General features: G+C 64.8%; 223 protein-coding genes, 2 tRNA genes, 4 pseudogenes and 1 riboswitch (1 of these 230 only partly in view). Of the genes and pseudogenes, 89 read left to right on the top strand and 140 right to left on the bottom strand.

All coding sequences use genetic code 11. The features are described 5' to 3' along the window. The 5 genes from DB708_RS02795 to DB708_RS02775 form a co-directional block, all read right to left on the bottom strand. On the bottom strand, window positions 1–889 hold the 5' portion of the coding sequence (locus DB708_RS02795; RefSeq protein WP_108920398.1) for a virulence factor Mce family protein. 314 nt of this gene lie to the left of the window's left edge; 889 of the gene's 1,203 nt are visible here — the first part of the coding sequence; the start codon lies at window positions 887–889; the stop codon falls past the left edge of the window. 8 nt (window positions 890–897) lie between these two features. Then, the gene (locus tag DB708_RS02790; protein WP_108920397.1) at window positions 898–1,740 is read right to left on the bottom strand and encodes an MlaE family ABC transporter permease; all 843 of its coding nucleotides are present in this window, start codon (window positions 1,738–1,740) and stop codon (window positions 898–900) included. Between the two features lie 7 nt (window positions 1,741–1,747). After that, window positions 1,748–2,512, bottom strand: coding sequence for an MlaE family ABC transporter permease (locus tag DB708_RS02785; RefSeq protein WP_108920396.1), 765 nt, complete (start codon window positions 2,510–2,512; stop codon window positions 1,748–1,750). A 240-nt stretch (window positions 2,513–2,752) separates the two neighbouring features. Further along, window positions 2,753–3,664: a 3-oxoacyl-ACP reductase gene (locus DB708_RS02780; protein WP_108920395.1), complete on the bottom strand. Its 912-nt coding sequence runs from the start codon at window positions 3,662–3,664 to the stop codon at window positions 2,753–2,755. A 36-nt stretch (window positions 3,665–3,700) separates the two neighbouring features. Next, a complete protein-coding gene (locus DB708_RS02775) occupies window positions 3,701–3,892 on the bottom strand; it encodes a ferredoxin (RefSeq protein WP_108920564.1) in 192 nt (63 codons plus the stop codon). Between the two features lie 191 nt (window positions 3,893–4,083). Between DB708_RS02775 and DB708_RS02770 the strand changes: the two genes are divergently transcribed. From DB708_RS02770 to DB708_RS02755, 4 genes are read left to right on the top strand one after another with little or no spacing between them, the layout of a single operon-like run. Further along, window positions 4,084–5,262 carry an acyl-CoA dehydrogenase gene (locus DB708_RS02770; protein ID WP_108920394.1) on the top strand — a complete coding sequence of 393 codons (1,179 nt, stop codon included), beginning with the start codon at window positions 4,084–4,086 and terminating at the stop codon, window positions 5,260–5,262. 23 nt (window positions 5,263–5,285) lie between these two features. Beyond that, window positions 5,286–6,383 (top strand): acyl-CoA dehydrogenase family protein, encoded by a 1,098-nt coding sequence (locus DB708_RS02765; protein ID WP_108920393.1) that lies wholly within the window; start codon window positions 5,286–5,288, stop codon window positions 6,381–6,383. Window positions 6,384–6,387: 4 nt separating this feature from the next. Then, window positions 6,388–7,887 (top strand): long-chain-fatty-acid--CoA ligase FadD17, encoded by a 1,500-nt coding sequence (fadD17, locus tag DB708_RS02760; protein WP_108920392.1) that lies wholly within the window; start codon window positions 6,388–6,390, stop codon window positions 7,885–7,887. Window positions 7,888–7,891: 4 nt separating this feature from the next. Further along, window positions 7,892–8,605, top strand: a complete 714-nt coding sequence (locus DB708_RS02755; protein ID WP_108920391.1) for a serine hydrolase — start codon at window positions 7,892–7,894, stop codon at window positions 8,603–8,605. On the opposite strand, the gene DB708_RS02750 is transcribed toward DB708_RS02755, so the two are convergent. Both DB708_RS02750 and DB708_RS02745 read right to left on the bottom strand, forming a co-directional pair. Next, the gene (locus DB708_RS02750; protein WP_108920390.1) at window positions 8,574–9,833 is read right to left on the bottom strand and encodes a cytochrome P450; all 1,260 of its coding nucleotides are present in this window, start codon (window positions 9,831–9,833) and stop codon (window positions 8,574–8,576) included. The two genes, DB708_RS02755 and DB708_RS02750, sit on opposite strands and share 32 nt — an antisense overlap. Window positions 9,834–9,956: 123 nt before the next feature. Next, window positions 9,957–10,439, bottom strand: coding sequence for a VOC family protein (locus DB708_RS02745; protein WP_133250968.1), 483 nt, complete (start codon window positions 10,437–10,439; stop codon window positions 9,957–9,959). Window positions 10,440–10,741: 302 nt separating this feature from the next. Between DB708_RS02745 and DB708_RS02740 the strand changes: the two genes are divergently transcribed. Further along, complete coding sequence (locus tag DB708_RS02740) at window positions 10,742–11,329, top strand: enoyl-CoA hydratase/isomerase family protein (protein ID WP_108920388.1); 588 nt, start codon at window positions 10,742–10,744, stop codon at window positions 11,327–11,329. Window positions 11,330–11,333: 4 nt separating this feature from the next. Here DB708_RS02740 and DB708_RS02735 read toward each other — a convergent pair whose 3' ends face one another. Genes DB708_RS02735 through DB708_RS02720 form a run of 4 tightly spaced genes read right to left on the bottom strand, consistent with a single transcriptional unit; the run spans window position 11,334 to window position 16,168 of the window. Beyond that, a complete protein-coding gene (locus DB708_RS02735) occupies window positions 11,334–12,884 on the bottom strand; it encodes an acetolactate synthase large subunit (protein WP_108920387.1) in 1,551 nt (516 codons plus the stop codon). After that, window positions 12,881–13,705: an amidohydrolase family protein gene (locus DB708_RS02730; protein ID WP_108920386.1), complete on the bottom strand. Its 825-nt coding sequence runs from the start codon at window positions 13,703–13,705 to the stop codon at window positions 12,881–12,883. The genes DB708_RS02735 and DB708_RS02730 overlap by 4 nt, the downstream gene beginning before the upstream one ends. 24 nt (window positions 13,706–13,729) lie before the next feature. Continuing rightward, window positions 13,730–14,497: a fructosamine kinase family protein gene (locus tag DB708_RS02725; RefSeq protein ID WP_108920385.1), complete on the bottom strand. Its 768-nt coding sequence runs from the start codon at window positions 14,495–14,497 to the stop codon at window positions 13,730–13,732. 18 nt (window positions 14,498–14,515) lie between these two features. Then, the gene (locus DB708_RS02720) at window positions 14,516–16,168 is read right to left on the bottom strand and encodes an acyl-CoA synthetase (RefSeq protein ID WP_108920384.1); all 1,653 of its coding nucleotides are present in this window, start codon (window positions 16,166–16,168) and stop codon (window positions 14,516–14,518) included. A gap of 34 nt (window positions 16,169–16,202) precedes the next feature. On the opposite strand from DB708_RS02720, the gene DB708_RS02715 reads away from it, so the two are divergent. Continuing rightward, entirely contained in the window at window positions 16,203–17,045 is an 843-nt protein-coding gene (locus DB708_RS02715) for a crotonase/enoyl-CoA hydratase family protein (RefSeq protein WP_108920383.1), read from the top strand. A gap of 29 nt (window positions 17,046–17,074) precedes the next feature. Here the strand turns inward: DB708_RS02715 and DB708_RS02710 are convergent, their stop codons facing one another. The 3 genes from DB708_RS02710 to DB708_RS02700 are packed head-to-tail and all read right to left on the bottom strand — an operon-like array spanning window position 17,075 to window position 20,069. Then, entirely contained in the window at window positions 17,075–18,271 is a 1,197-nt protein-coding gene (locus DB708_RS02710) for a cytochrome P450 (protein WP_108920382.1), read from the bottom strand. After that, the gene (locus tag DB708_RS02705; protein WP_108920381.1) at window positions 18,268–18,984 is read right to left on the bottom strand and encodes an acetoacetate decarboxylase family protein; all 717 of its coding nucleotides are present in this window, start codon (window positions 18,982–18,984) and stop codon (window positions 18,268–18,270) included. Before DB708_RS02705 ends, DB708_RS02710 begins: the two co-directional genes overlap by 4 nt. 44 nt (window positions 18,985–19,028) lie before the next feature. Next, window positions 19,029–20,069, bottom strand: coding sequence for an LLM class F420-dependent oxidoreductase (locus DB708_RS02700; protein ID WP_108920380.1), 1,041 nt, complete (start codon window positions 20,067–20,069; stop codon window positions 19,029–19,031). Between the two features lie 81 nt (window positions 20,070–20,150). On the opposite strand from DB708_RS02700, the gene DB708_RS02695 reads away from it, so the two are divergent. The 4 genes from DB708_RS02695 to DB708_RS02680 are packed head-to-tail and all read left to right on the top strand — an operon-like array spanning window position 20,151 to window position 23,823. Further along, on the top strand, window positions 20,151–21,146 hold the full coding sequence (locus DB708_RS02695) for a Zn-ribbon domain-containing OB-fold protein (protein ID WP_201263397.1): 996 nt from the start codon (window positions 20,151–20,153) through the stop codon (window positions 21,144–21,146). Window positions 21,147–21,161: 15 nt separating this feature from the next. After that, window positions 21,162–22,226: a thiolase domain-containing protein gene (locus DB708_RS02690; RefSeq protein WP_108920378.1), complete on the top strand. Its 1,065-nt coding sequence runs from the start codon at window positions 21,162–21,164 to the stop codon at window positions 22,224–22,226. Then, the gene (locus DB708_RS02685) at window positions 22,226–23,419 is read left to right on the top strand and encodes a thiolase domain-containing protein (RefSeq protein ID WP_108920377.1); all 1,194 of its coding nucleotides are present in this window, start codon (window positions 22,226–22,228) and stop codon (window positions 23,417–23,419) included. Before DB708_RS02690 ends, DB708_RS02685 begins: the two co-directional genes overlap by 1 nt. Further along, a complete protein-coding gene (locus tag DB708_RS02680; RefSeq protein ID WP_108920376.1) occupies window positions 23,416–23,823 on the top strand; it encodes a nuclear transport factor 2 family protein in 408 nt (135 codons plus the stop codon). The genes DB708_RS02685 and DB708_RS02680 overlap by 4 nt, the downstream gene beginning before the upstream one ends. On the opposite strand, the gene DB708_RS02675 is transcribed toward DB708_RS02680, so the two are convergent. After that, the gene (locus DB708_RS02675) at window positions 23,820–24,344 is read right to left on the bottom strand and encodes a gamma carbonic anhydrase family protein (RefSeq protein WP_108920375.1); all 525 of its coding nucleotides are present in this window, start codon (window positions 24,342–24,344) and stop codon (window positions 23,820–23,822) included. The genes DB708_RS02680 and DB708_RS02675 overlap by 4 nt on opposite strands. A 127-nt stretch (window positions 24,345–24,471) precedes the next feature. Between DB708_RS02675 and DB708_RS02670 the strand changes: the two genes are divergently transcribed. Next, entirely contained in the window at window positions 24,472–25,644 is a 1,173-nt protein-coding gene (locus DB708_RS02670; protein ID WP_108920374.1) for a Rieske 2Fe-2S domain-containing protein, read from the top strand. Between the two features lie 5 nt (window positions 25,645–25,649). After that, window positions 25,650–26,099 (top strand): hypothetical protein, encoded by a 450-nt coding sequence (locus tag DB708_RS02665; RefSeq protein ID WP_108920373.1) that lies wholly within the window; start codon window positions 25,650–25,652, stop codon window positions 26,097–26,099. 1 nt (window position 26,100) lies between these two features. Here DB708_RS02665 and DB708_RS02660 read toward each other — a convergent pair whose 3' ends face one another. Further along, window positions 26,101–26,454, bottom strand: a complete 354-nt coding sequence (locus DB708_RS02660) for a TetR/AcrR family transcriptional regulator (protein WP_261859481.1) — start codon at window positions 26,452–26,454, stop codon at window positions 26,101–26,103. A gap of 39 nt (window positions 26,455–26,493) precedes the next feature. Continuing rightward, window positions 26,494–26,604 (bottom strand): annotated as a pseudogene (locus DB708_RS27930) (helix-turn-helix domain-containing protein); the annotation flags it as partial. A gap of 73 nt (window positions 26,605–26,677) precedes the next feature. Here DB708_RS27930 and DB708_RS02655 point away from each other — a divergent pair. Continuing rightward, window positions 26,678–26,968 (top strand): hypothetical protein, encoded by a 291-nt coding sequence (locus DB708_RS02655; RefSeq protein ID WP_235616591.1) that lies wholly within the window; start codon window positions 26,678–26,680, stop codon window positions 26,966–26,968. 1 nt (window position 26,969) lies between these two features. On the opposite strand, the gene DB708_RS02650 is transcribed toward DB708_RS02655, so the two are convergent. The 7 genes from DB708_RS02650 to DB708_RS02620 form a co-directional block, all read right to left on the bottom strand. Then, entirely contained in the window at window positions 26,970–28,115 is a 1,146-nt protein-coding gene (locus tag DB708_RS02650) for a sulfotransferase family protein (protein WP_108920371.1), read from the bottom strand. Further along, window positions 28,115–28,897: an SDR family oxidoreductase gene (locus DB708_RS02645; RefSeq protein ID WP_108920370.1), complete on the bottom strand. Its 783-nt coding sequence runs from the start codon at window positions 28,895–28,897 to the stop codon at window positions 28,115–28,117. The genes DB708_RS02650 and DB708_RS02645 overlap by 1 nt, the downstream gene beginning before the upstream one ends. Continuing rightward, window positions 28,894–30,033, bottom strand: a complete 1,140-nt coding sequence (locus DB708_RS02640; RefSeq protein ID WP_108920369.1) for a hypothetical protein — start codon at window positions 30,031–30,033, stop codon at window positions 28,894–28,896. Before DB708_RS02640 ends, DB708_RS02645 begins: the two co-directional genes overlap by 4 nt. Window positions 30,034–30,133: 100 nt before the next feature. Continuing rightward, a complete protein-coding gene (locus tag DB708_RS02635) occupies window positions 30,134–30,433 on the bottom strand; it encodes a hypothetical protein (protein ID WP_108920368.1) in 300 nt (99 codons plus the stop codon). A gap of 61 nt (window positions 30,434–30,494) precedes the next feature. Continuing rightward, window positions 30,495–31,553, bottom strand: coding sequence for a 4-hydroxy-2-oxovalerate aldolase (gene dmpG / locus DB708_RS02630; protein WP_108920367.1), 1,059 nt, complete (start codon window positions 31,551–31,553; stop codon window positions 30,495–30,497). After that, the gene (locus DB708_RS02625) at window positions 31,550–32,470 is read right to left on the bottom strand and encodes an acetaldehyde dehydrogenase (acetylating) (RefSeq protein WP_108920366.1); all 921 of its coding nucleotides are present in this window, start codon (window positions 32,468–32,470) and stop codon (window positions 31,550–31,552) included. The genes dmpG and DB708_RS02625 overlap by 4 nt, the downstream gene beginning before the upstream one ends. Before the next feature lie 52 nt (window positions 32,471–32,522). Beyond that, entirely contained in the window at window positions 32,523–33,308 is a 786-nt protein-coding gene (locus DB708_RS02620; RefSeq protein WP_108920365.1) for a 2-keto-4-pentenoate hydratase, read from the bottom strand. 72 nt (window positions 33,309–33,380) lie between these two features. On the opposite strand from DB708_RS02620, the gene kstD reads away from it, so the two are divergent. Both kstD and DB708_RS02610 read left to right on the top strand, forming a co-directional pair. Continuing rightward, a complete protein-coding gene (kstD, locus tag DB708_RS02615) occupies window positions 33,381–35,063 on the top strand; it encodes a 3-oxosteroid 1-dehydrogenase (RefSeq protein WP_108920562.1) in 1,683 nt (560 codons plus the stop codon). A gap of 1 nt (window position 35,064) precedes the next feature. Further along, window positions 35,065–35,925 carry a MaoC/PaaZ C-terminal domain-containing protein gene (locus DB708_RS02610; protein ID WP_108920364.1) on the top strand — a complete coding sequence of 287 codons (861 nt, stop codon included), beginning with the start codon at window positions 35,065–35,067 and terminating at the stop codon, window positions 35,923–35,925. Window positions 35,926–35,989: 64 nt separating this feature from the next. Here DB708_RS02610 and DB708_RS02605 read toward each other — a convergent pair whose 3' ends face one another. The 7 genes from DB708_RS02605 to DB708_RS02575 all read right to left on the bottom strand — a co-directional run bounded on the left by DB708_RS02605 (window position 35,990) and on the right by DB708_RS02575 (window position 42,883). Further along, window positions 35,990–36,829, bottom strand: a complete 840-nt coding sequence (locus DB708_RS02605) for a hypothetical protein (RefSeq protein WP_108920363.1) — start codon at window positions 36,827–36,829, stop codon at window positions 35,990–35,992. Between the two features lie 104 nt (window positions 36,830–36,933). Continuing rightward, window positions 36,934–38,103 carry a lipid-transfer protein gene (locus DB708_RS02600; RefSeq protein WP_108920362.1) on the bottom strand — a complete coding sequence of 390 codons (1,170 nt, stop codon included), beginning with the start codon at window positions 38,101–38,103 and terminating at the stop codon, window positions 36,934–36,936. Then, window positions 38,103–38,504: a MaoC family dehydratase gene (locus DB708_RS02595; RefSeq protein ID WP_108920361.1), complete on the bottom strand. Its 402-nt coding sequence runs from the start codon at window positions 38,502–38,504 to the stop codon at window positions 38,103–38,105. The genes DB708_RS02600 and DB708_RS02595 overlap by 1 nt, the downstream gene beginning before the upstream one ends. Further along, complete coding sequence (locus tag DB708_RS02590) at window positions 38,501–39,469, bottom strand: bifunctional MaoC family dehydratase N-terminal/OB-fold nucleic acid binding domain-containing protein (protein ID WP_108920360.1); 969 nt, start codon at window positions 39,467–39,469, stop codon at window positions 38,501–38,503. Before DB708_RS02590 ends, DB708_RS02595 begins: the two co-directional genes overlap by 4 nt. Next, entirely contained in the window at window positions 39,466–40,629 is a 1,164-nt protein-coding gene (fadE29, locus tag DB708_RS02585; protein WP_108920359.1) for an acyl-CoA dehydrogenase FadE29, read from the bottom strand. Before fadE29 ends, DB708_RS02590 begins: the two co-directional genes overlap by 4 nt. Continuing rightward, the gene (locus DB708_RS02580; RefSeq protein WP_108920358.1) at window positions 40,620–41,633 is read right to left on the bottom strand and encodes an acyl-CoA dehydrogenase family protein; all 1,014 of its coding nucleotides are present in this window, start codon (window positions 41,631–41,633) and stop codon (window positions 40,620–40,622) included. The genes fadE29 and DB708_RS02580 overlap by 10 nt, the downstream gene beginning before the upstream one ends. Next, on the bottom strand, window positions 41,633–42,883 hold the full coding sequence (locus DB708_RS02575) for a cytochrome P450 (RefSeq protein ID WP_108920357.1): 1,251 nt from the start codon (window positions 42,881–42,883) through the stop codon (window positions 41,633–41,635). Before DB708_RS02575 ends, DB708_RS02580 begins: the two co-directional genes overlap by 1 nt. A gap of 121 nt (window positions 42,884–43,004) precedes the next feature. Here DB708_RS02575 and DB708_RS02570 point away from each other — a divergent pair, with 121 nt between their 5' ends. Genes DB708_RS02570 through DB708_RS02560 form a run of 3 tightly spaced genes read left to right on the top strand, consistent with a single transcriptional unit; the run spans window position 43,005 to window position 45,025 of the window. Next, the gene (locus tag DB708_RS02570) at window positions 43,005–44,168 is read left to right on the top strand and encodes a steroid 3-ketoacyl-CoA thiolase (RefSeq protein ID WP_108920356.1); all 1,164 of its coding nucleotides are present in this window, start codon (window positions 43,005–43,007) and stop codon (window positions 44,166–44,168) included. Between the two features lie 8 nt (window positions 44,169–44,176). Continuing rightward, window positions 44,177–44,563 (top strand): hypothetical protein, encoded by a 387-nt coding sequence (locus tag DB708_RS02565; RefSeq protein WP_108920355.1) that lies wholly within the window; start codon window positions 44,177–44,179, stop codon window positions 44,561–44,563. 12 nt (window positions 44,564–44,575) lie between these two features. Further along, complete coding sequence (locus DB708_RS02560) at window positions 44,576–45,025, top strand: nitroreductase family deazaflavin-dependent oxidoreductase (protein ID WP_108920354.1); 450 nt, start codon at window positions 44,576–44,578, stop codon at window positions 45,023–45,025. On the opposite strand, the gene DB708_RS02555 is transcribed toward DB708_RS02560, so the two are convergent. Together DB708_RS02555 and DB708_RS02550 are read right to left on the bottom strand one after the other, a co-directional pair. After that, window positions 45,022–45,927 (bottom strand): SDR family oxidoreductase, encoded by a 906-nt coding sequence (locus DB708_RS02555; RefSeq protein WP_108920353.1) that lies wholly within the window; start codon window positions 45,925–45,927, stop codon window positions 45,022–45,024. The genes DB708_RS02560 and DB708_RS02555 overlap by 4 nt on opposite strands. 25 nt (window positions 45,928–45,952) lie before the next feature. Then, on the bottom strand, window positions 45,953–46,750 hold the full coding sequence (locus tag DB708_RS02550; RefSeq protein ID WP_409347546.1) for an SDR family oxidoreductase: 798 nt from the start codon (window positions 46,748–46,750) through the stop codon (window positions 45,953–45,955). 65 nt (window positions 46,751–46,815) lie between these two features. Here DB708_RS02550 and echA20 point away from each other — a divergent pair, with 65 nt between their 5' ends. The 4 genes from echA20 to ipdC are packed head-to-tail and all read left to right on the top strand — an operon-like array spanning window position 46,816 to window position 50,262. Beyond that, window positions 46,816–47,574, top strand: a complete 759-nt coding sequence (gene echA20, locus DB708_RS02545; protein ID WP_108920352.1) for a (7aS)-7a-methyl-1,5-dioxo-2,3,5,6,7,7a-hexahydro-1H-indene-carboxyl-CoA hydrolase — start codon at window positions 46,816–46,818, stop codon at window positions 47,572–47,574. Continuing rightward, window positions 47,571–48,455, top strand: a complete 885-nt coding sequence (gene ipdA / locus DB708_RS02540) for a cholesterol ring-cleaving hydrolase subunit IpdA (protein ID WP_108920351.1) — start codon at window positions 47,571–47,573, stop codon at window positions 48,453–48,455. Before echA20 ends, ipdA begins: the two co-directional genes overlap by 4 nt. Beyond that, window positions 48,452–49,195, top strand: a complete 744-nt coding sequence (gene ipdB / locus DB708_RS02535) for a cholesterol ring-cleaving hydrolase subunit IpdB (protein WP_108920350.1) — start codon at window positions 48,452–48,454, stop codon at window positions 49,193–49,195. Before ipdA ends, ipdB begins: the two co-directional genes overlap by 4 nt. Further along, a complete protein-coding gene (gene ipdC / locus DB708_RS02530; RefSeq protein ID WP_108920349.1) occupies window positions 49,192–50,262 on the top strand; it encodes a (3aS,4S,5R,7aS)-5-hydroxy-7a-methyl-1-oxo-octahydro-1H-indene-4-carboxyl-CoA dehydrogenase in 1,071 nt (356 codons plus the stop codon). The genes ipdB and ipdC overlap by 4 nt, the downstream gene beginning before the upstream one ends. Before the next feature lie 27 nt (window positions 50,263–50,289). Here ipdC and DB708_RS02525 read toward each other — a convergent pair whose 3' ends face one another. From DB708_RS02525 to ipdE1, 5 genes are all read right to left on the bottom strand, one after another. Further along, window positions 50,290–51,024, bottom strand: a complete 735-nt coding sequence (locus tag DB708_RS02525; RefSeq protein ID WP_235616590.1) for a GAF and ANTAR domain-containing protein — start codon at window positions 51,022–51,024, stop codon at window positions 50,290–50,292. 107 nt (window positions 51,025–51,131) lie between these two features. Beyond that, entirely contained in the window at window positions 51,132–52,292 is a 1,161-nt protein-coding gene (gene fadA6, locus DB708_RS02520) for a steroid 3-ketoacyl-CoA thiolase FadA6 (protein WP_108920348.1), read from the bottom strand. A 2-nt stretch (window positions 52,293–52,294) separates the two neighbouring features. Next, window positions 52,295–52,897, bottom strand: a complete 603-nt coding sequence (gene kstR2 / locus DB708_RS02515; protein ID WP_108920347.1) for a TetR family transcriptional regulator KstR2 — start codon at window positions 52,895–52,897, stop codon at window positions 52,295–52,297. Between the two features lie 42 nt (window positions 52,898–52,939). Then, the gene (gene ipdF, locus DB708_RS02510) at window positions 52,940–53,728 is read right to left on the bottom strand and encodes a (5R,7aS)-5-hydroxy-7a-methyl-1-oxo-2,3,5,6,7,7a-hexahydro-1H-indene-carboxyl-CoA reductase (protein WP_108920346.1); all 789 of its coding nucleotides are present in this window, start codon (window positions 53,726–53,728) and stop codon (window positions 52,940–52,942) included. Continuing rightward, complete coding sequence (gene ipdE1 / locus DB708_RS02505) at window positions 53,725–54,873, bottom strand: acyl-CoA dehydrogenase IpdE1 (RefSeq protein WP_108920345.1); 1,149 nt, start codon at window positions 54,871–54,873, stop codon at window positions 53,725–53,727. The genes ipdF and ipdE1 overlap by 4 nt, the downstream gene beginning before the upstream one ends. Window positions 54,874–54,922: 49 nt before the next feature. Here ipdE1 and fadD3 point away from each other — a divergent pair, with 49 nt between their 5' ends. Genes fadD3 through DB708_RS02480 form a run of 5 tightly spaced genes read left to right on the top strand, consistent with a single transcriptional unit; the run spans window position 54,923 to window position 60,720 of the window. Next, complete coding sequence (gene fadD3, locus DB708_RS02500; protein ID WP_108920344.1) at window positions 54,923–56,467, top strand: 3-((3aS,4S,7aS)-7a-methyl-1,5-dioxo-octahydro-1H-inden-4-yl)propanoate--CoA ligase FadD3; 1,545 nt, start codon at window positions 54,923–54,925, stop codon at window positions 56,465–56,467. Window position 56,468: 1 nt separating this feature from the next. Next, window positions 56,469–57,614 carry an acyl-CoA dehydrogenase family protein gene (locus DB708_RS02495; protein ID WP_108920343.1) on the top strand — a complete coding sequence of 382 codons (1,146 nt, stop codon included), beginning with the start codon at window positions 56,469–56,471 and terminating at the stop codon, window positions 57,612–57,614. Beyond that, window positions 57,611–58,564 (top strand): acyl-CoA dehydrogenase family protein, encoded by a 954-nt coding sequence (locus tag DB708_RS02490; protein WP_108920342.1) that lies wholly within the window; start codon window positions 57,611–57,613, stop codon window positions 58,562–58,564. The genes DB708_RS02495 and DB708_RS02490 overlap by 4 nt, the downstream gene beginning before the upstream one ends. Before the next feature lie 45 nt (window positions 58,565–58,609). Next, window positions 58,610–59,560: an acyl-CoA dehydrogenase IpdE2 gene (ipdE2, locus tag DB708_RS02485; RefSeq protein WP_108920341.1), complete on the top strand. Its 951-nt coding sequence runs from the start codon at window positions 58,610–58,612 to the stop codon at window positions 59,558–59,560. Continuing rightward, window positions 59,557–60,720 (top strand): pyridoxal phosphate-dependent aminotransferase, encoded by a 1,164-nt coding sequence (locus DB708_RS02480; protein ID WP_108920340.1) that lies wholly within the window; start codon window positions 59,557–59,559, stop codon window positions 60,718–60,720. Before ipdE2 ends, DB708_RS02480 begins: the two co-directional genes overlap by 4 nt. 19 nt (window positions 60,721–60,739) lie before the next feature. Here DB708_RS02480 and DB708_RS02475 read toward each other — a convergent pair whose 3' ends face one another. Further along, window positions 60,740–62,617, bottom strand: a complete 1,878-nt coding sequence (locus DB708_RS02475; protein WP_108920339.1) for a fatty acyl-AMP ligase — start codon at window positions 62,615–62,617, stop codon at window positions 60,740–60,742. Window positions 62,618–62,832: 215 nt separating this feature from the next. Further along, a complete protein-coding gene (locus tag DB708_RS02470; RefSeq protein WP_108920338.1) occupies window positions 62,833–63,663 on the bottom strand; it encodes an arylamine N-acetyltransferase family protein in 831 nt (276 codons plus the stop codon). Between the two features lie 278 nt (window positions 63,664–63,941). On the opposite strand from DB708_RS02470, the gene DB708_RS02465 reads away from it, so the two are divergent. Continuing rightward, on the top strand, window positions 63,942–67,148 hold the full coding sequence (locus DB708_RS02465) for a serine/threonine-protein kinase (protein WP_108920337.1): 3,207 nt from the start codon (window positions 63,942–63,944) through the stop codon (window positions 67,146–67,148). Window positions 67,149–67,158: 10 nt separating this feature from the next. Further along, on the top strand, window positions 67,159–67,602 hold the full coding sequence (locus tag DB708_RS02460) for a YybH family protein (RefSeq protein ID WP_165839706.1): 444 nt from the start codon (window positions 67,159–67,161) through the stop codon (window positions 67,600–67,602). Window positions 67,603–67,994: 392 nt separating this feature from the next. Here DB708_RS02460 and hsaB read toward each other — a convergent pair whose 3' ends face one another. From hsaB to hsaA, 4 genes are read right to left on the bottom strand one after another with little or no spacing between them, the layout of a single operon-like run. Then, window positions 67,995–68,561 carry a 3-hydroxy-9,10-secoandrosta-1,3,5(10)-triene-9,17-dione monooxygenase reductase subunit gene (gene hsaB, locus DB708_RS02455; protein WP_108920335.1) on the bottom strand — a complete coding sequence of 189 codons (567 nt, stop codon included), beginning with the start codon at window positions 68,559–68,561 and terminating at the stop codon, window positions 67,995–67,997. After that, window positions 68,561–69,463 carry an iron-dependent extradiol dioxygenase HsaC gene (hsaC, locus tag DB708_RS02450; RefSeq protein WP_108920334.1) on the bottom strand — a complete coding sequence of 301 codons (903 nt, stop codon included), beginning with the start codon at window positions 69,461–69,463 and terminating at the stop codon, window positions 68,561–68,563. The genes hsaB and hsaC overlap by 1 nt, the downstream gene beginning before the upstream one ends. After that, the gene (gene hsaD / locus DB708_RS02445; protein WP_108920333.1) at window positions 69,460–70,338 is read right to left on the bottom strand and encodes a 4,5:9,10-diseco-3-hydroxy-5,9,17-trioxoandrosta-1(10),2-diene-4-oate hydrolase; all 879 of its coding nucleotides are present in this window, start codon (window positions 70,336–70,338) and stop codon (window positions 69,460–69,462) included. Before hsaD ends, hsaC begins: the two co-directional genes overlap by 4 nt. A 3-nt stretch (window positions 70,339–70,341) precedes the next feature. Continuing rightward, window positions 70,342–71,526 (bottom strand): 3-hydroxy-9,10-secoandrosta-1,3,5(10)-triene-9,17-dione monooxygenase oxygenase subunit, encoded by a 1,185-nt coding sequence (gene hsaA / locus DB708_RS02440; RefSeq protein WP_108920332.1) that lies wholly within the window; start codon window positions 71,524–71,526, stop codon window positions 70,342–70,344. Between the two features lie 157 nt (window positions 71,527–71,683). Between hsaA and DB708_RS02435 the strand changes: the two genes are divergently transcribed. Together DB708_RS02435 and DB708_RS02430 are read left to right on the top strand one after the other, a co-directional pair. Continuing rightward, the gene (locus tag DB708_RS02435; RefSeq protein ID WP_108920331.1) at window positions 71,684–72,778 is read left to right on the top strand and encodes a ferredoxin--NADP reductase; all 1,095 of its coding nucleotides are present in this window, start codon (window positions 71,684–71,686) and stop codon (window positions 72,776–72,778) included. 47 nt (window positions 72,779–72,825) lie between these two features. Continuing rightward, window positions 72,826–73,359 carry a hypothetical protein gene (locus DB708_RS02430; RefSeq protein WP_108920330.1) on the top strand — a complete coding sequence of 178 codons (534 nt, stop codon included), beginning with the start codon at window positions 72,826–72,828 and terminating at the stop codon, window positions 73,357–73,359. A 23-nt stretch (window positions 73,360–73,382) separates the two neighbouring features. Here the strand turns inward: DB708_RS02430 and DB708_RS02425 are convergent, their stop codons facing one another. Further along, entirely contained in the window at window positions 73,383–75,542 is a 2,160-nt protein-coding gene (locus DB708_RS02425; protein WP_108920329.1) for an acyl-CoA dehydrogenase, read from the bottom strand. Window positions 75,543–75,815: 273 nt separating this feature from the next. Between DB708_RS02425 and kstR the strand changes: the two genes are divergently transcribed. After that, the gene (kstR, locus tag DB708_RS02420; protein WP_165839705.1) at window positions 75,816–76,418 is read left to right on the top strand and encodes a cholesterol catabolism transcriptional regulator KstR; all 603 of its coding nucleotides are present in this window, start codon (window positions 75,816–75,818) and stop codon (window positions 76,416–76,418) included. A gap of 4 nt (window positions 76,419–76,422) precedes the next feature. Here the strand turns inward: kstR and DB708_RS02415 are convergent, their stop codons facing one another. Next, a complete protein-coding gene (locus tag DB708_RS02415; protein WP_108920327.1) occupies window positions 76,423–77,502 on the bottom strand; it encodes a LacI family DNA-binding transcriptional regulator in 1,080 nt (359 codons plus the stop codon). A 148-nt stretch (window positions 77,503–77,650) separates the two neighbouring features. Between DB708_RS02415 and DB708_RS02410 the strand changes: the two genes are divergently transcribed. The 7 genes from DB708_RS02410 (at window position 77,651) to DB708_RS02380 (ending at window position 83,970) form a co-directional block, all read left to right on the top strand. Continuing rightward, entirely contained in the window at window positions 77,651–78,589 is a 939-nt protein-coding gene (locus DB708_RS02410; protein WP_108920326.1) for a metal ABC transporter solute-binding protein, Zn/Mn family, read from the top strand. Continuing rightward, window positions 78,576–79,403, top strand: a complete 828-nt coding sequence (locus DB708_RS02405) for a metal ABC transporter ATP-binding protein (protein ID WP_108920325.1) — start codon at window positions 78,576–78,578, stop codon at window positions 79,401–79,403. Before DB708_RS02410 ends, DB708_RS02405 begins: the two co-directional genes overlap by 14 nt. After that, the gene (locus tag DB708_RS02400; RefSeq protein ID WP_108920324.1) at window positions 79,400–80,260 is read left to right on the top strand and encodes a metal ABC transporter permease; all 861 of its coding nucleotides are present in this window, start codon (window positions 79,400–79,402) and stop codon (window positions 80,258–80,260) included. Before DB708_RS02405 ends, DB708_RS02400 begins: the two co-directional genes overlap by 4 nt. Before the next feature lie 87 nt (window positions 80,261–80,347). Next, window positions 80,348–81,037 carry a sensor domain-containing protein gene (locus DB708_RS02395; RefSeq protein ID WP_235616589.1) on the top strand — a complete coding sequence of 230 codons (690 nt, stop codon included), beginning with the start codon at window positions 80,348–80,350 and terminating at the stop codon, window positions 81,035–81,037. A gap of 9 nt (window positions 81,038–81,046) precedes the next feature. Next, window positions 81,047–81,805, top strand: coding sequence for a LamB/YcsF family protein (locus tag DB708_RS02390; RefSeq protein ID WP_108920322.1), 759 nt, complete (start codon window positions 81,047–81,049; stop codon window positions 81,803–81,805). Then, a complete protein-coding gene (locus tag DB708_RS02385) occupies window positions 81,805–82,725 on the top strand; it encodes an MBL fold metallo-hydrolase (RefSeq protein ID WP_165839704.1) in 921 nt (306 codons plus the stop codon). The genes DB708_RS02390 and DB708_RS02385 overlap by 1 nt, the downstream gene beginning before the upstream one ends. 3 nt (window positions 82,726–82,728) lie before the next feature. Continuing rightward, on the top strand, window positions 82,729–83,970 hold the full coding sequence (locus tag DB708_RS02380; RefSeq protein WP_108920321.1) for an SLC13 family permease: 1,242 nt from the start codon (window positions 82,729–82,731) through the stop codon (window positions 83,968–83,970). Here the strand turns inward: DB708_RS02380 and DB708_RS02375 are convergent. Together DB708_RS02375 and DB708_RS02370 are read right to left on the bottom strand one after the other, a co-directional pair. Next, window positions 83,967–85,358, bottom strand: coding sequence for a cytochrome P450 (locus DB708_RS02375; RefSeq protein WP_108920320.1), 1,392 nt, complete (start codon window positions 85,356–85,358; stop codon window positions 83,967–83,969). The genes DB708_RS02380 and DB708_RS02375 overlap by 4 nt on opposite strands. A 96-nt stretch (window positions 85,359–85,454) precedes the next feature. Continuing rightward, window positions 85,455–88,076: a helix-turn-helix transcriptional regulator gene (locus tag DB708_RS02370; RefSeq protein ID WP_108920319.1), complete on the bottom strand. Its 2,622-nt coding sequence runs from the start codon at window positions 88,074–88,076 to the stop codon at window positions 85,455–85,457. 160 nt (window positions 88,077–88,236) lie between these two features. On the opposite strand from DB708_RS02370, the gene DB708_RS02365 reads away from it, so the two are divergent. Next, a complete protein-coding gene (locus tag DB708_RS02365; protein WP_108920318.1) occupies window positions 88,237–89,634 on the top strand; it encodes an FAD-dependent oxidoreductase in 1,398 nt (465 codons plus the stop codon). Window positions 89,635–89,655: 21 nt separating this feature from the next. Here DB708_RS02365 and DB708_RS02360 read toward each other — a convergent pair whose 3' ends face one another. From DB708_RS02360 to carD, 6 genes are read right to left on the bottom strand one after another with little or no spacing between them, the layout of a single operon-like run. Then, a complete protein-coding gene (locus tag DB708_RS02360) occupies window positions 89,656–90,606 on the bottom strand; it encodes a glycerophosphodiester phosphodiesterase (protein WP_108920317.1) in 951 nt (316 codons plus the stop codon). 35 nt (window positions 90,607–90,641) lie between these two features. Further along, window positions 90,642–91,574 (bottom strand): 23S rRNA (guanosine(2251)-2'-O)-methyltransferase RlmB, encoded by a 933-nt coding sequence (rlmB, locus tag DB708_RS02355; RefSeq protein WP_108920316.1) that lies wholly within the window; start codon window positions 91,572–91,574, stop codon window positions 90,642–90,644. Beyond that, window positions 91,575–92,984: a cysteine--tRNA ligase gene (cysS, locus tag DB708_RS02350; RefSeq protein ID WP_108920315.1), complete on the bottom strand. Its 1,410-nt coding sequence runs from the start codon at window positions 92,982–92,984 to the stop codon at window positions 91,575–91,577. Between the two features lie 51 nt (window positions 92,985–93,035). Then, a complete protein-coding gene (gene ispF, locus DB708_RS02345; RefSeq protein WP_108920314.1) occupies window positions 93,036–93,515 on the bottom strand; it encodes a 2-C-methyl-D-erythritol 2,4-cyclodiphosphate synthase in 480 nt (159 codons plus the stop codon). Next, window positions 93,512–94,183: a 2-C-methyl-D-erythritol 4-phosphate cytidylyltransferase gene (gene ispD, locus DB708_RS02340; RefSeq protein ID WP_108920313.1), complete on the bottom strand. Its 672-nt coding sequence runs from the start codon at window positions 94,181–94,183 to the stop codon at window positions 93,512–93,514. Before ispD ends, ispF begins: the two co-directional genes overlap by 4 nt. A gap of 15 nt (window positions 94,184–94,198) precedes the next feature. Further along, complete coding sequence (gene carD / locus DB708_RS02335; RefSeq protein ID WP_007166539.1) at window positions 94,199–94,687, bottom strand: RNA polymerase-binding transcription factor CarD; 489 nt, start codon at window positions 94,685–94,687, stop codon at window positions 94,199–94,201. Between the two features lie 312 nt (window positions 94,688–94,999). Between carD and DB708_RS02330 the strand changes: the two genes are divergently transcribed. Genes DB708_RS02330 through disA form a run of 3 tightly spaced genes read left to right on the top strand, consistent with a single transcriptional unit; the run spans window position 95,000 to window position 98,114 of the window. Continuing rightward, window positions 95,000–95,554: a hypothetical protein gene (locus tag DB708_RS02330; protein ID WP_409347545.1), complete on the top strand. Its 555-nt coding sequence runs from the start codon at window positions 95,000–95,002 to the stop codon at window positions 95,552–95,554. Between the two features lie 50 nt (window positions 95,555–95,604). Then, window positions 95,605–97,026: a DNA repair protein RadA gene (gene radA / locus DB708_RS02325; RefSeq protein ID WP_108920312.1), complete on the top strand. Its 1,422-nt coding sequence runs from the start codon at window positions 95,605–95,607 to the stop codon at window positions 97,024–97,026. Between the two features lie 14 nt (window positions 97,027–97,040). Continuing rightward, window positions 97,041–98,114, top strand: coding sequence for a DNA integrity scanning diadenylate cyclase DisA (disA, locus tag DB708_RS02320; RefSeq protein WP_108920311.1), 1,074 nt, complete (start codon window positions 97,041–97,043; stop codon window positions 98,112–98,114). Window positions 98,115–98,122: 8 nt separating this feature from the next. Here the strand turns inward: disA and DB708_RS02315 are convergent, their stop codons facing one another. Beyond that, the gene (locus DB708_RS02315) at window positions 98,123–98,929 is read right to left on the bottom strand and encodes a hypothetical protein (RefSeq protein WP_108920557.1); all 807 of its coding nucleotides are present in this window, start codon (window positions 98,927–98,929) and stop codon (window positions 98,123–98,125) included. Between the two features lie 135 nt (window positions 98,930–99,064). Then, a complete protein-coding gene (locus DB708_RS02310; RefSeq protein WP_108920310.1) occupies window positions 99,065–99,682 on the bottom strand; it encodes a carbonic anhydrase in 618 nt (205 codons plus the stop codon). Between the two features lie 30 nt (window positions 99,683–99,712). Between DB708_RS02310 and DB708_RS02305 the strand changes: the two genes are divergently transcribed. Then, window positions 99,713–100,597 carry an HhH-GPD family protein gene (locus tag DB708_RS02305; RefSeq protein ID WP_108920556.1) on the top strand — a complete coding sequence of 295 codons (885 nt, stop codon included), beginning with the start codon at window positions 99,713–99,715 and terminating at the stop codon, window positions 100,595–100,597. On the opposite strand, the gene DB708_RS02300 is transcribed toward DB708_RS02305, so the two are convergent. Continuing rightward, a complete protein-coding gene (locus DB708_RS02300) occupies window positions 100,580–101,335 on the bottom strand; it encodes an alpha/beta fold hydrolase (protein WP_108920309.1) in 756 nt (251 codons plus the stop codon). The two genes, DB708_RS02305 and DB708_RS02300, sit on opposite strands and share 18 nt — an antisense overlap. A gap of 64 nt (window positions 101,336–101,399) precedes the next feature. Between DB708_RS02300 and mhuD the strand changes: the two genes are divergently transcribed. Then, the gene (gene mhuD / locus DB708_RS02295; protein ID WP_108920308.1) at window positions 101,400–101,720 is read left to right on the top strand and encodes a mycobilin-forming heme oxygenase MhuD; all 321 of its coding nucleotides are present in this window, start codon (window positions 101,400–101,402) and stop codon (window positions 101,718–101,720) included. Next, window positions 101,713–103,068 (top strand): class A beta-lactamase-related serine hydrolase, encoded by a 1,356-nt coding sequence (locus DB708_RS02290; RefSeq protein WP_235616605.1) that lies wholly within the window; start codon window positions 101,713–101,715, stop codon window positions 103,066–103,068. The genes mhuD and DB708_RS02290 overlap by 8 nt, the downstream gene beginning before the upstream one ends. On the opposite strand, the gene DB708_RS02285 is transcribed toward DB708_RS02290, so the two are convergent. From DB708_RS02285 to DB708_RS02195, 19 genes are all read right to left on the bottom strand, one after another. Continuing rightward, window positions 103,069–103,620, bottom strand: coding sequence for a histidine phosphatase family protein (locus DB708_RS02285; RefSeq protein WP_108920306.1), 552 nt, complete (start codon window positions 103,618–103,620; stop codon window positions 103,069–103,071). Further along, window positions 103,617–104,420, bottom strand: coding sequence for a CbtA family protein (locus DB708_RS02280; protein ID WP_108920305.1), 804 nt, complete (start codon window positions 104,418–104,420; stop codon window positions 103,617–103,619). Before DB708_RS02280 ends, DB708_RS02285 begins: the two co-directional genes overlap by 4 nt. Before the next feature lie 6 nt (window positions 104,421–104,426). Continuing rightward, window positions 104,427–104,636: a CbtB domain-containing protein gene (locus DB708_RS02275; RefSeq protein ID WP_108920304.1), complete on the bottom strand. Its 210-nt coding sequence runs from the start codon at window positions 104,634–104,636 to the stop codon at window positions 104,427–104,429. Next, window positions 104,620–104,780, bottom strand: a riboswitch (cobalamin riboswitch). (Overlaps the previous gene by 17 nt.) A gap of 20 nt (window positions 104,781–104,800) precedes the next feature. Beyond that, the gene (locus DB708_RS02270; RefSeq protein ID WP_108920303.1) at window positions 104,801–105,178 is read right to left on the bottom strand and encodes a YbjQ family protein; all 378 of its coding nucleotides are present in this window, start codon (window positions 105,176–105,178) and stop codon (window positions 104,801–104,803) included. A 78-nt stretch (window positions 105,179–105,256) separates the two neighbouring features. Beyond that, complete coding sequence (clpC1, locus tag DB708_RS02265) at window positions 105,257–107,791, bottom strand: ATP-dependent protease ATP-binding subunit ClpC (protein ID WP_108920302.1); 2,535 nt, start codon at window positions 107,789–107,791, stop codon at window positions 105,257–105,259. Between the two features lie 297 nt (window positions 107,792–108,088). Beyond that, entirely contained in the window at window positions 108,089–108,427 is a 339-nt protein-coding gene (gene lsr2 / locus DB708_RS02260; protein WP_085223269.1) for a histone-like nucleoid-structuring protein Lsr2, read from the bottom strand. Between the two features lie 120 nt (window positions 108,428–108,547). After that, window positions 108,548–110,056 carry a lysine--tRNA ligase gene (gene lysS / locus DB708_RS02255; RefSeq protein WP_108920301.1) on the bottom strand — a complete coding sequence of 503 codons (1,509 nt, stop codon included), beginning with the start codon at window positions 110,054–110,056 and terminating at the stop codon, window positions 108,548–108,550. 136 nt (window positions 110,057–110,192) lie between these two features. Then, window positions 110,193–111,017: a type III pantothenate kinase gene (locus tag DB708_RS02250; protein ID WP_108920300.1), complete on the bottom strand. Its 825-nt coding sequence runs from the start codon at window positions 111,015–111,017 to the stop codon at window positions 110,193–110,195. A 2-nt stretch (window positions 111,018–111,019) separates the two neighbouring features. Continuing rightward, a complete protein-coding gene (gene panD, locus DB708_RS02245; RefSeq protein ID WP_108920299.1) occupies window positions 111,020–111,463 on the bottom strand; it encodes an aspartate 1-decarboxylase in 444 nt (147 codons plus the stop codon). Continuing rightward, window positions 111,463–112,401, bottom strand: a complete 939-nt coding sequence (gene panC / locus DB708_RS02240; RefSeq protein WP_108920298.1) for a pantoate--beta-alanine ligase — start codon at window positions 112,399–112,401, stop codon at window positions 111,463–111,465. The genes panD and panC overlap by 1 nt, the downstream gene beginning before the upstream one ends. Next, complete coding sequence (locus tag DB708_RS02235) at window positions 112,398–113,309, bottom strand: Rossmann-like and DUF2520 domain-containing protein (protein ID WP_108920297.1); 912 nt, start codon at window positions 113,307–113,309, stop codon at window positions 112,398–112,400. The genes panC and DB708_RS02235 overlap by 4 nt, the downstream gene beginning before the upstream one ends. 116 nt (window positions 113,310–113,425) lie before the next feature. Then, the gene (locus tag DB708_RS02230) at window positions 113,426–114,871 is read right to left on the bottom strand and encodes a DUF6779 domain-containing protein (RefSeq protein WP_108920555.1); all 1,446 of its coding nucleotides are present in this window, start codon (window positions 114,869–114,871) and stop codon (window positions 113,426–113,428) included. Window positions 114,872–115,014: 143 nt separating this feature from the next. Further along, complete coding sequence (locus DB708_RS02225; protein WP_108920296.1) at window positions 115,015–115,500, bottom strand: DUF3180 domain-containing protein; 486 nt, start codon at window positions 115,498–115,500, stop codon at window positions 115,015–115,017. Continuing rightward, complete coding sequence (folK, locus tag DB708_RS02220) at window positions 115,500–116,051, bottom strand: 2-amino-4-hydroxy-6-hydroxymethyldihydropteridine diphosphokinase (protein ID WP_108920295.1); 552 nt, start codon at window positions 116,049–116,051, stop codon at window positions 115,500–115,502. Before folK ends, DB708_RS02225 begins: the two co-directional genes overlap by 1 nt. Further along, the gene (gene folB, locus DB708_RS02215; RefSeq protein ID WP_108920294.1) at window positions 116,051–116,449 is read right to left on the bottom strand and encodes a dihydroneopterin aldolase; all 399 of its coding nucleotides are present in this window, start codon (window positions 116,447–116,449) and stop codon (window positions 116,051–116,053) included. The genes folK and folB overlap by 1 nt, the downstream gene beginning before the upstream one ends. A gap of 4 nt (window positions 116,450–116,453) precedes the next feature. Next, on the bottom strand, window positions 116,454–117,284 hold the full coding sequence (folP, locus tag DB708_RS02210) for a dihydropteroate synthase (RefSeq protein WP_108920293.1): 831 nt from the start codon (window positions 117,282–117,284) through the stop codon (window positions 116,454–116,456). Further along, window positions 117,281–117,889, bottom strand: coding sequence for a GTP cyclohydrolase I FolE (gene folE, locus DB708_RS02205; protein ID WP_108920292.1), 609 nt, complete (start codon window positions 117,887–117,889; stop codon window positions 117,281–117,283). The genes folP and folE overlap by 4 nt, the downstream gene beginning before the upstream one ends. 14 nt (window positions 117,890–117,903) lie before the next feature. After that, entirely contained in the window at window positions 117,904–120,273 is a 2,370-nt protein-coding gene (gene ftsH, locus DB708_RS02200; RefSeq protein ID WP_108920291.1) for an ATP-dependent zinc metalloprotease FtsH, read from the bottom strand. 235 nt (window positions 120,274–120,508) lie between these two features. Continuing rightward, window positions 120,509–120,928 (bottom strand): VOC family protein, encoded by a 420-nt coding sequence (locus DB708_RS02195; protein WP_108920290.1) that lies wholly within the window; start codon window positions 120,926–120,928, stop codon window positions 120,509–120,511. 126 nt (window positions 120,929–121,054) lie between these two features. On the opposite strand from DB708_RS02195, the gene DB708_RS02190 reads away from it, so the two are divergent. The 3 genes from DB708_RS02190 to DB708_RS02180 are packed head-to-tail and all read left to right on the top strand — an operon-like array spanning window position 121,055 to window position 124,220. Next, window positions 121,055–122,023 (top strand): alpha/beta fold hydrolase, encoded by a 969-nt coding sequence (locus DB708_RS02190; protein WP_108920554.1) that lies wholly within the window; start codon window positions 121,055–121,057, stop codon window positions 122,021–122,023. Continuing rightward, window positions 122,020–123,207 carry an LLM class flavin-dependent oxidoreductase gene (locus DB708_RS02185; protein WP_108920289.1) on the top strand — a complete coding sequence of 396 codons (1,188 nt, stop codon included), beginning with the start codon at window positions 122,020–122,022 and terminating at the stop codon, window positions 123,205–123,207. Before DB708_RS02190 ends, DB708_RS02185 begins: the two co-directional genes overlap by 4 nt. Next, window positions 123,207–124,220 carry a zinc-binding dehydrogenase gene (locus DB708_RS02180; RefSeq protein WP_108920288.1) on the top strand — a complete coding sequence of 338 codons (1,014 nt, stop codon included), beginning with the start codon at window positions 123,207–123,209 and terminating at the stop codon, window positions 124,218–124,220. The genes DB708_RS02185 and DB708_RS02180 overlap by 1 nt, the downstream gene beginning before the upstream one ends. Window positions 124,221–124,222: 2 nt before the next feature. Here DB708_RS02180 and DB708_RS02175 read toward each other — a convergent pair whose 3' ends face one another. Together DB708_RS02175 and DB708_RS02170 are read right to left on the bottom strand one after the other, a co-directional pair. Beyond that, window positions 124,223–125,461: a PPE family protein gene (locus DB708_RS02175; RefSeq protein ID WP_133250966.1), complete on the bottom strand. Its 1,239-nt coding sequence runs from the start codon at window positions 125,459–125,461 to the stop codon at window positions 124,223–124,225. Between the two features lie 13 nt (window positions 125,462–125,474). After that, the gene (locus DB708_RS02170; RefSeq protein WP_108920287.1) at window positions 125,475–125,774 is read right to left on the bottom strand and encodes a PE family protein; all 300 of its coding nucleotides are present in this window, start codon (window positions 125,772–125,774) and stop codon (window positions 125,475–125,477) included. Window positions 125,775–126,262: 488 nt separating this feature from the next. Here DB708_RS02170 and DB708_RS02165 point away from each other — a divergent pair, with 488 nt between their 5' ends. From DB708_RS02165 to DB708_RS02150, 4 genes are all read left to right on the top strand, one after another. Then, the gene (locus DB708_RS02165; RefSeq protein ID WP_108920286.1) at window positions 126,263–127,063 is read left to right on the top strand and encodes a helix-turn-helix transcriptional regulator; all 801 of its coding nucleotides are present in this window, start codon (window positions 126,263–126,265) and stop codon (window positions 127,061–127,063) included. A gap of 70 nt (window positions 127,064–127,133) precedes the next feature. After that, window positions 127,134–128,381, top strand: a complete 1,248-nt coding sequence (locus DB708_RS02160; protein WP_235616588.1) for a cytochrome P450 family protein — start codon at window positions 127,134–127,136, stop codon at window positions 128,379–128,381. Continuing rightward, window positions 128,378–128,650 (top strand): hypothetical protein, encoded by a 273-nt coding sequence (locus tag DB708_RS02155; RefSeq protein ID WP_108920285.1) that lies wholly within the window; start codon window positions 128,378–128,380, stop codon window positions 128,648–128,650. The genes DB708_RS02160 and DB708_RS02155 overlap by 4 nt, the downstream gene beginning before the upstream one ends. A 10-nt stretch (window positions 128,651–128,660) precedes the next feature. Continuing rightward, window positions 128,661–129,401 (top strand): SIMPL domain-containing protein, encoded by a 741-nt coding sequence (locus DB708_RS02150; protein WP_108920284.1) that lies wholly within the window; start codon window positions 128,661–128,663, stop codon window positions 129,399–129,401. Window positions 129,402–129,411: 10 nt separating this feature from the next. On the opposite strand, the gene hpt is transcribed toward DB708_RS02150, so the two are convergent. Genes hpt through dacB form a run of 4 tightly spaced genes read right to left on the bottom strand, consistent with a single transcriptional unit; the run spans window position 129,412 to window position 133,444 of the window. After that, window positions 129,412–130,065, bottom strand: a complete 654-nt coding sequence (gene hpt, locus DB708_RS02145) for a hypoxanthine phosphoribosyltransferase (protein ID WP_108920283.1) — start codon at window positions 130,063–130,065, stop codon at window positions 129,412–129,414. Between the two features lie 12 nt (window positions 130,066–130,077). Continuing rightward, complete coding sequence (gene tilS, locus DB708_RS02140) at window positions 130,078–131,037, bottom strand: tRNA lysidine(34) synthetase TilS (protein WP_108920282.1); 960 nt, start codon at window positions 131,035–131,037, stop codon at window positions 130,078–130,080. After that, window positions 131,016–132,062 carry a zinc-dependent metalloprotease gene (locus tag DB708_RS02135; protein WP_108920551.1) on the bottom strand — a complete coding sequence of 349 codons (1,047 nt, stop codon included), beginning with the start codon at window positions 132,060–132,062 and terminating at the stop codon, window positions 131,016–131,018. Before DB708_RS02135 ends, tilS begins: the two co-directional genes overlap by 22 nt. Further along, on the bottom strand, window positions 132,059–133,444 hold the full coding sequence (dacB, locus tag DB708_RS02130) for a D-alanyl-D-alanine carboxypeptidase/D-alanyl-D-alanine endopeptidase (RefSeq protein WP_108920281.1): 1,386 nt from the start codon (window positions 133,442–133,444) through the stop codon (window positions 132,059–132,061). Before dacB ends, DB708_RS02135 begins: the two co-directional genes overlap by 4 nt. Window positions 133,445–133,571: 127 nt before the next feature. Here dacB and DB708_RS02125 point away from each other — a divergent pair, with 127 nt between their 5' ends. Both DB708_RS02125 and DB708_RS02120 read left to right on the top strand, forming a co-directional pair. Continuing rightward, complete coding sequence (locus DB708_RS02125) at window positions 133,572–134,060, top strand: inorganic diphosphatase (RefSeq protein ID WP_108920550.1); 489 nt, start codon at window positions 133,572–133,574, stop codon at window positions 134,058–134,060. 709 nt (window positions 134,061–134,769) lie between these two features. Beyond that, window positions 134,770–135,627 carry an alpha/beta fold hydrolase gene (locus DB708_RS02120; RefSeq protein ID WP_108920280.1) on the top strand — a complete coding sequence of 286 codons (858 nt, stop codon included), beginning with the start codon at window positions 134,770–134,772 and terminating at the stop codon, window positions 135,625–135,627. Between the two features lie 307 nt (window positions 135,628–135,934). Here the strand turns inward: DB708_RS02120 and DB708_RS02115 are convergent, their stop codons facing one another. Continuing rightward, window positions 135,935–137,014: a DUF475 domain-containing protein gene (locus DB708_RS02115; RefSeq protein ID WP_108920279.1), complete on the bottom strand. Its 1,080-nt coding sequence runs from the start codon at window positions 137,012–137,014 to the stop codon at window positions 135,935–135,937. 221 nt (window positions 137,015–137,235) lie between these two features. On the opposite strand from DB708_RS02115, the gene DB708_RS02110 reads away from it, so the two are divergent. Genes DB708_RS02110 through DB708_RS02100 form a run of 3 tightly spaced genes read left to right on the top strand, consistent with a single transcriptional unit; the run spans window position 137,236 to window position 139,517 of the window. Beyond that, window positions 137,236–138,447: a hypothetical protein gene (locus tag DB708_RS02110; RefSeq protein ID WP_235616604.1), complete on the top strand. Its 1,212-nt coding sequence runs from the start codon at window positions 137,236–137,238 to the stop codon at window positions 138,445–138,447. Window positions 138,448–138,460: 13 nt separating this feature from the next. Further along, on the top strand, window positions 138,461–139,162 hold the full coding sequence (locus tag DB708_RS02105; RefSeq protein WP_108920277.1) for a glycosyltransferase family 2 protein: 702 nt from the start codon (window positions 138,461–138,463) through the stop codon (window positions 139,160–139,162). A 13-nt stretch (window positions 139,163–139,175) separates the two neighbouring features. Further along, window positions 139,176–139,517, top strand: coding sequence for a DUF2304 domain-containing protein (locus tag DB708_RS02100; RefSeq protein WP_108920276.1), 342 nt, complete (start codon window positions 139,176–139,178; stop codon window positions 139,515–139,517). Here the strand turns inward: DB708_RS02100 and DB708_RS02095 are convergent. After that, window positions 139,514–140,458, bottom strand: coding sequence for an NAD-dependent epimerase/dehydratase family protein (locus tag DB708_RS02095; protein ID WP_108920275.1), 945 nt, complete (start codon window positions 140,456–140,458; stop codon window positions 139,514–139,516). The genes DB708_RS02100 and DB708_RS02095 overlap by 4 nt on opposite strands. Before the next feature lie 32 nt (window positions 140,459–140,490). Between DB708_RS02095 and DB708_RS02090 the strand changes: the two genes are divergently transcribed. After that, on the top strand, window positions 140,491–142,281 hold the full coding sequence (locus DB708_RS02090; RefSeq protein WP_108920274.1) for a hypothetical protein: 1,791 nt from the start codon (window positions 140,491–140,493) through the stop codon (window positions 142,279–142,281). A 98-nt stretch (window positions 142,282–142,379) separates the two neighbouring features. On the opposite strand, the gene DB708_RS27170 is transcribed toward DB708_RS02090, so the two are convergent. From DB708_RS27170 to DB708_RS02080, 3 genes are all read right to left on the bottom strand, one after another. Then, complete coding sequence (locus DB708_RS27170; protein ID WP_165839702.1) at window positions 142,380–142,547, bottom strand: hypothetical protein; 168 nt, start codon at window positions 142,545–142,547, stop codon at window positions 142,380–142,382. A 128-nt stretch (window positions 142,548–142,675) separates the two neighbouring features. Further along, window positions 142,676–142,751: transfer RNA gene (locus DB708_RS02085), tRNA-Thr, on the bottom strand. 55 nt (window positions 142,752–142,806) lie between these two features. Continuing rightward, window positions 142,807–144,024, bottom strand: coding sequence for a DNA polymerase III subunit delta' (locus tag DB708_RS02080; RefSeq protein ID WP_108920273.1), 1,218 nt, complete (start codon window positions 144,022–144,024; stop codon window positions 142,807–142,809). Between the two features lie 112 nt (window positions 144,025–144,136). Here DB708_RS02080 and DB708_RS02075 point away from each other — a divergent pair, with 112 nt between their 5' ends. Beyond that, window positions 144,137–145,795, top strand: a complete 1,659-nt coding sequence (locus DB708_RS02075; protein WP_108920272.1) for an adenylate/guanylate cyclase domain-containing protein — start codon at window positions 144,137–144,139, stop codon at window positions 145,793–145,795. Between the two features lie 11 nt (window positions 145,796–145,806). On the opposite strand, the gene topA is transcribed toward DB708_RS02075, so the two are convergent. The 3 genes from topA to cspA form a co-directional block, all read right to left on the bottom strand. Beyond that, window positions 145,807–148,596 (bottom strand): type I DNA topoisomerase, encoded by a 2,790-nt coding sequence (topA, locus tag DB708_RS02070; protein WP_108920271.1) that lies wholly within the window; start codon window positions 148,594–148,596, stop codon window positions 145,807–145,809. A 272-nt stretch (window positions 148,597–148,868) separates the two neighbouring features. Next, window positions 148,869–149,459, bottom strand: a complete 591-nt coding sequence (locus tag DB708_RS02065) for a hypothetical protein (RefSeq protein ID WP_108920549.1) — start codon at window positions 149,457–149,459, stop codon at window positions 148,869–148,871. Between the two features lie 166 nt (window positions 149,460–149,625). Beyond that, window positions 149,626–149,829, bottom strand: a complete 204-nt coding sequence (gene cspA / locus DB708_RS02060; protein ID WP_090607448.1) for a cold shock protein CspA — start codon at window positions 149,827–149,829, stop codon at window positions 149,626–149,628. Window positions 149,830–150,077: 248 nt separating this feature from the next. On the opposite strand from cspA, the gene DB708_RS02055 reads away from it, so the two are divergent. Both DB708_RS02055 and DB708_RS02050 read left to right on the top strand, forming a co-directional pair. Beyond that, a complete protein-coding gene (locus tag DB708_RS02055; protein ID WP_108920270.1) occupies window positions 150,078–152,393 on the top strand; it encodes a DEAD/DEAH box helicase in 2,316 nt (771 codons plus the stop codon). Between the two features lie 300 nt (window positions 152,394–152,693). After that, entirely contained in the window at window positions 152,694–153,731 is a 1,038-nt protein-coding gene (locus DB708_RS02050) for a PAS domain-containing protein (protein ID WP_108920269.1), read from the top strand. Here the strand turns inward: DB708_RS02050 and DB708_RS27505 are convergent, their stop codons facing one another. From DB708_RS27505 to ssd, 7 genes are read right to left on the bottom strand one after another with little or no spacing between them, the layout of a single operon-like run. After that, the gene (locus tag DB708_RS27505; protein WP_338103930.1) at window positions 153,732–154,028 is read right to left on the bottom strand and encodes an Rv3654c family TadE-like protein; all 297 of its coding nucleotides are present in this window, start codon (window positions 154,026–154,028) and stop codon (window positions 153,732–153,734) included. Between the two features lie 31 nt (window positions 154,029–154,059). Continuing rightward, window positions 154,060–154,362: a TadE family type IV pilus minor pilin gene (locus DB708_RS27500; protein ID WP_235616586.1), complete on the bottom strand. Its 303-nt coding sequence runs from the start codon at window positions 154,360–154,362 to the stop codon at window positions 154,060–154,062. 23 nt (window positions 154,363–154,385) lie between these two features. Further along, the gene (locus tag DB708_RS02040; protein ID WP_108920268.1) at window positions 154,386–154,586 is read right to left on the bottom strand and encodes a DUF4244 domain-containing protein; all 201 of its coding nucleotides are present in this window, start codon (window positions 154,584–154,586) and stop codon (window positions 154,386–154,388) included. Window positions 154,587–154,610: 24 nt separating this feature from the next. Next, a complete protein-coding gene (locus DB708_RS02035) occupies window positions 154,611–155,204 on the bottom strand; it encodes a type II secretion system F family protein (RefSeq protein WP_201263395.1) in 594 nt (197 codons plus the stop codon). Further along, a complete protein-coding gene (locus DB708_RS02030) occupies window positions 155,201–156,007 on the bottom strand; it encodes a type II secretion system F family protein (RefSeq protein WP_108920267.1) in 807 nt (268 codons plus the stop codon). Before DB708_RS02030 ends, DB708_RS02035 begins: the two co-directional genes overlap by 4 nt. Next, window positions 156,004–157,179, bottom strand: coding sequence for a TadA family conjugal transfer-associated ATPase (locus DB708_RS02025; protein WP_108920266.1), 1,176 nt, complete (start codon window positions 157,177–157,179; stop codon window positions 156,004–156,006). Before DB708_RS02025 ends, DB708_RS02030 begins: the two co-directional genes overlap by 4 nt. Next, entirely contained in the window at window positions 157,176–158,225 is a 1,050-nt protein-coding gene (gene ssd, locus DB708_RS02020; RefSeq protein ID WP_108920265.1) for a septum site-determining protein Ssd, read from the bottom strand. The genes DB708_RS02025 and ssd overlap by 4 nt, the downstream gene beginning before the upstream one ends. A 501-nt stretch (window positions 158,226–158,726) precedes the next feature. On the opposite strand from ssd, the gene DB708_RS02015 reads away from it, so the two are divergent. Continuing rightward, window positions 158,727–159,584 (top strand): HAD-IB family hydrolase, encoded by an 858-nt coding sequence (locus DB708_RS02015; RefSeq protein ID WP_108920546.1) that lies wholly within the window; start codon window positions 158,727–158,729, stop codon window positions 159,582–159,584. 429 nt (window positions 159,585–160,013) lie between these two features. Here DB708_RS02015 and DB708_RS02005 read toward each other — a convergent pair whose 3' ends face one another. From DB708_RS02005 to DB708_RS01980, 6 genes are all read right to left on the bottom strand, one after another. After that, window positions 160,014–160,775, bottom strand: coding sequence for an oxidoreductase (locus tag DB708_RS02005; RefSeq protein ID WP_108920264.1), 762 nt, complete (start codon window positions 160,773–160,775; stop codon window positions 160,014–160,016). An 11-nt stretch (window positions 160,776–160,786) separates the two neighbouring features. Next, complete coding sequence (locus DB708_RS02000) at window positions 160,787–162,424, bottom strand: dipeptide ABC transporter ATP-binding protein (protein WP_108920545.1); 1,638 nt, start codon at window positions 162,422–162,424, stop codon at window positions 160,787–160,789. Then, complete coding sequence (locus DB708_RS01995) at window positions 162,421–163,284, bottom strand: ABC transporter permease (protein ID WP_108920263.1); 864 nt, start codon at window positions 163,282–163,284, stop codon at window positions 162,421–162,423. Before DB708_RS01995 ends, DB708_RS02000 begins: the two co-directional genes overlap by 4 nt. Beyond that, a complete protein-coding gene (locus DB708_RS01990; protein WP_108920262.1) occupies window positions 163,277–164,203 on the bottom strand; it encodes an ABC transporter permease in 927 nt (308 codons plus the stop codon). Before DB708_RS01990 ends, DB708_RS01995 begins: the two co-directional genes overlap by 8 nt. A gap of 3 nt (window positions 164,204–164,206) precedes the next feature. After that, on the bottom strand, window positions 164,207–165,829 hold the full coding sequence (locus DB708_RS01985) for a peptide ABC transporter substrate-binding protein (RefSeq protein WP_108920544.1): 1,623 nt from the start codon (window positions 165,827–165,829) through the stop codon (window positions 164,207–164,209). Between the two features lie 156 nt (window positions 165,830–165,985). After that, on the bottom strand, window positions 165,986–166,531 hold the full coding sequence (locus tag DB708_RS01980) for a DUF4232 domain-containing protein (RefSeq protein ID WP_409347550.1): 546 nt from the start codon (window positions 166,529–166,531) through the stop codon (window positions 165,986–165,988). A gap of 131 nt (window positions 166,532–166,662) precedes the next feature. On the opposite strand from DB708_RS01980, the gene acs reads away from it, so the two are divergent. Continuing rightward, window positions 166,663–168,621 (top strand): acetate--CoA ligase, encoded by a 1,959-nt coding sequence (gene acs / locus DB708_RS01975; protein ID WP_108920260.1) that lies wholly within the window; start codon window positions 166,663–166,665, stop codon window positions 168,619–168,621. A 19-nt stretch (window positions 168,622–168,640) separates the two neighbouring features. Here acs and DB708_RS01970 read toward each other — a convergent pair whose 3' ends face one another. Continuing rightward, the gene (locus DB708_RS01970; protein WP_108920259.1) at window positions 168,641–169,342 is read right to left on the bottom strand and encodes a chymotrypsin family serine protease; all 702 of its coding nucleotides are present in this window, start codon (window positions 169,340–169,342) and stop codon (window positions 168,641–168,643) included. Between the two features lie 203 nt (window positions 169,343–169,545). Here DB708_RS01970 and DB708_RS01965 point away from each other — a divergent pair, with 203 nt between their 5' ends. Beyond that, on the top strand, window positions 169,546–170,088 hold the full coding sequence (locus DB708_RS01965; RefSeq protein ID WP_108920258.1) for a phage holin family protein: 543 nt from the start codon (window positions 169,546–169,548) through the stop codon (window positions 170,086–170,088). After that, window positions 170,089–171,039, top strand: coding sequence for an alpha/beta fold hydrolase (locus tag DB708_RS01960; RefSeq protein ID WP_108920257.1), 951 nt, complete (start codon window positions 170,089–170,091; stop codon window positions 171,037–171,039). Window positions 171,040–171,046: 7 nt separating this feature from the next. On the opposite strand, the gene marP is transcribed toward DB708_RS01960, so the two are convergent. The 4 genes from marP to nth are packed head-to-tail and all read right to left on the bottom strand — an operon-like array spanning window position 171,047 to window position 174,417. Continuing rightward, window positions 171,047–172,240 (bottom strand): acid resistance serine protease MarP, encoded by a 1,194-nt coding sequence (gene marP / locus DB708_RS01955; protein WP_108920543.1) that lies wholly within the window; start codon window positions 172,238–172,240, stop codon window positions 171,047–171,049. Between the two features lie 5 nt (window positions 172,241–172,245). Beyond that, on the bottom strand, window positions 172,246–173,091 hold the full coding sequence (locus tag DB708_RS01950; RefSeq protein WP_108920256.1) for an NUDIX hydrolase: 846 nt from the start codon (window positions 173,089–173,091) through the stop codon (window positions 172,246–172,248). Next, a complete protein-coding gene (locus DB708_RS01945; RefSeq protein ID WP_108920255.1) occupies window positions 173,088–173,723 on the bottom strand; it encodes a TlpA family protein disulfide reductase in 636 nt (211 codons plus the stop codon). The genes DB708_RS01950 and DB708_RS01945 overlap by 4 nt, the downstream gene beginning before the upstream one ends. 13 nt (window positions 173,724–173,736) lie before the next feature. Then, window positions 173,737–174,417, bottom strand: coding sequence for an endonuclease III (gene nth / locus DB708_RS01940; protein WP_108920254.1), 681 nt, complete (start codon window positions 174,415–174,417; stop codon window positions 173,737–173,739). Between the two features lie 161 nt (window positions 174,418–174,578). Here nth and DB708_RS01935 point away from each other — a divergent pair, with 161 nt between their 5' ends. Together DB708_RS01935 and crp are read left to right on the top strand one after the other, a co-directional pair. Then, a complete protein-coding gene (locus DB708_RS01935) occupies window positions 174,579–174,965 on the top strand; it encodes a hypothetical protein (RefSeq protein WP_108920253.1) in 387 nt (128 codons plus the stop codon). A gap of 87 nt (window positions 174,966–175,052) precedes the next feature. After that, the gene (crp, locus tag DB708_RS01930; protein WP_036465140.1) at window positions 175,053–175,727 is read left to right on the top strand and encodes a cAMP-activated global transcriptional regulator CRP; all 675 of its coding nucleotides are present in this window, start codon (window positions 175,053–175,055) and stop codon (window positions 175,725–175,727) included. Window positions 175,728–175,797: 70 nt separating this feature from the next. Here the strand turns inward: crp and DB708_RS01925 are convergent, their stop codons facing one another. From DB708_RS01925 to DB708_RS01915, 3 genes are read right to left on the bottom strand one after another with little or no spacing between them, the layout of a single operon-like run. Next, the gene (locus tag DB708_RS01925) at window positions 175,798–176,592 is read right to left on the bottom strand and encodes an MBL fold metallo-hydrolase (protein ID WP_108920252.1); all 795 of its coding nucleotides are present in this window, start codon (window positions 176,590–176,592) and stop codon (window positions 175,798–175,800) included. 5 nt (window positions 176,593–176,597) lie between these two features. Then, window positions 176,598–177,053: a RidA family protein gene (locus DB708_RS01920; RefSeq protein ID WP_108920251.1), complete on the bottom strand. Its 456-nt coding sequence runs from the start codon at window positions 177,051–177,053 to the stop codon at window positions 176,598–176,600. Window positions 177,054–177,068: 15 nt separating this feature from the next. Further along, the gene (locus DB708_RS01915; RefSeq protein WP_108920250.1) at window positions 177,069–177,230 is read right to left on the bottom strand and encodes a DUF4177 domain-containing protein; all 162 of its coding nucleotides are present in this window, start codon (window positions 177,228–177,230) and stop codon (window positions 177,069–177,071) included. A 110-nt stretch (window positions 177,231–177,340) separates the two neighbouring features. Between DB708_RS01915 and DB708_RS01910 the strand changes: the two genes are divergently transcribed. Both DB708_RS01910 and DB708_RS01905 read left to right on the top strand, forming a co-directional pair. Next, window positions 177,341–178,363 carry an ArsA family ATPase gene (locus DB708_RS01910; protein ID WP_108920249.1) on the top strand — a complete coding sequence of 341 codons (1,023 nt, stop codon included), beginning with the start codon at window positions 177,341–177,343 and terminating at the stop codon, window positions 178,361–178,363. Next, window positions 178,360–179,517: an ArsA family ATPase gene (locus DB708_RS01905; protein WP_108920248.1), complete on the top strand. Its 1,158-nt coding sequence runs from the start codon at window positions 178,360–178,362 to the stop codon at window positions 179,515–179,517. The genes DB708_RS01910 and DB708_RS01905 overlap by 4 nt, the downstream gene beginning before the upstream one ends. Window positions 179,518–179,767: 250 nt before the next feature. Here the strand turns inward: DB708_RS01905 and DB708_RS01895 are convergent, their stop codons facing one another. Further along, window positions 179,768–180,118, bottom strand: a complete 351-nt coding sequence (locus DB708_RS01895) for a WhiB family transcriptional regulator (protein ID WP_108920246.1) — start codon at window positions 180,116–180,118, stop codon at window positions 179,768–179,770. A gap of 362 nt (window positions 180,119–180,480) precedes the next feature. Here DB708_RS01895 and ponA2 point away from each other — a divergent pair, with 362 nt between their 5' ends. The 4 genes from ponA2 to DB708_RS01875 all read left to right on the top strand — a co-directional run bounded on the left by ponA2 (window position 180,481) and on the right by DB708_RS01875 (window position 185,158). Beyond that, window positions 180,481–182,901, top strand: a complete 2,421-nt coding sequence (gene ponA2 / locus DB708_RS01890) for a transglycosylase/D,D-transpeptidase PonA2 (RefSeq protein WP_108920245.1) — start codon at window positions 180,481–180,483, stop codon at window positions 182,899–182,901. Window positions 182,902–182,958: 57 nt separating this feature from the next. Then, window positions 182,959–183,918 carry a metallophosphoesterase gene (locus DB708_RS01885; RefSeq protein WP_108920244.1) on the top strand — a complete coding sequence of 320 codons (960 nt, stop codon included), beginning with the start codon at window positions 182,959–182,961 and terminating at the stop codon, window positions 183,916–183,918. Then, window positions 183,915–185,021 carry an L-cysteine desulfhydrase Cds1 gene (cds1, locus tag DB708_RS01880; RefSeq protein ID WP_201263394.1) on the top strand — a complete coding sequence of 369 codons (1,107 nt, stop codon included), beginning with the start codon at window positions 183,915–183,917 and terminating at the stop codon, window positions 185,019–185,021. Before DB708_RS01885 ends, cds1 begins: the two co-directional genes overlap by 4 nt. 60 nt (window positions 185,022–185,081) lie before the next feature. Next, window positions 185,082–185,158: transfer RNA gene (locus tag DB708_RS01875), tRNA-Pro, on the top strand. 53 nt (window positions 185,159–185,211) lie between these two features. Here the strand turns inward: DB708_RS01875 and DB708_RS01870 are convergent. Then, window positions 185,212–185,775: a helix-turn-helix domain-containing protein gene (locus DB708_RS01870; protein WP_108920243.1), complete on the bottom strand. Its 564-nt coding sequence runs from the start codon at window positions 185,773–185,775 to the stop codon at window positions 185,212–185,214. Between the two features lie 55 nt (window positions 185,776–185,830). Between DB708_RS01870 and DB708_RS01865 the strand changes: the two genes are divergently transcribed. Then, on the top strand, window positions 185,831–187,054 hold the full coding sequence (locus tag DB708_RS01865) for a benzoate/H(+) symporter BenE family transporter (protein WP_235616585.1): 1,224 nt from the start codon (window positions 185,831–185,833) through the stop codon (window positions 187,052–187,054). A 93-nt stretch (window positions 187,055–187,147) separates the two neighbouring features. After that, window positions 187,148–187,297: pseudogene (locus tag DB708_RS28140) on the top strand (hypothetical protein); the annotation flags it as partial. Window positions 187,298–187,398: 101 nt separating this feature from the next. Here DB708_RS28140 and DB708_RS01855 read toward each other — a convergent pair. Further along, window positions 187,399–187,827: pseudogene (locus tag DB708_RS01855) on the bottom strand (PPE family protein); the annotation flags it as partial. A 294-nt stretch (window positions 187,828–188,121) separates the two neighbouring features. On the opposite strand from DB708_RS01855, the gene DB708_RS01850 reads away from it, so the two are divergent. Continuing rightward, window positions 188,122–188,682 carry a hypothetical protein gene (locus DB708_RS01850; RefSeq protein ID WP_108920240.1) on the top strand — a complete coding sequence of 187 codons (561 nt, stop codon included), beginning with the start codon at window positions 188,122–188,124 and terminating at the stop codon, window positions 188,680–188,682. Between the two features lie 66 nt (window positions 188,683–188,748). Here the strand turns inward: DB708_RS01850 and DB708_RS27495 are convergent, their stop codons facing one another. The 3 genes and pseudogenes from DB708_RS27495 to DB708_RS01840 form a co-directional block, all read right to left on the bottom strand. Beyond that, the gene (locus tag DB708_RS27495) at window positions 188,749–190,728 is read right to left on the bottom strand and encodes an acyltransferase domain-containing protein (RefSeq protein WP_261859507.1); all 1,980 of its coding nucleotides are present in this window, start codon (window positions 190,726–190,728) and stop codon (window positions 188,749–188,751) included. Between the two features lie 55 nt (window positions 190,729–190,783). Then, window positions 190,784–191,710, bottom strand: a pseudogene (locus tag DB708_RS27490) (beta-ketoacyl [acyl carrier protein] synthase domain-containing protein); the annotation flags it as partial. Between the two features lie 6 nt (window positions 191,711–191,716). Next, on the bottom strand, window positions 191,717–191,968 hold the full coding sequence (locus DB708_RS01840; RefSeq protein ID WP_108920541.1) for an acyl carrier protein: 252 nt from the start codon (window positions 191,966–191,968) through the stop codon (window positions 191,717–191,719). Between the two features lie 793 nt (window positions 191,969–192,761). Between DB708_RS01840 and DB708_RS01835 the strand changes: the two genes are divergently transcribed. Continuing rightward, on the top strand, window positions 192,762–193,166 hold the full coding sequence (locus DB708_RS01835) for an MmpS family transport accessory protein (RefSeq protein WP_108920239.1): 405 nt from the start codon (window positions 192,762–192,764) through the stop codon (window positions 193,164–193,166). Then, the gene (locus DB708_RS01830) at window positions 193,163–196,042 is read left to right on the top strand and encodes an MMPL/RND family transporter (RefSeq protein WP_108920238.1); all 2,880 of its coding nucleotides are present in this window, start codon (window positions 193,163–193,165) and stop codon (window positions 196,040–196,042) included. The genes DB708_RS01835 and DB708_RS01830 overlap by 4 nt, the downstream gene beginning before the upstream one ends. Before the next feature lie 314 nt (window positions 196,043–196,356). Here the strand turns inward: DB708_RS01830 and DB708_RS01820 are convergent, their stop codons facing one another. The 16 genes from DB708_RS01820 to DB708_RS01745 form a co-directional block, all read right to left on the bottom strand. Further along, window positions 196,357–198,042: an acyl-CoA dehydrogenase family protein gene (locus DB708_RS01820; protein ID WP_108920236.1), complete on the bottom strand. Its 1,686-nt coding sequence runs from the start codon at window positions 198,040–198,042 to the stop codon at window positions 196,357–196,359. Beyond that, window positions 198,039–199,763 (bottom strand): acyl-CoA dehydrogenase family protein, encoded by a 1,725-nt coding sequence (locus DB708_RS01815; RefSeq protein WP_235616584.1) that lies wholly within the window; start codon window positions 199,761–199,763, stop codon window positions 198,039–198,041. The genes DB708_RS01820 and DB708_RS01815 overlap by 4 nt, the downstream gene beginning before the upstream one ends. Continuing rightward, window positions 199,760–201,517 (bottom strand): fatty acyl-AMP ligase, encoded by a 1,758-nt coding sequence (locus DB708_RS01810; protein ID WP_108920235.1) that lies wholly within the window; start codon window positions 201,515–201,517, stop codon window positions 199,760–199,762. Before DB708_RS01810 ends, DB708_RS01815 begins: the two co-directional genes overlap by 4 nt. A 58-nt stretch (window positions 201,518–201,575) precedes the next feature. After that, window positions 201,576–203,183: an MFS transporter gene (locus tag DB708_RS01805; protein ID WP_235616583.1), complete on the bottom strand. Its 1,608-nt coding sequence runs from the start codon at window positions 203,181–203,183 to the stop codon at window positions 201,576–201,578. A 509-nt stretch (window positions 203,184–203,692) separates the two neighbouring features. Then, window positions 203,693–204,955 carry an FAD-dependent monooxygenase gene (locus DB708_RS01800; protein WP_108920234.1) on the bottom strand — a complete coding sequence of 421 codons (1,263 nt, stop codon included), beginning with the start codon at window positions 204,953–204,955 and terminating at the stop codon, window positions 203,693–203,695. A 68-nt stretch (window positions 204,956–205,023) separates the two neighbouring features. Beyond that, a complete protein-coding gene (locus tag DB708_RS01795) occupies window positions 205,024–205,743 on the bottom strand; it encodes a thioesterase II family protein (protein ID WP_108920233.1) in 720 nt (239 codons plus the stop codon). Next, window positions 205,740–206,528, bottom strand: coding sequence for an alpha/beta fold hydrolase (locus DB708_RS01790; protein WP_235616582.1), 789 nt, complete (start codon window positions 206,526–206,528; stop codon window positions 205,740–205,742). The genes DB708_RS01795 and DB708_RS01790 overlap by 4 nt, the downstream gene beginning before the upstream one ends. 281 nt (window positions 206,529–206,809) lie before the next feature. Beyond that, window positions 206,810–207,526 (bottom strand): 4'-phosphopantetheinyl transferase family protein, encoded by a 717-nt coding sequence (locus DB708_RS01785; RefSeq protein WP_235616581.1) that lies wholly within the window; start codon window positions 207,524–207,526, stop codon window positions 206,810–206,812. Next, on the bottom strand, window positions 207,516–208,292 hold the full coding sequence (locus DB708_RS01780; RefSeq protein WP_108920231.1) for a 2-oxo acid dehydrogenase subunit E2: 777 nt from the start codon (window positions 208,290–208,292) through the stop codon (window positions 207,516–207,518). Before DB708_RS01780 ends, DB708_RS01785 begins: the two co-directional genes overlap by 11 nt. Continuing rightward, window positions 208,289–208,510: an acyl carrier protein gene (locus DB708_RS01775; RefSeq protein ID WP_108920230.1), complete on the bottom strand. Its 222-nt coding sequence runs from the start codon at window positions 208,508–208,510 to the stop codon at window positions 208,289–208,291. The genes DB708_RS01780 and DB708_RS01775 overlap by 4 nt, the downstream gene beginning before the upstream one ends. After that, window positions 208,507–210,312: an HAD-IIIC family phosphatase gene (locus tag DB708_RS01770; protein ID WP_235616580.1), complete on the bottom strand. Its 1,806-nt coding sequence runs from the start codon at window positions 210,310–210,312 to the stop codon at window positions 208,507–208,509. The genes DB708_RS01775 and DB708_RS01770 overlap by 4 nt, the downstream gene beginning before the upstream one ends. Window positions 210,313–210,410: 98 nt before the next feature. Beyond that, the gene (locus DB708_RS01765; RefSeq protein ID WP_108920228.1) at window positions 210,411–211,436 is read right to left on the bottom strand and encodes a 3-oxoacyl-ACP synthase III family protein; all 1,026 of its coding nucleotides are present in this window, start codon (window positions 211,434–211,436) and stop codon (window positions 210,411–210,413) included. A gap of 844 nt (window positions 211,437–212,280) precedes the next feature. Continuing rightward, the gene (locus DB708_RS01760; protein WP_108920227.1) at window positions 212,281–213,660 is read right to left on the bottom strand and encodes a cytochrome P450; all 1,380 of its coding nucleotides are present in this window, start codon (window positions 213,658–213,660) and stop codon (window positions 212,281–212,283) included. Beyond that, window positions 213,632–214,012, bottom strand: a complete 381-nt coding sequence (locus DB708_RS01755; RefSeq protein ID WP_108920226.1) for a thiol-disulfide oxidoreductase DCC family protein — start codon at window positions 214,010–214,012, stop codon at window positions 213,632–213,634. The genes DB708_RS01760 and DB708_RS01755 overlap by 29 nt, the downstream gene beginning before the upstream one ends. 24 nt (window positions 214,013–214,036) lie before the next feature. Then, window positions 214,037–214,339 carry a DUF4193 domain-containing protein gene (locus tag DB708_RS01750; RefSeq protein WP_108920537.1) on the bottom strand — a complete coding sequence of 101 codons (303 nt, stop codon included), beginning with the start codon at window positions 214,337–214,339 and terminating at the stop codon, window positions 214,037–214,039. Between the two features lie 145 nt (window positions 214,340–214,484). Continuing rightward, window positions 214,485–214,784 carry a hypothetical protein gene (locus tag DB708_RS01745; RefSeq protein ID WP_108920225.1) on the bottom strand — a complete coding sequence of 100 codons (300 nt, stop codon included), beginning with the start codon at window positions 214,782–214,784 and terminating at the stop codon, window positions 214,485–214,487. Window positions 214,785–214,944: 160 nt separating this feature from the next. Here DB708_RS01745 and DB708_RS01740 point away from each other — a divergent pair, with 160 nt between their 5' ends. Continuing rightward, window positions 214,945–215,619 carry an HAD family hydrolase gene (locus tag DB708_RS01740; RefSeq protein WP_108920535.1) on the top strand — a complete coding sequence of 225 codons (675 nt, stop codon included), beginning with the start codon at window positions 214,945–214,947 and terminating at the stop codon, window positions 215,617–215,619. On the opposite strand, the gene DB708_RS01735 is transcribed toward DB708_RS01740, so the two are convergent. Beyond that, a complete protein-coding gene (locus tag DB708_RS01735; RefSeq protein WP_108920536.1) occupies window positions 215,620–216,120 on the bottom strand; it encodes a DUF6328 family protein in 501 nt (166 codons plus the stop codon). It lies immediately after the preceding gene. 144 nt (window positions 216,121–216,264) lie between these two features. On the opposite strand from DB708_RS01735, the gene DB708_RS01730 reads away from it, so the two are divergent. From DB708_RS01730 to DB708_RS01720, 3 genes are read left to right on the top strand one after another with little or no spacing between them, the layout of a single operon-like run. Beyond that, window positions 216,265–216,825 (top strand): hypothetical protein, encoded by a 561-nt coding sequence (locus DB708_RS01730; RefSeq protein WP_108920224.1) that lies wholly within the window; start codon window positions 216,265–216,267, stop codon window positions 216,823–216,825. Then, window positions 216,825–218,141 (top strand): Dyp-type peroxidase, encoded by a 1,317-nt coding sequence (locus tag DB708_RS01725; RefSeq protein WP_108920223.1) that lies wholly within the window; start codon window positions 216,825–216,827, stop codon window positions 218,139–218,141. Before DB708_RS01730 ends, DB708_RS01725 begins: the two co-directional genes overlap by 1 nt. Window positions 218,142–218,151: 10 nt before the next feature. After that, on the top strand, window positions 218,152–219,162 hold the full coding sequence (locus tag DB708_RS01720; protein ID WP_108920222.1) for a hypothetical protein: 1,011 nt from the start codon (window positions 218,152–218,154) through the stop codon (window positions 219,160–219,162). A gap of 2 nt (window positions 219,163–219,164) precedes the next feature. Here DB708_RS01720 and DB708_RS01715 read toward each other — a convergent pair whose 3' ends face one another. Next, window positions 219,165–219,533, bottom strand: coding sequence for an STAS domain-containing protein (locus DB708_RS01715; protein ID WP_235616577.1), 369 nt, complete (start codon window positions 219,531–219,533; stop codon window positions 219,165–219,167). A 159-nt stretch (window positions 219,534–219,692) separates the two neighbouring features. On the opposite strand from DB708_RS01715, the gene DB708_RS01710 reads away from it, so the two are divergent. The 6 genes from DB708_RS01710 to DB708_RS01685 all read left to right on the top strand — a co-directional run bounded on the left by DB708_RS01710 (window position 219,693) and on the right by DB708_RS01685 (window position 225,320). Then, a complete protein-coding gene (locus DB708_RS01710; RefSeq protein WP_108920220.1) occupies window positions 219,693–220,571 on the top strand; it encodes an STAS domain-containing protein in 879 nt (292 codons plus the stop codon). A 22-nt stretch (window positions 220,572–220,593) separates the two neighbouring features. Continuing rightward, on the top strand, window positions 220,594–220,983 hold the full coding sequence (locus DB708_RS01705) for an STAS domain-containing protein (RefSeq protein WP_108920219.1): 390 nt from the start codon (window positions 220,594–220,596) through the stop codon (window positions 220,981–220,983). Continuing rightward, window positions 220,973–221,383, top strand: coding sequence for an anti-sigma regulatory factor (locus tag DB708_RS01700; protein ID WP_108920218.1), 411 nt, complete (start codon window positions 220,973–220,975; stop codon window positions 221,381–221,383). The genes DB708_RS01705 and DB708_RS01700 overlap by 11 nt, the downstream gene beginning before the upstream one ends. Beyond that, window positions 221,376–222,002 carry a SpoIIE family protein phosphatase gene (locus DB708_RS01695; protein ID WP_108920217.1) on the top strand — a complete coding sequence of 209 codons (627 nt, stop codon included), beginning with the start codon at window positions 221,376–221,378 and terminating at the stop codon, window positions 222,000–222,002. The genes DB708_RS01700 and DB708_RS01695 overlap by 8 nt, the downstream gene beginning before the upstream one ends. Further along, the gene (locus tag DB708_RS01690) at window positions 221,999–224,236 is read left to right on the top strand and encodes a SpoIIE family protein phosphatase (protein ID WP_108920216.1); all 2,238 of its coding nucleotides are present in this window, start codon (window positions 221,999–222,001) and stop codon (window positions 224,234–224,236) included. Before DB708_RS01695 ends, DB708_RS01690 begins: the two co-directional genes overlap by 4 nt. Before the next feature lie 64 nt (window positions 224,237–224,300). Further along, entirely contained in the window at window positions 224,301–225,320 is a 1,020-nt protein-coding gene (locus tag DB708_RS01685; protein ID WP_235616576.1) for an iron-containing redox enzyme family protein, read from the top strand. Here DB708_RS01685 and DB708_RS01680 read toward each other — a convergent pair. From DB708_RS01680 to DB708_RS01660, 5 genes are all read right to left on the bottom strand, one after another. Then, on the bottom strand, window positions 225,313–225,522 hold the full coding sequence (locus tag DB708_RS01680) for a CDGSH iron-sulfur domain-containing protein (RefSeq protein ID WP_108920214.1): 210 nt from the start codon (window positions 225,520–225,522) through the stop codon (window positions 225,313–225,315). The two genes, DB708_RS01685 and DB708_RS01680, sit on opposite strands and share 8 nt — an antisense overlap. Further along, complete coding sequence (locus DB708_RS01675) at window positions 225,519–226,211, bottom strand: HemK2/MTQ2 family protein methyltransferase (protein WP_108920534.1); 693 nt, start codon at window positions 226,209–226,211, stop codon at window positions 225,519–225,521. The genes DB708_RS01680 and DB708_RS01675 overlap by 4 nt, the downstream gene beginning before the upstream one ends. 96 nt (window positions 226,212–226,307) lie before the next feature. Continuing rightward, on the bottom strand, window positions 226,308–226,862 hold the full coding sequence (locus DB708_RS01670) for a type 1 glutamine amidotransferase domain-containing protein (protein ID WP_108920213.1): 555 nt from the start codon (window positions 226,860–226,862) through the stop codon (window positions 226,308–226,310). A 28-nt stretch (window positions 226,863–226,890) separates the two neighbouring features. Beyond that, window positions 226,891–227,877 carry an LLM class F420-dependent oxidoreductase gene (locus DB708_RS01665; RefSeq protein WP_108920212.1) on the bottom strand — a complete coding sequence of 329 codons (987 nt, stop codon included), beginning with the start codon at window positions 227,875–227,877 and terminating at the stop codon, window positions 226,891–226,893. Between the two features lie 50 nt (window positions 227,878–227,927). Continuing rightward, a complete protein-coding gene (locus tag DB708_RS01660) occupies window positions 227,928–228,392 on the bottom strand; it encodes a GatB/YqeY domain-containing protein (protein WP_108920211.1) in 465 nt (154 codons plus the stop codon). Window positions 228,393–228,704: the final 312 nt, after the last annotated feature.

Here is a 228,704-nt window from a genome sequence, read left to right as displayed (position 1 = left end):
CGCGCTCGATACCGGCGAAGAGGCAACCGAATTCGGGTGAGTAGTCGGCGGCGACCTTGACCGGGGCCCGCAGCCTGTTGATGGCGTCGATCAGGTCCTGCTCGGCCGGTGCCAACGTGTCATAGGCGTTGTTGGACAGGCCGATCGTGGCCAGCAATGTGTCGTTGAGGTTCTTCTGCTGGTCGACGACGGTCTTGCTGATGGTGGGCAGGTTGTCGAAGATCGTGTTCAGATCCGGGGCGGCGTCGGCGTAAATGTTGGTGACGGCCGCGGTCTTGCGGAAATCTTCCTGTAGCGCGGGAAGCTTCGGGTTCGCTTGTTGGGTAAGTGTATTCAGTCCCGAGAGCAACGCGCCCAGGTCGTCGCCATGGCCGCGCAGACCTTCGGCGAAGGCGCTCAGCGTCCCGTTCAATTCGACGGGGTCAATCTTGTGCAGCAGATCCATCAGCGACTGGAACAAGGTGTTGACTTCCAGCTGTACCGCAGAGGCTTGAACGTGCGCATCCGGCCGCAGCGACGTCGACGAAGGCGCCTGGGGCGGAATGAATTCGACCGACTTGGCGCCGAAAATGGTATTGCCCGAGATACGCACCGTCGCGTTGGACGGGATGTAGTGCATGTCGTCGCTGTTGATCGCCAGCGTCAGGCGTGCTTGGTCGCCCCCGTAGTTGATGTCGGTGACCTTGCCGACCTGGATGCCGCGGTACTTGACCTTGGCGCCTTTGTCCATCACCAGCCCGGCCCGCGACGTCGCGACGGTAACCGTGTCAACCGACGCGAAGGCCGCCGTGTACGAGAGGTAAGTCAGCACCGCAAACGCCACCAACAAACTGGCCAGCAGCGCCGCTGCCAGCCGTACAGATCTGCGTCGCGCTCCGGCCTCTGACATCGTCCCCCTTACCCGGAGAGGTTGAAGTTACCGGACGCGCCGTAGACGGCCAGGGAGATGAACAATGTAATGACGACCACGACGATAAGCGAGGTTCGCACCGCCTGACCGACCGCGATGCCCACGCCCACCGGCCCACCGCTGGTGTTATAGCCGTAATAGGTATGGACCAGCATCACCGCGATGGACATCACGATGGCCTGCAGGAACGACCAAAGTAGGTCCGACGGGATGAGGAACGTATTGAAATAGTGGTCATAGAGACCGGCCGACTGCCCGTTGATGAAAACCGTGGTGAACCGGGCGGCGAAAAAGGCCGCGAGCACCGACAACGAATACAACGGGATGATCGCCACCAGCCCGGCGATCAATCGAGTCGACACCAGATAGGACACCGAGTGTACGGCCATGCATTCCACGGCGTCGATTTCCTCGGACACCCGCATGGCACCCAATTGGGCGGTGGCACCCGCACCGATCGTCGCCGCCAGCGCGATGCCGGCGATGACCGGCGCGACAACGCGCACGTTCAGGAACGCCGACAAGAAACCGGTCAACGCCTCGATACCGATGTTGCCCAGTGACGAGTAGCCCTGGACGGCGATGACCCCTCCGGAGGCCAGCGTCAGGAACGCCGCGACACCGACCGTGCCTCCGATCATCACCAGCGCGCCCGCGCCCAGCGTCATCTCGGCGATGAGCCGAATGGTCTCCTTGCGGTACCGGGTGAGCGCATTGGGAACGTAGCGCACGGTCTGCCCGTAGAACAGCGCCTGCTCGCCGAAGTCGTCGATCGGGCCTTGCAGGCGCGCCGCGATGTTGCGGAACCGGTAAGTGAGGTCGTAGCTCATCGCGTGCTCACTTCGTCGAGAACCGCACGCCGATGGCCGTCATCACCACGTTGATGACGAACAGACAGATGAACGCGTAGACGACGGTTTCGTTGACCGCATTACCGACACCCTTGGGCCCACCCTTCACGGTGAGGCCGCGGTAACACCCGACGAGGCCGGCCATCACGCCGAACAGCAGTGCTTTGACCTCCGCAAGCATCAACTCGCGCAGTCCGGTCAGTACGGTCAGGCCATTGATGAACGCGCCAGGGTTGACACCCTGAAGGAACACGGAGAATACGTACCCGCCGGACAAACCGATCGCGCACACCAAACCGTTAAGCAGCAGTGCGACAACGGTCGACGCCAGAACGCGGGGTACCACCAGCCGGTGGATCGGGTCGATGCCGAGTACCCGCATCGCGTCGATTTCTTCACGGATGGTGCGCGCACCCAGGTCCGCGCAGATCGCGGTGGCGCCGGCCCCCGCGACGACGAGCACGGTCACGACCGGGCCCAGCTGGGTGATGGTGCCGAACGCCGTTCCGGCGCCGGACAAATCGGCCGCGCCGATTTCCCGCAGCAAGATATTGAGGGTGAATGCGACCAGCACGGTGAATGGGATGGATACCAACAGCGTCGGTACCAGCGATACGCGCGCGATCATCCACGTCTGATCCAGGAACTCGCGGAATTGGAACGGCCGCCGAAAAGATGCACGGGCCGTATCGATCATCATTTCGAAAAACCCGCCGACAGCACGGGCCGGAACCGCGAGTTGTTCAATCAACGCGGCACCCCCCTTTGCTGCTCACGGCGAAGCCTGTGCGTCGCCTTTACGTTGCCTTCGGTCGCACCCGGCTCCGTGTGAGCCGGATCATATTAACTCAGAAGAAGTACACCGTGTCAATGAACAGGTTATTCCTGTCCGAAGCATTAATTGTCCTGGTCAGCGCCCTTGCGGTATTACCAATCTGACACACGTTCTATTAGCGAAAGCCCCCCCCCGAGAAGCAGTATTGTGCCCCTATTATTCCATTAACGCGGTCGCGGAAAAGTTACGGTCTGGATCACGACCAGCAAAGTAGTCCTGCAAGGCGCCGCTCAGCTGAGCCGACTCCCACGCGGCACCGTCCGCGGTGAATCTGTGCTCCGCCGTCGGGGCTGAGACCAATGTCACTTGAGGCCCGTAAACAATGAACACCTGACCGTTGACCTCTGCGGCGGCCGGGGACGACAGGAACTGCACCAGGTTCACCACGTGCTCGGGTGACAGCGGGTCGACTCCGCCTCCCTCTATATCTGGTGCGCTGCCGAACACATCGGCCGTCATCGCGGTGCGTGCGCGGGGACAGATGGCGTTGGCACACACTCCGTAGCGTCCGAGCGCTCGGGACGCGGTCAGGGTCAGCGAGATGATGCCCGCCTTGGCGGCGCCGTAGTTGGCCTGCCCCACCGGACCCACCAGTCCGGCCTCCGACGCGGTGTTGACGATCCGGCCGTATATCGATCCCCCGGCGTCCTTGGCCCTGCTGCGCCAGTAGGTCGCCGCGTTACGGGTGAGCAGGAAATGCCCACGCAGGTGCACGGCGATGACCTGGTCCCATTCCTCGTCGGACATGTTGAACAGCATCCGGTCGCGGGTGATGCCGGCGTTGTTGACCACGATGTCGAGTCCGCCTAGCCCGTCGGCGCAGGACACCAGTTCGTCGGCCGTGGAGCGCTGGCTGATGTCGCCGGTCACCGCAACGGCCTTGGAGCCGACAGTGCTGATCTCGTCGATGACGTCGGAGGCATCCAGCGCGGCGGCCATGTCGTTGACGACGACGGTGGCACCCAAGCGGGCCAAGCCGAGCGCCTCGGCGCGCCCCAGCCCCGCGGCCGCACCGGTCACCACCGCGACCTTCCCGGATAGATCGGTCGCGTTCGTGCTGCTAGTCAATTTATGAATACCTCTAGTTTCGGGAGTCCCTCGCCGCTAGCCTTCGCGCAGCAAAGCCGCGCGCGGACACTCGGCGATTGCTTGCTCGGCGAGATTTTCTTGGTCGGACGGTATCGGATCGAGCTTCACGACGGCATAGTCCTCATCGTCCAGGTCGAAGATATCCGGTGCGATTCCCAAGCACACCGCGTTACCTTCGCACCGGTCACGATCCACGATCACCCGCACGGCATCCTCCTTGAAGCTGGCCTGGATCTCGTCACATATCCCATCAGAATGTAGCTCCACCATAGGGCTCACGTGGATCTGAGGAAACGGTCGCTGGATTCCCAGACTAGAACGTGTTACAACCGGGAAGACGAATGGGTAGCCGTTGGTCGAATAGCCACTTGTCACGTTTAACCAAAAGGACGGCTGGAATGCGCATCAGTTACACCCCTGAACAGGAGGAGCTGCGTCGCGAGCTGCGGTCGTACTTCACCAAGCTCATGACCCCCGAGCGCCGCGAGGCACTTAACTCAACACAGGGAGAGGTCGGAACCGGCAACGCCTATCGCGACACCGTCGCGCAGATGGGCAAAGACGGATGGCTCACGCTGAACTGGCCCAAGGAGTACGGCGGCCAGGACCGCTCGCCGATGGATTCGCTGATCTTCACCGACGAGGCCGCCGTCGCCGGCGTGCCGGTGCCCTTCCTGACGATCAACAGCGTGGCGCCGACCATCATGGCGTTCGGCACCGACGAACAGAAGAAGTTCTTCCTGCCCAAGATCGCCGCCGGGGAGCTGCACTTCTCGATCGGCTACTCCGAGCCTGGTGCCGGCACCGACCTCGCGAACCTGCGCACAACGGCGGTGCGCGATGGCGACGACTACGTCATCAACGGCCAGAAGATGTGGACCAGCCTGATTGCGTACGCCGACTGGGTCTGGCTGGCGGTGCGCACCAACCCCGAAGCCAAGAAACACCGCGGCATTTCCATGCTCGCCGTGCCGACCACCGCCGAAGGTTTCTCCTGGACGCCGGTGCACACCATGGCCGGCGTGGACACCAGCGCCACGTACTACTCCGACGTCCGAGTGCCGGTGACCAACCTGATCGGCGAGGAGAACGGCGGCTGGAAGCTGGTGACCAACCAGCTCAATCACGAGCGGGTCGCTTTGGTGTCGGCGCAACCGATCTTCCTGGCCCTGCGCGAGGTTCGTGAATGGGCACAGAACACCAAAGACGCCGGCGGGGCCCGGCTGATCGACTCGGAATGGGTGCAGCTGAACCTGGCCCGGGTGCACGCCAAGGCCGAAGTTCTCAAGCTGATCAACTGGGAGCTGGCGTCGGCGGAAGGGCACGCCCTGGGGCCGGCGGACGCATCGGCGGCGAAGGTTTTCGGTACCGAGCTGGCAACCGAGGCCTACCGGCTGCTGATGGAGGTGTTGGGTACCGCGGCGACGGTCCGCCAGGACTCGCCGGGAGCGTTACTGCGCGGCCGAGTCGAGCGGATGCACCGGGCCTGCCTGATCCTGACCTTCGGCGGCGGCACCAACGAGGTGCAGCGCGACATCATCGGCATGGTCGCCCTCGGCCTGCCCCGGAACCGCTGAACATCGAGAAGGACAGACATCCCATGGATTTCACGACAACCGAAGCGGCAAGCGACCTTGGCGGCCTGGTCGACACGATCGTGGACTCGGTGTGCACGCCCGAGCATCAACGCGAACTTGACGGGCTCGAGCAACGGTTCGATCGCGTCCTGTGGCAGAAGCTGATCGAGGCCGACATCCTCACCAGCGCATCGGCGTCCGCGCTCGGCGGCGACGGTTTCGGCGCGCTCGAGCAGGTCGCGATCCTCGTTGCACTCGGCCGCCAGCTGGCCGCCGTGCCGTACCTGGAGTCCGTGATGCTGGGCGCCGGAGTGCTGGCCCGGTTCGGCTCCGAGGAGCTGCAGCAGGGCTGGGGTGTGCCGGCCGTCAAGGGCGAGAAGATCTTGACGGTCGCCCTCGACGGCGAGATGGGTGAAGGGCCCGTGCAGGCCACCCGCTCCGGTGACGGCTACCAACTGACCGGAACCCGCACCCAGGCCGGCTTCGGTCCCGTTGCCGACGCGTTCCTTGTTCCTGCCGAAACAGATTCCGGCACAGCCGTTTTCGTTGTCGCCGCCGACGACCCGGGTGTCAGCGTGACCTCGCTGGCTACCACCGGCCGGACCAGTATCGGGCACCTGGCGCTGGACGGCGTCGCGGTGAGCGAAGCTCGCAAGGTCGGCGGTAGCGAAGTCGCCCCGTGGCTCGGCACCCTCGGAACCCTGGGCCGCACCGCCTATCAACTCGGGGTGCTCGATCGCGGGTTGCAGATGACGGCCGAATATGCCCGCGAGCGTGAGCAATTCGACCGGCCGATCGGTAGCTTCCAGGCGGTGTCGCAACGGCTGGCCGACGGCTACATCGACGTCAAGGGGCTGCGCTTGACGCTCACCCAAGCGGCCTGGAAGGTCTCCGAAGATATCCCCGCCGAGATCGACGTGGCTAGCGCCGCGTTCTGGGCCGCTGACGCCGGACACCGGGTCGCGCACACCGTTGTGCACGTGCACGGCGGCGTCGGCGTCGACACCGATCACCCGGCGCACCGTTACTTCCTGGCCGCCAAAGAGGCCGAGTTCGCGTTGGGCGGCGCCACCGGGCAGCTCCGCCGAATCGGGCGTGAGTTGGCGGAAACTCCTGCCTAGCTTCGTGATTCCTCCCGACCCCACGGTCACCAAACTGCTGGAGCCACTGGCAGAGATCGACGACCGGGGCGTCTACTTCGAGGATTCGTTCACCAGCTGGCGCGATCACTTGCGGTACGGTGCCGCGATTGCGGCAACGTTGCGCGAGCGCCTCGACCCGACCAAGCCGCCACACGTTGGCGTGCTGCTGGAGAACACTCCGTTCTTCTCGGCGATGTTGACGGCGGCCGGGATGTCGGGAATTGTGCCGGTTGGCCTCAACCCGGTGCGTCGCGGCGACGCACTGGCGCGCGACATCGACCGATCTGATTGCCAGCTGGTACTAGCCGACACGAAATCTGCTGCAACTCTGGACGATATCGACCACTTGAACGTCGATTCCGTGCAGTGGGCCGCCGAGGTCGATGCGCATCGCGATGCCGAGCCGAGTTTCCAGTCCGCCTCGGCCGAAGACCTTTTCATGCTGATCTTCACATCGGGCACCAGCGGCGAGCCCAAGGCGGTGAAGTGCAGCCACGGCAAGGTTGCGATAGCCGGAACGACGATGGCGCAGCGGTTCGACCTCGGCCGTGACGATGTGTGCTACGTGTCGATGCCGTTGTTCCACTCCAATGCGGTTCTGGTCGGCTGGACGGTAGCGGCGGCGTGTCAGGGCTCAATGGCGTTGCGGCGCAAGTTCTCTGCATCGAACTTTTTGGTCGATGTACGTCGCTATGGCGCCACCTATGCCAACTATGTGGGCAAGCCGCTGTCCTATGTGCTGGCCACGCCGGCACAAACCGACGATGCGGACAACCCGTTACGGGCCGTCTACGGCAACGAGGGGGTTCCCGCCGACATCGAACGGTTCGGCCGCAGATTCGGGTGCGTCGTCCAGGACGGGTTCGGGTCGACCGAGGGCGGCCTCGCAATCGCCCGCACACCCGATACGCCGCCGGGCGCGTTGGGGCCGCTGACCGAAGGGCTCGAGATCGTCGACCCCGAAACCGGCAAGCCCTGCGGTGTGGGAGTGGTCGGCGAGCTGGTGAACGCCACCGGGCCGGGCCGTTTCGAGGGCTACTACAACGACGCGGCGGCCGAGGCCGAGCGAATGGCCGGCGGGGTCTACCACAGCGGCGACCTCGCTTATCGCGACGAGGACGGATACGCGTACTTCGCTGGACGGCTTGGCGATTGGATGCGGGTCGACGGCGAGAATCTCGGTGCCGCCCCGATTGAGCGGGTATTGCTGCGATACTCCGAGGTCGCCGTGTACGCGATTCCCGATCCCGTGGTCGGCGACCAGGTGATGGCCACGTTGGTAATGAAGCAGGGCGCCGAGTTCGATGCGGACAAATTTCGCGGGTTCCTGGCCGAGCAGCCCGACCTGGGGCCCAAACAGTGGCCGTCGTACGTCAGGGTCAGCGCGGAGCTGCCGCGGACGGTGACATTCAAGGTTCTCAAACGCCAGTTGGCAGCCGAGGGTGTCGACTGCCATGATCGGGTATGGCAGATACCCCGGTAAACCGATGAATGCGCGGCCCCTTGAGCTCGCGCTGGAAGCGAGTTTCGAACAGCTTTCTGATTCGGTACCGGCCAACATCGGTGTCGCGATCGCGCGTCCGGACCGGACCTATTCCCTGGGCAGGTGGTGGTCGGGCGTCGCCTGGTCGACGATCAAAGTGCCGCTGGCGATTGCGGCATTGCGCAGCGATTGGCTTAATGCCCGCGAGCTGGCGGTCAAGGCGATCACCGAATCCGACAATCGTGCGTCCGAGCAATTGTGGTCACTGCTGGGTGAGCCGGTGGACGCGGCACACAAGGTTCAGGGCGTGGTCGCCGAAGGTGGCGACACCGCCACTGTGGTCGAATCACGGCGACTTCGGCGCGGTTTCACCGCCTTCGGCCAGACGGAGTGGGCTTTGCAGCGGCAAGCTCGGTTCGCCGCGGAGTTGCCATTGATCCCCGGCGCTTCAGATGTGATCGAGCTGATGAGCGCGCTGACTCCCGATCATCGTTGGGGCCTGGCCACCAATGGCGCTGCGGCAAAAGGGGGTTGGGGGCCCGGCATCAACGGCGAGTACCTAGTTCGGCAATTCGGGATCCTGCCGACACCTTCGGGGCAATGGGGCGTAGCCCTGGCCGCCGAAGTCCACGACGGCGGCTTCGAGACCGGCGTCGATGTCGCCAATACCGTGATGGACTGGCTCGTCAGTCGGCTTCCCGTACTAGCCCGTTACTGACGGATTCGAACTCCAGGGGCAGGGTGGTCGGTCCGGTGATCCCTGCTATCGCTCCCCACGGCGCCGGTCCGGCTCGACGCGGGTTGGGCATGCGTTGGGTGATGACTCGAAGCGCCTCCATCAACTCGATCCGCGCGAGGTGAACTCCGAGGCAGTAGTGCACGCCGCCGCCGAACGTCAGAATGGCCGGTGGGTCTTGGCGGCTGATGTCCAGCCGGTCCGGATCGTGGTAGACATCCGGATCGCGATTGGCCGCGGCAGTGTTTGCGAATACCAAGGTACCGGCGGGAATACCCAGCCCGGCCATGTCTACATCTTCGACTGCTCGGCGGATATTTCCGAAAACACTGGGGTAGCAACGCATTAGCTCGTTGATCGCGACGCCGGCCAATTCGGGGTGCTCGGCGAGTAGCGCCCATTGATCGGGTTGGGCGCACAGCGCCTGCACCGCCGCGGCCAATTGATTGCGGGTGGTGTCGGTACCGGCGCGCAGCAGGCTACCGCAGAGGGTGACTATTTCGTGCTGGGTGAGGCGGTCGCCGTCGACCTCGGCCCGAATGAGGTCGGAGATCAGGTCGTCGGTCAGCGATGCGGACCGACGGGTGACCAACTCCTCGAGATATGCGTCGAGCTCCTCCCACGCTGCCAGGATCGCCGGCCCGTCCTTTGCGGCATTCCCTTCAAAAATCTTCGTGATCTGGTCGGTCCAGTCGGAGAAAAGTTGCCAGTCCTGTGACGGGGCACCCAGCAGCGCGCAGATGACCCGCGTGGGATAACCGCGGGTGATGTCGGCCACGACATCAACGTGTCCTGCTGCCGCGTGTGGTTCGACCAATCCGGTGATGAGTTCGACGATCAACGGGCGCAGCCGCTCGGCACCCCTAGGCCCGAACGCTTTGGACACCAGCCGGCGCAACCGATGATGCGGGACGCCGTCGAGGCTGAGAATGTTGGTAATCGCCCTGTCCCACAACGGTCCTGAGGTAATGCCCTGCGCGTCGAGCCCGAGGCCTTTTGCCGTAGTGAAGCGATTGTCGCGGAGTACGGTACGAACCAGCTCATAGCTCAGCACCTCGGCGCCGTACGAGCCGATCGCTATCGGGGACTGGGAGCGTGCCGCGGCGATAGCACGATGGGCCGTGTCAGGGTCGGTGAGGTGGCCATAACGGAGGGTGGGCAGACCGGAGTCGAAAACACTTGGGCAAGATTGAAATTGAGCTGTCGCCATGCATATCCCCCGGTCACTCTTTTGCCTAATTCTAGCGGTTCATGCAGACCCGCGTCCTGGGCGAGATCGAAAAGACAACGCCCGATACCACTTACGGCTAATCGAGGCGTCGAAGCGGCAGATCTACGGCGCTTGCCCACCGACCCACCGCGGTACATCTGCCATCTCGATCCGGATACCTGCCTGCTGCCGCGCGTCCATCACATAGACGCGGTTAACCTCGGTCTCAGATAGTCCGCCCAAAGGCATGTCCATCTCGGCAACCTTTACCGCGCCCGCGGCCTCCAGGACTTGACGCGCATCTTCAAGGCCATCGACATTGAACGTCACGTTATGCACACACGGACCCTGCTGCTTCAGCACCGAATACCACGGCTCCAACCCCTCAATCGGACGCACCAGCTGAAACACCACACCCGTGACGCGGACATGGACACAGCCCACGCCCACCGCCAGAGCCCTCACAGTCGCGGAGAGCTCACGCTCAACAATCTCGCCACCGAGCTTGTCGCACAAGAACTTTGCTGCGGCGTCGGGGTCTGGATGCACGACCTCGATGTGCAACCACCCCCGGATGGGCACCCGAGCGGGGTCTGTGCCGCTCATCGAGCAGCTACCGCGTCGCGCCCGGCGAGCTTGCCGGACAACAGATTCATCGAGATTCCTCCTGCCACGGGATGACGGGACGACCCTCGCCACGCCTGCGGGCGGCTGTGCCACCCGGCCTTTCAGCACGACCGGCTGTTGGCGTTACTGGGGCCGATCGTGTTCGGGGCCCGGCTCCGCGCCTCGGCGAGGACCCGATGCGCCGCCTCCGGATCGGTGCGGCGGTACTGCGACCCTAAATCGGTCGCTCCATCCGGTATGACGGTACCGACTTGTGCGGACCCGCGTTACCCAACATCGCAATGACAACGGCCGATGCCGGTACCCCGGCCCATGGCGGTCGGCTACGACACACAAATGATTGCGTCACTTCGGGCGGATACACGATCAACACGCCGATCATCACCGCGATCAACGGCGACTACATCGCCGGAGGGCATGAGCTCGCCGAGTTCTGCGACATCCGGATCACCGTTCCCCATGCGCGTTTCGGACATCAGGAGATCAAGTGGGGGCTGATGCCCGGTGCTGGCGGCTGCTCTCGCCTGCCGCGGATCGTCGGACTGGGACGCGTGATGGAGCTGATCCTGACTGGGCGACTCTACGACGCCGACGGAGCATTGCGAATTGGCTTTGTCCCCAAGATCGTCGAGCCGCGCGGTTTGATGGATGAAGCACTGGCGATAGCGGGGCGAATCGCCTGCAACGGGCCGCTTGCGGTGCGGGCCGCCAAACAGGCGATCCTGCGCGGGGTCGGACGCCCCCTGACCGACAACATCCCGTTCGAGACCGAGACATTCAGCTATCTATCCAAATCCGAGGATTGGACGCGCGGCCAACAGGCTTTCCTGACTGGAGGAAAGGCCGGAGCTCCTCGGTCGATGACGTAGTGCCTTAGCCCGTGATTGACGGCACCACGGCATCGATCAGATGCGGCCCGGGTTCGGTGAAGGCGTCGCGCAGCGCATCAGCCAACTCCTCGGCGGTGTTCACGCGCCGGGCCGGTACGCCCATGCCCTCCGCAATCTTGACGAAATCCATTGTAGGACGGGATAAGTCAAGCAGATCCAGCGCCTTAGGGCCGGGTGCAGAGCCGGCGCCGACACGTTGCAGCTCGATCCGCAAGATGTCGTAGGCGCTGTTGTCGTACAGCACGGTGGTCACATTGAGGTTCTCGCGCGCCTGCGTCCACAGACCCGCAATCGTGTACATCGCCGACCCGTCGGATTCCAGGCAGAGCACTGGGCGATCCGGGGCGGCCACCGCGGCACCCACCGCGGCGGGGATGCCATAACCGATCGCCCCGCCGGTCAGCGTCAGCCAGTCATGGGCGGGTGCTCCGGCGGTAGTCTGCGCGAGCAGCAGGCCCGAGGTGTTCGACTCATCGACGACGATTGCCCGTTCGGGCATCAGTGCGCCGATCACGTCCGCCGCCGACGCGGAGGTCAGTGCGCCGCTCGGCAGCTGCGGGCGCGACGCGGCGGCCACCGGGGCGACCGTGCCGGGCGCGATCTCGTCGGCCAATGCCACCAGCGCGTCGCTCGCACCGCTGTGCGCGGCGAGCACGTGCACCTCGCAGCCGGCCGGTACCAGGTCGCTGGGCATATTCGGGTAGGCGAAGAAGGACACCGGCGACTTGGCGCCGGCCAGCACCAGGTGCTTGGCACCGTCGAGTTGCGCGGTGGCGGCCTCGGCGAAGTACGCCAACCGCTCGACGGCAGGGATGCCGGCACCGCGTTCCAGGCGCGTCGGGAAGGTCTCGCATATCACCCGGGCACCGGTTGCCTCGGCTATCCGCACCGCCGCGGCCAGCCCGCGGGCACGGGTGGCGTCGCCGCCGACCATGATCACCGTCGGTTCTCCCGACCGCAGCAGCTCCGCGATCTCGGGCGCCAGCAGCGGGTCGGCGCCCGCCGGTTGCGCAGGCGTTGCGGCCGCGGGCTGGGCACCGTCCGACCAGGACGCGTCCGCGGGCAGGATCAGCGTCGAGATATGAGAGCCGGCCCGGCTCGCGGCGATGGCCTCGGCGGTGTCGTACCCGACGTCGGCCGCGGTGCCGGTGCGGCGCACCCACCCCGAGACACTGCCCGCGAGCGCATCGATGTCGGATTCCAGTGGGGCGTCGTACTTTTTGTGATAGGTGGCGTGGTCGCCGACGACGACCACCATCGGCACGTGCGCCCGGCGCGCGTTGTGCAGGTTGGCCAGACCGTTACCCAATCCGGGCCCCAGATGCAACAGCACTGCCGCTGGCCGATCGGCAATGCGGGCATATCCGTCGGCAGCGCCGGTGGCGACGCCTTCGAAAAGCGCTAGCACGCCACGCATTTTCGGAACGGTGTCCAGGGCGGCAACGAAGTGCATCTCCGAGGTGCCGGGGTTGGCGAAGCACACCTCTACCCCGCCGTCGACCAGGGTGTTGATCAGAGCCTGCGCACCGTTCACCTGTTTGCCTCCAGTCTGAATACGCGTCCGGCGTTGCCGTAGAGAAAGTCCTGGCGAGCCTCGTCGCCGAGCCCGAGTTCGTCGAGCCCGACCAACGCGTGCTCGTGAGTGATCATCGGATAGTTGGTGCCGAACAAGACTTTGCGTTGTCCGGTACCGGTTTTCATGAACCGGATCAGTTCTTCCGGAAGCCGCCGGACGGTGTAAGCGGACGTATCGATGTAGACGTTCTCGTGTTTGCGCGCGACAGCCACCATCTCCTCGGTCCACGGGTACCCGACGTGTCCGCACACGATCATCAGCTCGGGAAAGTCCAGGGCCACCTGGTCGATGTAGGGAATCGGGCGTCCGGTCTCCGAGGGCCGCAGCGGGCCGGTGTGGCCGACCTGCGTGCAGAACGGGACGGCGGCCTCGACACACTCGGCGAAAAGTGGGTAGTAACGGCGATCGGTGGGCGGCGCGTTCCATAGCCAGGGCACTACTCGCAGCCCGACGAACCCTTCGCCAACCCGTCGACGTAGCTCACGCACAGCCTGCATCGGACGATCCAGGTCGACGGTCGCCAGACCGGCAAATCGGTTTGGGTGCAACCGCATCCATTCGGCAACCTCATCGTTGGAGATCAGATCCTGACCGTTCGGGCCACGCCAGGCACTGAGCAGGCCGAAGCCGACGTCGGCCGCGTCCATCGCCGCGATCGTGACGTCTATTGGGATGTCAGCGTCAGGTATGGACCCGCCGGTCCAGCGTCGCAGCGACGCCAAGAAGTCGCTGCGCAGGAACCGCGCGGTCGGGTGCTGCATCCACACATCGATCGTCATTGCGATCGACTGTAGACGCCGACGTCAAGCGTCCAGCGCCGCGCGGGCACAAACGTGCGTCCGCCGGGCGTGCCCGCCCCCGAACAGGACGACATGAGCCAGCAACGGAAAGAGCTGGTGCAGCCCGATTCGACTGCGCCAGCCCGGTTGCAACGGTCTCACCTGTTGATAGCCCGCGATGATGGCTTCGTAATGCGGGCAGCCGAACAGCGCGAGCATCGCCAGGTCGCTCTCGCGGTGGCCGGCGTGTGCGGCCGGGTCGATCAGCACCACGCCGTCGGGTGTCCACATCACATTGCCGCCCCACAGATCACCGTGCAGTCGCGCTGGCTGATCACCATCCTCGAAATCACCAGCACGGCAACGCGTCATCACGGCGTCGATCGTGGCGCGCGCCGGCTCATCCAGGCGCGCCGCCGCGAGCTCGAGCATCGGAGCCAACCGTTCTTGCGCGTAGAAGTCGCCCCAGCGTTGGTGGCGCCGCAGCGACATCGGCAATGGCTGCGACAACGGCCCGAAGAAGCCGGGCCCATCCCAGCCGTCGGGACCCGCGCCGAACGCCGGAGCTCCCGCGTCGTGCGTGATGGCCAGTTGGCTGCCGAAGATGCGCGCCGCCTCCGGATCGGGGCTCACCGATCGAAGTCGCCGCAAGGTCAGGCTTGTGGCGTCAACCGAGACAATCGGCGCGCAGGGCACGCCTGCGCCGACCGACGAAAGCCAACGCAGCCCCGCGGCTTCCCAGGCGAAGTAGCCGGTGGGTGCGCCCGAGTGGTGTTTGACGAAGTCGGTCACTCCGCGGCTAGCTGCGGATCATGCAGTGGCGTGAGCCGCGTGCACGTCGTCGGCGGGCCGGGCCTCGGTCTGCTCCTTGGCCCACCGGTAGTCCGGCTTCCCGGCCGGCGAGCGCTTTACCTCGTCGACCAGCCAAAGACTGCGCGGGACTTTGTATCCCGCGATCTCGGAGCGCACGAAGGCATCGAGCTCCGCAAGCGAAGGCCGCGTCCCGGGCCGCGCCTGCACAACGGCGGCCACGTGCTGTCCGTACCGGGGATCAGGCACACCGACCACCAGTGCGTCGAAGACGTCGGCGTGCCCTTTCAGCGCGGCCTCGACCTCCTCGGGGTAGATCTTTTCGCCGCCGCTGTTGATCGACACCGAGCCGCGGCCCAGCATCGTGACGGTGCCGTCCTCCTCGACGGTGGCGAAGTCGCCGGGGATGGCATAGCGGACGCCGTTGATGGTCTTGAACGTCTCGGCGGTCTTCTTCTCGTCCTTGTAGTAGCCGACGGGAATGTTGCCCTTCTTGGCGATGAAGCCGCGGACTCCGGAGCCCGGCTGGACCTCGTTGCCGTCGTCGTCCAGGACGACGGTCCGGTGGTCGATCGCCACGCGCGGGCCGCCGCTGTGCGGCGCGTCCTTGGCGACGATGCTGGTGCCCCCGAACCCGGTTTCCGATGAGCCGATCGAGTCGGTGATGACCCGGTTAGGCAGCAGCTCGAGGAACTTCTCCTTGATGCTCGGTGAGAACAGCGCCGCGGTGGAGGCGAGCAGGAACAGCGACGACAGATCGTATTCGTTGCCTTTGTCCTGGTGTGCCAGCAGCGCGTCCAGCAATGGTCGCGCCATCGCGTCGCCGGTGAAGAACAGCAGGTTCACCTTGTGGTCGTGAATCGTGCGCCAGACCTCGTCAGCGTTGAATTCCGGTGCCAGAACGGTGGTTTGGCCCGAGAAGATCGACATCCAAGTCGCGGATTGGGTGGCGCCGTGGATCATCGGCGGAATCGGGTGGCGGACCATCGGCGGATTGGCCGCGGCGGCCTTGGCCAGGTCGTACTCGTCGGAGATGAATTCACCTGTCGCGAAGTCGGTTCCACCGAACAGCACGCGGTAGATGTCCTCGTGGCGCCACATCACGCCTTTCGGGAACCCGGTGGTGCCACCCGTATACAGCAGGTAAATGTCGTCGGCGCTGCGTTCGCCGAAGTCGCGTTCGGGTGAGCTTTGCGCGATCGCGGAGTAGAACTCGACGCCGCCGTAGCGGCCGAAGTCGTCGTCACTGCCGTCCTCCACGACCAGGACGGTCTTGACTTTGGGGGTCTCCGGCAAGACATTCGCCACCCGGTCGGCGTACTGGCGCTCGTGGACCAGCGCGACCATGTCCGAGTTGTCGAACAGGTACCGAAGCTCGCCCTCGACGTAGCGGTAGTTGACGTTGACCAGGATGGCGCCGGCCTTGATGATGCCGAGCATCGCGATGACGATTTCGATGCGGTTGCGGCAGTAGAGTCCGACCTTGTCGTCCTTCTGCACACCCTGTTCAGCCAGGTAGTGGGCGAGACGGTTGGCCTTCTCTTCCAGCTCGGCGTAGGTCAGCTGTTGATCGCCGCAGATGAGCGCTACACGGTCAGGCACGGCGTCGATGGCGTGCTCGGCAAGATCGGCAATATTCAGGGCCACGGCCACCAAATTAGAACGTGTTACATTTCTTGACAAGTTCATGCCCGCTGTGAAGGGAAAGGCGATAGCCGTGGCCGAGCCGCCAGCAAACGTTGAATCCGGACCCGACGCACTGGTTGAGCAGCGTGGTCACACGCTGATCGTCACCCTGAACCGACCGCACGCCCGCAACGCGCTGAGCACCGAAATGATGGAGATCATGGTGCAGGCCTGGGACCGCGTCGACAACGATGACGACATCCGCTGCTGCATCCTGACCGGGGCCGGTGGCTACTTCTGCGCCGGGATGGACCTCAAGTCAGCAACCAAAAAGCCGCCGGGCGATTCGTTCAAAGATGGCAGCTACGACCCGTCACGCATTGACGCCCTGCTCAAGGGCCGTCGGCTGACCAAGCCGCTGATCGCGGCCGTCGAGGGCCCCGCGATCGCAGGCGGCACCGAGATCCTGCAGGGCACCGACATCCGCATCGCCGGCGAGAGCGCGAAGTTCGGCATTTCGGAGGCCAAGTGGAGCCTCTACCCGATGGGCGGTTCCGCCGTCCGGCTGGTGCGCCAGATCCCTTACACCGTGGCCTGTGACTTGCTGCTGACCGGCCGGCACATCACCGCGGCCGAGGCCAAAGAAATGGGGCTGATCGGGCACCTGGTGCCCGACGGGCAGGCGCTGACCAAGGCGCTCGAGATCGCCGAGCTCATCGAGAACAACGGCCCCCTGGCCGTGCAGGCGATCCTGCGGGCCATCCGCGAGACCGAGGGCATGCACGAGAATGACGCGTTCAAGATCGACACCCAGATCGGTATCAAGGTGTTCCTGTCCGACGACGCCAAGGAAGGCCCACGGGCGTTCGCCGAGAAGCGCAAGCCGAACTTCCAGAACCGCTAACGCTCGCCCTTTCTCGCGCCGTGGACGCCTTACGCCAGCGGCGCGCTTGGGGTGAAGGCCACCGGCATCTTCTCCAGGCCGGACACGAAGTTCGCGGGACGTAACGGCAGGGCGGCACCCGGAGAAGCCAGCCGCATGTCAGGCAGCCGCTGCAGCAGGCGGGTCTGCATGATCGACAACTCCAGCCGGGCGAGCTGATTGCCGAGACAGAAGTGGGTGCCGAAGCCGAACGCGAGGTGGTTGTTCGGGTAGCGCTCGATGTTGAAGCTCTCCGGCTCCTCGAAGACCTTCTCGTCGAAGTTGGCCGACTCGAACAATAGGATCATCTTCTCGCCCTCATGCAACGCGGTGCCGTGGAACTCAGTGTTCGCGGTGATCGTGCGTGCCATGTTCTTCACCGGCGCGGTCCAGCGCAGCATCTCTTCAATTGCGTTGGGCAGCAAGCTCAAATCGCCCGCCAGGCGCTTGTGCTGATCGGGGTGCTGCAGCAGTTGCCTAGTTCCGCCCGACAGCGTGTGCCGGGTGGTTTCGTCGCCGCCGATCAGCAGCAGCAGCACCTCGGTGACGATCTGGTGGTCTTCGAGCTGCGCGCCCTCGACCTCCGCGTGCACGAGAACGCTGACCAGGTCGTCGGTCGGCTCGTTCTTGCGGCTCTCGATCATGCCCATCATGTATTGGCTGTAGGTGGCGAAGGCCTCCATCGTGACCTGGACGTCCGCCTCGGCCGCGGTGCTGCTCAAGGAACTGACCAGATCGTCGGACCACTTGAGAAACATCGCGCGTTCCTCGGGACGCACACCAAGCATGTCGCCGATGACCGCCATCGGGAGGGGCGCGGCGAGGTCCCAGACGAAGTCGCACTCGCCGCGTTCGCACACCGCGTCGATCAGCGTGTCGCACAGCGAGGTGATCGATGCCTCTAGGTTCTTCACCCGCTTGCGGGTGAAGCCGTAGTTGACGAGCTTGCGGCGCAACAGATGTTGCGGATCGTCCATTTCGATCATCATCTCGACACCCGGCTGGTCGGGTCGGATGCCGCCGGCATTCGAGAACAGCTCGGGGTTGCGCTCGGCCTCGATGACGGACTGATACGTCGAGGCCGCGGCCAGCCCGTTGCGGTCTCTGAAGACCGGCTCGTTCTCGCGCATCCACTTGTAGATAGGCCGGGAGTCACCGGCGTAGAAAGCACCGTCCGTCAAATCGACGTCGGGTTTGGTCATCGTCATGAGATCTCCTGGGCATCGCCGAATGTCATCTGAACCTGGTCAGCAGAGCTGGACAACATTGCATGCTTCGGAAGCCCCAGCGATGCAAGCTCTTTCGCGTATGGGTGATCACCCAGCCGGACGCGTACGCCGCCGAGCCGCGTCCGCACGCCGTCCAGCGTGTGCTCGAAGGCGGTCTCGCGGGTAATCCCGTCGCGGTGTGAGTAGCTGCGCTGCGCCTGCTGGCGAGGGGTCAGCCGAATCGGCAGGCCGGGACGGAAGTCCATGCCGATCACCAGTTGACCGTCGATCGTGCAGTCGAACCCGAACTGGCGGCTGTCACGAATCGCGAAGTCCACCATAACTTTCGGATAGCCCCATATCTTGGTTCCGGCTTCCAGCGTAAATTCCTGGTCGACGGGCAGGTGATGAATGAAGGCGCCGGCCGACTGCAGGGCTCGTAGCCCGCTCGCGGTCGACCCGGGCGGGTTGACCATCACGCTGGTGCCGAATTCGTAGTACTGGCCCAGGTCTCCGTCGATGTAATGCATCAGCATCAGCACCACGATCGCGCGCCTGGGGAGGTACCGGCAGACCTGCAGGCCGCTGTAGTCGATCAGGTGCTGGGCGGCGTCGGCGTCGACCGAGAACATCGCCATGTGCTGATTTGCCTTGTGAATCTGCACCGGCATCGTGATCACCGTGCCGGCGATCGTGTGCTGCGAGCCTGTCATCCGGTCAATCTAGAACCCGTTCTACTGACGGGGCAAGCCCCGACCTAGATCAGCGCGGCAAGGTCTCGGACCTGCTCGGGAGAGCGACCAGAGACCACCATCATCGTGACGCCGGCCGCCTCCCAGGCCTTTATCTGCTTACGCACGTAGTCGACGTCACCGACGATCGCGGCGTCGTCGATGACCTCGTCGGGGATGATCTGGGCGGCCTTGTCCTTCTGGTTGCTGCGGAACAGCTTGGTGACGTCGTCGACCACCTCGGCGTAACCCATCCGGCGGTAGACATCGGCGTGGAAGTTGGTGTCCTCGGCGCCCATCCCGCCCATGTAGAGCGCGATGTAGGGCTTCATGGCCGCAAACGCAGCGGCGCGGTCCTCCGTGATGACGATGTTGGCCGTCGCGCAGATCTCGAAGTCTTCGCGGCTGCGGCGTGCGCCCGGCCGGGCGAAGCCCTCGTCCAGCCACTCGTTGTAGGTGTCGGCCATCCGCGGCGTGTAGAAGATCGGCAGCCAGCCGTCGCAGACCTCGGCGGCCAGCGCCACGTTCTTCGGACCCTCGGCGCCGAGCATGATCGGGATGTCGGCGCGCAGCGGGTGGGTGATCGGCTTGAGCGGCTTGCCCAGGCCGGTAACCGGTCGCCGGGCCCCGTCCTTCAAAGGCAGCGGGTAGTGGGGGCCGTCGCTGGTCACCGGCTCCTTGCGGGCCCACACCTGCCGGATGATGTCGATGTACTCGCGGGTGCGGGCCAGCGGTTTGGGGAATGACTGGCCGTACCAGCCCTCCACGACCTGCGGCCCGGACACGCCGAGTCCGAGAATGTGCCGCCCGCCGGACAGGTGGTCGAGGGTCAGCGCGGCCATCGCGCACGCCGTCGGTGTCCGCGCGGAGAGCTGGACGACCGACGTGCCCAGTCGCACCCGCTGCGTCGACGATCCCCACCAGGCCAGCGGCGTGTACGCGTCAGAGCCCCACGCCTCGGCGGTGAACACGGCGTCGAATCCGCTGGCCTCGGCCTCGCCGACGAGCTCCGCGTGGTTCTCCGGCGGCTGAGCGCCCCAATATCCCAGCTGCAAACCGAGCTTCATTTCTCCGCCTTTCCCGGCCAGAATGGACCCGACCACGACCCAATGTTGAAACGGTTCTTAGAACCTGTTCTACTCGAAGGCGTGACAGCCACTTCGAGCGGCCCGACCACGACCGATCACTCCGAGCCGCCTCTCTCAGCGCCGTTAACTCTGTCCTTCGACTACACCCGTTCAGTCGGTACCACGCTAAGCAAGTTCTTCACCGCACTGCGTGAGCACCGCGTCCTCGGGGTTCGCGGATCGGACGGCCGGGTGCATGTGCCACCGGCGGAGTACGACCCGGTTACCTACGAACCGCTGGGCGAGATGGTACCGGTCTCGTCTGTCGGGACCGTGGTGTCCTGGACCTGGCAGCCCGACCCGCTGGAGGGCCAGCCGCTGGACCGGCCGTTCGCCTGGGCTCTGATCAAGCTGGACGGCGCCGACACCCCGCTGCTGCATGCGGTCGACGCCGGCGAATCGGACAAGATCAAGACCGGCGCGCGGGTGCATGCGCACTGGGCCGATCAGACGGTGGGTGCCATCACCGACATCGCCTACTTCGCGCTGGGCTCGGAGGAAGAATCCGTCGCCGACCCGACTTCCAGCGACCAGGACCCGGTCACGATGATCGTCACGCCGGTCTCGCTGACCATTCAGCACACCGCCTCCCACGAGGAAAGCGCCTACCTGCGGGCGATCGCGGAAGGCAAACTGCTGGGCGCCAAGACCGGCAAGAGTGGCAAGGTCTACTTCCCGCCGCACGGCGCGGACCCGGCCACCGGCCAGCCCACCACCGAATTCGTCGAGCTGCCGGACAAGGGCACCGTCACGACATTCGCCATCATCAACATCCCGTTCCAGGGCCAGCGCATCAAGCCGCCCTACGTCGCCGCCTACGTCCTGCTCGACGGCGCCGACATCCCCTTCCTCCACCTGGTCGCCGACATCGACGCGAACGAGGTGCGGATGGGCATGCGCGTGGAAGCCATTTGGAGGCCTCGCGAGGAGTGGGGATTTGGCATCGACAATATCGAGTACTTCCGGCCTACCGGTGAGCCGGACGCCGAGTACGACACCTACAAGCACCACCTGTAAAGGGCCTACCTACACATGAGCGAACGCAATGTTGCGGTGGTCGGCTTTGCCCACGCGCCGCATGTCCGCCGTACCGACGGCACCACCAACGGTGTCGAGATGTTGATACCCTGCTTCGCCCAGCTCTACGAAGATCTGGGTATCGCCAGGACCGATATCGGCTTCTGGTGTTCGGGATCGTCTGATTACCTTGCTGGACGGGCATTTTCGTTCATCTCGGCCATCGACTCAATTGGCGCTGTTCCGCCGATCAACGAGTCGCACGTCGAGATGGACGCGGCCTGGGCCCTTTACGAGGCCTACATCAAGATCCTGACCGGTGAGGTTGACACCGCGCTGGTATACGGCTTCGGCAAGTCCTCGGCCGGGATTCTGCGTCAGATCCTGTCGCGGCAGACCGACCCCTACACAGTCGCGCCACTGTGGCCGGACTCGGTGTCGATGGCCGGACTGCAGGCCCGCATGGGGATCGACTCCGGCAAGTGGACCGAAATACAAATGGCTCGCGTCGCGTTCGATGCGTTCGCCAACGCCCGCCGGGTCGACAAAGTGGAGTCGGCGGTCAATGTCGAGGACCTGCTCGAGCGGCCCTTCTTCGCCGATCCGCTGCGACGCCACGACATCGCACCGGTCACCGACGGCGCGGCCGCGATCGTGCTGGCCGCCGACGAACGCGCCCGCGAGTTGCGCGAAAACCCAGCCTGGATAACCGGAATCGAGCATCGCATCGAGACCCCGGTGCTCGGTGCACGCAATCTCACCGAATCCCCATCCACCAGGGCGGCGGCCAAGATCGCCACCGGCGGCAACACGTCCAACCTCGACGTTGCCGAGATTCATGCGCCCTTCACTCACCAACACCTGATCTTGGCGGATGCCATCCGGATCCCGGGGAAGACGAAAGTCAATCCGTCCGGCGGTGCGCTGTCGGCCAACCCCATGTTCGTTGCCGGCCTCGAGCGAATCGGATTTGCAGCACAACATATCTGGGATGGTTCTGCGAACCGGGTGCTGGCGCACGCCACCAGCGGGCCTGCGCTGCAACAGAACTTGGTCGCGGTCATGGAAGGAAAGAACTGATGGCCGGTGCAGGTGCGCACCTCGCCGCGGTACTGGGTACCGGGCAAACCAAGTACGTAGCTAAGCGCAAGGACGTTTCGATGAACGGCCTGGTGCGCGAGGCGATCGACCGTGCGCTGGAAGACTCCGGTTCGACCTTCGCCGACATCGACGCGGTCGTGGTCGGCAAGGCGCCGGACTTCTTCGAGGGCGTCATGATGCCGGAGCTGTTCATGGCCGACGCCGTCGGCGCCACCGGCAAACCACTGATCCGGGTGCACACCGCGGGTTCGGTCGGTGGGTCCACCGCGGTGGTGGCCGCCAGCCTGGTGCAGTCCGGCAAGTATCGGCGCGTGCTGGCGATGGCATGGGAGAAGCAGTCGGAATCAAATGCCATGTGGGCATTGTCGATTCCGATCCCCTTCATTAAGCCGGTCGGCGCCGGGGCGGGTGGCTATTTCGCCCCGCACGTGCGGTCCTACATCCGCCGCTCGGGCGCTCCGTTGAACATCGGTGCCATCGTCGCGGTCAAGGATCGGCTCAACGGGGTCCGCAACCCGCTGGCCCATCTGCACCAGCCCGACATCACGGTGGAAAAGGTGATGGAGTCCCCCATGCTGTGGGACCCGATCCGCTACGACGAGACCTGCCCGTCTTCCGACGGTGCGGCAGCGGTGGTCATCGGCAACCAGGAAGTCGCCGAAGCCCGGGTGGCACAAGGACAGCCGGTGGCCTGGATCCATGCCACCGCGTTGCGCACCGAGCCGCTGCAGTTCTCGGGCCGCGACCAGGTCAGTCCGCAGGCCGGTCGCGATGCCGCAGCTGCCCTGTGGAAAGCAGCCGGCATCAAGAGCCCGATCGACGAGATCGATGCCGCCGAGATCTACGTACCGTTCTCCTGGTTCGAGCCGATGTGGTTGGAGAACCTGGGGTTTGCCGCCGAGGGTGAGGGCTGGAAGCTCACCGAAGCCGGCGAAACCAAGATCGGCGGACGGCTGCCGGTGAACGCGTCCGGTGGCGTGCTCTCGTCGAACCCGATCGGCGCCTCGGGCCTGATTCGCTTCGCCGAGGCGGCAATCCAGGTGATGGGCAAGGGCGGCGACCACCAGGTACCCAACGCCCGAAAAGCGTTGGGACACGCCTACGGTGGCGGTTCGCAGTACTACTCAATGTGGGTGGTCGGTGCTGACAAACCCGAGAAAGTAAACGCGTGACCGCGCATCCCGCGCACGAGGCCGGCCGCCGCTCCCGCGAGGCAGTGATGGCCAGGGATAAGGAAGCCTGGCTGGCGGTCTTCGCCGACGACGGCATCGTCGAGGACCCCATCGGACCCTCGGTGTTCGACCCCGAAGGCAAAGGGCACCGCGGCCGTGACGCGATCTCGGCGTTTTGGGACAAGGCCATCGCCCCCACCACCAAAATCGAGTTCGTCTTCCGCGACACCTATCAGTGCGGCAACGAGGAAGCCAACGTCGGGCACATCCTGATCACCACGGGCGAGTACCAGACGACTGCCGAGGGCGTGTTCACCTATAAGGCGAACGACGAGGGCAAGATGGTGGCCCTGCGCGCCTATTGGGAGATGGACCGCGCGGCCGCCAATACCCGGAAGCTCTAGATCGCCTCCAGCCCGTTGAGATGGCGCTGCGCCAGCTCGCGGTAGGCCTGCGGATTCAGGTTGATCCACATCTCGGCGCCGGTTCCGGCGATCGGGCCCTTGATTTGTGCCGGGGACCCGACGACGAGCACGCCAGCCGGAATCTGAGTGCCTGCCGTGACCAGAGAATGGGCGGCGACCAAGCTGCGGGCGCCGATCACCGCGCCGTCTAGAACAGTGGCGTGGTTGGCGATCAGTGCCTCTGAACCGACGTGAACTCCGTGAATGACGCACAGATGAGCCACCGTGGCACCCGGTCCGATATCGACGGGGATCCCGGGAGGGGCGTGCAACACCGACCCGTCCTGCACATTGGCGCCCTCTCGCACGACGATCGGCCCATAGTCGCCGCGAAGTACGGTGTTGAACCAGACCGACGCCCCGGCCTCGACCGTGACATCGCCGATCAGGGTCGCGGTCGGCGCCACGAAAGCCGTCGGATCGATCCGTGGCGCCCGACCCTCAAATGCGAACAGTGGCATCGTCTAGATATACCCCAAGCATGAAGCACCTCCCGGGACAACGCAGCTAGACCCGCTGTCGTTGCGCGTCCGTGGGTCAAAACTGTAACGTGTTCTAGTTAGAGGGCAAGCAAGTTGGAGGTGACAGGTGACTACCGACACAAAAGCGGTCGGCATCCGGGAAATCGATCCCGGCGCGTTGCCGACCAGGTACGCCCGCGGCTGGCACTGCCTGGGCGTGGCAAAGGACTTCCAGGACGGTAAGCCGCACTCCGTCGAGGCGTTCGGCACCAAGCTGGTGGTCTTCGCAGACTCGCACGGGGACGTCAAGGTCCTCGACGGCTACTGCCGCCACATGGGCGGGGATCTGTCCGAGGGCACCATCAAAGGCGACGAGATCGCGTGTCCGTTTCACGACTGGCGCTGGGGCGGCGATGGCCGCTGCAAGTTGGTGCCCTACGCCAAGCGGACACCCAAAACGGCGCGGACCCGCTCGTGGACGACCGACGTGCGCGGTGGTCTGCTGTTCGTCTGGCACGATCACGAGAACAACCCGCCGGACCCGGTCGTCCAAATTCCGGACATCCCGGAATCCCACAGCGACGAGTGGACCGAGTGGCGTTGGAACAGCATCCTCATCGAGGGGTCCAACTGCCGCGACATCATCGACAACGTCACCGATATGGCGCACTTCTTCTACATCCACTTCGGGTTGCCGACCTACTTCAAGAACGTCTTCGAGGGCCATGTCGCCTCGCAGTACCTGCACAACGTGGGCCGGCCCGATGTCAACGATCTGGGCACTTCCTATGGCGAGGCGCACCTGGATTCCGAAGCGTCCTACTTCGGTCCGTCGTTCATGATCAACTGGCTGCACAACAGCTACGGCGGCTACAAGGCCGAGTCGATTCTGATCAACTGCCACTACCCGGTGACCCAGAACTCGTTCGTCCTGCAGTGGGGCGTCATCGTCGAAAAGCCCAAGGGCATGGACGAAAAGATGACCAACAAGCTATCCAAGGTTTTCACCGAGGGTGTCAGCAAGGGCTTCCTGCAGGACGTCGAAATCTGGAAGCACAAGACCAGAATCGACAACCCGCTGCTGGTCGAGGAAGACGGCGCCGTATACCAGTTGCGTCGCTGGTATCAGCAGTTCTATGTCGATGCCGCCGACGTCGAGCCGGAAATGGTGGAGCGCTTCGAGATCGAGGTGGACACCACCCGCGCCATTGAACACTGGAACGTCGAGGTCGCCGAGAACCTGAAGGCACAGGATGCCGAAGCCCCTGCGGCCGAAGAAGTTCCAGCCGAACGGCACTGACTCTGATGCCTGACGATCAGCCGGCGGTTCCCGACGTCGATCGGCTCGCCCGGTCGATGCTGTTGCTGCACGGGGACGGCCACGATCACGAGGACGACAAGCCCGCTCGCGACGGCGGGTCTGGAACCTGGTCGAAGTCAAGAGATTTCGCCGACGACCCGCAGCGCGCGGCCGCGGTCCGCGAGGCTAGCCGTGCCGACCGGGAGCGCTATCTCACATCGGGCCTGCAACCGGTGGATTGCCGCTTCTGCCACGTCACGGTGACCGTTCGCAGGCTGGGGCCGGGACACACCGCGGTGCAATGGAATGCCGCGGCGTCGCAGCGGTGCGCCCACTTTGCCGAAGTGCGTGAGTCCGGCGGCGACACCGCACGAACCAGGTCGTGCCCCAGGCTGAGTGACAGCATCGAACATGCGGTCGCCGAGGGCTATCTCGACCGGCCGGACAACGACTGACTCAACGTCGTTGGGGCAGTTGAGTAATCGCTTCGAATGCTTCGAGGAACACCGCGGTGATGTCCTCGTCACGCGCGCTGACTATCGGTCTCTTCTGTAGCAGGACACGCTGCACGCCGATACCTAACAGCAGTGCGGTGACCATGTCGGCACGGATCCTGGCGTGGTCGGCCGTTATGCGCCTGACCAAGTTGCGGGTAATGCCGGCATCGAGTTGCGCGTTCAGTCGAGCCACTACTGAAGGATCCTCGCTGGACCGCAGCAGTGCGAAAAGCGGCGCATCGACGTCCTGGCGCGATGCTAGGACGCGTGCAATCATCTGCTGCCCAACTGCGTCGTCGGGTGCATTCCGGATCTCGTCCAGGTTGCCTGAGACATCCGTGGCAGCCTCGAAAAGTTGTTGTTTAGAGCCGAAATAGCGGCGAACGAGTGTGACATCAACTCCGGCACGCCCCGCCACCTCACGCAATCCGACAGCGCTGTAACCCTGGCTCACAAACAGCTCGCGGGCCGCATCGCCACGCTAGCCTGATGGATGTCTATAAATGTGGACATCGTGTCTGCTCTGGGAGGTTCTCGTGACGGGAGTCATGCTTGTCAGACAGCGAGTCGCTGACGTCGGGCAATGGAACGCCATCTTCGGTGATCTAGGGCTCGACGCAATCCGGCGTCGGCACGGGCTGGTGGTGACCGGGACCTACCTGGACGGAACCGATCCCGATACCATCATCGTCGTCATGGACATGCAGAACATAGAAGCGGCAAGGCAATTCGCGGCTTCTGCTGAGCTCGCCTCGGCCCGTGAACAAGCCGGTGCGATCGGATCTCCCGACGGCGTGTGGTTTGGGCCCGAAAAGGTCAACAGTTAGGTCACAGCCCGGCGAACCGCTCCTTGACCTCGTCGGCGGTGAGCCCGTAGTCGGCCAGCGAGTACTTGTGCTTGGGAGCCCGGGCACCGGTCTGACTCTCGGCGTGGCTGTCCTCCATCGCCTTTCGGGCCTCGTCGGTCAGCGTCATGCCGAAGTGGTCGTACACGTTGGCGACCGTCCCAAGCGGATCGTCGATCAGATCGCGATAGGCAACGTCATAGAACTGAGCCGGGTTGTGCTTGGCGCGTGCGGTGTTGAACTGCTCCAAACCGCGCGACCATGTCTCCATTGAGTCGGCACCGATCTGGGCGCCAGAGAAGGTCGTCGACCATCCCTCGGCGGTGTGCTGCGCAAGCGAGCACATCAAACCCATGATCGTCTCCACCGGCCGGTGGGTCTGGATCACCAGGGCATCCGGGTAGGTCGCGATCAATGCGTCCAGCGCGAACAGGTGGCTGGGATTCTTGAGCACCCAACGCTTTTCGGCGTCGTTCAGCCCGATCAACTGGAGGTTTCGGCGGTGCCGCTGATATGACGGCTTCCAGTCCTGCCGGGACAGCCACTGGGAATAGGTGGGTAGGTGCGACAACGTCTCGTATGACACCGAATGCAGCGACTGCCGTAACAGCTGCCAGCACTCCTCCAGCTCGTATGCGGCCATGAAATGCAGGCCGGTGTACTCGGGGTTCTCCGCGTGAGCCTTGTCGAACTGCGCGTTCAGCTGGCTGTACCACGGGTTGGAGTCCCAGGTGTCACGAGGCGGACGCGGCTGCGGGAACTCGGCCAGCCACAAGTGCAGGCCCTGATGGGCCGGGTCCGCGCCGAGCAGGCGATGCAGAATCGTGGTGCCGGTGCGCGGCAGCCCGGTGACGAAGATCGGCCGCTCGATGCCGACCTCGGTGTGCTGGGGGTATTGTTTCCAGGCGGACTCGGAGAACAGCCTGGCTACCAGTGCGCCGCGCAGGAAGAATCGATTCATCTTGCTGCCCAACCCGGTTAGGCCCGCATCACGCTGGTAGGACTCCAGCAGTACACCGAGGGCTTCGCGGTAGTTGTCGTCGTCGACGCCGAAGTCGTCGAGTCCGACCAGCTTTATTGCCGACGCGTGCATGTCCTCGACAGTGCCGACGTCGGTGCGCTCTGCCATCAGTTGTGGTACTCCCCGCAATTGACGTCCAGGGTCTGCCCGGTGATACCGCTGGACAGGTCGCTGGCCATGAACAGAATCGCCGAGGCCACCTCATCCTCGGTCGGCAGCCGCCTCAGGTCGGAGTTCGCCGCGGTCGCCGCATAGATCTCCTCTGCCGTGGTGCCGTACTTGCCGGCTTGGTGATTGAAGTAGCCCTGCAGCGTCTCACCCCAGATGTAGCCAGGTGCAACGGAATTGACGCGAATCCCCTGCTCACCCAGTTCGGTGGCCAGCGAATGCGACATCGCCAGCAGCGCGGACTTGGCCATCTTGTAGGCGCCGTACTTCGCCTGCGAGTGCCGAATCACCATGGAGTTGACGTTGACCACCGAGCCCTTCGACTCGGCAAGCGCCGGCGTGAAGCCCTGGATGAGCCGCAGCGCGCCAAGCGCGCTGAGTTCGATAGCGTCGCGAATATGCTGAAAGGTTGTGCCCGAGAACGGTTTCAGCGACGGCACCCGAAAGGCGTTGTTGACCAGCACATCGACCCTGCCGTAGGCCTCCAATGTCTGCGCAACGAGGTTGTTCACCTGGTCGTCGTCAGTGATGTCGGTGCGCACCGTCGCCGCACGACCGCCGGCGTCGGCGATCTGCTTGGCGACGTCGTCCAGGCGTTCTGGGGTGCGGGCTGCCAGCACCAGATCGGCTCCCTCCCGCGTGCACCGGTGCGCCAGCGTGGTGCCCAGGCCCGGGCCGACACCACTGATCACCACAACCTTGCCGTCGAGCAGCTTCGTCATCCCAGCATCCTTGCTTGAATTTGTTGGTGGCGCAGTGCAATTCGCGCGCGCCAATCATCCTCGGAAATCTTGTTGTGCTCGAAATACGGCAACTTACTGGCCACCGCGTCGAGGTCAACCAGCTCCACGGTGGGCCCGTCCGCATCGGTCAGCTCACGCGACACCCGTTGCCAGCGGAACTGCAGATACCCGCGACGGTGGCCTAGCGTCTCGACCCAGTTGGTCACGCCCGGATTCTGGTCGGCGACCACGATGCGAACCTTTCCGTCCGGATCCGCCTGTGCCTGCGTGTTGTTCAGCGACGTCTGGTGGTTGATGTAGTCCAGCGAGATGTACCACAGGCTGCCGAGCTGGAAGCCGAGGTAGGGCGCGTCGCTGACCGGAATCGTGATCACCAGCGCCTGGTCGGGCCGCAGATCCCAATGCCCGACCGACGAGTACTGGGTGGCCAGCCCGCCCGGCGTCAACCGGGGCGCCACCATGGTGTTGACCGGGAGATTGTCATAGAACCACTGCGGGAATTGCAGCCAGGTCTTCACCCGTTGCACCAACTGCTTTCCCGCTGTGGCATAACGCTTTTGGATTAGGTCGCGAGTCAGCGGCGGCGGTGCGGTGCCCGCGGTATCGGTGCGGGCGATAGCCAGCGTGCCGCGTTGAGCCGACCAGTCGCCGTACACCTCGCGCATCACCAACTGCCCCGGGCTGGTCGGTGTCACCCGCCACTCGAAGGTTCCGTCGGCCGCGATCTCAAGCTCGCGGTCGTCGAACGCGGCCTGGCTGGCGGGCACGTTGTCGTCGGTGTACTCGCCGCCGAGCAGCTGGAAGCTCAGGTCGGTGGTGGTGCCGCGCCGGCCGGTGACGACGTACTCATGGTTGGCGTGCACCCGGGTGCCGAAGTACAGGGTGTCAGGGTTGTCCAGGGCCATCTTGGTGTACGGGCCGGTTCCCGACTGCAGGAAGGGATGGTCGCGGTCATAGTCGACGGCCAGATGGATACATGCCGAGATACACCCGGCCAGATATTGCATTCCTTCGAGCAGGTCGGCTTCGGTCTCAATATGCGGTGCGGCGGCGACCAGTTTCTCGGCCTCGGCGATCGCGGAGGTTAGGGGATCGGAAAAGGAGTGGGTGGACACGCCTAGACGCTAGAACGTGTTCTACTTTTTCGTCAATGGCGAACATTCCCGCGCGTCGCCGCTCACGTTTACCAACTTGAAAGACTAACCCCGCCGATCGCTACGAGGTGCACTGCTGCGACAGGTCGACCAGATGCTGCCGCACATCGGGATGCCGACTCAGGTAGTCCATCACGTTGGGGCCGCCGCCCTCCGCCGCCGATTTGGCGGACAGCGACGCCTTGACGTCAGGATGGCGCGTTAGGTACGCGTCGATGGACTGACCCACGGTCTGATTGCACGGATCCGCATTGGCTACGGGCAGTGCGATCAGCGTCGCGGCGGTAGTAGTCAGTAGCCACCCGGCGAGCAGGCCGTACAGTCCGCGACGACGAAGGCCGCGTGTGTTGGATGTGCTCATGTGGGTGAGGCTACCCACACCAGCTATGTCCGGGCTGTGCCCAGACTGTGCGCGGGAGCAGTCAGCGCGCGACCGCGGCGCCGCCGTCTCGCTCCCTTTTGATCTCCAGCGCGATGTCGATGAGCTGGTCTTCCTGGCCACCTATCAGCTTGCGCTGGCCCGCCCGGTGCAACAGCTCGTGAGCCGGGACGCCATAGCGCTCGCCCTGACGGACGGCGTGCTTGAGGAAGCTCGAGTAGACGCCGGAGTAGCCCATGATCAGCGCGTTGCGGTCGAGTAGGCACTCGGCCGGCATCGCCGGGCGCACCACGTCCTCAGCGGCGTCGGCGATGTCGAAGAAATCGATACCGGTCTTGACGCCGATCTTGTCGAACACCCCGATCAGGGCCTCGACCGGCGCGTTGCCCGCACCGGCGCCGAACCGGCGCACGCTGCCGTCGATCTGCTTGGCACCCGCGCGCACGGCCTCGACCGAGTTGGCCACCCCGAGCCCGAGGTTCTCGTGCCCGTGGAAACCGACCTGGGCGTCGTCGCCGAGCTCGGCAACCAGCGCCTGCACCCGGTCGGCGACGCCGTCGAGCACCAGGGCGCCGGCCGAGTCGACGACGTAGACGCACTGACAGCCGGCATCCGCCATGATGCGGGCCTGCGCGGCCAGCTTCTCCGGCGCAATGGTGTGAGCCATCATCAAGAACCCGACGGTTTCCAGGCCCAGCTCGCGAGCCAGACCGAAGTGCTGGATCGAGACATCGGCCTCGGTGCAATGCGTGGCGATCCGGCAGATCGACCCACCATTGTCCTGAGCCTGTTTGATGTCCTCCTTGGTGCCCACGCCGGGCAGCATCAAGAACGCGATCTTGGCTTCTTTGGCCGTCTCGGCGGCGAGTTTGATCAGCTCTTGCTCGGGGGTCTTGGAGAAGCCGTAGTTGAACGACGAGCCGCCCAGTCCGTCGCCGTGGGTCACCTCGATCACCGGCACCCCGGCCGCGTCGAGGGCGGTAACGATGGCCTGGACCTCATCGGAGGTGAATTGGTGGCGCTTGTGGTGTGAGCCGTCGCGCAGCGACGTGTCCGTCATGCGAACGTCCCAAACCGGGTTGAAGAAGATGTCGGTACTCATGCCTGTGCTCCTCCCGCCGTTGCGGACAAGGATTCCTTCGCGATCTCTTCGCCGACCTTCGTGGCCGCGGCCGTCATGATGTCGAGATTTCCCGCGTACGGGGGCAGGTAATCGCCGGCACCCTCGACTTCAACGAACGTCGTGACCAGGGCCTGCCCGCCGGAGTGCATCGACGGGTCGTCGAACTGCGGCTCGTTGAGCAGCCGATATCCGGGGACATAGGTCTGCACCTCGGCCACCACGTCGTGGATGGATTTGGCGATCGCGTCGCGATCGGCATCCTCGGGGATGGCGCAGAAGATGGTGTCGCGCATGATCATCGGCGGATCGGCCGGGTTCAAGATGATGATCGCCTTACCGCGCTGCGCCCCACCGATTGTCTCGACGCCCCTGCTGGTGGTCTTGGTGAACTCGTCGATGTTCGCGCGCGTGCCGGGGCCGGCGGACAGCGATGCCACCGATGCCACGATCTCGGCGTAGGGCACCTTCACGACTCGCGAGACCGCGTACACGATCGGGATGGTGGCTTGCCCGCCACAGGTGATCATGTTCACGTTCGGGGCATCCAGATGCTGGCGCAGATTCGCCGGCGGGATGACCGCCGGGCCCACCGCGGCCGGCGTCAGGTCGATGGCCCGGATGCCGGCGGCCTCGTACTTGGGCGCCGCGTCCCGGTGCACATAGGCGCTAGTGGCCTCGAACACCATGTCCGGTTTCTCGGACTGGGCGAGCAGCCAGTCGACCCCCTCGTGGGTGGTCTCCAGACCCAGCTTGCGGGCCCGCGCCAGGCCTTCGCTTTCCGGGTCGATCCCTACCATCCAGCGCGGTTCCAGCCAGTCCGATCGCAGTAGCTTGTAGAGCAAGTCGGTGCTGATGTTCCCCGACCCCACAATGGCGACGCTTGCCTTCGACGGCATGATGCTCCCTTTTTCGAAGCCTTAAATCGACTGATTCAAAACTAATCCGAGCCTATTCAAACGACAAATGAACTGTGCCCAGCCCCGTGAAGTCGGCGACGAACTGGTCGCCGGGGCGAGCATCGATCGCCTTCGTGCAGGAGCCGGGAAGCACTACGTCACCTTTACGCAGCCTTACCCCGAAGCCTTCCACCTTGCGAGCCAACCAGGCCACCGCGGTCACCGGGTTTCCCAACACGGCGTCGCTGCGACCCTCGGCGATCACCTCGCCGTTGCGGGTCAGCACCGCGTCGATCGTCTTGACGTCGACGTCAGCCGGCGATACCCGGGCCTTACCCAGCACGTACCCCGCCGAAGAGGCGTTGTCGGCGATGGTGTCGCACAGCCCGATCTTCCAGTCGGTGATCCGGGTGTCGATCAACTCGATCGACGGCACCAGGGCCTCGGTGGCCGCCAGCACGTCGTCTTCGGTGCACCCGGCACCCGGCAGGTCGGCGGACAGGATGAAGCCGACCTCGACCTCCACCCGCGGGTACAGGTACTTGTCCGCCCTGACCGGGGTGTCCTCGAACACCTGCATCTCGTCGAGCAGATGGCCGTAGTCCGGCTCGTCGACCCCCATCATTTGCTGCATCGCCTTGCTGGAGAGACCGACTTTATGGCCCAGCACGCGGGCACCCTCGGCGACCCGCTGCCGGATGTTGATCAGCTGGATCTCGTAGGCGTCGACGACGTCGATGTCTGGGTGGGCGGACGTCAGCGGCGGAATTGGCACCCGGCTGCGTTCGGCCTGCGCCAGGTCGGCAGCCAGCTCGTCGCGGATTGCAACACTGAGCATTTACCGAAGTCCCCTCGTCCGTTTGACCGGGCCGGTAGCGGCCAGCCCGGGCAATTCTATAACGTGTTCTACATGACAGCGCAGGAGTACGACGTCGTCGTGGTCGGAAGCGGCGGAGCCGGCATGGTGGCTGCCCTTGCCGCCGCGCACGGAGGCCTTTCGACAGTAGTCATCGAAAAGGCCCCGCATTTCGGCGGCTCCACTGCTCGCTCCGGCGGCGGTGTGTGGATCCCGAACAACGAGGTCCTCAAGCGCGACGGGGTGAAGGACACGGCCGACGCGGCCCGCACTTACCTGCACGGCATCATCGGCAAGGCCGTCGAGCCGGAGCGCATCGATACCTACCTGCAGCGCAGTCCCGAGATGCTTTCGTTCGTTTTGAAGCACACGCCGTTGAAGATGTGCTGGGTGCCGAGGTACTCCGACTACTACCCGGAGGCGCCGGGCGGCCGCGCAGAGGGACGCTCGATCGAGCCGAAGCCGTTCAATGCGCGCAAGCTCGGCGAAGACGAAGCCGGACTCGAACCTGCCTACGGCAAAGTGCCACTCAATGTGGTTGTGATGCAGCAGGACTACGTGCGACTCAACCTGCTCAAGCGGCACCCTCGGGGAGTGCTGCGCAGCTTGAAGGTCGGCGCTCGCACGATGTGGGCGAAGGCAACCGGTAAGAACCTGGTCGGCATGGGCAGGGCGCTGATCGCTCCGTTGCGGATCGGGTTGCAGCGGGCCGGGGTTCCCGTCCAGCTGAACACCGCGCTCACCGACCTGTATGTCGAAGACGGCGTGGTGCGCGGCGTCTATGTCCGCGACACCGGAGCGTCGGAATCTGCTGAGCCGCAACTGCTCCGGGCACGGCGCGGCGTGATCCTGGCCAGCGGTGGTTTCGAGCACAACGAGCAGATGCGGGTGAAGTACCAGCGCGCACCAATCACCACCGAGTGGACTGTCGGCGCCAAGGCAAACACCGGTGACGGCATCATCGCAGGCGAAAAGCTCGGCGCCGCACTGGATATCATGGAAGACGCGTGGTGGGGCCCAACGGTGCCGCTGGTCGGTGCACCGTGGTTCGCGTTGTCGGAGCGCAACTCGCCGGGGTCGATCATCGTCAACATGTCCGGCAAGCGATTCATGAACGAGTCGATGCCCTACGTCGAAGCCTGCCACCACATGTACGGCGGGGAGTTCGGCCAGGGGCCGGGGCCGGGCGAAAACATTCCCGCCTGGCTGGTGTTCGACCAGCAGTACCGGGATCGCTACATCTTCGCCGGATTGCAGCCAGGACAACGTATTCCGACGAAATGGATGGAGTCCGGTGTCATCATCCGGGCCGACACACTCGAGGAGTTAGCCGAGAAGGCAGGCCTGCCGGTCGCCGAGTTCAACGCAACCGTGGCCCGATTCAACGGCTTCGCCCGAGCGGGTGTGGACGAGGACTTCCGCCGCGGCCAGAGCGCCTATGACAGGTACTACGGCGACCCGACCAACAAGCCCAACCCGAACCTGGGCGAGCTCGCCCAGGCGCCGTACTACGCGGCCAAGATGGTGCCGGGCGACCTGGGTACCAAGGGCGGTATCCGCACCGACGTCAACGGCCGTGCGCTACGCGACGACGGCAGCATCATCGACGGCCTCTACGCCGCGGGCAACGTCAGTGCACCGGTGATGGGGCACACCTACCCCGGCCCGGGCGGCACCATTGGACCGGCGATGACCTTCGGATACCTCGCCGCACTGCACATCGCGGGAGAGAACTGACATGCCGATCGACGTAGAAGTCGCGCTGGCCGCTGAGCTGGAGCCCCTCGAATTCTCTTGGTCCAGTAGCGACATCCAGCTGTATCACCTGGGGCTTGGTGCCGGCCGCGATCCGATGGACCCGCGCGAATTGCGCTACCTGATCGACGACACTCCGCAGGTGCTGCCGACGTTCGGCAATGTCGCGGCGTCCTTCCATATGACCAAGCCGCCGACGGTGCAGTTCCCCGGCATCGACATCGAATTGGGCAAGGTGCTGCACGCCAGCGAGCGGATCGAAGTACCTGGACCGCTGCCACCGTCGGGCTCCGCCACGGCGGTCACCCGGTTCACCGATATCTGGGACAAGGGCAAGGCCGCGGTGATCTGGAGCGAGACGACCGCGTCTGCGCCGGACGGGACCGTGCTGTGGACGCAGCGGCGGTCGATCTTCGCCCGCGGTGAAGGCGGATTCGGCGGTGAGCGTGGGCCGTCGTCGTCGGACGGAGCTCCCGATCGTGCTCCCGACCTTGAGGTCGACGTACCGATCCTGCCGCAGCAGGCGCTGTTGTACCGGCTGTGTGGCGATCGCAACCCGTTGCACTCCGATCCCGAATTCGCCGCCGCAGCAGGCTTTTCCCAGCCGATCCTGCATGGCCTGTGCACCTATGGCATGACGTGCAAGGCCATCGTCGATGCGATGCTGGACGGCGACGCTTCCGCGGTGGCCGCTTACGGCGCGCGCTTCGCCGGTGTGGCATTTCCCGGCGAGACGCTCAAGGTCGGCATCTGGAAAGACGGCAACCGCTTGCTGGCCAGCGTTGTCGCGCCTTCGCGCGACAACGCAGTGGTGCTGTCCGGCGTCGAACTAATCCCGGCCTAGGGCTGCTCTGCCGCGGCCGAGCGTGCCGCTGCAGTCACGTTCGGGCTCCGGGGTGACTGCACCGTCACGTTCGACGGGCGCGGGCTGCGCGGACTCGCCGGACGATGTCGGCCGGCCGGTCCCCCGCGACGACCCGGATCACGATCCAGCCCTTGTGCTGTAACCTCTCCAATCGCCTGATATCCCAACCGAATTGCGAGCGATCGCTGCGATGATGATCGCCGTCGTACTCCACGGCGACTTTGACGTCCTCCCAGCCCATGTCCAGATACGCGATCGCATTGCCACAATCGTCGAGCACAGGAATCTGCGTCTGCGGTCGAGGCAGCCCAGCCTGGATCAGAACGACGCGCAGCCAAGTCTCTTTCGGTGACTGCGCGCCCGGATCGACAAGATCGAGTGACACACGAGCACGCTCAACACCCCGACGACCTCGGTACCGCGCCGCCAGCAACTCGACGTCGGCCGTCTTGAGTTCGGTCGCCCGAGCCAGCGCATCGACTGCCGCGACCGCTGTCATAGTCGGATACCAACAGCCAAGGTCAAGCGCAGTCCGAACGGCAGTTGTTACCGGAACGCCAGCTATCAGCTCGAACTCGTCACTCTCGATCCGGTCTCCCCAGATCTGCAAACCCGGCAGCGGATGCCGGTTGTCGTGAATGATGTCGACTGGCCGCGCGTTATCGACCCACTTGCTGCCATGCAATGCCGCGGCAGAGAAGCCGGCGATCACGCCGCGGCGTCGGGACCATAGCCATGCACCGCAGGCACGCAGCAGAGGTGTCAGCTCGGTACCTTGGCTGACATAGACGTCGCGGAACACCCGGGTGAAGTGCCGTCGCAGCTGATTGGGTGACGTGATACCGGCGGCAACTGCCTCGCTGCCGATGAATGGTTCCCCCATGGCGGCAGTGTGCCAGCGCTTACCGACACCGTCTCGAGCGTGACGCTGCAGTCACATTCGGGCTCTAGCGTGACTGCAGCGTCACGGTCGGCCAGACGAAGCGGCTAGCCGAGGATTAGACCGGACGTGGGTACGCCGGTTCCCGCGGTGACGAGTACATGCTCGACATCGGGCACGGGGTTCACCGAGGTGCCCCGCAGTTGGCGCACGCCCTCCGCGATGCCGTTCATGCCGTGGATGTACGCCTCGCCGAGTTGACCGCCGTGCGTGTTGATGGGCAGCCGTCCGCCTATCTCGACCGCACCGTCGGCGATGAAGTCTTTAGCCTCGCCCTTGCCGCAGAAACCCAACTCCTCCAACTGAATCAGAGTGAACGGGGTGAAGTGGTCGTAAATCACCGCGGTCTGGATGTCGGACGGCGCCAGGCCCGACTGCTGCCATAGCTGCTGACCCACCACACCCATCTCGGGAAGGCCCAGTTCGGGGCGGTAGTAGCTGACCATCGTGTACTGGTCAGGGCTGGCGCCCTGCGAGGCGCCCTCGATGACCGCCGGCCGTTGCTTGAGATCCTTCGCTCGCTCCGCCGACGTCACCACGATCGCGACCGCGCCGTCGGTCTCCTGGCAGCAGTCCAGCAGCCGCAGCGGCTCGGCAATCCACCGCGAATTCTGGTGTTCCTCGATGGTGATCGGCTTCTCGTAGAAGTAAGCCTTCGGGTTCTTGGCGGCGTGCTTGCGGTCGGCCACCGAGATCGCGCCGAAGTCGCGGCTGGTCGCGCCGGACCAGTGCATGTACCGCTGAGCGATCATCGCGACCTGCGCGGCCGGCGTCGACAGTCCGTGCGGATAGGAGAAGGAGTTGTCGGCCGCTGTCGAATCAGCTTGCACGCCTGCACTTCCCGCTAACCGGGTCTGAACCTGTCCGAATCGCATGCCGGATCGCTCGTTGAACGCCCGGTACGCGACCACGACATCGGCCACACCGGTAGCGACCGCCATCGCCGCGTGTAACACCGTCCCGCACGCCGCACCCCCGCCATAGCCTGTCTGGGCGAAGAACTTCAGGTCACCGATGCCGACCGCACGCGCTACCGCGGTCTCGTTGTTGGTGTCCATCGTGAACGTGGTCAGCCCGTCGACGTCGGACGGACTCAGTCCCGCGTCGTCAAGAGCGTCGCGGACCGCTTCTGCGGCCAGCCGCAGCTCACTTCGACCGGAGTTCTTCGAGAAGTCGGTCGCACCGATACCGACGATCGCCGCCTTACCCGACAGCATTAAGCGTCCCCAATCGTGAGTGTGGCCGTCGCGATCACATGGTCGCCAAGGCTGTTGCGGCCCAACACTTTCACCGTGATCAATCCGTTCTCGACGGCGGTTACCTCGCCGGAGAAGGTCAGCGTGTCGTAGGCGTACCACGGCACCCCCAGGCGCAGCCCGATCGACTTGATCAGCGCCGTCGGCCCCGCCCAGTCGGTGAGGAAGCGCTGCACCAAACCGGTGTCGGTGAGGATGTTGACGAAGATGTCCTTGGAACCCTTCGCCTGCGCCAGGTCCCGGTCGTGGTGTACATCCTGAAAGTCCCGGGTGGCCAGGGCCGTCGAGATGATGAACGTCGGCGAGCCGTGGAGCTTGAGCTCGGGCAGTGTCGTGCCCACGTCAATAGCGGGTGCGCTCATGCTTGGGGCTCCCAGGCGTAGAGGGTCCACTCCGGACCGGAGTCGCCGGCCGGGAAGTCGATATAGGTTGCGCGAACGGGCATTCCGATCACCACCTCGGCGGGGTCCACCCCCCGTAGCTCGCCCAGCATACGCACGCCTTCGTCAAGCTCCACCAGAGCGATCACGAAGGGCAGCGTGCGCCCGGGCACCTTGGGCGCGTGGTGCACGACATAGCTGTACACCGTGCCCAAGCCTGCGGCCACCGCATAGTCGACCGGTTGGTCCTTGTCTTGCCACACCGCCGGCACGGGTGGGTGCTGCAAGCTGCCGTCGGGCCGCCGCTGGATGCGCAGCTCATGTGCCGCGACGCCCTCCCAGAAGAACGCGGTGTCGCGCGACAACGCAGGACGCATCATGGCGTCGGGATCCAGGTCGCCGGGCACGGCGGACGGCGCGCCGTCATCCGAGGACTCGCGCGGCTTGAATTTAAGTATGCGCCAGGCCATCTCGGCGACATCCTCGTCACCGACCCGCCAAGTGATGTGCTGGTTGATGAACCAGCCCTCACCGAGCCCGGTCTGTTTGGGGCCGACGACGTCGCGCATCTCCGAGGCGATAGTGACCTGCTCCCCGGGCTGCAGATAGCGATGGTAGGTCTGCTCGCAGTTGGTCGCGACCACTCCGATATAGCCCGCGTCGTCGAAAAGCTCCATGATCGGGCCCATCGGATCGTCGGTCGGGCGGTCGCCCCCCTGACCGAACATCGTCCACACCTGGATCATGGCCGGTGGCGCGACGATTCCGGGGTGACCGGCGCCCCTGGCGGCGGCCTCGTCCACATAGATCGGGTTGCGGTCGCCGAGGGCCTCCACCCAATTGTTGATGATCGGCTGGTTCACCGGATCCCGGGCCGCGCGCGACTTGGCAACGACAGTGGCGGTGATCTCTGCGACGCGCTCCTTGATGTCGTTCGCGTCGGTCATCGGGGCACCCTCGGCACTTTGAGGCCGGACGCAGCGATCATTTCACGCATCACTTCGTTCACGCCTCCACCGAAGGTAATCACCAGATTGCGCTTGGTCTGCGAGTCGAGCCACTCCAGCAGCTCGGCGGTATCCGACTCGGCCGGGTTGCCGTATTTGCCGACAATCTCCTCGGCGAGCCGGCCGATGTACTGAATACTCTCGGTACCAAAGACTTTCGTCGACGCGGCGTCAGCCACGTTGATGTCCTCGCCGGCCGCGGCGACTTGCCAGTTGAGCAGCTCGTTGACCCGCCACATCGAGTAGATCTCACCGAGCGCCCGCTTGACGTCCTGGTGGTCGATCGGGGTGACACCGTCACCGCCGGGCTTGGATGCCCAGGCGTGCAACCGGTCGTAGATGCCGGCGGTACGGCCGGCCGGGCCCAGCATCACACGCTCGTTGTTGAGCTGCGTGGTGATCAGCCGCCATCCGCCGTTCTCCTCGCCGACCAGCATGTCGGCCGGCACCCGCACGTCGTTGTAATAGGTGGCGTTGGTGTGGTGGGCGCCGTCGGACAAGATGATCGGCGTCCAGGAGTAACCGGGATCCTTGGTGTCGACGATCAGGATCGAAATACCCTTGTGTTTAACGGCTTCCGGGTCAGTGCGACAGGCCAGCCAGATGTAGTCGGCGTCGTGAGCGCCGGTGGTGAAAACCTTCTGACCGTTCACGATGTAGTGGTCGCCGTCACGAATCGCGGTGGTACGCAACGACGCCAGGTCGGTACCGGCTTCCGGCTCGGTGTAGCCGATTGCGAAGTGCACCTCGCCGGCCAGAATCGCCGGCAGGAACTTCTTCTTCTGCAGCTCGCTGCCGAACCGCTGCAGGGTCGGACCGACCGTCTGCAGCGTCACCGCCGGCAGCGGCACGTCGGCCCGGTGCGCCTCGTTGACGAAGATCGACTGCTCGATCGGCCCGAAGCCTAGGCCGCCGAACTCTTTTGGCCATCCCACGCCGAGCTTGCCGTCCTGGCCCATGCGGCGAATCACCGCACGATAGGCGTCGTTATGACGGTCGGACTCCATCGCTTTCGCCTCGTCGGACGAAATCAGATTCGAGAAGTATTCGCGAAGCTCCGCTTGCAGCTGACGTTGCTCGGGAGTCAGATCTATGAACATTGCGCTCCGACCAGGTCGAGACGATGAGATGACCCACCTAGCAGCCGGGCCAGGTCCTTGATCGTGGAGTAGTACCGATGCATGGGGTAAGTGATGTCCATCCCCATGCCGCCGTGCAGGTGGTGGCAGATCTGCATCACCGGCGGGGCCTGCGACGCGATCCAGTAGCCCAGCACGTCCAAGTCGTCGTCGGCGTCCCGGCCTTCAGACAGGCGCCAGACCACCGACTTCGCCGCTAAATCGATAGTGCGAGAGGCGATGTAGACCTCGGCCAGCTGCGCCGCCACGGTCTGGAAGGTCGACAGCGGCTTGCCGAACTGCTTGCGACCGGCCACGTAGTCCGCGGTCAGCCGCAGCGCTCCGGCCACCAGCCCGTCGGTGAAGGCGCCGATGGCCGCCAACGCCAGCTCATTGACGCGGCGCGCGGTGGCGCCGGCCAGCACGTCGGTGTCGGCAACCGCGACCGCGCCGAACGTCACCGTGTACTCGTCGGAAGCATTCGACGTCGGGGTGCGAACCAGCTCCACACCGTCGGCTTTGGGCGACACCACGACGACCGCGCTGTCGGCCGTCACGATGATCCAATCCGCTTGTTCGGCATAGGCGACTCCGACTTTGGTACCCGACAACCGCCCGTCTGCGAACGTGGTGGCGGGCCGGTCGGGCAGCGCCGCTCCGGGCTCGTTGAGCGCCGCGGTCAGCACCCCACCCTTGGCGACGCCGGCCAGGAAGCGGCCCTGTTGTTCGTCGGATGCCAGATCCACCAGCGGCACCACGCCGAAGCCCAGCGTGGCCAGTGCAGGCGTGATGGCGCCGTGACGACCGACCTCGGTCAGCACCGTGGCGACCTCGGGCAGACCCACACCGTCGCCGCCGAGACGTTCGGGCACCGGCAGCGCAGTCACGCCCCCGCTGACCAAAGCGTCCCAGCCCAAATCCTTTTCGAGGACCGACGTGGCCACGTCGGCGACGGCTTGTTGCGTCGCAGTGAGATCGAAGTCCATCAGGACGTCACCGAGCTCTTTCCCGAGTAGTCGACCTGCCAGTGCTTGATGCCGTTGAGCCACCCTGACCGTAGCCGCTCGGGCTCGCCCACCGACTTGATGTCCGGCATGTGGTCGGCAACCGCGTTGAAGATCAGGTTAATGGTCATGCGGGCCAGGTTCGCGCCGATGCAGTAGTGGGCGCCGGTGCCGCCAAAGCCCACATGGGGATTCGGGTCCCGCAAGATGTTGAAGCTGTGCGGGTCTTCGAAGACCTCTTCGTCGAAGTTGGCCGACCGGTAGGACATCACCGCCCGCTGCCCCTTCTTGATCAGTGCGCCGCCCAACTCGATGTCCTCGTTGGCGGTGCGCTGGAACGCCGATACCGGGGTGGCCCACCGGATGATCTCGTCGGCCGTGGTCGCCGGGCGCTCCTTTTTGAAGAGCTCCCATTGATCGGGGTTGTTCGCGAACGCGATCATGCCGTGGGTGATCGAGTTTCGCGTGGTCTCGTTACCGGCCACCGCCAGCATGACGACGAAGAAGCCGAACTCGTCATCGGAGAGCTTCTCGCCGTCGATGTCGGCCTGGATGAGCGTGGTGACGATGTCGTCGGTGGGGTTCTCATTGCGTTCGGCCGCCATCGCCATCGCGTACATGATCAGTTCCATCGACGACTGCGCGGGATCGACGGTGGCGTATTCGGGGTCGGTGCCACCGGTCATCTCGTTGGACCAGCGGAAGAGCTTGTCCCGATCTTCCTGCGGCACACCGAGCAGGCCCGCGATGGCTTGCAGCGGCAGCTCACACGAGACCTGTTCGACGAAGTCGCCGCTGCCCTCGATCGCCGCGGTCTTGGCGATGTTTTCGGCGCGCTGAGCCAGTTCGGCTTCCAGCCGCCCGATGGCCCGTGGCGTGAACCCGCGGGAGATGATCTTGCGCAGCCGGGTGTGATGCGGTGCGTCCATGTTGAGCATGACGCTGCGCTGCAGTTCGACCTGCTCACGCTTCATCTCCGGCGGCCAGGTCGGAATGGCGCCGTTTAGCCAGCTCGAGAAGACATCGCTGCGACGCGACACCTCCTTGACGTCGGCATGCTTGGTGACGAGCCAGTATCCGTTGTCCTCGAAGCCGCCCGAAAGACCTGGGATGTCGACCCAGTGGACCGGCTCTGCTTTGCGTAGCTCGGCGAGCTCCGCGACGGGCAGCCCGGCGAGGTTGACGTCGGGGTCAAGGAAGTCGAAGTCGGAAGGAATGTTGGGGGGTGCCATGTGTATGCGCTCCTCAATTGCAACGTGTTCTAGTTCCAGTAAAACACGCCTCCTGCGCAGATAAAAGGCAGGTCATCATCCTCGCTTGTCAGAGTAATGAAACGTGTTCTAGCCTGACGGAATGGGTAACCCTGTCATCGTCGAAGCAACCCGCAGCCCCATCGGCAAACGGAACGGATGGCTGTCCGGTCTGCACGCCACCGAGTTACTGGGGGCCACGCAGCAGGCTCTTGTGGAGAAGGCCGGCATCGATGCCGGCGACGTCGAGCAGATCGTCGGAGGCTGCGTCACGCAGTTCGGCGAGCAGTCCAACAACATCACGCGGGTCAGTTGGCTCGTCGCCGGCCTGCCGGAGCACGTCGGCGCGATGACCGTCGACTGTCAGTGCGGCAGCGGCCAGCAGGCCAACGGTCTGGTCGCGGGTCTGATCGCGGCCGGTGCCATCGACGTCGGCATTGCGTGCGGCATCGAGGCGATGAGCCGTGTCGGGCTCGGCGCCAACGCCGGCCCCGACCGCGGGATCCTGCGGCCCGCGTCGTGGGACATCGACCTGCCCGACCAGTTCACCGCCGCCGAGCGCATCGCCAAACGGCGCGGCATCACCCGTGAAGACATCGACCAGTTCGGCTTCGACTCGCAACGCAAGGCCGCCCAGGCGTGGGCCGAGGGCCGGTTCGACCGAGAGATCAGTGGCATCGAGGCGCCCGTACTCGATGAGCTGAAGCAGCCGACGAGCGAACGTCACATCGTCACGCGCGACCAGGGCATGCGCGACACCACGCTGGAAGGCCTGGCATCGCTGAAGCCGGTGATCGAGGGCGGGATCCACACGGCGGGTACGTCGTCGCAGATCTCCGACGGCGCGGCGGCGGTCCTATGGATGGATGAGGACAAGGCCAAGGCACTGGGACTGAAGCCGCGGGCGCGCATCATCAGCCAGGCGCTGGTCGGCGCCGAGCCGTACTACCACCTCGACGGCCCGGTGCAATCGACTGCCAAGGTGCTGGAAAAGGCCGGCATGAAGATGGGCGACATCGATATCACCGAGATCAACGAGGCTTTTGCGTCGGTCGTGCTGTCCTGGGCGCGCGTACACAACCCCGACATGGACAAGGTCAACGTCAACGGTGGTGCGATCGCGTTGGGCCACCCCGTGGGCAGCACCGGCAGCCGGTTGATCACCACCGCGTTGCACGAGCTGGAGCGCACGGATCAGACCACCGCGCTGATCACGATGTGCGCGGGCGGCGCGCTGTCCACCGGCACCATCATCGAGCGCATCTAATCGGCTCGGTGCTGGTCCCCCAGAAGAGCCGCATCGCCGCGGCGCAAGCGTACATCGACGCGCTTGTCAGCCACGTCGGCGATGCGGTTCCGTTCGCGCCCGGATGCACCCGCGTCGAGCAGGGTTTCAAGAACGGATTCTCCGGAAACCACTTGCGGCGCAGCCTCAATCGCGGACCGCAGTACCGGCTTCTCGCCGAGACGACGCCGCCGGACTTCACCATCGCCGGCGACGAGGTGCGCGCCGAATACGACGTGCTGACCAAAGCGGCGTTCGGCGGCCGGCGGGTGGGCGCGCGGGTTGACGAGACGTTCGTGATTCCCGCCGAGAGTCCAAGCGGGCAAGCAGAAATCCACCACATCAAGGTCCGGTTTCACCCCTTCATAAAGCGCTAAGGCCAGGACGCCATGGAAAAACCAAAATCTCTCAATTCACCCGTCGTCGGCTTCTTCATCAAGTGGATGTCGAAGGGCAACACCTGGATCTACAAGCGCAGCAACGGAAAGCTCGGCGGCGTGTTCCAGAAGAACCCGGTCGCCCTGCTGACCACGACCGGCCGCAAGACCGGTGAACCGCGGGTGAGCCCGCTGCTATACCTGCGCGACGGCAACCGCGTCGTTCTGGTCGCCTCCCAGGGCGGGCGCGACAAGCACCCGCTGTGGTACCTCAACCTCAAGGCCAATCCCAAAGTGACAGTGCAGATCAAGGACGAGGTGCTGGCATTGCAGGCGCGAGACGCCACGGCCGAGGAGAAAAGCGAGTACTGGCCGAAGCTGGTCGCGAACTATCCGAACTTCGACGACTACCAGTCCTGGACCGACCGGGTGATCCCGGTCGTCATCTGCGATCCGGCTTAGGCGCCGTAGACCGGGACCGGCGGCCGGGACTTGGCCAGCAGGTCGGAGACGACCGGCCCGAGCTCGGCCGGATCCCACCGGTCGCCCTTGTCGATCTGCGGTCCATGCGCCCAGCCCTCGGCGACGCGGATCTTGCCGCCCTCGACTTCGAAGACCTTACCGGTGACTTCACGGGCTTCGACACTGCCCAGCCAAACAACAATCGGTGAAACGTTTTCCGGTGCCATCGCGTCGAAAGCCTGGTCTTGTGTTGACATCATCTCGGCGAAGACGGTCTCGGTCATGCGGGTCCGGGCGGACGGCGCGATCGCGTTGACCGTGACGCCGTAACGGCCCATCTCGGCGGCGGCCACCAGCGTCATCGCGGCGATACCGGCCTTAGCGGCGCTGTAGTTGCCCTGTCCGACGCTGCCCTGCAGGCCCGCGCCCGAGCTGGTGTTAATGATCCGCGCGTCAACGGTTTTGCCTTCTTTGGACAGCCCGCGCCAATACGATGCGGCGTGGCGCATCGTGGCGAAGTGTCCCTTGAGATGCACGGCGATAACGGCGTCGAACTCTTCCTCGCTGGTGTTGGCCATCATCCGGTCGCGCACGATGCCGGCGTTGTTCACCAGGACGTCCAGTCTACCGAACGTGTCGACGGCGGTCGCAACCAGCGCAGCCGCTTGGTCCCAGTCCGCGATGTTGGACCCGTTTGCGACGGCTTCGCCACCGGCAGCGGTGATCTCGTCGACCACGGTCTGCGCGGCACTGCCGCCGCTCGCGGGTGACCCGTCCAGACCCACACCGATGTCGTTGACGACGACGCGCGCACCTTCGGCCGCGAAGGCCAGCGCATGCGCGCGTCCGATACCGCCGCCCGCTCCGGTGACGATCACCACACGGCCGTCGACTATTCCCATTAGCTGCCCATTCTCCTCGGATCCTCTACTTGATCGCGTTGGCGTTCGTGGTGGCCAGATAGTGCGGCGGCTCGCCACCACCGTGCACCTCTAACGAGGCGCCGCTGATGTAGGACGCCGCTTCTGACGCCAAAAAGGCTGTGGCCCAACCGACGTCCTCGGGCTTGGCCATCCGGCCCAGTGGCACATTCTTGGAGATCGCGGCGATCGACTCGGCGTCGCCGTAGAAAAGGTCGGCCTGTTCGGTTTCGACCATGCCGACCACGCAGGCGTTGACCCGGACCTTGGGTCCCCATTCCACCGCGAGCGTCTGGGTGAGACTCTCCAGGCCGGCTTTGGCAGCCCCGTAGGCGCCGGTGCCGGGGGACGGCCGCCGGCCGCTCAGGCTGCAGATGTTGACGATCGACCCGCCGCTTGACTGAGCTTGCATCTTCTCGTTGGCATACTGCGAAACCAGTAGCGCACCAATGAGATTGAGCTCGATGATCTTGCGGTTGAACTTGGGGCTGGACTCCGCGGTCAGCACATACGGTGATCCGCCCGCATTATTGATAACGACGTCGAGCCGTCCATGCCGCTCGACGATCGTGTCGATCAACGCCTTGACCGCGTCCTCGTCGCGAATGTCGCACGCATGGAACTCATACGGCAAACCATCGACGGCACGGCGAGCACAGGTGATTACGGTCGCGCCCTGCTCGGCGAAAACCGCACTGATTCCGGCGCCTACCCCACGAACACCGCCAGTGACTAGAACCACCCGCCCGGCCAATCCCAAATTGATGTCTCCACCAGAAAGGGGGCCTGCTTCGGCGCGAGTCACTGTGCTAGCGTACCAAGCAAGTGCTTGCTTAGGTAGTCGGCCTCAATTTCACGAGGAAGTGCCAATTGACCATTACATCCACCAGCACAGAACCGGGCATAGTCGCGGTGACTGTTGACTACCCGCCCGTCAACGCCATCCCGTCGCAAGGCTGGTTCGATCTCGCCGACGCGATCACGTCCGCCGGGGCCGACCCGCAGACCCACGCTGTGATCCTGCGCGCCGAAGGCCGCGGATTCAACGCCGGCGTCGACATCAAGGAGATGCAACGCACCGAGGGATTCACCGCGCTCATCGACGCCAACCGCGGCTGCTTCGCGGCGTTCCGCGCCGTGTACGAATGTGCCGTTCCGGTGATCGCGGCGGTGAACGGCTTCTGCGTCGGCGGCGGCATCGGCCTAGTTGGCAACGCCGACGTCATCGTGGCCTCCGACGACGCTACCTTCGGGTTGCCCGAGGTGGAACGCGGCGCACTGGGCGCGGCCACACACCTGTCGCGGCTGGTTCCGCAACACATGATGCGGCGGCTGTTCTTCACCGCGGCCACCGTGGACGCTGCAACGCTGCATCACTTCGGCTCGGTGCACGAGGTGGTCCCCCGCGACGACCTCGACGAGTCCGCCCTGCGAGTCGCCCGCGACATCGCCGCCAAGGACACCCGGGTAATCCGTGCGGCCAAGGAGGCGCTGAACTTGATCGACGTGCAACGAGTCAACGCGAGTTATCGCATGGAACAAGGGTTTACCTTCGAGCTCAACCTCGCCGGGGTGTCCGACGAGCACCGCGACGCTTTCGCCGGTACGACGAAGGGTGAGAAGTCTTGAGCGACAAGCGAACCACTCTCGACGACGCTGTTGCCGGTCTGCGTAGCGGTATGACCATCGGCATCGGCGGTTGGGGGTCACGACGCAAGCCAATGGCGTTCGTGCGCGCGATGCTGCGCACCGACATCAAGGACCTCACCGTCGTCACCTACGGTGGACCCGACCTCGGGCTGCTCTGCGCGGCAGGCAAAGTCAAGCGCGTCTACTACGGCTTCGTCTCGCTGGACTCGCCACCCTTCTACGATCCGTGGTTCGCCAAGGCGCGCAGCGCCGGAGCGATCGAAGCCCGGGAGATGGACGAGGGCATGCTGCGCTGCGGTTTGCAGGCCGCCGCCCAACGGCTGCCGTTCCTGCCGATCCGCGCCGGCCTGGGCAGTTCGGTGCTGGACTTCTGGGAGGGTGAGCTGGCGACCGTGACCAGCCCGTACGCGGCACCCGGCGGCGGGCACGAGACGCTGATCGCGATGCCGGCATTACCCCTGGACGCGGCGTTCGTGCACCTCAATGTCGGTGACAGTAAAGGCAATGCGGCCTACACCGGCATCGACCCCTACTTCGACGACCTGTTCTTGATGGCCGCCGAGAAACGCTATCTGTCGGTGGAACGAGTGGTGTCCACTCAGGAGCTGATCAAGGCGGTGCCGCCACAGGCGCTGCTGGTGAACCGGATGATGGTCGACGGCGTGGTTGAAGCACCGAACGGTGCCCACTTCACCACTTCCGCACCGGATTACGGCCGCGACGAGAAATTCCAGCGGCACTACGCCGAGGCCGCCTCGACCGAAGACGGCTGGCAGCAGTTCGTCGCGACCTACTTGTCCGGCGGCGAGGACGAATACCAGGCCGCCGTGCGCACGTTCGCAGAGGAGGCATCGAAGTGAGCACCCGAGCCGAAGTATGTGCGGTCGCCTGCGCCGAGTTGTTCAGGGACGCCGGCGAAATCATGGTCAGCCCGATGACGAATATGGCCTCGGTCGGCGCGCGGCTGGCCCGGCTGACGTTCTCCCCCGACATCCTGCTGACCGACGGCGAAGCCCAGCTGCTGGCCGACACGCCGGCGCTCGGCGCCTCGGGTGCCCTCGAGGGGTGGATGCCGTTTAGCCGGGTCTTCGAGACACTGGCCTGGGGCCGTCGCCACGTCGTGATGGGCGCCAATCAGGTTGACCGCTTTGGCAATCAGAATATCTCGGCGTTCGGTCCGCTGCAGCAACCCAAGCGGCAGATGTTCGGCGTCCGCGGTGCGCCCGGCAACGCCATCAACCACGCGACCAGCTATTGGGTCGGAAACCACTCCAAGCGGGTGTTCTGCGAGAACGTCGACATCGTCTGCGGAATCGGCTGGGACCATGTCGACACCGACAATCCGGCGTTCCGCTTCGCCAACACGTATCGGGTGGTGTCGAACCTCGGCGTGTTCGACTTCGGCGGGCCCGAGCGCACCATGCGGGCGGTGTCCCTACATCCCGGCGTTTCGTCCGACGAGGTCCGGCAGAACACGTCGTTTGAGATCCACGGCCTGGACGGCGCCCAGGAGACCCGGCTGCCCACCGACGACGAACTAAGCCTGATCCGCGAGACGATCGACCCGAAGGCTTTGCGCGACCGCGAGATACGCTCATGAAGCTGCGCACGCCGCTGACCGAGCTGGTCGGCGTCGAGCACCCGGTGGTGCAAACCGGGATGGGCTGGGTAGCCGGAGCGCGGTTGGTGTCAGCCACGGCCAACGCCGGCGGTCTCGGCATACTGGCGTCGGCCACGATGACTCTGGACGAGTTGGCGACGGCGATCGGCAAGGTCAAGGCCGCTACCGACAAGCCTTTCGGTGTCAACATGCGTGCGGACGCCGCCGACGCCGGCGACCGCGTCGAGCTGATGATTCGCGAGGGCGTCAAGGTGGCATCGTTTGCGCTTGCGCCCAAGCAAGAGCTGATCGCCAGGCTTAAAGATGCTGGAGTGGTGGTCATTCCGTCGATCGGCGCGGCCAAGCACGCGCGCAAGGTCGCGAGCTGGGGCGCAGACGCGATGATCGTGCAGGGCGGTGAGGGCGGTGGCCACACCGGACCCGTCGCCACCACGCTGCTGCTGCCGTCGGTGCTGGACGCTGTGAAGGAGACCGGGATCCCTGTCATCGCGGCGGGCGGTTTCTTCGACGGCCGCGGACTGGCGGCGGCGTTGTCCTACGGCGCGGCCGGCGTCGCGATGGGCACACGATTTCTGCTCACATCGGATTCAACTGTGCCCGAGGCTGTTAAGCGCCGCTACCTGGAGTCGGCGCTGGACGGCACCGTGGTCACCACGCGAGTCGACGGCATGCCGCACCGGGTGCTGCGCACCGGACTGGTCGAGAAGCTGGAAGGCGGTTCGCCGGTACGGGGCCTGACCGCCGCGGTGCGCAATGCCGGGAAGTTCAAGCACATGTCGCAGATGACCTGGCGATCGATGATCACCGACGGCCTGGCGATGCGCCACGGCAAAGAGATGACCTGGTCGCAGGTTGTGATGGCGGCCAACACGCCAATGCTGTTGAAAGCCGGGCTCGTTGACGGCAACACCGAGGCCGGGGTGCTGGCCTCCGGACAGGTCGCCGGCATTCTCGAAGACCTGCCGTCATGCGCCGAGCTAATCGAGTCGATCGTGCGTGAGGCGATCGCGCAGCTACGGTCGGCATCGGCGCTGATCGAGGACTAGTCCCGCGCGCCCACGACGCCCGCCCGGCTATCCCTGCTGGTCCGGTCGTCTCGCGTTCGATTCCTGGTCCTCGACCAGGAATCGAGCGACGGCGAGCAGCCTGGTGTTGGTCCGTTGGGACACCCGCGTGAGCAAAGCGAACGCCTGCAGCCCGGTCAAGCCGTCGCGGTGCATGAGGATGCCCTTCGCCTGGCCAATCACGTCTCGACCGGCAAGTGCGGTTTGGAACTGTGCCTCGGCCGCCGAGCCGATCATGGCGACTGCGGCATGCTGCGCCACGATGCCACCGATGGCCAGCGCATCGTCATCGAACGCATCATCGTGGTCGGCATAGAGGTTCAGCGAGCCCAGGGTCTGGCGTTCCACGAACAGGCGGAATGACAGCACGCTGTGCACACCACGCTCACGCGCCGCCCGCGCATACTTCGGCCAACGCTCATCGGCCGCGGTGTTGTCGATGCGCACGGTTTCATGGTCCCGCAACGCGCTCAGACATGGACCCTCGTCTAGGCGTCTCTGTAACTCGTCGAGCTCAGCGACGAGTGGGTCACTCGGCTCCCGGGGAGTGACCTGGCGCCCTTCGATCAGCGAGATTCCGGCCCATCGCGTCCCCGGGACGATGTGCACCGTCGCTTCGACGATGGTTTGCAGAAGCGCCGCGTTGTCGCGCTGCGCGTGCATGTCGGTGGCCAGCTCCCCGAGAGCACGGGCGAGCGGTTGCCCATCTCGTTCGGCGCCCTGCCCAAGTTGGTCAGACATCATCGTGCGAGGGATCAGCGATGGGCTTCTTGATTGCCCTGGGCGATACGCGGTTAACAGCCAACTCCAAGATCCAGACGTCAAAGTGCGGCGTACGGCCGCGTGCCGAGCTATAGCCGCTCGATGATTGTGACGTTGGCCGTGCCGCCACCCTCACACATCGTCTGCAAGCCGTAGCGGCCGCCGATGCGCTCGAGCTCGTTGAGCATGGTGGTGAACAACTTGGCCCCGGTGGCCCCCAAGGGGTGCCCCAGCGCGATCGCGCCGCCGTTGGGATTGACCTTCTCCGGGTCGGCCTTTACTTCCTTGAGCCACGCCATCACAACCGGCGCGAAGGCCTCGTTGATCTCGACGGTGTCGATGTCGCCGATGGACAGCCCGGTCTTCTCCAGCGCGTAGCGGGTGGCGGGGATGGGGCCGGTCAGCATGAACACCGGGTCGGCGGCGCGGGCACTGATGTGATGGATGCGGGCGCGAGGCGTCAGCTTGTGGTCCCTCACTGCCTGCTCGGAGGCCAGCAGCACCGCACTCGAACCGTCGGAGATCTGGCTGGCCATCGCCGCCGTCAGCCGGCCGCCCTCGACCAGGGACTTCAGGCCGGCCATCTTCTCCAACGACGACTCGCGCGGGCCCTCGTCAACCCGGAAGGGGCCGGACTCTGTCTCCACGGTGATGATTTCGTTGTCGAAATGGCCACCGCGGATCGCCGCGAACGCGCGCTCGTGGCTGGTTAGCGCGTACTGCTCCATCTCTTCACGCGACAGGTTCCACTTCTCGGCGATCATCTCCGCGCCGCGGAATTGCGAGATCTCCTGATCGCCGTAGCGGTGCAGCCACTGCTTGGACTCGTTGGTCGGCGAGGTGAACCCGAACTGCTCGCCGACCGTCATCGCCGACGAGATCGGGATCCAGCTCATGTTCTGCACGCCGCCGGCCACGATCAGATCGGCCGTGCCCGCCATGATTGCCTGCGCGCCAAAGGAAACCGCCTGCTGGCTGGAACCGCACTGCCGGTCCACCGTGACACCGGGCACCTCTTCGGGATAGCCGGCGGCCAGCCACGAGAGCCGGGCGATGTTGCCCGCCTGTCCGCCGATCGCGTCGACGCAGCCGGCGATCACGTCCTCAACGGCGGCGGGGTCGACGTCGACCCGGTCGAGCAGGCCGCGCCACGCGTGGGCACCCAAGTCGACGGGATGTATCCCCGCCAATGCGCCGTTGCGCTTGCCGACCGCGGTACGCACAGCGTCGATGACGTACGCCTCTGCCATCTTCAGACTCCTTCGTTGGTGATCCCGCCAAGCACGATGGCGAGATATTGCTGGCCCACCTGCGCTGCGGTGAGCGGTCCGCCGGGTTGATACCAGCGCACCGACACCCAGGTGGTGTCACGGATGAATCGATAGACGAGGTCGACGTCGAGGTCGGCCCGGAAGTAGCCCTCATCGACACCCTGATGCAGCAACTCGACCCACATCTTGCGTTGTTGCCGATTCATGTCCTCGATGTAGGCAAACCGCGGCTGCGAGAGCAGCCTCTGGGCCTCGTCCTGGTAAATGACGACCTGCGCGTGCCGGTCCTCGATTGCCTCGAACGAGGCCATGAACAGCCCCTTGAGCCGCTCCAGCGGATTGGCCTCGCCGTCCACGATTTCGCGATAGCGGGTGAACAGCCAGTCCAGGAAGCTGCGCAACAACTCGTCGACCATCTCTTCTTTCGAGGAGAAATGGTGGTACAGGCTGCCGGACAAGATCCCGGCGCCGTCGGCTATATCGCGCACGGTGGTGGCGCGCAGACCACGCTCGGCGAACATGCTCGCAGCGAGCTCCAAGAGCTCGTCTCGCCGGCTGTTCGCCTGACCGGTCACTCGGTCCACCCGGTCAGGATATCAACCAAGCGCTTGCTTGGCCAGCTGGGATCACGGGTGTTGGCTGGAAACCGAGATGACCTCGCCGGTGAGGTAGCTCGAGTAGTCGCTCGCCAGGAACGCGATGGTGGAAGCTATTTCCCACGGCTCGGCAGCCCGCCCGAACGCCTCACCGGCGGAGAGCCGGTCGAGCAGGTCGGACGACGTCGTCTTGTCCAAGAATTTATGCCGCGCGATACTCGGCGACACGGCGTTGATCCGGACGTCATATTCGGCGGCTTCTATTGCGCTGCAACGGGTTAGCGCCATCACGCCGGCCTTGGCGGCCGCATAGTGCGCCTGCGAGTGTTGCGCCCGCCAGCCCAGAACGCTGGCGTTGTTGACGATCACTCCGCCATGCGGCGCGTCGCGGAAGTACCGCAACGCCGCACGGGTGGCACGGAACACCGACGTCAGTGTCACGTCGAGGACGCGATCCCACTCGTCGTCGGTCATATCGGCCACCGGCGTCTGCCCACCCAGCCCGGCGTTGTTGACCAGCACGTCGATCCGCCCCATCCGCGCGGTGGCCGAGTCGATCAGGGCGTCGACCGCGGCGGTCGACGTCACGTCGCACACCACGTGCTCGACACGGCCCTGACCCAGCGCGGACAGCTCTTTAGCGGCCTCCTCCAGTCGCCGCTCGTGGTGGTCGGAGATCAACACGTCGGCGCCTTCGGCCAGGGCCCTGCGTGCTGTCGCCGATCCGATCCCGGTGCCCGCGGCCGCGGTCACAACGACCACCTTGCCAGTCAAGAGGCCGTGTCCGGCAATCTCTTTCGGCGCTTCGGCCAAACTCATCCCTTAACCTCCCGGGGTAAGCCGAGTACCCGCTCGGCGATGATGTTGCGCTGGATCTCGTTGGATCCGCCGTAGATGGTGTCGGCGCGGGTGAACAGGAACAGCCGCTGCCACTCGTCGAATTCGCCGTCCGACAAGGTCAGGCCGGGCTTGCCGATGACGTCCATCGCCAGCTCGCCCAGATCACGATGCCAGTTGGCCCACAACAACTTCGACACGTTGTCTTGGCCGGGCTGCTCGACGTCCATTGTGGCCAGCGCATAACTGCGCATGGCCCGCAGTCCGGTCCAGGCCCGGGTCAGCCGTTCCCGAATAAACGGATCGTCGGCGGCGCCGTTGCGCTGCGCGAGCTCAGCCAGATTGGAAAGTTCGCGCGCGTAGACGATTTGCTGCCCTAGTGTCGACACACCGCGTTCGAAGGTCAGCGTTCCCATCGCGACCCGCCAGCCGTCGCCCGGCTCGCCGACCACCAGGCCGGCCTCGGTTCGGGCGTCGTCGAAGAAGACCTCGTTGAACTCCGCAGTGCCGGTGATCTGGACGATCGGCCGCACTTGGACGCCCGGCTGGTCCAGCGGCACCAGCAGGTACGACAGTCCGGCGTGCCGCTTGGAGCCCTTCTCGGTGCGTGCGACCACAAAGCACCATTGCGATAGGTGAGCCAACGATGTCCAGACTTTCTGGCCGTTGATCACCCACTCGTCGCCGTCGAGTTCGGCGGTGGTCGCCACATTGGCCAGGTCGCTGCCGGCGCCCGGCTCCGAATAGCCCTGGCACCACAGCTCGGTGACGTCGAGGATGCGCGGCAGGAATCGCTGCTGCTGCTCGGGTGTTCCGAAGGCGATCAGTGTTGGGCCGAGCAGCTCCTCGCCGAAGTGGTTGACCTTGTCCGGCGCGTCAGCCTTGGCGTACTCCTCGTAGAAGGCCACCCGATGCGCGGTCGAAAGCCCACGCCCGCCGTGCTCGACCGGCCATCCCAGACAGGTCAACCCCGCCGCGGCGAGATGCTGATTCCATGCCCGGCGTTCTTCGAATGCCTCGTGCTCGCGCCCGGGCCCGCCAAGACCTTTGAGCGATGCGAATTCGCCGACCAGATTGTCGGCGAGCCAACCGCGGACCTCCGCCCGGAACTCCTCGACATCCTGCATGCCCTGTAGGCTAACCTACCAAGCACTTGCTTTGTTAGGAGCAGTCTCGATGACCGGCGATGCCCGCACCATTCCCGCGGCGCTGGATCGTTTTGCCGACCAGTTCCCGGACCAGGCCGCGCTGATCACCGACGACCGGTCGTTCACCGCGACCGAACTGCGCGACGAAGTACACCGTGCGGCGGCGGCCCTGATCGCGCTCGGTGTCGAGCATGGCGATCGGGTCGCCGTGTGGTCGCCGAATACCTGGCACTGGGTAATCGCCTGTCTGGCGATTCACCATGCCGGCGCCGCGATGGTGCCGCTGAACACCCGCTACACCGCGGCGGAGGCCAGCGACATCCTGGCGCGTACCGCCGCTCCGGTGCTGTTCGGGATGGGCCAGTTCCTCGGCAACGATCGCCTTGCCGACCTGGACCGTGCCGCACTGCCCGCGCTGCGCCACATCGTCCGGATTCCGATCGACGCCCCAGAGACCGGTGCCGGAACGTGGGACGAGTTCATCGCCGGCGGCATCGACACCAACGCGGTGATCGCTCGTGCCTCCGCCGTCGTCCCCGACGACCTGAGCGACATCCTGTTCACGTCCGGAACCACCGGCCGCAGCAAAGGGGTGCTGTGCGCGCACCGGCAGTCGCTGTCGGCCTCGGCATCGTGGGCCGCCAACGGCAAGATCACCAGCGACGACCGCTATTTGTGCATCAACCCGTTCTTCCACAACTTCGGCTACAAGGCAGGCATCCTGGCCTGCCTGCAAACCGGTGCGACGCTGATCCCGCACCTCACCTTCGATCCGCTGCGCGCACTGCAGGCGATCGAGCGGCACCGCATCACCGTATTGCCCGGGCCGCCAACGATTTACCAGACCCTTCTCGATCATCCGGCACGCCGCGACTACGACCTGAGTTCGCTGCGGTTCGCGGTGACCGGCGCGGCCACCGTTCCGGTTGTGTTGGTGGAGCGCATGCAATCCGAGCTCGACATCGACATTGTGCTGACCGCCTACGGCCTGACCGAAGCCAACGGCATGGGCACCAGTTGCCGCGCCGATGACGACGCCGCGACCGTCGCCACCACATGCGGTCGTCCATTCGCCGGCTTCGAATTGCGCATCGACTCAGCCACTCCCGGCGAATCCGGCGAGGTGCTGCTGCGCGGGCCGAATGTGATGCTGGGCTATCTCGACGACCAGGAGGCCACCACCGCGGCCATCGACGCCGAAGGCTGGCTGCACACCGGCGACATCGGCGTCCTCGACAAGAACGGCAACCTGCGCATCACCGACCGGCTCAAGGACATGTATATCTGCGGTGGATTCAACGTCTACCCCGCCGAGGTCGAGCAGGTGCTGGCGCGGATGCAAGGAGTGGCCGACGCCGCGGTGATCGGCGTTCCCGACGAGCGTCTCGGCGAGGTGGGCCGCGCGTTCGTGGTAGCCCGTCCGGACGCGAACCTCGACGAACAGTCGGTAATCGCTTATACCCGACAACATCTGGCGAACTTCAAGGCACCGCGCTCGGTGCGGTTCGTCGACGCATTGCCGCGCAATTCCGGCGGCAAGGTGGTCAAACCACAACTGCGAGAGTTGGCTTGAATTGGATCTGGCACTAGACGAAGAGACGCTGGCGTTTGCGGCCGAAGTACGGGACTTCCTCTCGGCCAACGCCGAGTCGATCCCGACCGAGTCGTATGACAACGCGAAAGGCTTTGCTCAGCACCGCCATTGGGACAAGGTGCTGTTCGACGCGGGCCTGTCGGTGATCAACTGGCCGAAGAAGTATGGGGGCCGCGATGCACCCCTGCTGCATTGGGTGGTCTTCGAGGAGGAGTACTTCCGCGCCGGAGCACCGGGCCGAGGCAGCGCCAACGGCACCTCGATGCTGGCACCGACGCTGTTCGCACACGGCACCGACGAGCAGATGGACCGGATCTTGCCGAAAATGGCTAGCGGCGAACAGACATGGGCACAGGCCTGGTCGGAGCCGGAGTCCGGTAGCGACCTGGCGTCGTTGCGATCCACCGCGACCCAGACCGAGGGCGGCTGGTTGCTGAATGGCCAGAAGATCTGGAGCTCGCGGGCGCCGTTCGCCGATATGGGCTTCGGGCTGTTCCGGTCAGACCCCTCCGCGGAGCGGCACAACGGGCTGACGTACTTCATGTTCGACCTGTTGGCAAAGGGTGTGACCGTACGGCCCATCGTGCAGCTGGGCGGGGACACCGGCTTCGGTGAGATCTTCCTCGACGACGTCTTCGTGGCCGATGAGGACGTAATCGGCACCCCGAACGACGGCTGGCGCGCAGCCATGAGCACGTCGAGCAACGAACGCGGAATGTCACTGCGCAGCCCGGCCCGGTTCCTGGCTGCCGCGCAGCGGCTGGTGCAGCTGTGGAAGGACAGCGGCTCACCCACCGAATTGGCCGACCGGGTCGCCGACGCCTGGATCAAGGCGCAGGCCTACCGGCTGCAGACGTTCGGCACGGTGACCCGGCTGGCGGCCGGCGGCGAGCTGGGCGCCGAATCGTCGGTGACGAAGGTGTTCTGGTCCGACCTTGACGTGGCGATCCATCAGACTGCCCTGGACATTCGGGGCGCCGACGGCGAGCTTGCCGGGCCGTGGACCGATGGCTTGCTGTTTGCGCTGGGCGGCCTGATCTATGCCGGTACCAACGAAATTCAGCGCAACATCATCTCCGAGCGGCTGTTGGGCCTGCCGCGCGAAAAGTCCGGAGGCAAGAAGTGAAATTTGCGCTCGACGAACAGCAGCGCGACTTCGCGGCCAGCATCGACGCGGCCCTGGCCGCGGCGGACCTACCGGGTGCACTGCGCGCTTGGTCGGACGGCGACGTCGCGCCCGGCCGCAAGGTGTGGGAGCAGTTGGCCAACCTCGGCGTAACCGCGCTGGGCGTACCGGAGAAATTCGACGGCCTCGACGCCCACCCGGTGGACCTGGCGGTCGCGCTGGAACGGCTCGGACGCTGGTGCGTACCCGGACCGGTTGCCGAATCCATTGCCGTGGCACCGGTTTTGCTCGCCGACGACGAACGCAGCGCCGAGTTGTCGTCCGGTGAACTGATCGCGACGGTAGCGCTGCCACCGCACAACCCGCGCGCAGTTGACGCCGAAGCCGCCGGACTGGTGCTGCTGGCCGGCGACGAAGGCGTCAGCGAGGCGACCGCTGGTGAAGCCCACCGATCCGTCGATCCCAGCCGGCGCCTCTACGACGTGACGGCAAGCGGAGAGTCGTGGCAGGCAGATATTAAGCGCGCGTACGAGTTCGGGGCCTTGGCAACCGCCGCGCAGCTGGTCGGTGCCGCCGAAGCGCTGCTGAACGACACCGTCGAATACGCCAAGCAGCGCAGCCAGTTCGGCCGGGTGATCGGTTCGTATCAGGCGATCAAGCACAAGCTGGCCGACGTGCACATCGCGATCGAACTGGCTCGCCCGCTGGTGTACGGCGCCGCGTTGGCGCTGGCCGATGGCACCAGCGCCGCCGCTCGCGAGGTGAGCGCGGCCAAAGCCGCGGCGTCCGACGCCGGTCTGCTAGCCGCTCGCTCTGCGTTGCAAACGCATGGCGCAATCGGCTTTACCCAGGAACACGACCTGTCACTATGGCTGCTGCGAGTGCAAGCTTTGCGATCGGCTTGGGGTACACCGGAGGCGCACCGACGCCGAGTGTTGGAGGCATTGTGAGTCGCGCCGGCGACGATGCAGCGCGCAGCAATGTGGAGGGGCGTCATGAGTGAAGAACGGGAGCTGCTGGCCGAGACTGTCGCCGCGCTGGTCACCAAACACGCCAACCCCTCGGCGGTGCGCGCGGCGATCGAATCCGAGCGGGGTTACGACGAGTCATTGTGGCAGTTGCTCTGCGAGCAGGTCGGCGCCGCGGCGCTGGTGATACCGGAGGAACTGGGCGGGGCCGGTGGTGAATTAGCCGATGCCGCAACGGTTCTGCAAGAACTTGGCCGTGCATTGGTGCCCTCCCCGCTGCTGGGCACCACCTTGGCGGAGCTGGCGCTGCTGGCTGCACCCGAGCCGGACGGCGAAACACTGGAATCGCTGGCCGAGGGCAGCTCGATCGGGGCGTTGGTTCTCGACGCCGACTACGTGGTCAACGGCGACATCGCCGATGTGGTTGTCGCCGTCGACGATGGCCAGCTGAGCAGGTGGACCCGATTCAGCGCGCAGCCGGTTACCACCATGGACCCGACCCGCCGGCTGGCCCGGGTCGCGCCCGAGGACACCGTCACGCTGGGCCCTGACCCGGGCCTGGCCGACATCGCGGCGATCCTGCTGGCGGCCGAGCAGATTGGGGCCGCCGAACGCTGTCTGGAGCTGACCGTCGAATACGCCAAGAGCCGAGTGCAGTTCGGCAGGCCGATCGGCAGCTTCCAGGCACTCAAGCACCGGATGGCCGATCTGTATGTCGCGATCGCGGCGGCCAAGGCCATAGTGACCGACGCCTGCAACGACCCCACCCCCACCAACGCCGCAACAGCCCGGCTGGTCGCCAGCGAGGCGCTGTGTACTGTGACCGGCGAAGGCATCCAGCTGCACGGCGGCATCGCGATTACCTGGGAGCACGACATGCACTTCTATTTCAAACGCGCACATGGCAGCGCACAACTGCTCGACTCGACGCGAGAGGTGTTGCGCCAACTGGAATCCGAGGTGCTTAAGACGCCGTGAACGGCTCCGTCGCGCTGCGTGCCGGCATCCCGCCATTCCATGTGATGGATGTCTGGCTGGCTGCCGCGGAGCGTCAGCGCAGCCACGGCGACCTGGTCAACCTGTCAGCAGGTCAACCCAGCGTGGGCGCTCCCGGGCCGGTGCGGGCGGCCGCGGCGGCGGCCCTGCACGGCAATCAGCTGGGTTACACGGTGACCTTGGGCATTCCGGAGCTGCGCGCCGCGATCGCGGCGGATTACCAACGCCTGCACGGTATCTCCGTCGAGTCCGACGCGGTGGTGATCACCACGGGTTCCTCGGGAGGGTTCCTGCTGGCGTTTCTGGCGTGCTTTGACGTTGGCGATCGGGTGGCGCTGGCCAGTCCCGGCTACCCGTGTTACCGGAATATCCTATCCGCGTTGGGATGTGAGGTGGTGGAGATCCCGTGCGGTGCAGCGACTCGGTTCCAGCCCACCGCACGGATGCTCGCCGAGCTCGACCCACCGGTGCGCGGCGTCATCGTCGCCAGCCCGGCCAACCCGACCGGAACCGTCATACCGCCCGAGGAGCTCGCGGCGATCGCGTCCTGGTGTGACGCCGCCGGCGTACGGCTGATCAGCGACGAGGTCTACCACGGACTGGTCTACGAAGGAGCCCCACAGACCAGCTGCGCCTGGCGTACGTCGCGAAATCCCGTGGTGGTCAACAGCTTTTCCAAGTACTACGCGATGACCGGCTGGCGGCTGGGCTGGCTGCTGGTGCCGGCCGAGTTGCGCCGCGCCGTGGACCGCCTGACCGGCAACTTCACCATCTGCCCACCCGTGCTGTCGCAGATCGCCGCGGTGGCGGCGTTCACCCCGGAGTCAACCGCCGAGGCCGAGGGAAACTTGAACCACTACACGCTCAACCGCTCGCTGCTGCTCGATGGGCTGCGCGAAATCGGCATCGACCGGCTGGCACCTACCGACGGGGCGTTCTACGTCTACGCCGACGTCTCGGAGCACACCGACGACTCACTGTCCTTCTGCTCAAAGTTGTTGGCTAACACCGGAGTTGCGATCGCTCCAGGAATCGACTTCGACATCGGGCAGGGCAACAGGTTCGTCCGACTGTCGTTCGCCGGACCCACGAGTGACATCGAAGAAGCCATCCGCCGAATCGGGCCGTTCCTGTCGGCATAATGGCTCGCCGAGATCGACGTCAGCGGTTGAACTTGCCAGCCAGGTATTCGGCCCGACAAGCACTGCGGGCGAGTTTGCCGCTCGTAGTGCGGGGAATGGTGCCGGCGGCCACCAGCCGCACATCGGCGACCCGAACCTGGTGGTTGCGCAAAATGGCCGCTCGCACGGTGTCCTCGATCGAACTCAGATCGGTGCGACCGGCGCCCGCGGCACGCTCGGCCAAGACCACCAGCTGCTCGCCGGAGCCGCCATCCGGGGACGCGAGCATGTCTGCGGGAACGGAGAACGCGGCGACATAGCCGGTGCGCACAGCGGGTGAACAGTCGCCGACCGTGGTCTCGATATCGAACGGATAGTGGTTGCGGCCATCGATGATGATCAAGTCCTTGATCCGGCCGGTCAGATACAGCTCACCCTCGAGGTAGACGCCGAGGTCACCGGTCGCCAACCAGCAGCCGCCGTCGGCGGTGCCCTCGGCATGGCTGCCGGAGGTGAGCCGGGACTGCAGCCTGTTACCGAACACGCGACGTGTCTCGTCCTCGCGCCCGAAGTATCCGCGGCCGATGTTGTTGCCTTGCAACCAGATTTCGCCCACGATGCCGTCTGGCAGCTCGCCGCCATTCGCGTCGGCGATCACCGCCCACTGATCGGGAATCGGCTGCCCGCAGGACACCTGGCTGACAGCGTTCGGATGCTCGGGTGCGACGACCACCGCGCGGCCGGCGCCGAGTTCTTCCCGATCGAGGAAGATAGCGCTCGCCGTGGCGTCCTGGGAGATGCTGGCCACCGAGAGCGTCGCTTCGGCCATTCCGTAGGACGGCTTGACAGCGTTGGCCGGCAACCCGTACGCAGCAAACGCGTTGGTGAACTTCTCCACCGCCGACATGGTGACCGGCTCAGACCCGTTGAGGACGCAGACGACGTTGCTGAGGTCGAGGCTCTCGCCCGCCGGAGGCAGTCCCCGCTCCGCGGTCAGTTCGAAGGCGAAGTTCGGTGCCGCCGCGAAGGTGCGGCCGTAGGTCGCCTCGATGCCCAGTTGCTTGATCCAGCGGTAGGGCCGGCGAAGAAACGCCATCGGATCCATGATCGTGACGTGCGCCCCGAAGAACGCCGTGAACATGATCATCATCAGCCCCATGTCGTGGAACAAGGGCAGCCAGCTCACCGTTCGGACGTCGACGTCCAGCCCACCGCTCATAACCATCTGCATCGCGTTCGTGTAGACGGATCGATGGGTGATCTCCACTCCGGCCGGTGACCGCGTCGAGCCCGAGGTGTACTGCAGGTACGCGATGTCGTCGGTGTGCAGGCTGGCGCCGGTGAACATCGAACCGAGTGTGTCCGGCAGCGCGTCCACCGCGATCATCCGAGGTCGCTCGTTGGGCGCAAGCGTGCGGATAAACGTCCGAACCGACTCGGCGACGGCGGTCGTGGTCAATACCGCGGCGGGCCGGGCATCGGCCAGCACCGCAGCCAATCGCTCGGCATGCCCGGACATGGTCGGCGCGAAGAGCGGGACAGCGATATTGCCTGCATAGACGGCACCGAAGAACGCCGCCACATAGTCGAGGCCCTGCGGCGCCAGAATCGCCACCCGATCGCCCGGCTTGGTGACCTGCTGCAAGCGGGCGCCGATCGCACACACCCGGACCCATAGCTCGTTCCAGCTGAGTACCACGGGCCGGCCATCGGCTTCCTGCGAGTAGTCAAGGAAGCGATATGCCGGACTGTCGCCGTGCTCGGCCCGGTTGCGGTCAAAATACGAGGTCAACGTCAAGCCTTCGGGTACGGCGATTGCGCCCTCGTGCAAAGCGAAAGGGTCCACATCGCCCGCAGTGGGCACAACGTCGTCCAAGCAGAGTTCCCGACTCACGGTAGGACAGATTAATAGGCGCATGTGCTATTCGCCGCACCGGTTCGCTATGGCGCAGATCACGATCGGGGCACTATCGGCCCGTTTGTCACCGCTCAGGGCCTGGTAGGACGGCCAGAACGGTACGGACAGATTTGCTAGACCGACATTCTCGGGCCCAGGATTTTCGGTCGCAGAGACCGCTCGGATAGCGAGTTTGCAAACGTGTTCGAAACTCGCCCGCGACCCAAGCCAGGTGCTCAATTGTCGAGAATATTGGCGATGCGCTCTTCCAGCCGGCCCCGTTCGCCGACGTCGTCGATATTGATTCCGAACCGATCGCCAAGGGTGTCTACGACCGCGGCCGCATCGTCGAGAACGATCTTTTCGGTCCCATCGTCGCGGTGGATAGCCAGGTGGCGGCCGGCCAGGTTGATTCGGGCATCGTCGCTGACGAATGCGGCCATCAGGCCGGTCACGAAGGGCGAGGCCGGGTTCGTCGAGACGTACCAGCTACCCATCTTCAGATCGATCTGCGGCCGGGTTTGGGTGGTGAATTCGTACAGTGACTCCCACTCGCCACGGACCTGGGCCGCAAGCACCAGGCCCTCGCCGTGCTCCTCGAGCCGGTAGGGCTCGCGGTTTGTCTGCTGGACGTTGCCGGTTTCGAAACGGATCGGAGACGTCGGGGTCTGGCCGCCGAAGCCGACGTCAACGAGATAGCAGCCCTGCGAGCCGGGAAACGTCACGGCGAGCACCGTGTGGGTTTGGGACGGCACCGGCGCGTCGGGCGCCAGCATCCAGATCACCCGCCCGACCAATCGGCGCACCCGAAAGCCCACCTGCGCCAGGACGTAACCCATCAACCCGTTCTGCTCGTAGCAAAAGCCGCCCCGGCGCCGATGAACCAGCTTGTCGAACAGTGCGTCCGGCCCAAGATCATCGACCGGAACGCCCATCATCGGGTCGAGGTTCTCGAACGGGATGGTCTGCGTGTGAGCAGTCATCAGACCTTGCAGCACGTCAAGGGTCGGCTCAACGGCACCGCGATAGTTGATGCGCTCGAAGTACGCGGTCACGTCCAGTGTCATAGGTCCATTCTGGCCGAGCGCTAACGCAACAGGAAACCCATGGCGTGAGAAGGCGATTGGATCAATTTCATGCCTCGCTGGGGCCGTTCCGCTGACAGCGCGCCGAGGGCACCGCCCACGGACCCCGACCCCCGGCGCTGTTGAGCTGGCGCGCCGGCCGGACATTTGTGGATCATCGCCCAATTGATCATGTTCGAATCCGGTCCCCGGGGAGTTACCGAGCGATACTCTTGAACCCGCGAATTCGACAATCGCGGGGAAGTTGAGCGCCAAGAATTATGGGTGAGGGGTCCCCCAAAGACGCGCCTGCGCCTAGCGGCATCATCGTGGAACTGTCCTCCGCCGGATTCGAGGACGCACGCCAAGTGGCCCGGGGTGGCGCCGGAGTGATTTATTGCGCCTACGAGACGGCGCTGGGTCGCAACGTCGCGATCAAGGTGTTGCCGTCGCACATCGACGAAGAAAGCCGGGAGCGTTTTCTGCGCGAAGGCTATGCGATGGGCGGGCTCTCGGGGCATCCGAACATCGTCAACATCCTGCGGGTCGGAGTGACCGAGAGTGGCCGGCCATACATTGTGATGCCGTACATGGCCACGGATTCCCTGGCGGTCCGGCTGCGTCGAGAAGGGCCAACCGCCTGGCCCGAGGCGTTACGAATCGCCGTAAAGCTTTGCGGGGCACTGGAAACCGCGCACCAAAGCGGTACCTTGCACCGCGACATCAAACCCGCGAACGTGCTCGTCAGCGATTACGGCGAGCCGCTGCTGAGCGATTTCGGGATCGCCCACATCGAAGGTGGCTACGAAACAGCGACCGGGTTCTTCTCCGGCACAATCGACTACACCGCGCCGGAGGTCATGACCGGCAAATCGGCGACGGTGACATCCGACATTTACTCTCTGGGTGCCACCATCTACGCGCTGATCGCGGGCGGGGCCGCGCACGAGCGCAAGAACGACGAGGACCTCGTCGCGCAATACCTGCGCATCAGTACGACCCGGATTCCCGACATGCGTCCCGAGGGAATCCCGGAGGTGGTCTGCGCGGCGATCGAGCATGCGATGGCGATCGATCCGGCGGAGCGCCCCCTTTCCGCGGCGGAGTTCGGCCGCGAATTGCAATCCGCACAGCGGCTCAGTGGTTTGCGGCCCGATTCGATGGCGATCACCAGCACCGGCCCTGAGCCAGGTCGCGCGACCGACACTCAGACGGGCGTGGCAGTCCAGACTTCGCTCGCTCCCGCGGCGGCGCCACCCACGCCCGACCGCACCACCTCGACCGTTCCGAAATCGACCCCGCCCGCCGCGGACCCGGGCCCCACCAGACAGCTCGGTGACGTCGTCGGAGGCGCTTCGCCACGTCTGCACTCCGGACCGCCGACCCGGGACGAGTTCTTCGAGGCTGCGAGCATCCTGCGCGGCGGATACACCGCCGAAACCCAAGCGCAGGTTGGCGCCTCCGCGCCGCCTGGGCAGGTGGCTGAAGCGGCGGGCGGCGGATCCGGAATGAGCCCGCCGAGTGGTCCCGGGCAACCCGCCTCATCCGGCGCGGTCCCGCCGCCCTGGCGCAAACCGTTGATGGTCAAATTGCAGGAGTGGTTCACCGAGCCGGGCAAAAAGCGCAATCGCGTCGCGATGGTCGGCGGTGCTGCCGTCCTGGTCGTGCTCCTGGTCATCGGCGGTCTCTACTTCGGGCTTACGCCCGACAACAACCAGAAGCACGTCACGAGCCAACCGCCGACCCAGGCGCCCGTTGTGTGGAAGCCGATCACGAACGCTCGGATGTCGCGCACAGCGGCGGCGACGACGCAGGTCGACGGCACAATCTGGATCTTCGGCGGGATTCGCAGCGACGGCGCTGTCACGTCAATGCAAGAGGGCTACGACCCCGTCATCGACAGCTGGAAAGGCGGCGACGATCTACCTGTTGCCGTTCAGCGCGCGATGGCGGTCAACTGGCAGGGAAACCCGGTCGTACTCGGCGGCTTCAAGACCGTCGGCGGTAAGAATGTTGCGACGGACCAGGCCTGGCGGGTCATCAACAGTCGTTGGGTGGAGCTGCCCCATCTGCTGCAACCCCGGGCGGCAGCGGCGGCCGCGGTCGTTGGCGACCGCCTCGTCGTCACGGGCGGTGTCGACTCCAGCGGTGCTCTGCTGAACACCACCGAGGTCTTCGACGGCACCTCCTGGAGCCTCGGCGCACCGATACCGACCCCGCGGCAGCAGTTGGCCGCGGCCTCGGACGGAAAGCTCGTCTACACCGTCGGCGGCACCACCGGGGACTCCGACCAGGTGAACGTCGAAGCGTATGACCCGGCGGCGAAGAGCTGGACGACCCTGCCCGCACTTCCCCAGGCGCGCAGCGATCTGGGCGTTGCCATCACTGACGGACGGCTGGTGGCCGTCGGTGGCGTTTCCGGAGGCCAAGTCCTCAAGAGCGTTTCGGTGTTCGACCTGATGTCCAAAACGTGGTCCGGTTTGCCCGACATGGCGACTGCGCGGCACGGGATGGCCGTCGCGGCGGTCGAGAAGTCCGTGTACGCGATCGGCGGATCCGGTGCGATCGGCGACAGCCAGGCGATGTCGACGGCGGAAGTGCTCAAACTGCCGGCCCGGAAGATCCAGCCGGCCGCGCAATGGCGTTCTCTTCCGGACGCACCGACCGCCCGGCTGATGATGGCGTGGGCGGTGCTCAACGGCAAGATCTGGATCATGGGCGGACTGCAGAACGGCGTCGCCTTGCAGACGGTCGAGAGCTACGACCCGAAGACCGGCGCCTGGGAAACCGGTCCGCCGCTGCCCATCCCGTTGCACCATGCTGCGGCGGCGACCTACCGCGGCGAGGTGGTCGTGCTCGGCGGCGCGACCGAGAACATCGCCGAAGGGTCCAACAAGGTGTTCGCCTTGCGTGGCGGAAACTGGGTGGAGTTACCGTCCCTCACGCATCCTCGCGCGGCACCGGCCGCGGCCGTGGTGGGCGACAAGCTGGTCGCGGTCGGCGGGCAGAACGCCAAGCAGATGGTTCCGCAGACCGAGGTGTTCGACGGCAGTTCGTGGAAGGACGCCGCCGACATGCCCACCCCGCGCGAACACCTCGCTGCGGTCTCCGATGGCACGTACGTGTACACGATCGGCGGGCGGTTCCTGTCCTCGGACAAGAACTCCGCTGCCCTAGAGCGGTTCGACCCGCAATCCGGGCAGTGGACCAAATTGGTGGGCATGCCGACGCCGCGCGGAAGCTACGGCGCCACCTATATCGACGGCCGGATTCTGGCGGTCGGCGGCGAGGAGCCGACCCGGGTGCTCAACGTTGTCGAGATGTACGACATCTCCGAGGGGAAGTGGAGCACGTTGCCCCCAATGCCCACACCGCGGCATGCCGAGGTGGTGGCCACGGTGGGCAACACGGTCTATGTCATCGGTGGCGCGAACCGGCCCACGCATGAGGGCCCGATCGCGACCGTCGAGGCACTGGACTTCATGTAATTTTGGTGGCGTGCACGACTTCTCGCAGCTAGCTGGGGCCGATCAGGAAGCAATCGGCAAGACGCTGCTGACGTTGCTGAAGGCGTTCGACGAGCGTGACGCCGAGCCGCTGCTGGGGGTGTATTCCGACGACGCCGACTGGGTCAACGCGTTCGGGACGGTCAAGCGCGGACGCGATGACATCGTGGAGTACCTGCGCGGCCTGTTCCGAGACGAGAACTTCAATCGCGGCGAGCTCGCCGGTCCGCCGGAGACCAGTTTTCGGGTCCTGACCCCGCAAGTAGTCCTGGTCTCGGCGCACCTGCGGGTCAAGGGTCAGGGGCTGGTCGGCGGCGCCACGCTGGACCGCGACAACTTCTCGCTGCGCGCGTTACAGCGTCAGGACGATGGATCGTGGCTGATCGTCTCGGAGATGTTCTCCGACGCCAATACCGAAACCACCTACCAGCATTAAGCCGAACCCGAATAGCTGCTGCTCTGACGCGTCGAACGTGTTCCGACGGCGAGAATCCGGCCGAAAATTCGCCCAGCAGCACATTCGGCGCATTCAGCGTTGGCGACATTGGCGGCGCCTATGAAATTGCGGCCCCAAGCAGCGCATGCTGCGCTTGTTTGATATATGTCTAATATGGGGATCCGTAAAACGGATCGGCCCGGTGGCCCGCCCCCTCAACGGGCCACCGGGAACCCATCACCGAGCTGCTTGCTCAAGGAATTCACCAACATCGCGGCAGTCGGCAAGTGCATGCCGAAATCGTTTTTCCAAAATGTGGCGCCGTCAAACATCCATTTGCGCTGGGCGTGAAGGACCTATCGCGGAACGCCCGGGTGAGACACCGGCGAGTTCTAGAGCCAGGTGTCCTGCGTCGTGGTGGTGAGAAACGCCTCCAGGTCGTCGCGCCACTGGGCCGGTGTCGTCTTGTCCGGTTCGATCCCGGTGTATTCGCCGCGATAGAACAGCAGCGGTCGAGGCTTGATCTTCGGAGCCTCCGACAGCGACTGCACCGCACCGAACACCACGAAGTGATCGCCGCCGTCGTGCACGGATGCCACCGTGCAGTCGATGTGGGCGAGCGAGCCGTCGATGATGGGCGAACCGAGTTCTGATGTGTGCCAGTCGATCCCGGCGAACTTATCGGGCTCTTTGGATCCGAATCGCGCCGAGACGTGCTTTTGCTGCTCGGTCAGCATGTTGACGCAGAACCGGCCGCTGGCCTCGATGGCCTGCCAAGATCGCGACACCTTGGTCGGGCAGAACAGCACCAGCGGCGGGTCCAGCGATAGCGCCGCGAACGACTGGCAGGCGAACCCGACTGGGATGTCGTCGTGCACGGTGGTGATGATCGTGATCCCGGTGCAGAACTGACCCAGCACGCCGCGAAACGTGCGCGGGTCGATCGGCGCGGCCGCCATCAGCTCTTGAAGCCGACGCTGAAGTCGTGGCCCCACAGGCTGATCGCGGTGCTCTCCCGGGCGATCCAGTCCTCGTCCTCGACTTGCCTTCCCTCACAACCAAATTCGACATCAAATCCGCTGGGGGTCTTCATGTAGAAGGACAGCATTAGGTCGTTGACGTGGCGGCCCAACGTCGCCGACATCGGCACCTTCTTACGGAGCGCCCGGTCCAGGCACAGCCCGACGTCGTCGGCTTCTTCGACTTCCATCATCAAGTGCACGATGCCGCTGGGAGTCTGTCCGGGCATGAAGGCCAGGCTGTGGTGACGCGGGTTGCAGCCCAAGAATCGCAGCCAGACCGGCGGCCCGTCGGCGGGCCGACCGACCACCTGCGGCGGCAGCCGCATGGAGTCGCGCAGCTTGAAGTCCAGTACATCGCGGTAGAAGTGCAATGTCTCTTCGTCGTCGCGGGTCGTCAACACCACGTGTCCCAGACCCTGCTCGGCGGTGACGAACTTGTGCCCATAGGGGCTGACCACGCGGCGGTGCTCGAGGGCGGCACCGTGGAAGACCTCAAGGCAGTTGCCGGACGGGTCGGAAAACCGGATCATCTCGTCCACCCGGCGATCGGCCAGCTCGGCGGCGGTGGCCTCCTTGTACGGCGTGCCCTCGACGTCGAGACGGTTCCGGATCTCTTGCAGGCCTGCGGCATTCGCGCATTCCCAGCCGGCTTCGATGAGACGGTCTCCCTCGCCGGGCACGATCACCAGCCGGGCCGGGAAATCGTCCATCCGCAGATACAGCGCACCTTCGGTGCTGCCCTTGCCCTCGATCATGCCGAGAACTTTGAGGCCGTACTCACGCCAGGCCGCCATGTCGGTGGCCTCGATGCGCAGGTAGCCCAGAGAGCGAATGCTCATCGCGCACCTCCCAGGAAGTCGATGGTGAGCCTGTTGAACTCGTCGAACTTCTCGACCTGTGCCCAGTGCCCACATTGCCCGAAAACGTGTAGCTGTGCACGCGGGATCGTCTTCAGCGCGACCAGGGCACCGTCCAGCGGGTTGACTCGGTCCTCGCGGCCCCAGATCAGCAGCACCGGCTGGCGCAGTCGATGCACCTCGCGCCACATCATGCCGAGTTCGAAATCGGCTCCGGCGAAAGACATTCCCATCGCCCGGGTGGCCGTCAGCGATTCCGGCGTGCTGGCCAACGCGAAGCGCTGCTCGACCAACTCGGGGGTGATCAGCTTCTGGTCGTAAACCATCACCCGCAGAAACGCCTCGAGATTCTCGCGGGTGGGCTCGGCCGAGAACTTGCCCAACCGCTTGACGCCCTCGGTCGGGTCGGGGGCGAACAAGTTGACGCTCACCCCACCAGGTCCCATCAGCACCAGGCGTCCGGCGTGGTCGGGGTAGTCCAGGGCAAACCGGACCGCGGTGCCGCCGCCCAGCGAATTGCCAACCAGCGGAACACGTCCCAGACCCAGCTGGTCGAACAGGCCTTTGAGTGCCCGAGCCGCGTAGTGGTTGAACTGCCCGTGCTCGGCACGCTTGTCGGAGTGGCCGTACCCGGGCTGATCGACCGCCAGCACATGAAACTGCTCGGCCAGCACCGGGATGTTGCGCGAGAAGTTCGTCCAACTCGCCGCGCCCGGGCCGCCGCCGTGCAGCAGCACGATTGTCTGCTCGTTGCCTGCACCCGCCTCGTGGTAGTGCAGCTTCAGCGGCCCATCCACGTCCACCTCTGCGAAGCGCGAGGTGGACTCGAACGTCAATTCCCCCGTTGTCGCGGTCATGCGTTAGACCATGGTGTCGCCGGGCGGCAACCCGAACTCGTTGTTCCCGAAGATCTGGTAAGCCCGCTCGGGATCATTGGCCGCGTGCACCCGGCCGGCGTGCGCGTCGCGCCAGAACCGTTGCACCGGTTGGTCATTGCCCAGAGCAGTGGCGCCGGAAGCCTCGAACAGCCGGTCGATGGAGGCGATCGCGCGCCCGGTGGCCCGCACCTGGTCGCGGCGGGCGCGGGTGCGCAGGTCGAACGGGATCTCCTTGCCGGCGGACAACAGCGCGAACTCGTCGGCGACGTTTCCGCTCAGCTGACGCCACGCGGCGTCGATGTCGCTGGCCGCCTCGGCGATGCGGACCTTGGCGAACGGGTCGTCCTTGGCCTTCTCACCGGCGAATGCGGCCCGCACTCGCTTGCCCTGGTGCTCGACGTGTGCGTCGTAAGCACCGTAGGCCATTCCGACGATCGGTGCCGAAATGGTCGTGGGATGCATTGTGCCCCAAGGCATCTTGTAGACGGCCGCGGTGTTGTTCTGATACCCGCCTGCGGTGCCGTCGTTCATGGCCTTGTAGGACAGGAATCGGTGCCGTGGCACGAAGACGTCCTTGACCACGACGGTGTTGCTGCCGGTGCCGCGCAGGCCGACGACATGCCATACGTCATCGATGCGGTACTCGCTGCGCGGGATCAGGAAGCTGCCGAAATCCACGGGCCGCCCGTCTTTGATGACGGGCCCGCCGAGGAACGCCCAGGTGGCGTGATCGCAGCCCGACGACCAGTTCCACGATCCGTTGACCAGGTATCCGCCGTCGGTCACCACGCCGGCGCCCATCGGGGCATACGACGACGAGACCCGGGTCTTGGGGTCCTCGCCCCAGACCTCTTCCTGGGCCTGCTGGTCGAACAACGCCAGGTGCCAGTTGTGCACGCCGACAATCGAGCTGACCCAGCCGGTGGAACCACACGCACTGGCGATCCGCCGCACCGCCTCGTAGAACAGCGAGGGATCGCATTGCAGACCACCCCACTGCTCGGGCTGCAACAGGGTGAAGAAGCCGACCTCGTCGAGCTCGGCAACGGTCTCATCGGGCAGCCGGCGCAGGTCCTCTGTCGCCTGAGCGCGCTCCCGAATCTTCGGAAGCAGATCGTCGATCCCCGCTAAGACCGACTGCGCATCACGCTGTTGAATGGACGTCACTTAGGTTTGCCTCCTGGGCCGGACTTACTCAGTGGACTTACACAGCAGACTAGAACATGTTCTGATTTGTGTCGAGCAGGGTATTCCTGCACCTGGTAGCGATATGGATCGTGTTTTCTGTAACATGTTCTAGTTGTCACGGAAGGGAGGGTGGGTCTTGACGGAAGCGGATCTGGACCAAGCACCCGACGAGCCGCTCGGCGACCACGTTCTCGAACTGCAGATCGCCGAGATCGTCGAGGAGACCGACGACGCGCGCTCGCTGGTGTTCTCGGTGCCGGACGCGTCGGGCGACCCGAAGATCCCGGCTGACCGGCTGCGCTACGCGCCGGGCCAGTTCCTGACACTGCGGGTGCCCAGCGACCGGACCGGTTCGGTGGCACGGTGCTACTCGCTGTGCAGCTCGCCGTTCATCGACGACGCACTCACAGTCACGGTGAAACGGACCGCGGACGGATACGCGTCCAATTGGCTGTGCGACAACGCCCAGGCAGGCATGCGGATCCACGTGCTGGCCCCATCGGGCAATTTCGTGCCCAAGACCCTCGACCAGGACTTCCTGCTGCTGTCCGCGGGCAGCGGGATCACCCCGATCATGTCGATCTGCAAGTCGGCGCTGGCCGAAGGCAGCGGGCAGGTGACGCTCATTTACGCCAACCGCGACGAAAGCTCGGTGATCTTCGCCGATGCGCTGCGCGAGCTGGCCGCCAAGTATCCCGACCGGCTCACGGTGCTGCACTGGCTGGAGTCGCTGCAGGGCTTGCCGAGCGCGGCCGCGCTGGCGAAGCTGGCCGCGCCGTTCACCGATCGGCACGCCTTCATCTGCGGGCCCGGACCGTTCATGGACGCGTCGCGTCAGGCCCTCGAGACGCTGAAAGTGCCTGCGCCACAGGTGCATATCGAAGTGTTCAAGTCGCTGGACTCCGATCCGTTCGCGGCAGTGACGATCGAGGACACCGCCGAGGGCGACCAGCCGCCGGCGACCGCGGTGGTGCAGCTGGACGGCGAAACACACACCGTGTCCTGGCCGCGCAGCGCCAAGCTGCTCGACGTCCTGCTCGCCAAAGGCCTCGATGCGCCGTTCTCCTGCCGGGAAGGGCACTGCGGAGCATGCGCCTGCACCCTGCGCAGCGGCAAAGTCAACATGGAGATCAATGACGTGCTCGAGCAGCAGGACCTGGACGAAGGGCTAATTTTGGCCTGTCAATCTCACCCGGAATCTGATTCGGTAGAAGTCACCTACGACGATTAGTCGCGGAGTTAGGTTCTGCCTCGAGGGTTCGACGGAAGGAAACGCCGATGATGCGGTCGGTACTGGGCCTGGCAGCCGTCGGAATGATGGCGACGTTGCTGCCCGCTCCGAGCGCCTGGGCGGCGAGTAACACCGCGACCACGCTGTTCCCGCTGGACGGCCCCAACCAGCTGGAGACGCATACCTTCCTCAACTGCTTCAAATCCGATGGGCACTGCGACTTCATCGCCGGAGCCGACGTGCGCACCCCCGACGGGGTGATCGGGTTCCCGCCCGGCTTGTGGGCGCGCCAGACCACCGAGATCCGGTCCAACAACCGGATGGCCTACCTGGACGCACACGCGAACGGTCAAAACGAGCGGGTGATGAAGTCGATGGGGACCGACGAGATCACCAACGTCTACTTCGGCGAGGGACCGCCGGAGAAGTATCAGACGAACGGCCGCATCGACTCCACCGACTGGGGTACGGGTCAGCCCAAGACCGACGTCAGTGTCATCGTCTGCACCCACATGCAGGTGGTCTACAGCGGGATCAACACCACCTCGCCGAGTACCTGCGCCCAGACCACGTTCTCCTAGGCGCGGCAGGCCGCCAGCGTTCTCTAGCGCGGCAGTCCGAGCAGCCGCTCGGCCGCCACGGTCAGCAGGATCTGCTCGGTGCCTCCCGCGATCGTCAGGCAGCGGGTATTGAGGAAGTCGAATACCGCGCGGTCGTTGTCCGCCCGGCGGTCAACCAGGCCGCCGCCCTCGGCGACGTCCATCGTGAATTCGGCCAGCGCCTGCCGGTAGCGGACGCCGATCAGCTTGCGCACGCTGGATTGCGCGCCGGGGTCCTGGCCACCCACCGCCAGCTGGGCGATGCGCTGATCCAGCAACGCGCCCGTCTGGGCCAAGATGATCAGCCGTCCCAGCCGGTCTTGCTCGGCGACGTCGAGGTCGCGCCGCGCCAGCAACTTGAGCAGCTCTTCCATCGGGTTGCCCAGCGCCGTCCCACTCGCCATCGCGATCCGCTCGTTGGCCAGCGTGGTGCGGGCCAGCCGCCAGCCGTCGTTCACCGTGCCGACCACCATCTCGTCGGGGACGAACACGTTGTCCAGGAACACCTCGTTGAACAGTGAGTCACCGGTGATCTCGCGCAGCGGCCGGATGTCGATGCCGGGCGATTTCATGTCGATCAGGAAGTAGGTGATGCCCTTGTGTTTCGGGGCGTCGGCATCGGTGCGCGCCAGGCACACACCCCAGCGCGCCTTATGCGCGGCCGACGTCCACACCTTCTGCCCGGTCAGCAACCAGCCGCCGTCCCCGCGAACCGCCTTGGTGCGCAACGACGCCAGGTCCGAGCCCGCGCCCGGCTCGGAAAACAGCTGACACCAAAGGAATTCGCCACGCGTGGTGGCGGGCACGAAACGCTCGATCTGTTCCGGCGTGCCGTGCTCGAGGATCGTGGGCGCCGCCCACCATCCGATCACCAGGTCCGGTCGCTCCACTTTGGCCGCGGCCAGCTCCTGGTCGATCAGCAGCTGCTCGGCCGGCGATGCGGCGCGCCCGTACGGCTTCGGCCAGTGCGGGGCCTGCAGCCCGGCCTCGGCGAGGGCCGCCTGCCGCTTCTCGGCGGGCAACGCGGCGATTTCGGCGACGGTCGCGGCGAGCTCGGCTCGCTGACCCTCGACCTCGGTGAGGTCGATGCTCAGCCGTCGGCGCACCCCACCCTGGGTCAGCGCGGTGATGCGGCGCAGCCAGCGCTCGGCACCACCGAGGAACCGGCCGATGGCGTGCGCGCGGCGCAGGTACAGATGCGCGTCGTGCTCCCAAGTGCAGCCGATGCCGCCGAGAACCTGAATGCAGTCCTTCACGTTGGCTTTCGCGGAAGCGATGCCAACGCTCGCGCCCAAAGCCGCGGCGAGGGAGAACTGTTGGCCATCCGGCTCACCGGCGGCGCGAGCGGCATCGGCGGCGGCGACCTCGGCCTGCTCGGCGCGGCAGAGCATCTCCGCACCCAGGTGCTTGATCGCCTGGAAGCTGCCGATCGGCTTGCCGAACTGCTCGCGCACCTTGGCGTAGGCGACGGCGGTCTGAAGCGACCAACGCGTGATGCCGGCTGCCTCGGCCGCCAGCACGGTCGCGGCGAGCTCTTCGACCCGCTCCCGCGACTCGGCGATCGGGGTAGCCGGCGCCCCGGTCAAAACCACCCGTGCCAATGGCTGGGAAAAGTCGGCAGCCTGTAACGGCTCCACCTGCACGCCGTCGCTGCCGGTATCGACCATGACCCACCTGTCGCCGGCGGGCAGCAGCAGCAGGCCGCCTTCCACCGTGTTCGAGGCGCCCAACACGAAATCGACGGTGCCCGATGCCTGCGATGACCCGCTGTCGAACCGGACGTCACCCTCGAGCGCCAGCCCGGCGAAACGCTCACCGGTGGCGAGCGCGGACAGCAACTCGGGATCGGTGCCCGCCTCGGAAAGAACCACAGTGGCCAGCGCGGTGGTGGCGACCGGCCCGGGCACCAGCGCCTTGGCCGACTCTTCGACCATCGCGCACAAATCCTCGATGCTGCCGCCAGCCCCGCCGGCCTCCTCGGATATGGCCACACCGAACAGGCCGAGGTCGGCCAGCCGGGCGAACACCGGCCGCCAGGCGTCCGTCTTTCCCTGCTCGACCTCGCGGATCGCGGCGGTCCCACCCGGCCCGGAAGTCGTGTTCCGGGCCCAGTCGCGCACCAACTCGCGCGCCGCGAACTGTTCGTCAGTGACGGTCGCTACCACCTGGGGTCCTCCGCGTGCTCGATTCAACGTGACCATTAGGGGCGCTACAGCCCACTAGAACGTGTTCTAATAGTGCCAGCGAACGACCGTCAAGTCGAACGCCATTACAGCAGGACAACTCGCTGCCCCGGCGGGACGGAGGTGGGAAATTCACACTCGGCTTGCGTATCGTTTGCGAACGAACCGCCCGAAAGAGGAGCAACCCGTCAGATGTCGTCGGCGAACACTAACTCTGACCATGTCTCTGACTCGCAGCCACGCGAGGTCATGAACGTGGCAGTCCTGGCTGAGTCCGAGCTTGGTTCGGAGGCACAACGGGAGCGTCGTAAACGCATCCTGGACGCCACCATGGCCATCGCATCTAAGGGCGGTTACGAGGCGGTTCAAATGCGTGCGGTGGCCGATCGCGCGGACGTGGCGGTCGGGACGCTGTACCGCTACTTCCCGTCGAAAGTGCACCTGCTGGTGTCGGCCCTGGGCCGGGAGTTCAGCCGCATCGACGCGAAGACCGACCGATCCGCGATGGTGGGCGGCACCCCGTTCCAGCGGCTGAATTTCATGGTTGGCAAGCTCAACCGCGCGATGCAGCGCAATCCGCTGCTGACCGAGGCGATGACACGCGCCTACGTTTTCGCCGACGCGTCGGCGGCCAGCGAGGTCGACCAGGTCGAGAAGCTGATCGACAGCATGTTCGCGCGCGCCATGAGTGACGGCGAGCCGACCGAGGACCAGTACCACATCGCCCGGGTGATCTCGGACGTGTGGTTGTCGAACCTGTTGGCCTGGCTGACCCGGCGCGCCTCGGCGACCGACGTCAGCAAGCGGCTGGACCTGGCCGTGCGACTGCTGATCGGCGATCAGGAAAACAGCCAGTAGGCGCCTACACCGGCGGACCGGCGGTACGGCCCCGGATCAACTCGGTGTCCAGCAGCTCGACGACCGGCAGGCCGGACCGCGGCGGGTTCAGCAGTAGTTCCCCAGCCCGATGGCCCTTCTGCAGACTCGGCTGCGACACCGTGGTCAGGCCGCGGCTGATCGCCTCGGGCGCCCCGTCGAAGCCGGTGACGCTGATTTGACCGGGCACGTAAATGCCATGTGCCCGAAGGTAATCCATCGCTGAGAGCGCCAAAATGTCTGCGGTGCACATCAATGCGGTGATTCGCGGATTGGCTTCCAGCGCCACCCTGGCCGCCTCGCCGCCCGACGTCGGCAGGTGCTCGTAGCTCTCCACCACGGTCAGTGCATCCGGGTCCACCCCGGCAGCCCGCATGGCGTCCCACACGCCGGTGATGCGTTCGCGCTGCACGTCGAAGGTCAGCGACCGCAGCCGCTCGGCATCCGCCAGGTCTTGGCGGCGGTCCTGCCCCAACCGCATGGTCAGCAGCCCGAGCTCGCGATGCCCCAGCCCCAGCACATAGTCGGCCAGCTCACGCATCGCCGCCCTGTCGTCGATGCCCACTCGCGACACCCCGGACAGACCCTTGGGCTGGTCGACCACGACGACCGGCACGCGCCGCTGCATCACCACCTGAAGGTAGGGATCGTCGTCGCGGACCGAATACACCACGAAGCCGTCGACCCCGGCGGCCAGCACCGCAGCCTCGCCGTCCGCCGAGCTCCGGCTGGGTCCGACCGCGACCAACAGCAGGCCCTGCCCCTGCTCCTCACACGACTGCGCCACTCCGGTAACGAAATCCCGCGCCGCCGGGTCGCTGAAGAAGTAGGTGAGCGGCTCGGCCATCAATAGACCGACCGCACCGGCCTTGCGGGTGCGCAACGAGCGCGCCAGGGGGTCGGGACCGGCGTAGCCCAGCCGCTTGGCGGTGGCGAGTACACGTTCACGCAGGTCGGGCGAGAGCTGATCCGGCCGGTTGAAGGCGTTCGAGACGGTGGTGCGGGAAACCTTGAGCTCGGCCGCCAACGACGCCAGAGTCGCACGCCGACGCGGTGTGGGGCTCACGCTCGGTGACGCTACAGCGCATCCTCGCGCGCGCCTACGCCGCCGCGATCTGCTACTTTCTAATGGAAACGGTTTTCATTAGTATTATGTCTCGGCGGGTCGAACAGCTACCGGAATACACGCCTGCGTGCGGCGTTGATGGGACGACATGGCACAACTCGATGCGGGACGTCGGCTATTGGGGTTGGTGTCGGCTGCGTTCGCCTGCCTGATCGGCGCGACGATGATCACCGGCTGCGGCGTCGCTGGTTCTTCGCACCTGCACGGGTCCACTGTGGTGGCTTCCACCGATGTGTGGGGCAGCGTTGCGCACGCCGTCGCGGGGCGGCATATCAACGTCAAGTCGATCCTGTCCGGCGCCACGATCGATCCGCACACCTACCAGGCCAGTGCCTCGGACGCCGCGGCGATCGTGGACGCCACATTGGTGATCTACAACGGCGGCGGCTACGACCCCTGGATCACGTCGGTGCTGACCGGTCGTGCCAACATCACGGCGGTGGACGCCTACTCGTTCGTCGGCAACGCGGACGGCGGGAATCCGCCGAACGAGCACGTCTTCGGCGACCTCGACGTCGCCAAGACCGTCGCCAACACCATCGCCGACCGCCTCGCGACCATCGACGCGGACAACGCCGCCGACTATCGGGCCAACGCCGCCGGATTCGGCCGCGACGCCGACGCCATCGCGGCTTCGCAACGGTCCATCGCCAACAGGTATGCCAACACCTCCGTCGTCGCGACCGAACCCGTCGCGTTCTACCTGTTGAAGGCCACCGGCCTGGTGAATCGCACTCCCCCGGCTTTCATGTCGGCCAACGAGAACGGGACCGATCCCTCACCGGCCGACATGGCATTTGTCCTCGACCTGTTCAACCGCCACCAAGTCGCGGTGCTGCTGGTCAACCCGCAGACGTCCACACCCGCGATCAACGGTCTGCAGGATGCCGCCCGTCGGGCGGGCATCCCGATCACCCAGGTAACCGAGACGCTGCCCGACGGCGCCGACTATCTCACCTGGCAGCGCAACACCACCGACCAGTTGCAGGCCGCGTTGCGATCGAGTGAGAACAATGCCCGTAATTGACCAAGCGGTCGAGACGGTCGACCCGCAGCCACCTGCCGTCTCGCTCACCGGTGCCCGGCTGGCGTTCGGCGATCGCATTCTGTGGGACGAGCTCGACCTGTCGGTGTCACCAGGTGAGTTCATCGCGGTGCTCGGCCCCAACGGCACCGGCAAGACCTCACTGCTCAAGGTGTTACTCGGGCAACTGATGCTGAGCGCCGGCGCCGCGCTGGTCGACGGCAAACAGGTCGGCTCGGGCAGCGGCGATATCGGCTATGTGCCACAACACCGTCCGATCGACCGCGACGTGATGCTGGTCGGGCGCGACCTGGTCCGGCTGGGCATCGACGGAAACCACTGGGGTGTCATGCCATTGCGGTCCGCCGAGCGGGCCCGCCGGCGCGTGGCCGTGCGGCAGGCGCTGGCGCAGGTCAACGGCGAGCCGCTCGCCGATGTCCGCGTCGGGCTGATGTCGGGTGGCGAATTGCAGCGAATGCGCATCGCTCAGGCCTTGGCCAGCGACCCGATGCTGCTGCTGTGCGACGAGCCACTGCTGACGCTCGACCCGGCTAACGCCAAGCTGGTCGCCTCGTTGATCGACCGTCGCCGCCGGGAGGCCAACACCACCGTCATGGTGGTCACCCACGAGATCAACACGATCCTTCCGTACGTCGATCGGGTGCTCTATCTCGTCGACGGCCAATTCAGAATCGGCACCGCCGAGCAGGTGATGAACACCGAAACGCTGTCGACGCTGTACCGAGCCGACATCCAGGTGGTGAAGGTCAAAGACCGCTACGTGGTGATCGGCGAAGACAGCGGGCGCGCGTTATGAACAACCAGCTCTGGAAGCTGCTGGATCATCTGTTCTCCTTCGATATCACCGCCTCGCTGCTGAGCCACGACTTCGTCCAGCAGGCACTGCTGGCGGCCGCGCTGCTGGGACTGGTGGCCGGGCTGATCGGCCCGTTCATCGTGATGCGTCAAATGTCGTTCGCGGTGCACGGGTCCAGCGAGCTGTCGCTGACCGGCGCCGCTTTCGCGCTGCTGGTCGGGTTCCAGGTGGGTTTGGGCGCGCTGATCGGCAGCGCCGTAGCGGCCGCACTGTTCGGCGTCCTCGGCCAGCGGGCCCGGGAGCGCGATTCCGTGACCGGGGTAGTGCTGGCCTTCGGCTTGGGCCTGGCGGTGCTATTCATCTACCTCTACCCGGGACGCACGACGACGAGTTTCGCGTTGCTCACCGGCCAGATCGTCGGGGTGGGCTACACCGGGCTGGCCACGCTGACGCTGGTTTGCCTGCTGGTGATCGCCGTGCTGGCCACGTGCTACGGACCGCTGCTTTTCGCGACCGTCGATCCCGACGTCGCCGCCGGCCGCGGTGTGCCGGTTCGGGCGCTGGGCATCGTGTTCGCCGCGCTGGTCGGCGTGGTGGCCGCCCAGGCCGTCCAGATCGTCGGCGCGCTGTTGGTGATGTCGTTGCTGATCACACCGGCGGCCGCGGCCGCCCGGGTGGTCGCCTCACCGGCGGCGGCCATCGTGGCCTCGGTGGTCTTTGCCGAAGTCGCCGCGGTAGGGGGCATCGTGCTGTCGCTGGCGCCCGGCGTCCCGGTGTCGGTATTCGTTGCAACGATCTCGTTTCTGATCTATGTATTTTGCTGGCTGCTGGGCAGGCGGCGAGAGGTCAGCGCCTAAGCTTTTCGCACGCAGTGGCCACGCGCAGGGGAGGCAACGGTTACTCGATGGCAGACCGGCTTACTTGCCGCACCGATCGCCTGTGCGTTGACGGCAGCGGTCGCCGGCTGCACCAGGGCCGTCGACGGCACGGCGCTGGCCGCCGAACCCGCGATCCACACACCCGCCAGCTCCGCGGCCAGACCGTCGCCGCAAGCGATGCCGGCGACGGCCCTCGATGGCCTGCTGCTGAGTCAGGACCAGCTCGTCGCCCTCGTCGGTGGAACGAACATGACCTTGGTCGGCACCGCCACCAGCGCCTCGGACTCGTCGAAAATCATCGACGATCGCACCTGCCTGGGACTGAGCTCGGTGGGAGACGTGACGGTCTACGCCAACAGCGGATATGCCGCGATGCGCGGCAACCAGTTCAGCACCCCCAACGCTGTTTCGGCCGATGTCACCCAACTCGCGACGTCGTTCACCGCCCCGGGTGACGCCCGGGCATTGCTGCAGCGCGCGCGACAGGACTGGCAGCGATGCGCCAAGCGGCGGTACGGGTTTCACTCCTCGAACGGCAACCACAGCTACTTCCTCACCCACGACGTGCGGGCCACCGGTTCACGCATCGAATTGTCGATGAGCCAAGAAGAAGAAGACCCCCGATGGGGCTGCTCGCACGCGATGGACGTGCAAGGGTCCGTCGTCATCGAGGCGCGGGTCTGCCTGCTCACCAAGGACACCGACTCGGCGGTCAACGACCTCCTCGACCAGATCGCTGCCAAGGTTCCGCAATAAGCTAGGCAGGTGGCCGGTATCGACCTGAACGCTGACCTGGGCGAGGGCTTTGGCGTCTGGAGTCTCGGTGACGACGACGCAATGCTGCGGATCGTCACGAGCGCCAATGTCGCGTGCGGTTTCCACGCCGGTGACCCGGCCGGCCTGCTGCGGGTCTGCCGCAACGCCGCCGAGCGAGGTGTACGGATCGGCGCGCAGGTGAGCTATCGCGACCTGGCCGGGTTTGGCCGGCGCTTCATCGACGTCGCTGCCGACGACCTGGTCGCCGACGTGGTGTATCAGATCGGCGCGTTGCAGGCGATCGCCCACGCTTCGGGCTCTGCGGTCTCCTACGTCAAACCCCATGGGGCGCTGTACAACACGATCGTGATAAACCGCGAGCAGGCCGCTGCCGTCGCCGAAGCGGTGCGCTCGGTGGACGCCACGCTGCCGGTGCTGGGCATGACGGGTTCGGCGTTCTTCGAAGAAGCCACGCGCCGCGGCTTACCCACGGTGGCCGAGGCGTTCGCCGATCGCGCCTACCGACCGGACGGGCAGCTGGTCTCCCGTCGCGAACCGGGTGCCGTGCTGAGCGACCAGGCCGCGATCGCGCAGCGTGTGGTAACCATGGTGCGCTCCGGGCAAGTCAGTGCAGTCGATGGCACCCAGATCTCTGTCAGTGTGGAATCGGTTTGCGTGCACGGCGATTCGCCCGGCGCGGTACACATCGCGACCGCGGTGCGCGATCAGCTCAAAGCCGCGGGCGTCGACGTCAGGGCGTTCTGCTGATGCGCCTTCGACTCGGTCGCCCCGACATCGGGCAATACTCCGACCGGTTCGACGTGCCGGCCGCCGAAAACGGCGGGCTTGCGGCGACGTGGATGGGCGTGGCGACACTGTTGATCGACGACGGATCGTCCGCGCTGATGACCGACGGCTACTTCTCCCGCCCCAGCCTGGCTCAGGTGGCGGCGGGCAGGCTGTCGCCGTCACCGGCCCGTGTGGACGGCTGCCTAGCCTGTGCCAAGGTGTCGCGGCTGGCGGCCGTCATCCCGGTACACACCCACGTCGACCACGTGATGGATTCCGCACTGGTCGCCGAGCGCACCGGCGCCCAGCTGGTCGGCGGCGAGTCGGCGGCCAACGTCGGTCGGGGGCATGGCCTACCGGAGGACCGCCTCGTCGTCGCCAGACCGGGCGAACCAATTCGATTGGGCGCCTTCGACGTAACGCTGGTGAAGTCACACCACTGTCCCCCCGACCGGTATCCCGGCGTCATCGACGCGCCAGTGGTGCCACCGGTGAAGGTGTCGGCTTACCGGTGCGGTGAGTCGTGGTCGACGCTGATCCACCACCTGCCATCGGATAAGCGGCTGCTGATTCAGGGCAGCGCCGGCTTCGTCAAAGGCGCGCTGGCCACCCACCGCGCCGACGCCGTCTATTTGTCCGTCGGCCAGCTAGGTCTGCAGCCGCGGTCATACCTGCTCGACTACTGGGCCGAAACTGTGCAAGCGGTAGGCGCGCGGCGGGTGATCCTCATTCACTGGGACGACTTCTTCCGCCCTTTGTCAAAGCCGTTGCGGGCCTTGCCGTATGCGGGTGACGACTTGGATGTATCCATCCGTATCCTCGACGAGCTGGCCGCGCGCGATGGCGTCGTGCTGCACATGCCGACGGTGTGGCGACGCGAAAATCCCTGGGCGGTCTAGGCTTTGGCACTAACCATTTCACTGCTACTGCTTGCCGCGGTGTTGGGGTTTGCGGTCGCGCGTCCCCGGGGCTGGCCGGAGGCACTGGCAGCGGTTCCGGCAGCGCTAATCGTGATCGCGGTCGGCGCGATCTCGGTTCATCAGGCGGCCAGGCAGGTCGCCGATTTGTCCGGTGTGGTCGCGTTTCTGGGTGCGGTGCTGGTGCTGGCGAAGCTGTGCGACGACGAAGGCCTGTTCGAGGCCGCGGGCGCCGCGATCGCCCGGACACCTCGCGGCTCGCACCGGCTGTTACGGCACGTGTTCGTCATCGCGGGCAGCATCACCGCCGTCCTGAGCCTGGACGCCACCGTGGTGTTGCTGACCCCGGTGGTGCTGATTGCCGTTCGCCGGCTGCGAACTCCGGTGCGCCCGTACGCCTATGCGACGGCGCATCTGGCTAACGGCGCCTCGCTGCTGCTGCCGGTATCCAACCTGACCAACCTGCTGGCGTTTCACCTCGCGAACGTCTCCTTCACCGAGTTCACCCTGCTGATGGCAGCACCGTGGCTGGCCACCATCACCACGCTGTATCTGGTCTTCCGCGGCTTTTTCGCCCGGGATCTGCGGGTGGCTCCCAACCCGGAACAACTCGGACCGGCGCCGCGGCCGCCGGTGTTCGTCTTGGTGGTGGTGGGGCTGACGCTGGCCGGGTTCGCGTTGTCCGAGCCGCTGGGAGTCGCCCCCGCATGGGTGGCGTTGGCCGGCGCCTCGGTGCTGGCGGTGCGCAGCCTGCGCCGCCGGCACACCACCGTGCTGGAAATCCTGCGCTCGATGCAATTCTCGTTTCTGGTGTTCGTGCTGGCGCTGGGGGTCGTGGTGCAAGTGGTGACGCTGAACGGAATGGACAGGGTGATGTCGGCCGTGCTGCCGCACGGGTCGAGCCTGCCGGCATTGCTTGCCATCGCCGCCGTGGCGGCCGCGCTGGCCAACGTCGTCAACAACCTGCCCGCGACGCTGGTGCTGCTGCCGCTGGTCGCCCCCAGCGGTCCGATCGCGATCCTCGCGGTGCTGATCGGGGTCAACATCGGGCCCAACCTGACCTACGTCGGTTCGCTGTCGAACCTGTTGTGGCGCGGCGTGCTTCGCCAGCATGCCGTCGAGGCCGGCGCCGGCGAGTACACCCGCCTCGGGTTATGTACCGTACCGCCGGCCCTGGTCGTGGCGGTCGTGGCGCTGTGGGGTGCTGCGCGGCTGCTGGGCCTCTAGATGTGTGTCGCCGTCTTAGCCCTCGGGTAAATGTGGGCGTGAATGGGCTTCGCAGCAACCACCGTGAACGGTGTGGCCAGCAGAAAATCGTCGTCGAGGGAATCGATCTCAGCGGTGCGGATGATCGTGGCCAGCGCGAGGGTAGCCTCTAGCATCGCGAAGTGGTCGCCGATACATGACCGCGGTCCGCCCCCAAACGGCAGATACTGCCAACGGCTGCGGCCTTTCGAACGTTCCGGGAGAAAGCGGTCCGGATCAAAACGCGCCGGATCCTCCCACAGTGCGGGGTCGCGGTGCATCGCGTAGATGCTCACCAGTGCAATGGTTTTGGCTGGGACCAGGTAGCCGTCCACCACGATGTCCTGGGTGGGCATCCGGGCCGTTCCGGCCGCGGGCGGGCACAACCGCAGCGCCTCGTGTAGCACCCGCACGGTTACACCGAGTTGGGGCACGTCATCAGTGGTCAGCGCACGCTGGCCCAGCGCGTCAACCTCTGCTCGCAACTGGTCCTGAATGTGGCGATGGTGTCCCAACGCCCACAGCGCATAGGTGAGCGTCGTCGACGTAGTGTCGTGGCCCGCGAGCATGAAAAGCACCAACTCTTCACAGATTTCGTCGTCGGTCAATGGCCGGCCGGTCTGCGGGTCCACCGCCTCGATCAGTGCTCGCACCAGGGAAGCATCCCGGTCGGGATCAGCGCGCACCGCGTGCAGGATTTCGGCGGCCAGCCCATGCAGGGTGTCGTTGGCCCGGCGAGCTGCACGCTGACCGCTGGTGGGCAGCCACCGCGGCGGATTCACCGGCCGCGCGGCGCGGTCGGCCACCCACGTCAACGAAACCCGCAACGCATGCCCGACCTCCTCGGCGCGCTCGTCGAGGTCCACTCCGAGCACCGAACGCCCAAGAGCCCGCAGCGTGAGCAGCCGGCATTCGCTGTCCAAGTCCACGATGGCACCGGCGCGCCAGCCGTCGGCGACCTGTTGTGCGGCAGCCCCCATGTGTCCCGCGTAGCCGGCGACGTGTCGCTTGGTGAACATCGGCTGCAATGCGCGTCGCCGCGGTAGCCAGCGTTCGTGCGGAAGGTTGAGCAAGTTGCCGCCCATCAGCGCGCGCATCTCGACCATCACGCGAACACGGCCGCGGTCGCAGGCCTCGTCGTTGCGGCCCAACAGATCTCGCGCGCCCTGCGGAGTGGCGATCACCACAACATCTGGCAACAGCCATTTGGGGGCGAGTCGCAGCCGGGTGACTGGGCCGCCGGCGTCCAGTAGCGTCTGCAACCCTTCGATGTAGGACCGCACCGCCTGGAGCTGCCGCACATACGGCAGTGGATTCTTCGGTGCCAGATTCAGCGTCTCGACCGCTGGTATCTGCAGCATCTCGACCATGCCAACTCCTTTGTCCGCTGCAGGCACGGTATGGCCGAGTCCCGTTTGCGCGCACGCGTAGCCGACTACTCCACTTGCCCGCCCCGACGCGACGTGTCAGGACGACCCGCAGGGTCCGGCTTCGATGATCGATGCCAGTTCCTCGCGCGACTGAGCCCCCACCCGCTGGCAGGCCCGGTAAACGTGACCCTCCACGGTGCGCACCGACATCACCAGCTGCTCGGCGATTTCGCGGTTGGATAGGCCCGCCACCACGAGTTCGACCACATCGCGCTGGCGACCCGACAACTTCAGACCGGTCGGAGTCCGCAGCGCCGGCGTGTGCAGGCCGCCGCATTCGTCGGACAATTCCCTGGCCAATGCGCCGGCATACCGCCCACGCCGGTGCTGCTGACCTTCGTCGAACGCAACAGAGGCCTGCGCCGCCGCGTCGGCGGCGGCGGCCCGATCACCGATCGTCCGGTACGCCGCCGATGCCGCCAGCAGGCCCTCACCGTCCCCCGCCAACAGGGCCTGTGCGTGCAATGCGATGGCGGCGGCCAGCGGCAACGACAACGCGTTGGCCAGCTCCCGCGCCCGCGGTGCCTGCGAGGCATCGCCCCACTGCGCCGCGGCCTGGATACAGGCCAGCTCATGGGTTGGCTGGCCGCGATCTCGGGCCAACCGCGCCGCCTCGATTACGCTTGCCACGGCCTCGCTCAAGTGACCGCTTGCCGCCATCGCCCATCCGTCGGCCAGTGCCAAGGCGGTATGCATGAACAGAAAGTCCGCGGGCACGCACGATCGCGCCGCGGCGACAGCGTCACTCGCTTCGCCGGCCTGTCCTAACTTCGCATGCGCCTCAGCGAGCGCGAAGTAGCTTGCAGGCCGCAAACCCGTTGTGATGCAATGTATTTGCACTCCGGCGGCCGCCTCGTGCACCAGCCGGACCGCCTCGGCCACAGCGCCACGAGCCTGTTCGGCATTTCCCAACAGCAAGACCAGGTTCGCATATGCCAGGCCCGGAACGTCGCGGGCCGAGTCGGCGAGTTGCCTTGCCGTACTGACAAATTCGTCAATGCGTCCGGTCAAGCGGCAGGCACGGCCATACACGGCGCCGAACCAGAACCGCATATGCGATGCCTGGAACGACGTCGTTGCGCGTCGCAGCGCCTGCTCGGCCACGCCCGCGAGCTCATCGACCTGACCCAGCGCCCCCATAGCCATAATCAACGCCAGCGAGGCCATCATCGTGTGAAAGCCGGACAGTTCGTCGAAATCCATCGCAGTTCTGGCATTTTCGGCCGCGAGTTCGCAGCGCGCCGATACCGCATCCAGGCACGCCTGCACCGCCAACCGCTCCGCTCGCTGCGCCGGAGTCTCGGGTCTCGCGGCCAACCCGGCAAGGATTGCCGCGGCGTCTTTGGAATTGAACAGATTCCATATCAGGTTGGCCGCCCGCACGGTCGCCCAGTGATGGGCGTCGGGCAGGTCGGCGCCGGCCATCGCGCGCAGTGCCTCCTCGGCCGGCTCGCCCCGCCCGAGGAGCGCCAGGTTCATGGCCCGCACCCCGGCCGCCCCGGGCGCGCCGGCATGCGCGGCAGCGGTGGCGAATCGGTCGGCCAGATCCAGATCTAACAGCGTCATTGCATGCCGGGCCGACTCCAGGTAGAGCCCGGGGTCGGGGTCCAGATCCGACTCAAGGCGCAACAGGGCGCGGCGCACGGTGGCCTGCATATCATCATCGCCGTCGTTCTCCAGCCGTTCCGCCAACCGGCCCCGGATGCCCGAGAGATACAACTCGCCGGCGCTGGCCCGGCGCAGCTCGCCGAACAGCGGGTGGGCGAGCCTGGCGGTCAGTCCGGCGCCGGTGCGTTCGATGCTGACCAGGCCCAGTCGCTCGGCCGCCGCCAGGTCACTGCGGAGCGCCAAATCGCACAGGACGTCCACGGCCAGCGGCTCACACTGCGACAACGTGTCGACCACGATCGCCATCCCCGGGCTCAGCCGTCCCATCTGGCGGCCCAGCGTGTCGGACAGGCTCGCCGATACGGCAACGTCTCCGTCCCACATCCATACCCCGGCCGATTTGCGCATCCGCCCGGCGGCCACCTGATCGGCCAGCAGCTGCCGCAGGAAAAGCGCATTCCCTCCCGTCAGCTTTTGGAACCGGGCCGCGCTGCGCGCATCGATCGGACCGTCCAGCCTGCTCTCGATGACCTCGCGTGTCGCCGCGGCCGAAAGCGGTTCCAGATCAAGCCGTTCCAGCAGCCCGTCCTTCCACAGCGCCGTCACCGCATCGGGTTCGTCGCTGCCGGTGCGGATCGTGACCACCGACCGGACTCCACCCGATTGCGCCAACTGATGGACGACGAGGGCGGACAATCCATCCAGCAGGTGCGCGTCATCAACCCCGACCACCACACGACCCCGGCGCTGTTGCGCGACAAACGAATTGATCACGCGCTGCACATCTGTGCGCGGATCCGACATCGCGTCGCCGAGCGCGCCGATGAACGCTCCCAGGGGCAGCGCGTGCGCCGAGTCGGTGCCGACGACCCACTTCGTCCGCTCCCCCGCCGCCGCGGCACGCCGAAGCGCTTCGTGGGCCAGCCAGGTCTTGCCCACGCCAGCGGCTCCGGCGATCATCACGCCCGAGTAGTTGCCTACCGCGCCGAGGACGCGGCGAACGATCCCTAATTCGCTGTCACGCCCGGTCAACGGCTCAGCGCCGATCACTCGGCGACTATAACGGTGCGAACGTCCGCTTTGCCGGCGTTTCGGCGACCTCACGTGTAGCTGCGTCGCAGCGATGACGTAGTCGACTACGCTGTCGCCCCGCGTTGCGGGCCATGAACATGGGTTTCGTCGGATGAACGCTCAGCACAGGCGGTGGGCTATGGCAAAGATCGGAAATCACGCACTGGTATTAGGAGCGAGCATGGCCGGTCTGCTGGCCGCGCGGTCGCTCAGCGAGTTCTTTGATGTGGTGACGGTGGTGGAGCGCGACCCGCTGCCCGACATCGGCGTCCCCCGCCGGGGTGTGCCGCAGGGTCGGCACCTGCACGCCCTGCTGCCCCGCGGTGCGCAGGTACTCCAGGAATTCTTCCCCGGCATCCTCGACGAGCTGGTCGTCGACGGCGCGCACTACATCGATGGCCGGGATCTGTCGCAGCTGCACTACGAGCTGGGCGGGCACCTGATGGTGCGCACCGGCAGCGCCACGTCGTTTACCGCCTATCTCGCAACCCGGCCTTTCCTGGAGGATCACGTCCGTGCGCGCCTGCGCACCATCCCCAACGTCAACCTGCTCGACGAGCACGACATCGCGGAATTGACCTCGGCACCCGACCACCATCGCGTCACCGGGGCGCGGGTAGTCAACCGTCGCACCCACGAAGAACTCACGCTGCGGGCCGATTTGGTGATCGACGCGACCGGGCGCGGCGCCCGCACCCCGGCCTGGCTGGACGCCCTCGGCTACGACCGCCCGCGTGAGGACCAGGTCATGATGGAGTTGACCTACGCGAGCCAGTTGCTCAGCACGGCACCGGATGCGCTGCACGAGCTCGGTTTCATCGTCGGACCCGTGCCTGGCCGGCCACGCGGGCTGGGCACTATCCAAGCGGAGAACGACACCTGGATGTTCACCGTCTTTGGCATCGCGGGTCACGGACCACACCCCGATCTGATCTCGATGTGCGAGTTCGTCGAAGACTTCGCACCGGCGCGGTTGCTCGCCGCGGTAAAAGCCGCCCAACCCATTGGAGAGCCCTCGCGGCATCGTCAGCCATCCAGTCGGTGGCGCCGATACGACAAGATGCGACGGTTCCCTCAGGGCCTGCTGGTCATCGGCGACGCGATCTGCAGCTTCAACCCGATCTACGGTCAGGGCATGACCGTAGCCGCCCTCGAGGCATTGGCGCTGCGCGACTGCTTATCCAGCGGTACAAGGGATTTGGCGCAACGATTCTTCCAGGACGCGGCGTTACCGATTCGCACGGCCTGGGAACTGTCGGCCAACCCCGACCTCTGCCTACCCGAAATCGAGGGAACCCCACCCCTGCTCACCCGGCTGCTCAACGCATACGTCGATCGTGTCCTCACGGCGGCCGAATACGACACCGAAGCCGTCAATCGGTTCGTTAGAGTGACGGGACTGATCGACCCCGCCACCCGGTTACTTCGCCCGGGAATGCTGTGGCGCGCAGCGCTGGCCAACCGTCGCCGACAGCAACACGGCATCGAGCAGCCGGCTCTCGCGAAGGGCGGCTTGACCGGCAGCACGCCCCGCTAGCAGCTCGGCTGACGTGGATGCCTAACCACGGTGATAGGACGTCGGCAATGGCATGCCCAGGTCAGCCAGCACGCCACGCAGCAGCGAGGGATAGTCGGTGATGATGCCGTCGACGCGAAAGCCGATTTGCTCGCGCATCGCGCCGGGGTCGTTGACCGTCCACGGAATAACCTTGAGCCCCAATGCATGTGCGTGATCCACATACGGCCTGCCGGTGACCAGCTGGTATCTGGGCGAGACGATGTTCGCGCCCACCATCAGCGCCCCGATCATCGGGTCGCTGACGGCGGCTGCGTTGATGCCGGCTAGCCACGGCGAATCGGGAACCCAGGTCTCCTCGTTGTACAAGGCCACCAACGGAATCAACGGTTCGGCCTGGTGCACCATCGGTAGGGTGCGCCAGTCGAAGCTTTGCATCTCGACGGCAGCGAGCTTGCCCGCCGACCTGACCGCAGCAAGGATCACGTCGACGAACTGCTGGGGCTCGGCTGAGCTGCCCGGTTTGTCGGCTTCCACCTTGGTTTCGATGTTGTAACGCACCGCGGCCCGATACGAGTCGGCAAGCGCGAACACTTCCGGCAGGGTCGCTATCTTGTTGTCCCGCACCACTTCAGCGTGCGGGAACTCGGCGAGCAGCCGGCCGCAGTCCAACGTGTGGATCTGCGCCAGGGTGAGCTCGTGCACCAGCTTACCGACGTAGGGGTATTGCGAATCGCCGGGAGATGCCGGCCCGGTGTCGACACATTTTTCCGCGGCGATCGTCGGATCGTGCCACACCAGCGGTTGCCCGTCTTTGCTGATGACGATGTCGAGTTCGAGTGTGCTGACGCCAAGTTCGAGCGATTTAGCGAATGCACGCAGCGATTCCTCGCTCGTTTCACCACGCCCGCCGCGGTGAGCCTGCAGGTCGAATCCGGACGCTTCCGCTGGGGACGCCGGCAACGGCACCAGCAACACGATGGCGGCCACCATGGCACCCAGGTGCGCGAGCCGGCCCGGCAATCGGGTTAACTCCTGCGCTGACGCGCGATCTCGGCGAGCACAACCCCGGCGGCCACCGAGGCATTCAGCGATTCGGCATCACCGGCCATCGGTATCGACACCACCTGTTCGCAGTTCTGCCGTACCAGCCGAGAAAGGCCCTTGCCTTCGGAACCGACCACCACCACGATCGGGTCGCGGCCGTCCAGGTCGTCGACCGCGGTGTCGCCACCGGCATCCAACCCGATCACCCGCACCCCGCGGTCGGCCCAATTCTTCAGTGTCCTGGTGAGGTTGGTGGCTCGAGCCACCGGAATGCGGGCGGCCGCACCGGCGCTGGTTCGCCACGCCACCGCCGTAACCGAGGCCGAACGGCGCTGCGGTATCAAGACGCCGTGGCCGCCGAAGGCCGCGACCGAGCGAACGATCGCGCCTAGATTGCGCGGATCGGAGATGTTGTCCAATGCGACCAGCAACGCCGGGGGGGATTGCAGAGCGGTCGTGAGCAGATCATCGGGGTGGGCATAGTTGTATGGCGGCACCTGCAGCGCGATGCCCTGGTGCAGATGGTTGGTGGTCATCCTGTCCAGGTCGGTGCGCGGCACTTCCAGGATCGCGATACCTAAATCAGCAGCACGGGTGACAGATTCGGTTACTCGCTCGTCAGCCTCGATGCCAAGCGCGACGTAGAGCGCCGTCGCGGGAGTCCCGGAGCGCAAACACTCCAACACCGGGTTGCGCCCGAGCACCGTTTCGGTTTCGTCGGTGCGTTTAGCGGGCCTGCGTTGCTGCGGCCGGCTGGCGCGCTTGGCAGCGGGATGGTTGGGGCGCATGTGCGCCGGCGGGGTGGGACCATGGCCCTCCAGTCCGCGACGCCGTTGGCCGCCCGAACCAACGGTCGGACCCTTCTTGGAACCAGATTTACGAATCGCCCCCTGGCGCCGCGAGTTTCCGGCCATCTACTTGTCGTCACCGGCCAGCAGCTCCCACTGCGGCCCGTCGGCGGTGTCGGTGACTTCGATGCCAGCGTTCTTGAGTCGATCCCGGATCTGGTCTGCCAGAGCCCAATTGCGCTCCTCGCGGGCCTGCTTGCGGCTTTCCAGTTCGGCTTGGACCAGCACGTCGACAGCCGCCAGGGCCGCCGAAGTCTCGTCGCGCGATTCCCAGCGTTCGTCGAGCGGGTCGCAGCCCAGGATCCCCATCATCGCCCGGATCGCACCGGCCTGCCGCAAGGCGCCTTCGTGAGCGCCGGCGTCGAGTGCCCGGTTGCCCTCCGCTCGAGCGTGGTGGATCTCAGCAAGCGCGATCGGCACCGCGAGGTCGTCGTCGAGCGCCTCGGCGAACCGCGGCGTCCACTCACCCGAGACGACGCCACCGATGCGGACCCGCACCCGGTGCAGGAATTCCTCAACTCCCACATAGGCTTTCACTGCGTCCTGCAGGGCGGTCTCGGAGAATTCGAGCATCGATCGATAATGCGCGCTGCCGAGGTAGTAGCGCAGTTCGGGCGGGCGAACGCGCTGCAGCATCGCCGGGATGGACAGCACGTTACCCAGCGACTTGCTCATCTTCTCGCCGCCCATCGTCACCCAGCCGTTGTGCAGCCAGTAGCGGGCGAATCCATCCCCGGCCGCACGAGATTGAGCGATTTCGTTTTCGTGGTGCGGGAATACTAAATCCATTCCACCGCAATGGATATCAAATTCTGGGCCCAGATATGTGCGCGCCATCGCCGAGCATTCCAGGTGCCAGCCCGGGCGCCCACGGCCCCACGGCGTCGGCCATGACGGTTCGCCCGGTTTGGCGCCCTTCCACATGGTGAAGTCGCGCTGATCGCGCTTGCCGGTGGCCGTGCCCTCGCCCTGATGGACGTCATCGATCCGGTGGCCGGACAGCTGGCCGTACTCGGGGTAGCTGAGCACGTCGAAGTACACGTCGCCGCCGCTGGCATACGCGTGACCATTCTCGATCAGGCGGTCCATCAACTCGACCATCTGGGTGATGTGGCCGGTGGCTCGCGGCTCCGCCGATGGCGGCAGCACGTCCAGGGCGTCGTAGGCCGCGGTGAATGCCCGCTCGTAGGTGGCCGCCCACTCCCACCACGGTCGGCACGCGCCAGCCGCCTTGTTGAGGATCTTGTCGTCGATGTCGGTCACGTTGCGGATGAATGCGACGTCGTAACCGCGCGCCATCAGCCAACGGCGCAGGATGTCGAAGGCCACGCCGCTGCGGACATGCCCGATGTGCGGCTGCCCCTGAACGGTGGCGCCACACAGGTAGATGGAGACGTGCCCCTCGCGCAGCGGAACGAAATCACGCACGGCACCAGCTGCCGTGTCGTGTAGCCGCATGGGGGGGCGATCGGTCACGACGTGCCAGCTTACCTGCTAGTTCCGATCGGCCGATCGCAGCTCGCGGGGCTATGCGTGCGCGACAACCAGGGCAGTCGCGATCGCCGCCAAACCCTCGCCCCGCCCCGTCAGGCCCAGCCCGTCGGTGGTGGTCGCCGAGACGGATACCGGCGCCCGCAGTAGATCCGACAACACCTGCTGCGCCTCGGCGCGCCGCAGACCGATCTTCGGCCGGTTGCCGATCACTTGCACGGCGGCGTTTCCGACCCGAAAGCCGTGCTCCGACAGTAAATCGACGACGTGGCGCAGCATGTCGGCGCCGCTGACGTCTTTCCACCGCGGATCGTCGACGCCGAACACGGCCCCGATGTCACCCAGCCCGGCAGCCGACAGCACGGCATCGCACAGTGCGTGCGCGGCGACGTCGCCGTCGGAGTGTCCGGCGCAGCCGTCGGCATCGGCAAACAGCAGCCCTACCAGCCAGCAGGGCCGTCCGGACTCGATCGGATGTACATCGGTACCCAGACCGACCCGCGGCAACTCGTTCACCGGCGCACAATCGCATGGGCCAGCAGCAGATCCAGCTGGGTGGTGATCTTGAATGCCAGCGGGTCGCCGTCGATGACCTGAACCTGGCCACCCACGTGCTCAACCAGAGATGCGTCATCGGTGAAAACCGCGCCGGCAGCGCGCTGATATGCGCGCAGCAACAGCTCGGCGGCGAAACCCTGCGGCGTCTGCACCGCGCGCAGCCCGGCCCGCTCCGGCGTGCCCAGCACCACGCCGTTGGCATCCACGGCCTTGATGGTGTCATGCAGCGCCAGCGCGGGGACGACGGCGCTGTGCCCGGCCCGCAAAGTGTCGACCACCCGGACGATCAAATCGGGCGGAGTCAATGCCCGGGCGGCGTCATGAACCAAGACGAACTCGGGTTCGCCGGGCAGGGCGGACAAAGCCAGACTGACCGATTCGGTGCGCCCGGCGCCGCCCGGCACGACGGTGGCTGCCGAGCCTAGGACTTGTTTGGCTTGATCGATGCGATCGGCGGGTACCGCCACCACGACATGGTTAACGACCCCCGATTGCAGCAGACCCGCGACGGCCCGCTCAAGCAGAGTGCGACCGTCGAGTTCGCAGAATGCTTTAGGGATACCGGCACGCAGCCGCTCCCCCAACCCCGCGGCCGGGACCACTGCGACAACTGCGCCCCCGACCACCTGAACTCAGGGCCTTCAGGAAGCGGCGGCCAGAACCTCGTCGAGGATGGTCTCCGCTTTGGCATCATCGGTGCTCTCAGCAAGCGCCAACTCACCGACAAGAATCTGCCGGGCCTTTGCCAGCATGCGCTTTTCACCCGCGGATAGACCGCGTTCCTGATCGCGACGCCACAGGTCGCGGACCACTTCGGCAACCTTGTTGACGTCGCCGGAAGCAAGCTTTTCGAGGTTGGCCTTGTAGCGGCGCGACCAGTTGGTCGGCTCCTCGGTGTGCGGGGCGCGCAATACCTGGAAGACCTTGTCGAGACCTTCTTGTCCGACGACGTCACGGACCCCGACGTATTCGGCGTTGTCTGCGGGAACTCGAACGGTCAGGTCACCCTGCGCAACTTTCAAGACGAGATACTCTTTTTGCTCCCCTTTGATGGTGCGGGTTTCGATCGCCTCGACTAACGCAGCACCGTGGTGTGGATAAACAACGGTGTCGCCGACCTTGAAGATCATCTGATTCGAGCCCCTTTCGTTACTTCAGTCTAGCACGGCGGTCCAACACACGCGAAGCAACAGTGCAGGTCAGGGGCACAACGCGCGCTCAATAGGGGTTGACAGAAGCGGGAAGACGTGCAATCAAACACACTATCAATGCCGCCTGTTGCCCACGGCAGTGGGCCCGCTGCAGGTGCTGCGGTGCTGGTCTGCCACCTGCGCTACCGCTGGAGCGGCGTTCCTACTACTGTGCATAGTTGCACAGTTGACCCCGCTGTCGTCGCGCCGCGACTTCCCCTGACCAGCCAGACCGAGCCCAGGAGGCATCGAGTGAACCGCTTCAAGAACAGCTTCGCGGTCCGCCTTCGCGCCCGAGTCGCCGCCGTCGGCCTGGCCGCGCTGGTAGCCGCCGTGCTGACCGGCTGCGGCGCCGGGCAGATCTCGCAGATGGCCACCCAGGAGCCTGCCGTCAACGGCAACAAAGTCTCGATCAACAACGTGGCGCTGCGCGACATCCGTATCCAGGCGTCCCAGACCGGCGACTATCTGCGACCGGGTAAGAGCGTCGACCTGGTCCTGGTGGCCGTGAATCAGTCTCCGGATGTCGCGGACCGGCTGCTGGGCATCAGCAGTGACATCGGCACCGTGACGGTGACCGGCGACCCCAGCTTGCCCGCCAGCGGGATGCTATTCATCGGTACGCCGGAAGGCCAGAAGGTGGCGCCGGGCCCGCTCAACCCAAACAGTGCGGCCAAGGCATCCGTCAACTTGGCTAAGCCCATCACGAACGGCCTCAGCTACAAGTTCACCTTCACCTTCGAGAAGGCCGGGCAGGCCAGCGTGCAGGTGCCGATTTCCGCCGGGATGGCGCCGCCGGAGGCCTAAACGGCCGTGTTGCAGCGGGGCTTGTCGCCCCCGCCGGATACCGTCATGACGTGGCAAATGCGCGCTCGCAATACCGTTGCTCGGAGTGCCAGCACGTCACCGCAAAATGGGTGGGCCGCTGTGGAGAATGCGGCACTTGGGGCACCGTCGATCAGGTAGCCGTACTCGGCACGGTGGGCGGCCGCCGTTCGGTCAACGGGGCTTCGCGCGCCGTTCCGATCAGTTCCATCCAACCCAACGCCAGTCAGCACCGCGCGACGGGCATCGACGAACTCGACCGGGTGCTCGGCGGCGGCGTGGTGCCCGGCTCGGTGACGCTGCTGGCGGGTGACCCGGGCGTCGGTAAGTCGACGTTGCTGCTCAAGGTCGCCCACCTGTGGGCGCAGTCCGGACAGCGCGCGCTGTACATCTCCGGTGAGGAGTCCGCAGGCCAGATCAGGCTGCGCGCGGATCGGATGGGCTGCAGTTCAGACGAGGTCTACCTGGCCGCCGAATCCGACTTGCACACCGTGCTCGAGCACATCGCGACGGTCAAGCCCGCACTGGTGATCGTCGACTCGGTGCAGACCATGTCCACCACCGAATCCGACGGCGTCGCCGGCGGGGTCACGCAGGTGCGGGCGGTGACGGCGGCGCTGACCGCCGCGGCCAAGGCCAACGGCGTGGCGCTGATTCTCGTCGGCCACGTCACCAAGGACGGGGCGATCGCGGGACCACGCTCGCTGGAACACCTTGTCGACGTCGTGCTGCATTTCGAGGGCGACCGCAACGGCTCGCTGCGGATGGTCCGCGGAATCAAGAACCGATTCGGCGGCGCCGACGAGGTCGGCTGTTTCATGTTGCACGACAACGGAATTGAGGGCATAGCCGACCCGTCCAACCTGTTCCTGGATCAACGGCCTAGCCCGGTCGCGGGTACCGCGATCACGGTCGCCCTGGACGGCAAGCGGCCGCTGATCGGCGAAGTGCAGGCGTTGCTGGCCACACCGAACGCCGGTTCACCGCGCCGCGCGGTCAGCGGGATCGATCACTCCCGCGCCGCGATGATCACCGCCGTGCTGGAAAAGCACGCCAAGCTGCCGCTGGCCGCCAACGACATCTACCTGTCCACTGTGGGCGGCATGCGGTTGACCGATCCGTCCTCGGATCTCGCCGTCGCGATTGCGCTGGCTTCGGCATTGACCGATCTGCCGCTGCCGACAACCGCGGTGATGGTCGGTGAGGTGGGGCTCGCGGGCGATCTGCGCCGGGTCAGCGGGATGGACCGGCGGCTGGCCGAAGCCGCGCGGCAGGGGTTCACCATCGCGCTGATTCCACCGGGATGCGACGCCGTTCCACGGAGCATGCGAGCGCTGAGCGCACCCACCATCGGCGCGGCGCTGGAGCACATGAGCGACATCGCCGACCACCGCAGCAGCAGGCCCTGTGGACTCGAACGGCTAGACATTGCCACGCCGCGAGCCCTGGCGTAGCAGAATGACAGCCTGTGACCCGTCCGACCCTGCGTGAAACAGTCGCCCGCCTGGCACCTGGCACCGGGCTCCGGGATGGCCTGGAGCGCATTCTGCGTGGCCGAACCGGCGCGCTGATCGTGCTCGGCAACGACGAGAACGTCGAGGCCATCTGCGACGGTGGCTTCGCTCTCGATGTCCGCTACGCCCCGACGCGGTTGCGTGAACTGGCGAAGATGGACGGTGCCGTCGTGCTGTCCACCGACGCCAGCCGCATCGTGCGGGCCAACGTGCAGCTGGTGCCCGATCCGTCGATCCCCACCGACGAGTCGGGCACCCGGCACCGGTCGGCGGAACGAGCCGCGATCCAGACCGGTCACCCGGTGATCTCGGTCAGCCATTCGATGAACATCGTCACCGTCTACGTGGGCGGGGAACGCCATGTGCTCGCCGATTCCGCGACCATCCTGTCGCGAGCCAACCAGGCCATCGCGACCCTGGAGCGCTACAAGACCCGGCTCGACGAGGTCAGCCGGCAGCTGTCGCGCGCGGAGATCGAAGACTTCGTCACCCTGCGCGACGTGATGACCGCGGTGCAGCGACTCGAGCTGGTCCGTCGGATCGGCCTGGTGATCGACTACGACGTTGTCGAATTGGGTACCGACGGACGCCAGCTGCGGCTGCAACTCGAGGAGCTGCTGGGCGGCAACGACGCCGATCGAGAACTGATCGTGCGTGACTACCATGCCAGCCCCGAGCCGCTATCGGATGCACAGATGATCGCGACACTCGATGAGCTGGACGCGTTGTCGGACACCGAGCTGCTCGAAATCACCTCGTTAGCAAAGGTTTTCGGCTATCCGACGACGGCAGAGGCGCAGGACTCGGCACTGAGCTCGCGTGGCTATCGCGCGATGGCCGGTATCCCGCGGCTGCAGTTCGCCCATGTGGATCTGTTGGTCCGAAACTTCGGCACACTGCAGGGTCTGCTGGCCGCCAGCGCCAACGACCTACAATCGGTCGACGGCATCGGCGCAATGTGGGCCCGCCATGTGCGGGAAGGGCTGTCGCAGCTGGCGGAGTCGACGATCGCCGACCCGCTCAGCTGACAGACCAACTACCCCGCGGGCGAGGGACCGGGACCAACCCCGGGCGGGGCCTCAGGTTGCGGCACCGCCGGCTGACCCGGCACCGGGCCCGGCGGGGGCGGCGGAACATTCAGGATGAACGGAACCGTGAGCGAGCGCAGATTGCCCAACTGGACGACCAGGTTGTAAGTGCCCGGGCCGATCGCCGGCCGCGGCAGCGGGCAGTGCGGCGAGGAGCCCATTCCCGTCCAAGTCACCGCCGTCGTCACCTGTTCACCCGGAGTGAAGGTCTTGACCAGCGTCTCGTTGGACGGCGCGCAGTCCAGGTTGGACCACAGCCGCTTGTTGTCCAGCGAGTAGACGTAGGCGGCCAGCACAGCGGCACCCACGTCGCGCTTGCAGGCCACCAGCCCGATGTTGGTGACGACCATCGTGAATTTCGGCTGGTCGCCGATGAAGTATTGGGGAGCGTTGGTCAGCCCCTTGACGGCCAGCGTCGAATCGGGGCAGTCATCACCCTCCTTCAGCACCGGCGGTGGCTGCACCGCAGCGGTGGGCGTCACGGCCTCAGGGTTCTGACCCTGCGGCGCCGGCACCGGGGTGACACCTTCCTGCCCCGGCGGCGGTGGTGCTTGCGGCGGCGGCGCGGCGGGCGTGTTTTGAGCCGATCCGGCCTTGTTGACGCTGGCGGGTTTGGCGCCCGCACCGTTACCCATGAAGGCAAGGACAGCCGCGACAGCAATGCCGATTACGACGACCGCGATCCCCAGGGCCAGCCCCCTGCGCCGCCAATAGATCTCCGTGGGTAGCGGGCCACGTGGTTCTAGATCCAGCACGATCACACCGTAAGTCCAGGTCACACCGATTTGTCCGATCCGACTCGGCGTGTCGCGATGTTAGCTGACCTTCGAACGTGTTAGGCCCGTGTTAGCGGCCCCGCGGCGCGAGGCGGAAACGGAGCTACTCGCCCCCTACTCGCCAATGTCTCCGATGTGGTCGACCAGCGCCGCTCGCCCGTCGGCGAGATGATAGGTGACCCCGGCGAGTGCCACCTTGCCGGCCGACACCCGCTCGGCGATGGCGGCAGAACGCGATGTGAGCTGGGCCAACGTCTCGCTCACATGCCGTGCCTCGAACTCGTCGACCCGACTCAGCCCGTCGCGGCGGCCCATCAGGATCGACGGTGCGACCCGCTCCACCACGTCGCGCACGAACCCCCCTGGTATCGCACCGTCGTCGACCGCGCCGATGGCAGCCTTGACGGCACCGCAGCTGTCATGGCCGAGGACGACGATCAGCGGAACGTCGAGCACCACGACCGCGTATTCGATCGAGCCCAGCACTGCCGTGTCGATGGCTTGTCCGGCGGTGCGCACCACGAACATGTCGCCCAGACCCTGGTCGAAGATCAGCTCGGCGGCGACCCGGCTGTCCGAACAACCGAAGATCACCGCGGTCGGCTTCTGACCGGAAGCCAGGCCGGCGCGATGCTCGACGCTCTGGCTCGGGTGCGCAGGCTGTCCGGCGACGAATCGCTCGTTACCCTCTTTGAGTGCTTTCCATGCTGATACCGGATTGGAGTTGGGCATGGGACACATTCTGGCGTGTTGCGGGCGGCGATGACTAGCCCGGGGCAAATCCCCGTTCATGAACTTCTGGGGTGGTACGAACGCACGCGCCGCGATCTACCTTGGCGGGAACCGGGTGTGGACGCGTGGCAGATTCTGGTCAGCGAATTCATGCTGCAGCAGACGCCGGTGGCCCGGGTGCTGCCGATCTGGACGCAATGGGTACAACGCTGGCCGACCCCGTCGGCGACCGCCGCGGCCAGTGCTGCCGACGTGCTGCGGGCCTGGGGCAAGCTGGGCTACCCGAGGCGGGCAAAACGCTTGCATGAATGCGCCATCGTCATCGCGCGTGATCACGGCGACGTCGTTCCCGACGACGTCGAGATCCTGTTGGGTTTGCCGGGTATCGGCAGCTACACCGCGCGGGCCGTGGCGTGCTTCGCCTACCGCAAGCGGGTGCCGGTGGTGGACACCAATGTTCGTCGGGTGGTTGCCCGCGCCGTGCACGGCCTGGCCGACGCCGGTACACCCTCTGCGACACGCGACCATGCCGACGTCTCGGCGCTGTTGCCGAAAGGCGATACGGCGCCTCAGTTTTCGGTGGCACTAATGGAATTGGGCGCCACGGTATGCACGGCGCGAACACCCCGCTGTGGGTTGTGCCCAGTCGATCAGTGCGCGTGGCGGCATGCCGGCTTTCCCCCCGCGCAATCCCCGGCCCGCCGCGTTCAGACCTACGCCGGAACAGATCGTCAGGTCCGCGGGCGGTTACTGGATGTGTTGCGCGCCAACGACTCTCCGGTTACCCGAGCTGCGCTCGACGTGGCTTGGCTGACCGATACCGCGCAGCGGGACCGCGCCCTGTATTCGCTGCTCGCCGACGGCCTGGTGACCCAGACGGCCGACGGCCGATTCGGGCTAGCCGGCGAGGAATGACTCGACCGCCTGGCGGTACAGCTGCGGAGCTTCGTCGTGAATCAGGTGACCGGCTTCAGGAATAGCCGAATACGTTGTCGGAGAACCGGTCTTCGCCATCGCCTGCATCTGGCCCGGTGGGGTAACGGAGTTGCCGGCCTCGAGCAGCAGCGCCGGCGCCCGGCACGCTTGCCACTGCGTCCAGTAGTCCCGGGTTCCCCATTCGGCGGCGATCTCTATCCATCGCGAAGTATGGCCGTGTAGCCGCCAACCGGTGTCGGTGCGGTCGAAGGCATCCAGGAAATACTGCCCGGCTACCAGCCCGAATTCGCTGAATACTTGTTCCGCAGTTTCGAATTCGACCGGAAGAGCATGCAGCCACGGCTCCCACGGACCGGTAGTGCGGCCGCGGAAGTCCGGCGCCATGTCCTCGAGCACCAGCGCCGAAACCAATTCGGGACGCTGCGCGGCCAGACACCAGGAGTGCAGGGCACCCATCGAATGCCCCACCAGCCGTACCGGTACCCCCAATGTGGTTACCGCGTCGGCTAGATCGGCCACGAAGCGCTCGGTGCTGATCGGATGCGGGTCCTGCACGTCGCGCCCGCGATGCCACGGCGCGTCGTAGGTGTAGACGGTGCCCAGCCGGGTCAGCCACGGCAGCTGACGCGACCAGGTGGTGCCGCGGCCCATCAGGCCGTGCACCAGGATCAACGGCTCACCGTGCCCGCCGTGAGCGGTCAACAAGGTGGTGGGCATAGCACCATCTTGCGTGTCCCGCCCAGGGGTGGGACGAGGCAGGGGGCGGGGTAGCCTGGCGGACATGTCGCCAGTGGTGAAGATCAATGCCATCGAAGTACCGGCCGACGCCGGCCCTGAGCTGGAGAAGCGGTTCGCCCACCGGGCACACGCCGTGGACAACCAACCCGGCTTCCTCGGCTTTCAGCTGTTGCGCCCGGTCAAGGGTGAGAACCGCTATTTCGTCGTGACACACTGGGAGTCCGATGAAGCATTCCAGGCCTGGGCGAGTGGGCCCGCCGTCGAAGCTCATGCTGGTCAGCGTGCCAACCCGGTGGCGACCGGCGCGTCGTTGCTGGAATTCGAGGTGGTCATGGACGTGGCCGGGAGTAAGCCGACTGAATAGGCCGAAAAGGCTGGGTCCCACGCGGCACCGCTTCGTGGCCGTCACCGCGGCCGCCGCACTGGTCGCGACCTTGGCACCGGGTTGCTCCCCATCACCGTCACCACAGGCGAACGCGGCCAACGCCGGGCGGGCGATCGATACCCGGACGCCTCCCGGCCTGCGGGCTCAGCAGACCGTCGACATGCTCAACTCGGACTGGCCGATCGGCCCGGTCGGAGTTCGCACTCTGGCCGCGCCCGACAAGGTGGACTCGGTGGAAACCACCATGGAAGAACTCTGGTGGGATCGTCCGTTCGCCCTCGACGGGGTAGACATCAGCGCCAGCGTTGCCACGCTGCACCTCACCTCGTCCTACGGCGCGCGCCAAGACATCCGGATTCACACCGACGACGTCGGGCGGGTTGATCGGTTTGAGCTCGAGACACTGGCGCCGACCATCACCTCATGGCATGACATTGACGCCACGCTGAGCAAGACCGGTGCGCGGTACTCCTATCAGGTCGCCAAGGTCGACAATGGCCGCTGCGATCCGGTGGTGGGCACCAATACCGGCGAATCTCTGCCGCTGGCATCAATTTTCAAGCTTTACGTGTTGCACGCATTGGCGGGCGCAATTCGCAACCACACGGTGTCCTGGGACGATCAGTTGACAGTCACCGAAAAGAGCAAGGCGGTTGGTTCGTCGGGCTTGGGACTTGCTCCGGGCGACCACGTTTCGGTGCGCACCGCGGCCGCGAAGATGATCGCCAACAGCGACAACATGGCCACCGATTTGCTGATCGAAAGAATGGGCACGCGCGCCATCGAATCCGCGCTCGCCACGGCCGGCCATCACGATCCGGCCAGCATGACTCCCTTCCCCACGATGTACGAGCTATTCTCCATCGGCTGGGGCCGACCGGATCTGCGCAGCCAGTGGCAGAACGCAGCCCCGCAGGTCCGCGCCCAGCTGCTGGCACAGGCGAATTCAGCACCGTATGAACCTGATCCGGCTCGCGCCCACACCCCGGCGTCGGCGTACGGAGCGGAGTGGTACGGCAGCGCCGAGGACATCTGCCGAATCCATGCGGCGCTGCAAGCCGACGCGGTCGGCGAGGCTGCACCGATCAAGCAGATCCTGTCCGCGGTCTCGGGTATCCAGCTGGACCGAAATGTTTGGCCGTATATCGGGGCGAAAGCCGGTGGCCTGCCAGGCGATCTGACCTTCAGCTGGTATGCCGTCGACAAGACGCAACAGCCGTGGGTCGTCAGCTTCCAGCTGAACTGGCCGCGCGATCATGGGCCGAAGGTGACGGGCTGGATGCTGCAGGTCGCCAAGCGGGCGTTCGCGCTGATCGCGCCGCAGTAGTCAGTGCAGCCGCAGCGTCCAGCAGTCGTTGCGGTAATGCATCGTCGTTGCGCCAACCGGTGCAATATCGATGCGCCAGAACGACTTCGGCCCAGTGCCGAGAGCCACCAGGATCGCCGCCCGGATCACTGCCGGATGGGTCACCGCAACGATTCGCGAAGGCTCTTCGATCAACGACGCCAGCCATCCGGCCACCCGCTCGGTGAGGTCGACGACGGATTCCCCGCCGTGCGGCGCGCATGCCGGTTCGGTCAGCCACACCTCAAGGTCCGCCGCGGCCACGGCACCGAGTGTCTGTCCACGCCAGCTGCCACAGTCGAGGTCGGCCAACCGCGGCTCGGCCGTGGCCTGCAACCCGAGTAACTCCGCGGTTTGGCGGGTGCGCCGCTCGGGTCCGGCGAGGTGCCGAGCCCCGGGGATATCAAGGCCCACGGCGGCTTTCGCCTGCCGACACCCGGTTTCGTTGAGCGGCTCGTCGGTCGGAAAGCGTACCACCGCCATAGCGTCGGTCATCGCGTGCGACACCAGGGTCAGCCGGACGACCTCCGTCACGCCGCGATGCTCGATACCCGTCCGTTCTCGGAGCGCTCTGTCAGCAACCGGTCGGCAAGTGTCGCAAAGACCAGGCCGATGGTGACCCACAGCAGCAGCTGCGTGCCCAACGACAGCAGCCTGAATTCGTAGAGCACATCCGCGGGAAAGCCCGGGTAGATGATCGTGCCGGAGGCGTCGCGCAACGGCGCGGGCGTCTCGTCCACCGTTGGTAACGCCACCATCACCACCACGACGGCGACCAGGTAAGCCCCGGCCGCGAGCAGCCGTGAATTCCACCGGCCGAATCGGTCAGCCAGTCGCCGGGCCAGCAACACCGCCCCGCTCGCCAGCACCACCGACGCCAGCACCATCAGCAGATACCAGCCGGTGCGGGCCCCGATGGTATCGGACTGACCGACGGCGGGCGGGTTCGGCGGATATTTCACGAACGGCACCAGGTAGACCGCCACGAAGGCACCCGCCGCCAAAAGCAGCGAAAGTTGGCGCGGCGCAGGACTGTCCGCACGGCCTGCAGTGCGGGCATAGGTGACGCAGAACAGCACGGCGAACAGCGCACCCATGGCGACACCAAAAATCAGCACACCAAAGCCCAGTCCGGGGTTGGACTGCACGCCGCGGGTGAACAGCTCCGCGCCATGCTCATGCACACCGTGGGCATTCTCGGCGTCGGTACGACCGTCTTCGAAGTCGATCGCCCGGGCGATTACGGGTTCGGCACACAGACGGGCGAATACGAATGCCAGCACGGCGCCGATTGCGCCCGCCAGCAGCCCGCGTCCGATCAGACGCTTCTCCACGCCGGATCAGTGGCAGGGGAAGCCGAGGAGGTGGCGCGCATCGTGCACGAATTCGTGCACATGCGTGTCGCTGCCGAACAGCGACACGGCACCTTGATCGACGCCGACGAAGTAAATCGCCAACAACGCCAGGAAAGCGGTTGCCGCCAACCAGAGCGCGGCGCTCGACGCCGACAAATCTATCGCGCGTGCGCGGGTCGTCTCAGAACTGGACACTGCTGACTCCTTCTGGGAATGACGCGTCCCACCTTCGTGACGGGTTCCGGGTCTGACTCTCCACAGTGGCGCGACCGTTCTGGAATTTCACCAGATTCCGTTGCCCATCAGCAATAACTGATAACAGTCGTCAGTCTAATCGGACTGCACAGTAGAACCAATCACTACTGCGCGGGCTGTCCGCCGTAGCCCAGTTGGCTGGCGGTGTATTTCGCGGCATCCGTAACCGGCACCGCCTCCACTGCCGTGCCGTAGGCGCAGATCTCGGTCCACACGTCGCCGATCTCAGTGGTGTCGAACCGCATCGCGATGATCGCGTTGCCGCCGCGGTTGCGCGCCTCGGCGATCAGCCGACCCATCGCCTCGTTGCGACTCTCGGCGAGATTCTTTGTCATGCCGGCCAGTTCGCCGCCGAACATCGACTTCAGTCCGGCACCGAACTGGGCGAACGCATTGCGCGAGCGAACAGTCAGTCCGAACACTTCGCCGCAGACGCGCCGAATCTCCCAGCCCGGAAGGTCATTCGTGGTGACGATCAGCACAGCCGAACCCCTTAGCTCTCAGCACAGCAAAACGGGTGGTTAGTCCGGTCAGAGACTAACCACCCGTTTGCTGTAGTGCTACTGGTTGTCGGGCGCGGCGTGCGCTCCGGCTTTCGTCAGTTCCGGCTCGGCCGGCGGCTTGCGCGCTCCGGCGAACGTGAACACCGCGTCCTCGCCGGCACCTTCGCCGTCCCAGTTGTCCACGTCGACGGTAACGACCTGACCGGGACCGACCTCGTCGAAGAGGATCTTCTCGGAGAGCTGGTCCTCGATCTCGCGCTGGATGGTGCGCCGCAGCGGGCGAGCACCCAGCACCGGGTCGAAGCCGCGCTTGGCCAGCAACGACTTGGCCTTGTCGGTCAGCTCCATCGCCATGTCCTTGGTCTTGAGCTGCTTGCCGACGCGTTCGATCATCAGGTCGACCATTTGGATGATCTCGTCACGAGTCAGCTGGTGGAAGACGATGATGTCGTCGATGCGGTTGAGGAACTCGGGGCGGAAGTGCTTCTTCAGCTCGTCGTTGACCTTCTGCTTCATCCGCTCGTAGTCGTTCTCGCCGCCACCCTGGGTGAAGCCCAGGCCCACCGGCTTGGAGATGTCGGAGGTGCCGAGGTTGGACGTGAAGATCAGCACGGTGTTCTTGAAGTCCACCGTGCGGCCCTGCCCGTCGGTGAGCCGACCATCTTCGAGCACCTGCAACAGGCTGTTGTAGATCTCCTGGTGCGCCTTCTCGATCTCGTCGAACAGCACCACGGAGAACGGCTTGCGGCGCACCTTCTCGGTGAGCTGGCCGCCCTCTTCGTAGCCGACATATCCGGGCGGAGCACCGAACAGCCGCGACGCGGTAAACCGGTCGTGGAATTCGCCCATGTCGATCTGGATGAGCGCGTCGTCGTCGCCGAACAGGAAGTTGGCCAGCGCCTTGGACAGTTCGGTCTTACCGACGCCCGACGGGCCGGCGAAGATGAACGAGCCCGACGGGCGTTTGGGGTCTTTCAGCCCGGCGCGGGTACGGCGGATCGCCTTGGAGACGGCCTTGACGGCATCGACCTGACCGATGATGCGCTTGTGTAGTTCGTCCTCCATACGCAGCAGGCGCGTGGTCTCGGCCTCGGTGAGCTTGAACACCGGAATACCGGTCCAGTTGCCCAGCACCTCGGCGATCTCGTTGTCGTCCACCTCGGCGACCACATCCATATCGCCTGAACGCCACTGCTTTTCGCGCTCGGCCCGCTGCGCGACCAGTTGCTTCTCGCGGTCGCGCAGGCTGGCGGCCTTTTCGAAGTCCTGGGCGTCGATCGCGGATTCCTTTTCCCGACGCGCGTCGGCGATCTTCTCGTCGAACTCACGCAGGTCTGGCGGAGCGGTCATCCGGCGGATTCGCATCCGCGCTCCGGCCTCGTCGATCAAGTCGATCGCCTTGTCCGGCAGGAACCGGTCGTTGATGTAGCGGTCGGCCAGCGTGGCGGCGGCCACGATTGCGGAGTCGCTGATCGACACCCGGTGGTGCGCCTCGTAGCGATCGCGCAGACCCTTCAGGATCTCGATGGTGTGCGCCACCGTCGGCTCGCCGACCTGCACCGGCTGGAAGCGGCGCTCCAGGGCAGCGTCCTTCTCGATGTACTTGCGGTACTCGTCGAGCGTGGTGGCACCGATGGTCTGCAGCTCGCCGCGGGCCAGCTTGGGCTTGAGGATCGACGCGGCGTCGATCGCGCCCTCGGCGGCGCCGGCACCGACCAGGGTGTGCAGCTCGTCGATGAACAGGATGATGTCGCCGCGGGTATTGATCTCCTTGAGCACCTTCTTCAGGCGTTCCTCGAAATCACCGCGGTAGCGGCTGCCCGCGACCAGCGACCCCAGGTCCAGCGTGTAGAGCTGCTTGTCCTTGAGGGTCTCGGGCACCTCGCCCTTCACAATGGCCTGCGCCAGACCTTCGACCACAGCGGTCTTGCCGACGCCGGGCTCGCCGATCAGCACTGGGTTGTTCTTGGTGCGCCGGCTCAACACCTGCATCACCCGCTCGATTTCCTTCTCGCGGCCGATGACAGGGTCCAGCTTGCCTTCCATCGCGGCAGCCGTCAGGTTGCGGCCGAACTGGTCGAGAACCAACGACGTGGACGGGCTGCCGGACTCGCCGCCGCGGCCACCGGTCCCGGCCTCCGCGGCCTCCTTACCCTGGTAGCCGCTCAGCAGCTGAATCACCTGCTGGCGCACCCGGGTCAGCTCGGCGCCGAGCTTGACCAGCACCTGGGCGGCCACGCCCTCGCCCTCACGAATCAGGCCCAGCAAAATGTGCTCGGTGCCGATGTAGTTGTGGCCGAGCTGCAGCGCCTCGCGCAGGCTCAGCTCCAGAACCTTCTTGGCACGCGGGGTGAACGGGATGTGCCCCGACGGTGCCTGCTGCCCCTGGCCGATGATCTCTTCGACCTGGCTCCGGACGCCCTCGAGCGAGATCCCAAGCGACTCCAGCGACTTCGCTGCGACGCCTTCACCTTCGTGAATCAAACCCAACAGGATGTGCTCGGTGCCGATGTAGTTGTGGTTGAGCATCCGGGCCTCTTCTTGGGCCAGGACGACCACCCTTCGGGCGCGGTCAGTGAATCTCTCGAACATCGGTGGTTACCTGCTCTCCCTCACCATCGGTACTCCCTCGTTGTCGGCAAACGGGCCGACAGTGCGTACCTGGTGTCTACTGTAGTGGTCGGCCCGCCAGGGTTCTAACCTTGCGGTGCCTTGACGTTCGGGCCTGCTCGGCACCATCTGAGGAATCCCCCGGTGATGACAGAGCCATAGCTGAAGAAACGAGACAAACCACCAATTCGTTTCCCCGAACGCCGGCGATAATTACGCCACCAGCGAAAACAGAACCGGCGCCCAGGCCTCACGGCCGGGCGCCGGTCAACGGCTTATCTAGGTGGCAGCGTGGAACGCGTCGATGACGTCTGCCGGGATACGGCCCCGCGTCGACACGTTGTGCCCGTTTCTGCGCGCCCATTCGCGGATCGCCGCGCTCTGCTCGCGGTCAATTGCCCCACGACCGCGCCCAGTTCCGGAACGTCCACGGCGACGGCCACCGACGCGACGGCCGGCTGCCACCCACTGCTTAAGATCACCGCGGAGTTTCGCGGCATTCTTCGTTGAAAGATCAATCTCATAGGTCACCCCGTCAAGCCCGAATTCGACAGTTTCGTCGGCGGCGCCTGCACCGTCGAAATCATCGACCAAGGTGACGGTGACTTTTTTCGCCATTTGCTTACCCTCGCGTTCTTCCTGAGCAGTTGCTGGGCAGTTTGGACCCACTCCCCGGTCACTAATCTGCCATATCAACGCAGCATATTCAATCTGAGCGCAACACCGAGTGTTGCGCTTTCAGCTAGAGTGCGGTCGAACAATCGGGAACAAAACTGTCTCTCTAATTGACAGCCCGGTCAAAGTCATCAACAACCGGTCGATACCCATTCCCGTTCCGGTGCAAGGCGGCATCCCATACTCGAGTGCGGCGAGAAAGTCTTCGTCGAGCAGCATAGCCTCGTCATCACCAGCGGCCGCGGCGCGCGCTTGTTCGGCGAATCGCTCGCGTTGCACCACCGGATCGTTTAATTCCGAGTACCCGGTGGCGAGTTCGACGCCGCGCACGTAGAGGTCCCACTTCTCGGTCACACCCGGGATACTTCGGTGCTGTCGTGTCAAAGGTGTTGTCTCGACAGGGAAATCCTTGACGAACATCGGTGCGGTCAGCGTATTGCCCACCGCGTGCTCCCACAGCTCCTCGACAAGCTTTCCGTGCCCGTAGCCGCGGCCCTCGGGAATCTCGACACCTAGCCGGTCCGCGATGGCACGTAACCGATCGACCGACGTCTGCGGTGTGATCTCTTCCCCGAGCTCCGCAGACAACGACGGATACATTTGAATCGACGCCCATTCTCCGTCTATGTCGTAGACACTGCCATCTGGCAACCGCAGTTGTCGGATACCGATGGCCTCGTCGGCCACCTCTTGAATAAGCTCTCGCGTGACGACTGCCGAATCGTCATACGTTCCGTACGTCTGGTAGGTCTCCAACATCGAGAATTCCGGAGAATGTGTGGAATCGGAACCTTCGTTTCTGAACACACGATTTAGCTCGAAGACCCTGTCGAATCCACCGACGATGCATCGCTTGAGGAACAGTTCGGGTGCGATCCTCAGGTAGAGATCGATGTCGAGAGCATTGGAATGCGTGATGAACGGCCGAGCTGCCGCGCCACCGGCCAACGTCTGCAAGATTGGCGTTTCGACTTCGAGAAACCCGCGCCGTTCCAGTGCGTTGCGTATCGCGCGTACAACGGCGATTCGTTGGCGTGCCACGTCACGCGCCTGCGGGCGGACGATCAGGTCGACATAACGCTGCCGCACCCGCGATTCTTCACTCATGTCCTTATGCGCGACCGGCAGCGGCCGCAGCGACTTGGATGCGATCCGCCAGGAGTCGGCCAGAACGGATAATTCGCCGCGCCGTGAGCTGATCACGTTGCCGTGTACATAGACGATGTCGCCGAGGTCGACGTCGGCTTTCCAGGCCTCCAGCGAATCCTGACCGACCTTGTCCAGGCTGACCATTACCTGCAGGGTGGCGCCATCACCGTCCTGCAGCGTGGCGAAACACAATTTGCCGGAATTGCGCGCGAATATGACCCGTCCCGCAACTCCGACGACGTCGGCTGTCGCGGTGTCGACGGCCAAGTCGGGGTAGGCGGCGCGGACCTGCGCCAGGGTGTGGGTGCGTTCGATGGCTACCGGGTAAGGGTCAAGCCCCTCGGCCAACAGCCGAGCGCGCTTATCCCGGCGTATCCGGAACTGCTCGGGGAGGTCTGCTCCGTTGTCTGCGGCGGCACTCACGACGTGCCAGCTTAAAGGACTTGGCGCGGCCGTCGCCGCAGGCGTCGAGTGTGCGCTGGTGGCTTCGAGTGTGGGGTCACGGCGTGGAACCGGGTGCGTTTCCGCCCTGTGCGCACGCTCAGCGCGAGCGAGAACGTCAGTGTGCGGTCTTGAGCCGGCCGCGCTGGGCGTCCCGGTTGCGCTCGAACACCAGTCGCAGCCCGTCCAGCGTCAGGTGCTGGTCGTAATGGGCAACGGTCTGCAGCTCGGACAGCAGCAGCGGCGCGGTGTGGCCGGTGGCCACCACCACGACTTGATCGCCTAAGTCGTCGGAAAAGCCGTCGACGTCCTCGCGGATGCGCGTCACCAGGCCGTCTACCAGCCCGGCGAAGCCGAACACCGCGCCCGCTTGCATGCATTCGACGGTGTTCTTACCGATCACCGACCGGGGGCGGGACAGCTCGACCCGGCGCAGCGCGGCCGAGCGGGCCGCCGCGGCATCCGAGGAGACCTGCACCCCGGGTGCGATCGCGCCGCCGAGGAACTCCCCCTTGGCCGAAACCACGTCCACACAGATCGACGATCCGAAGTCGACGACGATGCAGGCTTTTCCGTATTTCTGAAACGCCGCCAGGCAATTGACGATCCGGTCGGCGCCGACCTCTTTCGGGTTGTCGACCAGCAGCGGGATACCGGTCCGCACCCCGGGCTCGATCAGCACGTGCGGAACCGACGGCCAGTACTGGTCGAGCATGACCCGCACTTCGTGCAACACCGACGGAACGGTGGACAGGGCCGCGGCGCCGGTGAGCTGCTCGGAGTCGTCGCCGATCAGGCCGTCGATGGTCAGCGCCAGTTCGTCCGCGGTGACTTCGGACTCGGTGCGGATCCGCCAGTGCTGCACGACTTTTGCGTGCTCTTTGGCGCCGGACAGCAGCCCGACCACGGTGTGCGTGTTGCGAACGTCGATCGCAAGCAGCACGATTACAGGACGCCGATCCGGGGGTTGTGGGGGTACCGCCCGCGTGCCGGGGATAGGTCGGCCGCATCGTCGGGCACGAAAGCCGGATCGCTCCCCAGGTCGATCTGCTTGTTGTCGGCATCGACGAAGACGATGCGTGGCTGGTAGGCACGCGCCTCGGCATCCTCCATCGTGCCGTAGGCGATCAGGATCACCAAGTCGCCGGGGTGCACGAGATGCGCTGCGGCACCATTTATTCCGATGATGCCGGTGCCACGCTCGCCGGTGATCGCGTAGGTGACGAGCCGGGCGCCGTTGTCGATGTCCACGATGGTCACCTGCTCGCCCTCCAACAGATCGGCGGCCTCCATCAGGTCGGCATCGATGGTCACCGAGCCGACGTAGTGCAGATCCGCTTGCGTGACAGTGGCGCGGTGGATTTTCGACTTGAGCATCGTCCGAAACATCAGTTCCTCCAAGGTGTTTCAACATGTCCGTCCGGCCCCCGAGAGGTGCCGGCGATACCATCGATTTGGATTGCAACGTTGTCCAGCAGTCTGGTGGTGCCGAGCCGGGCGGCGATCAGCAGCCGACCGGATCCGTTGATGGGTTCGGGTCCGAGCTCAGTGCTGCGCAGCTCCAGGTAGTCGAGCACGAGTCCGGGGGTGGCATCGAGCACCGTGCGGGCCGCATCCAGCACGGCCTGGACGCCGTGCCCCGCCGCATGCGCACCGGCCGTCAGCGCCGCCGAAAGTGCTACGGCCAGTTCACGCTGCTCGGTATCGAGGTAGCGATTGCGCGACGACATCGCCAGGCCGTCAACTTCCCGCACGATCGGCACACCGACGACCTGCACGTCGATGTTCAGGTCGGCAACCATCTGCCGGATCAGGACCAGTTGCTGGTAATCCTTCTCGCCGAAGAAGGCACGGTCTGGGTGCACGATCTGCAGCAGCTTGCACACGACCGTTAGCATTCCCGCGAAATGTGTTGGCCGCGAAGCACCTTCGAGCTGACCGGCCAGCGGACCAGGCTGCACGGTGGTGCGTAGGCCGTCGGGATACATCGCGGCGGCGGTAGGGGCGAACACCACCTCGACACCTTCGCCGCGCAGCAGCGCCAGGTCGTTGTCGAGCGTGCGTGGGTAGGCGTCCAGGTCTTCCCCGGCACCAAACTGCAACGGATTCACGAAGATCGAAACAGCCACTACGGAGCCGGGCACCCGTTTGGCGGCGCGCACCAGGGCCAGATGCCCCTCGTGCAGCGCGCCCATCGTCGGCACCAACATCACCCGGCGGCCGGTGTAGCGCAGCGCGCGGCTGACGTCCGAGGCGTCGCGTGGCGCCGAGTAGATATTCAGTTCACCCGGCTTAAACGCCGGCGGTCGGGCCGTCGTCGCGTTCATCGCGCCAACACCTCGACGACGTCGGACGGAGCGTGTGCGCGCTGCGCGGTCCGCAGGGCGTTCACCCGATAGGCCTGCGCCAGCTCCGGATCAACCTGCGCCAGCGCGCGCAGATGGGCGGCGACCGCGGCCGCATCACCGCGGGCGACCGGACCGGTGAGCGCGGCCTGCCCACGCTGCAGCGTGTTCTCCAGCGCCGCCCGGGCCAGCGGTCCCACGATGCGCTCGGCAAGGCCGCCGGGCTGCTCGTCGACGGCTTGCTGCCCGAGCAGTTCGCTGCCCCGCAGCGCCGCCCGCAACGCGTCGAGCGCATCGGCGAGCACCGCCACGATGTGATTGCCCGCATGGGCCAGGGCGGCGTGGTACAGGATGCGGGCGTCCTCGCGGACGCAGAACGGCTCGCCGCCCATCTCCAGAACCAGCGACTGCCCGATCGCGTAGCCGACATCGTCGGCCGCGGTGATGCCGAAGCAGGTGTCCGGCAGCCGGCTGATGTCCTCGTCGGAGCCGGTGAACGTCATCGCCGGGTGGATCGCCAGCGGTATGCAGCCATGCTGGGTCAGCGGCGCGAGGATGCCGACCCCGTTGGCGCCCGAGGTGTGGACCACGATCGTGCCGGGCCGCACCGCCGAGGTGGCGGCCAGCCCGGACACCAGGCCGGCGAGTTCGCTGTCGGGAACCGACAACAGCAGCAGTTCGGCCGCGGCGGCCACATCCTGGGGTGGGACTATCGAGGTGTCCGGCAGCCGGCGCGCCGCCCGCTCCCGCGACGCATGGGAGATGGCGCTGCATGCCACTACAACGTGCTCAGCGCGCTCCAGGGCGACCCCCAGGCCGGTACCCACCCGGCCTGCCGAAATGATGCCCACCTTGAGCCTGGCCGGGCGCAAACCGTCGAACTGCTCCATCGCAGACGGCCTCACAATGTTGATTCGTTCGTTCCAGTCCCAGGTGCTGGGTACCGGACGGTCATCCAGATTTTAGTCGATCCCGGACGCTGCCCCAATGTGAGGAATGTCCCAGCTCAGCCTTCCCGGCGACGACGCCGGCCACCCCCGGATGGCTGTACCTGCAGCCGGGCCAGCAGGTCGGCAACCGACTGACCACCGGTCTGCGGGCCCTCACCGATGTTGTCCGGCGCCTCGGGCCCGGATTCCGCCCCGAGGTGGCGGGGTGCGGGCTCCGGGTGCGGCGCGGGGGCGAGTCGGGGTGGCGGCGGCTCCGCGTCGTGAAGTTCCTGCCTGGCGTGCGGCGGCGGGGGCGGCGCGGTCGCGGCGGCGGGGCGAGGTGGCGGCGCTGGGCCGGGCTCGTTCGGTCCGAGGAAGTTCGCGACGGAATAGTCGCGGTACTCCGCGGAATGGCGCGAGCGTGCCCGACGGCTGGATTCGCTGTCCGGCGCTGGGGGCTCGGGCTCGACTGGCGGGCCCTCGAACTGCTCCTCGGGGTTGGAATGCCGGGAGCGCCGACGCCGGCCCGACGTTTCGGCGGCCGCATCGGGTGAATCGCCGCCCGCCCAGTTGCTGCCGGGTGCTCCCGGAGGCAACCAGAGCCCGTCGGAGATAACCGGCTGCCAGTCGGGCCGCGCCAATCCGGGCTGTGGCTCCGGTGGTGGTGGCCCGGGTGGCGGCACCTGCTGGGGGTGCGGCTGCCAGTGTTGGGGCTCGAATCGCTGCTCGGCCGCGGCAGGGGCGGGCATCGGCGGGGGCGGATACGGGACCTCTTGCGGGACCACATACGGCGGAGTCTGCGGATACTGGGCCGGTGGCGGCGGGTAGGCCGCCTCTTGCTGGTCTTCGTATTGGAACCGCGCCCGCTCCCGCGAACGCGGCGGCACCAGCGGCTCTTCGGGCACGTCGATGATCGCGGATTCGTCGATGCGAGGCTCAGCGGAGTCCACCGGGTGGCCCTCGCGGACCGAGGTGACCCGATCGCTGGTCACCCAATCGACTCCAGCGCCTTCCCCGTTGCGGTCCCAGTCGCTGTACGCGCGGGCCGGCGGCGTATCGGTCTCCATGGTTCCCAGCGCCGGGCGCTGCTCGAGGTCGGTGTCGAACAAGATCTCCAGGCTGGTCCGCAGCGCGGACACTTCCGCGCGCAGCGCGGCTAGATCGTCATCGGCCGCAGCGCGTATCTCGGAGGCCAGCTCGCGCCGCAACTGGGACTCGACCGTCAGCTCGTACTCACGGCGCGCCGAGATTTCCCGATCCAGCTGCAAGTCATAGACCAGCTTCAAGTCCCGCACCCGCGACTGATCGGCGTCGCTTTGCCGACGGTAGAGCACCGACACGAAAGCACCGGCGACTGCGGCCCACAGCGCCAGGATCACAGCGAGCTTGAGAAGTTCCACCCGATTGGTGAAAACCAGTGCGGAACTGGCCCCCATCGCGAGGACCAGCAACGCCGTCAAGAGCACCCACCCCGGCCTGCGGCCGCCGCGCCGACCCCGGGCGCCGCGGGACAGAACGGTCATGGCCTGACTGTACCTGTGCGACGTCATCGCGCGTGTCGCACGACTCCGGCGATTCTCACCTGGGTTAATTCGTTGATTAATCGCCGTTAACTGCCGGGCCGTTCGCGTCCGCCCGCCGGATGGTCCGCAACCTCGGTGGGCCCTTAGCCTTCCGCTCCTTCGGCCCCCCCGCCGTGCTCGGTCTGGTCCGGCGGGGATTTGCAGCAGTGCTGTAGCCACAGCGCGGCGACCAGTAGCGCCAACGCGCTGACGGCGGCCACCACCGTTCCCGTGGTGTCCTCCGCGGCGACCCGCAGCCAGGACCGACGCGGCAGGAAGTACACCAGCACCCCGACCCACCAGCCCAGCACCAGGGCGCCGACCCAGGCCGACGCCTTGGCAATCACCACGGTGCGTGCCACCGCGAGCGGGTGCAGCCAGCCGGGCCCGTCACCGATCTCCCCTTCGGCGATCCTGGCTCGTACGTAGCGCGCCCACAGCACCTCGGCGATAGCCACCGCGAGCAGCGACAGACCCGTCCACACCGTGATCGGCGGAAACCACCGGAACGACGACCTGATCAGCAGGTAACTCAGTATCGCAGCGCCGACTACCGCGGCCGTCAGGTCACGTTTTCTAGTCGGCCCCATCAGCTCTGCGATTCCGGATCGGCTCGGGACGCGGCCCGGTGCGTGAGCGTCTGTACGGACAGCCGGACCGCCTCTTGGTCGGCGGGATCGAGTTCGGCCAACAGCTGAGCGACGGGTTGGGGCCCACCGGCCACGGTCAGCTGAGCCCCCGGGTCGACGGCCAGCCAGGGCACCATCACGAAGGCCCGCAGGTGGGCCAGCGGATGCGGCAGTGTCAGGTTGTTGTCCAGACTGATCACCTCGCCGTCCGCGGAGTAGCAGGCAATCAGGTCGACGTCCAGGGTGCGCGGGCCCCAGCGCTCGCCGCGAACCCGGCCCGCCGCATGTTCAAACTCCTGCGCCCGGCGCAGCCAGGCCTGGCCGTCGCGGGCCGGGTCGTCGGCGATCAGCACCGCGTTGAGAAACGGCCCCTGCTCCACCCGCCCCCAGGGGGCGGTCTCGTAGACGGGCGAGACCGCCAGCAGTGCGTCGCCGAGCCCGTCGACCACCGACTGCAGTCGCGCCAGCCGGTCCCCCAGGTTGGAGCCGATGGACAGTACGACGCGGGTCATCAGACTGAACCCGCGGGAATCACCGAACCGCGCCCGCCGCGCCGCGACCGCCGGATCACCACCGCGACATCGGCGAACTTCTGCGGTATCGGGGCCTGTGGCTTATGCACCGTCACCTCGACAGCGTGTACCCGCTCGTCGGCCATCACGTGATCGGCAATCTCGGCTCCCACCGTCTCGATCAGGTTGTGCGGAGGCCCCGCAACGATGTCGGCGGCCCGCTGGACCAGAGCGCCGTAGTCGTGGGTGTCGGCCAGGTCATCGCTGGCGGCGGCGTCGACCAGGTCGATCCACACGACGATGTCGACGACGAATTCCTGCCCATTTGTCCGCTCGGCCTCGAAGACTCCATGCCGGCCATGAACTGTTAAGCCGCGCAACTCGATTCGGTCAGCCATTGCTCTATGTCCGCCCTATCTGCGTCCAGGCGCCGACGACCTTGAGGGCGTCGACAGAGGCCCGCACATCGTGCACTCGCACACCCCAGACTCCGTGCAGGGCGGCCAGCGCGGAAATCACCGCGGTCGCCGTCTCTCGCCCATCGGGCGGCCGGGGCGAGGAGTCCGGTCCGGCCAACAGCGTACCGAGGAACCGTTTACGCGAGGCACCCAGGAGCACCGGCACCCCGGTGGCCACCAGTTCCGGCAGGGCATGCAGCAACGCCCAATTGTGTTGTCCCGTCTTGGCGAATCCAAGTCCCGGGTCGATGACCAGCTTCGCCGGGTTGACGCCGGCGGCCACCGCGGCGTCCACGCTGGCCAGCAGTTCCGAGCGCACCTCGGCCACCACGTCACGGTAGTGCGGAGCCTCGTGCGGGTGGCTCGACGACACCGATCGCCAGTGCATCAACACCCATAGCGCACCAGCTTCGGCCATCAGTGGTGCCATCGCCGGATCGGCTCGTCCGCCGGACACGTCGTTGACGATCCGCGCGCCGTTCTGCAGGGCGGCGCGAGCGACTTCAGCGTGCATAGTATCGATGCTCACCGTAATACCCTGTGCCGCAAGTTCTTTGATGACAGGAAGGACGCGGGAGCTCTCGACCCGTGGGTCGATCCGGGTGGCTCCGGGCCGGGTCGACTCTCCGCCCACGTCGACGATGCCCGCACCTTCGGCCGCCAACGCCAGGCCGTGCGCGACGGCGTTGTCGGTACAGAGGTAGCGTCCGCCATCCGAGAATGAGTCGTCAGTGACGTTCACAACCCCGACAACCTGCACAGGCGGCGAACTCACTTACGCAGGATGAGATCGAGCGCTTCGGCTCGGGAGGCCGCATCGGTTTTGAACTGGCCGCGCACCGCGGAGGTGGTGGTGGTGGCGCCGGGCTTGCGGACACCGCGCATCGCCATGCACAGATGCTCGGCCTCGACGACGACGATCACCCCGCGGGGGGCAAGCCGGTTCACCAACGCGTCGGCGATTTGGCTGGTGAGCCGCTCTTGAACCTGCGGCCGCTTGGCGTAAAGGTCAACCAGCCGGGCGATTTTCGACAACCCGGTTACCCGGCCTTCCTCGCCGGGGATGTAGCCGACATGGGCCACGCCGTGGAACGACACCAGGTGATGCTCACACGTGGAGTACAGCGGGATTTCCTTGACGATCACCAACTCGTCGTGCTCCTCGTCGAACATGGTGTTGAGCACGGCATCCGGATCGGTGTAGAGCCCGGAGAATATTTCCCGGTACGCGCGAGCGACGCGAGCCGGGGTGTCGCGCAACCCGTCTCGATCGGGGTCTTCGCCGATCGCGTACAACAACTCGCGGACCGCCGCCTCAGCACGTGGCTGGTCGAACGCCCGTACGCGATCCAGCTCGATGCGGGTATCCGGGAGCGCCATCGAATCTCCGTTCGTCAGCCGCGGGCCGGCGGGTTGGACCGGCTTACATCCTCATCCGGTTGATCAGGGGATTTTGCCGGATCCGGGCTGGGCTGACCGGGTGGGGGATACGGCGGATAGGGCGGGTACGACGGCTGGCCCTGGCCACGGCTCGGCTGGCCCGGATAGCTCGGAGCCGGCGCAGGCCAATGTGGCTGCGGCGGAGGCGGATACCAGTGTCCCTGCGGCTGTTGCTGATGCTGCGGTGGCGGCGGCCAGCCGGGCGCATGCCAGCCGGCCGGAGCCCCGTAGTCGGGCTGAGTGGGACGCAGGGACCCGGCGCGATCGCCGGCACCCTGACCACCGTGAGAACCGTTGGGGCCATGGGCTTTTCTATCGGCCTCAGCTTGCGCGGCCTCGGCGGCCTGGCTGGCCGCCGCGATGGCCGCCTTGAAAGCCGGCTCGGGGATCGGTTGGGGCCACGGCTCGCCGCGCTCGATCGCCAGCTCTCCGGGCGTCTTGATCGGCGGTTTGTCCGACGGGATACGACCACCGAAGTCGTCGAACATCGTGAGCCGGGGCCGCTTTTCGACGTCGGCGAAGATCTTCTCCAGCTCGGGCCGGTGCAGGGTTTCTTTTTCCAGCAGCTCGCCGGCCAAAGTGTCGAGCACATCGCGGTATTCGGTGAGGATCTCCCAGGCCTCGGTGTGCGCGGCCTCGATGAGCTTGCGGATCTCGTCGTCGATGTCGCGGGCAACCTCGTGGGAGTAGTCCGCCTGGTTGCCCATGGTCCGGCCCAGGAAGGGGTCGCCGTGCTCGGAGCCGTATTTGACAGCACCGAGTTTGGAACTCATACCGAATTCGGTGACCATCGCGCGCGCGGTCTTGGTGGCCTGCTCGATGTCGGACACCGCGCCGGTCGTCGGCTCGCGGAACACCAGTTCCTCGGCGGCGCGCCCGCCCATCGCGAACACCAGCTGCGCAACCATCTCCGAGCGGGTGCGCAGGCCCTTGTCCTCTTCGGGCACCGCGACGGCGTGCCCGCCGGTACGGCCGCGGGCCAGGATCGTCACCTTGTAGACGGGGTCGATGTCCGGCATCGCCCACGCGGCCAGGGTGTGCCCACCTTCGTGGTAGGCGGTGATTTTCTTCTCATGCTCGCTGATGATCCGGCCCTTGCGGCGCGGTCCGCCGATCACCCGGTCCACGGCTTCCTCGAGGGCGGGCCCGGTGATGACTGTGCCGTTCTCGCGGGCCGTCAGCAGCGCCGCCTCGTTGATGACGTTGGCCAGGTCGGCGCCGGTCATGCCGACGGTCCGCTTGGCCAGCCCCTCCAGGTCGGCGCCCGACGCGATCGGCTTGCCCTTGGAGTGCACGGCCAATACCGCGCGCCGGCCGGCCAGGTCGGGGTTGGACACCGGGATCTGCCGGTCGAAGCGGCCCGGGCGCAGCAGCGCCGGGTCCAGGATGTCGGGGCGGTTGGTCGCGGCGATCAGGATGACCCCGGCGCGATCGCCGAAGCCGTCCATCTCGACCAGCAGCTGGTTCAGTGTCTGCTCACGCTCGTCGTGGCCACCGCCTAGCCCGGCGCCGCGCTGACGGCCCACCGCGTCGATCTCGTCGACGAAGATGATGCACGGGCTGTTCTGCTTGGCCTGCTCGAACAGGTCGCGCACCCGCGAGGCACCGACACCGACGAACATCTCGACGAAGTCGGAGCCCGAGATGGTGAAGAACGGCACCCCGGCCTCTCCGGCCACCGCGCGGGCCAGCAACGTCTTACCGGTTCCCGGTGGCCCGTAGAGCAGCACTCCTTTGGGGATCTTGGCGCCCAACGCCTGGTAACGCGACGGGTTCTGCAGGAAGTCCTTGATCTCGTAAAGCTCCTCGACCGCCTCGTCGACTCCGGCGACGTCGGCGAATGTGGTCTTGGGCATGTCCTTGGAGAGCTGCTTGGCGCGCGATTTACCGAACCCGAAGCCCATTCGGGCGCCGCCTTGCATGCGCGAGAACATCACGAACAGGCCCACCAGCAACAGCAACGGCAACACGTAAACCAGCAGCTCGCCCAGGATGCTGCCCTCATTGACGACGGTGGCGACCTTGGCGTTCTTCGCGTTGAGCGCGTTGAACAGGTCGACGGCATAACCACTGGGGAACTTGGTGATGACCTTGTCGGAGTTGTCGGTGTCGTTGTTGCCCTTCTTCAGGGTCAATCGGAGTTGCTGCTCCCGGTCATCGATCTGCGCGCTCTTGACGTTGTCGCCGTTGATCTGGGACATCGCCACCGAGGTGTCGACGGGTTTGTATCCGCGGGTGTCATCGCTGAAATAGAAGAACGACCAGCCGAGCAGCACAACTACAGCGATCGCCGTGACTATTCGAATCACGTTTTTCCGGTTCATCAATCATCGGCCGTTTCGGCCAGGTCCTTCCCGATACACGCAGCTGGAAAAGTTCAGGCTACCGCTACTGGCGATCGCCAGCACCGGCAGAGCCGGGGCGCAGCGGGTCGCCAGCTGCCTGCACAGACAACGAGCGGCAGTTCCCGATCCGACCTAGAGCACCGCAAATGAGTTCGGGGACGCCGGGGCCACACTGGGATGACACTGCGCAGCCATGAACATCTTGGCGGCCGCCTTACTCGTCGTAATACCGGGCCTCGAGCACATTGCCGTCCGGATCGGAGAAGTAATAGGTGTGCGGTGCCCATCCCCGGGCCCCGTAGCTGCGGCTCAAGCGGGCGCTGGTGTCCACACCCGCCGCCTGCAGGCGCCGATCCAGCGCCTGGTATTCGGACTTCGACAGCGCCAGGCAGACGTGGTTGACCGGGTGTCCGGCACTGCCCTCGACCTTTGTCAGCAACTCTGAGGCGGCAATGTTGGCCACCGGCAGCAGGTCGATGATCGAGTCTTCGCACACCCGCACGCTCGGAAACGGCGCCTCTCCGGCCTCGTACTCGTCGAAGCGCAGCGGCGCGAGCCCGATCACGTTCGTATAGAAGTCCATCGCTGCCCGCGGATCCTTGGTCCACAACACGATGTGGTCCAGCCGCCTCATGCCGAGTCCACCCGCTTTCGGTTAGCCGTCGTATTCGCGATATCTACCAGATGCCACGAAGTGAACGGCCATTTTCAACTCAGGTGAGCACTTCTCACGCCAGGAGGGTTGTGATTTGGTGTGTTGGTGCCCACCTCAACCGAACGGTTAGTAGAGACCAACGGCGTACGGCTGCGGGTGGTCGAGGCCGGCGATCGCGGTGCGCCCGTGGTGGTCTTGGCCCACGGCTTTCCCGAATTGGCCTACTCATGGCGACACCAGATTCCGGTGCTCGCCGAGGCCGGCTATCACGTGCTGGCACCCGACCAGCGCGGTTACGGCGGGTCCTCGCGCCCCGACGCGATCGATGCCTACAACATCCGCGAGCTGACGGCCGACATCGTCGGACTGCTCGACGACGTCGGCGCGCAGCGAGCCGTCTGGATCGGCCACGACTGGGGTGCCCCGGTGGTGTGGCATGCGCCGCTGCTGCATCCCGACCGGGTCGCGGCTGTCGCCGCCCTCAGTGTGCCGGCCACGCCCAGATCGCAGGTAACGCCGACGCAGGCATGGCGCAAAACATTCGGTGAGAACTTCTTCTACATCCTGTATTTCCAGGAGCCCGGCATCGCCGACGCCGAACTCAACGGGGATCCCGACCGGACGATCCGCCGGTTGATGGGCGGCCTGCGTACCGACGGCGACAAGGCCGCGGGGATGCGGATGGTGGCACCGGGCCCGGAAGGCTTCATCGATCGCCTGCCCGAACCCGATGGGCTGCCGGCCTGGATCACTCAGGACGAGCTCGACCACTACATCGGCGAGTTCTCCCGCACCGGTTTCACCGGCGGCCTGAACTGGTACCGCAATTTCGACCGCAATTGGGAACTCACCGCCGACCTCGCCGACACGAAGATCTCGGTGCCGTGCCTATTCATCGGCGGCACAGCCGATCCCGTTCTCGCCTTCACTCGCGCCGACCGTGCCGCCGAGATCGTCTCCGGGCCGTATCGCCAGGTGATGATCGAAGGTGCCGGCCACTGGCTGCAACAGGAAAGACCCGACGAGGTCAACACGGTATTGCTGGAATTTCTCAACGGATTGGAGCTGCGGTGAACGCACCGCTTGGTTTCGGCGTCTTCATCACACCATTTCACCCGATCGGCCAATCCCCCACGGTCGCACTGGAATACGACATGGAACGCGTCGTCGCCCTAGACCGCCTGGGGTACGACGAAGCGTGGTTCGGCGAACACCATTCGGGTGGCTACGAGTTGATCGCGTGCCCGGAAGTGTTCATCGCGGCCGCCGCGGAACGGACCAAACACATCCGGCTGGGCACCGGCGTGGTCTCGCTGCCCTACCATCATCCGCTGATGGTGGCCGACCGCTGGGTGCTGCTGGACCACCTGACCCGCGGCCGGGTGATGTTCGGCACCGGCCCCGGGGCGCTGCCGTCAGATGCCTACATGATGGGCATCGACCCGGTCGACCAGCGACACATGATGCAGGAGTCGTTGGAGGCAATCCTCGCGCTGTTCCGCGCCGGGCCTACCGAACGAATCGACCGTCACACCGACTGGTTCACGCTGCGCGACGCGCAACTGCACATCCGCCCGTACACCTGGCCCTATCCGGAAATATCCACGGCGGCAATGATTTCGCCGTCCGGACCGCGGCTGGCGGGCGCCCTGGGCACGTCATTGCTGTCGCTATCAATGTCGGTGCCCGGCGGTTACGCCGCGCTGGAAACCACCTGGGATGTGGTGCGCGAGCAGGCCGCCAAAGTCGGGCGGGACGAACCGAGTCGGGCCGACTGGCGGGTGCTGTCCATCATGCACATCGCCGACAGTCGCGAGCAGGCGATCACAGACTGCACCTACGGGTTGCAGGATTTCGCGAACTACTTCGGTGCGGCCGGATTTGTCCCACTGGCGAACACGGTCGAGGGCACGCAGACACCGTACGAATTCGTCGAAGACTATGCGGCTAAAGGGAATTGCTGCATCGGCACCCCCGACGAGGCGATCGCGCACATCGAAGACCTACTGGAACGGTCGGGCGGCTTCGGGACTTTGCTGATGCTCGGTCACGACTGGGCCTCCCCCGAAGCGACGTATCACTCCTATGAATTGATGGCCCGCAAGGTGATTCCACACTTCAAAGGGCAGCTAGCGGCACCGCGAGCGTCGCACGACTGGGCCAAAGATCATCGCGACCAACTGATCGGCCGCGCCGGCGAGGCCGTCGTGAAAGCCATTACCGAGCACGTCGGCGAGCAGGAAGGCGCGGTGACCTGATGCGCGCCTCGGTGCTGCGCGACGGCCGGATGGTCTATCGCGACGACGTCGCAGACCCGGTACCCGAATCCGGCCAGGTGCTGGTCGCCATTCGGGCCTGCGGAATCTGCGGCTCCGACTTGCATTTCGCCTCGCACGGTCGCAAGGTGCTGGAGATGACCGAGCGGGTCGCGCGTGGCGCCAGCGGTATGGACGTCGACCTGGAGCACGACATCTTCATGGGCCACGAATTCAGTGCCGAGGTGCTCGAAGCCGGCCCCGACACCGACACCCATCCGTCCGGTTCCATCGTCACGTCGATTCCGGTGCTGTTGTCCGCCAAGGGTGTGCAGCCGATCGTCTACAGCAACAACACCATCGGCGGCTACGCGGAACGGATGCTGCTCTCGGCGCCGCTGCTGCTGCCCGTCCCCAACGGTCTGGACCTCAAACACGCCGCCCTGACCGAGCCAATGGCGGTGGGGCTGCACGCCGTCAACAAGTCGAACATCGAGCCAGGCGAAACCGCCCTGGTGCTGGGCTGCGGCCCGATCGGCATTGCGATCATCGCGTGCCTTCGGGTGCGCGGCGTGGAAAGCATTGTGGCGTCGGATTTCTCGCCCAAGCGACGTGAGTTGGCTACGGCGATGGGCGCCCACCAGACGCTGGATGCCGCACAGGGCTCGCCGTTCGACATCGTCAAACCCACGGTCGTTTTCGAGGCGATCGGAGTGCCCGGCATCATCGACGACGTGCTCTTGCGGGCGAGGGCGGGCACCCGCCTGGTCGTTGCCGGAGTGTGCATGGAGGCCGACACCTTCCATCCGTTCTTCGCGATTGCCAAAGAGATCAACGTGCAGTTCTCGCTGGCCTACGGAGCCGAGGAGTTCGCCGAGTCACTGCGCTCTTTGGCCGAGGGCGAGATCGATGTCAGCCCGCTGATCACCGGCGAGGTGGGCCTGGACGGGGTCGGCGCGGCCTTCGACGACCTCGCCGACCCCGAGCGGCACTGCAAGATTCTGGTGACGCCCTAGGCTCACCCGCCCGCCGGCGGGTGGGTGATGATCGTCGGCTTGAAACCGTAGCGGGGAGGAGCAAAGTGGGCGGTCGCTACGCTGCGCCCCGCCCCACCGCCCGCTAGCGGCATCCCACCGACCGCATTGGTCCCCGGCTGTGCCGCCGCCGCAGTACTGAGGCCGTTGAGCGTCACCACGGCGGGGTTGGCCGCCGGAGTGACAGCGCCCCAGGACGCCGGAACCGACAAGCCCCCGACAGATGCCGCCCTGCCCGCCGCGCCCGCGGCATTGCCCAAGGCTCCCGAAAGCGCACGCGGCACAGCCTCAGCCGCCCTCGCGGCGCCCTCCGCGGCTTGGGCGGCACCCTCGGTGGCAGCCTTGGCAGCCTGAGGTGCGAAGCCCTGCGCGAGCTGCTGGACGTCTCTGAACGAGGTGGTGAACAGACGCGTCGGCGAGACCAACTTGATGAACGCATCGAATGGCGAGCTGGCATCTAGGACTTGCGACCCGGTCAGCCCCTCGAACAGATCACCCAACGGGCCGCTCAATTGCAACCCATCACCCTCGGCGTTCATGCTGATCCCACCGAAATTGAACCCGGGAGCCGCCTGAGCAGTGTTGGTACCGGCCAGCGCCGACAAGGTTTGGGGCACCGCGTTGAGCCCCTGGCTGCCTGCGCTATTGCCCGCTGCTTGTGCCACCGCAGCGGCCTGAGTGGACGGCCCCGCAGGGTTGGCGGTGGGTGCAGCCAGCTGGGGCGCCGGCAACGTGGACGCCGCCGCGGACGTACCCGCATACCCGTACATCGCGACCGCATCTTGAGCCCACATCTCGCCGTACTCCGCTTCGAGGGCCGCAATTGCCGCAGTGTTCTGCCCAAGGAAGTTCGTCGCCAACAACTCCAGCAACAACAACCGATTCGCCGCTATCACCGGTGGGGGGACCGTCTCGGCGAACGCCGCCTCGAAGGCACCCGCGGCTGCCGCGGCTTGGGTGCCGGCCTGTTCAGCCTGCCCGGCCGTCTGACTTAGCCACGCCACTTGCGGGGCGGCCGCAGCCAGCATGGCCGACGCGGATGGCCCCTGCCAGGGGCCATCGGTAAGCCCGGAAATCAGCGACCCATAGCTGGCTGCCGCGGAATACAGCTCGGCGGCCAGCCCGCCCCAGGCTGCCGCCGCGGCCAGCAGGGGCCCTGATCCGGGCCCCGTATACATCAGCGTGGAATTGATCTCCGGCGGTAACTGCGCGAAATCCAGCATCGGCGTTCCTCGCCTAACCGGCCGCGGCGGCGTTGGCGAGCTCGGTGTCCGCATACGAACCGGCACTGACGACCAGCGTTGCCACCAACTGTTCTCGGACCGCGGCAGCCTCGGCGCTGATCTGCTGAAAGAGCTGCGCGTGCGAAGCAAACTGTGCCGCAGTCAATATCGAAACCACATCAGCGGCTGCCGGGACCACCCCCGTCGTCGGTGTTGCCGCCGCCGAACTCCCCTCCCGCACTGCCGCATTCACACTGTGCAGCTCACCGGCAACTGCATGCAGCACTTCCGGCTGTGCCCTCAGGAAAGACATACCCCTCCTCAAAAACCGTTCCTTTTCACCATCTTTCAGCAGACAACTCCGGCTCCTGAATCGGACGCCTGGCTACGTTAGACGCGACATGTCGAGAAATGACAGCCCAGACTAGCCAATTCATTATCGAGTCGATAACTGTTCATGTTGCCGATCCGGCAAGCTGCAACATTCGTTTTTAGAATGAAAGACTTTGCAAAACAATATGATTGGAGTTTTGTATGAATTCGCACGCGGATCGGCGGATTACTGCTAAGGTCCGCCCACACCTGCGCGCCGACTGCCGGAAATTGCTGCGGTCCGATACGCGTATGTCAACGAATCGCCGGAGCCAAAGCATGCGCCAGCTCGGCTCGGCTTCCGAGGAGCCGAGCCTGGGGACTTTCTGCTGCCAGCTAATTTTTGGCTATGCTGAACGAGGCAGGCAATCAGCTACGCGACGGGACGGAGCCGATGCTGAAACGTGAGTCCTCGGCGGGTTAACCACCGTGACCGAAGGAACCGCACTGGCGCAGTTTCTGCGCGCCCGTCGCAGCCTGGTCCAACCCGCTGACGTGGGACTACCCGTGGGCGGGCGCCGCAGAGTCGCCGGGCTGCGCCGCGAGGAAGTGGCAATACTCGCCAACATCAGCACCGACTACTACCTGCGCCTCGAGCAAGGTCGCGAGGAGCATCCGTCGGATCAGGTGCTCATTGCGCTGAGCCGGGCTCTGAAATTGGATGACGACGCGGTGTCTTACATGCGAAACCTGATGCGCCACCAATCCACCGACGTGGTCCAACCATTGCGGGACCCGCACCCAGGAATCCGGGGACTGATTGACGGCTGGCCGCTGACGGCGGCACATGTGGTCGATCCCGGGTTGACCGTGGTGGCCACCAACCACCTCGCTGACGCCCTGTTGCCCAGCTTCGGAGTCGGGGCCAACACAATGCGGGAATTATTTCGTGATCCCGAGACGCCGAACTTCTACCGCAACTGGAAGAAGCTAGCCGCGTGGGCAGTTGCCCTGGTCCGGGTCTTGTACGGCCAACGCCCCGACCCTGCCTTGATCAGTCTGGTCGACGAGTTGGTCGAGCAATGCCCACGGTTCCGTCAGCTCTGGGAACGCCACGATGTCACTTACGAACCCGCCGGACTGATGCTGGTCAACCATCCGCGGGTGGGCAAGCTCGATCTCAACTACCAACAGATGGTGTTGCCGGCGACCGGTCACGTGCTGGTGGCGTACTGGGCCGAACCCGGGTCCCCATCGGAGGAAGGCATGCGCCGCCTCGACGTCGGCTGAGCCTGGGAGTCGCACAACCAGGAATCACGCGTCCTGGATACACCGAGTCAACGGCAGCATTATTCGTGATGTGAGCCAGAACGGATGCCAGATTGGCGCTGGACCTGCGCCGACCGAGAACGCGCCGCGCCTTGGTCGGGCATTCATCCAAGATCCGCACCCCATCTATCGCCGGCTGCGCGCGCAAGCCCCCGCGCATCGTGTCCAGATCTGGGGTGAGGCGCAAGCCTGGCTGGTCACCCGCTACGCCGAGGCGCGGGCGCTGTTGGCCGACCCGCGACTGAGCAAGGACTGGCAGCGGCTCAACGGGTTCTTTCCACCGACCAACAATGATCCGCACCGCTCGCTACTCAACAGCCATATGTTGCAGCAAGATCCGCCGGACCACACCCGGCTGCGCAAACTGCTGACCAAGGCGTTCACCGCCGGCAGCGTGCGAAAGATGAGACGCGATATCGAAGTGATCGCCGACGACTTGCTCGATCGGATGGCGATTGCCGCCACAGGCGATGCCGTGGTGGATCTCATTCAGTCGTATGCGGTTGCGTTGCCGTTGGGCGTCATCGGCAGGTTGCTCGGCGTTCCGCCCGACGATCGCGACTGCTTTCGCCGTTACGTCGAGCCATCGTTCACCAGCACCGACCCCGCCGAGCTGTCGGTAGCCGAGAATATGTTGATCGACATGTTGACCGGGTTGATCGCGCAGAAGCGCAAGCTACCGGCCGACGACCTGCTCAGCGCTCTGGTGCACGCGTCCGACGTCGACGACCGCCTGTCCCCCGACGAGCTGCTGTCCACCGCGTTCCTGCTGATTCTGGCCGGCTACGAAACCACGGTGAACCTCATCGGCAACGGCATGCTCGCGTTGCTGCGCAACCCATCTCAACTCGCTGCATTGCGTGACGACCTATGGCTGATGCCCACGGCGGTGGAGGAGTTCCTGCGGTTCGAGAGCCCGCTCAATACCGCCACCATGCGATTCACCACCGAGCCGGTGCGGCTCGGTGCTGTCGAGATACCTGCGGGCCAACTCGTCTTGATCGCCCTGCTCGGCGCAAACCACGACAGCAGCCAGTTCGACAACCCGCATCTTCTCGACGTGACAAGGGCCCCGAACCCGCACCTGGCGTTCGGGCACGGCATTCACCACTGCCTTGGAGCACCGCTGGCGCGACTCGAAGGAGAGATCGCGATCGGCCGGCTACTCGCCCGATTTGACCGGATCACCTTGGACGACAACATTATTCTGCAGTACCGAAACAGCACACTGATGCGCGGTCTGACCGCGCTTCCCGTTCGCCTGCACGAGTTCCGATGAACGACAACAGCAGCCAAAACAATTTCGGCGCAATGCAACTCCTGGGCATACTCGCAGGATTGATGATCGCGCCGGTAGCGACACCGGCATTGATCTGGGCCACGATCACGGCGAATCTTCCTCTCGCACTGGTGATCATGCAGCTGTTCGTCATGGCAGTGGTTTTAAACTGGCTTTCGCGCATGATGATTCGCAACCACGAACTGACTGACGACTCCGACGACGACACGATGAGCAACCCCTGGAGTAGCGAGCCATCAAACGGCTAGGGTGCCAGGCATGGCGATCGAACAACGCGCTCGAGGTTTCCTCGCGTGGTCGATTGCCGTGGCCGCGGCCGGTTTGGCCCTGACCACGGTGTCGGCATGTGATTCCCACAATCCGACAACCGCACCGGGAGCAAATCCGCGTCAGGTCACCGTGCTGGGGTCAGGGCAAGTGCAAGGTGTCCCGGACACGTTGACCGCCGACGTCGGTATCGAATTCAGCGCGCCCGATGTCACCGCGGCGATGAACCAGACCAACGACCGTCAGCAAGCCGTCATCAATGCGCTCGTCGGCGCCGGTATCGATCGCAAGGACATCAGCACCACCCAGGTGACGCTGCAGCCGCAATACGGCAGTCCCGAGCCCACGATCACCGGCTACCGCGCCACCAACGCCATCCAGGTCAAGATCCACCCGACCGACGCGGCATCGCGAATGCTCGCATTGATCGTCACTACCGGCGGCGACGCCACCCGGATCAGTTCGGTCAGCTACTCCATCGCCGACGACTCACAGCTGGTCAAGGACGCACGGGCACGCGCGTTCAACGACGCCAAGAACCGCGCCGACCAGTACGCCCAGCTGGCGGGGCTGCGGCTGGGCAAGGTGCTGTCCATCTCGGAGGCCACCGGCGGCTCGCCGATGGCCGGGTCACCGCCGGCGCCACCCAAAGCCATGGCCACCGCGGTACCGCTGGAGCCGGGCCAGCAGACAGTGAGCTTTTCGGTGAACGCGGTGTGGGAGCTGGACTAGTGGCGATCGGCTACTGCTCGTAGACCCTGGGGTCGAGCGTGCCGATATAGGACAGGTCGCGGTAGCGCTCGTCGTAGTCCAGGCCGTAGCCCACGACGAAGTCGTTGGGAATGTCGAAACCCACATAGGCGATCTCGGCGTTCGCGCGCACCGCGTCGGGCTTGCGCAGCAGCGTGCACACCCGCAGCGAGCGGGGATGGCGAGTTTTCAGGTTCCGCAACAGCCACGACAGCGTCAGGCCGGAGTCGACGACGTCCTCGACGATCAGCACGTCGCGATCGTTGATGTCGCGGTCCAGGTCCTTGAGGATGCGCACCACACCCGACGAGGACGTCGAGGAACCGTACGAGCTGACAGCCATGAATTCGAATTGCGTCGGCACCGGAATCGCGCGCGCCAGGTCGGTGACAAAGATCACGGCGCCCTTGAGCACGGTGATCAACAGCAGATCCTGACCGGTCGCGTTGATGGACTCCCGGTAGTCGTTGCCGATTTGCTCGCCGAGCTCGCCGGTGCGTGCCTGGATCTGCTCCGTGGTGAGCAGCACGGATTTGATGTCCCCCGGGTACAGATCCACGGGCTGCTCGGGCGTTATCGCCGAGGAGATCTGGGCCACGCCCACAGCGTGCCATGCCAGCGGCCGAACAACCAACGGCGGCGACAATCTCGCAGCCTTTTACTTAGACTCGCGCCGCAGGGTCAGGGCGCCGTCGCGGCGCCCCGCGACCAGGCGCTCGCCGCGCAAATCGGATCCGACGGCCACCCCGCCCTGCCCACGCCAGGCGGTGACCAGCGCATCCACCGCGCGGATCTGCTTATCGGTCAACCCCCTCGCACCCCCAGCCAGCAGCCAGCCGCGGATCACCCGGCGCCGCACCGGGTCGGGCAACGGAGCCAGGGCCTGGGCAGCCAGCCCCGAGTCCGCCCGCACACCGGGCGCCGCCTGCGCCGCGAGCGCATCGATGAACTCGGTGTCCTCTCGCAGCGCTGTCGCGGTCCGGGCCAGCGCCTCGGCCACCCCGCCGCCCAGGACGTCCTCGAGCAGCGGGAGCACCTCGTGCCGCAGCCGGGTCCGGGTGAAGCGGCGGTCGCTGTTGTGCGGGTCCTGCCACGCGGTCAGGCCCAGCTCACGGCACGCAGCATGCGTCGCGGCGCGCCGGACACCCAACAACGGCCTGCCCCACGGCGGGTCATGCGGGCGCATCCCGGCCATCGAGCGCGCTCCAGAGCCGCGACCCAGCCCGAGCAGTACCGTCTCGGCTTGATCGTCGAGCGTGTGGGCGAGCAGCACCGGCCCGAGACGGTAGGCGCTCAACGCGGCGTAGCGGGCCGCGCGCGCGGCGGCCTCGGGACCGCCGTCATTGCCGACCTGTACCGAAACAATTTGTGCGTCAACACATCCCAATGCGATGGCCTGGGTGCGCGCGGTTTCGGCAACTGCGGCCGATTCGGGCTGCAGGCCGTGATCCACGATCAGTGCGGTGGTGCGCCGCAGCGGAGCCGCGACCGCGGTGAGCGCCAGCGAGTCCGGTCCGCCCGATAGCGCTACACACCATTGGTCCCCAGTGACCAGATGGTCCTTGGCGAACGCCTCGACAGCCGCACGCAGCTGGCCTACAGAATCCTGTCGATCCATCGCTGAGGGTCTTCGATCTCGGCGGGCAGCGGCAGCGTTTCGGAGCTCGTCCAGACGGTGTTGAATCGCTGCATTCCGACCCGGTCCACCACGTGGTCGACGAACGCCTTGCCACGGGTGTACTGGCTGAGCTTGGCGTCCAGGCCCAGCAGGGCGCGCATCAAGCGTTGCAGCGGCGGTGGCTTGCGATGGCGGCGGTCGTCGAATCGGCTGCGAATGGTGGCCACCGACGGCACTGCCTTCGGCCCGACGGCATCCATGACGTGGTCGGCGTGCCCTTCCAGCAACGTGCCCAGCACCAGCAGCTGATCCAGGGCGTTGCGCTGTGGCTCGGACTGCACGGCGCGCACCAGGCCGACGATCCCCGACGCGGAAGCGTCGGACGCCGGAAGACCACGGTTGCGCACATAGGAGGCCAACCTGCCGGCCACTTCCCCGACGTCGTCGCCGGCGTCGCGGGTCAACAACGCCAGCGCGTCCGACATGTAGTCGGGCAGCCACGGGTTGGCGGTGAACTGCACCCGGTGCGTCACCTCATGCAGACATACCCACAGTCGGAAGTCGGACGGCTCCACCCGCAGCTGACGCTCGACGGCGATCACGTTCGGATATACCAGCAGCAGGCAGCCCTGCATGTCGTCAAAGAACGGGTCGTACTGGCCGAGAATCCCGGATGCCACAAACGCCAGCACCGCGCCCGTCTGCGCGCCGGTGAGCCGGCCGGTGAGAAACCCGTGCGGCTTCTCGGTGCCGTGCGTCATCACCCGCATCGAGTCCGCAGCGGCGCGAACCCAGTCGCCGCGGTCGACGATGCGCGCCGGCGGCACCACCCCGCCGGTGGCCAGGCCCGTGACGTCGCGTACCAGCGGTTCGGCTTTGGTCGCCGAACTCGCCAGCTCGTCGATCGCCTGACGGCGGGTGTAGTCGCTGGCCGGCGGGCCGGGCCGGGCCAGCCGAGCGCCGACCGTCGCAGCGAACTGCCAGTCAACGGCGGTCCCCAGGGTCAAGTCGGATGGCGCGGTCATGCGCACCCGCAAGTCCACAGCCGAGTGGCCAAAGCGTCCATTACATTGCGCCCGTTGGGGCCGGCGGAATTGGAGATGAACGCGAACGTGAGCACGCGTCCGCTGCGGTCGGTGACGACCCCGACCAGCGAGTTCGTCGCGGTCAATGAGCCGGTCTTGGCTCGCAACCAGCCGGCCGGTCCCTGGTTGGTGGCCTGATCGAGAAAGCGCTCTGCCAGCGTCCCGCTGCCACCGGCGATTGGAAGCAGATCCAGCAGCGCCCGCAACGACGGCTGGTCAGGCCCCGCGGCTGCCTGCACGGTGCCGTCGAGCGTCTTGGCCGTCAGGCGATCGTCGACCGAGAGCCCGCTGGAGTCCAGCAGTGCGGCACCGGTGGTGTCGATGTGTGCGGTGCTCAACCGATTGGTCACCGCGTCCACCGCGCCCGCGAAGCTGCGCGGCCGGTTGATCGCCGCCGCCACCTCACGGGCGATGCACTCGGCCAGCACGTTGTCGGAGTGGTCCATCATCTCGCCGAGCCGCTGGACCAGCGGCGCAGATTGCACCACCGCCAGCTGCCGTGCCCCGGACGGGGCGGCGGCGACGGTCACCGCGGCAGGGTCCATTCCTAGGGCCTTGGCCAGCTCCCGGCCCGCGTCCAGCGCTGGAGTCTTAGACCGCCGCGAATTGACGGTGCTCGGCTGGATGCGGCCGGCGTCGATCATCACCGATTCGATCGGCGCGATGTCGCCGTTGTCGATGTCGGTCGGATCCCAGCCCTGTGCCAGCGTCGGGCCGGTGAACGCCGAGGTGTCCACCTGCACTGCCGTCGGCGTGACGCCGCTGCGACGAACCTGCTCCACCAGGTCGCTGATCCGCGGCGCACCGCGGTACCAGGTCGGCACGTCCGGCGGTGCGGCCGACAGCGTCGGATCGCCGGCCCCCACCAGCACAATCGGTCCCTGAGCGTTTTGGCTGCCGGCCACGACGCGGGTGCTGATGCGGGCCTGACGATCCAGCGTCAGCAGTGCCGCGGCCGCGGTCAGCACCTTGTTGGTCGACGCCGGCACCAACGGCACGTCGTCGCCCAGCTGCCACAGTTCTTTTCCGGTGATGGCGTCGGTGACCCGGCCGCCGAGCCTGCCCAGATTGGGGTCGGCAGCCACCGGCGCCAGCACGGCCGCCAGCCCAGCCGCCGACGGCGTCTCGGCGGTGTCGGCGACGGGCACCATTCCCGGCTTAACAACCGGCGCGCGCGGAGGCGGTACGGGGACGTGCGCGTTGCTGGTGCCGTGCCCACCCGTGGTGAAAAAGGTGGCCGCGGCCACCACGGCGGCGACGAACGCCAGCATGGCCACTCCGATGAACACCTGGGTGGATTTCCGCCAGCGAGTACGACCCATCACTCTCCTGACTCTTTGGTCCTATTCTGCCGAATCCGCCACAACTCGCTCGACTAGGGTGATGCGCGACGCAACCGACCTACCCGGGTCGACCCAGATTTACGTCTCTTCGAAGGAGCTTCAGACAGTGCAATTCGACGTGGTCATTGAGATCCCGAAAGGCCAACGGAACAAGTACGAGGTCGATCATGAAACGGGGCGGGTGAAGCTGGACCGCTACCTGTACACGTCGATGGCCTACCCGACCGACTACGGATTCATCGAGAACACCCTCGGCGAGGACGGCGACCCGCTGGACGTGCTGCTGCTGCTTCCCGAGTCGGTGTTCCCCGGCGTGCTGGTCGAGGCGCGGCCGGTGGGAATGTTCAAGATGGTCGACGAAGCCGGCGGTGACGACAAGGTGTTGTGCGTTCCGGCTGGCGACCACAGGTGGGACCACATCCAGGACATCGGCGATGTTGCGTCCTACGAGCTGGACGTCATCAAGCACTTCTTCTCGCAATACAAGGCGCTGGAGCCGGGCAAGTACGTCAAGGCGGCGGACTGGGTCGGTCGCGCCGAAGCCGAAGCAGAGGTGGAGCGCTCTATCGCACGGTTCAAAGAAGGCGGGCACTAACGCTTCTGCCCGGGTGGCAACCTGGCGATGTGACCTCGGTGCTTCGCACCTTCGCCCGTCGGGCTTGTTGGGTATCCCGCCGAGTCAGCCTTTCGTTCGCCGCGCTTACGTCGCGGCGTCGTTCAGTTGGCACTGACGCCACCTGATCATGTCTTCGAGCACGGCAAGGTCGCGGTGTGATTCAGGAGCGATTTCAGCGATGAACGTCGAAACACCTTCTGCTAGCAGGACATCGGCGGCGGCATGCCAGGTGTGCGTAGTTGGCGATTGGACCCATCATCACTTGGGCTGCTAGATCCGCATCAAGCAATCGGAATCGAATGTGCTTGTGGACTAGCATCTTTGGACAGAGTCGTGGAGGTGACGTCGTCACAATGGTCGCCATGCCCTCTGACATGCTGGTAGGAGCATTCGCCACCAACCTCCGGCATCGCGGAATTCCAGTTAGTCCTGACTTGCGACCAATGAGTCGCTAAGTCACATGTCGGTACCGCCGCGTCGACGAATTTTCACCTGATGCGAAGTCTCATTTGAATTATATGAAAGTCGTATGTTCTTTTGCTGCAAGGGAATAAGACAGATGAACCGGACTACCCTGCGCAAAGCATTTCTCGATGATATGGCCTGCGCCACTGTTGGTGGTCAGGACTTGCACACATCTCGCTAAGTGGCCGAGAATCAGACCATTCCACGGCGGGGGGTACGTTAGATGCGGCGCGACGGTCCACTAGCTCAAGGTTGGCACACGACTTCCATCAACGGCGTCAAGCTTTCCTACGAAGTTGCGGGTAGTGGGCCGGTGTGCGTAGCGCACTCGGGTGGTCCCGGAATCAGTTCAGGGTATCTGCGTATGCCGCTACTCGCGGGGTACCTCACCATGGTTTACCTCGACCCAATCGGCACCGGCGAGAGTGATTTACTACCAGGTGGTGAGTACGACATTCCCACTTATGCATGCTATCTCGAAGCTTTCATAAACCACCTTATGGTGCCGCAGCCGTTGATTCTCGGACATTCTCACGGTGGCATGGTTGCGTTGGAACTGGCGATGCAGAATCCCGGACGTCTCGGCGGAGTCATAGCCTATGACGCCGCACCGGTGTACAACGACGAGTTGTGGGATGAGACATTTCGCCAGATGGCAGCCTTTGCGCAGCGGTGGCCAGAGCGACCCGAAGCTATCAAAGCGGCCCGCGCATGGCACGCCACCGGCGGCGGCGAACCACACACTGATGACCAATTTCTCGCTGACGTCTTCCCCGCCTATTTCGCCGACTATCGGCAAACCTTGGCCCAGTCCAGTCTGCCTAGACTCCAGATGACTTGGGATCCCAACAGAAAGAGCAAGCCATGGTCGGCAAGGGGCCGCCTCGGTGCCATAACAGCTCCCACGTTGCTCATCTGTGGTGATTTTGACTTCGTCTGCCCACCGCGCTGGTCCCGAGAGATGCGCGCCGCCATACGTGGCTCGCAGTTGTGCGAACTTCATAACAGCGGTCACTTCGGCCACCTGGAACAGCCCTGGGACTTCACTGACGCCGTGGTGAAGTTTGTTTGGGGACCGTAGTCAACAGCGGTGGTTTCAGCCATGGCTTCAGACGTCCCGGCTGCGGGGGTTGGCCCCAACGAAAGTTAACGCCAAACAAGGACTTTCACGCCGCTCGAGTCTCAAATGGTTGAAAGGAGCCACAATTGGCATTCGCGGTGCTGGCGCGACGTCAACGTCATGAGCCAGCATGTCTCCTTTCATCGGGCGTGCTTTCGTGAGGCCGGCCAGGCTCTGTTGGGCGTGGTGGACGAAGTGCCCGACTTTTGACCAGCCCCCAAGCCGGCGTCGACTCGTCATCGGACAAATCGAGGCATAGCCGGAAGGCTCAGGCAGGCTCGGCGTCGCGCCGGTTGCGCAGCACGCTCCACCCGAAGGCTGCCCCGATGAAGACCACGCCCACCGAGGCGGTGGCGATTTCAGGAATCCGGTAGTGCTCCTCGATGGACAGCAGCATGATCACCGCCAGTGCGCCGATCGCCCAGTGCGCGCCGTGTTCCAGGTATACGTAACGGTCCAGCGTCTGCTGCTGGACCAGGTAGATCGTGATCGACCGGACGAACATCGAGCCGATCAACCCCAGACCCAGGGCGATGACGATGGGGTCCGACGTGATCGCAAAGGCGCCGGTAACCCCGTCGAACGAAAACGCCGCGTCCAGTACCTCGAGGTAGACAAACAGCGTCAAGCCGGCCTTGCCCACCGCCAGGGCCGGCGCGGAGGCCTCGTCGCCGGCGACCTCCTGCGGCCGAAATGCCTGGCTCAAACCGTTGACAATCAGATACGTGACCAGGCCGAGCAGCCCGGCCGTCAGCACCGTCGCGCACTCCTCGGTGGAGTGGGTCAACTGCGTGCCGACCAGAACCAGCGCGATCGCGGTGGCCACCACCGGGACCTGTCCAAGCTGCCCGATGCGCGCAAATGGGATCTCAATCCACTTGAGCCACTTGATGTCTCGGTCATGAACAACGAAATCCAGGAACAGCATCAGCAGGAATATCCCGCCGAATGCCGCGATCTGCGGATGGGCCGCCAGCACCAGCTTTTCGTAACTGGGCGAGCCGTCCGGGAATACCAGTGCGCCGTGTGGCGGCGGGTTGAGCGCCAAGTCCAGCGCGCGGACCGGGTGTACACCCGCACTCGCCCATACGATCAGCAACGGGAAGACGAGCCGCATACCGAACACAGCGATCAAAATCCCGATGGTCAAAAACATCTGCCGCCAAAACGAGCTCATCCGCTTCAGCACACTGGCGTTGATGATCGCGTTGTCGAACGACAGCGACACCTCGAGAATGGCCAGGGCTATCAACAGGAAGAGGGCATTGAGGCCGCCATGCGCGTAACCGAGCGCGAGCGCCGCCAACGTAACTAGCAGCGAAATGCCGAAGATGCGAGCGGCGGCCATAAGTCCTCCCTGACAGCCGACCACATTAGGGCGAACCCGGTCGTCGCCGCCAGCCATCGCACGCGCCGCACTTACTATTTTCAAATTGTGGCGATACTGGCGTTATATCGGGGCAGCCTGCCGAAGGCGCCGCCCCGGTGACCGAAGTCGGCGGCGCGGCGTCTCCCCTGGGCGCTGCCGGGGCCGCGGGAGTGGCACAGGGGCCGGTTGCACACAGCAGCATGGCCCGGGTCGGCATCGCAACCGCGCTGACCGCGGTGTGCGGCTACGCGGTGATCTATCTGGCGGCTCGCGACCTCGCTCCGAGCGGCTTTTCGGTGTTCGGGGTGTTCTGGGGCGCGTTCGGCTTGGTCACCGGCGCCGCCTTCGGCCTGCTGCAGGAAACCACCCGGGAGGTGCGCGCCACTCGCTACATCCAGGCAGCGCCCACCCCCGGATCAGGTAACCACCCGCTGCGCGTCGCCGCGATGGTCGGCGTCGCCGCGGCCGTCGTGATCGCGGGCAGCTCACCCCTGTGGGGCGGGCGGGTATTCGTGGAACAACGCTGGCTGTCGGTGGTGCTGCTGTCCGTTGGCCTGGCCGGGTTCTGCCTGCATGCCACGCTGCTCGGCATGTTGGCCGGCACCGATCTGTGGACCCCGTACGGGGCGCTGATGGTGACCGACGCCGTCATGCGGGTGGCGATCGCCGCGGCCACCTTCGTGCTCGGCTGGGGGTTGACCGGATTCCTCTGGGCGACGGTGGCCGGCGCGGTGGCCTGGCTGATCATCCTGGCGGCCTCACCCGCGGCCCGCGCAACGTCGCGCCTGCTCACACCCGGCAACACCGCGACGTTCTTGCGGGGCACCGCGCATTCGATCACCGCGGCCGGAGCCAGCGCGATCCTGGTGATGGGTTTCCCGGTGCTGCTCAAGCTGACGTCGAATGAGCTTGGCGCACAGGGTGGTGTGATCATCCTGGCCGTGACGTTGACCCGGGCTCCGCTGCTGGTGCCGTTGACCTCCATGCAGGGCAACCTGATCGCGCATTTCGTGGACGAGCGCAGCAACCGGCTGCGGGCACTTATGGCGCCGGCGGCGATCATCGGCAGCATCGGTGCGATCGGGGTGCTGGCGGCCGGCTTGGTGGGCCCATGGCTGCTGCGGGTCGCGTTCGGATCGCAGTACGACGCCAGCGGTGCACTATTGGCGTGGCTAACGGGCGCCGCGTTGTCGATCGCCATGCTGACGCTCACCGGTGCCGCCGCAGTGGCCGCCGCGCTGCATCGCGCGTATGCGCTGGGGTGGGTCGGGGCGACTGCCGCATCGGGACTGTTGTTGCTGCTGCCGCTGCCGCTGGAGACCCGCACCGTGGTCGCTCTGCTGTGCGGTCCGCTGGTGGGAATCGGCGTCCACCTGGTGGCGCTGGCGCGCGCCGGACACTTAGCCGGCTGATCCTGGCTACCCTGTGAACATCGAAACGGATTATGCCGGCGCCTGGATCGTCATTCCCGCCTTCAACGAAGCCACGGTCATCGGCGAGGTGATCGCCGATGTGCGTTCGGTCTTCGACCACGTCGTGTGCGTCGACGACGGCAGCGCCGATGACACCGGCGAAATCGCCAGACGGGCCGGGGCTCATCTGGTCCGCCATCCGGTCAACCTGGGTCAGGGAGCGGCCATTCAGACCGGTGTCGAGTACGCCCGTAAGCAGCCCGGGGCGCGGCTGTTCGCGACTTTCGACGCCGACGGGCAGCATCGCGTCAAAGACGTGGCCGCGATGATCGACCGGCTCGTCGCCGAAGATGTCGACATCGTCATCGGAACGCGGTTCGGCGGGCAGGAGAGCAGTCGGCCGCCACTACTGAAGCGGATCGTGCTGCAGACGGCCGCGCGGTTGAGCCCCCGCGGTCGACGGCTTGGCCTGACCGACACCAACAACGGGCTGCGGGTGTTCAACAAGACAGTCGCCGACGGGCTGAACATCACGATGAGCGGCATGAGCCACGCCAACGAATTCATCATGCTGGTCGCCGAAAACCATTGGCGCGTAGCCGAACAGCCGGTTGAGGTGCTGTACACCGAATACTCGAAGTCAAAGGGTCAGCCGCTGCTCAACGGTGTCAACATCATTTTCGACGGGTTCCTGCGAGGGAGGATTCCGAAATGAAAAGGACCGAAAGATGAACTGGATCCAGGTACTGCTGATCGGGTCGATCATCGCGCTGTTGATCTACCTGCTGTGGTCACGCCGCAGCTCACGCTCGAAAGCCTGGGTCAAGGTCGGCTACGTCTTCTTCGTACTCGCCGGCATCTACGCCGTACTGCGGCCCGACGACACCACCGTGGTTGCGCACTGGTTCGGCGTGCGCCGCGGCACCGACCTGATGCTCTATGCACTGATCATGGCGTTCAGCTTCACCACGCTGAGCACATACATGCGGTTCAAGGACTTGGAGTTGCGCTACGCGCGCCTTGCCCGCGCCGTCGCGCTAGACGGCGCACAGGCGCCCCCGGCGCGCTAACCCGCGTGGGCGTGCCGGAAGAACTCGACCGTGCGAAACACGCCCTCTTTGAGGTCAACTTGCGGCTTCCAGCCCAAAACCCTTGCTGCTGAAGTGATATCGAGGCACGACCGCTGCAGATCGCCGAGCCGATCCGGGTGATAGTCCGGGTCGTCGGGCCCCCCGACGGCGTTCGCTACCGCGCTGTGCAGTTGCCGGTCGGAGGTCTCAATTCCGGTGCCGATGTTGAAGCGCTGCCCGCTGCCGGCTTTCCCGGACGCCTTGACGAAAGCGTCCACGACGTCGTCGACGAACACGTAGTCGCGCGTCTTGCCGCCGTCCCCGAACACCTTGGTCGGCTTACCCGACAGCAGCGCCTGCGCGAAGATCGCCACCACGCCTGCTTCGCCGTGCGGGTCTTGGCGCGGGCCGTAGACGTTGGCCGGCGCGATGTGCGAACAATCCAGCTCGTACAGATGCCGGAAAGTGTTCAGGTAGATCTCGCCGGCCACTTTGCCCGCGGCGTACGGCGACGCCGGGTCGGTCGGCACGGTTTCGGGAGTCGGGTACTGCGACGGGGTGCCGTAGATGGATCCTCCCGACGAGGTGTGCACGACCTTGCGAACACCGGCGCGGCGCGCGGCCTCGGCCAGCCGTACCGTCCCGACGACGTTGACCGAGGCATCAAACTGCGGGTCGGTCACCGAGTGACGAACGTCGATCTGCGCCGCCAGGTGGAACACCACCTCGGGACGGTGCTCGGCCAGGATCGCGTTGAGGTCCGCGGTCACGATGTCCGCCTCGACGAAGACATGAGCGGAATTGTCGGTCAGATGCTCGAGGTTGCTCGCCTTGCCCGACGAGAAATTGTCCAGGCTCACCACCGAATGGCCGCCCGCCAGCAGGCGGTCGACCAGCGTGGACCCGATGAATCCGGCTGCCCCCGTAACCAGTGCGTGCACCGGCCCACCATACCGACCGGTAAGAAATAACCATGCCCGCCGCCATCACCCGGATGCCGCCGGTCGCCCTCGCGGCGGCCGGGCTGATCGTCGTCCAGCTGGTCATACGCGCGGTCCTGGCATTCGGCGGCTACTTCTACTGGGACGACCTGATCCTGATCGGGAAAGCCGGAACCGAGGGCCTGCTGTCGCCGTCGTACCTGTTCGACGACCACGACGGCCATGTGATGCCGGCCGCCTTCCTGATCGCGGGCGTGCTGATCCGGCTGGCTCCGCTGGGCTGGACCGGGCCCGCCATCAGCCTGGTGGTGCTGCAGCTACTGGCCTCGCTGGCGCTGCTGCGCGCGCTGTATGTGATCCTCGGCTGGCGTCGCGTGCTGCTGATCCCGCTGACGTTCGCGCTATTCACGCCGCTGGGGGTGCCGGGGTTCGCGTGGTGGGCGGCGGCGCTGAACTCGCTGCCGATGCTGGCGGCGCTGGCCTGGGTGTGCGCCGACGCGGTGCTGCTGGTGCGCACCGGCAACCAGCGCTACGCGCTGACCGGGCTGCTGATCTACCTGGGCGGGTTGCTGTTCTTCGAGAAGGCGGCGGTGATCCCGTTCGTCGCGTTCGCGGTGGCCGCCCTGCTGTGCCAGGTACGCGGTGAGAGGCCCGCGCTGCTGACGGCCTGGCGTGGGGCCTCGAGGTTGTGGGTCTCGTCGCTGATCCTGACGGTCGCGTGGGTGGCGATCTACCTTGCGGTGGTCAACCAGCAGCGCTGGAGTTCCGACCTCGCGATGACCGGGGATCTGGTGTCGCGGTCCATCACCCACGGCATCGTGCCGGGGCTGGCCGGCGGGCCGTGGCAATGGGGCCGCTGGGCGCCGGCCTCCCCCTGGGCCACTCCCCCGCCGCTGGCGATGGCGGTGGGCTGGCTGGTGCTGATAGCGGTGCTGGCGCTGACGCTGGTCCGCAAGCAGCGCATCGGCCCGGTGTGGCTAACGGCGGCCGGTTACGCCGTGGCGTGCCAGGTGCCGATCTATCTGATGCGCTCGTCGAAGCTGACCGCACTGGAACTCGCCCAAACCCTGCGCTATTTACCGGATCTCGTCGTCGTACTGGCGCTGCTGGCCGCGGTAGGCCTCTGCGCGCCGAATCGGTCCCTCGGCGCGCGTTGGCTGGACGCGTCGCCGCAACGCGCCGTCGTGACAACAGTCTTAGCGGTGTTGTTCGTGACCAGCAGCCTGTACTCGACAGCGACATTCCTGACCAGTTGGCGCGATAACCCGACTCGGGCCTATCTGCGCAATGCCCAGTCCAGTTTAGCTGCGGCGCATGCAAATTCGACTGCTCCACTGCTGGATCAGGAGGTCGATCCGCTGATTCTGCAGCGGGTAGCCTACCCGGAGAATCTTGCCAGCCACATGTTCGCCCTGCTGTGGGATAGGCCGGACTTCGCCACGGCAACAACGCAATTGCGAATGTTCGACAGCTCCGGGAGCCTAATCCCGGCGAGAGTCACCTGGATACGCACCATCAAGCCGGGCCCGATGCCGCAGTGTGGCTATTTCGCCCAGCCGGACAAACCGGCGCGGATGCTGCTCGACGGGCCGCTGCTGCCGGCCGATTGGACCGTCGAATTCAACTATCTGGCCAACAGTGACGGCTCGATGACGGTCTCGCTGTCGGAGGGGCCCGGCGTCAAGGTTCCGGTGCACCCGGGACTCAACCGCGTCTACGCCCGGCTGCCCGGTGCCGGCGACGCGATCATGGTCAGGGCGAACACCACCGCACTGGCCCTGTGTGTCGCGTCAGGCCCGGTGGGCTTTCTCGCGCCGGCTTAAGTCCCGTGCCTCGCCCTCGGCGCCGAACGTGACGGTGCAGTCACGCACGGGCTCGAACGTGACTGTGGCGTCACGTTCGACGAAATCGTTGCGAGCCTTTAGAAGCCGTGCCGCATCCCGCGGTAGGTCCACCAGGCGGTGGCCATGATCGCGATCGTCAGTGCGAGAGCCAACAGAGCTAAAGCGTCTCCAAAGGCCAGCAACATGATGATTCCCGCCGAGATCCAAACTGCCTCACCGATCGGGTAGTGGGATTCCTGCCGCATGTCAGCCTCACTCGAAGTGGATAGTCACCCGTTGATGTCACAACTAACCGCTGTAACGCGGCAGCGATGGGAAGGCTGCCCGATCCGGGGCCGCAGTGACTCAACTCACTGTGGAATCCACTGGTAGTTGGAGCCGCCTGGGGGAATCGAACCCCCGACCTATTCATTACGAGTGAATCGCTCTACCGACTGAGCTAAGGCGGCGCACCCTCTAGCTGGGCGGCACGAGTCTACGGCAGGCGGGCTGGCCCGCCCAATTTCAATCCCGCAGTTCCTGCCCGATGGTGGCCACCATCGCGTCGACGGCGAACTTGGGCTTGACGTTGACCGCCAGCGCTTCGCGGCACTGAAGCACGGCCTCGATGCAGCGCAGCAGGCGCTCGGGCGCGGCATGAGCGGCCAGCGCTGCCACCCGCTCGGCCATATCGGGATGGTTGGCCCGCACCCCGCCCGCATGCGCCGAAACCACCAGCGCGTCCCGGAAGTAGGTGGCTAGGTCGATCAGCGCCCGGTCCAGCGCATCGCGCGATGCCCTGGTCTGGCGCGACTTCTGCCGGCGCTCAAGGTCCTTGATCGCGCCCGTGGCGCCGCGCATCGCCCCGGCGGTGCCCTTACCGGTGCCGCCGGCCCCTAGCGCCGTCCGCAGCTCTTCGGTCTCGGCCTCGGCACGGTCAGCGGTCAATACGACCGCCTCGGTTTCGGCCGCCGCCACCAATTCTTCAGCGGCGGCATAAGTGCGCGCCGGAGTTGCGGCATCGCGCACCAGCCCCAGCGCGCGCTCTCGTCGCTCCCGGGCCTCCGGGTCGGTCGCGAGCCGGCGCGCCCGCCCCACGTGACCGCCGCTGACCGACGCCGCCCAGCTCGCCGTGTCGGCGCTCAGTCCGTCGCTATCGATCAGCACCTGAGCGATCGACTCGGTCGACGGGGTCACCAGTGTGACGTGCCGGCAGCGGGACCGCAGGGTGACCGCGATGTCCTCGGGATCGACCGACGGCGCACACAGCAGGAACACCGTCGACGGCGGCGGTTCCTCGACCACCTTCAGCAGCGCGTTGGCCGCACCTTCGGTCAGCCGATCGGCGTCCTCGACCACCACGATCTGGCGGTACCCGGTGGTCGGGCGCCGCGACGCGATCTGCACGATGCCGCGCATCTCATCGACGCCGATGGACAGGCCCTCGGGGATCACCCGCCGGACGTCGGCGTGGGTGCCGGCCATCGTCGTCGTGCAGGCCCGGCACTGCCCGCAGCCAGGGCCCCCGTCTTCCGAAGAAGAGGTGCACTGCAGCGCGGCCGCAAAGCACAGCGCCGCGATCGAGCGCCCCGAACCCGGCGGGCCGGTAATGAGCCACGCGTGTGTCATAGTCCCGCGGTCCCCGCTGCTGTGATCGGGATCACCGTGGGCGGCGCGGGCGGCGGCGAGCAGCTCGGCCTCCACCGCTTCTTGGCCTACCAGCCGCGTAAACACTCCGGACATCACTGGCAACACTAGTGAGACAGACCGACCTCTACCGACTGGCAACCGTATCGCGACAATTCCGTGATCTTTGCGGCATTTCGCCAGGATCCGATGACTTGCCGAAGCATTTATGGGTTACCGGGTAGTCCCTGCCGACCGATACGGTGTGTTGGTGGCAACACCGGGTGCTCTGCCCGGGCGAATCGGCGCGTTCGTCCGGTGGGTAGTGCGCACCCCGTGGCCGCTGTTCTCGCTGAGCATGCTGCAGGCCGACATCATCGGCGCCCTGTTCGTGCTCGGGTTCCTGCGCTATGGGCTCCCCCCCGCCGACCGTATTCAGCTGCAGGATCTGCCAACGCTGAACCTGACGATCTTCGCCAGCTCGTTGGTCGTCCTGTTCCTCGTCGGCGTCGTGGTCAACCTCAAACTGCTGATGCCGGTTTTCCGTTGGCAGCGCCGCGACAACATGCTCGCCGAGGCCGATCCGGCGGCCACTGAACTCGCCCGTAGCCGCGCGCTACGCATGCCGTACTACCGCACCCTGAGCACCGTTGTGTATTGGTGCATCGGTGGTGTGGTGTTCATCGTGGCCAGCTGGTCGGTGGCCAGGTTCGCAGCACCGGTCGTCACGGTGGCGACCGCATTGGGAGCGGCGGCCACCGCGATCATCGGCTATCTGCAATCCGAACGAGTATTGCGGCCGGTGGCGGTCGCGGCACTGCGCAGCGGGGTGCCGGAGAACGTCAAGGCGCCCGGTGTCATCCTGCGCCAGATCCTGACCTGGATGCTGTCCACCGCAGTGCCGCTGCTGGCGATCGTGCTGGCCGTGGTGGCCGACAAGGCCTCGCTACTGCACGCCGCGCCGGAGAGCCTGTTCAACCCCATCCTGTTGCTGGCCTTGACGGCGCTGGGCGTCGGGTTGATCAGCACCCTGCTAGTGGCGATGTCGATCGCCGATCCGCTCCGCCAGCTGCGCTGGGCACTCTCGGAGGTGCAGCGCGGTAACTACAACGCGCACATGCAGATCTACGACGCCAGCGAGCTGGGTCTGCTGCAGGCCGGATTCAACGACATGGTGCGCGACCTGTCCGAGCGGCAGCGGCTGCGCGACCTGTTCGGTCGCTACGTCGGCGAAGACGTGGCCCGCCGGGCGATCGAGCGCGGCACCGAGCTGGGCGGCCAGGAGCGCGACGTCGCGGTGCTGTTCGTCGACCTAGTCGGCTCGACCCAGCTGGCCGCGACGCGACCGCCCGCCGAGGTGGTCCACCTGCTCAACGAGTTCTTCCGGGTGGTGGTCGACACCGTCGGCCGCCACGGCGGCTTCGTCAACAAGTTCCAGGGCGATGCCGCGCTGGCTATCTTCGGCGCACCCATCGAGCACCCGGACGCCGCCGGGGGCGCACTGGCCGCCGCCCGTGAGTTGCACGACGAACTCCTGCCGGTGATCGGTGTGGCCGAGTTCGGCATCGGGGTGTCATCCGGCCGAGCCATCGCGGGCCACATCGGCGCGCTGGCTCGCTTCGAGTACACCGTGATCGGTGACCCGGTCAACGAGGCGGCGCGGCTGACCGAGCTGGCCAAACTGGAAGCCGGCCACGTACTGGCGTCGGCGATCGCGGTCAGCGGCGCACTGGACGCCGAGGCATTGTGCTGGGATGTCGGCGAGGTGGTCGAGCTACGCGGTCGCGCCGCACCCACTCAGCTGGCCCGGCCACTGAATCTAGCTGTCCCCCCGGCAGTTTCGGCCCCGCAGCCCATCGTCGAAGAAATGTCCAGCGAAATCATGTGATCGCGCGGGCGCTAACTGCGCTTGGCGGCCTTTTTCGCCGGAGCTTTGCGCGCGGCCTTCTTCGCCGGCCGCTTCACCGGACCTCGGGCCCGCCGGTCGGCGAGCAGCTCGGAGGCGCGCTCGTCGGTGATCGACGCCACGTCGTCGCCCTTACGCAGGCTGGCATTGGTCTCGCCGTCGGTGACATACGGACCAAATCGACCGTCCTTCACCACCATTGGCTTACCCGACGCCGGATCATTACCCAGCTCGCGCAACGGCGGGGCGGAAGCACTTTGCCTGCCACGACGTTTCGGCTCGGCGTAGATCTTCAGCGCCTCGTCGAGCGTGATCGTGAACATCTGCTCCTCGGTCGCAAGCGAACGAGAATCGGTGCCGCGCTTCAGGTATGGGCCATAGCGCCCGTTCTGTGCAGTGATCTCCTCGTTCGACGCAGGATCGACACCGACCACCCGGGGCAGTGACAGCAGTCTCAATGCGTCTTCGAGCGTGACGGTCTGCAGATCCATGGTGCGCAGTAGCGAGCCGGTGCGGGGCTTGGGGCCGGTGGGCTTCTTGCCCTTCTTCGCCGGGGCGGCATCACCGTCCTCCGGGGGCGGCTCCGGCAAGACCTCGGTCACATACGGTCCGTAACGACCGTCCCTGGCCAGGATTTCGTGGCCGGTCTCGGGATCGGTGCCCAGCGAGCGACCCTCCTGCGGTGTGGCGAAAAGCTCTTCTGCTACCTCGAGCGTCAGCTCGTCAGGAGTCAGCGAGTCGTTGAGGTTGGCGCGCTGAGGCTTTGACTCACCGTCGTCGCCGGCGATCGTGCGCTCCAGGTACGGCCCGTTCTTGCCCACCCGGACATAGACCGGCCGACCCTGCGCATCGTCAAACAGCTTGATGGAGTTGACTTCTCGGGCGTCGATGCCCTCGAGGTTGACCCCGACGAGCTTTTTGAGTCCACCGGCACGTGCCACCGAGTCCTGCACGCCGTGGTCGCCGCCGAAGTAGAATTTGTTGAGCCAGTTGGTGCGTTGCTCGCTACCCGACGCAATCGCGTCGAGCTCGTCTTCCATCGCCGCGGTGAAGTCGTAGTCGACGAGCCGGCCGAAATATTGCTCCAGCAGACCGGTAACGGCGAACGCCACCCACGAGGGCACCAGCGCGCTGCCCTTCCTGTGCACGTAGCCGCGGTCCTGGATCGTCTTGATCGTCGGTGTATACGTCGACGGGCGCCCGATACCCAGCTCCTCGAGGGTCTTTATCAAAGACGCCTCGGTATAGCGGGCCGGCGGGTTGGTGGAATGGCCGTCGGGGGTGAGCTCGAGGGCGGCCAGCCGCTGCCCCTCGGTTAGCTGTGGCAGCCGCCGCTCGGCGTCGTCAGCCTCGCCGCCGGCCAACTCGTCCACCGTTTCCACATAGGCCTTGAGAAAGCCGGCGAAAGTGATGGTGCGGCCGCTGGCCGAGAACACCACCTGCTGGTCGTTCGATGCACCGGCGATCCGCAAGCTCAGCGTGGTCCCGCGCGCGTCGGCCATCTGCGAGGCCACCGTGCGCTGCCAGATCAGCTCGTAGAGGCGGAACTCGTCGCCGTCGAGTTCACGGCGCACCGCATCCGGCGTCGCGAAGGTCTCACCCGCCGGGCGGATCGCCTCGTGGGCCTCCTGGGCGTTTTTGACCTTCCGGGTGTACTGACGCGGCGACGGGGACACGTATTCGTCCCCGTAGAGCTGACTGGCCTGAGTGCGCGCCGCGCTGATCGCCGACTGAGACAGCGTCGTCGAGTCGGTACGCATATAGGTGATGTAGCCGTTTTCGTAGAGGCGCTGGGCAATGCTCATCGTCCGCTCGGACGAGAAACGCAGCTTGCGGCCGGCCTCCTGCTGCAGCGTCGACGTCATGAACGGCGCGTAGGGCCGCCGGGTGTAGGGCTTCTCCTCGACCGAGGCCACCGACAGCTGTGCACCGCGCAATCCGGTGGCGAGCTCGGTGGCCCGCGCCTCGTTGAGCACCACGACTTCGTCGGCCTTGCGCAGCGTGCCCAGCGAGTCGAAATCACGGCCGGTGGCGACCCGCAATCCGTCGACGGAGGTCAGGCGGGCGGTGAAGGTGGGTGGCTGCGCGTTCGCGTCGGACACGCTGGCGTCCAGCTGGGCGACGATGTCCCAGTAGGACGCGCTGCGGAAAGCCATCCGGTCCCGCTCACGCTGCACGATGATGCGGGTGGCCACGGACTGCACCCGGCCCGCCGACAGCCGGGGCGCGACCTTCTTCCACAGCACCGGACTGACTTCGTAGCCGTACAGCCGGTCCAGGATGCGACGGGTTTCCTGCGCGTCGACCAGGTCGATGTCGAGGTCGCGGGGGTTTTGCGCGGCCTCGAGGATGGCTGGCTCGGTGATCTCGTGGAACACCATCCGCTTGACCGGAATGCGCGGCTTCAGCGTTTCCATCAAGTGCCAGGCGATGGCCTCGCCCTCGCGGTCACCATCAGTGGCGAGGTAGAGCTCGTCGACGTCCTTGAGTAGGCCCTTGAGCTCGGTGACCGTGCTCTTCTTCTCAGGGCTGATGATGTAGAGCGGTTCGAAGTCGGCGTCGACGTTCACTCCGAGCCGGGCCCAGGGCTCCGACTTGAACTTGGCGGGCACGTCGGCGGCGGCTCTCGGCAGGTCGCGGATGTGTCCTCGCGACGACTCGACGATGTAGGTGGAGCCCAGGTAGCCCGCAAGTTTGCGCGCTTTCGTCGGCGACTCGACAATGACAAGTCGCCTCCGGCTGCCATTGCCGCTGTTGTCGCGGTCTAATGTCGGGTCAGCCACCTGCGCTTACGCTCCATCTCTCTCTCGGCCTCCGTTCGAGACCGCCCTGCAGGAAGAATGACAGGCGGACGTCCGAAATTCCGCTGAAATTCAGATACGCCGACGTTCCTTCCCCTTCAGGCACCTGACAATTTCGCACCCATAGGCGGGCCGACGCAAACCGACTCTCCGAAAACGCAGGTCCTAGCGACGACGGAACACGATTGGCGGGTGCAGCGCCGCGCGCCGGGGAATCCCGGATCCGGTCCGCTCGCATATCCCGGGTCGCACGGCTAAACCTGCGGCCACAACGCCAACGCTTCGGCGCCGTCGGGGTGTTCCCCCACGTTCTCTACCAGCCGCGATAGCCTGCGACGGCCGCTGATCCGCAACGCCGGGCGGCCGCCGCGGGTACCGATCAGGGTGGGCGCGATCCCGACCCGCATCAGGGCCGACGCCAGCGGCGAATGGGTGTCGGGAGCGTGTGGATCCAAACCCAGTTGGTAGTGGTCGCCTTCCGGCGTGCCGGCCACGATGGTCCACGCCCGCAGCTCGCGCGGCCCGGGCAGCCAGCGCGGTGGCACCGTCTTGACCGCGCCGCGGGTCCATTCGGCGGCGATCGCGGTCAACGACGGGTCGATCGCCGTGCGCACCAGGGGAGTTTCCTCGTCCGTACTGCCGATCTCGGGGACCAAGCCGGCCTCGTCGATCATGTCGGCCAGCGCCGAGGCGCGCCAGAGCTGATCCACGACCACCGAAAGCCGGGCACCACGGGCCTGCCCGAGACCCACCGTTACGATCTGGCCAGCAGCCGCCAGTACTCCACACAGATCGGCGACCGCGGGCGGCACCGCCTCCGCCGTGAAGAAGGAAAGCTGGCTCACCACACCGACAGTAAGCCAGGTCGTCCATCCCCGCTTCCAGGCATTCGGCGCGCCGGGTCACCCACTCCCGGGTGGCGGTGGCGCACCCGTGAATAGATAGTGAAAACCCCCCGGCAGAACCCGCTAAGCGGATTGCACGGGGGGTTTTCGTCAGAATCTGCTCGATTTAAGCGGAGCGGACTCCGGTGGCCTGGGGGCCCTTAGGGCTGTGGCCGATCTCAAACTCGACCTGCTGATTTTCTTCGAGGGTGCGGAAGCCCGAACCCTGGATCTCCGTGTAGTGGACAAAAACGTCCGCGGAACCATCTTCAGGGGCGATGAAGCCGAACCCCTTCTCCGCGTTGAACCACTTCACAGTTCCCTTCGGCATTTCTCGATCTTTCCTTTTCTTCAAGGTTCGGTGCACCGCGTTTGGGCGCACCGGGCCCGTTGTCACCGCCATACCTCACGGAGTAGTCGGAACTTCACCCGACCGTTAACCTCGCAGGAACCGCGGGTCGCAACGTCGATCCTGCGAAGTTTTGACACGAACACAGAAGCTACGACCGCAAACAGTCAATCATGTTCGTCGCGTCGGCGACAGACTTGTGTTCCTGATGGATTCTTGGAGGGTGCGACGTGGCGAGTTTCGGCAGCGGTCTGCTGGCCGTCGCGCTCGCCGGCACCGCACCGGACGAGCATCCGCTGCGCCACGTCGCGGAGCTGCCGGCGCGCGCCGGGCGGCCCCATATTTGGCCGGAATGGGCCGAACCCGACGTCATTGCGGCCTTGACCGACCGCGGTATCAGCGCACCGTGGTCACACCAGGCGCGGGCCGCCGAATTGGCCCACGCCGGCCGTCATGTCGTGGTCAGCACGGGTACCGCCTCGGGCAAGTCGCTGGCCTATCAACTGCCCGTTCTCAATGCGCTGGCGACCGATCCGTTGGCCCGGGTGCTGTACCTGTCGCCGACCAAAGCCCTCGGTCACGACCAGTTACGCACCGCGCACACGCTGACGTCGGCTATCCCGCGCCTGGCCAACGTCGCGCCAACGGCCTATGACGGCGACAGCCCCGCCGAGGTCCGCCGCTTTGCGCGCGAGCGTTCCCGATGGCTGTTTTCCAACCCCGACATGATCCATTTATCCATTTTGCGAAATCATTCGCGCTGGGCGGTCTTACTGCGCGGCCTGCGCTACGTGATCGTCGACGAATGTCATTACTACCGCGGCGTCTTCGGCTCGAACGTGGCGATGGTGCTGCGCCGTCTGTTGCGTCTGTGCGCGCGCTATTCGACCGCGCCGACGGTGATTTTCGCCAGCGCGACGACGGATTCGCCAGGTACGACGGCCGCCGAACTGATCGGCCTGCCAGTTGAAGAGGTCACCGAAGACGGTTCCCCGCAAGGTGCTCGCACCGTGGCGCTATGGGAACCGGCCTTGCGCACCGACATCACCGGCGAGCATGGCGCCCCGGTGCGACGCTCCGCCGGTGCCGAGGCGGCGCGGGTGATGGCCGATCTGGTCGCCGAGGGGGCCCAGACCCTGACCTTCGTTCGTTCGCGGCGCGCGGCCGAATTGACCGCGCTGGGCGCCCAAGCGCGACTGGACGACGTCGCCGCGGGGCTGTCGCAGACGGTGGCGTCATACCGGGCCGGTTATCTCGCCGAGGACCGCAATGCGCTGGAACGCGCGCTGGCCGAGGGCCGCTTGCGGGGCTTGGCCACCACCAACGCGCTGGAGTTGGGAGTCGACATCGCGGGGCTGGATGCGGTGGTGCTCGCCGGGTTTCCCGGTACGGTTGCGTCGTTCTGGCAGCAAGCCGGCCGGTCGGGCCGGCGCGGACAGGGCGCGCTGGTGGTGCTGATCGCCCGCGACGATCCGCTGGACACCTATCTGGTGCACAACCCCGCGGCGCTGCTGGACAGGCCGGTCGAGCGGGTGGTGATCGATCCCGCCAATCCCTACCTCCTCGGTCCGCAACTTCTTTGCGCTGCAACAGAATTGCCCCTCAAGGAGGAGGAGGTCCGGGAGCTCGGCGCGACGCGCGTGGCCGACGGGCTGGTCGACGACGGGCTGCTGCGCCGGCGGGACGGCAAGTACTTTCCGGTGCCCGGTCTAGAACCGCATGGCGCGGTGGACATCCGAGGCACTGCGGGCGACCAGATCGTCATCGTGGAGGCAGATACGGGACGACTGCTGGGCAGCACCGGGACCGGTCAGGCGCCCGCCTCGGTCCACCCGGGGGCGGTATATCTGCACCAGGGCGACAGTTATGTGGTCGATTCGCTGGATTTCGAGAGCGGAATGGCCTTCGTACACGCCGAGGATCCCGGCTATGCGACGTTCGCCCGCGAAATCACCGACATCAACGTCACCGGCAGCGGCGAGCAATCGACTTTCGGTCCGGTCACCCTGGGCGTGGTGCCGGTCCGGGTCACACACCAGGTCGTCGGGTACCTGCGTAGGCGACTGTCCGGGGAGGTGATCGATTTCATCGAGCTGGACATGCCCGAACACGTCCTCGATACCACTGCGGTCGTGTACACGATCACGCCGGAGGCGTTGGCGCGCAACGGGATCGACGCAACTCGGATTCCTGGCTCGTTGCACGCCGCCGAACACGCGGCCATTGGACTGCTGCCGTTGGTGGCCAGCTGCGACCGCGGTGACATTGGCGGGATGTCCACCGCGCTGGGCCCGCTGGGTGAGCCCAGCGTCTTCGTCTATGACGGGTATCCGGGCGGGGCAGGATTCGCCGAACGCGGCTTCCGGAAGGCTCGCACTTGGTTGAGTGCCACGGCCGCGGCCATCGAGGCATGCGAATGTCCGATGGGCTGTCCGTCGTGTGTGCAGTCCCCAAAGTGTGGCAATGGCAACGACCCGCTGGATAAAGCGGGAGCGGTGCAGGTGCTGCGACTAGTACTTGCGGAGTTACCGGAAAGATCGCGCTGAGCAACCCGATAGACGGCGACCGACCCCTCGACGGTCGACCTCCACGGAAGTGCATACAACAACCGCCGAATGCGTCTCCTCTTTACTAAAGAAACGCCAGCATGTTGTCTCAAAGCGCGACCAACGGCCGGAGCAGAAAACCTACCAAGGCTGAGATCTCGAATGCAAACTTATCAGTAACTTAGCGGCGCCGAAGCCGAATCGCCGTTATCCGAGCTGGCGACATCGCGGGATTTGCTGGAGCGCTGACAGCACGCCCGCACAACCACGAATCCGCGTCGGCGCCCTAAAATCGACTGCATGGCCCACGACTGGTTGCTCGTGGAGACACTGGGGGACGAGCCCGCCGTGGTATCTCAGGGGCGGCAACTCAAGAACCTTGTCCCCATCACGACCTTCCTCCGCCGCAGTCCCCATCTGGCCGCGGTCCGGACCGCGATCGCCGAGTCGATGCGCACCGGCCAGAGCCTGACCAGCATCACTCCCAAGCGTGATCGCGTGATCCGCACCGAACCGGTGGTGATGTCCGACGGCTGTATCCACGGCGTGCATGTGTGGACCGGCCCTGCCGACATCGATCCGCCCGAGCGGCCGATTGCGGGCCCACTGAAGTGGGACCTCACCCTTGGGGTGGCCACCGACACCCGGGAGTCGCTGGCCATTAGCGGCAAGAACCCCGAAGTCGAAGTCACCTTTGGCCGAGCGTTTGCCGAAGATCTCCCTTCACGCGAGCTCAATCCGAACGAAACCAAAGTCCTTGCCATGGCGGTCAAGGCGGAGCCCGGCCAAACAATCTGCAGCACTTGGGATCTCACTGACTGGCAGGGAAATCCTATCCGGATTGGTTTCATTGGCCGCAGCGGGCTCGAGCCCGGGCCGGACGGCAGAGACCACCTCGTCGCACGGGCGATGAACTGGCGCGCCGAACTCAAGGGCCCGGTGGTCTCCACTGATGACCTGGCCCTGCGAATCCTCGACGGGCTGCGTCAGGCCGGAGTGCACCGGGCGCTCGTCGACCTGAACAACTGGACCCTGTTGAAATGGCTCGACGAGCCTTGCACCTTCTACGACTGGCGGGGCTCCGATAAGGACAGGCCGAAGGTCCATCCCGACGACGTGCCCCAGATGTCAGCCATGACCAAGGAATTCGGCAAGGGAACGACCAGCCGCGTGCTGCGGATGCGTGGCATCGACGGCAATTGGGTGCCCGTGCACGTGACGGCCAATCGAGTGGAACTCGAGCCGGACACCTTCGTCGGTCTGGTCTCGCTGCGATTGCCCAGTGACGAGGAGCTCGCCGGCGCCGGCCTGCCAAGGGAGCCGGACGACAACGGCTGATCACGCCGCGTCGACCGGCCCGGCCCGCGCGGCGGCCTGGGCCACACCGGCGAACGGCACCGCCACGTGAACGATGACGACGACGTCAAGATCGTCCACCCGGCAGACGACGTCGTCGACCCGCATCGCGCGGGCTACCGCACTCGCCCGGACGCAGGCCGCCCCCGTTCCAGCAGGCAACCGCGCCGCGGCAGCCAACGCGGCCAGATCGGCAGCCGCTTGCGCACGATGGCGTGCCACCACCACCGAACCGAGGTATGCCCCGGCGCCCGAGACGCACAGCAGCACCGCGAGCATCGCCACCGCCAGCACGGTCGCCGAGCCGCGATCATCGTGACGGCTCTGCCGCCGACACGGCCCTAGCACTAATATCCAACGTGGGCAATGCCTTTGAGTGCGCAACGACCGTCGCCACAAGGAAGTCACCGTCGCGGTGCAACGAGACTTGCGCTCCCCCCGGCGCGATCCGGCGCGCCGCGTCGACCGCGAAATGTTCGTCACCGCGGGCGGCCAACCGGGCGGCTTCGCGGGCGGCATCGACACAGCGGACTTGCATCGACACAGCCGTGATCCCCGCCAGGCATCCCACCAGCACGACGACCAGCGTGGCGATCGCCAATGCGCCTTCCACGGTGCTCGAACCGGCACAGCCGGCTAGACCTTGGTGTTGAGCGCGCGACCGATGATGTTGGTCAACGCCGACACGATCGAATCGCCGGTGACGACGGTGTACAGGATCGCGCCGAAGGCGGCCGCGGCGATGGTGCCGATCGCGTATTCGACCGTCGACATCCCCGACTCGTCGGTGGCCAGGAGCGTCATCCGCGCGATCACTACGCGAAACATGTTGATCATCAATGCATCCCCTCTGTTGCGGCGTCACAGCAAACCCGACTGCAGAACATCTCCGGCCAGCCCCACCACCACCGGGACAATGCCTAGGCAGACAAATGCCGGCAGAAAACACAGGCCGAGCGGTCCGGCGATCAGCACCCCAGCCCGCTCGGCGGCCGCCGCGGCGGTGTGTGCGGCGTCGTGACGAGACTGATCGGCCAGTTCCGCGACGCCGCCGGCCAGCGCTGCTCCCGACGATGCCGACCGCCGCGCAAGTCGCAGTAGCGCATCGGTCTGCACATCGACCACAGCCTTTGGCGAGATCGACCATGCGACGGCGGGATCGGCGCCCAGAGCCAGCAGATCAGCGGCCCGCCGCAACACCCGCGCGAGCTTCGGTGGCGCGGACGCTGCGGTAGCGCCCGCCGCGTTCGACACGGCCATGCCCGCCGCTAAGCACACGGCCAGCACGTCCAGGCTGGACGCGACCGCCAGCGGGTCGGATCGATGAGCGGGCGCTTCGGTCAACCCAGGCCGCACCCGTTGCGCGCGAGCGGTTGTCCCGGCGCGCGCCCGCACCACCGATGGGCCGGGGCCGATCAGCAAGGCCACCGCGAGCAATACCGCCGCGGTGCTCATGCCCCCGCTCCAGCACGCTCGATGATTCGGTCCGACCACAGCAACCCGCCGCACGCGAGCACCGATCCGACAACCAACAGCCATCCCCCGGCGTTCCCGCTGAGCAAGAAGCCCAGTGGACGAGCCCCGATCAGTTGGCCCAGCAAGACTCCAAGCAACGGCAGGCACGCCAGTATTGCCGCGGTGGCACGCGCCCCGGCCATGCCCGAGCTGACCCGTGCCGAGAATCGTTGATACTCAACGATATCGCGCTGCGCGGTACGCATCAGGGTCGCGATCGCTAGGCCGTGAGCACCGGCCAGCTGCCAGCACACCGCCAATCGATGCCAATGCGCTGGCTGGGCTGACGATCGTGCGGCGGCGCGCAGGCCGGCCGTGACGTCGGCACCCAATCGCGCCCGGGCTGCGACGGCATGCAGTGCCACGGCAACCGCACCAACGGTTTCGCCGGCGGCCACCTCGAACGCCTGCACCGGATTCGAGCCGACGCGCAGCTCTCCGACCAACACATCGAGCGCGGCTTCCAGCGTCCGGCCCTCCTGTGTCGCGCGCCGGATCTGGCGTCGGCGACGGTAGCGCACGCCAGCCGTGCCGGCCACCACCGCGGCGGCCAGGACCGTCGCCAGCGGCAACAACGCCGCGGCCACGACAGCGGTGCAGACGGTGACGCCGCCGGCCCCGCGCGCCCCGACCATGACCCGTCGGTGCGCTGGGGTCGCCACGGCGATTCGTGGCCGCGGTGATGACGGAAAGACCCAGAGCGCCAATGCCAATAGCAACGCGGCGGTCGTTAGGCCGTTCATGCCGGCAACCGGCTTCGCAGCAAACGATGCAGTTCGTCCGCTTCGTCGGTCATGCCTTGCTCTGCCTGCCACGCCGTGATCGCCCGGACGCGCCCGTCGACTGGGCGCAGCACCGCGATCTCGGCGAGCCAGCGCCGACCCTGTCGATCGCGGGCGACGTGCAGCAGCACCTGCACCGCCGCGGCGAGCTGGCTGTGTAAGGCCGCGCGGTCCAGACCGCCAAGCGCGCCCAACGCCTCCAGCCGGGCGGGAACCTCACCCGGATTGTTCGCATGCACCGTGCCCGCCCCGCCGTCGTGCCCGGTGTTCAGCGCCGCCAGCAGGTCTACCACTTCGGCTCCCCTGACCTCGCCGACCACGATGCGGTCCGGCCGCATCCGCAACGCCTGCCGGACGAGTTGGCGCACCGGAACCTCGCCCACGCCTTCGACATTGGCGCACCTTGCGACCAGCTTCACCAGATGTGGATGCCGGGGCGCCAATTCGGCGGCATCCTCGACGCAGACGATCCGCTCGACCGGGGATACCGCGCCCAGCATGGCCGCCAGCAAGGTTGTCTTTCCGGCGCCGGTGCCGCCACAAATCAGGAAGGCCAACCGCGCCGCGATGATGTCGGCCACCAACGCGGCCGCCCGGGGCTCGATGGCGCCCGCCGCGGTCAGGGCCGCCAGATCCTGTGTAGCCGGCCGCAACACCCGCAGCGACAAACAGGTGCCGCCGGCCGCCACAGGCGGCAGCACCGCGTGCAATCGGACAGCAAACCCGCCGGCACCGAATCCAGTCAGCTGTCCGTCGACCCACGGCTGGGCGTCATCGAGGCGCCGGCCGGCGGCCAACGCCAGCCGCTGCGCCAACCGCCGCACGGCCGCCTCGTCGGCAAATCGGATGTGGCTGCGTCGCAAACCGTTTCCATCGTCGACCCACACGGCGTCGGGCGCGGTGACCAGGACGTCGGTGGTGCCGTCCGCGCATAGCAGCGGTTCGAGGATGCCGGCGCCGGTCAGCTCGGTCTGTAGCACCCGAAGATTCGCGAGCACCTCGGTATCGCCAAGCACCCCGCCGGACTCGGCCCGAATCGCAGCGGCCACCACGTTGGGCTTCAGCGCAGAACCCAGCGGAGCCGATTCGGTGGCCAGCCGCTCCCGCACCCGCTCGATAAGCGATCCGCTCACGCCGCCCTGACCTTCGGCCCAGATCCCGTGTGCGGCAGCACCGCTAACACTCGGCGGGCCGCCGCCGTCAGCGCGGATCGCCGCCCCAACCGCAGCCCTCCGCGTTCCAACTGCTCCGCCAGTTGCGGCTGCGCTCTCATCGACGCGAGCAGCGTCACCCCGGTGATGTCGGCGATTTCAGCCGCCCGCAAGCCGCCCGGCGCTGGACCCCGAACGACCAACCCGAGGTTGGGATTGATCGCGGCCAGCACCGGGGCGATCGCCGCGGTCGCCGCGCACGCCCGGACGTCACATGGACTGACGACAACGACCAGGTCCGCGGCATCCAGCGCGGCTTGGCTAGCGTCGGTCAGCCGGCGGGGCAGATCGCACACGACAGTGACTCCCCCACGCCGGCCCGCATCGATCACCGCGTCCACGGGCTTGGCGTCCAGCTCGTAGCCGCGCCGTGTGCCCGACAGCAAGCTGATACCGCCCAGCCGCGGCAACGCGTCACGCACGGCCAACCAGTTGAGGCGACCGCCCTGCAATGCCAAGTCGGGCCAGCGCAAACCCGGCGTCGTCTCAACGCCGAGCAACAAATCGGCGCCGCCACCCCAAGGATCGAGATCGACCAACAGCACCTCGCCGGCGGCCCGAGCCAGCGCGGCCGCGAACAACGAGGCACCCGCACCGCCGCACCCCCCGATCACCGCGACAACCTCGCCGCGCGATCCGTCGTCTCGGATCGAATCAGCGGATTCGGCGAGCTCGCGAATCAGTTCATGTTCCTGCCCGGGCAGGAACATGACGTGTTGGGCGCCGACCGCAACTGCGGCCGACCAAGTTGCCGTCGTGGGTTCGGCGGCGCTCAGCACGCTGACATGAGCGCGGCGCGGCATCCCCGCACGCCCACAGCGCTCCGCGGCCGCCTCATCGAGCACCACCGCCGCAGCCGCCGACCACGTTTTCCTCGCAACCGCCGAACCCCCGGCGTGGACCACTCGAACGCCGACGGCCGCGGCGACCCGGTCCAGCTCGTCACGCAAGTTGGCGTCGGTCAGCACCGCCAAGACGCCCGAGGAATCTCTCGCCGCGGTGCCGGAGGTGGTAGTCATCCCACCACCGTGCGGGCAGCTCAGGATGGGACACCAGTCCCAAAGCAGGATTTGTGGAGAGAGACGGAAGTGTGCACAAACCGATCGAGTGGGCGGATTCCCGCGCGATAGATAACACCGTGCCCGCAACCCGCCGCAGGCCCATACAGAGGACCTGACAGAAGAAAGTAATCCTGGGAAACTTACCCCAGAAAAGGGACGACCCCCGCCAGGGGAGGAGGCGGAGGTCGTCGTGCATCAGCCCCGGGGGGTCGGGCTGATACACCCTCGGCTCAGGCCGAGTAATGCTTACTATACACACGACAGTGCGGACTGACGCAAGTGGCTGTTTTTTTCAGAACAACACTTTGAGCCGCAAAAACACCGTTGGCCTCGTCTGTTACATCCCGTTCGCCGCGCACTGCGGGACAACTCCGCGGACTCGCCTGCCGACCGACCTATGCTGTGTCGGTGACCGTCTCCGACCCGGATGCGCATCAGCAAACCTCGGCGCGGACCACCGCACCCGGCAGTCCGCACGCCCGCACCGCGGCCTTCTTCGACCTGGATAAGACGATCATCGCCAAGTCCAGCACGCTGGCGTTCAGCAAACCGTTCTTCGACCAGGGTCTGCTCAATCGCCGGGCCGTGCTGAAGTCCAGCTACGCCCAATTCATCTTTCTGCTCTCTGGTGCCGATCATGACCAGATGGACCGAATGCGGACCCACATGACCAACATGTGCACCGGCTGGGACGCCGCTCAGGTCAAGTCGATCGTCAACGAAACGCTGCACGACATCGTGACTCCGCTGGTGTTCGCGGAAGCCGCGGACCTAATTGCCGCGCACAAATTATGCGGCCGCGACGTCGTGGTGGTCTCCGCCTCCGGCGAAGAAATCGTCGCGCCGATCGCCCGCGCGCTCGGCGCAACGCATGCGATGGCGACCCGGATGGTGGTCGAGGACGGCAAGTACACCGGCGAGGTCGGCTTCTATTGCTACGGCGAGGGCAAGGTCCAAGCGATCCGCGAGTTGGCGGCCCGCGAGGGCTATCCGCTGGAACATTGTTACGCCTACTCGGACTCGATCACCGACCTGCCAATGCTCGAGTCCGTCGGACATCCGAGCGTGGTCAACCCGGACCGCGGTTTGCGCAAGGAAGCGACCGAACGTGGCTGGCCGGTATTGAGTTTCTCGCGACCGGTGTCTCTGCGAGACCGGATTCCGGCCCCGTCGGGAGCCGCGATCGCCACCACAGCCGCGGTGAGTATCACCGCGCTGGCGGCCGGCGCGGTGACCTACTCGCTGTTGCGGCGCTTCGCGTTCTAGCGTCGCGCCGCGGCGCCAGCAAACCTACCAAGCGATCGATTCGATAACCGCTTCGCAACATTCGCACAATTGGGCCTTGCTGTGCTAAGGCTCCAGTAGTACAAAGGAACCACGGAAGCCCGGTAAGGCCTAGGTCGACCCGGAAGAGAAGGTTCGTTCTCCCAACCCGGGCGCCCAGCACGGTACTCGGCACCCACGCGGAGTCATAGCCGCGATAATGGCAGAAGTGTTGTGGGCCTGCGTAATTGCGAAAAAGCAGAAAGTACGAGCAGCCCTTTGGGTGGGGTTGTAACTTGAAGCGTCGCAAGATCGCCGAGGCCACCCACGCAACCCCACAGATGCACGCTTGGTAACCGAGTTCCGTGCTAGCGGGCGGCGGACCGAATATTTCGGAACGCCGCCCGCTCTACATGTGTTGACCCGGTTGGTTCAACTTTTCCCCGGCAACGCCTCGGCGATCGACAACGCTTCTTGTGCGCCGGCCTGCAGCGCCCGGCAACACAGCACCAGCCAGGCCCCGACGCCGCGCGGCGCGCCTTCGGCGAATCCGCTTGCGGCGGACCGATAGTCGCCGGGTTTGCGCATCCAGCTCACCTCGGGCACACCCAGTCCGTGCGGATCCAGCCCACTTGCAATGGTCACCAGCCGAGACACCGCGCGTGCCATCACGCCATCCGCGCTGCCAAAGGGCTTGAGCGTCAGCAGTTCTCCGTGCGCGACCGCTGCGACTACCGGCGCCGGCACCTGCGTGCGACCGGACACCAACTCGGCCAGCAGCTCGAGACGCGGCCCGATCTCGGCGTCGGCCCGCGGTCGGCCCAATTGGTCATCATCGACCTGGTCGGCGGCGGCCAGCATGTGTAGCCGGGCCAGCGCCTGCAACGGCGCCCGTTGCCAGATACCGACCAGCGCACCCCCGCCGCCCTCCAGTGCCTGAGCGACTCGCAGCGCGCCGCCGAACACCGGATCGTTGACGCCTGAACTGTCCGCCAAGTCCTCGAACCGCACGGGCCCGCCATCGAGCACCGACGAAGCGCGAGCCGCCCGCAACGAGGCCTCGGCGGCGGTTACCGGCCAGCCCCGCAGGTTAGCCCGATGCCGGTGAGCGCGGCCCAACGCGTCTCGGGCCCGGTCACTGGCCTCGGCGACGCCGGGGAGCTCCATCAGCGGGGCGAGCGGATCTGCCGTCACAGGTTGCCAACCTAGCGGTCAGGGGTGGACGCGCCGGGAATGGCCTCCAGCAATTGCCGGGTGTACTCGTGGCCGGGGTTACTGAACAGCTCCTCAGTGCCCGCATGCTCCACGATCTGACCCGCCCGCATCACCAGGACATCGTCGGCGATCTGCCGGATCACCGCCAGGTCGTGGCTGATGAACAGGTAGGCAAGGCCCAGCTCGGCCTGTAGTGAGGTCAGCAGGTCCAGGATCTGCGCCTGCACCAGCACGTCGAGCGCCGATACCGCCTCATCGCACACCAGCACCTGCGGGCGCAGCGCCAACGCCCGCGCGATTGCGACCCGCTGGCGTTGGCCGCCCGACAGCTCGCGCGGCAACCTGCCGAGCACCGACGACGGCAACGCCACCTGGTCAACGAGCTCGCGCACCGTCTTCTCGCGTTGGGTCCGGTCGCCGACGCGATGGATCCGCAACGGTTCCTCGATGGCGCGAAACACCGAGTACATGGGATCCAGGCTGCTGTAGGGGTTCTGGAACACCGGCTGCACGCGACGGCGAAAAGCCATCATCGCGTCCCGATTTAACCCGTCGGAAATCTGGGTGCCGTCGAAAACGACTGTGCCCGAAGTCGGTTGGAGTAGGCCCAGTGCCATCCGGGCGACCGTCGATTTCCCCGAACCCGATTCCCCCACGATGGCCAGGGTGCTGGCCCGGCGCAGCCGGAACGACACGGCGTCGACGGCGCAGAACTGAGTCCGCCGCCACGGTGCACCGTGCGACTCCCGGTAGACCTTGGTCAGCTCCGAGGCGACGAGGATGTCAGCGGCACCGGTGACGGCCTGCCGACGTGCCGGCGCCGAACTCCGGACCGTCAGCGACGGCGCCGCAGCCACCAGCCGGCGGGTGTACTCGTGCCGCGGATCACGCAGGATCGACTGTGCAGCACCGGATTCCACCACCACCCCCCGGTTGACCACGACCACCCGCTCTGCCCGTTCGGCGGCCAGCGCCAGGTCATGAGTGATCAGCAACAGCGCGGTGCCCAATTCGTCGGTGAGGCGCTGCAAATGGTCGAGCACCTGCCGTTGCACCGTGACATCCAGCGCGGAAGTCGGCTCATCGGCGATCAGTAGCTGCGGATGACCCGCCAGCCCGATGGCGATCAGCGCACGCTGGCACATCCCGCCGGACAACTGGTGCGGGTACTTGGCCGCCTGCTTCGCCGGATCCGGCATGCCGGCCTGGGCGAGCAGCTGCACGGCTCGGTGGCGTACCTGCCGGCCATCGGTATTGGCCCGCAACGCTTCTGAGATCTGGAATCCTACCTTCCAGACGGGGTTGAGGTTGGTCATCGGGTCTTGGGGTACGTACCCGATGCGACGGCCTCTGATCGACCGCAGCAGTCGGCGGTCGGCTTTCCGACCAGCCGAAGTGATGTCGATCCCGTCGAAGGTGATGCGACCGGCCGTGATCCGGCCACCGGGAGCCAGCAGCCCAAGGATCGCGGCGGCAGTGGTGGATTTCCCCGATCCTGATTCACCGACCACGGCGACGGTTTGGCCACGCATGACGCTTAGATCGACGCCGCTGACTGCGGGGGCATGGTCGCCGAACTTGACTTCCAGGCCCTCAACTTTCAGCAGCGGCGATTCCACGGTGCTCATGCCCGCCACGCTCGCGACGCCGGATCCAGGGCGTCGCGCAGGGCGTCACCCATCATCATGAATGCCAGCACCGTAATCGCCAGTGCGCCCGCGGGATAGAACAAGATCGGTGAGCCGGCCCGCAGCCGCGTCTGCGCGAGGTTGATATCGCCGCCCCACGACACCACCGAGGTCGGCAGCCCGACGCCGAGATAGGACAGCGTGGCCTCGGTGACGATGAAGGCCCCCAGCGCAATGGTGGACATCGCGATCACCGGGCCCACCGCATTAGGCAATGCGTGCCGCAGCAAGGTTTGAAACCTGCTCAACCCCAATGCCTTAGCCGCGAGGACATAATCGCTGGCCCGCACCTCCAACACCGCGCCGCGTGCGATCCTGGCCACCTGCGGCCAGCCGAACAACGCCAGGATGGCGATCACCGTCCACACCGTGCGATGGTGCAGCACCTGCATCAGCACGATCGCGGCCAGCAGCAGCGGCAGCCCGAAGAACACGTCGGTAATGCGCGAGACCAGCGCGTCGAGCCAGCCCCCGTAGAAGCCGGCCAACGCCCCCAGCGCCCCGCCGACGACGAACACCAGCAGGGTGGCGCCCAACCCCACCGTGACCGAGGCGCGAGCCCCATAAATGGTGCGCGCGTAGATGTCGTGCCCTTGCAGATCGGTGCCGAACCAGTGCACCGCCGACGGGCCGAGCAGGCTTTGGCTGGGATCGGCGTAGCCGGGGTCGGCGTGGGTGAACATCGCCGGAAACAGCGCGACCAGAACAATGGTCAGGATCAGCGCAGCGGCGACGACGAATTTTGGACGCCGGTGCAACCTGCGCCAGGCCTCGCCCCAAAAGCCGGAGTGTTCAGCCATATCGGATCCTCGGGTCCAGGGCCGCATAGAGCAGGTCGACCAGCAGGTTGGTGATCAGATAGATCAGCACCAGCACTGTCACGATCGAGACGACGGTCGGCGCCTCCTGCCGGGTGACGGCTTGGTAGAGCACTCCGCCGACACCGTGAATGTTGAAGATGCCTTCGGTCACGATGGCTCCGCCCATCAGCGCACCCACATCGGCACCCAGGAACGTCACCACCGGGATCAGCGAGTTGCGCAGAATGTGCACGGTGACGACCCGCGGCCACGACAATCCCTTCGCCGTAGCGGTGCGGACATAGTCGGCGTGCGCGTTGGCGGCCACCGCCGATCGGGTCAACCGCACCACGTAGGCGAATGACACTGAACCCAAGACAATTCCGGGCAGCAGCAGGCGCGCGAATGTCGCCCGCTCGCCAACGGTGACCGGCGCGATGCCCAGCCGTACCCCGAACAGGAATTGGGTCAGGAACCCCAGCACGAAGATCGGGATCGCGATAATGATCAGTCCGGTGATCAGCACCGTGGAATCGAACAGCCCACCCTGGCGCAGCCCGGATATCACGCCGAACCCGATCCCGAACACCGCCTCCACGATCAGTGCGATCAGCGCCAGCCGGATCGTCACCGGAAAAGCGTGTGCTAGAACGGCACTCACCGGTAGCCCGGAATAGGCGCGGCCCAGGTCGCCGTGCAGGACACCGCCCAGGTAGTGCAGGTACTGCAGCAGGAAAGGATCGTCGAGGTGGTAGCGCGCCCGCAGTTGGGCGGCGACCGCCGGGGTCAGCGGCCGGTCTCCGGCGATCGCGGCCAGCGGGTCGCCGGGCAGCAGGAACACCATGCCGTAGATCAGCAACGTCGCGCCCAGGAAGACGGGCACCATGACGGCGATCCTGCGCGCGATGTACCACCCCATGGCTCAGGCCTTGACGATGTTCTCGTAGTCGGGCATCCCGTTCCACGTCACCTTGACGTCGCTGACCTCCGGCGACCATCCGAGAACGGCGATGTAGTACCACAGCGGCACAGCGGGCATGTCGCGCAACAGGATTCGCTGTGCGACATTGGCAAGCACGTCCGCCTGCTGCAGGTTAGGCGCCGCCTCGGCGGCCGCTAGGCCGGCGTCGAACTCCCCGCTGGAGTACCCGACGTCGTTGGATCCCGCACCGGTCGCGTACAGCGGGGCGAGGAACTCGATCATCGACGGATAGTCACCGATCCAGCCGGCCCTAAACGCGGTGTCGATGGTGCGGTTGGTGATCTGGGTGCGAAACCCCGCGAAAGTGGGCTGCGGCGCGCCGACGGCATCGATGCCCAGCACATTCTTGATGCTATTGGCCACCGCATCCACCCATTCCTGATGGCCACTGTCGGCGTTGTACGCGATGGCGTAGCGCCCGCTCCACGGCGAGATCGCGTTGGCCTGCGCCCAGAGTTGCCGCGCCCGTTCGGGGTTGAAGTCCAATGCGTCATTACCCGGAATATTCGGGTCGAAACCCGGCAGGGATCGGGCCGTGAAATCGCGGGCCGGGCTGCGGGTGCCGTTGAAGATCTGCTGACAGATCTGCGAGCGGTTGACGGCTGCCGACAGCGCCAGCCGGCGCAGCCGGCCCTCCTCACCCCCGAAATGTGGCAGCCGCAACGGCGTGTCGAGAGATTGGCTGACCGCGACCGGGCCGCTCGCGGCATTCCCGCCCAGGTCGCGCTGGTAGATCGTCAGCGCGCTGGACGGAATCGTGTCCAGGACATCGAGATTGCCGGACAGCAGATCGGCATACGCGGTATCGAGGTTGCCGTAGAACTCGAACCTCAGGCCCTTGTTGTGGGGTTTGCGGTTACCGCGGTAATCGGGGTTAGGCTTCAAGTCGATCTTGACGTTGTGCTCCCAGGCCGGCCCGTCCGGACCGTCGGCCAGCTGGTAGGGGCCGTTCCCGATCGGATTGCGCCCAAATGCCGCCATGTCCCGAAAGGCCTTGTCCGGCAACGGGTAGAACGCCCCGTGACCAAGTCGCAAGGTGAAGTCGACGGTCGGCGCCCGCAACCGCACGGTGAACTCGAGATCGTTGACCACCTGCAGCCCGGACATCGTGGTCGACTTTCCGCCACCCGGGGCGCCGGCGACGTCGTCGAATCCGGCGATGGGACGGAAGAAGTCCTGTTGCAGTTGGGCATTGGTGCTCAGGGCACTGTAGTTCCACGCGTCGACAAACGAATGCGCCGTCACCGGCGACCCGTCGGTGAACTTCCACCCAGGTTTGAGGATGATCCGATAGTTGATGTTGTCGGTGGTCGCGATCGACTGCGCCACCTCCGGCGAGGGTTTGCCGTTGGCGTCGTAGGACACCAATCCGGCGAACAGCCGGTCCAGGATCCGTCCTCCAAGACTGTCATTGGTGCCGGTGGGGATCAGCGGGTTGGGCGGTTCCCCGCCGTTGACGACCACCAGATCGGGGCTCAGGGCGCCGCCGCCGCAGCCGGCCAACGACGCGATGATCAGCACGATGACGGCAGTAAAAACCGGCCAGACCGGCCTGCTCGGCATCCAACGCATGACAGCGACCCTAGGGCCTGCGGTCACGTCGACTGCAAAAGGACCGCCGGCGAAGTGCGTCATCTCACGTCGACAACCCAAGGATTTCGCGATGGGGGTCGCGGTTCTCGCCTCGGGGGGCGCCGCCTAGGTGGCCGGTAGGTAGGTCTAGTGAACGTCGGTGATGGGATGCACCTGCAGTTCGCAGGCATCGATCGTCGCCGGCACGGTGAGCACGATGATCGTGTCGGGTGGGTTGACCCGCAGCTCGGTGTAGTTGGGGCATGCGGTGCCCTTGCCGTCGACCGCCATGCCCTCCACGACGGCCTGCCCCTGTGCGGCCAATGACAACGTGACGGTGGGTGGCACATCGACATTGCTCGGCAAACCACCCAGGTAACCGCGCGGCGTCGGCTTGGCATGAAGATCCGGCCCACCGGAGCCCGTCTCGACCGCGGGATAGCCGGTGAGCGTGCACGGCTCCCCACCACCGGCGAGGCTGAACGTCAGCATTACCGCGCGGTGGCCCATCGCCCCCTCCGTCGGGGAGGCGATCACGGCGACCTGGTCGGACTTGCACGGCACCGCCTGTTCGCCGCTCTCAACCGGAACCGCCCACGACTGCGGGCCCAGCACCGCGGCGACCGTGTAACTCGTTGCGGCCGCGGCAAAGCTAAGGAGCAAACGGCGGGCGCGCCGTCCGCGAGGTTCCAGCACAAAGGTGATTATGCGGTATGACAACCCCGTTTACCCCCGGATTGAAGCGCGCGGGTTCAACTGGCGAGGCTAGGCTCTCAGACGGCTGACGAGCTCGAACCCCGGCCCTCGACACAGGAGAGAAGCCAGTGACCGCCACACACACCGAAGGCCCGTCGTCGTACCCGCCGCCCGCGCAATTCGCCGAGCAGGCCAACGCTGGTGAGGACCTCTACCGCGAAGCCGAGCAGGACCGGCTGGCGTTCTGGGCCAAGCAGGCCGACCGACTGTCGTGGGCAAAGCCGTTCACCGAGGTGCTCGACTGGCAGCCGCCGTACGCCAAATGGTTTTCCGACGGCAAGCTCAACGTCGCGTACAACTGCGTGGACCGCCACGTCGAGGCCGGCCTCGGCGATCGGGTGGCAATTCACTGGGAAGGCGAGCCGGTCGGTGATAGCCGCAGCCTGACCTACTCCGATCTGCAGGCCGAGGTCTGCAAAGCCGCGAACGCGCTGACCGATCTCGGTCTGGTCGCCGGCGACCGAGCCGCCATCTACATGCCGTTGATTCCGGAAGCCGTGATCGCGATGCTGGCCTGCGCGCGGCTCGGCGTCATGCACAGCGTGGTGTTCGGCGGTTTCACCTCGAAGGCCCTGCGGGCCCGGATCGCCGACGCGCAGGCCAAGGTGCTGATCACCAGCGACGGGCAGTTCCGCCGCGGTAAGCCGGCGCCGCTTAAGGACAACGCCGACGAGGCCGTCGCACCCGGACCGGACGGCGAGAGCTCAATCGAGAAAGTGCTCGTGGTGCGGCGCACCGGAATTGACGTGTCCTGGGACGACGACCGCGACGTGTGGTGGCACGAGGTCGTGGATTCCGCGTCGCCAGAACACACTGCGGCGCCCTTCGACGCCGAGCACCCGTTGTTCCTGCTGTACACCTCGGGCACCACGGGCAAGCCCAAGGGCATCGTGCACACCAGCGGCGGCTACCTGACGCAGTGCTGCTACACGGTCCACACCATCTTCGACGTCAAGCCGGAGAGCGACGTGTTCTGGTGCACTGCCGACATCGGCTGGGTCACCGGGCACACCTACGGCGTCTATGGTCCGCTGTCCAACGGCATCACGGAGGTGCTCTACGAGGGCACACCCGATAGCCCCGACCGTAACCGGCATTTCCAGATCATCGAAAAGTACGGCGTCACAATCTATTACACGGCGCCCACCCTGATTCGGACATTCATGAAGTGGGGCCGTGAAATCCCCGACGCCCACAACCTGTCCAGCCTGCGGCTGCTCGGATCGGTCGGCGAGCCGATCAACCCGGAAGCCTGGCGCTGGTACCGCGAAGTGTTCGGCGCGGACACGCTGCCGGTGGTCGACACCTGGTGGCAGACCGAGACAGGCTCGGCGATGATCTCGCCGCTGCCCGGAATCGCTGCGGCCAAACCGGGTTCGGCGATGACGCCGCTGCCGGGCATCTCGGCCAAGATCGTCGACGACCACGGCGACCCGCTGCAGCCCGACGCCGACAACGCCAAGAACGTCACCGGATATCTCGTGCTGGACCAGCCGTGGCCGTCGATGCTGCGTGGCATTTGGGGTGATCCCGATCGCTACCGCGACACCTACTGGTCCAAATTCGCCGACAAAGGCTTCTACTTCGCCGGGGACGGCGCGCGTTTCGATCCCGACGGCGCGATCTGGGTGCTGGGCCGCATCGACGACGTGATGAACGTGTCCGGCCACCGGATCTCGACCGCCGAGGTTGAGTCGGCGCTCGTCGGTCACTCCGGCGTCGCCGAGGCGGCGGTGGTCGGGGTCACCGACGACACCACCGGCCAAGCCATTTGCGCGTTCGTCGTCCTATGCACCGGCTACGACGCCCATGACCAGACCATCGACGAGCTGCGTGTCCAGGTGTCCACGGAGATCTCGCCCATCGCGAAGCCGCGGGAAGTCCACGTCGTGCCGGAGCTGCCGAAGACCCGCAGCGGCAAGATCATGCGCAGGCTGCTGCGCGACGTCGCCGAAAATCGCGAGCTCGGTGATACATCGACATTGCTCGATCCGGGTGTGTTCGAGGCGATCCGGGAAGCCAAGTAAGGCCGCAACGCCGAATAGCTCAGGCCGGTATCGGGACGAAGCCCGCACCAGCCCGGTGTTTGGCATTGATGTCGGCCAGCACCGCGTTGAACGACACCACCACCGCCGGGGTGTGTAGTGGGATGTACTTGACAACACAGGTCGGCAGGCTGTCACTGAACGCGCCGTGGATCATCCCCACCAGCAGGTTGTCAACGGTCACCGGCCCCCCGGAGTCACCGGGCCGGCCACAGACCTGCATCACGATCGTGCCCGGATCCTGGCCGGGCCCCCAGGTGACGCCGCATGAATTCCCGGTGGTACGGCCCTGCTTGCAGGCGATCTGACCGAACACCGGCTCCGGACCGACGCCGTCGATCACAAAGCCGTTGTAGTTGGCCACCGGCACTACCTTGGCCCGATCAAATTTGATCACCGCGTAGTCCAGGGCGTCGTTGCCCGCAACCATCGTTCCGAGTACGCCTCTGCCTTCGGCTGCCTCGGCGGCGACCTGAGCGCCCGGGCCACCACAGTGCGCGGAGGTGAACCCGATTAGGTCACCGGCGGCATCGCCGCCGATGGTCGTCAGGGTGCACATTGTGTCTCCGTTGATGACGATGCCCGCACCGCCACCCATCGGGACCCGGTCGTCGGCCGCCGCGACGTTTGCGGGCAATCCCGGCAGCAGCAGCAGGAGCACCACCACCAGCATCGCCACAAAGCACCGATGTGCCGTCTGCAATGCGCAACTCCCGTCACTGGCCGGAGAACAGGTGCGCCAGTCTAAATGATCACCCCAGCACCCCTCTCGCTGTGCGAATAGCGGTTTCGGGCATTTGACCGCGACCGTAGGTCGCCGGGCCTCGCGGTCGTCGGCTGGCCTCGTCTGGCATCGCAACGCATGGCAACATAAACCGCGACGACAGCGAACCGAGAGGACCGTCTGTGAGCAAAGTGGATCGCAAAAATGGTGTGCCGAGCACGCTGACCACGATTCCGTTGGCCGACCCGCATGCCAGCCACGGCGAGCCATCGATCGGTGACCTGATCAAAGACGCGACGATTCAGGCATCAACCCTGGTGCGTGCCGAGGTCGAGCTGGCCCGAGCCGAAATCGTCCGCGACGTAAAGAAGGGCCTCACCGGCAGCGTCTTTTTCATCGCTGCTCTGGTGGTGCTGTTCTACTCCACCTTCTTTTTCTTCTTCTTCATTGCCGAGCTCCTCGACACCTGGCTGTGGCGCTGGGTGGCCTTCCTGATCGTCTTCGCGATCATGGTTGTCGTCGGGGCCGTGCTGGCGCTGTTCGGCTATTTGAAGGTGCGGCGCATCCGTGGGCCACGCGAGACCATCGAATCGGTCAAGGAGACGCGCACCGCGCTCACCCCGGGCCATGAGAAGGCTGCCGACGCGACCAAGCAGCTCACCGATGCGCCCGGTAAGCACGCCAAGACCGCGGACGCCAACCCCACCGACCCCTCAGGTTGGTAGATGGCAGTACCAGATCCGTCGGTAGTCCGCATCGACGGACCGTGGCGCCATTTGGACGTGCACGCCAACGGCATTCGATTCCACGTCGTCGAGGCGTTACCGACCGGCGCGGGCGTACCGGCTGCGGCCGCGGCACGACCCCTGGTGATGCTGCTGCATGGTTTCGGTTCGTTTTGGTGGTCCTGGCGTCATCAGCTACGCGGGCTGACCGATGCCCGAGTGGTCGCGGTCGACCTGCGCGGCTATGGCGGCAGTGACAAGCCGCCCCGCGGTTACGACGGCTGGACGCTCGCCGGTGATACGGCCGGACTCATTCGCGCGCTTGGGCATTCGTCGGCGACGTTGGTCGGCCATGCCGACGGCGGTTTGTCGTGCTGGACTACCGCGCTGCTGCATTCACGGCTGGTGCGCGCCATTGCCCTGATCAGCTCGCCGCACCCGGCCGCGTTGCGGCGATCGACATTGACGCGCCGCGATCAGGGCTCCGCGCTGCTGCCGACGCTGCTGCGCTATCAACTCCCGGTTTGGCCCGAGCGCCTGCTGACCCGCGACAACGGCGCGGAGATCGAACGGCTCGTCAGCAGCCGCAGCTCCGCTAAATGGGTTGCCTCCGAGGACTTCTCGCAGACAATTGGCTACCTGCGCACAGCCATCCAGATTCCCGGAGCCGCGCACTGTGCACTGGAGTATCAGCGCTGGGCGGTGCGCAGCCAGCTGCGCGACGAAGGACGGCGATTCATGAAATCGATGTCCCGACAACTCGGCGTGCCACTACTACACCTGCGCGGCGACGCCGATCCCTACGTGCTGGCCGACCCGGTCGACCACAGTCAGCGCTACGCGACGCAGGGTCGCTACGTATCCATCACCGGCACAGGGCATTACAGCCACGAAGAAGCCCCCGCAGAAATCAACAAACATCTGATGAGATTTTTCGAGCAGGTGCACTGACGCCGGATCAGCTGACGCAGTTCCCGGTCGCCACCTGTTGAGTGTCACCGATCTTGGCCATCTGACTCGCGACCTCACCCGCCGTCAAGACAAATCCGGTGTCGGGATCGTCGACGGCGGCGCCGAACACCACACCGAGTACGTGACCGCTCAGATCGATCAATGGTCCACCCGAATTACCTTGCTCCACATTGGCTCTGATGGTGTAGACGTCGCGGGTGACCGGCGCCGGGTCCCGGTAGATGTCGGGGCCACTGAGCTTGATGGCCTCACGAATCCTGGCCGGGGTCGCAGTAAAGTTGCCCCCGCCCGGATAGCCCAGAACCACCACGTTGGCACCGGTTTTGGCTTCCGATTCGCTAAACGCCAGTGGTGGCGGCGGCAAGTTCGGGATGGCAAGAATCGCGATGTCGACCGACGGGTCATAAGACACCACGGTGGCGTCCAACGGATTACCGCTGGCGTAGATCTGGACGCTGCTGGACCCGGCCACCACGTGCGCATTGGTCATCACCCGATCGGGTGCGATCACGAATCCCGTGCCCTCCAATACTTTTTGGCAGCTTGGTGCCAGGCTGCGCACCTTGACGACGCTGGGTGCCGCGGCCGTCACCACCGGATTGGTGGCCAGCGCGGGATCCGGTGATTCGACAGGGATCACCGGGGTACGGCTGAACGGCTCCAGCACCGCGGGCAGGCCCGAGGTATTCAGCAGTGCCGAAAGGCGTTTGGGGACCGTCTTCAGCCATGGGGGTGCGATGTCGTTGACCTCGGCGAGCACCCGGGAACCGCGGACCGCGGCCGCTAGCTCGGGTTGGTCCTTGGATTGGGTGAGCGGTGTTGCCAGCAGCCACGCGGCCGTCAGCACCACGACGAGCTGCACCCCCACCCCGATGACCGAATCGACGGTTCTGATTGTGCGACTGTGGATTGCGCCGCGAACCGCGCGTCCCAGCACCACGCCGGCGACCTCACCGACGACGACGAGCGCAAGAATGAGAAACAGCGCGCCGAACAGCTTGGCGCGCGGCGCGGTGATATGACTGACGATGTGGGGCGCCAGCAACACACCAGCGATCGCGCCCAGCAGCACGCCGATAAACGAGAACAGGGAACCCACCGCGCCCGAACGCCAGCCGGAGATGGCCGCGATGAAGGCCACGGCGAGAACGGCGATATCCAGCCACTGGGACGGGGTCATCGAGTTCATCGGGTGCCGCCCTGCCTACCGACCAGAACCATCGCGTCGTCGAGTTCACGTACGTCGTTGGTGTCCCAGGGCTTTGCCCAGCCGGCGACATCGAGCACCGCAGAGATCACCTGGCCCGTGAAGCCCCAAACCAACATCTGGTTCAGCAGAAACGCCGGGCCGGCCCAACGGTTGCCGAGGTCGCCACGGTAGACCATCAGCCGGTTGTCGGGATTGATGAACGCGCGCACCGGAACCCGCGACACGATCGCCGTTTCGGCCTCGTTGACCACGGCGACAGGTCCGGGATCGGGCGAGTAGGCCAGCACCGGAACGACATGGAACTGCGACGGAGCGATGAACGTCTTTTCCATCGTGACCAGAGGGTGCAGCCGGGTGACATCGATCCCGGTCTCCTCGTGGGCTTCTCGCAGTGCGGTGTCCACCGGTCCGTGATCTTCGGCGTCGGATGCACCGCCGGGAAACGCCGCCTGGCCCGCATGGTGTCGCAGCGACGAAGCCCGCACGGTAAGCAGCAGGTCAGCGTCGTCGGGCACACCGCCGTCGGCCGGTCCGGACTCGGGACCCGAAAACAGAACCAGCACAGCGGCCTCGCGGTCGTCGCGGTGGGCGGATGCTGTCCTCGCCGCGGTCACCATCGCCAACACGTCGGCCGGCAGCCGGCGCCGGTAGGCGTCTGGCATCTGACCCACGTTGTCCAGCAATGGACGCAACCAGGATGGGCAGACGTCGGGCGTGAGGGGAACCGTCCCCGGTGCGCGGGCGGCACCCCCAGCACTCACCGGCGCCTCCTTGTCGGGTCCACCTGCCCAGCTGAGTTTCGGGCCGCCGAACTCGGTCATGCCTCGTTTCCGACCGCGGCCGCGATCTCGTCGGCAGTCACGAAATCCCGCAGCAGCGTCTGGGCAACGCTACCGTCCGGCCGTAGCACCACCGTCGCGGGCACCACATTTGCGACCTTGAGTGCTGCAGCGATCAGCCGCCGTCCATCCTGCAAGGTCGGGAGGCGAACACCCAGCTCCGCCAACCGCAACAACGCGGCGGTCTCATTCTCGTCTTGATGCACGGTCACCACCACGACGTCGGATCCGACGCGTCGCTGATATTCAGCCATCGCGGGCAGTTCGGCCGCGCACGGCGCGCACCAATACGCCCACAGATTGATGACCACCCGGCGTCCGCCCAGGGCCCGAGCGACGTCGACCGTGGATCCGTCGCCGGCGCAGTCGACCAGCACCGTCTGCAAGGCCGCCGGACCGGGAGCATTACCCGGCGCAGGGCACGGCAGCAGGTTCGCCCGTGCCCGCGGACCGGCCAGCGCGGCCGGTGTGTCGGCGTCGCGATGTTCGCGATCGGGCGACGGCCGGCCCGCCGTGGTCGTCGTGGACTCGTCGCGCAACTGGGCGACCAGCGCGGCCGTCAGCGCCACCACCACCGCCAAGATCGCGATGGTCCAGCGAGTTCTCGAGGTCAACGTCGCGGCCGTATTACAGCCCGACCAGGGAGAGCAGATGCTCGGCTTCGGGGCCCTGCACCAGCGGCGCCGCCAGCGCCGGTTCGGTAGGGCCGAGGCCGAACGACGGGCAGTCTTTCGCGAGCACGCAGACGCCACACGCCGGTTTGCGCGCGTGGCACACCCGGCGGCCGTGGAAGATCACTCGATGGCTCAGCAGGGTCCATTCCTTGCGTTCGACCAGTTCACCGACCGCGTGCTCGATCTTGACCGGGTCCTTCTCCTCGGTCCAGCGCCATCTGGCCACCAGCCGCTGGAAATGGGTGTCGACGGTGATCCCGGGAATGTCGAACGCGTTCCCGAGGACGACGTTGGCGGTTTTGCGCCCGACCCCGGGCAGCGTCACCAGCTCGTCCATGGTCGAGGGCACCTCGCCGCCGAACCGCTCGACCAGGGCTCGACCCAAGCCGATCAGCGAGCTCGCCTTGTTGCGGAAGAAGCCAGTGGGACGGATGAGGTTTTCTAGCTCGTCGCGATCGGCTTTTGCATAATCGACCGCCGATTTGTATCGCGCGAATAATGCCGGCGTTGTCAGGTTCACCCGTTTGTCGGTGCTTTGCGCTGAAAGAACGGTGGCCACCGTCAGTTCCAGCGCCGAAGAGAAGTCCAGCTCGCAATGTGCGTCTGGAAACGCTTGTGCCAGTGTGCGATTCATCCGGCGCGCGCGACGCACCAAACCAGCTCGAGTTTCGGAAGACCAGCGCCGGGCAAGTCCGGAATCAGGCGCGGCGGGCGTTGATTTCGCACGCCCAGACGGCCTTGCCACTGTCACCTACGACAGAGTACTGATTTCGTGATCTCGCTGAGACCTTGGGCATGTTTACTCTCCTTGTGTTGTGGTTGCTGGTCGCCTGCGTACCGGGGCTGTTGATGCTCGCTGCGCTCGGCCTCGGTCGGCTCGAAAAGGAACTCGCCCGTGAGTCGATCGCGGCGACCGACGTCGACGAGTTCCTGGATCAGGCGCAGGCCATGGATATGCACACGCTGGCCCGCGAAGGGATGCCGGAGGCGCTGGAATATCTGCATCGCCGTCAGGCCCAGCAGCTCGCGCTTTCCCCACCGCCCAGCGGCCGGCATCGCGCCGAATCGCTGCTCGCGACCGCTTTCACCGAGCCCCCGGCTCGTGCTGTACCCATGCGAATACACGCGCATTCAGGCGCAAATCCGCAATTTGAGGCGACTAGACACGTCAATCGTGTGTAGCGTTGGCACGTTGGCCTACCTCTAGACTCGTCACACGGGCGAGGCAGGCACCCAATATCACTTCGTTGGAAAGTTGAAGAGGGCAAAGTGGACGAGATCCTGGCAAGGGCAGGAATCTTCCAAGGGGTTGAACCCGGCGCAGTCACCGCGCTGACCAAGCAATTACAACCCGTCGACTTCCCGCGTGGACACACCGTTTTCGCGGAGGGGGAGCCAGGCGATCGGCTATACATCATCGTCTCGGGGAAGGTCAAGATCGGTCGCAGGTCACCCGATGGCCGGGAGAATCTGCTGACGATCATGGGGCCGTCGGACATGTTCGGCGAATTGTCGATCTTCGACCCGGGACCCCGGACTTCGAGCGCCACCACGATCACCGAGGTGCGCGCGGTATCGATGGACCGTGACGCGCTGCGGGCGTGGATCGCCGATCGTCCCGAGATCGCCGAGCAACTCCTTCGGGTGTTGGCTCGACGGCTCCGTCGCACCAACAACAACCTGGCGGACCTGATCTTCACTGACGTGCCCGGCCGAGTGGCCAAGCAGCTGCTGCAGCTCGCACAGCGTTTCGGCACCCAGGAAGGTGGTGCGATGCGGGTCACCCACGACCTGACACAGGAGGAGATCGCCCAGCTGGTGGGCGCTTCCCGGGAGACGGTCAACAAGGCGCTCGCCGATTTCGCCCACCGCGGCTGGATCCGCCTGGAGGGCAAGAGCGTGCTGATCTCGGACTCCGAGAGGCTGGCTCGCCGAGCAAGGTAGTTCGCCGAGCCGGTGAATTTGCGGGCCGCTACTCGAACTTTGTCTGCGAAAACTCAGTCTCGACGCAGGCTCACTCCTGCTGCAGATAGTCCAATTGCGCCTGCACGGACCACTCGGCCGCGTCCCAAAGCTTCTCGTCGACGTCGACATAAACGTGTTCGACGACCTGGCGAGCGGTCGCGTCGCCACCGAGCTCCCGCAGCGCGGCTCTTACCTGGTCCAGGCGCTCGTGGCGGTGCGTCAGGTAACCCGTCGCGACGGATTCCAGGTCGGCCAGGTCGGGCCCGTGTCCGGGCAACACGGTGCGCCGGCCCAGACCCCGTAGTCGTCGCAGCGATTCCAGGTAATCGGTCAGGCTGCCGTCTTCGTTGTCGATGACGGTGGTGCCGCGGCCGAGCACGCTGTCCGCCGTCAATACCGCGTCTTCGAGCAGAAATGACAGCGAATCGGCGGTGTGACCCGGCGTCGACATCACCTTGATCTTCAGGCCGGCCGCATCGATGACCTCGCCGTCGACCAGCTCACCGCCGAAGCCGCGCAGGAAGCCGCTGCCCGCCGAGCGCACGGTCGCGCCGGTGAGCTCGACCAGCTTGTCGATGCCATCGGTGTGGTCGCCGTGCCGGTGACTGATCAGGACCAGGGCGATGCGGCCCAGCGCGGCGATCCGGGCGATGTGCTCGTCGTCGTCGGGCCCGGGATCCACGATGACCAGCTCGTTGCTGCGGGGACCGCGCAACACCCAGGTGTTGGTGCCGTCCAGCGTCATCAAGCCGGGGTTGTCAGCCAGCAGGACCGAGGCAGTGTCGGTGACCGCCCGCAACCTGCCGTATGCGGGATGGGTCAGCGGCTCAGCGGTCTCGGCCACGGCCGTTAACCGACCTCCACGATCAGCTCTACTTCGACGGGCGCATCCAGTGGCAGCTCGGATACACCCACTGCCGAGCGCGCGTGCGCACCTTGGTCGCCGAATACCTCAGCGAGCAGGTCGGACGCGCCGTTGACGACGCCAGGCTGGCCGTTGAAGCCGGGAGTGGAGGCGACGAAGCCGACAACCTTGACCACCCGGGTCACCGCGTCGATGCTCACCAGCGAGTTCACCGCAGCCAGCGCGTTGAGCGCACAGGTCCGCGCCATCGCCTTGGCGTCTTCGGGGCTCACGTCGGCACCGACCTTGCCGGTGCCCGCTAGCTTGCCGTCCGCTATCGGCAGCTGGCCCGAGGTGTAGACCAGATTGCCGGTCCGCACCGCGGGAACGTAAGAGGCCAGCGGCGCAACCAATTCCGGAAGCGTGACACCGAGTTGCCCGAGCCGGGCCGAAGCTTTCATCCGCTCGAGTCCTCTTTACTTGGGGCGCTTCAGGTAGGCGACGTGTTGCTCGCCGGTGGGTCCGGGCAGCACGGCCACCAGCTCCCACCCGTCGGCGCCCCATTGGTCGAGGATCTGTTTGGTGGCGTGCGTCAACAGCGGAACCGTGGCGTATTCCCATAGGGTCGGTTGGCTCATGACGCGAGCTTATCGGTCGGTCTTGGACGGCAAATGGGCTGCCCGGTAGACCGCAATCAAACGTAGCTACCCGATTTGCGGGGGGCCCGAAGGGCTCGGGCTAGCATGCGATGGTGGCAACCACTTCTACCGGCAACGCTGCTGTCGGCTGGCCGGCACGCCTGTCCAAAGCCCGCTTGCATTTCGTCACCGGCAAAGGCGGTACGGGCAAATCGACGATCGCGGCCGCGCTGGCGCTGACCCTGGCGGCCGGGGGCCGCAAAGTCCTGCTCGTCGAAGTCGAGGGTCGCCAGGGAATTGCGCAACTCTTCGATGTTCCGCCGCTGCCCTACGAAGAGGTGAAGATCGCGACCGCCGAGCGAGGCGGCCAGGTCAATGCCCTCGCGATCGACATCGAGGCCGCGTTTCTGGAATACCTCGACATGTTCTACAACCTCGGCCTCGCCGGACGCGCGATGCGTCGCATCGGCGCAGTCGAATTCGCCACGACGATCGCGCCCGGTCTGCGCGACGTGCTACTCACCGGCAAGATCAAGGAGGCGGTGGTGCGCCTCGACAAGAACAAGCTCCCGGTTTACGACGCGATTGTCGTCGATTCTCCACCGACCGGCCGGATCTCACGCTTCCTGGACACCACGAAGGCAGTGTCCGACTTGGCCAAGGGTGGGCCGGTGCACTCGCAGGCCGACGGCGTGGTGAAGTTGCTGCACTCCGACCAGACGGCCATTCACCTGGTGACCCTGCTGGAAACACTGCCGGTGCAAGAGACACTGGAAGCTATTGAGGAACTTTCCGAGCTGCAGCTGCCGATCGGCAGTGTGATCGTGAACCGCAACATCCCGTCGTATCTGGAGCCCCGCGACTTGGCAAAGGCCGCCGAGGGCGACATCGACGCGGACGCGGTGCGCACCGATTTGAAGAAGGTCGGAATCGAACTCGCAGACAACGACTTTGCCGGCTTACTGACCGAAGCCATCCAGCACGCCATCCGCATCACCGCACGTGCCGAGACCGCACAACAGCTCGACGCGTTGAAGGTGCCGCGGCTGGAATTACCCGCCATCTCCGACGGAGTCGACCTCGGCAGCCTGTATGAGTTGTCGGAATCGCTTGCACAGCAGGGAGTTCGATGAGTACTGCACCGAAAGTCCTTGATATGGCGGAAATTCTGGCTGACCGAGCCAACCGCGTGGTGGTGTGCTGCGGCGCGGGCGGCGTGGGCAAGACGACCACCGCAGCAGCGATGGCATTGCGCGCAGCCGAATATGGCCGCACCGTATGCGTTTTGACAATCGACCCGGCCAAACGGCTCGCGCAGGCACTGGGCGTCAATGACCTCGGCAATACTCCGCAGCGGGTGCCGCTGGCTCCCGAAGTCTCTGGCGAACTGCACGCAATGATGCTCGACATGCGCCGCACCTTCGACGAAATGGTGATGCAATACTCCGGCCCGGAGCGGGCACAAGCACTGCTGAACAACCAGTTCTACCAAACCGTTGCCACCTCGCTTGCCGGCACGCAGGAGTACATGGCAATGGAGAAACTCGGCCAGCTACTTGGCGAGGACCGCTGGGACCTGGTGGTGGTGGACACTCCTCCGTCGCGCAATGCGCTGGATTTCCTAGATGCGCCCAAACGGCTGGGCAGCTTCATGGACAGCCGACTGTGGCGCCTACTACTCGCACCGGGCCGAGGAATCGGTCGATTGGTCACCGGCGCAATGGGTTTGGCGATGAAGGCGCTGTCTACCATTATGGGTTCGCAGCTGCTCAGTGACATAGGGACTTTCGTGCAATCGCTGGAAGCCACCTTCGGCGGCTGGCGCGAGAAGGCGGACCGCACGTACGCACTGCTGAAAAGACGGGGCACCCAGTTCGTCGTGGTGTCCGCGGCCGAACCCGACGCGTTGCGCGAGGCGTCCTTCTTCGTCGACCGGCTGTCGCAAGAGAGCATGCCGCTTGCGGGACTCATCTTGAACCGCACCCATCCACTGTTGTGCTCACTGCCAGTAGAGCGGGCTATCGACGGTATCGAGTCACTGAGGTCTGACGCGGACCCCGATGCCGCGTCGTTGGCCAGTGCCGTGCTCAAGATTCACGCGGACCGAGGCCAGACCGCTAAGCGGGAGGTCCGGCTGCTGTCCCGATTCACCGGGGCCAATCCGAATGTGCCAGTCGTGGGCGTTCCGTCGCTGCCGTTCGACGTATCGGATCTGGAAGCCCTGCGTGCGCTGGCCGATCAGATCACCGCGGTCGGCGATGATGCGGCCCGCGCTGCGGACCGCTGAGCACTCGCAAAACGGGAGCCTTTACGGCCTGTTCAACCGGTCGCTGAGCACCTGCCAAAAACTAGGTACGCTGGCGAGCACTGCGCACAAGCCCAGCTATGTCGGCGAATTGCTATCGCGCACAAGCCAGTTGGCGCTCGAGCGGCTATTGAGCATACGCTGAACCAAGCCAGCGCTGTAACAGAAATGTAATAGTGTGCTTCGGCCTAACAGTGCGCCTGGCTATGCCGGCACACCAGCGGTCGGAGAGTCAGCTGACGCCCCGGCTCCTGCGCTTGTCGAAGAAATCGGACCACGATACGACCTCGGGGTGCTGCTTGAGCAGTGCCCGGCGCTGCCGCTCGGTCATGCCGCCCCAGACGCCGAACTCAACCTTGTTGTCGAGCGCGTCTGCTCCGCATTCCTCCATCACAGGGCAGTGGCGGCAAATCACCGCTGCCTTACGCTGGGCGGCTCCCCGGACAAAGAGTTCGTCCGGGTCAGTGGTCTTACATAGAGCTCTGGACACCCAGGCAATTCGTTCTTCGGCGTCCACACTGTGCAGCACCCCCTGTGCTGCCGCAATGTTGGTTCGGCGTGCTGCCGGTCGTGTTCCTGACACGAGCTGTTCCCTTCCTCCCGGTCGCAATTTACGACCGCCCTCCTCGGGTGGCAGATCGTTGATGCGATCCACGCCACACTGTGCGGATCGGTGTTACCTGAATCTCACCGTCTGTATAAGTTAGGTGGTCAGAGGCCAATTGCGCAACAGTCTGATAACGCTTTTTTTGGGACGGGCGTGCCATCTTGTTATTGAGCGTAGGCGCAGCCATGGGATCGAGTACCCCTTTTCGGTGGCTGATATGTAACGCAATCGATAACTTCCCATCCCCATCGTCAGCAAAGCCGCTGGTCACGAGATCCTGATCCGCTGTGCGGATCGACGGAGCGTCGGACGAGAGGCGGGCGGTTACTGTAGTACGCATGTCAGACCGCCCGCCGGCAGCTCTCACTATTCTTAAGCTTGCTGGGTGCTGTTTGTTGGCCAGTGTGGTCGCTACGGCGCTGATGTTCCCAATGGCGGGCGGGTTGGGACTGATGTCGAACCGGGCTTCCGAAGTCGTCGCCAACGGCTCGGCCCAACTTCTCGAGGGGCAGGTGCCCGCGGTCTCGACGATGGTCGACGCGAAGGGCAACACCATTGCGTGGCTATATGAACAGCGCCGGTTCGAGGTGCCCACCGACAAGATCGCCAACACAATGAAGCTGGCGATCGTCTCGATCGAGGACAAACGATTCGCCGAGCACAACGGGGTGGACTGGAAAGGTACGCTGACCGGGCTGGCCGGCTACGCGTCCGGCGACGTCGGCACCCGAGGCGGCTCGACGATCGAGCAGCAGTACATCAAGAACTACCAACTCCTGGTCACCGCCAAGACCGATGCTGAAAAGCGCGCTGCCGTCGAAACCACCCCCGCACGCAAGCTGCGGGAGATCCGGATGGCGCTGACGCTCGACAAGACCTTCACCAAGCCGGAGATCCTGACCCGCTACCTCAACCTTGTCTCCTTTGGTAACGGCTCGTTCGGGGTGCAGGACGCCGCGCAGACCTACTTCGGTATCAACGCAGCCGATCTGAACTGGCAGCAGGCGGCGCTGCTGGCAGGCATGGTGCAGTCGACCAGCACACTCAACCCGTACACAAACCCCGACGGTGCGCTGGCCCGGCGAAATCTGGTCCTGGACACGATGATCGACAACCTGCCCCAGGAAACCGACGCATTGCGCGCCGCCAAGGCGACGCCGCTAGGGATATTGCCGCAACCCAACGAGCTTCCCCGGGGCTGCATCGCGGCCGGCGACCGCGCGTTCTTCTGCGATTACGTCCAGGAGTACCTGTCGCGCGCCGGGATCAGTAAGGATCAGGTAGCCCGGGGCGGCTACCTGATCCGCACCACCCTGGACCCGGACGTGCAGATCCCGGTCAAGACAGCCATCGACAGGTTCGCCAGTCCGACCCTACCCGGCATCTCGAGCGTGATGAGTGTGATCGGCCCGGGCAAGGAATCGCACAAGGTGATGGCGATGGCCAGCAACCGCACCTACGGACTCGACGTCGACGCCGGCCAGACCATGCGTCCGCAGCCGTTCTCGCTGGTGGGTGACGGCGCCGGGTCGGTGTTCAAGATCTTCACCACGGCCGCGGCCCTGGACATGGGTATGGGTATCAACGCCACCCTCGACGTGCCGCCGCGGTTCCAGTCCAAGGGGCTGGGTAGCGGAGGGGCCAAGGGCTGCCCCAAGGACACCTGGTGCGTCATCAACGCCGGTAACTACCGCGGGTCGATGAACGTGACCGAGGCGTTGGCCACCTCGCCCAACACCGCGTTCGCCAAGCTGATCTCACAGGTCGGGGTCACGCGCACGGTGGACATGGCGATCAAGCTCGGGCTGCGGTCCTACGCCGATCCCGGCACCGCCCGCGACTACAACCCCGACAGCAACGAGAGCCTGGCCGACTTCGTCAAGCGGCAGAACATCGGGTCGTTCACGCTCGGCCCGATCGAGGTGAACGCGCTCGAGCTGTCGAATGTCGCGGCCACGCTGGCGTCCGGCGGTGTGTGGTGCCCACCGAACCCAATCGACAAGCTGATCGACCGCAACGGAAATGACGTCGCGGTGACCACCGAGACCTGCGATCAGGTGGTGCCCGCAGGCCTGGCCAACACCCTGGCCAACGCGATGAGTAAAGACGCCACGGGCGGCGGTACCGCGGCCGGTTCGGCCGGCGCCGCGGGATGGGATCTACCGGTGTCGGGTAAGACGGGCACCACCGAGGCCCACCGCTCCTCCGGGTTTGTCGGGTTCACCAGTCACTACGCGGCGGCCAACTACATCTACGACGATTCCACCACGCCGACGGACCTGTGCTCGTCCCCACTGCGCCATTGCGGCGAGGGCGACCTGTACGGCGGTAACGAGCCCGCACGTACCTGGTTCACCGCGATGAAGCCGATCGCCCTGAGCTTCGGCGACGTCAAACTGCCGCCGACCGACCCCCGCTACGTCGAGGGGGCACCCGGCTCACGAGTGCCGAGCGTCGCCGGCATGGACGTGGACTCGGCGCGCTCGCGCCTCAAAGACGCGGGCTTCCAGGTCGCCGACCAAACCAACTCGGTCAACAGCAGCGCGAAGTTGGGCGAGGTGGTCGGGACGTCGCCCACCGGAAATACGATTCCCGGCTCGGTCGTCACCATTCAGGTCAGTAACGGGATCCCGCCGCCACCGCCTCCGCCGCCGGATGGTGCGCCGCTGCCGATCGGTTCGCAGGTCGTGGAGATTCCTGGGCTGCCGCCAATCACCATTCCGCTGCTGGCGCCGCCGCCGCCACCACCGCCCCCGTAGGCAACGCGAAGGCGCGACACGTGCTCGTGAGTCCGCGGCCGGCAGTAGGCTGCGTGCATGGCTGATGTTTTGCCCGCCCTGATCCGCACCGGCGCCGTCGCGGTCGGTTCGACCATCGCCGGCATCGGTTACGCCGCGGTCGTCGAGCGCAACGCCTTCGCCCTGCGCGAAATAACCATGCCGGTCTTATCGCCGGGTTCCACACCGCTGCGGGTACTGCATCTCAGCGATCTGCATATGATGCCCAACCAGCGTCGCAAGCAGGCCTGGCTGCGCGAGCTGGCCGGCTGGGAGCCCGACCTGGTCGTCAACACCGGCGATAACCTGGCCCACCCCAAAGCGGTGCCCGCGGTCGTGCAGGCGCTCGGGGATCTGCTGTCGCGCCCGGGTGTCTTCGTCTTCGGCAGCAATGACTACTTCGGGCCGCGCCTGAAGAACCCGTTGAACTACCTGACCAACCCGTCGCACCGGATAAAGGGCGAGCCGCTGCCCTGGCAGGATCTGCGGGCGGCGTTCACCGAGCGTGGCTGGCTCGACCTCACGCACACTCGCCGCGAGTTCGAGGTGGGCGGCCTGCACCTCGCCGCCGCGGGCGTAGACGACCCGCACATCGACCGCGACCGCTACGAGACGATCGCCGGTCCGGCCAGCCCCGCGGCGAACTTGCGACTGGGACTGGTCCACTCCCCCGAGCCGCGCGTGCTGGATCGCTTCGCCGCCGACGGCTACCAGCTGGTGATGGCCGGACACACGCACGGCGGCCAACTGTGTCTGCCGTTCTACGGCGCGCTGGTGACCAACTGCGGCCTGGACCGGACCCGGGCGAAGGGGCCGTCACGCTGGGGCGCCAACATGCAGTTGCACGTTTCGGCGGGCCTGGGCACCTCCCCGTTTGCGCCAGTCCGGTTCTGCTGCCGGCCCGAAGCGACCCTGCTGACGTTGATCGCCGCCCCGATGGGTGGCCGCGACTCCCGCAGCGACCTGGGCCGCACCCAGCCCGCGGCATCGTTGCGTTGAACGACAGGACCCAGATCGCGGTCCACAGCCACTCACGAAGCTGGGCGGACAACGCGATCAGATTGATCGAAGCCGATGCCCGGCGTAGCGCCGATACCCACCTGTTGCGCTACCCGCTGCCGGCGGCCTGGGGCACGGATGTCGACATCGCGCTGTATCTCAAGGACGAGTCGACGCACATCACCGGCAGCCTCAAGCACCGTCTGGCGCGGTCGTTGTTCCTCTATGCGCTGTGCAACGGCAGGATCGGCGAGGGCACCACGGTCGTCGAGGCGTCGTCGGGTTCGACGGCGATATCCGAGGCCTACTTCGCGTCCCTGCTGGGGCTGCCGTTCGTCGCCGTGGTCCCGGAGAGCACCAGCTCCTCCAAGGTGGAGCTAATCGAATCACAGGGCGGCCGTTGCCATTTCGTGCAGAACTCCAGCGAGGTGTACGCCGAGGCGCAGCGCGTCGCCCAAGACACCGGCGGCCACTACATGGACCAGTTCACCAACGCCGAGCGAGCCACCGACTGGCGCGGCAACAACAACATCGCGGAGTCGATCTTCGCGCAGATGCGCGACGAGGAGTACCCGATTCCGGAGTGGATCGTGGTGGGTGCGGGCACCGGCGGAACCAGCGCGACAATCGGCCGCTACATCCGTTACCGGCGGCACGCCACCGGGCTGTGCGTCGTCGACCCGGAGAACTCCGCGTTCTTTCCCGCCTACGCCGAACAGCGCTACGACCTGGTGATGAATGCATCGTCTCGCATCGAGGGGATCGGCCGGCCGCGGGTCGAACCGTCGTTTCTGCCCGACGTCGTCGACCGGATGGTCGCGGTGCCCGACGCGGCGTCGATCGCGGCCGCCCGCCATGTCAGCGCCGTACTGGGACGACGGGTGGGGCCGTCGACGGGCACCAATCTGTGGGGCGCTTTCGGCCTGCTCGCCGAGATGGTTGCCGCGGGCCGCAGCGGCTCGGTGGTCACGCTGATCGCCGACAGCGGCGACCGCTACGCCGACACCTATTTCAGTGACGATTGGGTCGGTGCTCAGGGACTCGAACTCACCGGTCCTGCCGAGGCGCTGGTCGACTTCGAGCGCAACTGCAGTTGGACGTAGCCCGCAGCCAGCGGTTTGGCGAGTCGATGGGCGGGTGCGATACGCTGTCGTGGCTTCAAGCGGGGTGTGGCGCAGCTTGGTAGCGCGCTTCGTTCGGGACGAAGAGGCCGTGGGTTCAAATCCCGCCACCCCGACCATGAAACAGGTTCTCGATGCGCGTTTTGAGAACGCCTAAGCAGTTTGCTCTTGCCTACCTGGTGCGTTTTCCCGCGCCAGGCTTGCCCGACTCAGATTGGTGCGGTGAGCGGATCACCAGCACGGCATCCACCGGCACGTCATCGAGCGCAGCGTAGGTGTGGGGCACGTCGCTGATCCAGTCGGCTGATGCGCCCGCGGCCAACTCCACCTCCTCACCGGCGCGCCCGACAGCCGCCCTACCCGAAGTCACCAGCAGGTGCTCGACGACATCGCGGCCGTGTGCGGAGGAACGATGCCGGGCACCGACGCCAAGCTGCAGACGGTAGATCTCAACGGTGCCGTGCTCACCGTCGGTGACATCAAGCAGGCTGATGGCGATCCCTTCTGCTGCGACGCGTGTTCCGCGGCGACCGTCAAGCAGTGTCGCTAGCGGCAGCCCCAGCGCGCCGGCGACCGCGTACAGCGTCCCCAGGGTTGGGCTGCGCGCGCCGTTCTCGATCTCCGATAGCGATCCCTTGCCGATGCCCGCCGCTGACGACAGCGCCGCGAGCGAAAACCCGCGGGCCTGGCGTTCAGCGCGCACCCGGGCGCCCACCACGACCGACACGTCATCCATGGTCTAACCGTAGCCAGAGTTCCATAAACAGAACACCCGCGCTACAGTTCTGTTTGTGGAACTCCGCCAGCCGATTCACGCAGGACTGAGCATCGCCCTGGTGGGCTACACGAGCGCGTTCGCCGTCGTTATAGCCGGCCTGCAAGCAGTGGGCGCCACACCCAAGCAGGCCACTTCGGGGCTGGCGGTGCTGTGCGTCACCATCGGGCTGGGCACGCTGTGGCTGAGCCTGCGGCATCGGATTCCGATCACGCTAGCCTGGTCGACGCCGGGCGCGGCAGTGCTGGTCAGCACCGGAGTGGTGCACGGCGGATGGCCGGCCGCCGTTGGAGCATTCCTGCTCACCGGAGCCCTGGTACTGCTGACCGGCGTCTGGCCGCGGATGGGTGCGTTGATCACCGCGATCCCGGCGCCGATCGCACAAGCGATGCTCGCCGGTGTCGTGCTGCAACTGTGCCTGACCCCGGTGCGCGGGCTGGCGTCACACCCCTGGCAGGTGACCCCAATCTTGTTGACCTGGCTGGTGTTCGCCAGGTTCGCGACACGATGGGCGGTGCCGGCGGCCTTCGTGGTCACGCTCACGGTGATTGGACTCACTCACCACGCCGGTCTATCGGGACCGGTTCTCCCACAACCGGTCTGGACGACGCCGCAACTAAACTGGGCCGCCGTCGTTGGCGTAACACTGCCTCTCTACATCGTCACGATGGCCGCCCAGAATGTTCCTGGTGTCGCGATCATGGGTTCCTACGGCTATCAGGTGCCCTGGCGGGAGTCGATGACGGTCACCGGGCTCGGCACGCTAGCCGGCGCCGCCTTCGGCGGGCACGCGATCAACCTGGCCGCTATCAGTGCGGCGGTTCCGGCATCCCCTGAAGCACACCGCGATCCGGCACGGCGGTGGCCGGCCGCGACGGCCTTCGGCGCCGGCTATCTCGTGCTGGCCGCGCTGACCACCGCGCTGACCACGCTCGTCGCCGGAGCACCCCCCGAGGTGATCGGCGCGGTCGCCGGCCTCGGGCTGCTCAGCACCCTGGGCTCGTCACTGGCAGTGGCCACGTCCGGCCCGGTCGATCTCGCTGGGCGTGCCCCGGCGGCGATCACATTTGTTGTCGCTGTATCAGGAGTGAGCCTGGCCGGCATCAGCGCTGCGTTTTGGGCGCTGGCGGCGGGCCTGGTAGTGCAGGCCGCGCTACGACCGACCCGGAACCTGAACGCGGAGAACACAAGCCCGCGACCTGCCGAAGCAGAGAATGCGGCGCTCGGCGTCAACGACTGACCAGGCGGCGTGGATCTGGCGCTGACAATTCCTCAGCGTTGCCTCAGCGACGAATCGATACGGTCTGGCGCTGTGAGTCAGTTAATCCATTCCATGGCCCTTCGCGCTCCTCGGGTGATGCTCAGCAAGGTTCCTGCGGTCACCGTTTGGTTCTGGATCATCAAGATCCTGTGCACGACCGTCGGCGAGAGCTTCGCCGACTGGATCAGTACGACTGTGGGCCTTGGCCTTAGCGTGACGGCGCTGATCTTTACCGTCGCCCTGGGCGTGGTCTTGAGCTTCCAGTTACTCCTCGACCGCTACCTGCCGATGGTGTACTGGCTGGCGGTCGTCGCGCTCAGCATCTGCGCCTCGGTAGCCGCGATCGCCGGGGTGTTCTGCCCGATCACATTGGTGGCCAACAGCCTGGCTAGCTGCGTGCGGTTGGTCACGATCTGCGGTGGGGGCACCGTGGCCGCAAACGCCGTCTCATAGGCCGCCGCTGCGGCCTCCGCCTTGCTCGCGGCTTGCTCGGCTCGCTCGGCGGCGGTGATCATCCACGCCACATACGGGGTTGCCGCAGTCGCCATCGCCGCCGAGGCCGGCCCCTGCCATTCCTCCTCGGTCAACGCCGAGAGCACAGTCCCATACGACAGCGCGGTCGACCGCAACTCCGCCGCCAACGAGCTCCACGCTGATGCAGCCACCAACAAAGATTCCGACCCCACCCCCGAATACATCCGCGCCGAATTGACCTCGGGAGGAAGCACCGCAAAGTCCAACGCCGCGGTCACCATCGACTCCGTTGCAGCCTGCGGCAACTGTGGTGGCACCTGTGGGCCCGCACGCTACGGATCCCGATTTCGTTGCTCACAGCGCCTGAACGTACAGATTTGTCGCTGAGTCAGCGCTGAGAGATTCTTGGAATCTGGCCTGTAGCAGAGGCTTTTGTGGTCGCTGGAGCATTCAGCGCCACCAGTACAAGCAATTTTGACGACCTCTGCTCAGTGGGGTTCCGAATCGCGATAAGAGGATCGTCATCACCTCGCCGGGCTTGACACCCCGCACTAGACTTGTCCCGCATAACATTGGCCGGGCCGATCACCGAGCAGCGGGAGATTCGCGAACGCGTGACCGATTTCCCAGATTCGCTACGAGACAGCGAATTCCCTTACCCCCCAACACTTTTAGAGATTGCACAACGGCGCCACGAGATCGACGTTTGGCAGGCGCTGCAGGTCGGCGGCTATCGATTCGCTAAGCCTGGCTTCATCATCAGCTTCCTGGTCTCCGCCGTATTGATGTTTCTCGCGCTGACACCTATCCCGCCGAACTGGCCATGGAACATCCCACTAGTCATCGGGGCTGTTTTCGGGGCGGTGACGATGGTGGTCTGTGGCCTTTTGTGGCTCGACACCCCAAAAGCTGCCCCCCGCCCGCAGCGTCTGGTGATCGTGCCGTTCTCACGAGCCGAAAACCTGCACCTGATGACCCGCCAGCCAGTCGAGCCGTATCGGGCGACCTGTGCCTGTCCGGGTTGCGGCGATCTATCCACCCATCTGGTTCGACAACCCGGGCAAGGCGAACCGCAATCGTCGACAGTCACCCGGCATTGCCGGGTATGCGGACGGGAATGGGCGCAGAGTTAGTCGGCGCGCGATGCCCGCAGCAGCTGGCACGGACGGTCAACGGGCCAGCTGCACAATGCCGCGCGGTTATCGAGAGGCTGCGCCGGTGACAAGGTTGGTGAGATCCGCAACCGTGGCCAGGCTGGCTTGCAGCGCACCTGGGTCGAGATGCGGTATCGCGAGTTCTGCAGCGATGCGGTCAGCGAACTGCATCGCCTGAACGGAGTCGAAACCTAAATCGTCACGGAGGTCGACTGTCGGATGCAGTGCGTCCTCTTGATGCCCGGTGATCTCGGCAAGCACTCGAATAATAGTGTGGTGGACACTCTCGAAAGCTACCTCGCTTTGCTTACTAACCGGCGCCGCGTGGCCCCTGGCATCGTTGCTACTACTGTGCGTCACCGCGTCGATGTCTTGGACGAACCGCGAATACGCGGTGGTTGCGGCGGATGTGAAGAAGCGCTCGTTGTCCGCGAACGCATAAGATGGAAGGCGACACACCGCGCGGTCGCTTTCCATATACATTGCAGGCCAATTGATTTCCATTCCAGACTGCCATAGCTGTGCGAGGACACCGGCAAGGTCTAGGCCGGTTGCCGCCTTTCCGGGGATTGGTGCCGCACGCACGCTATTCATCGCAACGTCAGTCGTTTTCAGCAGGCCGAGGAGGATTGCCTGTGGGCCGATTTCGATGAGATGGGTCGGCGCTTCTGCTTCAAGTGTCTTTGCGGCAGCATAAAAGTCCACCGCACACAGCAGCTGCTTTCGCCAGTACTCGCCAACCAACATATCCGGGCCGATTACCGTCCCGTCGACGGTTGAGATCATCTTTACACCGGTGCCAGTCTTTGGTTTCGGCGCCACTGCGGCCAATTCATCTGCAATGGGGGTCATGGCCGGTGAGTGAAACGCGTACGAGACGGGGAGCCGACGTGTGCGCACCCCACTTGTGTTCAGCCGATCCTCGATATCGTTGATCTGGTCGGTCGGGCCGGAAAAGACAACATTTGCCCGGCCGTTTATTGCCGCGAGCGAAACCGGACCACCGATGAATTTCATCGCGTCATCAGTTGGAATTTGAGCCGCTAGCATGGCCCCGCCCGCTGGTATCGAACTCATAAGTGCACCGCGCCGTACAACCAGCGCAGCCGCGTCGCCAGGGGAGATGATGCCCGCGGCCACACATGCTGCTATTTCACCGACGCTGTGGCCCAACACAATTTCAGGTCGCACTCCGTGGGCCGCAAAAGTCTGAGTCAGAGCGTACTGCACCGCGAACAGTGCGGGCTGTGCCACCGCGGTGTTGTCAAGGCTGCGCCCCTGGTGGTCTTCTCCACGGTCGATCGCCTGAACCACTGAACCGCCGAAGAAGGGGAACAGTAGCTTGTCTGCATCCTCGAGGGCACTTGCGAATCCCGGGTGGTCGTCGCGCAATGCCATTGCCATCGTCGGGTATTGCGATCCTTGGCCGGTGTATAAGAAACCGATGCGCGGATGCCTACTGCGCGATGAATTCCGGTCATGCTGAGCGAGAAGGCGTTTCGCTATCAAGGCTTTGCTTTGTAAATCGTCTCTTCCCCTTGCGACCAAAGCGATTCGCAACGAGCCCCCTGCTTTAACTTGATTGGTCGAGTAGCAGTAGCGAGGCCATTGTTCGCGGCCGCTGAAGTTCTGCACTAGAACATCTAGGTTGCGATCTACCGCCGCGGCATCGTTTCCCGAGACGGTCAGCACGCCGATCCCGCCCATCCGATCCGGCCGCATCGGGCTCCGTTGCCGCGGAACCGAGCCGACGACGACGTGGACGTTGGAGCCGCCCAATCCGAAACTGCTAACACCTCCGACCGCAGTACCTAGCGGGAGCTTCTCGGGAGTCAATGCCAGTTTCAGCCCGCGATCTGCCAGGGCGAGAGCTGGATTCTCGTCTTCGGAGGTAAGCGAAGGTGGAACTCGTCGATGGTGAATAGAAAGACACGCCTTGATAAATCCAGCGATGCCGGCAGCTCCCTCGGCGTGTCCGATGTTCCCCTTGACTGAACCAATAACCAGGGGGGGGCTGGTGGCCACGATCCCGGAATACCGCTCCTAGCGCTTGGACCTCGATCATGTCTCCAAGGGTGGTACCTGTCCCGTGCGCCTCTACGAAGTGGAGATCGGAACTGGCGCATCCTGCGCGACGTAACGCAGAGGTAATGGCAATCTCCTGACCGCGGCGACTTGGCGCGGTGATTCCGTTGCTGCGCCCATCTTGACACGCGAAGCTACCTCGCACGCTCGCATAGGGGGCGGGGGCATCGGCGGGGCGGTCAGCGGAACGACGCAGAATCACCACGCCTACTCCTTCGCCGCGGCCGATACCGCCACCGGACTTTGAAAATGGCCGACATCGGCCATCTTTCGCTGAAAGCCCAGCCTGTGCATAGAAGATTGAGAGGGCAGGGGTGAGCATCAAATTGACGCCGGCCACAACAGCCAGGTCGCATTCCTCGTTCCGAAGGGCGGACACTGCAAGATGAACCGCGGTCAACGATGACGAGCATGCGGTATCGACTGACATACTCGGTCCAACGAAATCCAGCGAGTAGGAAACGCGATTGGCGATCATGCAGTAGCCATTGCCGATACCGCATTGTGGCGTGATTCCCGTGTAGTCGGCGAGATGCAGTGTCGCCCAGTCACTCGACATCACACCAACGAACATTCCGGTAGCTGACCCGCGAAGGCGATACGGATCGAGTCCGGCGTCTTCCAGGGCGTGATACGTCGTCTGTAGAACTAAGCGCTGCTGGATATCGGATGCCGCGGCCTCATTCGGTGCAATGTTGAAGAAGCCGAAATCGAATCGCTCAGGATCATCGATGAATCCAGCATGTCGCGTATTGGTCTTACCTGGAGCCAACTCGCCGTCAGCAGTGAATTCATCTGCAGACCAACGCGTTTCCGGGACCATTCGAATCCCGTGCCGACCACGGATCAATAGGTCCCAGAACTCGCCGGTATCAGCCGCTCCAGGGAATCGGCATGCAATGCCGGCGACGTCGATACCCATCTCGACCTAGCTCGCGGCTCGCAGCATCACATCGAGATGATCGGACATAGCGTTCACGGAGGGATAGTCCCAAGCCAGCGTCGGTTCAATCGGGAGGCCGAACGCATCCTCGATCTCACCGCAGATGGTGACCGCATAAACCGAGTCCAACCCATAGTCGGCCAAACTGCGGTCCCGATCAACCATATCTGGTGTGATCGACAGGTACCCAGCGATTTTCGTTGCGAGCCAATCGTCGATTGCGGCGGGTGCAGACATTGGTATCTCCTCGTGTGATGAAGTACGGGCTACGAACATGTCGATTAGGACGGATGCAGTGATCGCGGGTCGCGCATTCGCCACCACAGCTACGGTGGCGAACTCGGTTGCGTCGTAGGCATTCGCTGTGTCGGCCAACTTTGGGCGACATCATCAATGGTTTCAGGTTCCGACAGTAAGTATGACATCGATCCTAAACGCCTTTCTTAGCAATGGCTTTCGTGAATTAGCTCATGTCTAGGCGCGTCGTCGGAGCCTGCCTTTGCCAGCCTAGATCGTGACTTCACCTCTCCGGTAGGGATAAGCCCTTGTGTGTTTCCTGCCTAAATTCCTGTGCGTTTCCTGCCCTGTTGCCGCCGGCTCTTGCCAGAGTTTGCCGCACGTGCATGGCGTCGGACCATCAGTCTCGCTGGTATCGGAAGTCGCTTGTAATCGTGGTCGAGGTGGCGGCACTTGACGATCTATGCCAACATCATCCGGCCGGCAACCTTGCAGCAACGTGTTGAAAGGTCTTGATAACCAACGGTTTACGAACTACTTTGTTGGTGATGCGGGCGGCCCATCCAATGAGCTGGCCGGTGTAACCACCGTCGCTGCGGACATGGGTCTTCTAGCGACATCAAACCCGTTCTAAGAGTCTGTCTTGGTGTCCGATCGGTCGACCAGTACCGCTTGGTTTGGCATCTTCTCTGTCGCGACTCTCTGGACAGCTCATAGATTGCGAGGCGTTTGGATGCCGGAAGGCTAACGGGGCATGATATTTTCAGCTGAGCGGGTGATCCGACGTTGGTGGATGCTGCTGGTAGCGGCAGTCGTCGTTTCGCTCGCTGCATTCGCGATACACAGACTCAGTGGCGCCTTCGCTGCCCAGCATCGTCCATCCACCACCGACGGCATCTCGAACGACATAATCCCCTTCAACCCGAAGCGGATGAAGCTTGAGGTGTTGGGCACGCAGGGCAGTGTCGCGACCATCAACTACCTGGATGCTGACACTCAACTTCAGGAAGTGGTGAACACGGCTCTGCCCTGGTCGTACACGATCACTACCACCGAGCCCGTCGTGATCGGGAATTTGGTTGCGCAGGGTGATGGAGATTTCATCGGATGTCGCATCACGGTCAACGGTGTTGTGAAAGACGAGAGGACGATCAGCAAAGTGAATGGTTACGTCTACTGTCTGGATAAATCTGGATGAGCGCTTACACATCGTGGCGTTTCTCACTGCCCCACACGATCCGCCGCTTTTCTGTGCCGATCTTGCTTTTCTGGCTGGCGCTTTCAGTCTTGACGAACATCGCGGTACCGAAACTCGAGGCGGTTGCCGCGGCACACAATGTCGCGCTGATCCCCCCTAATGCACCGTCGATGCAGGCGATGAAACGCATGGGCGAGGTGTTTAAAGAGTTTCATTCAAACAGCGTCGCCATGATTGTTCTGGAGTCTGGCCAGCCACTGACCGACAAAGCTCATCTGTTTTACAACGACCTGATTCATAAGCTGCGCGAGGACACTAAGCACGTTCAGCACGTCCAGGATTTCTGGGGCGATACGCTGACGGCGGCGGGTGCACAAAGCAATGACGCAAAAGCGGCCTACGTTCAGGTTTACCTTGCCGGCAATCAAGGCGAAGCATTGGCGAATGAATCGGTCAACGCGGTGCGCAAGATCGTCTTGCACACGCCTGCACCACCAGCGATCAAGGTCTACGTCACTGGTGCGGCACCGCTGATCGCGGACCAGTTCGCGGCTGGGAGTGCGGGCACCGCGAAGGTGACCGTGATAACCGTCCTGGTGATCGCATTAATGCTACTCTTCGTCTATCGCTCGATAATCACCACAGTTGTCATATTAATGACCGTCATGGTCGAGCTCGCGGCGGCACGGGGAGCCGTTGCGTTGCTGGGAAGTAGCGGAATAATTGATCTATCAACGTATGCCACAAATTTGCTTACGTTGTTGGTTATCGCTGCGGGCACTGACTACGTGGTCTTTTTCCTCGGTCGATATCAAGAAGCGCTGAGTTCCCAGTCGCGGGAAAATGCTTTCTATACGATGTTCGACGAAACTGCGCATGTTATCTTCGGATCCGGACTGACCGTGGCCGGCGCGGTATTTTGCTTGACGTTTACCCGACTCCCTTATTTTCACAGCTTCGGTATCCCGGCGGCGGTGGGCGTGGTGGTCGCCCTAATCGCCTCACTCACTTTGACTCCAGCAGTTATCACATTAGGTAGCCGTTTCGGATTGCTTGAGCCTAAGCGTATGGTGCGAACTCGGGGATGGCGACGAATCGGCACCGCGGTGGTTCGCTGGCCCGGTCCGATTCTCGTAGTGACTTGTGGGATATCCATTGTTGGCTTGCTCGCTCTGCCCGGATACAAGACGAGTTACGATTCCCGCCGGTATCTGCCCGATACCTCACCCGCCAACATTGGCCATGCGGCGGCGGATCGCCATTTCTCCCAGGCTCGAATGAACCCCGAGTTGCTGATGATCGAAACCGATCATGACATGCGCAATCCTGCCGATATGCTTATCTTGGATAAGATTTCGAAAGGCATCTTTCATCTTCGCGGTATTGCGAAAGTGCAGGCAATTACCAGGCCATTGGGGACGCCAATCGATCACAGTTCGATACCGTTTCAGATCAGTATGCAGGCGATAGGCCAGAGTGAGAATCTGAGTTACCAGAGACAACGCGCAGACGACTTACTCAAGCAAGCTAACGAACTCAAGAAGATGATCAGCATCCTGGAGCAACAGTCCTCTTTGCAGCAGAGTCTTGCAGATGCCACTCATTCAGAAGCCGCAAGCTTTCACGATACGATCTCCACAATGAATACTGTCCGTGACAATATTGCGAATTTTGTTGATTTCTTCTTACCGTTCAAAAGCTACTTCTATTGGGAGCGTCACTGCTTCGATATCCCAATCTGTTGGTCGATTAGGTCTATTTGGGACTCGCTCGATGGCATCGATGACCTGAGTGACAAATTTCAACACGCGGTCGCTAGTTTGGATAAGCTGGATTCGATTCAACCGCAATTGGTGAAGCTGCTGCCGTCGCAGATTGCTAGCCAGATGGTGAATCTTGCGTTGGTGCTGAAAAATTACTCTACGAGTTCCGGTATCAACGCTCAACAGCGCGCCTTGACAGAGAATGCGGCGGCCATGGGAAAAGCATTTGATACCTCCAAAAATGATGACTCGTTCTACTTACCGCCCGAGGCCTTTAAAAATCCGGATTTTCTCCGAGGATTGAAACTCTTCCTCTCGCCTGATGGCAGGGCGACACGCATGATTATTACCCATGAGGGTGATCCTGCGACTCTTGAAGGAATATCACATATCGAACCTATTCTGAATGCGGCACATGACGCTGTTAAGGGAACTCCATTAGCTAATGCGAAGTTTTACCTAGCTGGCACCGCGGCGACCTATAAAGATATCCACGACATGGCCAAGTATGACTTGATGATTGTCGTGATCGCTGCACTGAGTCTGATCTTGTTGATCATGATATTTATTACCGGCAGTCTAGTTGCCGCGGTCGTTATTGTCGGAACAGTAGCGCTTTCTTTGGGAACGTCGTTTGGACTTTCGGTATTCATCTGGCAAGACATATTCGGAACTCAGCTGTACTGGATTGTGATGGCGTTGGCGATCATCGTCCTATTGGCGGTGGGATCCGACTATAACTTATTGTTGATTTCCCGTTTTAAGAGTGAGCTGCACGCCGGCTTGAACACTGGCATAATTCGTGCAATGGCTGGTACTGGCTCGGTGGTGACTGTGGCTGGACTCATTTTCGCCGCGACCATGTCATCGTTTATCGTAAGTGACTTGAAAGTCCTAGGTCAGATTGGGACGACCATTGGGCTCGGGTTGCTATTCGACACATTAATCGTACGTTCGTTTATGACTCCGTCGATTGCCGCACTGCTCGGACGCTGGTTTTGGTGGCCCAAATTGGTTCGCTCTCGCCCGGCTAGGCCGAATAGTGGCCCCTTGCAAGGGAAACCGGATTCACGCGTGCGGGAGGATTCGAATGCCGAACTTGATGTCGTGTAGCCTCGGCCCGTCCTGAGTTCGCCGCAGGCCGGCGGGGTGTTCTTTCATCTTGGTCAACCCTTCCTGCCAAGGATCAACCAAATCGGTTTCAGGCCAGTCGCACTCGATGGTGCGGGAACACCGCGCCTCCACCTCGCGGGGAATGCACTCATGCCGGACCTACCGGTCGCACCAACCCGCTCGCTAGACGCCCATACGACCAACCCAGCCACCGGCAGCAGCGTCACGTGATGAGCATTACCCCGGCCAAACAGGTTGCACTGCTGTAGGTTTCCAGTTCGTGCTGAATCGCAACTAGGTCTAGAGATACACCCCTAGAGAGCAGGGACAGAGCGCTGAACGGCATATTCATCGAGTAAGAGCGATCGACCGCCCGCAGTGTTGCGCTCAATTCGGTGCATCACGACGTCGACGTCAGTTGGATCAAGGGCTGGACGTCTGCGGCCGTGGGCGTGAATGGCGGAAAGAGCGATCCGCACCCACGCATCGGAGAATTCGGTTCTGCTCCGTTCGCGCGCGGCAAGCGCCGCGCCGGCAACAAATATTTTTGCGTACCGGGCGGCCGCGTCGAAGGCATCGGGTGAAGCGGTGACACCCAGCGACGATGCTGGCAAGGCGGCCACGCCGTTTCGAAGTCTGGCCAATGCGTCGATAGTGTCCGCAACCGCATCGTTCTGAGAGTGACCGTGAGGCAACTGAGCAGCGTGCGGTATTTGCGTCACGATTGGGTCAGGACTTCCTGTCCGTAAAGATAGACGTGAGTAATCCAGCGGCGGAAGGGTGCTTGAGGCGGCCGTTCTGGTAGCGGTATCGACATTCTCCCTCAGGAGCTGACGGATCTGGGGCAGCAACGATAGCAAGCACGAGGTACTTCCTGCGTGCCCGATGCCAAGGGGCGCAAGGTCACGGTAGTGCTTACCGAACAATGCAAAGGGGCCGGTTCGCAGATAAAAGCGGGCGCCGAGCACCACAGCAAGGTGCTCCATCGCGGATTCGAGGAGGATAGGCGCTGCGTATTTGACGGCCGCAGCCTGAGAGCTGGCGTACTCCGGCGCGGTGTGCAGGCAGACCGCGGCGGCGCTAACTGCGGCATCAACTGCCAACAGCAACGATTGAGCAATTGCCAGGTTGGTTCGTGCATGTGGAATTTCAGCAACCCGCCGTTCATACACGATGCGTTGGCTGGCGAATGCGGCCGTCATGTGCAACGAAATGTCCACCGGACCAAGGGCAGCCCCTGCCATTAAGACTCGACTGACTTGGAAAGACTTGAGCGCGATTTCGATTCCGTGTCCCTCGGCACCAATGCGATCCTGTGTGGTGACCGGATGGCCTTCGAATTCGAGACCCGCTAGCTGCGCTCCACATAGTGCCATCGTGCGAAAGCGGGGCAGTCGGCGCGCGGTGGTCATCTCTGGCGCGTCGGCATTGCCGAGATCGACGAGAAACAGGGAGTGGCTGCGGCCAGGAGTGTCAGAAGTACGCGCAAAAACCACCGCACTCGACGCTCGTCCTGCGTTGTTGATGACTTCCTTTCGCCCGTGCAGGCGATACCCGCACGGGTCGGGTGCCGTCTGCAGGCTATTGGAAGAAAAGTCGTTGCCGTGGTCGAGTTCGTGGTAGGCGACAGATACTGACTGACTGGCGAGAAGACGGTCGGCCAGCTCCCGTTGTTGAATAGCACTGCCGCTGTGCCACACATTGAGTCCCGCCATGAGCGACGTGACACCATACCCAAGTCCGAGTCCGGCATCACGGGCAAAGACCGGTTGAAGGGTGCGTAGCACTGTCAGGACATCTGAGAAACTACCGCCAAGCTGCGTTGGAACGAAGATCCGTTGCAGCCCAATTTCATTGAGCAAAGAATACGTAGCGTCAGGTGGCAGTCCTTGGCTATCAGCGGTAAGTAAGGCTTCGACGCCATGTGGATTAGTAGGACAAAACGGGTCGCCCAGTGCCTCCTCAATCGTGGCATCGGTCGCGACAGTAGCGTTGATCATTCAAAGCCTCCTGTAATGGCGACGGTAAGCAGGCTGAAGCCCTGGTCGGTAGTTGCGAGTTGGCGAAGAACAGCGGTGGCCGCCTCGTGATCGGCGGTGGTTCCGGTGGTTGGCGCGTCGAGATTCAGCATGGCAAGGATGCGTGGGAGAGCTAGACGCAGCCACAGTGCATCGCCCCATAGTGGGGAGTCGATGGTTCCTGCGTAAGCCAGGTAAACGTGTAACGCCGAAGTTCCAGCGATCACACATGAGAGTCGTTCGGCTAGTGCGAAGTTGGAGTCCGGCATTTCGGTCGGGTTCCAGTGAACCGTGGTGACTTCTTGCAGTATCTGTCGAGCGGCACTGAGAAGTTCGATCGATGCGCTGCAGACGTCTTCTGGCGGATTAAGTTCGCAGAGCTGATCAACTGCGTCGGCAAGCATTCGCAGCATCGTCGAGCCGCCGCGGCTAAGCAGGGACAGACGGCTGAGATTCGGCGTCGGTGCCTCGGCGACGATCTTGGCCGACTCAGCGGGTAGGTCTGGCCTATTCATAAACGGGAACTGCATTATCAACGAGGTCAAGTTGACGACCGTGTTTCCGTCGAACAGGGAAACAATGCGGTGATCACGCTCTATACGACTCAGCGGCGGTTCGCCAATGGAACTTGGATCGAGGAACGCGCGAGCACCCATAAAGCCACGGAGTGAGGCTAGGGCGGATTCCGTTCGGGTCGGAATAAAGTACTTCGCAGCGGGAGCGTGGACTGAAAGTTCCTGGGGCAGTGTATGAATGGAGCGAACCACTGCGATCGCCATTGCTTCGTTGAGTAGGTGGTCGGCAAATGCGTCGGAGAGGATTCGCTGGGCCTGCGGTAGCTCAATGAGAGTCCGGTTATACAGGCGGCGTTCTTCCGCGAACCTCACGGCGTTGTGCAGAGCCCGATCGGTGGCTCCAAGCGAGAGGCTGCAGCACAGTGTACGAGTCAACTGCAGCGCTTTCATCACGTTTTCCAGCCCATGCCCCGGCTTGCTAATGATTGCTTGCTGATCCACTGGAAAGTCAACAAATTCAATCCCGGAGATGTCGGCACCGCGGATGCCGTGAGTGAGTTCTTTTGGTAGATGTCGAAATCCAGGATCAGAATCCGACGTCTCCGCAATAGGTTTAACTACGAGCACCAGATCGAATCCTCGCGGACCACCACCGGCGGAGGTCCGTGCGATGACTACTATCGCGCCGCCCCGTGTTGCGTTATTAATTAGCCATTTCGAACCGTTCAGTCGGCCGTCCGTTACTTCCACTTCGCCAGCGAGCAGATCGGATCCATGATCACGTTCAGTAAGACCCCAGCTGATCGGAGTGCCTGAACGGACCAGTTCCGAAACCCGTTCGCGTTGTTGTTCATTCGCGCCAACCCACGCAGTCGCCGTGCCCAAGAAGGTTTTGCCGTGCGCAACGGCCAGGGTGATACTCCGGCGGGCGAGCGTCCGGATCAGCCAGAACGGCTCGAGATAGTCCGTAAGCCGCCCCCCGTCTGCATCTGGTACGTAGAAATCGGCGATGCCGAGGCGATTCAACAAATCGATAGCGTGACTGGGGAACTCGTCAGACCGATCCTGCGCGCTAAGGACATCGAAGCCCATGAGATTCTCAGGATCACGAGGATTACCGAGCGCGGCTTCGAGGTCGTCCAATATGTCGAAGCGCAGATACTGTGACTTTTCAGGGGGAGGGTTCACCGGATTTCCTTCTTGGCCGGCGTATTCGAGCTTTCGGCAACCGGAACAGCGGAGATCGCAGATAGCTGGCCGGTCTCATACATCTCGCGCATGTAATTTCGACGGACCTTCCCGCTTGTGGTCCGGGCAACTCCCCCGCGCGGCAGCAGAACAAGATCGGCAAGTGAGGTTGAGAACTCGTTGAATATGGCGGAGCGGACCGTCGTTCGGACCTCTTCCAGTGTGAGGTCCCCAAGGTGCTCAGGACGGATCTCGTGAATCAGCACCAGCCGCTCCGGGTTTCCTACCGCGAAAGCTGCGCCGACTCCGTAGGTGAGGGCTGGAACAGCCGCCCGGGCGGCGGCCTCGATGTCATGGGCGTAGAGGTTGCGCCCGTTGAGTACTACACATTCCTTAATGCGTCCAGTGATGAAGAGCTCACCGTCGACCACTGCCCCGAGATCACCGGTGCGCAACCAACCGTTGGCGCCGCTTGTTGAAGTAGCGTTGAACGTCTCTGCGGATTGTTCCGGCATGTTCCAGTAGCCGGCGGCGACGCTGTCTCCGCGTACCCAGACCTCGCCGATTTCCCTGTCAGCGAGACGCGAGCCGGTTTTGTCCATTACGGCTATCTCAAGACTTTGCGAGTGTCCGCTGGCCACCAGCACGCGCGAATGTGGGGTTCCGTCCGCTACGACGACGAGCCGGTTCCCGGAGAGTGCGTCGGCCTCGACCGTCACGCAAGTCATCGGGGTAGCTGGTGAAGTACCGGTAACGAACAGCGTTGCCTCAGCCAGGCCGTAGACCGGCATCACGGCGGTCGGGGCCAGACCGTAAGGTGCCAGCAGAGTAGAGAATCGCGTGATCGAGTCCCATTGAATCGGCTCCGATCCGTTAAGAATTGACCCCACCGATGACAGGTCAATGCCCGCGAGTTCATTTGGGGTGCAACGCCGCACGACTAGATCGAAGGCGAAGTTTGGTGCGACGGACATCGTACTGCGATAGGCAGACATCGCACGAAGCCACTGAATCGGGTGTTTGATGAACGTTAAGGGAGACAGGAAGCCCGAGACACCCCCGACGAACAAGGGGTGCAACACCATCCCAATCAGCCCCATGTCATGGAACTGCGGTAGCCAGCCGACCACCGACAATCCGTCATCGGAATTGATAGCACTTTTGATCTCTATCTCGTTGTGCACCAGGTTCCTGTGAGTCACGATGACTCCCTTTGGGCAGCTGGTTGATCCAGATGTGTATTGAAGGAAGGCCGGATCCGACGGAGCGACTTGGGTAGGGACAAAATCGGCTGCCCCGTTGGTAGCGATTGTGTCCGTGGCACAGGTAGTGACGGGAGCAGGCAGCGCGTTCGCCCACGCGGCGACGAGGGCGGCGATCGACGACTCAGTCAGGACTACTTGCGCACCGGAATCGGCGACGATTCCTGCCAGCCGGTCCTGCGCCTTGTCGCGGCCGTCGGGTAGCGGAGCTGGCACTGCGATGGTTCCGGACGCCAGACAGCCGAGGAAAGCTGCGACGAATGGGAGTCCCGGGGGATACAGCAGGAGAGCTCGATCACCGACGTTTAGTGTTCTACGCAGGTGTGCGGCGACCGCACAGCTGTACACGATGAGGTCCTGATAAGACCATTCATGCGCCTCGCCATCCAAACTGCCTTCAGTTAGATATCTCAACGCGGTTCGATTTGGATGAATCTCCGCCCAAGACTTGACCGTATGGAAATAATCGATAAAGCGTATGGTTTCCATCATGCCACCAAATTGATAGTAGTTGCGTTTTCTCTGATACGGATTCCTGTGGCGATGCGACCTAATTGCGTCTTAAATGACGCCCATTCCTTGCGCTTGTGCCTCCGGGAGCAATAGCCGTTACCTGCGCGACCGGTTTGTGTGACGATGAATCTCTTTCCGAATCATCAATCGCAGATTTCGGCCGCATCCGAAAGATCGAATGATACGTAGCTTTTTTATACGAATTAAGATTGGGCAATCGGGGCGATCCGCCCCGCGCGATGAAAATCGTTGAAACTAAGCCTACGGTCAATAATCCGAATGGCAGATACATGGAGCCGGCGAGAGCAGCGCTAAATGATTGCTTGGCCTCGATAGGGACACCGTGGCCTTGTACGACGTTAGTCATAGTGCTACTCGGTCCGAGCCCGTGCGAGAGCATTTGGCTGGATAAAATTACGGCAATGGCAGAGCTGCCGATGACTGCACCGACCTGGCGGATTGCATTGTAGACTCCGGCCCCGGCGCCCGCCTGGTACTCGGGGAGGTTAACGGTGGCAGTGGTGGCCAGGGGGGCCCAAATGCAAGCGTTGGCTATCCCGAAGATCGCCGAAATTAGTACGAATACTTGAATTGGTGGAGTGAATGTCATAAGTATCGCGAAGCCACAGATTGACAATGCGAACAAGGCAAATCCGAAAGTTGGTATAACCCCTAGCCGAATGCGGTCATTGAGTTTGCTGACAATCGGAGTGAACAATAGACTTGAAATAGCCATCGGCACGAACACCAATACTGCGCGAGTCGGCACCATATCCCTCGCTACTTCCAGATAGAAGTATGTCGGCACCATTAAAGCGGCGACGCTGGCACTAATGGAAGCAGTTGCCAGGGTTGCGAGTGAGAAATTTCGATTCCGGAACAGCTCTACTGGCATCAGCGGTTCGCCTGGGTGGGTCCGTTGTTGCCGAACAAACAGAGCTAGTAACGCAATCCCTGCGGCGATCATCCCCAAAATCCAGTTGGGCCAATCATGTTGTGGACCTTCTTGGACGCCGAAAACAAGGCCAAACATGCCCAGGCCGCTGAGAACCACACCGGTGGTGTCGAATCGGTGCTTATGGGTGGGCAGGGTCGGAATAAACCGTATCGCTAGAACCAGGCCCACAACCCCCACTGGCACGTTGACGAAAAAGATCCATTGCCAGCCCGGACCGCCGACCAGCACGCCGCCGATCAGTGGTCCGAGCAGGTTGGCCAGCCCGGCGGTCGCCCCCCACAGACTCATCGCGGCGCCGCGTTGCTCGGTTGGAAAGGTGCGGGTAATCACCGCCATTGTCTGGGGCGTTACGAGGGCGGCTCCGACGCCTTGCACTGCCCGGGCCGCGATGAGCATCTCGATAGATGTAGAGAGGCCACATGCCAATGAAGCACCGCTAAACATCGCCAAGCCAATGATGTAGAGATTTTTCGGTCCGAAGTGGTCTCCAATCCGCCCTGCTACCAGTAGCGGAATCGCAAAAGTCAACAAGTAAGCGCTGGTCACCCAGATCACTTGAGATACATCGGCATTGAAGTGCTTCATGATCGCTGGATTGGCGACAGCGACTATCGTCATATCCAAAATAATCATGAAGAAGCCGACCACTAGTGCGCCCAGTGACGGCCATGGATTGTATTTCCTCACAACAGACTTACCTCACTGTCATGTCGTCTCACGCAACCGCGGATCGTCTAAACATGTTGGACGAGAGGGTGATTACGATAAGAGACATTACCAGGAGATCTGGATTACCGAAACCTCTAGGCGTGCAACGGATGTCACGCGCAGCCAAGAACCCCTCGGCGCCTAGGCAGCCACGAGCGAACGGCAGGCCCGGCTCGTATTTTCGCCAACGAAGGCTCATTCGCGCCAGGCCGGCGTGCGTGATGCCTTCTCCAACAATGGATTTGAATCGCATCAGTGATCCGCAGTCAATTCCCGACCTTGGGGCGATCGGCAGCGTGGTGGTCGTTGGGCGCTTCGGCGAGGTGCGCTATCCGAGAGTTTTGTGAGGTCGAGTGTCAAGGTTGGGTGATAGCAGCGATCTCGTCAGCGTTCAAGCCGAACAGATCTGTGCATTTCGGAACGTGTTGATGCAAAAGGACTTTGACAATTTGCTGTTCGATCCGACTGTCGCCACTCCACGCGATACATCATGAAGGCTCATCCGCCGTCGATGAGGCTCGTTTTCTACAACGCTCAAGAGCCTTGGATGCAGGATTCGAGGGATCCTGCAGGCCGTAGTACACCGGGCGCCAAATTCGGCGTTGCAGCGGCGGTACCAGATCGACAACCCGATACAGCAGGCGTCGTAGGAGAGCACCCATACCACTTAGCTCGAACAAACGTTCCTGCCGAAGCTGCACGGCTCGGGAGGCGGTTACATCTGGCCGCCTCAGGTCAGCGAATCGGCGTGTAGCAGCATCCAATTCGGCTTTCGAATCCGTATCGACAAGCCGGACCTGATCAGCCAACACCAGCGCGTCGACAACCGCATTGTTAACCCCCTGCGCCAATATCGGGGTCATCGCATGTGCAGCATCACCGATCAAGACCAGCCCGGGCTGCGTCCATTCGGCGGAGACGGTCGTAAAGATGTCCAGCATGGACGTGTCCTTCCAGCCTGTTACCTCGGTTCGCAGCACCTCCTCCAATTCAGGAACCGCTGACGCGATCCTGTCGATAAACGAGGCAAACCCGCGGTCTCGCACATCGCGTAGACCTCCCTTTGGAATATTCACGCCGAGCCGTACCATGTCCGGCACCGTCGGAATACACACCAGGTGATCCGATCGCGTGATTCGTACGTGGTAGCGATCGGAATCCCAGCTGTTCGGTGCGCTCACCTTCATCCACAGGAAATCCCGTGCCAGCACCTGCTTCTCGTACGAAAACCCGGCAAGGTCTCGCATTGCGCTGTACCGGCCATCAGCCCCGATGACAAGGCACGAGGCCAGCGTATGCTCCTGCCCGCCACTGTGATAGCGCACTCCGCAGACCCGCCCGCTTGCGCGTTCCAACCCCACAACCTTTGCGCCGAAACGCACGTCGACTGTGCCGTACTGTTCGGCACTTGCCTGCATCGCAGCCAACAAACTGTCCTGCGGGATCTCGGCGGGAAGTTCCAGCCCTGGCAGCAACCGATCGAAATCGACACTCAGAACACGGGAGCCGCCGTCGGTGATGGTTGTACCGCGCACCGACCGTATGCGGTCCTCCGGGACGTAGTCGAGGACACCCAGCTTGGCAAGGATGCCTACTGAGTCTGGAGAAATTGACTCGCCCCGAAATGTTCGACTGAAGCCTTTCGCTTTCTCTAGCACCACTACACGGAGTCCGGCGCTGCCGAGTAATCCGGCCAAGAGCATTCCAGCCGGTCCAGCACCCACGATTAGGAACGTGTCGTCGTCACTCATTAGGTCACCAGCCTCATATCCTTCTTGAGTCGGATTAAATGATTCAGCTAAAGATCTGCTATCCGGGATTAGGTCAATCCCAATTGCGCTTCGTCTACGGCAGCCCGCGCTAACGCGAATGTCCGTTCGCAGAGCTGCTGAGGGTCGGCGTCGAAGAAGTGCCCGCCCGACTGGTACTCAATGCTGACCCGAGTTCCCATGTCGGACCAGCCCTCGATCTGTTCGCCTGAGACCAGGCGATCGTCTCGTGCCCCGATGACATAGATCGGAATGTTGAGCGAATCATCAGTGTGGTCGTGGCGGTACTGGTGGCACATCCGCAGGTCGTCGCGAACGATTGGAAGCATGGGATACAGCCACTCAGGACGGTCAGTCAGGGCAGCAGGAATGCCGCCGATTTGCTCGAGCAGCGCTATCAGCTCGGCATCGTCCATGTGGTCGATATCCACCGAGGGTCGCAACCGAGGACACCAGCTCGCCGCAACGATCAGTGCTGCAGGGTTTGCGTACTCGCTTGTAGCGTTCAGCCGACGTGCGAGCAAATATGCGAGCAGTCCCCCCATGCTGTGCCCGTACAGCACGTGCGACTTCCGCAGTGTGGTCGCATGTTTCGTCAGGACATGCTCGACGAGCGCGGTCGCAGATGTGTAGCTTCTGCGACCGGTGATCGGCCGTGTCGTCGGTAGCGATATCGGAATGATTTCGATGTCTGGCGCATCGACCTTCCGCCATGACAGGAAGGATGCTCCGCTGCCCCCGGCGTGGTGAAAGCAAAGTATAGGAATCATGTCAAAGGCCTTTCAGATCTACGAAGCCGCAGCGCGGCGTGCGTGATAAAGCTGACGATCGGTCGGCGCGGGACGATGAACTCGGCAAGTGCGCCGATGGTTAGTAGTCGTGTGCCCAGAAGATGACACGGGGAGCCGTGTACGTCATCGAATGCAACGATCCGTGCTTTGGGCGCTGCGGATCGCAGTAGAACAAGGTCGGCGACCGGCACGATCTCATCCCGCAGACTTGCTACTGCCGTCACCGGCACCTTGACTGCCGCGAGTTGATCTGCGGTGAGTGCGAATTTGACGAGAGTGTCCGCAAGAGTCTCCGCGGTTGTACGTGTCGTTACGACAAGCGCGTCCTTAGTTGTCTGGGGAACCTGGTCCCACCACTGTCGGTCGATGAAGAAGTTGCGGATCGGCGGCCCCACAGACAAGATGCTGCCGATCCGGGGGTCGTCGCCGGAGGCACGCAGCGCTATGGTGCCACCAAAACTCAATGCCAGTGCGAATACTGAGTCGAACCGTTGCAGGCTTGCAGCAGCATCTAGCACGGTGCTGAAGCGTTGGGCGGTATCGGCGTTGTAGGTTGTGGTGTTCTCGCCCACCCCGGGAAACTCGGTGAGTAGAACCGCCATGGACCAGCGACGGCCCAGCTCAAGGAGCGAGAGCCACTGCTCCTTGATGCTTACGATGCCGCCACAGACCACCAGAAGTCGTGGGTTCGCGACGACATCCGGCGCGGGGAGGTGCCACGCCGCCCAGCCATCGACCTCGATTCGTGTTACGCCGCGCTGCACGGCTAGGTCGCCGGCGAGGCTGATACACCGCTGCAGGGCCGCGTGACCGTCTGGAGTATGTGGGAAGGGGAAACGTGCGAGGTTGAAGCGGGCAATTGCGCCGGTTCGGTCACCGCGGACCCTGTATCGCTCCCCCTCCCGGGACCATACTGTCGACCATCCCGCTAGACCGTCCTCGAGCGAGGTGATTCGGCTCAATACCCGCGTTGTCTCGGCAGTCGCCAAGCCTTGCGCGCGACTGTGCAGCCGCACAAGATTCGCTCGTTCATCCAGGCTGTGCACTATTTCACCTCAGTTGCAATCGCTACCTGGTGTCCTGCATCGGCCATGTCGTGTACCCGCCACTGCTGCCCTCGGCTGTCGGCAACGACGCCACGTGCAAACTCGACATGCAATGACGGGAACGGCGTCGACAGCCCCGTCCCCATCGCCTTGGTGGTCGCTTCCTTCCAGGTCCACAGCCTCAGCAACATTCGCTGTCGATCGCATCGCGACAGGTCGAGATATTCACTCAGTTCGTCTGGATGGCATATCGCCTCCGCGAATCCACCGTGGTCGAGATTGCGGTGGCTCGATTCGACATCGACGCCTACTCTTCCGCGCGTGCTGATTGCCATCACTACGGTGTCTCCGGTGTGCGAGAGGTTTGCATCTACCACCCGATACGGCCGTGCTCCGCATAGGGATGTGAGCCGCGGGGCACAAAATTCAGGTCGGCCGAAAGCACCCCGGCGAAGTTCGATATCTTCGATTCCGATTTCGGCGACGCTTGCCACCATCGCCTTGGCGAAATAACGGGTTGCGGCGAAACGAGCTCTGAATCGGTCAGAACGGGCGTTTCGCCACCGCGGATAGTCGCAATCGAGTAGTCCTGCCATCGCACGATACGAAACAGGTTCGGCAGTCCACTGGGTGATGACGGCGCGTGCGACGAACACGCCGTTTGTGATCTCCGACAGATAGTCCCTCCCTTGGAGGGAAGGCGCCTCATTGATCACAAGTACCGCCGGCGTGCAGGATTCCGGCTAGAGCGGTCAGCACCTCTGCAGCCATCGCACCATCGAGTGCACGATGGTCGAAGGTGAGGTTCAAAGGCATCGTTGGACGGGCAGCGAGAACATACTCTCCCGCCGTGCCCGGCACGCACACCGGACGGTGCCGGACCGCGCCCAGCCCGATCGTGATCGCAGTTCCACCGTGTGAGTGAAAAGCTGCTACGTCCGCATGCCCCAAATTGGTCAGGGCGACCGTTCCCAACACTGCAGATCGCTTCGAGAGGCGGGTAGCCAAGGCGAATGCCAGACAGCCGAGTGCTGGAGGTAATCGGTCAAGCAGACGGGAACCGGCGAGATCGTCGAGGTCGGCGGCCGGCGTGTTTCGAAGCCGGTCGATCATGTCCTGAACCCTGTTTAAGTCCAGTGAGGCCACATCCGGCAGCACGGCTGATGCGACGTGCCGGACGCTTCGATCCGTCTTGTCGAGGGTCAGCTTTACGTTCACAGACTCGTACCAAATGATCCGCGGCATTAACCAAGATCCGCCGAAAGCAACATTCGCGTCAGGATGTCGACGCAGCGTTTCTCCCAGGGCTGCGACTACATGAGTGACGTATGAGTAACGTCGTGACGCCGTCTCGCGCCTGTCGACCAGCGCAGAGACATCCACTTCGGTCGATAGGTGGACCGGTGCCGCCGAACGGATTCCGCGCAAAAACGCAAGTGTATGCCTGCGGCGCACCGGAACCGCGGTGATGGCCGCATTCATGGTGCTATGGCTTGACGAATATCGTCGAGGCACGCTGGGTCGAGCAGCGCCGACACCGGAACCGATTTGCCGGTTCTTCGCTCAATCGCAGTGACCAGCTTGAGTAAGTAAACCGAGTCCCAATCAGGAAGGTCGTCGAGTGGTGTGGTGAGGTGAGCGACCTCGATGTCGATGCTGATTTCGTCGACGACAAGTTCGTGAAAATCCAAGGCATTCACAGTATCTCCTGAGAAATATTCACCGTCAGATGAGAAGCGGGGTCGGGGACCGTGGACAAACTGCGATGAAAGGTCGTGACAGCGCCAACACGGTCAAGATTGTTCGCACTGGCCGCATCGGCAACGAAGCCAGAACAGCTGAAGAAGTCAACCGCGCGTTTATTCTTCGCGGTTCGGACAAATGTTCCCACCGCGCTACACGCACCGCGACTAATGCTTTCTTCGATCACTGCGCGCAAGGCGGCAACCTCGATTCCTCTACCAAGGACGCGGCATGACATAACGAAGTTCATAATTTTCAGACGATCATGGTCAATCTCTGCGAACAGTGCCGCCACCAGACCGTGATCGCTGAACTTATCGCTGCAGCGAACGGTCTTCACTATTGATTGTGGCCGCGCCAGAAGGTCTTTCACCGCATCTGGATCCAGGCGGATTGTTGTCAAGTTGTACTGGTTGGTGCGGAGAGTGAGCTGCGAGAGCCGGTCGATATCCTCATGGCTTGCGGGCGCAATCGTTACTTCGGTCTCGAGTCCGGCGAGATAGTCGTCGACGGAGGATAGGGACTGGCGGAAGTTGACTCGTTCGGCCTCCGCACGGTAGCGCTGGGACCGTTGCCTGTCGTCATCGGTTAGCCGCAGCGAAGTGAATGCACCGTCGCGAAGCAGGTTCGGCAATGTCCGCGCTGGGTCGACGACATCGGCTGCCACCGTACGGATTTGAGGATGGCTGGTGAGGACCGCGCCCCGTTCGGACGCGTTGTCGTCGACAAAGACCAGTGACTCGAGTCCGACGTTGAGGATCTCTGCGATTCGCGCAATGTTGTCCGGTTTCGGGTGCCAGTTCGCGACGATGACAGCGAAGTCCTCTACTCCTACCCGCACGCCAGGATGGTCGGTGAGCGCGCTTTGGACGGCCTCGTAGTCGTTCTTGGACGCGATGGCAAGTACAACGCCCTGCGATGAGAGTTGTCGCGCTGCGTCCTGTAGGGCTGCGAATGCCTCCCCGGTACGTCCCTCCCCACTCACCACACCGAGCGGTCCGTCATCCGCTAGGACACCTCCCCAAATAGTCCCATCCAGGTCGAGAACTAAACATTTCGAAGTGCAACCAAGTGATGCGGCGACCACCGCTGCGACCTGCCGGGCATAGCTCAACAACACGGTTTCGGTGAAATACGACCGGGCATACGCGGCGAGGCGCGGATCAGTTGCCGTTCCGGGCGCATACGCAGCCAGCTGGTTCATGTCGACGACAACAACTCCGGCGACCGAAGTACCAACTTCCAGCAGGCGCAGGTTCGCGCTATTCCACGCGATGGCGAGTCGTGCTCTGGAGGGAATGTCGAGGAGGAGCAAAGACTTCTCCATCGGCAGCAGTAGCGTCGGCACCACGATCGGCGTGCTGGATCGCGCACGAAAAGAATTGATTGCCGAGATGAGCTCATCGACGAACGCATTGATGCCGGCTACCGCCGTCTCGACTGTGAATGGGACCGGAGAGTAGCGGAACGCCGCCTCCCCGTCGGGCAGCAAAATGACAGCAGTCGGATCATCATGCAGCATCTGGCAATTCGGATCGAGGAGTTCTGCGATCATTCCACCGAAGTCGCCGAACTCGATCTGCGCAGCGATTCCTCGGGCCGCGAGAGCACCAAGAAGTGGCGCCTCTAGTAGGCCGAGGGTCGACGTGCCGATCACCGCAATCCGTGCAGCGGGAACAGACGTCGGAATATCTGTCAGGCTGAGATGCTTGAGGACCACTCCGGTTCGGAGCAGCGTGTCATCGTCAGCGTCCGTCAACAGCGAAGCAATTTCGGTGAACGACGATGCGAGGGCTTGACGCCCCCCTACGGGAGGTGAATTTCGAAGGGCCCGTGCAATAGCCACTGGGTCGTGTGTCACGTCACACTCTCCAGAACCATTCCGCCCTCAATCCACTTACTGGATTCGATTGTTACGACAGCTGCGAGTTGTCCGGAGCGCGCCTTCGTGGCAAGCGCATCCAACTGAAGGAAGGGAAGGGCGTTGCCGTTGTTGCCGGTATCGGCCACTACGGAGATTTCCAGCGAGTGCTCCGCGGGCTCCATTTGTTTGACGACACGTTCGGTCATGTGACCACTCAGCTGTGGTGGCAGCAGATAGTCGAGATCACATCGTGCAATGCCCGCGTCAGCGATCAATTCGGTCAGCACGTCTCGGGAAAGTCGAGGAACCCACCGCTCGATGGCTTTGTAGTCCTCGTTGACGCCGGGCTGGTCGAGATCGCGGTCAGCGAGGCCGAACCAGTCGATCTGCTGACCAGGCTCTCGTCCCAACCCACAGAATCTGTTGATCAGCGCTGTGACCCCGAACTGGGCACCGTCTTGGCTGATCGATAGAACGGCGGCACCGGCCCCGTCCCCGAACAGCACAAGGTTTATCAGTTCGGATGGGGACATCGCTGAAATCACGTCGCGGTCGAGGCGCAAATGTTTGGTGCAGGTGTCGGCGCCGATAACGAGACCGATTGGACGGCTTTCGTCCAACAGTCGGCCTCCGAGTTCGAATGCGGCAATGGCACCGGAGCAACCTGATTGCACCTGGAATGTCGGAATACGATCGAGACCGAGGGCGTCGGCCACTAGGTTGGCGGAGGTGGGCATGAGGTGGTCAGGGGTCGCGGTACTGAGTACGAGGAAACCGATTTCGGCCGGAGTGATGTCGGCTCGGCTCATCGCCTGACCTGCCGCCGAAGCTGCCATATCGGCAAGCGAGTGGGTTTGCCGGCCGCTTTCGATGTCGACGCCAAAATACCGTGTTCGGGTACCGACGTAGAGATCGATCCATTCTGGCTGTACGCCAATGGATTTGCACAACGTGGCGTTGTCGATAGGTGGTCCTGGTAGTGCACTACCGATGCTGAGAATGTGTGTTTGGTAGCTCATGATTCCTCTGCAGGTATAGGGCGATCAAACGCAGGCGAGGCAAGCACAGCGGGCGGGGTGACTGTCGGTGACCCCGTTCTCGTGCGCCACGTTCAGCCCGGCTCCGGTGCCGGGTTCACCTGATACGTTGTGCGGCTGGTGAATGCGGTGTATGTAGCTGGGGCGTAGACGAATACGCGATGCCGGCGGACACAGTCATGCCGAAGACCCCGCGGGTCCCCCGCATGATCGCGTCGCCGGCTCGCAAAATGCTCGACAACGCGAGCACGACGGTCGGATGTGAGTGCACCGCCGCCGTCGCACGAATGGTGCGGCTAGGCGAGTGGAAGTTGCGGACGGCGATCAGACCGCAAGAGTCCGGCGGCGACGTTCACGCTGTCACCCGGCGGGCACATGCCGTTCGGGGCGACCTAGCCGATGACGCCGAACACCGTTGCGATGAAACTGCACACGGCACGAGAGTTGTGCCGGGATCTAGACCTCGGTGGCAACCGATCGAAGCACTTCATCATTAATCTCCCCTCGGAAGCGATATGCGTAGTTGGAAACTATATACATATGCAACATACATTGGGAAGAGGTTCGCGACCGGCGTCGTCGTTGGCTTTCCGTACGCCACCAGTACAGATTCCGTACGCCACCAACGCAAACTGAGTCACCCGATCGGTCTGCGGCACCAGCCCGCCGGGTGGGTAGGAGGGGGGATCGTAGTCGTGGCCCCATCGGCGACCCCGGCGGCACATTTCGAACCATGTACGCGGTATTTCTGTTGTTATACACAAGCTTTCGGGCTGTAGCGAACTCCGCCCCGAGCCGACCTGCCGGGCAAACCCTGAAACTCAGATTATTCCTCGGTGCGCGGTTCCCGGGCGTGCAACCGCACTCGGGTTCCGTGCGCAGGCGCAAGCATTATCGAGCGCCGCACAATCCGCTCCGTCTTGTCGTCGACGGCACTGAACTCGCCTTCGCGCAGCAGTGTGTGCAACACAGTGATCAGCTCGCGCATCGAAAAGCTCGCGCCTAGACAGCGTTTCATACCACCACCGAACGGAACCCAGGCGTAGGTGTGCGGCCGGCAGCCGAGAAAGCGCTCGGGGCGGAACTCATTCGGATTCGCGTAGGTCTGCGGGTTGCGGTTGATGGCGATGATATGGACAACGACTCGCGTCCCGGCCTCAATACGGTAGCCGCCGATGGGAAAGGGTTGCGCGGCAACGCGTGCCGTGAACGGCGCCGGTGGACGTATGCGCAGGGTCTCATTGATCACCGCCGTGGTGAAGTCTTCCCCACCGCCAATGGCTTCGGCCTGCACGCGCCGTAACGCTTCGGGATGGTGCAGCAGCAGGTCGAACAGCCAGGCCAGCGTGGTAGCGGTGGTTTCATGGCCCGCCAGCATCAAGGTGATCAGGTCGTCGCGGATCTCGTTGTCCGACAATTGTTCTCCGCCATCGCCACGCGCGGACATCAACAACGCCAGAATGTCGAGCTTCTGGTCGAGATAGGGGTCGCTTCGCCGTTGGGCGATCAGCGGCATGACGACGCCATCGATCTCGGCATTGGCCTGAGTCCGCGCGGGCCACGCCCGCAAGGTGCCGAGGCGCCGTAGCGCGTAGCGGACCGTCAACTGCTCGGAGACACCAAGATTCAGCAATCGCTCGAATGGGCGGCCCAGTCGCCGCACCTCGTCAGGATCGTCGACACCGAAGATGACCTTGACGATCACATCGAGCATCAGCGACCGCGCCGCCTCCAGCATCTGGAACGGACGGTCAACGGGCCAGCTGCGCAACGCCGCGCGGGCCGACTCCTGCATGATCGGCACGTAACTGCTCAGCGCCGCGCCGTGCAGTGGCGGCGTCAAAAGCTTGCGACGGCGCAGATGTTCGGGCTCTTCCTGGACGAACATCGATCCGGACCCGTAGATCGCGGCCGCGGGTCCCACCCCTTCACCGCCGAGCAGGACCTCGGGCGCAGCAGTGAAAACCTGCTTGACCAGTTCGGGGTCGGACACAATCGCGACGTTGCCCAAACTGAGGATCGGCATCGTCATGATCGGTCCGTACCGGCGTATCAATCGCAGCATTCGGCGCTCACCGCCGACCAGATAGGCAAGCGCGTACGCCGCGGCGAAAACCGCACGTACCGCGCGCGGCGCGGGTAATCCGGGTGGGCGGTTCAAGCCAGTCCGGTGGCGACTACGCGCATCGCTCGGGCTCGGCCTCACACAGCGGCGTCACACCACGAAAGTGATATCGGTGTGTCGCCACCCAGCGATAGATGACGTTCTGCATCGCCCCAATGCCGGGGATCCGGTAGATCCACAACGGCAGGCGCGTGCCCAATGCCACGGCCAGGGCGGCGTTGACCGCGTGCGCTCCGGCGAAGACCGCGCCGGAAGAATCCAGCCACCACGCGGATTGCAGCATTCGCTCGCCGGTAACCCCGAGCCGCTCGGCCATCCCCGGTGACTGCATCGGTTCGATGCGCAACATGCCCGTTCGGTTCAGCCGGGCCAGCCGATTGACCTCCCGTGTGCACATGCCACATCGGCCGTCAAAAACTAAGACGCCATGCATCCTTCGATTGTATTTCCAACCGCACTAAGCACAATCGGTGCAGACGGGAAGCCCCGAGCTGGACAGCACCATCCGGTGGCGGTGCTGAACCAGGAAACAGGTCGAGCACGTGAACTCGTCGGACCGCTGCGGAATCACCGTCACGGCAAGTTCTTCGCCGGACAAATCCGCGCCGGGCAGCTCGAAGAAGTACACATCGTTGGGGTCCTCGTCGACTACTGCGGTGGCTGGCCCCGACAAATTGGGATCAAGCTGGCGTAGCTCGGCCGGCTCCTGGTTCTCTACGTCGCTCACACGGCGCGCGTCGTAATCGCTTGCGGTCTTCATGGGCATACCTTCCTGCTGAGCTGCCGGGATGACGCACGTCCGATGCACTCCCCCGTGCGAGTGTCGATACCCCGTTCCGGCGCACCCCACACACGTTCAGTAGAAGAAAATTGCGCGCACGAAAATTCCCGGCGAGCGAACACGATCAACTACTCGGCGGAGGTGCCGGGGCGTTCCGGCACATCGCTACTAGCTGCAGTTCGGCCTTGCGAACGTGGCGATGGGCAGCAATCAGCCGGCCCGAGCCCGCAACGCCGAAGGCGACGGCCGCAATTGCGGCGACCACACCAATCAGGACGTGTCCCGCAGCCAATTGGTACAGGCCAGCAGCCAGGGTCGTCACAGCGGCCGCTACCGCGGCCAAGCCTGGGATATTGGCCGAGTTTTTCAGCGACTCACCGGCGTGCTGACGCGTGGTCCGCGCATAGTCAACCGGGTAGTTCATCTCGGACTCCTCCCCAAACGTGTTCGGCACTAATACGATTCACGTTTAGAGTGGGCGTCTGGTTCAAAGTCTGCACAGAATGCACCGCGATTTGCCGCTTGGCAGCCACTAAATGGCTCGGCGCCGTGTCAGCCAACCCGAAGGCGGGTATGCCGCAGCGATGAGAGCACCCGCTGTCCTTTTCGACGTGGACGGAACCCTGGTTGATTCCAACTATCTGCACGTCTATGCGTGGCTGCGAGCCTTTGACTCCGAAGGCATATCGGTCGCGGCCTGGCAGATCCACCGCTGCATCGGCATGGACGGCTCGAAGTTGGTGGCCGCGCTCTCCGACGATGCGCCGGCGGACGTGCGGGATCGGCTCAGCGATGCACACAGCCGCTATTACCGGGAGATCTCGCCCCTGCTGGCGCCGTTGCCGGGCGCGCGGGATTTGTTGCGCCACGTGGCCGATCTGGGCCTGCAGGTGGTGCTGGCCAGTTCGGCACCCGACGACGACCTCGAGATGCTGCGCAAGGTGCTCGATTGCGACGACGTGATTGCGGCGACGACATCGTCTCGCGACGTCGACACCGCCAAACCCGAGCCGGGCATCGTGGAAGTGGCGCTGCACCGGGCCGCGGTGACGCCTGAGACCGCGGTGTTCGTCGGCGACGCCGTCTGGGATGCGCATGCCGCCCAGGCCGCCGGGGTGCCGTGCATCGCGGTGTTGAGCGGCGGCACCTCCCACGAGGAATTGGCGGCGGCCGGTGCGTCACCCGTCTTCGCCGATGCGCGGGACCTCCTCAAGCAGCTGAGCTCTACCCGCATAGCGGCGCTAGCGCCCGGCCGCTGACTAGGTGCCGTGGGTGCGCAGCGACAGCGGTAACAGCCACCAGAAAAACGCGAACAGCGTTAGCGCTAATCCACCCGCGGTCAACCCCGCCGTGGTCCCGGCCACCGCGACAAAGATGATGACCGTCACCCCGGTCAGCGCCAACCCGAGCAACGCCAGCCCGGCGTAGGCGCACCGGTGCGCGGCCGACACCAGCACCTGCAGGCGATGCCGCCGAAACAGCAGCCGATGAATGCCCACCGGGGCGATCAGCAGCACCGTCGCGGCCACCGAACATCCCACTGTCACCAGGTATGCGATCCGCATGTCGTGATCGAGAACGTCGAACCGCTGCTGGAACGGGAGCGTCAACAGAAACCCGGTGAGCAGCTGCACTCCGGTCTGCACCACGCGCAGCTCCTGCAGCAGGCTGTTCCAGTTGCGGTCGAGCCGCTCGGTTTCGGTTTCGCCACGCGTACCGCGATCCCAGCGTTGGTCGTCTTCCGGGTGGTCGACATCCATGTCGGTCATCTTCGCACCGAACGCCGGCGCCGCGCTTGCGGGACGGCCCAGCACACGCTGAGCCCGGACATTTTGCCCCACAGATAAACATGCACAGCCCCGGCGGCGGTGCAACGATGACATGACCAACAACGGGAGAAGACGATGCCGGCAACCGATCACGAGTGGAGCAAACCCGCGGCGATGGCCATTCCCGCCGCTGGATATTTTGAACTCGAGCGCGGCCGGTACGGCCCCGTCTTTCCGAGAACACCTGCCTGCTATGGCTTCTCGATCATCGCCAAGGTCAAGTCGGGCCGCGAAGAAGCAATCCGGGAGTATGGCAGGGTAATTGAGGCGGCCATCGCCGAACATCCGGATCTGCTTGCCCCGCTGCGCCTGCACTATCTGCGCTGGCAACTGTTCGACGTCGGCTCCGGACTGCACTTCCAATACCAGGGGATTTTCGACACCGACTTCGACAAGTACACCGAAGACGCGATCAAGCTGTTCTCGCAATCGGGCGTCACCACCGTGTTCACCAATCTCGAGGGCTTTCCCGAGGATTGGCAGACCAACCCCGAGGCGTTCATCAAGTTCGTGCGCGATCACCAATGCCCCAGCTTTCTCGAATACGGCGAGTACCCGTACGTCACCGCCGACGAGATCAAGAAGGCGCTGCGGCTCAAGGCCGCGTTCTCCGACATGCTCGACCAGATGCAGTGATGCTTGACCTCGACAATATCCAGCACATCCTGGTGACGCGGACGCCCGCGATGACCGGACGTTACGAGTTTCTGTCGTTCGACGACCCTGCCGGCGGCCGGGCGTGGCTGGCCGAACTGGTGGACAAGGTCCAATCGGCGTTGGATGCCCGTGCGACGATGGACAGCCAGGATCGGTGGATCACGCTTGCCTTCACCTGGAATGGCCTACGGGCACTGGGTGTTTCGGAGGATTCGCTGGCAAGTTTCCCGGACGCGTTCCGGGAGGGTATGGCGGCGCGTGCCGAAATCTTGGGCGACACCGGCTCCAATCATCCCGATAATTGGGGTGGCGGGCTGGCCGCCGATGATCTGCATGCCATCGCAATCTTGTTCGCCCGCAACGATGCCGAGCATCACCGCTGTACCAGCGTGCACGCCGAGCTTGTCTCGCGTTGTCCCGGGGTGCGGGTGCTGTCATATCTCGATTTGAACGCGACGCCGCCGTTCGACTACGCCCATGACCATTTCGGTTTCCGGGATCGGCTGTCGCAGCCGGTGATCGAGGGAAGTGGCGAAGAGCCGACACCGGGCTCGGGCGGACCGCTGAAGGCGGGAGAATTCATCCTGGGCTATCCCGACGAGGAAGGCGTCGTCGCGAATCTGCCACAGCCAGAGGAGCTATCGCGCAACGGCAGCTACATGGCATACCGGCGCCTGCAAGAGCACGTCGCCTTGTTTCGTAGCTATCTGGACGAGCAGGCGGGCACGTCCGGCGAACAGGATCTTCTTGGCGCGAAGATGATGGGCAGGTGGCGAAGCGGCGCGCCGCTGGTCCTCGCGCCCAAGCAAGACGACCCCGAGCTCGGCGCGGATCCCCTGCGTAACAACGACTTCAACTACAAAGAGATGGACCCGTTCGGATACGCCGTGCCGTTGGGATCCCACATCCGTCGGCTGAACCCCCGTGACACGGCCGTCAACATGAACCGGCGCCGGATGATCCGGCGCGGCGCGACCTACGGTGAGGCCCTTGCCGAAGGCGCCGACGACGACGGTGTGGACCGGGGCATCGCGGCATTCATCATCTGCGCCAGCCTGGTGCGCCAATTCGAGTTCGCGCAGAATGTGTGGATCAACGACCGAAACTTCCACGAGTTGGGCAACGAGCACGACCCGATCTGCGGAAGTCAGGACGGCACAATGGAATTCAAGATCCCGAAGCGGCCGATCCGCAAGGTTCTCAAGGGTCTGCCCGCCTTCACCACGCTCACCGGTGGCGCCTACTTCTTCCTTCCGGGCCTCAACGGCCTCCGGTACCTGGCCACGCTCACCTAGTGGAGACACCATGAGTACGCCCGCACGCACCTACAACCAGACCCACGTTCCCCGTAAGCGCACGCCGGGGCACCGTCGCATCAGCATCTACTGGACCTGGAGTTATCCGTGGGAAGCCCAGCGTGATCCTGCCGCGATGGACAACCGGTTCTCCACGATGACCGAAGTCCGCAGGGTGGCCTGGCCGAACTACGAGACCGCGGAGTGGGACCAGGCGCACTTTCTGCAAGGCATCGCCGGAACCCTGGAGTTGTTCCACCGCTCGACGTTGCACTTCCAGGAGCTTGCCGGTGAACTGACCGGTCATCCCGTCGCGGTTTTCCAGCGCATCGACCAGGCCGGCTACCACCTGCCCATCGATGAACGGGTGCTGGCCGACACCGACACCTTGATGGTGTTCGGGCTCGACCACCTACTCGCCCAGGAAGAGGCCCACCCCGAAGAGATCGCCGCGATCGAGACCTGGCTACAGCGGGAAGGCAGCTGCCTGCTGCTGGCACCCCATCACGATGTCGGCTTCACCGACGACGCGAAGCAGCGTCAGATCGAGTACCTGCACCACGGCGATCCGCTGGTGCCCCGTCAGCAGCGGTTCAGTAAATACACCCGCTCCCTGATGAAGGCGCTGCATGTTCCCGTCCACAACACCTGGGGATTGAGGCCGGCAGTCGTCGAGGGCACCAATCAGATCGCACCGCTGACCGGGTTCCGGGATCTAGACACACCGCGGCTGCTCGACAACGTCACGACGTTCAACTTCCACCCGCACCTACCGCACTACGAGCTGACGGCGCCCGAAAGCGATGGCCTACGTGTACTGGGCCGTCAACGCGTCGATCCGACGCGGCCCCACCCGTTCACCGCCGCGGGCAACACCGAGTTCAATGCGCTGATCTGGATGCCGCCCAGCGGCCGCCGCGCCGGCGACATCGTTCTGGTCGATTCGACGAACTTCACGACACTGTTCGGCGGCACCGACAGCCTGGTGAGCTTTTGGCGCAACGTTTCGCGGATGCGCTGACGTCAGCGGTTGAGTGTGCCGTCTTGCACCGCGGTCAATGCGTCGTCCAGCGTCGGATACAAGGGAAACGTCTTGTCCAGACCAGTCAGGTGGATCGGGCGCCGGGTCGCGGGACCCCGCGCGACCACGCCGAACTCCGCGGACTTGCCGAGTTTCTCGTAGGTCGCCGCCAGAATCTTCAGCCCGACCGAGCCGAGGAACTCCACCCCGGAGAGGTCAATGACCAGCGCCGTCGGCCCTTCCGCAACGACCGCACCGATCGCTTGCTCCAGGGCCGGAGCGGTGACCAAATCGATTTCACCGCTGACACTGACCACGGACACCCCATCGTGGTCCGCGACCAACGTGGTAATCGAATCAGGAGCTGACAATGGTGATCCTTCGTCTGGGCCTTAAATGTGGTGCAAGCCTAACCTGCCGTGCGAACTGCGAGAAGAAGAAGACCTCAACACCTGCCCGGCGTCCAATCAGGCTAGTCTCGCAAAAGAACCTGCGCACTGCGGAGCGCGACGTGGCACACGGGAGGCCAGATGTCAGATTCCAGCACCGTCACCACCGCAAGTATCTCCAGTGAAGGCCTTCTTCCGCAGCTCGTGCAGCACCTGCGGCAGAACCGCACCAATCTGCGCGAGGAATGGGCCCGCAGGATCACCGAGGCGGAACTACTCACCGCGATGACGCCCGAGGAGATTTTCTCCGAAGCGACCGCCGTGTACGACAACTATGTCGAGGTGCTCGAGACCGGTAGCGTCGAGGCGCTGCAGGACTACGCCCGCGACCTGTCCGAGCGCATCATTCCGCGTGGTGTGGAAACCGACGAGGTGCTCGGCATCGTGTTGCTGCTGCGTGACGTGCTGGCTCGCTCGCTGTTCGAGAAGTATCAGACCGACTTCGACATGCTCAACCGCGTTCTCGATGCCTATGAACCGGCGGCCAACCGCATCGCCAACACCGTGGGCGTGTCCTTCGTGCAGGAACGCGAGCGCATCATCCGCCAGCAGCAGGAGGCGATCCGCGAACTGTCCACGCCGGTGCTGCAGGTGCGCGAGCAGCTCCTGATTCTGCCGATCATCGGTGTGCTGGACAGTCAGCGCGCCCGCCAGGTCACCGAGCAGCTGTTGAGAGCTATCCGAGCCAACCGCGCGAAGGTCGTCGTCATCGACATCACCGGTGTGCCGACCATCGACTCCACGGTGGCCAACCACCTGGTGCAGACGGTGGACGCGTCCGGCCTGATGGGTGCCAGTGTCATCATCACCGGTCTGTCTTCGGAGATCGCCCTGACGCTGGTGACGATCGGGCTGGATCTGTCGAAGATGAACGCCGTCGGTGACCTGCAGGGTGGTATCGAAGAAGCAGAGCGCCTGCTGGGCTACGAAGTCACGCGCACCGGCGAGCTGACCGGGTGAGCACAACTAGCACGGACACCGTATGCCAGTACCCATCCTGAAACAGGGCTCGATTCTCATCGCGTCGGTGCAGGCCGCCCTGTCCGACTCGGACGCCGAACGGCTGCGGTATGACCTGATGGAGCGGGTCAGCCAATTCCGCGCGCAGGGCATCATCGTCGACGTCACCGCCATCGATGTGATGGACTCATTCGCCGCCCGGTCGCTACGGACCATCGCACACATGACCCGGCTGCGCGGCGCTGACACCGTGATCGTAGGCCTGCAGCCAGAAGTGGCCTTTGCGATGGTGCAACTGGGCCTGGCGTTCGACGACATGAATACCGCGTTGGATCTTGAGGAGGGCCTTGCCCTGCTGAATCGCCAACGGGGAGTAGGGAAACCGACGATCGGGCGCGACGGTGGCGTGTGACATTGTCGTCGTCATCAACAATCCCGACGACATCGTCGAAGCCCGCAAAGCAGGACATCAGCTCGCACTAGAACTCGGGTTTTCCCTTACCGACGTCACCATGATCGCCACGGCGATCTCCGAAATCGCGCGAAATATCACCAGCTACGCGGGGCGGGGCACCGTGCGGGTCGCGGTGACCGAGCGTGACGGCCGCGAGGCGCTGGTGGTTCGCGCCGAGGACGACGGTCCGGGCATCGCCGATATCGAGCGGGCGATGGAAGACGGCTACTCAACGGGGCGCGGGTTGGGCATGGGGCTGCCCGGGTCGCGCCGTTTGATGGACCGACTGATCGTGGAATCCGCACTCGGCAAGGGAACCGTGATCGAAATGTGGAAATGGGTTCCCGGCCGTGCGTGAAAACGGTCGACTCGGCCCCATCGAGTGGGCGAATGCGGGGCGTCCCCTCCCGGGTGAGAACACCAGCGGCGACCGCAAGATCGCGATCGGCATCGACGACGATGCCGCCCTGTTCGGTGTGGTCGACGGCCTGGGTCATGGACCTGCGGCCGCGACCGCCGCGATCCGTGCCGTCGAGACAGTGCAGCGGGCCGCCGGCGAGCGCCTCGAGGTCCTGATCCAGCTCTGCCACCGGGTATTGGGGGGGACCAGAGGAGTCGCAATGACCCTGGCGCGGGTGGATTTCGCGGCCAAAACGCTCACCTGGACCGGGGTTGGAAATGTCGGCGCTAACCTCGTCTCCAAGGATGCGACCGGTGTCCACATCCGATCCAGTGCGCGCCTTGCCGCCGGCATCGTCGGCTATCGCATCCCGGAAATCAGGCCGGCACAGGTTGTTTCAATTCGAGTCGGCGACTTGATCGTCCTGACCAGCGACGGCATCGCCGAGGATCACCTGGACCACATCGACTTCGCCGCATCGGCCGCGGTGATAGCCGACCACATTCTGGGTAAACATGCGAAAGAAACCGACGACGCGATGGTGCTCGCCGCGCGTCACCGGGGGACCTCGACATGACCGAAGCGGCCGAATTTCACGCTCAGTACATCGCCGCGCTGCGGACCTACTTGGACGCGCGCGACGATAACATCCTGGCCGTCGCCCACGAACTCGGACGCCGGGCGTTGCAAGAACAAATCAGCATGCTCGACATCATCGAGCACCACGTCCGGCTCGTCCTCGAGCTGACCACCGACATCCAAGTTGACGCACCGGTCGCACTGGAATTTCTATTGCAGACGCTAGCTCCGCTCGACGTCGCGACCCGAGGATTCCTCGACGGCACCAAGCGCTACGCGGAGCAGCGTGCCCGTGCCGACGGCCTCGCCGACCGGGACAAATTCCGTACCGCCCTGGTTAATTCGTTGCAGGAGGGCTTCTTCGTCGCCGATCACGAAGGCTCGATCATCGAGATGAACAGCGCCTTCATCGAGATACTCGGCTACCCCACCGAGGGCTTGCCCTACCGGTGGCCACACCCTTGGCTGGTCGACAAGAAGACTGCGCGAGAACACCAGTCCCGGGTCCGCAGCGAGGGCGGCACCCAGTACGAGACACCGATTCGGCATCGAGACGGCCATCTGGCCTGGGTGATGGTGAGCATCAATGCCGTCAAAGCGAGCGACGCCGACGAGGCGGTGTACGTGGGAACGATTCGCGACGTCACCGCGGAACGCGCATTCGCCGCCCGGGAGAGCGCTGTCCTGCGCCTGGCCACCGCGGTGGCGGTGGCCAAGAGCGTATCCGAGCTACTGGCGATCACCCTCGACGAATGCCGGACCGCGATCGGCGTACAGCGTGTGATCGCTGTGACCTGGCCGGCCGGCGACGGCGAGCCCACCGTGCAGGTGGCGGGTGAGCCGGACGAAACGACTTGGCGCGGAATGGATCCCTGGTTGCGCGACACATTTCAGGATGCGCGCCAACAGCTTCCGCTGACGGCTAAGACCATTGAGCGGCCCAACAAACCCGGTAAGGCACATGGGTTGGTCGCAGTGCTCTCCGGCACCGGAGACCTCGCCTTGTGGATGGAGCTGGGGGTCCCGCGCTGGGTCAGTGCGGAGGATCGGCTCTTGGTCACGGTGCTGATCGGTCATCTCAGTTTGGCCATGCAGCATGTTCGCCAATTCGAAAGTGCCCGCGAAACTTCGCTGACATTGCAGCGTGCGCTGCTGCCCGCGATGGAGCCGCCGCCGGGCTTCGCGATGCGCTACGAGCCCGCGGTACCACCGTTGGAGATCGGAGGTGACTGGTATGACGTGCTGCCGATCGGCGATCATCGCATCGGCATCGTCGTCGGCGACTGCGTAGGCCGGGGTCTGCCGGCCGCCGCGATCATGGGTCAGCTGCGCAGCTCGGCACGCGCGCTGTTGATTAACGGCGCCCAACCCGCATTGTTGCTCGAACAACTCGATCTGGCGGCATCGCTCATTCCGAATGCGTACTGCACCACCGTGTTTTTGGCGATCCTGGATACCGAATCCGGAGTGTTGGAGTACAGCAACGCCGGTCACATGCCTGCGGTGCTCGCCGGACCTTCAGGCACCTCGGTCCTAAATGACGGCCGGTCGGTGCCGTTGGCGGTGCTTCGCGACGAACCTCGCCCGCAAATCTCCCGGCGGCTGTCATCCGGCTCGACGTTGATGGTGTTCACCGATGGACTAGTAGAACGCAAACACGAGTCGCTTGATGACGGAATAACCCGCGCCGCAGACGTTTTGCTGGAGACGATGACTTCGCCGCTGGACTCCGTCGCGGACGTGGTGCTTCGCGAGCTTTCCCCGGCAACGGGCTACGATGACGATGTGGCGATGGTGATATACCGGCACCAGCTGGCGCCACTGCGAATCGAAACACATGCTATCGCAGATGAATTGGCTACCATCCGGCATCGGCTGGCCGATTGGCTCAGGGCCGCTGACGTCCCGCGCGACTTGGTGGATGACATCGTGCTGGTCGCCAACGAAGCGTGCACCAACTGCGTCGAACATGCCTACCGCGGGCATGGTCTCGGGACAACACTGCTCGAAGTCAAAACCGTCGACGGCGAAGTCCGCGCCCGCGTCACCGACCAAGGATCCTGGAAACCGCCAAAGGTCAACCCGGGCAACAGCGGGCGGGGCCTCATCCTGATGCGCGCGATCAGCGACACGATGGAAATCGACAGCAGCCCAACCGGAACCATCGTCGACATCACCTTCCGGCTACCGACAGCTCCCATAGGGGTCGATGACTGGTCCGGTGGCCGCTAGAAAGCGCCGGTCCGACGCCGCGAACACCGTTTGCGGGGACCCCGTTCGTGGTATCTCCACCGACGTGACTCAAGCGTCGACAACTGTAGAACCCGCCCTACCGGCAGCGCACGGACCGCTGTCGACGGCCGTGCATCGCGCGTTGGCCGGGCCGCCGTCCGGGGATCATCTGGCCCGCATCGGGGCATCGGTAGGCGATTCGGATCCCTACGGCCTCGACCTGCAGCTGGCCCTGTGCATGTGCTACGAGCTGCACTACCGGGGTTTTGCGGGAGTGGATCCCACCTGGGAGTGGAACCCCGACCTGCTGAGGCTGCGCGCCGAACTCGAGCGCGCCTTTTTGGCGGGCGTGCGCCGCGACGTCGGCCCGATCGAACCCGGCCGCACCTCGGCGGCGGAGATGGCAGCGATTTCGGTCGAACCCGGCGACGGCACCGGGCCGTCGTACTACTTGCGCGACAGCGGGACCTGGCAGCAGATGCGCGAATACTTCGTGCATCGGTCGATGTATCACCTCAAGGAGGGCGATCCGCATGCCTGGGCCATTCCCCGGCTGACGGGCGGTGCCAAGGCGGCATTCGTGGCGGTCGAGTTCGACGAGTACGGCGCCGGTCTTGGCCACCGAATACACCAGCAGCTCTTCGCGGATCTGTTGACGGCGGCCGATCTGGACTCGACCTATCTGGGCTACCTTGACGACGTGCCTGCCGAAGCGCTCGCAGTGGTCAATCTGATGTCGCTGTTCGGCCTGCACCGCTGGCTGCGTGGCGCGGCGATCGGGCATTTCACCGCTACGGAGATCACGTCGTCTCCCGGCTCACGGCGCATGGCCCAGGCGCTCGAGCGGATGGGCGCACCACCGGCCTGTGTCGGGTTCTATCGTGAGCACGTCGAGGCCGACGCCGTACACGAACAAGTGGTGCGCATCGACGTAGTGGGCGATCTCGTCGCCCGCGAACCAAAATTGGACCGCGACATCGTTTTCGGGATGCGCGCCTTCACAGCGGTCGAAGATCGCCTGGCGGACAAAATCATGGAGTCCTGGACGCAGGGCCGGACGTCGCTGCGCCGACCGCTCATTTAGCCGCTGAGCCAACATCTTCGACGTGCCGGCAGCGCCGGTGGCTGGTGTCACATAGCGGGTATTCCTTGCTCCGTCCACAGGTGCAGATGGCCACCATGAAACGGTCGGACTCGACGACACCGCCGCCGTCGGTTTCGATACGCACGGGCCCCGATACCAGAATCGGTCCTTTAGGTACCACCCGCACCCGGGTGCTTGTCATGGTTTGTCCGCCCGGATCACCACCAGCTCCTCTTCCCGGCAGCCGCTGCGCACCAGGCCGACCTGCTCCAGCCAGGCCGCCCGCTGAGTCAGCACGGGTCCGAATGGAATTCGTTTGCAAGCAACGACTTCGGCGTTTAATCCGGTCGATCGAAGGCAGTCCAGCGAACGGTGGATCCCGGCCAAGGCGGACTGTACCAACAGTAGAGATCCGCCGGCGCACAGCAGGTCTGACGCCGACGCGCAGAGTGGGTCCAACACTCGCCGCCCATCGCAACCCGCATTCCACGCCCATGACGGGCCCACTCCCGGCGAGACCATGTCGATGTCGTCCTCCGCGGGAGTCGGCACGTAGGGCGGGTTGGCCGCCACCACATCGAATGGTGCGCAGGTCATGGCCGCGATCCACGAGCCTTCCCGGACATCGAGATCGACTCCCGCGACGATCGCGTTGCCCTGACTGAAATGCACCGCGTGTGGACAGATGTCGAAGGCCGTGACGCTGGCACAACCCATTTCGGCAGCGGCGATCGCGACATAACCGCTTCCGGTACACAGATCCAGGACTCGACGACCGGGGATCATCCCGCTGTATTGCATTGCGCTAACCAGCAATCGGGAATCATCTTGTGGCTGATACACCGTCTGTACATCCAGAATGTCGGCGGTAACCGGGTACGTGCTGGTCAACAGTGGGCCTTTCGGGTGATCGCCGTGCTGGTCACGGCCTGTCGTGTTAATGCCCACAAACAGTGTGTTGAAACGCCGGCCATGCCCGCCGGCGACTTAACTCGTTGTAGCGTGCGCGAATTGCTTAATGACGGTCGCGCAAAATGCCGGCAGGTCCGCCGGAGAGCGACTGGTAATCAAATTGCCGTCCACAACGACTTCCTCATCCACGACGTGCGCGCCGGCGTTGCGCAGATCGGTGCGAATGCTCGGATAGGACGTGAGCGTGCGCCCCGCCACCACACCGGCCTCCACCAGCGTCCACGGCCCGTGACAGATGGCTGCGACCGGCTTTCCCGAGCCGACGAAGTCGCGAACGAACGAGACGGCGGTCGGGTCCTTGCGCAGCTTGTCAGGGTTCACCGTGCCGCCCGGCAGTATCAAACCGGCGAACTCTTCCACCGAAGCGTCCGCCACAACACGGTCGACCGTGAATCGCCCGGCAGGTTCGAGATCGTGCTCGCGCGCCTGGATTTCGCCTGCCTTCAACGACAGGACTTCGACCCGGGCGCCGGCTTGTTTCATTGCTGCGCGCGGCTGCTCGAGCTCTGCCTTTTCCACGCCGTCAGCCGCCAGAATGGCGATTACCTTGCCTTGCAATTCGTTTGGCATTAATTCTCCTTCGCGGTCAAACGCGCGGTTAGGGCGATGCCGCTCGCAGCGCCGTAAGCAAGGGTTCCGCCACTTCTTTGAGGAACAGATCTTGCGTCGACCCGCCGATCTGAATCAGGGCGATGTCGGTGAAGCCGGCCTCCCAATAGGGCCGGACCGCATCCACGATCGCGTCCAGATCCGGGCCGCAGGGAATGCTGTCGGCCACATCTTCGGGACGCACGAACTGCGTCGCCCCGGCGAAGCCGGCCGGTGTCGGCAAATCGGCGTTAACGGCCCAACCCCCGCCGAACCACCGGAACTGGTCATGCGCGCGCTCGATCGCCGCGTCCCGGTCGGGGTCCCAACAGACCGGTATCTGACCGATCACCCGCCCGCCTTCGGCGCCGTTGGCGGCCTGCCGGGAGACATGCCAGGAGTCCACCAGGCCCTTGTCGGGCTGCACCGCGATCAGATGGTCGGCAAGCTTGGCGAATTTCTCGACGCTCTTCGCCCCGCTGATCGCAACGCCCAGGCCGACCGGGACATCGGGCACATCCCACAGTCGCGCGGAGTCCACCTGAAAGTAGTCACCACGCAAGTTCACCAGGTGGCCGCCGAACAGTTCCCGGATGATCTTGATGGCTTCGCGCAGCATGTCTTGGCGCCGCTCGATGGTCGGCCAGTCCTTACCGACGACGTGTTCATTGAGGTTCTCCCCGCTGCCCAGCCCGAGCGTGAACCGCCCGTCGGCGAGAAGCTGCACGGTGGCGGCCTGTTGGGCGACGATCGCGGGGTGGTACCGCATCGTCGGGCACGTCACATAGGTGTACAGATCCACCCGTTCGGTAGCGTGTGCTACCGCGCCCAGCACCGCCCAGGCGTTGGGGGCATGCCCCTGCGACGTCAGCCACGGGGAGAAGTGGTCGCTGCAGACCTCGAAATCAAACCCGCGCTGCTCGGCCGAAACCGCGTACCGCACAAGGTCTTTGGGACCACTCTGCTCGGTCATCAAGGTGTATCCGAACCTGGTCATAGCAGACCGGATACCCGGGACGAACGGACGCAAACGCCCGCGGCGCGCGCCTAAAGCCGCTCTTTGACCGCCGCCGAGAGCCGGGAGCCGTCGGCCTTTCCGGCCGCGATCGCGGCCGCGGCCTTCATGACCTGCCCCATCTGCTTCATACCTGGGCGCTCGCCGATCGCCTCAGCCACCTGGGCGATGGCCGTGTCGACCACGTCAGCCAGCTCGGCCTCGTTAAGCGGCGTGGGCAGATACTCGTCGATGATCCGTGCCTCCGCGTGCTCGGTCGCGGCGAGCTCGCCGCGACCGTTCTGCGTGTAGATCTCGGCGGCCTCACCGCGCTTGCGGGATTCCCGGGCCAGCACTTTCAGGATTTCGTCATCGGAGAGTTCCCTGGCCTGCTTGCCGGAAACTTCCTCGGTCTGGATCGCAGCCAGCAACATCCGCAGGGTCGCGGTCCGCAACTTATCCTGGGACTTCATCGCCCCGGTCAGGTCCGCCCGAAGCCGGGCTTTGAATTCCGCCATGCTCTACAGACGCTACGCGCCCCAACGGTGCCCAGATTGCGCAGTCCAACGGGGCGGGACCGGAAACCGGGGAAGATTGAGAAAAGCCCCGACCGCCGACAGGATGGAGCCCATGACCTACGACGACGGCTGCTGGACACGGTGACCGCGCTACCGCCTGGCTATCCGGTTGGTCCCTCGCCGGGAGGGCCGCCGCCCGACGGCTACTTGCCACCGGCGTATGGCACGCCGCCCGCCTACGGGGATCCACCACCCGGTTACGGGCCCCCTGCCGGCTACGGTCCCCCGCCGGGTTACGGGCCCCCTGCCGGC

Origin of the sequence: Mycobacterium montefiorense (assembly GCF_003112775.1) — a bacterium.
Classification (GTDB): domain Bacteria; phylum Actinomycetota; class Actinomycetes; order Mycobacteriales; family Mycobacteriaceae; genus Mycobacterium; species Mycobacterium montefiorense.
Note: the sequence above shows the minus strand (reverse complement) of the source record. Positions and strands in the feature narration are given on the sequence as shown.

Bases quoted from the DNA above. Each gene is read 5' to 3' on its own strand.
- DB708_RS02790 (WP_108920397.1), bottom strand. From the start codon at position 1,740: ATGAGCTACGACCTCACTTACCGGTTCCGCAACATCGCGGCGCGCCTG.
- DB708_RS02770 (WP_108920394.1), top strand. From the start codon at position 4,084: ATGCGCATCAGTTACACCCCTGAACAGGAGGAGCTGCGTCGCGAGCTG.
- DB708_RS02765 (WP_108920393.1), top strand. From the start codon at position 5,286: ATGGATTTCACGACAACCGAAGCGGCAAGCGACCTTGGCGGCCTGGTC.
- DB708_RS02755 (WP_108920391.1), top strand. From the start codon at position 7,892: ATGAATGCGCGGCCCCTTGAGCTCGCGCTGGAAGCGAGTTTCGAACAG.
- DB708_RS02750 (WP_108920390.1), bottom strand. From the start codon at position 9,833: ATGGCGACAGCTCAATTTCAATCTTGCCCAAGTGTTTTCGACTCCGGT.
- DB708_RS02745 (WP_133250968.1), bottom strand. From the start codon at position 10,439: ATGAGCGGCACAGACCCCGCTCGGGTGCCCATCCGGGGGTGGTTGCAC.
- DB708_RS02740 (WP_108920388.1), top strand. From the start codon at position 10,742: ATGACAACGGCCGATGCCGGTACCCCGGCCCATGGCGGTCGGCTACGA.
- DB708_RS02730 (WP_108920386.1), bottom strand. From the start codon at position 13,705: ATGACGATCGATGTGTGGATGCAGCACCCGACCGCGCGGTTCCTGCGC.
- DB708_RS02715 (WP_108920383.1), top strand. From the start codon at position 16,203: ATGCCCGCTGTGAAGGGAAAGGCGATAGCCGTGGCCGAGCCGCCAGCA.
- DB708_RS02710 (WP_108920382.1), bottom strand. From the start codon at position 18,271: ATGACGATGACCAAACCCGACGTCGATTTGACGGACGGTGCTTTCTAC.
- DB708_RS02705 (WP_108920381.1), bottom strand. From the start codon at position 18,984: ATGACAGGCTCGCAGCACACGATCGCCGGCACGGTGATCACGATGCCG.
- DB708_RS02700 (WP_108920380.1), bottom strand. From the start codon at position 20,069: ATGAAGCTCGGTTTGCAGCTGGGATATTGGGGCGCTCAGCCGCCGGAG.
- DB708_RS02690 (WP_108920378.1), top strand. From the start codon at position 21,162: ATGAGCGAACGCAATGTTGCGGTGGTCGGCTTTGCCCACGCGCCGCAT.
- DB708_RS02685 (WP_108920377.1), top strand. From the start codon at position 22,226: ATGGCCGGTGCAGGTGCGCACCTCGCCGCGGTACTGGGTACCGGGCAA.
- DB708_RS02675 (WP_108920375.1), bottom strand. From the start codon at position 24,344: ATGCCACTGTTCGCATTTGAGGGTCGGGCGCCACGGATCGATCCGACG.
- DB708_RS02665 (WP_108920373.1), top strand. From the start codon at position 25,650: ATGCCTGACGATCAGCCGGCGGTTCCCGACGTCGATCGGCTCGCCCGG.
- DB708_RS02650 (WP_108920371.1), bottom strand. From the start codon at position 28,115: ATGGCAGAGCGCACCGACGTCGGCACTGTCGAGGACATGCACGCGTCG.
- DB708_RS02645 (WP_108920370.1), bottom strand. From the start codon at position 28,897: ATGACGAAGCTGCTCGACGGCAAGGTTGTGGTGATCAGTGGTGTCGGC.
- DB708_RS02635 (WP_108920368.1), bottom strand. From the start codon at position 30,433: ATGAGCACATCCAACACACGCGGCCTTCGTCGTCGCGGACTGTACGGC.
- dmpG (WP_108920367.1), bottom strand. From the start codon at position 31,553: ATGAGTACCGACATCTTCTTCAACCCGGTTTGGGACGTTCGCATGACG.
- DB708_RS02625 (WP_108920366.1), bottom strand. From the start codon at position 32,470: ATGCCGTCGAAGGCAAGCGTCGCCATTGTGGGGTCGGGGAACATCAGC.
- DB708_RS02620 (WP_108920365.1), bottom strand. From the start codon at position 33,308: ATGCTCAGTGTTGCAATCCGCGACGAGCTGGCTGCCGACCTGGCGCAG.
- kstD (WP_108920562.1), top strand. From the start codon at position 33,381: ATGACAGCGCAGGAGTACGACGTCGTCGTGGTCGGAAGCGGCGGAGCC.
- DB708_RS02610 (WP_108920364.1), top strand. From the start codon at position 35,065: ATGCCGATCGACGTAGAAGTCGCGCTGGCCGCTGAGCTGGAGCCCCTC.
- DB708_RS02605 (WP_108920363.1), bottom strand. From the start codon at position 36,829: ATGGGGGAACCATTCATCGGCAGCGAGGCAGTTGCCGCCGGTATCACG.
- DB708_RS02600 (WP_108920362.1), bottom strand. From the start codon at position 38,103: ATGCTGTCGGGTAAGGCGGCGATCGTCGGTATCGGTGCGACCGACTTC.
- DB708_RS02595 (WP_108920361.1), bottom strand. From the start codon at position 38,504: ATGAGCGCACCCGCTATTGACGTGGGCACGACACTGCCCGAGCTCAAG.
- DB708_RS02590 (WP_108920360.1), bottom strand. From the start codon at position 39,469: ATGACCGACGCGAACGACATCAAGGAGCGCGTCGCAGAGATCACCGCC.
- fadE29 (WP_108920359.1), bottom strand. From the start codon at position 40,629: ATGTTCATAGATCTGACTCCCGAGCAACGTCAGCTGCAAGCGGAGCTT.
- DB708_RS02580 (WP_108920358.1), bottom strand. From the start codon at position 41,633: ATGGACTTCGATCTCACTGCGACGCAACAAGCCGTCGCCGACGTGGCC.
- DB708_RS02575 (WP_108920357.1), bottom strand. From the start codon at position 42,883: ATGGCACCCCCCAACATTCCTTCCGACTTCGACTTCCTTGACCCCGAC.
- DB708_RS02570 (WP_108920356.1), top strand. From the start codon at position 43,005: ATGGGTAACCCTGTCATCGTCGAAGCAACCCGCAGCCCCATCGGCAAA.
- DB708_RS02560 (WP_108920354.1), top strand. From the start codon at position 44,576: ATGGAAAAACCAAAATCTCTCAATTCACCCGTCGTCGGCTTCTTCATC.
- DB708_RS02555 (WP_108920353.1), bottom strand. From the start codon at position 45,927: ATGGGAATAGTCGACGGCCGTGTGGTGATCGTCACCGGAGCGGGCGGC.
- ipdC (WP_108920349.1), top strand. From the start codon at position 49,192: ATGAAGCTGCGCACGCCGCTGACCGAGCTGGTCGGCGTCGAGCACCCG.
- DB708_RS02525 (WP_235616590.1), bottom strand. From the start codon at position 51,024: ATGATGTCTGACCAACTTGGGCAGGGCGCCGAACGAGATGGGCAACCG.
- fadA6 (WP_108920348.1), bottom strand. From the start codon at position 52,292: ATGGCAGAGGCGTACGTCATCGACGCTGTGCGTACCGCGGTCGGCAAG.
- ipdF (WP_108920346.1), bottom strand. From the start codon at position 53,728: ATGAGTTTGGCCGAAGCGCCGAAAGAGATTGCCGGACACGGCCTCTTG.
- ipdE1 (WP_108920345.1), bottom strand. From the start codon at position 54,873: ATGCAGGATGTCGAGGAGTTCCGGGCGGAGGTCCGCGGTTGGCTCGCC.
- fadD3 (WP_108920344.1), top strand. From the start codon at position 54,923: ATGACCGGCGATGCCCGCACCATTCCCGCGGCGCTGGATCGTTTTGCC.
- ipdE2 (WP_108920341.1), top strand. From the start codon at position 58,610: ATGAGTGAAGAACGGGAGCTGCTGGCCGAGACTGTCGCCGCGCTGGTC.
- DB708_RS02475 (WP_108920339.1), bottom strand. From the start codon at position 62,617: ATGCGCCTATTAATCTGTCCTACCGTGAGTCGGGAACTCTGCTTGGAC.
- DB708_RS02470 (WP_108920338.1), bottom strand. From the start codon at position 63,663: ATGACACTGGACGTGACCGCGTACTTCGAGCGCATCAACTATCGCGGT.
- DB708_RS02465 (WP_108920337.1), top strand. From the start codon at position 63,942: ATGGGTGAGGGGTCCCCCAAAGACGCGCCTGCGCCTAGCGGCATCATC.
- hsaB (WP_108920335.1), bottom strand. From the start codon at position 68,561: ATGGCGGCCGCGCCGATCGACCCGCGCACGTTTCGCGGCGTGCTGGGT.
- hsaC (WP_108920334.1), bottom strand. From the start codon at position 69,463: ATGAGCATTCGCTCTCTGGGCTACCTGCGCATCGAGGCCACCGACATG.
- hsaD (WP_108920333.1), bottom strand. From the start codon at position 70,338: ATGACCGCGACAACGGGGGAATTGACGTTCGAGTCCACCTCGCGCTTC.
- DB708_RS02430 (WP_108920330.1), top strand. From the start codon at position 72,826: ATGATGCGGTCGGTACTGGGCCTGGCAGCCGTCGGAATGATGGCGACG.
- DB708_RS02410 (WP_108920326.1), top strand. From the start codon at position 77,651: ATGGCACAACTCGATGCGGGACGTCGGCTATTGGGGTTGGTGTCGGCT.
- DB708_RS02405 (WP_108920325.1), top strand. From the start codon at position 78,576: ATGCCCGTAATTGACCAAGCGGTCGAGACGGTCGACCCGCAGCCACCT.
- DB708_RS02400 (WP_108920324.1), top strand. From the start codon at position 79,400: ATGAACAACCAGCTCTGGAAGCTGCTGGATCATCTGTTCTCCTTCGAT.
- DB708_RS02385 (WP_165839704.1), top strand. From the start codon at position 81,805: ATGCGCCTTCGACTCGGTCGCCCCGACATCGGGCAATACTCCGACCGG.
- DB708_RS02375 (WP_108920320.1), bottom strand. From the start codon at position 85,358: ATGGTCGAGATGCTGCAGATACCAGCGGTCGAGACGCTGAATCTGGCA.
- DB708_RS02365 (WP_108920318.1), top strand. From the start codon at position 88,237: ATGGCAAAGATCGGAAATCACGCACTGGTATTAGGAGCGAGCATGGCC.
- DB708_RS02360 (WP_108920317.1), bottom strand. From the start codon at position 90,606: ATGGTGGCCGCCATCGTGTTGCTGGTGCCGTTGCCGGCGTCCCCAGCG.
- rlmB (WP_108920316.1), bottom strand. From the start codon at position 91,574: ATGGCCGGAAACTCGCGGCGCCAGGGGGCGATTCGTAAATCTGGTTCC.
- carD (WP_007166539.1), bottom strand. From the start codon at position 94,687: ATGATCTTCAAGGTCGGCGACACCGTTGTTTATCCACACCACGGTGCT.
- DB708_RS02310 (WP_108920310.1), bottom strand. From the start codon at position 99,682: ATGCCCAACTCCAATCCGGTATCAGCATGGAAAGCACTCAAAGAGGGT.
- DB708_RS02305 (WP_108920556.1), top strand. From the start codon at position 99,713: ATGACTAGCCCGGGGCAAATCCCCGTTCATGAACTTCTGGGGTGGTAC.
- DB708_RS02300 (WP_108920309.1), bottom strand. From the start codon at position 101,335: ATGCCCACCACCTTGTTGACCGCTCACGGCGGGCACGGTGAGCCGTTG.
- mhuD (WP_108920308.1), top strand. From the start codon at position 101,400: ATGTCGCCAGTGGTGAAGATCAATGCCATCGAAGTACCGGCCGACGCC.
- clpC1 (WP_108920302.1), bottom strand. From the start codon at position 107,791: ATGTTCGAGAGATTCACTGACCGCGCCCGAAGGGTGGTCGTCCTGGCC.
- lsr2 (WP_085223269.1), bottom strand. From the start codon at position 108,427: ATGGCGAAAAAAGTCACCGTCACCTTGGTCGATGATTTCGACGGTGCA.
- panD (WP_108920299.1), bottom strand. From the start codon at position 111,463: ATGTTTCGGACGATGCTCAAGTCGAAAATCCACCGCGCCACTGTCACG.
- panC (WP_108920298.1), bottom strand. From the start codon at position 112,401: ATGAACGCGACGACGGCCCGACCGCCGGCGTTTAAGCCGGGTGAACTG.
- DB708_RS02235 (WP_108920297.1), bottom strand. From the start codon at position 113,309: ATGGAGCAGTTCGACGGTTTGCGCCCGGCCAGGCTCAAGGTGGGCATC.
- DB708_RS02230 (WP_108920555.1), bottom strand. From the start codon at position 114,871: ATGACCGTTCTGTCCCGCGGCGCCCGGGGTCGGCGCGGCGGCCGCAGG.
- DB708_RS02225 (WP_108920296.1), bottom strand. From the start codon at position 115,500: ATGGGGCCGACTAGAAAACGTGACCTGACGGCCGCGGTAGTCGGCGCT.
- folK (WP_108920295.1), bottom strand. From the start codon at position 116,051: ATGACCCGCGTCGTACTGTCCATCGGCTCCAACCTGGGGGACCGGCTG.
- folB (WP_108920294.1), bottom strand. From the start codon at position 116,449: ATGGCTGACCGAATCGAGTTGCGCGGCTTAACAGTTCATGGCCGGCAT.
- folE (WP_108920292.1), bottom strand. From the start codon at position 117,889: ATGGCGCTCCCGGATACCCGCATCGAGCTGGATCGCGTACGGGCGTTC.
- ftsH (WP_108920291.1), bottom strand. From the start codon at position 120,273: ATGAACCGGAAAAACGTGATTCGAATAGTCACGGCGATCGCTGTAGTT.
- DB708_RS02195 (WP_108920290.1), bottom strand. From the start codon at position 120,928: ATGAGGCGGCTGGACCACATCGTGTTGTGGACCAAGGATCCGCGGGCA.
- DB708_RS02180 (WP_108920288.1), top strand. From the start codon at position 123,207: ATGCGCGCCTCGGTGCTGCGCGACGGCCGGATGGTCTATCGCGACGAC.
- DB708_RS02175 (WP_133250966.1), bottom strand. From the start codon at position 125,461: ATGCTGGATTTCGCGCAGTTACCGCCGGAGATCAATTCCACGCTGATG.
- DB708_RS02170 (WP_108920287.1), bottom strand. From the start codon at position 125,774: ATGTCTTTCCTGAGGGCACAGCCGGAAGTGCTGCATGCAGTTGCCGGT.
- DB708_RS02155 (WP_108920285.1), top strand. From the start codon at position 128,378: ATGAACGACAACAGCAGCCAAAACAATTTCGGCGCAATGCAACTCCTG.
- DB708_RS02150 (WP_108920284.1), top strand. From the start codon at position 128,661: ATGGCGATCGAACAACGCGCTCGAGGTTTCCTCGCGTGGTCGATTGCC.
- tilS (WP_108920282.1), bottom strand. From the start codon at position 131,037: ATGGATCGACAGGATTCTGTAGGCCAGCTGCGTGCGGCTGTCGAGGCG.
- DB708_RS02135 (WP_108920551.1), bottom strand. From the start codon at position 132,062: ATGACCGCGCCATCCGACTTGACCCTGGGGACCGCCGTTGACTGGCAG.
- dacB (WP_108920281.1), bottom strand. From the start codon at position 133,444: ATGGGTCGTACTCGCTGGCGGAAATCCACCCAGGTGTTCATCGGAGTG.
- DB708_RS02120 (WP_108920280.1), top strand. From the start codon at position 134,770: ATGCGGCGCGACGGTCCACTAGCTCAAGGTTGGCACACGACTTCCATC.
- DB708_RS02115 (WP_108920279.1), bottom strand. From the start codon at position 137,014: ATGGCCGCCGCTCGCATCTTCGGCATTTCGCTGCTAGTTACGTTGGCG.
- DB708_RS02110 (WP_235616604.1), top strand. From the start codon at position 137,236: ATGGCCCGGGTCGGCATCGCAACCGCGCTGACCGCGGTGTGCGGCTAC.
- DB708_RS02100 (WP_108920276.1), top strand. From the start codon at position 139,176: ATGAACTGGATCCAGGTACTGCTGATCGGGTCGATCATCGCGCTGTTG.
- DB708_RS02090 (WP_108920274.1), top strand. From the start codon at position 140,491: ATGCCCGCCGCCATCACCCGGATGCCGCCGGTCGCCCTCGCGGCGGCC.
- DB708_RS27170 (WP_165839702.1), bottom strand. From the start codon at position 142,547: ATGCGGCAGGAATCCCACTACCCGATCGGTGAGGCAGTTTGGATCTCG.
- DB708_RS02080 (WP_108920273.1), bottom strand. From the start codon at position 144,024: ATGTCCGGAGTGTTTACGCGGCTGGTAGGCCAAGAAGCGGTGGAGGCC.
- DB708_RS02075 (WP_108920272.1), top strand. From the start codon at position 144,137: ATGGGTTACCGGGTAGTCCCTGCCGACCGATACGGTGTGTTGGTGGCA.
- cspA (WP_090607448.1), bottom strand. From the start codon at position 149,829: ATGCCGAAGGGAACTGTGAAGTGGTTCAACGCGGAGAAGGGGTTCGGC.
- DB708_RS02050 (WP_108920269.1), top strand. From the start codon at position 152,694: ATGGCCCACGACTGGTTGCTCGTGGAGACACTGGGGGACGAGCCCGCC.
- DB708_RS27505 (WP_338103930.1), bottom strand. From the start codon at position 154,028: ATGCTCGCGGTGCTGCTGTGCGTCTCGGGCGCCGGGGCATACCTCGGT.
- DB708_RS02040 (WP_108920268.1), bottom strand. From the start codon at position 154,586: ATGATCAACATGTTTCGCGTAGTGATCGCGCGGATGACGCTCCTGGCC.
- DB708_RS02035 (WP_201263395.1), bottom strand. From the start codon at position 155,204: ATGAGCACCGCGGCGGTATTGCTCGCGGTGGCCTTGCTGATCGGCCCC.
- DB708_RS02030 (WP_108920267.1), bottom strand. From the start codon at position 156,007: ATGAACGGCCTAACGACCGCCGCGTTGCTATTGGCATTGGCGCTCTGG.
- DB708_RS02000 (WP_108920545.1), bottom strand. From the start codon at position 162,424: ATGAGCACCGTGGAATCGCCGCTGCTGAAAGTTGAGGGCCTGGAAGTC.
- DB708_RS01995 (WP_108920263.1), bottom strand. From the start codon at position 163,284: ATGGCTGAACACTCCGGCTTTTGGGGCGAGGCCTGGCGCAGGTTGCAC.
- DB708_RS01990 (WP_108920262.1), bottom strand. From the start codon at position 164,203: ATGGGGTGGTACATCGCGCGCAGGATCGCCGTCATGGTGCCCGTCTTC.
- DB708_RS01985 (WP_108920544.1), bottom strand. From the start codon at position 165,829: ATGCCGAGCAGGCCGGTCTGGCCGGTTTTTACTGCCGTCATCGTGCTG.
- DB708_RS01960 (WP_108920257.1), top strand. From the start codon at position 170,089: ATGGCAGTACCAGATCCGTCGGTAGTCCGCATCGACGGACCGTGGCGC.
- marP (WP_108920543.1), bottom strand. From the start codon at position 172,240: ATGACCCCGTCCCAGTGGCTGGATATCGCCGTTCTCGCCGTGGCCTTC.
- DB708_RS01950 (WP_108920256.1), bottom strand. From the start codon at position 173,091: ATGACCGAGTTCGGCGGCCCGAAACTCAGCTGGGCAGGTGGACCCGAC.
- nth (WP_108920254.1), bottom strand. From the start codon at position 174,417: ATGAATCGCACACTGGCACAAGCGTTTCCAGACGCACATTGCGAGCTG.
- DB708_RS01935 (WP_108920253.1), top strand. From the start codon at position 174,579: ATGTTTACTCTCCTTGTGTTGTGGTTGCTGGTCGCCTGCGTACCGGGG.
- DB708_RS01920 (WP_108920251.1), bottom strand. From the start codon at position 177,053: ATGAAAGCTTCGGCCCGGCTCGGGCAACTCGGTGTCACGCTTCCGGAA.
- DB708_RS01915 (WP_108920250.1), bottom strand. From the start codon at position 177,230: ATGAGCCAACCGACCCTATGGGAATACGCCACGGTTCCGCTGTTGACG.
- DB708_RS01910 (WP_108920249.1), top strand. From the start codon at position 177,341: ATGGTGGCAACCACTTCTACCGGCAACGCTGCTGTCGGCTGGCCGGCA.
- DB708_RS01905 (WP_108920248.1), top strand. From the start codon at position 178,360: ATGAGTACTGCACCGAAAGTCCTTGATATGGCGGAAATTCTGGCTGAC.
- ponA2 (WP_108920245.1), top strand. From the start codon at position 180,481: ATGTCAGACCGCCCGCCGGCAGCTCTCACTATTCTTAAGCTTGCTGGG.
- DB708_RS01885 (WP_108920244.1), top strand. From the start codon at position 182,959: ATGGCTGATGTTTTGCCCGCCCTGATCCGCACCGGCGCCGTCGCGGTC.
- DB708_RS01870 (WP_108920243.1), bottom strand. From the start codon at position 185,775: ATGGATGACGTGTCGGTCGTGGTGGGCGCCCGGGTGCGCGCTGAACGC.
- DB708_RS01840 (WP_108920541.1), bottom strand. From the start codon at position 191,968: ATGTCTGCACCCGCCGCAATCGACGATTGGCTCGCAACGAAAATCGCT.
- DB708_RS01835 (WP_108920239.1), top strand. From the start codon at position 192,762: ATGCTGCTGGTAGCGGCAGTCGTCGTTTCGCTCGCTGCATTCGCGATA.
- DB708_RS01830 (WP_108920238.1), top strand. From the start codon at position 193,163: ATGAGCGCTTACACATCGTGGCGTTTCTCACTGCCCCACACGATCCGC.
- DB708_RS01820 (WP_108920236.1), bottom strand. From the start codon at position 198,042: ATGATCAACGCTACTGTCGCGACCGATGCCACGATTGAGGAGGCACTG.
- DB708_RS01810 (WP_108920235.1), bottom strand. From the start codon at position 201,517: ATGATGGAAACCATACGCTTTATCGATTATTTCCATACGGTCAAGTCT.
- DB708_RS01800 (WP_108920234.1), bottom strand. From the start codon at position 204,955: ATGAGTGACGACGACACGTTCCTAATCGTGGGTGCTGGACCGGCTGGA.
- DB708_RS01795 (WP_108920233.1), bottom strand. From the start codon at position 205,743: ATGATTCCTATACTTTGCTTTCACCACGCCGGGGGCAGCGGAGCATCC.
- DB708_RS01780 (WP_108920231.1), bottom strand. From the start codon at position 208,292: ATGAATGCGGCCATCACCGCGGTTCCGGTGCGCCGCAGGCATACACTT.
- DB708_RS01765 (WP_108920228.1), bottom strand. From the start codon at position 211,436: ATGAGCTACCAAACACACATTCTCAGCATCGGTAGTGCACTACCAGGA.
- DB708_RS01755 (WP_108920226.1), bottom strand. From the start codon at position 214,012: ATGCATGGCGTCTTAGTTTTTGACGGCCGATGTGGCATGTGCACACGG.
- DB708_RS01750 (WP_108920537.1), bottom strand. From the start codon at position 214,339: ATGAAGACCGCAAGCGATTACGACGCGCGCCGTGTGAGCGACGTAGAG.
- DB708_RS01745 (WP_108920225.1), bottom strand. From the start codon at position 214,784: ATGAACTACCCGGTTGACTATGCGCGGACCACGCGTCAGCACGCCGGT.
- DB708_RS01740 (WP_108920535.1), top strand. From the start codon at position 214,945: ATGAGAGCACCCGCTGTCCTTTTCGACGTGGACGGAACCCTGGTTGAT.
- DB708_RS01735 (WP_108920536.1), bottom strand. From the start codon at position 216,120: ATGGATGTCGACCACCCGGAAGACGACCAACGCTGGGATCGCGGTACG.
- DB708_RS01730 (WP_108920224.1), top strand. From the start codon at position 216,265: ATGCCGGCAACCGATCACGAGTGGAGCAAACCCGCGGCGATGGCCATT.
- DB708_RS01725 (WP_108920223.1), top strand. From the start codon at position 216,825: ATGCTTGACCTCGACAATATCCAGCACATCCTGGTGACGCGGACGCCC.
- DB708_RS01720 (WP_108920222.1), top strand. From the start codon at position 218,152: ATGAGTACGCCCGCACGCACCTACAACCAGACCCACGTTCCCCGTAAG.
- DB708_RS01710 (WP_108920220.1), top strand. From the start codon at position 219,693: ATGTCAGATTCCAGCACCGTCACCACCGCAAGTATCTCCAGTGAAGGC.
- DB708_RS01705 (WP_108920219.1), top strand. From the start codon at position 220,594: ATGCCAGTACCCATCCTGAAACAGGGCTCGATTCTCATCGCGTCGGTG.
- DB708_RS01690 (WP_108920216.1), top strand. From the start codon at position 221,999: ATGACCGAAGCGGCCGAATTTCACGCTCAGTACATCGCCGCGCTGCGG.
- DB708_RS01680 (WP_108920214.1), bottom strand. From the start codon at position 225,522: ATGACAAGCACCCGGGTGCGGGTGGTACCTAAAGGACCGATTCTGGTA.
- DB708_RS01670 (WP_108920213.1), bottom strand. From the start codon at position 226,862: ATGCCAAACGAATTGCAAGGCAAGGTAATCGCCATTCTGGCGGCTGAC.
- DB708_RS01665 (WP_108920212.1), bottom strand. From the start codon at position 227,877: ATGACCAGGTTCGGATACACCTTGATGACCGAGCAGAGTGGTCCCAAA.
- DB708_RS01660 (WP_108920211.1), bottom strand. From the start codon at position 228,392: ATGGCGGAATTCAAAGCCCGGCTTCGGGCGGACCTGACCGGGGCGATG.